The following is a 230,038-nucleotide window of genomic DNA, read 5'->3' as shown; positions in this document are numbered from 1 at the left end:
AGCCCGCTGACGACGGGGCGCCAGGTCAGGGAAGTGAGAGCGCCGTACTGGGTTTCGTACGCGTCACGTTCCTGCTGGGCGCTGGTGCGCCAGTACTGGGTCCAGCGTCGATCATCGAAGGTATTGAGGTAGGTTTTCGCCGACCACGAAAGCGTCTCGGCCAGCTCGGTATCAAGGTGCAGGCTGAGCTGATTCATGCGCCGCGTGCCTTTGTCGCTGGCGTTGTAGACATTGCTCATGCGGGGATGCTGGTGCGCATCGTCGGCACTCAGATAACCGGGTTCCTCGGCCTCGGTTTCGTAATGGCGGGCGATCAGGCCGATGCGGTAGCGATTGTCGTCCGGGGTATAGAACCACTTGCCGGACAGCGAGACTTTGTCCGCCTCGGCGTGATCGCGATAGCCGTCCGCTTTCTGGTAGGCGAAAAAGTAATTCTGCGTCCAGTTGCTGCTCTCGATGCCTTTGGCGAACTGGGTTTCACGGGTGTCATCGCTGCCGTAACGGATGCGCGCACGGGTGTAGTCGCCGCCGGTGCGGGTGAGCATGTTCACGTTACCGGCGATGTTGTTCAGGCCGTAACGGGCATCGCTGGTGCCGCGCACCACTTCGATGCTGTCCAGTTCCAGCGGGAAAATCATGTCCATGAAGGGCATGTTGCCGTCGTTGCTGTTACTGGGGATGCCGTCGATCAGCAGCTTGACCGCGTTCACTTCACCTTCGCCGTTGAAACCGCGAAACGAAATCTTGCCGGAGGTGGTGCCCTGGTTGAACTCGGTAAGCATCACCCCCGGCGCTCGGCTGAACAGCTCCCAGCTGTAGTTGACCGGCATTTTCTCCACGACATCGGCGCCGAGGATGTCCACCGAACCGGGCACGCCGCGCGTGCCGAGCGGGCCACTTTCACCGCTGGTGCCCTGGATCGCGACAGCGCCAAGGGTGAGGGCAGCGCTTTCGTCCGCCGAGGCCAATGAAGAAAAGGCAAGCAGGCTCACCGAGAGCATCGGCCAGAGTGAGCAGGGCACAGCCACACGCTTTGCGCGCGGCAGAGTAAATGGAGCAGGCATAAGGCACGCTTCCTGAAACCTGAAAAACGTCAAGGACGTTCAGCCACGCAATCGCGCGGCTGAAACATGAAGATCGGGCAATCAGGTCACAGGGGAGGCGCGCGGACTCAGGCTCGGCCAGCGAATCCTGGGATGCAGCGCAGGCAGCAGCGGATCATCAAGGACACTGTCCGGTGCATAACGCGGCAGAAAATGGCGGTAATGACTGGACGGCAACGCCGCCAGACCGGCATGCCCGCAGCAACAGTCACCGTGCTTCATCTCACCGGACGCAGGCGCCGACTTCAACGGCACGACCAGCTTGTCAAAGCCCGGCGGCAGAGCCTGCGACGAACAGAACCCACCCCACAGCATCAACCCGCTATCCGGCGCCTGCATGGTACGGCTGAGCGGCATGGCCAGCATATTCAGCAGCAAGGCCAGGCAGGCAATCCAGGGACTGATGCGTGAAAACATGGGCATCAAGGCAGTCGACACAAAGGGGCCGCTATTTAGCCGCAGTTAACCGCCCAAGTGAAAGCGCAAGGCATGCGCCATTTCGCCGCAGCCAGAAGCACCGCTCCGTTTTTGATCTGCTTTTGATCTGCTTTTGATCTGCTTTTGATCTGGCTGTTGATCTGGCTGTTGATCTTGATCTCAGGCGCCCCGTCAACCACGCTGGCCGAACGCAGGCTTGAATCCGTGGGTAACCCGGCAGGACGCCGGGTTAGCCGCGCTGGGCCAAGGATGGCCCATCGCGGCGGCCCACGGATTCAAGCCTGCGTGCGGGCACACCGAGCCTGAGCGAGGTGCCGAGTGGTGGGGCAAGAGCCCTTTTGGTTACTTTTGGGGCTCTTTTCCAAAAGTGACCCGCCGTAAGGGCGGAACCGTAATCAGCCGTTACCGCAGCAACGGATAATATATACCCAGTCAGACCGCCATCGGGAGCAAGCCCCCTCCCACATTTGGCCGCATCCCCCAACAACCCCTCAGAGCATCCGACGCAACACATCATTACGCGGATCCCTATCAAAAAACCGATGCTTAAGCGCCCCCAGAACATGCACCACAATCAACCCAAGCAACGTATAGGCACACACCTTGTGCAACCACTGAAACACCACAAACCACTCATCATTCTTCGCCAGCAACTCCGGCAGATTCACCCCGAAAAAAAACACCCCATCGCTCATCGTGTAAGTGCTCGACATCGAGTAACCCATCAACGGCACCACCACGATCAGCACATACATCGCGCGCTGCACCAGCCGTGACAAAAACCGCTCATGGGCCGCCAGCGTCGCTGGCGGTGACGGCAGCACCGGCGTTCGCCAACGCAACACGATCTGCACCAGCACCAGCATGAACGCCAGCACCCCGAAGGATTTGTGCCACGGGTAATACAGCTCATATTTGCTTGCCACTTCATCGGCCAGCCCGGTCATATGCCAGCCCGCCCACAGCAGCCCGGCGATCAGCACCGCGCGCACCCAGTGCAGCATGCGCAAAGAGGTTGGATATCGGTCAATCGTTTCGGTGTTCATCGACATCTCTCCATGGATAAAGGGCTGCGCTCAATGGGGTAGCAACACCGTGATGACCTTCTCTTCGGTATAGGCCAGCGCGCCGCCAAACCCGCCTTCACGGCCGATGCCGCTGGTCTTGACGCCGCCCCAGGGCAGGTTGGCATCCAGCGGACTCCAGCAGTTGATGCCCACCGCACCGGCCTTCACCGCTGCGGCCACGCGATGGGCGCGCACCAGGTCGGCGGTCCACACGGTGGCCGCCAGGCCGTAGGCGGAGTCGTTGGCCAGGGCGACGGCATCCGCTTCGTTGTCGAACGGGATGAGTGTGCCCACCGGGCCGAAGATTTCGTCGCGGGCAATCGCCATGTCATTGCGTGCGTCGGCAAAAATGGTCGGGCGTACGAACCAGCCCTGTTCCGGGCTCGACACACCGCCGGCGAGCAGGGTGGCGCCTTCGTCGATGCCCAGCTGGATATAGCGATTGACCCGCTCCCATTGCGCTTTCTTCGCGACCGGCCCCATCTGCACACCGGGCTGACGCGGGTCGCCCACCTTGACTGCGCGCGCCGCCTCGGCAAGCGCCGCAGCGAAACGATCGGCGATGCCGCGCTGCACCAGAATGCGCGACCCGGCCGCACAAATCTGGCCCTGATTGGCGAACAGGCCAAGGCTGCAGCCGCGCAGCGCGTCCTCGAAGGAAGCATCGTCAAACACGATCTGCGGGCTCTTGCCGCCCAGTTCCAGGGCGACATGCTTGAACAGCACCCCGGCGGTGCGCTGGATCTCACGCCCGGCTTCGGGGCTGCCGGTGAAGCTGATCTTGGCGATGTGCGGATGCTCACACAGCGCCCGACCCACCTCATTGCCGTAGCCGGTGACCACATTGATCACCCCGTCCGGAAAACCCGCTTCCTGCGCCAGCGCCGCCAGGTGCAGGGCCGACTGCGGCGTCTCTTCCGAGGGCTTGATCACCACCGTGCAGCCTGCGGCCAGTAACGCCGCGAGCTTCCACACGGTGATCATCAGCGGCGAATTCCACGGCACAATGGCCCCGACCACACCCACCGGCTCACGCACGGTGTACGACAGGGTTCTGGTGCCGAAATACCCGCCACTGGGAATGGTCCGCCCCTCCAACTGATTGGCCCAACCCGCTGCCGCGCGCAGATTGGCAAGCACATTGGGCAAATCCATCCGACGCGGCTCCAGCGGCGAACGCCCGATAGCATCGGCGTCCATATCCGCCAGCAACTCACTGTCGCGCTCCACCAGATCAGCCAGCTTCAACAACACCCGAGCGCGCTGCGCCCCATCAAACCGACTCCACTCGCCACGCTCAAGCTGCTCAAACGCCGCGTTCACCGCCCGATCCACATCCTCGACCGTACCCCGCGCAAAACTGCCATACACCTGCTCCGTCACCGGATTGACCAGCTCAACCCGCCCACCCTCCGAAGCCTCAGAGGCCACGCCATCAATAAAGTGATTCAAACGCTGACCCATACCAGCCTCCATAAATAATTCGTTTTTGATCTGCTTTTGATCCGCTCTTGATCTGCTTTTGATCTGCTTTTGACTTTGATCTCAAGCGCCCCGTCAACCACGCTGGCCGCACGCAGGCTTGAATTCGTGGGTAACCCGGCAGGACGCCGGGTTAGCCGCACTGGGCCATGGATGGCCCATTGCGGCGGCCCACGGATTCAAGCCTGCGTGCGGGCACACCGAGCCTGAGCGAGGTGCCGAGTGGTGGGGCAAGAGCCTTTTGGTTACTTTTGGGCTCTTTCCAAAAGTGACCCGCCGTAAGGGCGGAACCCATCCAAGCCGTCACCCCAGCACCGGATATGTACCCAGTCAAACCGCTATCGCAGGCAAGCAAGCTCCCACATCTCAAACCCGCGTCACGTCCAAAGCCTCACTCCTCAAGCGACCCCAGAGCCTCCCGAAACACATCCAAGGCCCTGAAAAACAACCCCCGCGTAATCGTCAACGAAGGCATCACCCGCATCACATTCCCGTACCGCCCACAAGGAATCATCAACACCCCATGGCTCATCAGAAACCCCATCAACGCCCCAATCTTCTGCGGCGCCAGCGGCGCCCTGGTCAGCGGATCCTCCACCAACTCAATCCCGATCATCAGCCCACGCCCACGCACCTCACCCACAAACCGGCTGCCAAACCCACGGATATACTCCTGCGCCTCCAGCCCCAGCGTATGCGCGCGCCCCAGCAGATCCAGCTCCGGGTCCTGCAGAATCGCGATATTGGTCAGCGCCACCGCCGCCGACAGCGAGTTTGCCGCGAAGGTATTGGGCATCGACCCATCGGGAATCTGCGCCGCCAGATCCGAACGCATGATCAACCCCGCCATCGGCAGGTCGCTGCCGATGCCCTTGCCAAAGGTGAGCATGTCGGGCTTGACCCCCGAGTGCTCCACTGCCCACATCTTGCCGGTGCGCCCCGCGCCGGACTGCACCTCGTCGACGATCAACAGCGTGCCGCTGCGGTCGCACGCCTGGCGCAGAATCTGCAAGAACTCCGGCGACGGCGGCACGTAGCCGCCTTCGCCCTGCACCGGCTCGACGATCACCGCCGCCACGTCATCGGCGGCGGTGTAGGGCGTGTTCAGCAAGTAATCAACGTACTCGCCGGCGATCTGTTCGGCGCTCTTGTGCGTGGTGTCGAACGGGAAGCGATAGGCGTAGGGGTAGGGCGCATGAATCACACCGCCCATCTGCGCGCCGAAGCCCTTGCGGTAGGCGGTGCCGGTGGTGAGCGAGCCCGAGGCGTTCCACACGCCGTGGTAACCGCCGTGGAAGGCGATGATCTGGTGGCGCCCGGTAATGCGCTTGGCGAACTTGATCGCTGCTTCCAGCGCATCGCTGCCGCTCTGGGTGAAGAAGGTGATGCAGTCGCCACGCAAACCGTCCGGCGCAATCTCGGAGAGTTTGGCCGCCAGTTCGGTGCGCCGGGTGCTGTTGATTTCCAGGGCGTGCATCAGCACTTCGGATTGATCGCGGATCGCCTGCACCACTTTGGGGTGGCAACGGCCGACGCTGCTCACGCCGACGCCGGCGGAGAGGTCGATATAGGTGTTGCCGTCCGGGTCCTTGAAGGTGGCGCCAAAAGCACGGTCCATGGCGATCGGCATGCGTCCGCCGCCGCGCGCCATGGACTCGGTGCGCGCCGACAACGCCAGGGCCTCGCAGGTTTTGGGGCCGGGCAGGGCGCCGGAAATGATGCGCGGTGCATCGGAGAAGTGGAGGGCTTCAAGCTGGGCTTCACTCATGATGGGTCTCTGGCAGGTCTATTCAGGTGTACCGATCATCGGCGTGACCTGCCCGGGGCGGGTATCCCGAATCGGCACATCGGCGCGCCGCGCAGCGGTTTTTTGTGAGCCCGAAATAATGTTGAAATATTGCAATATTTGATCTTTGTGAGACTATCTGGCACGAAGCTGGCTTTAAAATAAAAAAATTGCGGAGAATATCGCGCATGATGAGAAATCAAAGCGTCAGCCAGTTTCACGATGTGCACGTGCACGCGGCCAACATTCAGCAGTGGCACCAGGACTACAGCCAGCTCACCGCCGGTTCGGCCGAGAGTTCGCTGATGCAGTTGACCACCACCGGGTGCCACGTTTTCCTCGAGCAGATCAACCAGCGCGTGGTGCAGCACGGCGTGGCGCCACGCAACAAGATGTGCTTTGCGGTGCCGATCAATGTGCCGGGATCGGTGCGGATGCAGGGGCGGGAGGTCGACGACAGCAGCCTGTTCTTCCTGCACGGCGGCGAGGAGTTCATGTTCCATATGCCGATGGGCATGCAATTGCTGTCCATCACCTTCGAGCGCGAGTTGTTCGAGCAGGCGCTGGCGCACACGGCGTCGGCCAGTGACCTCAATCTGTTACTGCGTCAGCCGGTGATCAGGGTTTCCCCCCAGCGCTTCGCCGACGCGCGGCGCCGATTGCTCGCGCTGTTCGCCCAGGCCATGGCCGGCGAGCTGCGCGATTCGCACGCGCGCCTGCTGGAGCAGGCCCTGCTCGACGAGCTGGTGCAACTGATGAGCGATCCGTCCTGCGACAAGCAACAGCGCTCGCCCAGCTCCACGCGCAGTTTTATCGTCGAGAAATGCCATCGCCTGGCGACCACCGGGCAGTTCGACGTGCCCAGCGTCACCGACCTGTGCGAACGCCTGCAGGTGAGCCGGCGCACCGTGCAGAACAGCTTTCGCGCGGTGGCCGAGACCACGCCGCTGAATTACTTGCGGTCCATCAGGCTCAACGGCGTGCGCCGCACCCTGATGTCCACGCCCGCCGCGCAGCTCTCCATTGGCGATGCGGCGGCGCAATGGGGGTTCTACCACCTCAGCCATTTCGCCGCTGAATATCACGCGTTGTTCGCCGAGCTGCCGTCGCACACCTCACGTGCCGCCTCTCATCAAACACAAAATAGCGTGTTGATTTAACACCCAACGTTTCAGACAGCAGCATTCCTGTGGCGAGCGGGCTTGTTGTGGCGAGCGGGCTTGCCCCGCGTTGGGGTGCGAAGCGCCCCCAATCGAGCAAAACGCGGTGTACCTGATACGGCTCAGCGTCTGGCTTTAGGGCTGCTGCGCAGCCCAACGCGGGGCAAGCCCGCTCGCCACAACAAGCCTGCTCGCCACAGGGAATCTGCGCTTAACTGAACGGCATTAGGGCAAGCGCGCTCGCCACAGCCATGCCTCATGGGTACAGCGGTCGCTATACGCGGAACTGGTCCATCAGTTTCATCTGCTGATTGGCCCGGGCGTTGAGTTGGCTGCTGATCTGCGCTGACTCGGCGGCCTGTTCCGTCAGGGTCTCGGTGACGCCGCGAATGGTCGCGACGTTACGATTGACCTCCTCGGCCACCGCGCTCTGTTCCTCCGCTGCGCTGGCGATCTGCAGGTTCATGTCACTGATCACCGTCACCGCTTCGCTGATCCTGCCCAGGGCCTGCACGGCCTGATGGATCTGCCCGGCGTTGTCCTGGGCCAGCGTCTGGCTGGCATGCATGGTGGTCACCACGCCCCGCGTCCCGCTCTGGATGCGCTCGATCACCAGGCGAATTTCCTCCACCGAATCCTGGGTACGTTTGGCCAGGTTGCGCACTTCATCGGCCACCACCGCAAACCCACGGCCGCTTTCCCCGGCGCGTGCCGCTTCAATGGCGGCGTTCAGGGCCAGCAGGTTGGTCTGTTCGGCAATGCTGCGGATCACCTCCAGCACCGAGCCGATCTGCTCGCTGTTGACCGCCAGCGCTTCGACCTCGGTGACGGCCTTGCTGACCTCGCTGGCCAGGGCGGTGATATCGCGGGTGCTGCGTTCGATCAGCGTGATGCCGTCCCTGGACGCCTGGTCAGCCCCGCGTGCCGCCTGGGCCGCGTTCGACGCGCTGTGGGCGACTTCATGGGCGGTGGCGCTCATCTCATTGGACGCGGTCGCCAACTGGTCGATCTCGCGAAACTGCACCTGCATGCCTTCGCTGGTCTGCCGCGCGATGTCGGAAGACTGGTCGGCGGTGCCGCGCGCGTCGGTGATGCTTTGCTTGATCTGCGCGATGGTCGGTTGCAGTTTGTCGAGGAAGCGGTTGAACCAACTCACCAGTTCGCCCAGTTCGTCTTTCTTGCGGTAATCCAGGCGCTGGGTCAGGTCGCCGTCGCCGCTGGCGATGGCCTTGAGCATCTGCGCGACGCTGTTGATCGGGCGCGTCACACCGGAGGCGGTGAGCCAGATCAGCAGCAGGCCCAGCAGCCCGGCGCCGATGGCCACCAGCGACGCGATGAGGGTGTCGCGGGTCTGCGTCTGGTCGAGCAACGCCTGCAGCGCCACCGAGTCGGCCAGCAACACCTGTTTGGGCAGGTCGATGACCACGCCCCACGGCGCGGCGTCCGGGATCGGCGCGACCGGGTACACCGCGCGGATCAAGTCATCCTGGGCCAGCACCTGCGGTTGTTTTTGCGCCAATGCCGCGAGCAGCGCCTTGCCCGCATCGCCCAGGGCGGCGGTGACTGGTTTGCCGATCTGGCCAGCGTCCTTGCTGTAGGCGGCGAGCACGCCGCTGTCGGAGACAATCAGCATGCTGCCCGCACCGTTGAACAGCGTGCGCTGGGCCTCGCCGGCGGCCGCTTGCAGCGCGCCGAGGGCAAGGTCCACGCCGAGGGTGCCGATGACCTTGCCGTCGGCCATCAACGGCATCGACAGAGTAGTCATCAGTTGCACCTGGCCGGCCTGGGTGTCGGCGTAGGGCGCCATCAGGCAGGTGCGCCGCGTGTCGCGGGGGCAGGTGTACCAACTGTTATAGGGGGCGCCACTGATGCTCAGCTCGGTTTTCTGCAGGTCGGTTTCGGGAATCAGGATGTTTACCGCCGGGCCGGCACCGCGGTTCCACGCGCTGGCGAAGCGTCCGGTTTCGTTGGAGGCGCGCGCGGCGTCGTTGACGAACTCGCTGTCCTCGCCCCCCAGCGCATTCGGCTCGAACACCAGCCACAGCCCCAGCACCTGGGGGGTGTGCTCGAAGGTGGTGTTGAGGCTGCGGTTCAGCTCCTCACGCAAGGCTGCGGCCGGCAACCCGCGCTGCATCGCCATGCTGCGCAAATGGGTCGTCTGGTCGGCGAGGCCGGTGATCAGCAGCAGGCTGTTGCCGAAGGCCCGCTGCAGGTTGCTTGCCTGCTCGGCGGCCTTGGCCTGCAGCAGGTTTTCACCGCTGTCGGTCAGCATCCTGCCGCTGGAGGTGCTGATCAAGCGGTTGTTCTGGCTGCTCTGGTAGAGGTTCATGCCGACGATCAGGCCGATCACGCCCAGCAGGCACAGGCCGGACAGCAGGATGATTTTCATGCGGATGGAGAGCGCGTCGAGCATGGGATGATCTCGCAAGTGAACAGCGTGCCAGTGGGTTATCAGTTGGCCTGGGCCACTGACTTCTTATTGGGTATGTCATTACATCGGCCGATTCAGCGCCGACTGAACCTGACCAGCAGCGCTGCCACCAGCAACAGGGCCGTCAGCACCGCCAGCACGGCAATAAAACCGGCATCGAACGCTGCGCGTGCCAGCCCCGTCAGCAGCGCAGCGTCGTCGCTCGGCAGTGTTGCGGCAACCAGCAGGGCATCGTCCAGGCTCTCGAACGTCGACGGGTTCAGACCGAGCCTGGCTGGAATCGAAAGGCTCGTCGACCAGGCATATATCGCCGACAGCAGGCTGCCCGCCAGTGTCACCCCGGCTGCACCGCCCAGTTCAAACGAGACTTCCTCGATGGACGCAGCCATGCCGGCCTGGTCGCTGGGCACGCTGAGCATGATGGTGCTGGACGCCGCCGTCAGGGCCGCGCCCATGGCCATGCCCAACAGCGCGAGACTGGCAATCTGCAGCGGTACTGCCGCGTTGCACAGCAACAGATACGCCAGCATCGCGGCGGCCGACAGTAGCAGGGTCCAGAACAGCATGCGCCGGCTGCCCAGGCGCGAGAGGTAATAGCCGGCCAGCGGCCCGGCAACGAAAGAACCCAGCGGCAACGGCAGGATGAACAGCGCCGACGCAAGCGGCGACATGCCCAGCACCAATTGCAGGCGCTGACTGAACACCAGTTCCATGCCGATAAACGCCAGGGCTGAAGCGAGCGCTGCAATCACCGCATTTCTGAACAGCGGCTCGGCGAACAGTGACAGCTCAAGCATCGGCTGCGCGGCACGGCGCTGGCGCCGGATGAACATCGTCAGGAACAACGTACCCAGCAGTATCGCCACCAGCATGGCGGCGAAGGAGGGCGAGCGTTTGCCCAGCTCCTTGACGGCATAGGCGATGCTGATCAAACCGACCATCACCTGCAGCGAGCCCCGCCAGTCCCAGTGGCGCCGGGGATTGCCCGGATGCTCGGGAATCAGCGTCACCCCGAGCAGTAAGGCCACCAACACAATCGGCACGTTGATCAGAAACACCGAGCCCCACCAGAAGTGTTCCAGCAGCAGGCCGCCGACCACCGGCCCCAGCGCTGCGCCACCGGAGGCCACTGATGCCCAGATGCCAAACGCCATGGCCTGTTCGCGTTCGTCGTTGAACGTCAAGCGGATCAGCGCCAGGGTGGCGGGCATCATCATCGCCGCGCCGACCGCCAGAAAACCCCGGGCGCCGATCAACACGTTGGCCGATGGCGAGAAGGCCGCAATCAGCGAGAACACCCCGAACACGCTCAGCCCGCCGATAAACAGGCGTTTGTGCCCCAGGCGATCGCCCAGCGTGCCCATGCCCAGCAGCAGGCCGGCGGCGATCAGTGCGTAGATATTGATGATCCACAGCTTCTGCGAGGCGCTCGCGCCGAGCTCGCGGGTCAGGGTGGGCAGCGCGGTGTATAACACCGTCATGTCGATGACGATCAGCAGCAACGCGCTGGAAATAATCGCCAGGATCAACCAGCGACGCTTAGACGACATGGGCCGGGCTCGATAATTGAATGGCTGACATGAGTCACTCCAGGTTCAGGCAGGCAAGGGGGGGCTGACCCTAGCATGCACGGCGCAGGGCTCGCAGCGTTATCCCGAATCGGCGGGGAGTGCAGCGCCATGACCTGTTTTGGGGCGCAGCCCGCGATGTTACCGATTTGGGATAGCGAGGTGTTCACAGGCGGGCATAGCATCGAAACCAGCGTGCAACCTCAACAATAAAAGCGCTACCCGGCACCGATTGCGCCTGGATCGGGGCCACCCCACAGCGACTGCCTCATACAATAAGGTCAACAACATGAGCGTATCTCTACCGGTCAACAGTTCCACGGAGCTCAAGCGTGGCGCCCTGGGTGTCGGCTTTATCATTTTCTTCGTGATTTCGGCGGCAAGCCCGCTCAGCGTCATCGCCGGTGGCTTTCCCATCGGCATCATGCTGGGCAACGGTGCCGGCACCCCGGCCTTGCTGATCCTGGCATTGCTGGTGCTGTTGGCGTTTTCGGTGGGCTACACCACCATGTCGCGCCACGTCACCAACGCCGGCGGTTTCTACGCGTTCACCTCCCGTGGCCTGGGTGGCCTGGCCGGCGGCTCGGCGGCGGTGCTGGCGATGTTTGCCTACAACATTCTGCAGATCGCGCTGTATGGCATGTTCGGCGGTGTGGTCAGCGGCACCATGGAGAGTGTCGCGGGGGTGGTGTTGCCCTGGTGGTCCTATTCGCTGATGGCGATGGCCAGCATTGCGTTTCTCGGCTATCGCAAGATCGACCTGTCGGCCAAGGTGCTGTCGCTGGTGGTGGTCGCCGAGTACCTGGCAATCCTCATCCTCGATTTCGCCATTCTGAAGACCGGCGGTGACAGCGGTGTCAATCTCGACTCGTTCACCCCTCAGCACTTCACCAGCGGTACGCCGTCCATCGGCCTGCTGTTCTGCTTCGCCGCCTTCATCGGCTTCGAGGCCACCACCATCTACGGCGAAGAAGCCAAAGACCCCAAGCGCACCATCCCGATTGCCACCTACTGTTCGGTGCTGCTGATCGGCGCGTTCTACACGCTGTCGGTGTGGTCGATGATAGTGGGCGTGGGCGCCGACAAGATCGTGCCGCTGCTGCAAGCCATGCAGGACCCGACCACCCTGATCTACGGCATGTCCGACCACTTTGTCGGCCCGCACCTGACCCAGGTCATCCGTGTGCTGTTCATCGTCAGCATCTATGCCGGGCTGCTGGCGTTCCATAATGCGGCGGCGCGCTATTTCTACGCCATCGGCCGTGACGGCCTGCTGCACAGCCTGTTAGGCACCACCCACAGCGTGCACCAGAGCCCGCACATGGGCTCGGCCTTGCAGAGCCTGATCGCCGCCGTGGTGGTGCTGATCTTTGCCGCAATGGACGCCGATCCGATCCTGCAACTGTTCGCCTGGTTCTCCAACCTGGCGACCCTGTGCGTGATCCTGCTGATGGCGATCACCTCGGTGGCCATCTGCGTGTATTTCCATCGGCATCCGGAGCTCAAGGTCAATGTGCTGCGCGGGCGCATTTTGCCGGTGTTTTCGTGCGTGGCTTTGCTCTGCGTGCTGGTGCTGGCGGTGGCGCATTTCGATGTGCTCACCGGTGCCAGCCAGCTCCTGTCCTACAGCCTGTGTGCGGTGATTCCCGCTGCGCTGCTGGGCGGCCTTTACCTCGCCGCGCGCCTGCGCAAGGTAGCACCGCAGCGCTTTCTGGCCTTGGGCAGCCACAAGCTCTAAGGCCTCGCTCGCGCCATCCCCACTGTGAATTGATCGCCTGCCGGTGTCCGGCAGGGCTCATCTGCGTTAAAGGAAATTGCACATGCACGCTTACAAGATGCTCATCAACGGTGTTCAGGTTGCCGGTGAAAACGGTCAGTTCGACGTGATCAATCCGGCCACCGGCAGCGCCTTCGCGCAATGCCCGGCCGGCTCGCTGGGCCAACTGGACGCGGCGGTGGCCGCCGCCCAGGCCGCGTTCAAGACCTGGCGCCACAGCGCCCATGAACGGCGTTGCGAGCATCTGAACGCGATTGCCAATGACATCGAACAGGACGCCGACGCACTCGCCCGGCTGATCGTGATGGAACAGGGCAAACCGCTGGAACTGGCGTTTTCCGAGGTCATGGGCGCCGCTGCCTGGACGCGCTATGCCGCCGGGCAGGAAATCGCCGTGGAACTGGTGGAAGAGACCCCGACCCAGCGCGTCGAACTGCACCGCAAGCCGCTGGGCGTGGTGGCGTCGATCACGCCGTGGAACTGGCCGTTCATGATTGCCGTGTGGCACATCATGCCGGCGCTGCGCGCGGGCAACTGCGTGATCAGCAAGCCGTCGAGCCTGACGCCGTTGAGCACCCTGCGCCTGGTGGAGATCATCGCGCGGCACGTGCCCCATGGCGTGATCAACTGCGTGACCGGCGAGCAGGGGTTCGGCAGCGCGATCACCTCGCACCCGGGCATCCAGAAGATCGTGTTCACCGGTTCCACCGCCACCGGCCAGAGCGTGATGCGCGGCGCCGCCGTCAACCTCAAGCGCCTGACGCTGGAGCTGGGCGGCAACGACGCGGCAATCGTATTGCCCGGCACGCCCGTGCACGAGGTGGCCGAAGAGATCTTCCAGGCCGCCTTCCTCAACATGGGCCAGACCTGCGCCGCGCTCAAGCGCCTGTACGTTCACCAGTCCCAGTACCAGGCGTTTGCCGAGGCGCTGACGCAGATTGCCGAGCGCCAGGTGGTCGGTGATGGCCTGGAGCCGGGCGTTAATTTCGGCCCGGTGCAGAACCTCGATCAACTGGAGTTGGTGCAGGCGCTGGTTGCCGATGCGCGCGCCCAGGGTGCACGGGTGTTGTGCGGCGGCGCACGGCTGGACCGGCCAGGGTTCTTTTACCCGCCGACGCTGGTCGCGGACGTCACCGACGGCCATCGTCTGGTGGACGAAGAGCAGTTTGGCCCGGTATTGCCGCTGATCGCTTATGAGGATGTGGAAGACGTACTGCGCCGCGCCAATGCTGGCGACATGGGCCTTGGAGGCTCGGTCTGGGGGCCGGACAGCGAGCAGGCGCAGGCCCTGGCCAGCCGCCTGGAAAGCGGCGTGGCGTGGGTCAACTGCCATGCGCGTATCCAGCCGAACACGCCGTTCGGCGGCAGCAAGATGTCCGGCTTCGGCGTCGAGTTCGGCCTTGAGGGACTGCTGGAATTCACCGGCCAGCAATTGTTGTTCGTCAATAAACGCGCTGCTGAATAACCCCAAGGAGCTTCGACCATGCGTCATTCATCCGCTTCATTTCTCTGCGGCACGCTCGCCTGTGGCTTGACGCTCTGCGCCATCAGCCAGGCCCAGGCCTATGAGCTGTACAGCGACGACAGCCGGCACCTGAATGCCGACATGACCGCCGTGTTCGGCCTGTTCAACAGCCGCAAGAACTACGACGGCAGGCCGGGTGGATCGAGCTGGCGCGAAGGCTATATCAAATACGGCCTGAGCGGCGACCAGACGCTGGCGGGCAACGGCACCGCCTACGGCGCCTTCGCGCTGGTCAGCTCGGCGACCTGGGGCGAGGGCGATCCGGCCGGCAATACCCTGGGCTCCGAGCGCACCACCAAGATCGAAGATGCTTACCTGGGCTGGCGTTCCGGCGATCTGTTCCCGGCCCTGGGCAAGGACGGTGTGGACCTTTCCGGCGGGCGCCAGGTGGTCAAGCTCGGCAGTGGTTTTCTGGTCAACGACGACGGGCCCAACCTGGGCAAGGGCCCGGCCAATGGCAGCATGAACCGTGGCGGTGCGTATTACCTGGCCGCGCGGCATGCCTTCGATCAGACCGCGTTGCTGCGCCTGGGCGGCAAGGATGGCCTGCATGGCAGCCTGCTGTGGCTCAAGTCCGACAACCGCGCCCAGGCAGAAACCGAAGTGGCCGCCGGCACCCTTGATTACACCGCCAAACCCGGCACCCTGGGCCTGACCTGGGTGCACGGCATCGATGTGAACGAGCGCTGGGCCACTGATCTGCAGCGCCAGCGCAAGGGCATGAACGTGTACAGCGTGCGCGGCGAAGGCGATGCCGGCCTGCCCAACGTCAGCCTGGCGTTCGAATACGCCTGGCAGGACAAGGACAGCGGCCCCGAAAAAGCCTGGTACGGCGAAGCCGGCTACACCTTTGCCGACGTTGCCTGGACGCCGAAGGTCAGCTACCGCTACACACGCTACTCGCAGAAATGGGATTCGCTGTTCACCGGCGTGAGCGGCGGCTACGGCACCTGGCTGCAGGGGGAAGTCGCCGGCAACTACACGGGGCCGTTCAACAGCAACACCAGCATCCAGCATGTGGCGCTCAAGGCCACGCCCCTGGAAAACCTGACTCTGGGCGCGCTGTACTTCGACTTCGACACCGTACGCAAAAGCAACGCGCTGAACCTCGATGCGCGCGAGCTGGATGTGTATGCCGAATGGGCCGTCAACCCGCACCTGATCATCACGCCGCTGATCGGCCTCTATAAGCCCAAGCAGGACGCCACTACCGGCGGCAATCAGGTCGGGGGCAACGGCACCAACGTTTACAGCCAGCTGACCGTCGCCGTGCCGTTCTGACGACTCTGACTCAGGCGTCCGCCGCGCCTGACGGCGACGGGTTGCGCAGGTTGTCGGCAATGCGCCGTGTGGTGTCCATCACCATTTCAATCACGGTCTCCTGACGCAGCAGCTTGAAGCTCTGGGTGCTGCCCACGGCCGACAAGCTGCCGATCACTTCGTCGATATCCGGCTGGATGATCGGCGCGGCGATACCGGTCAGGCCCAGGTTGAGTTCATCGTGGGTCATGCAGTAGCCGTCCTTGCGGATCTTTTTCGTGGCCTTGGCAAAGCTCGCCCAGTCATAGGGGCTGTCCGGGTCGCCAGCCAGGTGGTCTTCGAACAGGCGTTGCAGGCGGCGGCCTTTCTGGAAGGCGATCAGCACCTTGGATTGCGCACCGCGAAAAAACGGCAGCGGGTGCCCACGGCCGAAGGAGAAGTGGTAGGTGTCGGTGGGTTCGGCAATGTAGGTATTGATGATGCGTCCGTCGTAGAAAACGCTGGCGAACACGGCCAGGCCGGTCTGCGCCGACAGTTCGTGCATCAGTTCGCGCCCCGCCAGGAGGATGGGGTCGTACTGGCGCATCATCCAGTCCAGCTCGATCACGCGCGGCCCCAGGCCGTAGTGGCCGGCGTCCACGCGGGTCAGCAGGCCGGCCTCGCACAACTCCTTGACGTAGCGATACGCGGTGGCGCGCGACAGGCCCATGCGCTCGGCAATCGTCTCCGGGTCGATCTTCAACGTCGCCGGACCGAACAGGTCCAGCACACTCAGCAATTTACTCAGGCTGCTCATTTCGTTCCTAGAGAAGGGATGGCTCGCGGGTAAGCACTATAGGCGAAAACACCAGGGATCCAAGGTGGGAAATCCCACGGTGCACTCCCACAGATAGCTGAAGGGTTTATTATTGCATAAATCTCAAATTAAGAGATAAAAAGCAAAAAATGCTTGTTTGGTGTGTTTTTGTGTGTGATAAATCTCATCAAAGGAAACGCTCAACCGAGAGGGCAGACAATGAATGGCGCGCAACTGATAGTGAATGCGGCAGCGGCAAGCGGTATCGAGTACTGCTTTGCCAACCCGGGCACCACCGAGATTCCTCTGGTGGCGGCCATGGCCAGTGCACCTGCCCTGAAGCCTGTGCTGTCGCTGTTCGAAGGGGTGTGCACCGGTGCCGCCGATGGCTATGGCCGCATCGCCGGCAAACCGGCGATGACCCTCACGCACCTGGGCCCGGGCTTTGCCAACGGCATTGCCAACCTCCACAACGCACGGCGCGCCAATACGCCCATCGTCAACGTGATCGGTGACCACGCGTCCTGGCACGTCAATTACGATCCGCCGCTGGCCAGCGACATCCAGGCCCTGGCCGGCACGGTATCCAGCTGGGTGCGCACCTCGCGCACCGCCTCCGGTGTCGGTGAAGACCTGCAGGAAGCCATGCGCGCTGCCTGGCAAGCCAAGGGCCAGATCGCCAGCCTGATCCTGCCGATGGATCTGCAATCCAATCCAGTCACCCATCACGGCCAGTTCAGCCCGCTGCGTGCGCCAGTGCGACGCTTTGCCGGCGACCGCATCGAAGCGGTGGCCCAGGCCCTGCGCGATGGCCAGCGGCTGGTGTTTATCGTCGGCGACCAGGGCCTGTCGGTGGCCGGCCTGGAAGCGGCGGGGCGCCTGGCGCAACTGCCCGGCGTGCGGCTGTTCGCCGAAACCTTCCCGCGCCTGAGCTATCGCGGCGGCGGCTTGCCCGACCTGGACCGCCTGCCGTACTTCCCGGAAGTGGCCATCGAGATTCTCGAGCAATACGACAAGGTGGTGTGCGCCGGTGTGCTGGAGCCCATCAGTTACTTTGGCTACGAAGGCATTCCGTCGCGGCTGGCCGAGCGCGAGCGCCTGCTGTCGCTGGCCGAGGTCGGCGATGACGTGGCCGGTGCACTGACTGCGCTGGCCGACGCGCTGAATGCGCCGGCTTATGTCCCCACGCCGCAGCACATCGAGCTGCCGCCGGGCGAAGCGGCATTGAGCGCGCAATCGGTCGGGCAACTGCTGGCTGCCGCGCTGCCCCACGACTGCATTGTCTCGGTGGAAGGCGGCACCTGCGGCTATCCGTTTTTCACCGCCTCAGCCGGCGCTGCCCGCCACCGCGTGTTGACCAATACCGGCGGCGCCATCGGCCAGGGCATTCCGGTGGGGTTCGGCGCTGCACTGGCCGAGCGCGGCAACCGGGTGTTCTGCCTGCAATCGGACGGCAGCGCCCAGTACACCATCCAGACCCTGTGGAGCATCGCCCGCGAGCAACTGCCGGTGGTGATCCTGATCGCTGCCAACCATCGCTACGCGATCCTGCAGAACGAACTGCGCCGCTTCGGCATGACCGAACTCGACCCGCAGGCACTCAAGCTGACCGTGCTCGACAGCCCGCGCATTGACTGGAAGGCCCTGGCCACCGGCTACGGCGTGCCGTCCTGCACCGTGCACACCAATGCCGAACTGCAACGGGCGCTGGCCAACGCCGCCGCCGACGCCGGGCCTTGCCTGATCGAAATGGCGCTGTGAAGGAGCCGACCATGAACACGTTCCACTTGTTACCCGCCGTCCAGACGTTCCTCGCCCAGCCCGGTCGTCTGTTCATCGGCGGCAGCTGGCAGGACGCCGCCAGCGGTCGTCGCTTTGCCGTGGAAAACCCGGCCACCGAGCAGACCCTCACCGAAGTCGCCCAAGGCGACGAGCGTGATGTGAACGCAGCGGTCGCGGCCGCCCGCGCTGCCTTTACCGGCACCTGGGCCTTGCAGTCACCTGCGCGGCGCGGCCTGTTGCTGTCGCACCTGGCCGACCTGCTGGACCAGCACCGCGAGGAACTGGCGCAGCTGATCACCCTGGAAAACGGCAAGCCCATCGCCAACGCGCGGGGCGAAGCGGCCAGCGCGGCGAACATCATTCGCTACTTCGCTGGCTGGCCGACCAAGATCGAAGGCAGCACGCTGCCCGTTTCGCCGGCCAGTGGCGCGCCGATGCTCAATTACACCCTGCGCGAGCCGGTGGGCGTGTGCGCACTGATCGTGCCGTGGAACTTCCCGCTGACCATGTGCGTATGGAAGCTCGGCCCGGCGCTGGCCACCGGCTGTGTAGCAATACTCAAACCTGCCGAGCAGACGCCGCTGGTGGCGATCCGTCTGGTGCAGTTGATCGAGGCCGCAGGCTTTCCGGCGGGGGTGGTCAACCTGATCACCGGCCTGGGTGCCGACACCGGCGCGCCGCTGGCGCAGCACCCGGACGTGGACAAGATCGCTTTCACCGGCTCCACCCAGGTCGGTCGGCTGATCGCCCAGGCGGCCACCGGCAACATGAAGAAGGTTTCGCTGGAACTGGGCGGCAAGTCGCCGAACATCATCCTGCCCGACGCCGACATCGTGCGCGCCGCCAAGGGGGCCGCCGACGGCATTTTCTACAACCAGGGCCAGGTGTGCACCGCCGGCTCACGCCTGTATGTGCACGCCAGCGTGCTCGACCAGGTGCTTGAAGAACTGCAGCGCCATGCCGCCGCCCATGTGCTCGGCAACGGCCTGGACCCGGCCAGCACCATGGGCCCGCTGGTGTCCGGTCGGCAGTTGAACACGGTCAAGGGCTACCTGCAGCGCGGCCAGGAAGAGGGCGCCGAGCTGATCTGCGGCGGCGGTCGTCCCGCTCACCTTGAGCGCGGCCACTTCATTGCGCCGAGCATCTTCCTTGACCGCGCCGAGCGGGCCTGCGTGGCCCGCGAAGAAATCTTCGGCCCGGTGCTGACGGTGATGAGTTGGAGCGAGATCGACGAGCTGGTGCTGCGCGCCAACGATTCGCCCTATGGCCTCGCCGCCGGCCTGTGGACCCGCGACCTGCGCTCGGCGCACCGCGTAGCCGCGCAGCTCAAGGCCGGCTCGGTGTGGATCAATTGCTGGAACGTGGTCGATCCGGCCTCGCCGTTCGGCGGCTACAAGCAATCCGGCTGGGGCCGGGAAATGGGCAAGAACGTGATCGACGCCTACACCGAGACCAAAAGCGTCTTTGTCGATCTGGCCTGAAACGAATAATCACAAGAGGAAATGGCAATGGATCTGGAATTGAAAGGCCGCGTGGCAATCGTCACTGGCGGCGGCATGGGCATCGGCAAGGAAGTCGCGCGGTTTCTTTCCGAGGAAGGCTGCAAGGTGGTGATCTGCGCGCGGCGCATGGAGTTCCTGGAACAGGCCGCCGCAGAAATCACCGCGCAGACTGGCAACGAAGTACTGCCGCTGTACTGCGATACCAACCAGATGTCGGCGGTGTCGGACATGGTCGAAGCGGCGCACAAGCACTTCGGCCGTATCGACATTCTCGTCAACGGCGCGGCGGCGCCCTCCGGCGTGGTGCGCAATGACATCGAGCACGCCGGCGACGACGAGCTGCTGTCGGACCTCAACACCAAGGTGATCGGGTACTTCCGCTGCGCCAAGGCGGTGACCCCGCACATGAAGGCCGGCGGTTTCGGACGCATCATCAATATCGGCGGCCTCACCGGACGCAGCAGCAAGGTGCTGTCAGGCATGCGCAACCTGGCCATCGCGCACATGACCAAGACCCTGTCCGACCAGTTGGGCGCCTTCGGCATCACGGTCAACCTGATCCATCCGGGCGTGGTGGACACTCCGCACATCCACGAGCTGTACGAGCGCGAAGGGATCAAGCAGGGCAAGACCCCGGAGCAGGTCGAGCAAGGCTACATCGACGCGACGCCGATTCGCCGCACCCTGGCCCCGATTGAAATGGGCTGGCTGATCGGCTTCCTGGCGTCTCCCAAGGCAGGCGCGGTGACCGGTGAATCCATCGGCATCGACGGCGGCCTGACCCGTGGCATCTTCATCTGAGGAGCAAATGCGATGAGTAACGGCACCCTTTTAGTCGCCACCGTCGGCCAGGCGGTGATCCGCAGCGCCGACGATGGCAAGACCTGGCACCGCCTGGGCCTGGGGCAGGACCTGGAATTCGATGCGATCACCCGCTCGTTGAGCGTGCACCCCGGCACGCCCGAGGTGATCTACGCCGGCACCGACATCGGCTTGTGCGTCAGCCATGACACCGGCGGGCGCTGGCAGCAGGTCGATTCACCGTTCAATGGCCAGACCGTGTGGAAGGTGGCGGTGGACCCGCAGGACGCCCAGCGGATTTTTGTCGGCACCGGTGCGCCCTCGCGCGCCGTGCTGTGGCGCACCCTGGACGGCGGCGCTAGCTGGGACCGCGCACCGGTGGAAATTCCGGAATTCTGCGACGGCGTCAGTCGCCCGCGCCTGCTGGCCTTCGCCTATGACCCCACCGACCGCAACCAGGTGTGGTTCGGCCTGGAGGAGGGTGGCCTGTTCCACTCCCGCGACGGCGGCGACAGCTGGACCCGTATCGATGACCGCCTGCTGTGGGACTTCAACTCGGACATCCACAACATCGTGGTGCTGCCCAACCATGGCCACAAGGTCATCGTGGTGGTGTGCGTCAACGCGGTGTACCGCAGCGTCGATGAAGGCCTGACCTGGACCGGCATCGTCGGCCGCGAAGCCTTCGGCCTGTACTACCTGCGCGCCATGAACGCGCCGCCGGGCAGCGAGGACACGCTGTACCTGAGCATTTCCGACGGTACGCCGGGCACCACCAGCAAGGTCCTGATCTCCCGCGATGCCGCCGTCAGCTGGGAAGTATTGCCGCTGCCGCAGCAGCCCAATTCCTGCGTCTGGGCGATTGCCTTCAACCCGGCCAACCCGCGCCAGATCGTCGCCGGCACCAAGTACGGGCACTTGTTCACGTCCGACAACGGCGGTGACGGCTGGCAGAAGCACTGGCGCGAGTTCAGCGAGATCGCCGATGTGCTGTGGACGCCTGCCGTGGCGCAGATCAAGGCCGGGCATCAATCCATCGTCAAGAAGAACTGAGGTAACCGGTGATGAAAGTCAAAATCCTTCGGACCCACTTATCGCTATTTGTGAGTGATCCTGATGTGTCGGCACGGTGGTACGCCGACATCCTGGGCATGCACGAAAGTGCCCGGGGCGAAAGCTGGGTCATGATGGCGTTTGGCACCAAGCATCACGACATCGCCTTGATTCGTGCAGAGCCCGGCGCCCATCAGGGCGGGCTGGGCCTGCAACACTACGGATTGGAAATCGACGGTGACATGACCACCTTGCGCCAGCTCTACGGCATGTTGCTGGAGAAGGGGGTGGAGGTGGTGAAAATTACCGATCATGAAATCGGCAACGGTCTGTATTTCAACGACCCCGATGACAATCGCATGGAATTCTTTCTCGAGACCGAGCATGACGATGCGTGCGGCAAGGCCCGCTTCAAGGCCGCCGGTGCGCCGAGTCGCAATATCACGCTTGACCCCCTTGACCCGATTTGAACCGAGGTTCACCTGATGAAAACCGCAAATTTCGCCAGCTACCACATTCGCAAATGGTACAGCTTCGTCGAAGAAACCCTGGCCAATGAAACCGGCCAACTGGCCGATGGCGAGCCGGTGTTCAAATACGCCGTGGCCGCCGTGATCGCCAACCCCTATGCTGGCCGCTACAGCGAAGACCTTTCGCAATTGATCGAGCCGTCGCCGCTGCTGGGTGAAGAGTTCGGCCGGCGCATCCTGGCACTTGCCGGTTCACGCCGGATTGAAAGCTATGGCAAGGCTATCCTGGTGGGCAGCGCCGGCGAGTACGAGCACGGCAACGCGTTTCTGACCAACCCGGCGGCCGACCCGATTCGTGTGGCGCTTGGCGGCGGCAAGTCGTGGGTGCCGTCCACCGGCAAGCGCGGTGGCCCGGGTTCGACCATCGACGTGCCGCTGGCGCACAAGGACGCGCTGTACGTGCGTTCGCACTACGACAGTTTTTCCATAACGTTCGGCGACGGACCTTCGCCGGATGAGCTGGTGGTGATCTGGGCCTTCGCCACCCGTGGGCGTCTGCATGCACGGCTGGGCGGCCTGCGCGCCGAAGACGTCAAGGGCCTTGACGGGCTGCACTGATAACGGCGCAGGCGTGAGCGCTGGCGGACCCCAACCACAACAAGAACAGCGGTGAATAGCGATGAAGCAGGAGAAGACCCAGGTGGTCATCGTCGGCGGTGGCCCCAACGGGATCACGGCGGCGCATTACATGGGGGTGTACGGCATCGACTGCGTGGTCCTCGAACTGGCCGACGGCATCCTGCCGTATCCCCGCGCCGTGGGCATGGACGACGAAGCGTTGCGCGTGTTGCAGGGTATCGGCATGGCCGACCTGGCGGTGCGCGACATGATCTGCGACGTGCCGCTGCGCTATTACAACGCGCGCGGCGTGTGCTTTGCCGAGGTCAAGCCGAGTACCGCGCATTACGGCTGGCCGATGCGCAACATCTTCATGCAGCAGTTGCTCGAAGGCACCCTGCGTGAACACCTGGGCCGGCACGCTGGCGTCGAGCTGCGCCAGGGCCACGAACTGCTAAAGCTGGCCCAGGACGGGGAGGGCGTGACCCTGCAGGTGCGCGGTGCCGACGGCGACGTTTATGCGTTGCAGGCCGACTACGTGATCGGTGCCGACGGCGGGCGCTCCACGGTGCGCAAACAACTGGGCATCGAGCTGCTCGGGCTGACCCACCCGCGCAAATGGGTGGTGGTCGACACCGCCAACGATACCCTCGATGCGCCGTTCACCGCACTGCATGCCGACCCGCAGCGGCCCTTCGTGTGCATCTACCTGCCTTACCAGCAGCGACGCTGGGAATTCATGCTGATGGAGGGCGAGGACGAGGCGAAGATGTGCGAAGAGGCGACCATTCGCCGGCTGATCCACGGGCACATCGGCGATGCGGTCAACGACCTCGATATCATCCGTATTCGCGCCTACACCCACCACTCGCGGGTCGCGGCGCGCTTTGTCGAAGGCCGTGTGGCGCTGGTCGGCGATGCGGCGCATATCTCCCCGCCCTGGGCCGGGCAGGGCCTCAACTCCGGCCTGCGCGACGTGGCCAATGTGGCGTGGAAACTCGCGGCGATCATCCAGGGCCGCGCGTCACCGTCGATCCTTGGCAGTTACGATCAGGAGCGCCGTGGCCACGCGACCGAACTGGTCGCCCTGGCCGACAACATGGGCGCCGTCCTCGGCTTGACCAACCCGCTGATGGCCGGGGTGCGCGACTGGCTGTTCCAGGCGGTCAACAGCGTCGACAACCTGCGTTCGCATTTGCTGGAGTTCAAGTTCAAACCCAAGGCCACCATCACCAAAGGCCTGGTCCACCACGAGCGCGCCGAGTTGCGCGAGGACGACCTGGTCGGCCAGTTGTTTATCCAGCCGTCCATCGAAGATGCCCAGGGCCAGCGCCGACGCCTCGACGAAATGCTCGGCGATGGCTATGCAGTGCTCGGGTATCGGGTGAACCCGGGTGAGCACTTGAGCGCTGCCATGGCCGAGTATTGGGCCGGGTGGGGCACGCGTTTCATTCAGGTCAATCGTTCGCGCAGCGGTGTGGGACGCAACCAGCCGTTGACCGCCAGCGACGCCCTGAGTGTGGAGGACGTGGATAACCGCCTGGGTGAATGGTTCTCCAGGGTGCGTGATTGCATCGTGGTGGTGCGTCCGGACCGTTTTGTCGCCGCCATCACCACGCCTGAGCGACTTGACGGCGTACTGCGCAAACTGGCGGAGCAACTGTCATGAGCGGCGTTAACGCTGTGCTCGCGCACTTGCAGCAGGCTGCGCACGCTGTGCAGGCCATTGCGCCGTTGCCGGCCGAGGCGCTCGACAAGCAGCAAGGCTACACGCTGCTGCGCCAGAGCCTGGCACAACGCACGGCAGGCGGCGAGCGCTTGAGCGGCTGGAAAGTGGCGTTTGCCGGCCGCGCCGCGCAGGCGCGCTTTGGCCTCGATGAGCCGGTGTACGGCGCGCTTACCCAGGCCATGGCGGTGGCGCCGGGCAGTGCGGTGGCGTGCGGGCGGCTGATCCAGCCCAAGCTGGAAGTGGAACTGGCCCTGGTGTTCGGGCAGACGCTGGCGCCGGGTGACTACAGCGATGCGCAAATTCTGGCGGCGATTGCCGAGGTGGCGCCAGCGTTCGAGATCGCCGACTGCCGCTGGCAAGGCTGGCAGTTCGGGCTTGGCGCATTTCTGGCCGATAACGCCGCCGCAGGCCGTTACTGTGTGGGCGCGCGCGTGCCGTTCGACGCGACGCGGCATGCCTGCGTGGCCTATCGGCTGGAGCACGGGGGCATCTTGCTGGGCAGCGGCGACACCCAGGCGCGGGAGGACAGCCCGTTGTTCAACCTGTGCTGGCTGGTGCGACGCCTGTTGGCTGATGGTCATCCGGTGGAGGCCGGGCAGGTGGTGTTGTCCGGTGCGTTGCTGGCGCCGCTGGCGATAGAACCGGGAGCGTATCGTTTGCATATGCTTGGCACGGAACTGGCTTTGGATTTCCACGCCGGCATCGCGCCTGCGCCAACGTCCGCTGCCGTCACGGACGACTGAACCCCGCTTCAGGCCGCCGAGGAATGACACTTATGCTTGCCGAAGTGCGCACCTTCAATGACTCCCAACAGCACGCCGGCTCTATCCAGGGCTGGCAGCAGGTCTACGACCAGCTCGGTCGCGGCTGCCTGAACAGCGAGCTGCGCCAGCTGTCCGGGGATCGTTTTCAGATTTTCCAGGAGGTGCTCGACAAGCGCGTCGTGCAGCATGGCCGCTCGCCCAAGGGCCGCCTGTGCGCGGCGATGTCGCTGGGCAGCCCGCCGGTGGTGCAGGGCCAACAGGTGAGCGCACAGAGTGTGGTGCTGTTGCGCGATGCCGAGGAGTTCGTACTGCATGCGCCCCAGGGCACGCATTTTTTTTCGCTCAACGTCGATGCGGTGCGCTTTGCCAAACTGGCGGCGTTCGAGTTGTCCGCCGAGCAGCTCAAGCGTCTGACCAGCGTGTCGGCGCTCAGCGTGGATGAAGCGTTACTGCTGCGCATTCGTCAGCGCATCCACCCACTGTTTCGTCACTTTCTGGAACATGCGCACGCCATCAGCCCGGCCTCGGAGAAGATGCTGGAAGATGAACTGCTCGGGGCGTTTCTCGATCTGTTCAGCCACGCCGGCGATGAAGTGCGCGGCCGCCGCGGCAATTTCGCGGTCAGCGCGTACCTGGTCCGGCGCAGCCAGGAGCTGATCATCGCCAGCGGCGATACGCCGTTGAGCATCCTGGATCTGTGCGAGCAACTGCGCGTGAGCCGCCGCACCCTGCAGAACAGTTTCCAGGCGGTGACCGACATGCGCCCGGTCGAGTACCTGCGCAACCTGCGCCTCAACGCAGTACGGCGGCAGTTGATCGCGACGTCGGCGAGCGAGAAGAACGTCGGCGAGATTGCCGTGGCCATGGGCTTTTTCCACCTGAGCCACTTCGCAACGCATTACCGCGAGCTGTTTGGCGAGTCGCCCTCGGAAACGCGCCGGGCCTCGAACTGAGGTGTTGCCCGGCCATCGGTACAGATCTGATGCACTACAGTCCAAGTGTGGGAGGGGGCTTGCTCCCGATAGCAGTGTGTCAGCCCAAGAAGTCTCAACTGACCCGCCGCCATCGGGAGCAAGCCCCCTCCCACATTTTGACTGTGCTGTGTCAGTCGCTGACCGTGAAATGCTGCGCCATAGCTATTGAAAAAATGCCGACTGACACACAGCCGATCAAGTGTGGGAGGGGGCTTGCTCCCGATAGCGGGATGTCAGCCAAAGAAATTCACCTGACCCGCCGCCATCGGGAGCAAGCCCCCTCCCACATTTTTGCCTGCGTTGTGTCAGTGGCAGAAGGTGAAATGCTGCGCCATAGCTATTGAAAAAATGCTGACTGACACACAGCCGATCAAGTGTGGGAGGGGGCTTGCTCCCGATAGCGGGATGTCAGCCAAAGAAATACACCTGACCCGCCGCTATCGGGAGCAAGCCCCCTCCCACATTTGGACTGTGCTGTGTCAGTCGCTGACCGTGAAATGCTGCGCCATAGCTATTGAAAAAATGCTGACTGACACACAGCCGATCAAGTGTGGGAGGGGGCTTGCTCCCGATAGCGGGATGTCAGCCAAAGAAATACACCTGACCCGCCGCTATCGGGAGCAAGCCCCCTCCCACATTTGGACTGTGCTGTGTCAGTCGCTGACCGTGAAATGCTGCGCCATAGCTATTGAAAAAATGCTGACTGACACACAGCCGATCAAGTGTGGGAGGGGGCTTGCTCCCGATAGCAGTGTGTCTGCCCAAGAAGTCTCACCTGACCCGCCGCCATCGGGAGCAAGCCCCCTCCCACATTTTTGCCTGCGTTGTGTCAGTGGCAGAAGGTGAAATGCTGCGCCAGAGCTATTGAAAAAATGCCGACTGACACACAGCCGATCAAGTGTGGGAGGGGGCTTGCTCCCGATAGCAGTGTGTCAGCCCAAGAAGTCTCAACTGACCCGCCGCCATCGGGAGCAAGCCCCCTCCCACATTTGGATCGGATTCGGCCTGAGTTATTGGTCAGGCGCTCAAGCCAGTCCCGGGTCCACGCGCTTGCCGATGTCCTTGAGGCGCGCCAGTTGGTCGATCATCGACGGCGCCTCATCCAGGCAACTGACGAAGGTCCACAGGTAGGTCATCACCGCGTAGATATGCCCGGCTTTTACCGCAGGCGCCAACGCCAGTTGGCTGATGGCAACCACGAACAGCAGCGCCGAGACTACGCCGATGCACAGGAAGGCCACGGCTTCACGGTCCGACAGCCGAATGCGCAGGCGCGACAGTACGTGGTAGTGACGGTGCAATGTGTGCTCACCCACGGCTTCGACCAGGCCGATTTCCTTTTCCAGGCGATTGTTCAGGCGCTCGTGCAAACGCTGGTTGCGTCGGGCAAAACCGGGCATGACCGTGAGGCACAGCAGTAATGCCACCAGGCACGCCAGGCCGACCCACGGCTCGATCACCAACAGCATGCCGGCTGCGCCGATGATCGAGACCAGCGCGGTGGCGATGATCGGCACATGCTTTTCGAAGAAATCCACGAAGTCCCGCGCCAGCACTACCCGCGCCGCCGCCTTGGAGGTGCTGTGGCGTTGCAGGCGCTGGTTGAGAATCACCGGCACGGCAAGGTCTGCGTAGATGCGCGTGAAGGTGCGCGTGTCCAGTGCCCGGCGCGCCGCGCCCACCACCCAGAACCCGAGCACCACGCCGGCATACAGCAACGCACTGGCGGCATCGCCACGGATGATCGAGTCCACCGCAAAGCCGGCGAACAGCGGGTAGGCCAACAGCAATGCGTTCTCCAGCGCGACCAGCGACAAGGTGGCGAACAACTTGCCGGGGTAGGTCCGGGCAATGGCCTTGAGGGTCTGGCTGGCGGATTGCTGGGCGAGTTTTTCACTGGCTACGATAAGGATCGGTGGTGTGACGGAGGGCATGGGGCACCTGTGGAGCGCATTGGGTATTTCAGCGGGTGCCGATGATGCCTGGCAAGCGTGCAGGATCAGTGAAGGAATCATGGAGAACGCATGGAGGCCGCAAACAACGTGCAGCGGGGAAGGGCAGGGTTTCAGGCGAAACGGATGCGCTCGTTGTAGGCGTTCTGCAGCATTTTGCGCTGGTACTCGCAGGGCGTGGTGCTGACGAGCTTCTTGAAGTCGCGCAGGAAGTGCGATTGATCGGAAAAGCCCAGGTCCAGCGCCAGGTCCGAGAACGACACGTCGCGCTGGTTGTTCAGCGTGTCCAGGGCGGCCTGGCAGCGAATGATGCGGAAGAAAATCTTGGGCGACACGCCGGTGTCCTGGCTGAACTGGCGATGAATCGTGCGGCTGGTGTAGCCACTGAGGTCTTCCAGGTGCTGGATGCGCAGGTCGCCGCGATGGGCCAGCGCCTGCTGGATAACGATGGCGGTCAGCTTCGAGGTGCGGCCCATCAGGCGCGGGGCCAGGTAGTCGTTGAACAGCTTGATCTGGTCCTGCAGCAGCGGGGCATTGACGATGTTCTCGAAAATGCTCTGGGCAAATGCCGACACTTGCAGCAGGTCCCATTCCTGTTCGGTCAGGTCCTCGGCCATGACATTGATGAAACCTGGAATGACCCCCGGCGCAAAGCGTACACCAAAGTAATGATGGCCCTGCAGCAGTTCAACCCGCTGGGCTTGCAGCGGCGTACCGCAGATCTTCACGCTGGGGCGCGTGGCATCGCAGTCGAACACGATGTCCACACAGCCATCCGGCACCGCCAGCAGGTCAGCCGAGTGGGCGACGTCGAAGGCGTAGAAATGCGAAATCGCCGGGTGTTCGCAAGGCACTACCGAATACCGCGATGAGTTGAGCACGAACCACGGTTGTTCATAAGCGGTGTGCCGCCGTACGGGCGGTGAACACAGGTTGAGCATGACCGGACCTTACCAGGGAAATAGGCGGGAATATTCACGCACTTATCGCGCCAACTCCTGGCTGTGCGCCGAACCGTGATGTCCGAAATTTACAATACCGCCGACCCACGCAGCCCGATACTCGACCTCGATAGCGTGGGAGCAGCGCCTACCGCAGCGGTATCTCTTTGAGTCGAGAATAATAATGGCCACTACTGCAAGAATAGACTTCATCTACTTGTCCGAGCAGGACATGATCCGCGCCGGCGTGACCGACATGCTCGCTTGTGTGAATACCATGGAGGAAATGTTCGGCCTTCTGTACAGCGGGGACTACCGCATGGCCGGGCCGAACAGCGATTCCCATGGCGCGATGGTGATTTTCCCGAAGGATTCGCCGTTCCCCAACATGCCCAAACCCACCGCCGACCGCCGCATGATGGCGATGCCGGCCTACCTGGGCGGCAACTTCTGCACCGCAGGGGTGAAATGGTACGGCTCCAACATCGCCAACCGCGAGAAAGGCCTGCCGCGCTCGATCCTGATGTTCACCCTCAATGACCCTGACACCGGCGCCCCCTTGGCGCACATGTCCGCCAACCTGTTGTCGGCGTATCGCACCGGTGCGATCCCCGGCGTCGGCGCGCGCCACCTGGCCCGCAAGGACTCCAAAGTGGTCGGCCTGCTCGGCCCGGGCGTGATGGGCAAGACCACGCTCGCCGCGTTCATCGCCGTTTGCCCGCATATCGACACCTTGAAGATCAAGGGTCGTGGCGAGAAAAGCCTGAATGATTTTCTGGGCTGGGTGAAGCAAACCTACCCGCAGATCACCACGATTAATGTGGTCGACAGCCTTGAAGAGGTGGTCCGTGATTCCGACCTTGTTACTTATTGTAGCTCCGGTGAGACAGGCGACCCCTCGAACTACCCAATTGTGAAGCGCGAGTGGGTCAAGCCGGGATGCTTCATGGCAATGCCCGCCTCCTGCTCGCTGGACGAGGGCATGGAGCGCGCCGACGTGCGCAAGGTGCTGGACAACACCGGCCTTTACGAAGCCTGGTTCGACGAACTGCCCAAGCCTGCGCACCATTGCGTGCCGGTGATTGGCGTGCGGTTCATGGACATGATTGCCGAAGGCACGCTGCAGCGCGAAGAGCTGGAAGACATCGGCAAGATCGTTGCCGGCGATGCCCAGGGCCGTCGCAACGATGACGAGATCATCATCATGTCGGTCGGCGGCATGCCGGTCGAGGACGTGGCGTGGGGCACGGTGGTGTACCGCAATGCGATCAAACAGGGCATCGGCGTGAAGCTGAACCTGTGGGAAACCCCTGAGCTGCGCTGAACCACTCCTTACCCAACTGAAGAGACCTTCGACATGACAAAAATCATCAAGCTCAAGACCGGTTCGCCGTTTGAAGACCAGGCCAGCTATTCGCGCCTAGTGGTGGTGGACAACTGGATCTACGTCTCCAATACCGCCGGCCGCAATCCGCAGACCAAACTGATCCCCGAAGACGTTCTGGAGCAGACGCACCAGGTGTTTGCCAACATCGAGTCGGCCTTGAAGGCAGTCGATGCCAGCCTGGCCGATGTGGTGTGCTCGCGGGTGTTCATCCAGGACCCCAGGGACGTGCCGGCGGTGATGGGGCTGATCGGCGAAAAGTTTCGCGGCGTCGACCCGGCCAGTACCGTGACCTGCCCACCGCTGGGCTCGACGGTCTACAAGGTGGAACTGGAGGTGACGGCTTACCGCAACGCCTCCAACGCTCAAGTCGAAGTGATTCGCCTGGCGCAGTAATCCGTTACGCGGCCGTGCATTCGCGCGGCCGACCTTTCCAGTTTTGCGAGTCTCGATCATGGCCCCGACTATTGCGCCCGTGAACACGTCCACCGAATTCCCCTCCGCGACCGGCGTTGTCATCATCGGCGGCGGGATCATTGGCTTGACCGCCGCGCTGGCACTGGCTGAGCGCAATATCCCGGTGGTGGTCCTGGAAAAGGGCCGTATCGCCGGCGAGCAGTCCTCGCGCAACCTGGGCTGGGTACGCAAGACCAGCCGTCACGCCCATGACATTCCGCTGGCGCTGGCCGCCGACCGCCTGTGGGCGCAAATGCCTGGACGGGTCGGCGCGGATGTCGGTTATCGCCAGGAAGGCATCATGTTCGTCGCCCGCAACGAGGCGCAGATGGCCATGCATGAAGGCTGGCTCAAGTCGGTCGAGCACCTTTCCCTGGACTCGCAGTTGCTCAGTCATCGCGAAATCGCGCAACGCGTGCCGGGTGGCCAGGGCGAGTGGGCCGGCGGGATCTACACCGCGTCCGACGCCCGCGCCGAACCGACCCTGGCCAGCAGCGCGATCGCCAGGGCGGCCATGGCCCTGGGCGTAGTGATCATCGAGCAGTGCGCAGTGCGCACGCTGCAGATGTCGGCCGGCAAGGTGAGCGGCGTGGTCACTGAAAAGGGCGAAATCCGCTGCGACCAGGTATTGCTCGCCGGCGGCATGTGGTCGCGGCGCTTTTTGGGCAACCTCGGCGTGTCATTGCCGACCCTGGCCCTGACCTGCTCGGTGATGCGTACTCATCCGATGCAAGGCCCCACCGAAATCGCCGTGGGCGCGCCGGACTTTTCGTTTCGCAAACACCAGGACGGCGGCTTCATCATCACCCAGCGCGGCAAGCTGGATGCGTTCCTGACCCTCGACCACCTGCTGCTGGCCAAACAATACATGCCCCAATTCCGAGCGCAGCGCAGCGTATTGAACGTGTCGTTTGGCAAATACTTCTTCAACGACCTGGCCCTGTCGCGACGCTGGTCGGCCGACAGCATCAGCCCGTTCGAACGCGTGCGCACCCAGGACCCGGCCGCCAACCCACGCCTGAACAACGACGCGATGAACAACCTCAAAGCCGCCTGGCCGGTGTTCGAGCAAGCCCGAATCGCCCAGACCTGGGCCGGCACTATCGACGTCACCCCGGACTCCAACCCGGTCATCGGCCCCGTCGAAAAAATCCCCGGCCTCACCGTCGCCACCGGCTTCTCCGGTCACGGCTTCGGCACCTCACCGGCCGCCGGCCAACTGGCCGCCGACCTCATCAGCGGCCATCCCCCCATCATCGACCCAAGCCCATACCGCTTCGACCGTTTCTAACCAACCCAGCCGTTGATCTGGCTCTTGATCTTGATCTTGATCTTGATCTCAGGCGCCCCATCAACCACGCTGGCCGAACGCAGGCTTGAATCCGTGGGTAACCCGGCAGGACGCCGGGTTAGCCGCACTGGGCCATGGATGGCCCATTGCGGCGGCCCACGGATTCAAGCCTGCGTGCGGGCACACCGAGCCTGAGCGAGGTGCCGAGTGGTGGGGCAAGAGCCCTTTGGTTACTTTGGGGCTTTTCCAAAGTGACCCGCCGTAAGGGCGGAACCAATCTAAGCCGTCACCCCAGAAACGGATATGTACACCGTCAGACCGCTATCGCAGGCAAGCCAGCTCCCACATTAAACCCACGGCGGACCCACCCAATGCCCCCAACCAGCAGCTTCTTCACCAACCGCACCGGCCTCAACCTGCACATCCTGCGCTGGGGCCACCCAAGCGGCACCTCCCTGGTCCTGCTCCACGGCCTGCGCGCCTACGCACAAACCTGGGAATCACTGGTCAAGGCGCTCGGCCCCACCTACTGCGTCTACGCCCTGGACCAACGCGGCCGCGGCCTGAGCGACTGGGCACCGCCCACCAGCTACCACACACAGTCCTATGTAGACGACCTGCAGGACTTGGTCGCCCACGCCGGCCTGCAGCGCTTCATCCTGCTGGGCCACTCCCTGGGCGGCGCCAACGCCCTCGAATACGCCCGACAAAACCCCGGCCGCCTGACAGGCCTGATCATCGAAGACATCGGCCCCGGCTCCTCCAGCCAGGGGGACGGCGCCGCGCGCATCCGCCGCGAGATGAACCAGACCCCGCTGCAGTTCGACAACTGGGACGCCGCCCGCGCGTTCTGGCAGACCTCACGCCCCGGCCTGTCGGAGCAGGGCCTGGCCTCGCGGCTGGCACACTCGATGAAAGAAAGCGCCGGCGTGATCACCTGGCGCCATGATCAGCAAGGCATCGCCGAGGCACGCTTGAGTATCGAGCCGACCGACCTGTGGCCGGCGGTGCGCGCCCTGGATTGCCCGACGCTGTTCATTCGCGGCGCGCGCTCGGACTTCCTGCCGGCAGCGACGCTGCAAGCCATGCGCGACAGCAACGCGCTGGTGCGCACCGCCGAAGTCGCGGACGCCAGCCACTATGTGCACGACGATCAGGCCGAGACATTCAACCGGCTGGTCATCGCGTTCCTTGATAGCCTGTTGGACGTCTAGGTCTTTTTTTCCGCACTGGTCGCGCGGCCGCCGGGAACGGCGCAGCCATCCGCGCCACAGCGAGCGCTGCCGTCAGGGTGCGGCAGCCAGGCCAGGTGCGGGCGCCAGCGGCAGAACAGGCGATAGCCGATGTTCAGCAGCGGCCGGGTCAGGCGCCAGGACAACGGTGCGGCCCAGGCGCCCAGGCCCGCTGCCCGCCAGCTCCAGAGCGTCGCGTCGAGGCCGGTGACCCAGGTTCCATCGGCGAACCTGGCGTGCAGTGACGAGGCCATGTCCGCTGCGGTGAACCCCAGGGGCGTCGCGTCGAAAGCCTCAGCGCTGATGTCAACGAACAGCAGGCGATCCGGCGTTGCCCTGGCACTGAGCAGCTTGATCTCTCGCGCACAAAGTGGGCAATCGCCATCAAAGTAGAGGGTCAGAGGCCATTGGGTTTTCTTGTACAAGATTTATCGCTCTGTATAGGTTATTCGACACGATAGGCGCAAAGAATCGCACTTGCAACGTGCGCCGACAGTCCATCAGCCGCTTTTGCACGGGGCCTCAATATGCTGCCGACCTTGCCGATAGCGTGGGTATGACCCAAGAGGCGCTGCCCAATGTTCAACTCCAAAATCAAGCAACAGCTCAATGCCCAGTCTGCCGAGCTGGCCCAGCTGCGCCAACTGCGCGACGGCCTGAACCATGAAATGCTGACGTTGAGTATCGATCCGACGTTTAAAATCACCGCCTGCAACGACAACTTTGCCCATGCCCTGGGCTACACCCCGGAGCAGCTCCTGGGGCGGGCGATGACCGATATCGTTCCGCAGTACGTTTCCAGGCTGCCGTGCTATCAGAACTTTCGCGCCGCCGTTGCCGCCGGCAAGTCGATCACGGACGAGTACCGCTACCTGCATGCGGACGGCTCGCTGGTGTGGATTCATGCCCATTGGCAGCCCATCACCGATACCAGTGGCAGTTTGAGCCACGTCACGTGCTACGCGACCAACATCACTTCCCGGCTGGAAAAAGCTTCGGAAAACACCTCTTTCATCGATGCCTTGCTGCGCTCGACGGCGGTGATCGAGTTTGATCTCTCCGGGCATGTGCTGATGGCCAACGAACAGTTCCTCAAGGCGATGGGCTACAACCTGGGCCAGGCCAAAGGCAGTCATCACCGTATTTTCTGCAAGCCGGAAGACGCCGCGTCGCAGCAGTACAAGGATTTCTGGGCCACCTTGAACAGGGGCGAATTTGTCGGCGGCCGCTTTGAGCGTATCGACAGCCGCGGCCAGACGGTCTGGCTGGAAGCGACCTACAACCCGGTGTATGACACCGAAGGCACGCTGTGCAAGGTGGTGAAATTCGCCACGGTGGTCACCGACCAGGTGGCCCGCGAACAACAGGTCAGCGAAGCGGCCCAGACTGCCTTTGAAATCTCCCGGCAGACCGATGTAACGGCCCAGCGCGGCGCCGTGGTGGTCAATGACACGATGCATACCATGCGTAAGGTCTCGGTAGACATGCAGGCCGCTTCCGGCGGCGTCGAAGCCCTTGGCAAGCAGTCGCTGTTGATCAGCTCGATCATCCAGACCATCAGCAGCATCGCCCAGCAAACCAACCTGCTGGCGTTGAACGCGGCCATCGAAGCGGCGCGCGCGGGCGAGCAGGGTCGAGGCTTTGCCGTGGTGGCCGATGAGGTTCGCCAATTGGCCGGACGCACTAGCACGGCCACCGAAGAGATCGCCTCAGTGGTGTTGCAGAACCAGAAGCTGGTGGATGAAACGGTTGCCGAAATGGCCAACAGCAAATCCCAGGCCGAGCAGGGCCTGGAGCTGGCCACGCAGGCGGGCCAGGTGATTGTCGAGATTCAGGACGGCGCCAAGCGGGTGGTGGATGCCGTGGGCAGGTTTGCCACGCAGGTGGGCTAGCGGCCGAGCGGCCAGGCACAGGGTCGCACTCCGCGGCGTTTTCATGGTCCATGGAAAACGCACCACTGCCCCGGAGGTGAACCTTGGCTAGAAAGAACACGCCCGTGGTCGACAGTGTCGCTGTAGCGACGCTGTCCTCCCACCGCAAAGACCTCTTCTTGGCAGCCATGGACGCCAGCCACAGCGCGATGATCGTGACCGATCCCGCGCAGCCCGACAATCCGATCATCTTTGCCAACCAGGCCTTCGTGAACCTGACCGGCTTTGAACAGGACGAAATCATCGGACGCAACTGCAGGTTCCTGCAGGGCCCCGAAACCGACAAGAGCACCCTTGCGCACGCGCAGCGGGCGATCGAGCGTCACCATGAAGTCTGTGTGGAGGTGCTCAATTACCGTAAGGACGGCTCGACGTTCTGGAATGAAATCTTCATCGCGCCGCTGTTCAACGAAGCGGGGCAACTGGTGTACTTCTTTGCTTCACAGCTGGACGTGAGCCGCCGCCACGATGCCGAGCAGCGCCTGCGTGGCGCCCAGGACATGGAAGCGCTGGGACAACTCACCGGCGGCATCGCCCACGATTTCAACAACCTGCTGCAGGTAATGGTCGGCTATCTCGACTTGATCCAGCAAAGCGCGAAGCGCCCCGACGGCGATCTGCAGCGCATCTTCAACAGCGCCGGTCGTGCCAGGGCGGCGGCTGAAAAAGCACAGACATTGACACAACAGTTGCTGGCGTTTTCGCGCAAACAGCGGCTCGACAGTCGCGTGATCAATCTGAACTGCCTGCTCACCCGGCCCGATTTCATGCGGCGTGCCGTGCATGACGCCAATGTGCAGATGGACCTCGCGCCGAACCTGTGGAACTGCCGCATCGACCCTGCCCAGGCAGAGCTGGCGGTGCAGCACCTGTTATCGAACGCCCAGGATGCGCTGGAGGGGTGCGTCGAGCCGACGATCACCCTCACGACCTGCAACGTTGAGTCGCCTGAAAACGGGGTGCCCGAGGGCCGATACGTCAGCCTGTCGGTGACCGACAATGGCAACGGCATAGAGCCGGGCATACAGGAAAAAATCATCGAGCCGTTCTTTACCACCAAGGAGGAGGGCAAGGGCTCGGGACTGGGGCTGTCGATGGTGTACGGGTTCGTCAAACAATCGGGCGGAGCTGCGCGGATCCGCTCATCCCCGGGCGCCGGAACGACGATACGTCTCTACTTTCCAGCCGACGACAGCCAGGCCTGGGTCGAACAGCCGCCGTCTGACACCACCTCGTTGCGAGGCATTGAGCACATCCTGATCGTGGAGGACCGACCCGAAGTGGCCGAGCTGGTCCAGGTCATACTGACTGACTACGGTTACCGGACCGCGACCGCGACCCATGCCGAGCAGGCGTTGGCGATGCTGGAGAACGTCCGCTATGACCTGGTGTTCAGTGACCTGATCATGCCGGGCGCCATGAACGGCGCGGCACTGGCCCGTGAGGTCGCCCGGCTGTACCCGCATACCCGCGTATTGCTCACCACGGGCTATGCGAAAGATTCGCTGGAGCGCGCGGATATACAGGTGCATGAGTTCGAGCTGTTGCCCAAACCCTATCAGCCGCAGGACCTGCCGAGGAAAATCCGCACGATGCTCGACGACTAGCGTCACAGGCCCCGGGTTATCGTCACCTGAGCACCCGAGCAAGCAGGCTTCCTGCTGCGTGTCAGCTGATAAGCAATTGCCAGCCATATAAACCACCCCGGCATGACCATCAAGGCAACGCGGGTGTCAGGTCGCAATGCCAGCAGGCACAGAACGAAGCCCAGAAAAGCCAGTGAGAACCCTGCCATGGGCACGCCGCCCGGCATCTTGTAAGCCGACTTGGCGTGAAGCTCAGGATGCTTTTTGCGATAGGCAATGTAGGACGCGAGGATGGTCGACCACGTGAAGATCACCAGAATCGCTGACACGGTGGAAACGATGGTGAATGCCGTCATGACTTCCGGGACGATGAACAGCACGAGTACACCCGCCAGCATCAACAGGGTGGTGAAGGCCAGGCTCAGCAGCGGCACACTGTTGCCCGACAGTCGCCGAAAAATACCCGGGGCGTTGTCCTGATTCGCCAGCCCGAAGAGCATACGGCTGGAGGAGAATACGCCACTGTTGGCCGATGACGCGGCGGATGTCAGGACCACGAAGTTAACGATGCCGGCTGCTGCGGGAAAGCCGGCGACGAGGAAAAGTTCGACAAAAGGACTTTTTACAGGTGACACCTGTTGCCAGGACGTCACGGCAATAATGCAGCCCAATGCCAACACGTAGAACAGAATGATTCGCAGCGGAATCGAGTTGATTGCCTTGGGCAGGGTCCGTTCCGGAGACCGGGTTTCTGCCGCAGCGGTGCCGATCAGTTCGGTGCCGGCAAAGGAGAATATCGCCATCTGGAAGCCGGCAAAGAAACCCAGCACGCCATGAGGGAATGCAGCCTGCTTATCCACCAGGTGGCCGAGGGACGCGGTCACGCCACTGGGGGATACGAACGAGCTGGTAATCAGCACGATGCTCACGCCGATAAGCGTCACCACGGCGATGATCTTGATGATCGCGAACCAGAATTCGACTTCACCGAAAAGTCTGACCGTCAGCACGTTCAGGGCGAACAGTGTCGCGAGCATCCCGATAGCCGGTATCCAGGCGGGCAGGTGGGGGAACCAGTACTGGAAAAAGCCTCCCACCACGACGGCATCGCCGATCACCGCAACGCTCCAGCTCAGCCAATACGACCAGCCGAGAAAAAATGCGGCGCGGGGGCCCAGGTAGGCGCCGGCGAAATCCGCAAAGGTCTTGAAATTCAAGTTGGAAAGCAGCATTTCGCCCATGGCACGCATGACGAAGTAAACGAACAGGCCAATGATCATGTAGATAAGGATGATCGAGGTGCCGGAGAGGGCGATGATCTTTCCGGAGCCCATGAACAAGCCCGTGCCAATGGCGCCGCCCATGGCCATTAACTGGATGTGACGATTGCTGAGCGTGCGCTGCAGCGCAGGCTGCTCAGCCCGCTCTGATGAATTCGATTTCATTTCAAAACCTCTTGATCTTATGTTTTTGAGTTTTGGCAGAAAAGTGGATATCCAGCGCCATTGTCAGGAGGCAATGGCGGGTGACGTTGTTGTTTTATGTAGACAGTGACGGCCCCAGTTCAAATGCCGTGGGCGTCACTCGCAGGTCAACTGGCCGTGCGCAGATGGGCGGCTTTGGCCGGCTGCTGATCCAGCATCTGGAACAGGTTCTTTATATTTTCAGGCGTGGGTACCAGGTGGATGTGCCGACCGACCTGATGTTCGTGCGCCATCGCCTGCAGGTAGCGAAGCGACGAGAAATCCTCGAGGGCAAAGCCCACGGAATCGAAGACCGTCACCTGCCCATCGCTCTCGCGTCCCTGGACGTCGCCTTGCACAATCCGGAAAAACTCGACGACGGGCGAGTCAGCCTCCAGTTGCTGAATATCACCTTCAATCCGCGTTTGAGGTTCGAATTCCACGATGACCCGGGCGTTGCGCAGGATGTCGGCGTGCAGTTCGGTCTTGCCCGGGCAGTCGCCGCCGACGGCATTGATATGCATGCCGGGCTCGATCATCTCGGGCGTCAGGATCGTTGCGTAGGCCTTGTCGGCGGTCACGGTGGTGACAATGTGCGCGCCCTTGACCGCTTCCTGTACGGAGTCGGCGTGAATCACGTTGATCGTCGGGAAAGCCGCCAGGTTGCGCAGCAGCTTGAGTGAGGCATCGCGATCAATATCGAAGATGCGGATTTCGCTGATGCCCAGCATTTCATGGAAGGCAAGTGCCTGAAACTCGCTCTGAGCGCCATTGCCAATCAGCGCCATCGAGGTGGCCCCTGGACGGGCAAGTGTACGCGCGACCAATGCCGAGGTTGCAGCGGTGCGCACTGCGGTTGTCAGGGTCAGCTCGCTGAGCAGGGTCGGATAGCCACTGTGGACATCGGCCAGCAGACCGAATGCCATCACTGTCAGCAGGTGCTGCTGACCATTGTCCGGATGGCCGTTCACGTACTTGAAGGAATACTGCTTGCCATCATCGGTAGGCATCAACTCGATCACACCGTTTGCGGAGTGATTGGCCGTGCGCGGCGACTTGTCAAACTGCGCCCAGCGTAAATAGTCTGCTTCGATGTAGGTGGCCATCTCACGGATCGCCCGGCGGATACCCACCTTGGCGAACAAGCGTGCGGCATCATCGACATCCAGGAAGAGCGTCATTTTTTTATTCTCCAATCCATCCAGTTAAACGTTGTAAAGCGGGGGTGTTCAGGCGCGTTTGCTCTCGAAGCCATGCAGTACATTCACCGCGTTGATGCCGATCTCATCGACCATGTAGCCGCCTTCCATCACGAAGAGGGTGGGGCAGCCAACACTCGCGATCAGCTCGCCGATCCCGATGAAATCCTCGCTTTCCAGCAGGAAGTGACTGATCGGGTCGTCCTTGAAGGTGTCGACGCCCAGTGAGATCACCAATACCTGCGGCGAAAATTGCTGAAGTTTCCTGCAGGCATGCAGCAGGGCGTCGCGGTAGGTTTCCCAGGCGGTGTTTTTCGGCAGCGGGTAGTTGAGGTTGAACCCTTCGCCGGGGCCGGCGCCGACTTCACCGCTGAACCCCGAATAGTAGGGATAGGACACGGCCGGCTCGCCGTGCAGCGAGACAAACATCACGTCACTGCGCTGGTAAAAAATGTTCTGCGTGCCGTTGCCGTGATGAAAGTCGACGTCAAGTACCGCAACACGTTTGGCGCCCTGGGTGATTGCCTGCTGTGCAGCAATGGCCGCGTTGTTGAGGTAGCAGTAACCCCCCATGTATTCACGCGCCGCGTGATGGCCCGGCGGACGACAAAGGGCAAAGGCACTGTCGTGGCCTTCATCGATAAGCGCCAGGCCCGTCAGGGCGATATCGGCACTGGTCTTGACCGCCTGCCAGGTGGTGGCAGTGATCGGCGAGCCTGCATCCATTGCATAGAAGCCGAGTTTGCCGTCAATGAACGTGGGTACCTGATCGTTGGCCAGGTCACGTACAGGCCATACGAGTGGCAGCGCATCATGGGTGCGGCCTGTGGCGCTCCATTGCGACCAGGCGCTTTCCAGGAAGCTCACGTAGCGCTCGCTGTGCGCGTTGACGTAACACGCGCGGTCAAACACGCGCGGTTCGACTATCTGGCCAAGGCCTACTTGCTTGACGCGGTTGTGAACGGTGTCGGCCCGACTGGGCTGCTCGAACGACGGCTTGAGCACGCCATCCTTCAACTCGGTGCCGTGGTGCAGACGGTGGGAATCACTGAAAACTGTAAACATTCTGCGCATCCGTTAATGTGAGCCAGTGCAAGTATTCTGTTCTGGTCAGGACGGGCGTTCTTTGCTTTGTTTTCGTGCTTCTGTATATTTATCGGGCGATTTAACTCGGTAATGGCGTAATGAAGAAAAATATATCCAAACGCATCAGCCTCGACGAGACCGATCTGGCCATCCTCGAGCTGTTGCAGGAGGACGCGAGCATTTCCAATGCCGAACTCAGTGAGCGGCTCTCATTGAGCCTCACGCCTTGCTGGCGACGGCGCAAGAGGATGGAAGAGGCGGGCGTGATCAAGGGTTATCAGGCAACTCTTGATCGAAGAATGCTGGGGCTGGATATCATGGCATTCGTGCACATTCGCTTTTCCACCCATGCCGATCACGCTCCGGACGCCTTCGAGGCAGTGATTGCGCAGTTGCCAGAGGTATTGGCCTGCCACAAGATCACCGGAGATGCCGACTACGTGCTTCAAGTGTTGGCCGAGGATCTGGATAGCTATAGCGACTTTATCGAGCAGGTGCTGAGACGCCAGGTCGGTATCGCGTCTATTCAGTCGAGTCTGGCGTTGCGTGAAATCAAGGCGGGTAGTCGTATGGCCATACCCAAATTGAGCAAGGATTGAAAAGCGGATGTTCCGGTAAACCTTCCCGCCACGTCCGTCGTCATCAGCCTCTGCTGGAAGCGCCCCGCAAAGACCCACTCGGCGCACACCCGCTACCTCCCTGCACACAAACAGGTCGCCGCTGTGCCATTTGGTAGCACATGGCGCCATGTACTTGCGACGGCTCTCCTGCCTAAAAACCAAAGATCACATTCGAATCAGTCAGTTAACGCTGCACCAAGGTTGTTGGCACGGCCCATGCTTTATTGCATCCATGGATAATTGGATACAAAAATACAAAGAGGCTGCCCATGCAATTTGCTCCCGCTTACGCTGACCGCCAGCCTCTCACTGCAGAAGAGGAAGCCTACAACTTCCTCCTCGACGCCATCTGCGGCGGCCGTTTCCGCAAGGGCGACCGCCTGATTGCCGAGGATATCGCCGGCGAGATCGGCATGAGCCGCATGCCGGTGCGCGAAGCATTCCGCCGCCTGGATGCCCAGGGCCTGGTAACGCTGCGGCCCAATCGCGGAGCCATTGTCAGTGGCCTGGATATCGCTGAGCTGCACGAGGTGTTCGAGATGCGTAGCGCGCTTGAGGGCCTGGCGGTGCGCGTCGCGGTCAGCCGTATCGGTGAGCGCCAGATGGCGGCTCTGGAGCGGCTGCTGGACGAGATGGATGACTACCGCGACGAGAGCGCCGCGTGGGTCCGTCGCCACCGCGCCTTTCACGAATACCTGTGCGGGCTCAGCGGCCGGCCGCGCTTGCTCAAGCAGATTTCGGCGTTGTATTCGCTGGTGGAAGCGCCCATGCGCTTGTGGCTGCAGCACAGCGAAAAACCCCTCAGCGCGCGTCAGGAACACGCGGTGATCCTCGACGCGATGCGCGCCGGTGACGCCGCCCGCGCCGAAGCCGTGGTGCGCGAACACATCGAAAGCACCGTGCCGCTGCTGATTCAATTTCTGCAACTGGAAAAATAAGAGAGGCGGGTCCGAACCCGTCCAGGTTTAGACGTTGATTCCTGCCCCGTTATTCAACGAAGTGGAGTGTCTGGTCATGCATAAACAACACCGCGCCTTGCTGGTGGCTGTAACCCTGGGTCTCTGCACACAATGGGCCTGCGCCGCAGTCCAGGTGCCTGAGCGCCTCAAAAGCGTCGACAAACTCACCTACTGCTCCGGGATGGATTCACCGCCCCTGGTGTCCTTCGATGAATCCCAGAAACCGCGCGGGCTCACCGTCGACCTGGGCCTGGAAATCGCCAAGCGCCTGGGCAATAAAACCGTGCAATGGCGGGTCATTCCGTTTTCCGGCCTGGTGCCGGCGCTGCTTGCCCAGCAGTGCGACATGATCGTCGACCAGTTGTTCGACAAACCCGAGCGCCGCCAGGTGATCGACATCGTCAACTACATGTACTCCAGCCAGGCGGTGGTAGTGCCCAAGGGCAACCCCAAAGGCATCAAGACCCTGGATGACCTGTCTGCGCACAAGGTGGCGGTGCTCAACGGTTCCACCATCAAGACCCTGCTCGACACCCAGAACGAGAGCCTCGCCAAGGCCGGCAAGCCACCGATGAAACTGGTGGTCTACAACACCGACACCGATGCCTTCCAGGCGCTGCGCATCAGCCAGGTCGACGCCTATGGCACCACCGTGGAAACCGCCGGTTACTACGCCGCGATGGCCCCGGAGCTGTTCCAGGAAGGGGTGCCTGCATTCAGCCGCATCCTCACCGGCCTGGGCATGCGCAAGGACGACCCGCAACTGACCGCCGCCGTGCAGCAGATCATCAGCGACATGCGCAGCGATGGCAGCTATGTGCAATTGCTCAACAAATGGCATGTCAGCAGCGACACACTGGACTGAGGTTCTACCACGATGAATTTCAATTGGGATGTGTTCTGGCAATACCTGCTGCAACCCAGTGGGGTCTACCTCACCGGGCTGTGGCTGACATGCCTGATCAGCGTGCTGGCGATGCTGCTCGGCTGCGCGCTGGGCCTGGCGGCGGCGCTGTTGCGCCTGTCGAAGAACCCGCTGCTGCACCTGCCGGTACGCCTTTACGTGTGGCTGATGCGCGGCACGCCGTTGCTGGTGCAGATCGTGTTTTTGTACACCGCACTGGCAGCGGGCGGGATCTTCCGCTTCGAGGACATCGAGCTGTTCGGGCTGATCATCCCCGGCAATATCCAGGCGGCGATCATCGCCCTGGGCCTGAACGAAGGCGCGTACATGGCCGAGATCATTCGCGCCGGCATCGGCGCGGTGGACAAGGGCCAGTACGAAGCCGGGCGTTCCCTGGGCATGGGGTTCGGCAAGCTGATGCGGCGCATCGTGCTGCCCCAGGCGTTTCGAGTGATCGTGCCGCCGCTGGGCAATGAGTTCAATGTGATGCTCAAGAACACCACGCTGGTCAGTGTGATCGGCGTGCAGGAGCTGTTGCTCAGCACGCAGATGGTGACCTCGGCGACGTTTCGCGTGTTCGAGTTGTACCTGGTCGTCGCGATTTACTTCCTGACGTTGACCACCCTGTGGGGCTTTTTCCAACGCTGGCTGGAAAACCGTTTCGGCCAGTCCGATCGACCTTCGGCGCCACCTCCGGCCGCCAGCCGCATGTTCGGTCGCAGCACCCTGAAACTGCTGAGGGGACGTTAACCATGGCGCATCAAAGTGAAGAGCTGATCATTGACGCACAGGATATCCAGAAGTCGTTCGGCGAGTTGCAGATCCTCAAGGGCATCTCCCTGCAGGTACGGCGTGGCGAAGTGGTGGTGCTGATCGGCGCCTCCGGCTCGGGCAAGACCACCTTTATCCGCTGCATCAACCTGCTGGAAGACATCCAGGGCGGGCGCATTCGTGTCAACGGCCGCGCCATGGGCTATCGCGAACGCGCCGATGGCAGTCTGGTGCGCGATTCGGAGCGCAACATCGCCCGCCAGCGCCGCGACATTGGCATGGTGTTCCAGCGCTTCAACCTGTTCCCGCACATGACTGCATTGGAAAACATTATCGAAGCGCCGATCCAGGTGCTGGGTGTGCCGCGTGCGCAGGCGCTGGAGCAGGCCCGGGGCTTGCTGGCGCGGGTCGGCCTGGCGGACAAGGCCAGCCACTATCCGTCGATGCTCTCCGGTGGCCAGCAGCAGCGGGTGGCGATTGCCCGTGCGCTGGCGATGAAACCCCAGGCGATGCTGTTCGACGAACCCACCAGCGCCCTCGACCCGGAAACCGTCGGCGAAGTGCTGCAGGTGATGAAGGAACTGGCCGAGGAGGGCATGACCATGGTGGTGGTCACCCACGAAATGGGCTTTGCCCGTGAAGTGGCCGACCGCGTGGTGGTGCTCGATCAGGGCGAATTGATCGAGCAAGGGCCGCCGGAACAGATTTTCAGCCACCCCAGCCATCCACGGACCCGGGCGTTTCTCAGCCGCGTGTTATGACCTTTTTTGAAGAGCCTTTGCCATGTTGAAATTTTCCGCTCACGAATACCCTTATTCCTCGCAACGCCAGAGCGTGTTCGCGCGTCGGGGCATGGTCGCCGCTTCGCAACCGCTGGCGGCCCAGGCCGGCATCGAAATCATGCAAAAGGGCGGCAATGCCATCGATGCCGCCATCGCCACCGCCGCCGCGCTGACCGTGGTCGAGCCCACCGGTTGTGGCCTGGGTGGCGATGCCTTTGCGCTGGTGTGGTGCAAGGGCCAGTTGCATGGCCTCAACGGCAACGGCCATGCGCCGGCCGCCTTGAGTATCGAGGCGGTCAAGGCGGCGGGGCATCAACAGATGCCGCTGTACGGCTGGACCTCGGTGACGGTGCCCGGTTGCCCGTCGGCGTGGGCCGAGTTGTCCAAACGCTTCGGTAAATTGCCGTTTGCCGATTTGCTGCAGCCGGCCATCAGCTTGGCGCGCGACGGTTTTCCGCTATCGCCGGTGGTTGCCCATCAATGGCAGATCTCCTTGAACGAATTCAGCCCGCACCGCGATGAGGTGCTGCAAGCCTGGTTCGACACCTTCCTGATCGACGGGCGCGCGCCCCAGGCGGGCGAGATTTTCCGCAACCCGGCCCAGGCCCGTACCCTGGAAGAACTCGCCGCCACCGGCTGCGAAAGCCTGTATCGCGGCGCTCTGGCCGAGCGCCTGGATGCGCATTCGCGCGCCAGCGGCGGCTACCTGCGCGCCAGCGACCTTAAGGATTACCGTGCGCAGTGGGTGGAGCCGATCCACATCAATTACCGGGGCGTGGATGTTTGGGAAATCCCGCCGAGCGGCCAGGGCCTGGTCGCACTGATGGCGCTGAAAATCCTCGAAGGCTTCAACTTCGATCACCGCGACAGCCAGCAAACCTGGCATCGCCAGCTGGAAGCCATGAAGCTGGCCTACAGCGACGGCCTGCATTACATCACTGACCCTGCGCACATGCGCGTAGCGGTGGCCGACCTGCTCAGCGACGACTACAGCAGCCGTCGCCGTGGCCAGATCGGCGAGCAGGCCCAGCCGCCCAAACCCGGCGACCCCCACGCCAGCGGCACGGTATACCTGGCGACCGCCGACGCCGAAGGCAATATGGTTTCGTTCATCCAGAGCAACTACCACGGCTTCGGCTCCGGCGTGGTGCTGCCCGACAGCGGCATCGCCCTGCAGAACCGCGGGCAGGAATTCAGCCTCGATGAGTCCCATTCCAATTGCCTGGCACCGGGCAAGAAAACCTTCCACACCATCATCCCGGGTTTTCTCAGCAAGGACGGCGAGGCCCTTGGACCGTTCGGCGTGATGGGCGGCTACATGCAGCCCCAGGGCCATGTGCAGATGGTGATGAACCTGGTGGACTTCGGCCTAAACCCCCAGGCGGCCCTCGACGCCCCGCGCTGGCAATGGCTGGGCGACATGAAGGTCGGCATCGAACATGGAGCTTCGCGCGACCTGGTCAATGCGCTGGCACGGCGCGGGCACAAGGTGCAGACCGACAGCGACCTGACCGACTACGGGCGTGGGCAGATCATCCTGCGTGACCCGGTCACCGGCGTGTTGTGCGGCGGCGCTGAGCCACGGGCGGATTCGCATATCGCGGTCTGGTGAGCTGGACGCATCCCACACGTTCTTAAATTCTATCTTGGCAGGAGGTTCCATGGCCCCTCGAAGTGTACTGATCACTGGCGCAGCAGGTGGTGTTGGTCGCGCGCTGGTTGAGCGTTTTTTAAATGAAGACTTCAAGGTTTTCGCAACAGATCTGGATGCGAAAAAGCTCGCAGACTTACAGGTTGAATATCAGGTGTCAGGCATTTTTTGCGGTGATATCCGTCAACCCGCTGTGTGTGCTGCAGCCGTTAATGCAGCCGTTATGGCGATGGGCCGGCTGGATGTATTGATCAACGCTGCGGGAGTATGGCGCGAAGGTCCGGTTGAAGCGTTTACCGAAGAGGATTTCGACCTCGTTCTGGACGTAAACCTAAAGGCAACGTTCTTCATGTGTTCAGCCGCTATTCCCCATCTGAAATTATCAGAGGGTTCCATCCTGAATATTTCAAGCGATGCCGGCCGGCAAGGCAATCGAAACGCCGCAGCTTATTGCGCAAGCAAGGGCGGCGTGACCCTGCTGACAAAAACCCTGGCATTGGACCTGGCACCCTTTGGCGTGCGCTGCAACGCTATTTCCCCAGGTGATATCGAAACCCCAATGCTCAAATTTCAAGCCACTCAATATGGGCAGGGAGACCCTCAGGCCTACTATCAGGATCTGTTGGACAAGTACCCCCAAGGTGCCCGCGCCCGATTTATCCAGCCGGAAGAGGTTGCCGAGCTGGCGTTTTTCTTGTCCCAACCCGGTGCGCGATCCATCACTGGCGCGGACATGGCGATTGATTGCGGCGTCTCCGCTGGAAACTGACAGTGGCCCATTGATGCCTATCTTGGACATGAGGTTATGATCATGTCGAAAGGCGGAATGGGTGAGTCGGCGGTGCCTGTTTTTACTGCGAGTGGGCGTCGTTGCAAGCCTCAATGTGCACTTTTACTCATCAAATACGACGAGGCTCCCCCTGGGTAATTTCGCGAATCAGGCTCAGGTAACGAAGCGCGCCCAGTCCCAGGGGCCGGTTTTTTACCCAGATGATATCGACCCATAGCCGCATCTGACTCGGCATGTAGTCAAACACCACCTCCGTCAATGCGCCTGACGTGATGAGAGGGTGTACCAGCGATTTTGGAAGATAGGCCCAACCCAATCCTTGCTGCACCAGGTCCAGCGTGGCCAGGTAATTGTCGCTGTGCCAAATTCGCCGCGACAGCACGACACGTGGGTCAGAGTCTGCAGGCCCTCCTGTGGCGACGATAATCTGCCGAACGTTGACCAGTTGCTCCTCGCTCAAGGGGCTTTTCTTGCCAGCGGCCGCAGGGTGATCTGGAGCAGCAACCGCTACTAACAACTGGCTCCCCGCTTCAAGAAATGTTTCCCGCTCGTCAAGCCCTGGTCGTTCAAATCCAAGTGCCAATTGCACACGCCCTTCATGGAGCATGCGCATGGCCTCCGGATGGGACGCGGAGCGAATCTCGATTTCAAGCGTGGGAAACTCCCTGGCGATAATGGAGAGCGGACGATTCCATACGCCTGTTTGCAACTCCGGCGCCATCGCAAAGACCAGGCGCTCCTCCAACCCCTGATGCAGCTGGAGGGCATGCGCATCCAGCAGGTTTATCTGGCTCGCGACCTGTCGAGCCTGGGGCTCAAGTGCTTTGGCGGCGGCCGTAGGAATGGCTTTGCGGGTTGATCGGTCAAAAAGCAACAAATCCAGCTCGGCTTCAAGCTGCGACACCGCCATGTTGATGGCCGAGGGGACCCGGCCTAATTTTCGCGCCGCCGCCGAAAAGGATCCGCTGTCGATGACCGAGAGGAAAATTTTAAGTGACTCACTGGTAAACGCCATGGGGTTGTCAGATTTTCTGATGATGATTGTCTTTATGTATCAGATTTATTCGCCTAGTTTCTACTCTCTTTCAAATTAAAGACCTGGGGCACGCCATGTTGGATACGCAATTGAGAGGGCATGTTGCACTCGTCAGTGGTGCCGGGAGTGAATCCGGGATCGGCATGGCCATTGCTCGCAGGCTGGGTGCATCCGGGGCGAAGTTGATCATCACTGCCAGCAGCAAGCGCATTGCGGATCGGGTTAAAGAGCTGCGCCTTGAAGGGTTTGAAGTTGAAGGCCGGCCAGCCGACCTCACTGACGAACGTCAGGTGCGCGAATTGAGCCTGTGGGCGGAGTCCGTCTGGGGACGGGTCGATATTCTGGTGAACAATGCCGGCATGGCCATGCAAGGAAGCCCCGAGGTGTTCTCGGAATTGGCAACGATGGAACTGCAGGAATGGAATCTTTCACTGGGCAGAAACCTGACCACGGCCTTTCTTCTGACGCGAGCCGTTCTGGCCGGTATGAGGGCGCGAAATTACGGGCGCATTGTGAATATCAGCTCCATCACAGGCACCCGCTGCAGCAATCCGGGCGAGGCGGCTTATAGCGCCGCCAAGGCCGCGATGGTGGGCATGAGCATGGGGCTTGCACTTGAAGTCGCCAGGCAAGGGATCACCGTCAACAGCGTTGCGCCTGGCTGGATCACGACGGGGTCAACCTCACCCGTTGAAGCCGAGGCGGGGCGCTTCACCCCGATGGGCCGGGCAGGCAGTCCTCGCGAAGTAGCTGCGGCGGTTGCATTTCTGGCGTCGCCTGAATCCAGTTACATCACCGGTGAAGTCATTGTAGTGGATGGCGGCAACTGCCTGATCGAGAACAAGGCTCCGCGAGCCTGAGGTCAGGAAAGAGGACAGTTGAGTGTTCCTGTCCGAGCGGCAACGACGTTTAACCGATTTTTGTCATCAACGCAGGGTGTTTAATCATGTCGAAAAGTGGAATCAATGAATCAGCGATTGCTGTTTTTACCGCCTCCGAGCGTGAGCGTTTCATAGAAAGCAACCCAACGTCGATGGCGCTGGCCAAGCGTGCCAGGGCGAATCTGTTCAACGGTGTGCCCATGCACTGGATGAGCGACTGGTCGATGCCTTCGCCGCTCTTCGTGCAGCGCGCCAAAGGCGCACGCTTCACCGACGTTGACGATCATGAATACATCGACTTTTGCCTGGGCGACACCGGCACGATGTTCGGCCATTCACCTGATCCTGTTGCCCGTGCCATCGCCGAGCAGGCGAACAATGGCTTGACCACCATGCTGCCCGGCGAGGACGCGGTGGTTTGCGGCGAGTTGCTGGCTCAGCGATTCGATTTGCCTTACTGGCAGGTGACGGCCAATGCGACTGACGCCAACCGTTATGTGCTGCGCTGGGCGCGCGCGATTACCAAACGCAACGTCTTGCTGGTGTTCGACGGCTGCTACCACGGCACGGTGGATGACGTGATGGTGCGCTACCGCGACGGCAAGACAGTGCCCCGTCCAGGGCTTGTGGGCCAGGCCTATGACTTGAGCCAATACAGCCGATCCATCCCGTTCAACGATGTCGCCGCACTGGAGGCTGCGTTAGCCCAGGGCGATGTGTGCGCGCTGATGTGCGAGCCGGCGATGACGAACATCGGCATGGTTCTGCCTGATCCTGGGTTCATGCAAAAGTGCCGCGAGTTGACCCGCCAATATGGCAGCCTGCTGGTCATTGATGAGACCCACACGATTTCCACCGGCCTGGGTGGATGCACACGCCAATGGGCGCTGGAACCCGACTTTTTCGTGGTGGGTAAACCCATCGCCGGGGGCGTGCCTTGCGCGGTGTTTGGCATGACCGAGGAAGTTGCCCTGGCCATGCGCGAGGTGCAGGCGAGCGCAGAGGGCGGCGGTCATGGACACAGCGGTATGGGAACAACGCTGTCCGCCAACTCGCTGGCGATGCGTTGCATGCGCGCCAGCCTTGAAGAGGTCATGACGGAGTCTGCCTACCAGCACATGCTGTCTGTCGCCTCAAGATTGGCGCAGGGATTTCGCGCGTTGTTCAAGCGCCATCAACTGAACTGGTCTGTCACCGAGCTGGGCGCCCGTTGTGAGTTTCAATTCTGTGCCACCTCGCCCAGGACCGGTGCGCAAGCCGAGGCGGCTTTTCATGACAGCCTTCAAATGGCGCTGCACCTCTACTTGATCAATCGCGGCATCCTGATCACGCCTTTTCACAACATGACCCTCTGCTGCCCGCAAACCAGTGAGGCGGATATCGACAGGCTGCTCGGCGAGTTGGATAACGCGCTGACCACGCTGCTTGCCCTGCCGGGAGCCCGGGTCGCCTCCGCTTAAGTGGACGGTGACGCCCCGTTTTTTTCAAATACTGCCAGGGCGCTTGAATGAGCGCCAAGAGGTTTGACATGCAATTTGCTGATAGAAAAGAGGCCGAGGATTATCTCGCCGCACACCCTGAAGTGCTGAGCATCGAGTTGTTCCTTATCGACGCGAATGGCGTGCCACGGGGCAAACTGTTGCATCGTAATGAGCTGCTGGCGATCTACGACACTGGGCGGCCGCTGCCAAGTTCCATTCTTGCCCTGACCGTGCAGGGTGAGGACGTGGACGACACTGGCCTGGTCTGGGATGTCGCTGACGCTGATTGCTGGAGCTACCCCTTGCCGGGAAGCCTGACCGTGCAACCCTGGCGCACTCATCCCACCGGTCAAGTGCAGGTCAGCATGCACCCGACCCAAGGTATTCCCGCCGCACCGGCGGACCCGCGCCACGTACTGGTGAACACCATCGAGCGGCTCAAAGCCGATGGCTTCCATCCGGTCATGGCCGTGGAGTTGGAGTTCTACCTGCTGGACCAACAGCGCGACGTCAACGGGCGACCGCAGCCGGCGCAGCAAACCAATGGCGTACGTCCGGTGGCGCCGCAGGTGTATGGCGTATACGAACTCGAGCAGGTTCAACCGTTTCTTGATGACCTCTACGCAGCCTGTGCGCTGCAGGGTTTACCGGTGCGCACGGCGATCTCCGAGTATGCGCCGGGCCAGCTCGAGTTGACGCTGGAGCATCGTTTCGACGCACTCCAGGCCATTGATGAAGGCGTACGTTACAAACGCCTGGTCAAGGGTGTGGCCAACAAACACGGGCTGCAAGCGTGTTTCATGGCCAAGCCGTTCAGCGATCAGGCCGGCAGCGGTCTGCACCTGCACGTCAGCCTGGCCGACGAGCAGGGCAACAACCTGTATGCGAGCGAAGACCCACAGGGCACACCGCTGTTGCGTCACTCCATTGGCGGGATGATGGCAACCTTGTTCGACGCGCTGGCGATATTTTGCCCTCATGCCAACTCCTATCGCCGATTCCAGACCGGCAGTTACGCGCCGCTGGCCAAAAGCTGGGGCGTCAACAATCGTACGGTGTCATTTCGCGTGCCCGGCGGCCCCGCGATCAGTCGGCACATCGAACACCGCATTTGCGGTGCCGATGCCAACCCCTATCTCGCCGCTGCCGCGTTACTGGCGGGCATTCACCACGGCATCACGCATCAGAGCGATCCTGGCGCGGCGATTGTGGGCAACGGCTATGAGCAGGCGACCGACTTTTTACCCACCGACTGGCTGACTGCGTTGCAGGCATTGCAGGGTTCAACCTGGGCACGCGAGGCGCTGGGTGCCGAATTCCTCAAGGTGTTCCTGGCGATCAAGTGGCGTGAGTTCCGTACCTTCAATGCCGAGGTCGGCGAGCAGGACTGGCGCTGGTACCTTACTCACGCATGAGAATTGGCCCGTCAGCGTGTCTTGAAACGGAGCGCTGAGGGCACCTGTTTCCGAGTTATCCAGAGATAAACCATGAACAATGCGCTCAAGTTCTACATCGATGGCCAGTGGGTCGATACCCAGTCGGGCAACACGCTGGAGGTGATCGACCCCTCCACCGAGCAAGCTTTCATCAGTATCGCGGTGGGCAACGCGGCGGACGTGGACAGTGCGGTAAACGCTGCTGCCAGGGCCTTTCCCGCGTTCTCTGTAACCCCCGTCAGCGAACGTCTGGCACTGCTCAAGGAAATTCTGCGGGTCTACAACCTGCGCTACGAAGACCTGGCCAAGGCCGTCAGCCAGGAGATGGGCGCGCCGCTGCATTTCGCCCGTGACTCGCAAGTCTGGAGTGGCCGCGCGCACCTGGAATCGACCATCAGTGCCCTGGAGACCTTCCCGTTCAGCGAAGTGCATGGCATCACTCAGGTGATGCGTGAAGCCATCGGCGTGTGCGCCCTGATCACGCCGTGGAACTGGCCGCTGAATCAGATCGTCTGCAAGGTCGCGCCCGCCATTGCCGCCGGTTGCACCGTGGTGCTCAAACCCAGCGAAATCGCGCCGCTGACCGGTATCATCTTCGCCGAGATCATGCATGAAGCGGGTGTGCCCGCCGGGGTCTTCAACCTGCTTAACGGCACCGGTGCGGACGTGGGCCATTACCTGACCAGCCACCCGAAAGTCGATATGGTCTCGTTCACCGGTTCCACCCGCGCCGGCATTCTGGTCGCCAAGGCGGCGGCCGATACGGTTAAACGCGTGGCTCAGGAGTTGGGCGGTAAATCGGCCAATATCCTGCTGGAAGACGCGGACTTTGACGTGGCGGTGGCCAAGGGGGTGCAGCGCTGCTTTGCCAACTCCGGGCAATCCTGCAATGCGCCTACACGCATGCTGGTACCGCGAGCGCAGCTTGCCCGTGTTCTGGAAATTGCCAAGGCAACCGCCGAGCAGTTGGTGACCGGCAGCCCGCTGGATGCCGGCACGAATCTCGGTCCGGTGATCAGCGACGCACAGTTCGCCAAGATTCAGAGCCTGATCGCCATCGGCATCGAGGAGGGCGCCACCCTGGTGAGCGGTGGCCTGGGCCGTCCCGAAGGCCTGGACAAGGGCTACTACGTGCGACCCACCGTGTTCGGCGACGTGACGGCGCAGATGACCATTGCCCGCGAAGAAATCTTCGGCCCCGTGCTGTCGATCATTGCCTATGACAGCGAAGCGCAGGCCATCGAAATGGCCAACGATACCGTTTACGGCCTGGCGGCCTACATACAGTCCGGTAATATCGAGCGTGCCCGCGCCGTGGCCAAACAGATGCGTGCCGGCTCGGTGTACCTGAACTACCCAAGCTGGGACACGTTCGCGCCGTTTGGTGGCTACAAACAATCCGGCAATGGCCGCGAGTACGCGGGGTGGGGCATTCACGACTTCCTGGAAATCAAGGGCGTGGTCGGTTGGAGCGAGTGACCACTGAAGAGGTAATGGTTTCATTCGCGCCGAGAATGCTGTGAACCGCTATTGCTGCCCCTATGACCACGGCAATAAGCCCTGTCGCCTCCATGGGTGTTGGGAACCTCCCAATAAAGAACAAGCCGAGGACAGCGGCGAACAAAGATTCCAGCGAAATCAACTGACCGGAAAGCACCATCGGCAGCCGTTTTGTCGCCGCGTTCCAAGCCCAGGCACCGATCACCGAAGACATAACCGCAATGACCAGAGCCCAGGCATAAAGATGTCCCGCCGAGGTGATACTGAAACCCATACTCGGGAGTTTAAAGAGGCCTAGCATGTCTACAACGGGTATCAGGAACACGGTGCCTATACCAGCACCCGTCATCATCAGACTTGTCCAGATGCCCGTTGCAGCATGGGGGATTTTTCCCATGGCGCTTTGATTCAGCAGACTGAAGGCTAGCCACAGGGTCACTGCCAGAACAGAAAAAAATAATCCCGTCAGCCAGGACGCCCTGCCTGCCTGCGCCAGATTCATGCTGCCGATATTTGCAAGGAAGAGCCCAACCATCATGAACGTCAGGGGTAACGCAAGGCGGTGCCACTGCACCGTTTTCTCTTTTGCATTGCCGAGCAGGGCGAGTAGAACAGGCACGAATCCGACACACGCCGCCGTCAGTACGGGGCCACCGAAGATCACGCCCGCTGCAATACAGCTGCTGTACCCTAGATATCCCATTGCGCCCAGCGCTGCGGCGAGCAACTGCTGGGAACGTTGCAAAGACCGCCGCTGAGTACGGCACAGGATCACCCCCAGCGACCCCAAGGCACCCGCGATCAGAAATCTGATGATCGTAAGGTCGTAAATGCTGTAGGCGCCAGTGACGTAAGGCGCTACGAAGTTAAGAGCCCAGGCCAGCGTCGCAAAAACGGCGAGCAGCGTGCCGGTGATGATAGTTGAGCGGGCGGTGATCATTAGCTGAGGTCCGGCAGATGTTCAGCCCATATTGCGTTTTGTCGCAGTGTGTTAAAAACGAGTTCTCGGGTCTGAATGCATAACGACTGATTATGAATAACCTCAGGAAGACATTGCCTGCGCTGACCAGTTTGCTGCCTTTTGAAGCGGCTGCCCGGCTGGAAAGCTTCTCGAGGGCCGCTGATGAGTTGCACATCACCCAAGCCGCCGTCAGCCGGCAAATCCGCGGTCTTGAAGAAGATCTCGGCGTGAAGCTATTTGTCCGGCGTAATCGGGCGGTCTTTTTGACGGAGGAGGGGCGGCAGTTGGGAAGCGTGGTGAGCGCGGCACTGGGAAATATCAGCGACCATGCTGTTACGCTTCGAGAATCACAGCGCAAAAATCGTGTCGTTTTACTCTGCCAGTTATGTGAAGCCTTTTACTGGCTGATGCCACGCCTCTCCACGTTCCAGGATCAACAGGCGGGAATCGAGGTTCAAGTAGTGACCTCAACACGGCCTATTGCCGAATTCAACGACCGCTTCGATGTTGCCTTGCAAAGCACCGGGCGCGCCAGCGGCTTGCATGCTCTGGCGTTTACGGCTGCTGACGAAGTCTTCCCCGTGTGCAGTCCGCGCTACCTTGCCACAGGCACGTTGATTGGCCCTGAAGCGCTTTGTCTGCACCATCTTTTACACTATCGCTCTACGTCCCCGGACTTTATGGTCTGGGAAGAGTGGTTGCAGGTGTTTGGAAAGACGATCGCGAATCATGTGCCTGGTACGGTGTTCGATAGCTACCCGCTGATGCTTCAGGCGGCAGTCGCGGGACATGGCATCGCATTGGGATGGCGTCGAACTGCCGGAAAGCTTATTGAGGAGGGCGCTTTGGTGCGACCTTGTGCAGAATATGTGCCTCTGCCCCATGCCATTTCTGTTTATAAAGAAAATGGCGGGGATGAACGGATTGAAGTACAAGCGCTACTGGCGTGGCTCCAGGAACAGTTGAGCACCTAGTTGCGAAGCAATAAATGGGTCAGGTAAACGCCGACCGTTGGCGCATGAAAGAACTTTCGATAAGGGCGATAGCGTCAAATGTTTCTGAATCTTGAAGTTCGCAGCTACGAGCGGGAAGCCCCTCACCACCATCACGAGCATGCTCAATTGGTACTGCCGATTCGTGGTCGAATGGAAATCGACGTAGGGGGGCGCGGTGGCTATATCGATCAGTCACTGGCGGCACTTGTGACGCCCGGCGCGGTGCACTCGCAGCATACGCACGCCGATAACCGCTTTCTGGTTCTGGACTGCGCGCCGACGACCCTGGAAACGCTGCAGATCGAGCGTCTGGCTCGGAGCATCTATGTGCCTATTCCCGCCGCGACTCGTCGGCTGATGGAGTTCGCCGAGCTGATAGGAAACGCGCAACTGTCCCTCGCGGCCTCACAGCTGGGCCCTTTGCTTCTTTCGTCCCTGGGCGCTGATACTCCCCGCGTTGCAGACCCCATGAAGCAATTGATCGTCCGTCTTCAGGCCAACCCTAGCGCGAACTGGAGCAACGAAAGCATGGCTCGAGTCGCCAATATGAGCCTGAGCAAACTGCACCAGCGGTTTCGCCAATTGTTCGAGATGACCCCTCAAGCGTGGTTGACTGAATTACGCCTGCAGGAAGCTCAACGCTGGCTGCGCGCAACCTCGTTACCCATAGCCGAGATTGCCTTGCGGGCAGGTTTTTCCGATCAGGCATCACTGACCCGGACCATGCAGCGTATCAGCGCCATAACGCCGGCTGCTTATCGCAAAGCGCAGAAACAGCCTGGGTAAAAGACTGCACAGTTACCGACAATATTTGCCGAATCAGCTGCATCAGACTTCATCCATCAGGCTATGGAGTACGGGTGAAATGTTTGCTGATCGGTCACTGTTCAAGGGCATTGTTTACGGCGTGTGCGCAGGGTTGTGCTGGGGCGTGATTTTCCTTGGCCCCCAGCTGACCCCGGGGCTAAGCGGCCTTGAATTCGCAGTGCTGAGATTTCTTTGTTATGGCGCGGTCTCGGCGGTTTTGCTGATGCCGCGCTGGCGGCGCGTATGCGCCCATCTGAGCATGGCTGACTGGAAATCACTGTTCTGGCTCAGCCTGATAGGGAACCTCATCTACTACACGCTGGTGGGCACCGGCGTGCAGCTGGTGGGCATCGCCACAACGTCGCTGATTGTCGGACTCATCCCGGTCATCGTCACCCTGGCAGGTCGTCATGACGCCGACGCCGTTTCCCTGCACAAGCTCGTCCCTTCGCTGTGCTGCGCGGTGGGTGGCGTCATGCTCATCAGTTGGCATGCACTGATCAATGGCGACAGGCCGGATACGCTGGCAACCATCGCCGGGATTTCATGCGCGGTGGGTGCTCTGGTGACGTGGAGTTGGTATGCGGTAAGCAACGCTCGGCGGCTGGTTCAGGTCGCCAGCGTCTCCGCGCATGACTGGGCACTGCTGACAGGGGTGATGACGGGGGCTCAGTCGCTGCTTTTGGCGGCACCTGTTCTGGGCTTGCAGGCCGCAACCCATGGCAGCGCTCAATGGCTGCATTTTTTGCTGGTGGCAGGAGGCGTAGCCATCTTGTCTTCAGTGGTGGGTGGCGCATGCTGGAACCAGGCGAGCCGACTTCTGCCGCTGGCACTCAGCGGACAAGTGCTCGTGATTGAGACATTGGCGGCGCTGGTTTTTGGGTTTCTATGGGAGCAGCGGTTGCCTGACTCCTATGAAACAGCGGCGATTGCACTGCTTGTTACCGGTGTCGTCTGGTGCCTGAACTGTCATCGTAATCCGGGTTATTCTGCGGCTATGTAGTTAGCCTTCACCTTTACGGAGTCGAATCATGTTTGGCGGATTCCAGAAAGCACAACGCCAGGTAAACGGCGTGAACATCAGTTACCGCATTGGCGGCAGTGGCCCCGCGCTGCTGCTGTTGCACGGCCATCCGCAGACCCACGTGATCTGGCACAAGGTGGCTGCGCAGCTGGCGGGCGTTTTTACCGTAGTCGCCGCTGATCTGCGCGGCTATGGCGACAGCGACAGGCCGCCAGCCGACGCCGAGCATGCAGGTTATTCCAAGCGTGAAATGGCGCTCGATGCTGTCGAGTTGATGAAGTCGTTGGGCTTTGCCCAGTTCAGGGTGCTGGCCCATGACCGCGGTGCGCGCGTGGCCCATCGCCTGGTCCTCGACCATCCGCACGCGGTGCAGCAGATGGTGCTGCTGGACATTGCGCCAACCCTGTCGATGTACGCGCAAACGAACGAAGCCTTCGCCCGCGCCTACTGGCACTGGTTCTTCCTCATTCGGCCTGCGCCATTGCCGGAGGGGCTTATCGAAGCCGACCCCGAGCTCTATCTGCGCAGTGTGATGGGCTCCCGTAGCGCCGGCCTCAAGCCTTTCACCGACGAGGCGTTTGCCGAGTACCTGCGCTGCCTGCAACGTCCGGGCAGTGCGCGGGGCATTTGTGAGGATTACCGCGCTTCGGCCGGTATCGATCTGGAGCACGACCGCGCCGATATCCTGGCGGGCAATCATCTGACGCTGCCGCTGCTGGTACTCTGGGGCGAGGAGGGCACAGTGGGGCGCTGTTTCGACCCGCTGGAAGAGTGGCGCAAGGTCGCCCTGAATGTTCGCGGCAAGGCGCTACCTTGCGGCCATTACATCGCCGAAGAAGTGCCTGACGTGCTGCTCGAAGCAGTGCTGGGTTTTTTCGCTGCACCCGTTTAGCTGTGTGGCTTGATCGGTCAACACGCCGCACCCGTCATTGTTCACTTAAGGGCGGCGAACGGCAAACGCTCCGCCAGCGCCTGCGCAAGGTAGCGGGCGAAGACCGAGATGCGCTGGGGGATATGCTGCCGATGCTGATACACCGCAAAAATATCAGCCTTCGGCGCCTGGTGATCGGTCAGTACCGCCTGCAGGCGACCACTTTCAAGATATTGCTGAACATTCCAGCGCGACCGCAGAATCAATCCATGGCCGTCCAGCGCCAAACTCAACGCGACCTCGCCATCATTGCTCGACAGCGTCCCGCTGACCTTGTGCGAGTAATCCTGACCATCCTTGCTGAAGCGCCAGATCGCATAGTCGCTGCCGAACTGGCGCAAAACAATGCAGTTATGCCGCGCCAGATCCGCCACGCGCGTCAGCTCGGGCATCGCTTCAAGGTATCCCGCAGACGCGCAGAGAATGCGTGGATTCTCCAGCAGACGAATGCCGATCAACCGTGAGTCCGGCGGCTCGCCCATGCACACGCCGATATCGAATTGATCGTCCAGGATGCTCAGTGGCTGGCTGGTCAGCTCGAGAGAAATCTCGAGCTCCGGGTGCAGCCCGGCGAAGCTCGAGACCACGGGGGCGAGGTGCTGCCGGCCGAAACCCAGCGTGCCATTGATCCGCAACCGGCCGTGCAAGGTGGGCTGGCGGCTGCTGAGCGCGCTCTCCAGTTCCTCGAGCTGGCGCAGAATCGGCCGACCTCCCTCCAGGTACAGCACGCCTTCGGGGGTCAGCGACAATCGACGCGTGGTGCGCTGCAGCAACTGCACGCCAAGCCTGGCCTCCAGGTGGCTGAGCCGTTTGCTCACGGCAGGCAGCGACAGCCCCAGATGGCGTGCCACTTCCGTCAGGCTGGCGCGCGTAGCCACCTGCTGAAAGAAACTCAGGTCATCGATCATGCTCATGGATTCTTTCCTGAAAACTAAGAATGGCTTTCCAGCAAGGCTAATTATTAATCCCAGGACACTGCATACACTGAGATCCATGCCCCAATCAACCCAGGAGTCGAATCCATGAGCAAAACCCGGTACAAAATTGCAGTGATCCCCGGCGACGGCATTGGCAAGGAAGTGATGCCCGAAGGCGTGCGTGTGCTTGACGCGGTGGCTGCCCGCTTCAACCTCGAGCTGCAATGGGACTGGTTCGACTTCGCCAGCGCCGATTACTACCTGGCGCACGGCAAGATGATGCCGGACGACTGGTTCGACACCCTCAAGGGCTACGATGCGATCTACTTCGGTGCCGTGGGCTGGCCCGACGTGGTGCCTGACCATATTTCCCTATGGGATTCGCTGCTGCAGTTCCGGCGTGAATTCGACCAGTACGTCAATCTGCGCCCCTGCCGTCTGATGCCCGGCGTGAAGGCGCCACTGGCGAACCGCAAGCCCGGCGACATCGATTTCTGGGTGGTGCGCGAGAATACCGAAGGCGAGTACTCCAGCGTCGGCGGCAAAATGTTCCCCGGGACCGATCGCGAAATCGTGCTGCAGGAAACCGTGATGACCCGCGTCGGCGTCGACCGTATCCTCAAGTTCGCCTACGACCTGGCGCAAAGCCGTCCGAAGAAGCACCTGACCTCGGCCACCAAATCCAATGGCATCGCGATCACCATGCCCTACTGGGATGAGCGCGTCGTGGAAATGGGCAAGAAATATCCGGACGTCAACGTCGACAAGTACCACATCGATATTCTTACGGCGAACTTTGTCCTGCACCCGGACTGGTTCGACGTGGTGGTGGCCAGCAACCTGTTCGGCGACATCCTTTCCGACCTGGGTCCGGCCTGCACCGGCACCATCGGCATCGCGCCTTCGGCCAACATCAACCCGGAACGCAACTTCCCGAGCCTGTTCGAACCGGTGCACGGTTCGGCGCCCGACATCGCCGGAAAGGGTATCGCCAACCCGATCGGGCAGATCTGGTGCGGTGCGATGATGCTCGAGCACCTGGGCCATCCCGAAGCCGGCGCCGCCGTGCTGACAGCGATCGAAACCGTGCTTGCGATGGGCCCGGAGCACGCGCCCCTGACCGCCGACATCGGTGGCACCGGCAACACCGAATCGCTGGGCAAGGCCATCGCTGCTGCGGTCTGAAAACCCGAAAAGCCCAGTGCCCACTTGCTGCTGGGCTTTTCGATGGACAACGTGATCCGTTTGAACATCAACAAGCATGTCATGGTGTGATGTTCTTGACCCTCGCAGTAGAACATCAACGAGCCTGCCTGGAATAACGACGAACGTTCCTGTTACTGCCTGAACGTCACTCGGGTAACTGTCATATCTGATGCCGTGAAGGCAACTCCGCCTGCATGAGCCCTGAAAATATCCCCATGATTTAAATGATGTTTTTTCGGATGTTTTTCCGAAAATAACCTTTTGCGTACTGTTAATTAACCGTTACCCAACTTCTCAATGGCCGCCAGTCATAGGCAGTATCCCCATAGCCGGTTAACGCAAGCCATCTGACCGGGCCTTCACGCAGAGTAAAGAAAACAAGAGGCTATCCATTGCCTCAAAACAATAACAAGACAATAAATGGCGAGGAATTCACGATGACAATGCATAACGTCTGGGAATCAATTGTCGCATTCTATGAGCCGACAATTGAAATAATGAGCTTGTGGGCCTTTGGGCTTCCTCTTTTCGTAACGGTCATTGCGGTGATGTTCATCTTCTCGCGAAAGTGGCAAGGTCCCCTGACCCTACGCGCTCTAATCAATGCAGCCTTTCCCAGGGAGCAATACGATCACGCTTCATCGCGCGTCGATAAGTGGAACGGCATTATCCTGCTTATGCTGGGTTTTCCCCTTGTCGGTGTCATCGCCATTAATGGCATCGCTATCGCTGACAACGCAGGTGCTTATTTAAACGTTGAATTCGGCGCCCAGGAGCCCGTGATCACAGCGACCTGGCTAATGGTCTCAATTCAGTTCCTGGTCTATTTCCTCAGCGTGGACTTCGTGGGGTACTGGGTACACCGTTGGTGCCATACCCATGCACTGCTCTGGCATCTTCACAAGCCTCACCACACCGCTGAAACGCTCACGCCCTGGACGCTTTTTCGACAGCACCCCATCGAGTTCTTTGGTCTGAATATCATTCCGGCGATTTTTGGCGGGGCCTTCACCGGGGTTGTACTGTATGCAACGGGAAGCCAAATTCATCCGGGCATGATCGCTGCAGTCACCACAACGGCCTATATCGCCTTCTTTGTGATAGATGTTTTTTCGCACGTCCATATGCCGATCTCCTATGGCTGGCTGAACAGGATCATTTTGGCTCCCGTCATGCACAACCTGCACCATAGTATGGAGCCCCATCACTGGGACAAGAATAACGCGGTCATACTGACACTCTGGGATTGGATGTTCGGCACGCTGTACCTGCCCAAGAAGGGTGAAACCTGGCGTTGGGGATGCAACGACGAAGAGTATGGCGCCAACAATCCACACAAAACCCTGAAGGGGTTCTATATCGATCCTTTCAAGACCCTCTGGCGTCACTTGAAGGAAGGCGAGAGTCCGAACCCATGAAGGGTGCGCAGCGCTTGGCAATCTAAAAGACAAGACCTCAATTTCCATTAAAGGACATCACCATGGCATTGAAAGACACGCTCCATTGGCGCTATGCAACCAAAAGCTACAACGGCGACAAGGTGGCGCAAGAGAAGATCGATCCGATCCTGGAAGCCATACGTCTGGCCCCCAGCAGCTCGGGCATGCAGCCTTTCAAGGTGTTAATCATCACTAACCCTGAGTTGAAGGCGCAGTTGCAGCCGATCTGCGCCAACCAACAGCAAGTTACTCAATCGTCCCATTTATTGGTTTTTGCTGCCTGGGATGAATATACGCCTGAGCGGGTCAACGACTTTTTCGAATACAGCAACGCGATACGTAATCTGCCTGCCAGTGTCACCGATGATTACCGGTTATCGCTGCTCGACTCGTTAGGCAGCATGAGCAAGGAACAGCAGTATTTTCACGCCGCCAAACAATGCTACATCGCGTTGGGATTTGCGCTGCTGGCGGCTGCTGAACTTGGCGTGGATGCCACGCCCATGGAAGGGTTCGACAACAGCGCGGTGGACGCGCTTCTGAAGCTTCGCGAACAGGGCTTGAACAGTTCGGTTCTTTTGGCCCTGGGGTACCGGGATACCGAAAGCGATTGGCTGGTAACACTCGAAAAAGTCCGGCGCGACAAGGCGCATATGTTCGTGGAGATTGCCTAGGGCCTACTCCCGTCTCTCGCACGCCACATCTGACTGACGTCAAGCGGGCGTGCGATCAGTAATTCTGCCGATAGATTCGACGGACCAAACGTACGCACCTCGTACAGTGCTTCGAAGGCCTCGCTATCTCCTAGCTGGGCCTTCAAGCGATTCAGTTCGGCACTGTTCGATGCGATCTTCGCCGCTTCTATCAGGGCTGGATCCATAATGCCGGCCACGACGACGATGTGATTTCCTGCCGGTCCCGGAAAGCTCGCAAGGTAGGCGTAATCACGGCGCATGATTCTTTCAGTGGATGGCTCGGCCCAATCGGATTGAAATTGATCGCCGCTCGCTCGGTCCACAAGGGTATCGCCGCTGGCCGATAGCGAAAAACCGGAAAGGTCGAAGAACGGTTCATGCAGATCGCCGAGGGTGTCGAGCAAACCGACATAGACAATATCGTGATCGCTCAGCATCTCATTGGTGAAGCGTGATGTTGTCACATCCTTGATCAGGCTTGAATTGCCAGGCCTCGTTGCGGCCACGATTGGCGTCACCGAAACCAGAGCCGATGAGAGCCCACTCGGCAAGTGATGCGCATTCATGTCGACGTACCTCTGGCCGGCCCCAGGCATCTGCTGCTTGTACTTATTGAGAGCCTCGCTGGAAGCAATGGTGTAATCAGCGACCATGCGAAGAATGGAGCCATCAGCGCCTTGTTCACCGAATACGTAAAAATCACCGGAAACGATCAATAGCTCAGCTGTATTTTTCGTCAGACCACTCCAGAGAATGCTCTCGACGCGCGCGTCATTGGGTGGTTTCCCGGTCAGCCAGAGCCAGCACATTGCGTTGAACGCAAGGAAAAGCGCCGCGCTGGCAAAATACCGCCAATCAAGCAAACGTCGGCGCGCAGGGTTGGAGTGGTTGTCTTGCTCATCGGGAGCAGCGACCACCAGACGGTATTCGCCACGCGGCAGGACAAGACGCTCGCCACGCTCATCGACGGGCGCAGCCTCGAGTTTTTTTCTCAGCCGATGAATATGCACTCGAACCGTGGCATCAGCCGCGAGATCCACGTTGGTGGGGCGACCAAACACAACGAGTGCAATCTCGACCTCCTTCGTTGGGGTCGCCATCAGTGATCGCTCGAGCAGAAACTCGAAAAGACGAATGATCTGCCGCGATTTACCGAGCGCACCACTCTTTAAAACTCTTTGAGCGTGCGCCGCCAGTCGATTCTCCTCTTCAACGTCCTGCAACTTATCCATTTCACATCCTCACGGCGCCCGTCGCCATTGACGCAGGCCAATATTCTTCAGCCCTTGGTCAGCATGACGTTGGCGATCAGGTTATTTCATATCCCTGACTTGCACCCACAGCACCGCGTCCTGGGAAAGGGGTTTGCCTTTATAGGTTTTGGTCGCACCGATGTTGAGCGCTGCAATGCCCCACCAGCCGGCACGTGGCAGGCCGATCGTCACCACACCCTGGGCGTCCGAATAGGTACTCAGGGATTTGAATGAGGCTTGGGGGGCCTTGACATAGTCCTGCTTGCCGAAGGCGTTGTCTTTGATGTCGACAGAATGGTTGATGTATTCGAGTTCTATCTCGGCGAACGGAACGGGCTTGCCGTCAGCCAGGACCACTGCGCGGAACACGCCGCCCGTCCAGTTTGCGTAGGGCTTGTTGAGGGGTTGGATCTCAACCGGCAACCCCTGGGGCTCTGACCAGTTACCGGGGACGCCACCCACGTTGACGACGAGCTTGGTGAACTGCTGGATGTAAACGTCTTCCTCCTTTTCCAGATAGGGCTCAGGTTCAAGCACGAAAATATGGTCGCCCAGTGAGCGCACCAACTCCCGTGGAATCGATGCACGATAGGCGGCCGCTTGATTGTCGCGGCTCTGCCACTGGACAGGCTTGAGGTATTGGCGCAGGTCGGTTTTTTCGCCGCCGTGGGCGCTGATGAGATTGAACGCGCGCGGTTCACCCATATTCATCGTCGGGCCGCCGGAGAACGGGTGCGTGAACACTATGGCGAAGTCCAGATTGGCTGCACGTTGCAACGCCGTTTCGTCGAGGTAGAGCATCTGGAAGTGAGCTTGTGCAGCGCAGGTCATGCAACTGAAGGTCGCGGCGGCAAGGGCTTGAAGCAGTCTTCGTTTGATCGGCATGGTCGATTTCACTGTGTAATGTCGGAGGACTGAAGGGTGGCGCCATGGTTTTCACCGCCGAGAAACTCAACGGAGTACGCGCCGGCGGGGGCCTGGAACGTGTAGCTGTTGTCCTTGCCGACAGTGCCTTCAAGCAACAGCTTGTTGCTCGTGTCCTGAACATGGATTTTTCGACCCACAGCGGAACTGCCGTCGGTATAGCCCGCTTCACACTTCACCCAGTCGTCGTGCTCGATATAGCAGTCGAAAACCGGGCCATGGGCCAGGGCGGCCTGGCAGGACAGCAGTGCACTGGTCAGCAGGATCGGGTGGGCAAACATTTGCGCTTTCATAAGGTTCAGCCTCTAGGGTCGAGATGAATCACTGCGGGACCGCTGCTTGAATGGCAGCCGCAGGGGGACTGGCCGGCGCAAAAGCCGCCAGCAGGGCGTCCAGGTTGGAACTCAACAGCGCCTCGTAGCTGTTGGCCTTGTTGGCGAGCATGCCCGGATTGCCGATATCCAGGATCAGCAGGCGTGCGCCGCCGTCCTCGATGGCTCGTACAATCCTGGCGTCAGGCGCCCATTTGTGGACCACCACGCGGATATCACGCTCGCGAAGGTAGCGGGTCAGGGCGGCGCGGTCGGCGTCAGTCCAGTCGATGTCCTGGCGTACGAACCAACCGTCTACATACACGCCGAACTCGCCGAGCAGGTAGACCGGCTCGCTGGCCAGCGACAGGACGCGCAGGTCCGGCACTTTCAGCAGGCTGTCACCGTAGTCGGCCTTCAGTTGGCGGATGCGGCCGTCGAGCGCGGCGAGGTTGCGCGCGATCCGTGGCGCGTCGTCCGGGGACAGCCGCGCCAGGTCAGCTGCAATCAGCGCCGACATGCGCATGGCATTCACGGGCCCCAGCCAGGCGTAGGGCGACGGGGGGCCTTCGGCGTTGCGAACGTCAGCCCAGGGCACATCATTGGCGGGCACACGGGTGGTGGCCACACCGGGCTTGAGGTTGTCCCATGAATGCGAAGCATCGATTTCGACGATCCGCAGAGTGTGGCGCCGCGCCGTCGCATACAGCGGATCAGCGCGCCACAGGCTGCGCAGGGCGACCACGGCGACGGCCGTCTGGAACACGCTGGGGTCCAGGCACGACAGCGCGTTGGCCTGGCTTTCCATGGGGACGGCGGCGTCCAGCGGAACACGTACGACCTCGAGGTGTGTGCCTTCGCCGAGTGCCGAAGTGAGTGCATACACCGCCGGCAGGGCGACCAGCACTTTTTGTTGGCTGACGTCCGCGAAGGCTGACGGCGCGCTGCCCAGCAGCCATGCCAGCAGCACCAGCCAGGGGCGAATGGATGGGTTGAACCGTGTCATACGCTGGCCCCTCTGAACTGCGGCGCGGTGCCGCGGATGATGGTTGTGAACGCAAACACCAGGGCCGCGACGATCACGATGGCGCCGCCCGTGGGCACGGGAATATGGAACTGCATCGGTGCCAGAATGCCAACCACGCAGGAAAAGGTCGCAATCAGCACGGCCCATGTGACCAGGCCAGGCAATGAATGGCTGATGTTGCGGGCGGCTGCTGCCGGTATCAGCAGCAGGGCCTCGACCAGGACGGCACCGATGATCTTCAGGCAGGCGACCGTTACCAGGGTGACCAGCACCACGAACAGGTACTCGACGCTGCGCACCTTTACGCCGCGCGCATGGGCCAGGCTTGGATTGAGGCTGGAGAGCAACATGCCGTTGTAGAGGGGCAGGCCGATCAGCGTGCAAATCAGTGTCACGCCCAGCAGTACGTTCATGTCGGTGTGGTCGACGGCCAGGATCGAGCCGAACAACACACCCTCCATCACATGCGTGTTGATTTTCGCTGACACGAACAGCAGCAATGAGGCACCGACCGCCAGCGAGATGGAGAGGAATACGCCGATCAGCGTGTCATTGGCCAGGGTGGTGCGGTGTTGGGTGTACTTGAGCGTCAGGGCGAACAGCAGGCAGAAGCCGAACATCGAAAAGTAGGGCGAGGTATACGACTCGCCGATCAGCACGCCAATGGCCACGCCGGTCATCGCCGCATTGCCCACGGACTGGCTGAAGAACGCCATCCGTTTGATCATCACCATCGAGCCCAACACCCCCAGCAACGGACCGATCAGCACTGAGCACATCAACGCATTGATCACAAACTCGTATTCGAAGGGTTGCGGCAACACGTGACTCGCGGCGAGCGCCTGGAGGTGGTCGCGAATGAAGTCATACAAGGCATTCATCGAATGACCTCCAGTCGGCTGTCGATCTGCTCGGCGGGGCCGTGAAACAGCACCCGTTGGTTGATAACGGTCACGGACTGCGCGATACGCTTGACCTGTTCGAGGTCGTGGTTGATCCACAGGATGGTCACCCCACGGTTGTTCAGTTCAGTCACCAGTGCCTCCACCAGGCGCACACCGGCCTCGTCGATCCCTGCGGTCGGTTCATCGAGGATCAGCAGCCACGGCATCGGGCTGATCGCCTGGGCCAGCAGCACGCGCTGACGCTGGCCGCCGGACAAGCTGCCAAAAGGCTTGTTACCCATCCCCGCCATGCCGGTACGTTCCAGGGCCTGGGCATTGGCTGCCCTGGCGGCGCGGCTTGCGCCCAGGAAGGCGGGCCGGCGCTGACCCAACAGGGCCATGAGATCGTTGACCGTCATCGGTACATTGCGGTCGAAGTCCGGCAATTGGGGGACATACCCCAGGGGCGCGATGAGTTCACCTTCGAATCGGATCGTCCCCGAGTGCGGCATCTGGCCCAGCAGCGCACGCACCAGCGAGGTCTTGCCGCCGCCGTTGGGGCCTACCAGGCAGTGCAAGGCGCCGGCCTCGATGCGCAGGTTCACCTGATCGAGCACCTGCGTGCCGCCCAGTCGCAGGGAGACGTTGTCGAACACAATGGCGGGGCCGCGCATTGCGTATTCCTCCTTCAGCGCGTTCATTGCTGGGTGTACTCAACGGCTTGCGCCAGGGTTTCGAGGTTTTCGCGCATCGCCACCTCGAACTCGTCCGCGCTGTAGGTATCACCGGTGATATGGGACAGGGCGAACACCTTCACGCCGGTGGCGGCTTCGATGGGTTTGGCCAGGTCGAGGGAGAAGTTCTTCTCGGCGAACAGCACCTTGACGTTGGCTTTCTTGATCGCCTCGATGGTGTTGGCCAATTGGCGTGCCGTCGGCGCGACGCCGTGGCGCGGCTCGATCACGGCGCTTACGAACAGGCCGAACTCCTGCATCATGTAGTCGTAGCCAGCATGAGTCGTCGCGCAGCGGAACCTGGACAGGTCCAGTGCGGCGAAGCGCGTCATGAAGCCTGCGCGCAGCTCGCGGATACGGCCGGCATACGCCAGCGCATTTTTTCGATACGCCGCAGCGTTGTCCGGGTCCAATTCACCGAGCCGGCGAGCGATCTCGAACACCTGTTGTATCGCCGCCGTGGTGGAGACAAAAGTGTGCGGGTTGACCACCTTCACGCCTTCCTGGTCGCCGCCGATGGGAATCAGCGCCACCGTCGCATTGGCCTGGATAATCGGCAGCGTTTGCGTGCGGCCGGCGGCCTTGATGATCTGGAAGGCCCATTCATCGTGGCCGATGCCGTTGACCACCAGCACATCGATATTCATTGCGCGGGTGATGTCATCGGGCTGCGGCTGGTAATTGTGCGGGTTGGCCTCTGCCGGGATGAGCGCAATGACTTGCGCCCGATCACCCACGATATTGGCCACGAAGCTGTAATAGGGATGCAGGGTGATACCGATTCTGAGTGGCTTCGCCGAGGCCAAGGCCGGGGCGGCGAGCGCGATGGCGGGTATCAGCACCCACAGCGCGATGCAACGGCGCCACAAGGCGCGGTGTTTCGTGGCAACAGTCATGGCTGGGTTCCTTTTACGCGTTCGATTTCGCTGGCGCCGTCGTACGGGATGACTTGGCGCCAACCCTCGCCGACCAGGGATTCGGGTTTGACGATGGCGGGGTAGGGCGCGTTTGGGTCGCGGTGCACCCAGATCGTCGCCTGGTTGGCCCACATCACACCGGCATGGGCATGCCCGATGATCAGCAGGTAGGCGCTCTGGCCGGGCGCGTGGCCGGCTGAGCCGTAGTAGACCGTCGCGCCCTGGCCCAGGGTGGCTTTGGATATCTCGCTGACGGTCTGGTCTGCCGCCGTGGCATCGTCGTCGCCGCCCTTATGGGCCAGGTGGGTGCCGGGCAGAATCAATTGCCAGTGCACTTCACCATTAGCCTTCCAGAAGGCATCCCGGTAGAAGGGCGGCAGCAACAATTCCTGGGCACGCTCCAGGGTGATCCAGCCGCCGGTATCGTTGTTGTTCCAGATGATTTCTTCACCGGCCGGTAGCAATGCGCTGTGGATGGCCTGATCGACCGCGCCCAGGCCATCGAAGGAACGTACCTGCCAGCTCAACGGGGTGGGCGGGCCAACGCGTTCGGGGCGCAGCAGCACGTAGCCTGCCACGCTGGCGATGACGGCCAGGGTCGCCAGCCCCAGGGCCAGCGACTCCCAGCCGCTGGAACGTGGGCGCACCCGCGTGATTGCAGCGGCTGGACGCGCCATCAGAGAAATGCAATCCAGCGGCCGAGGAACACCACGCCCGCCCACAACAGCAACGAGCTGAAGCCGGCGACCCGCGCCTGACGGGGAGGCGGCAGTTGGGTGTCCCATTCGGCGATTCGGCGAAAGGCCCCCAGGTGGAACACCGCCATGTTGATGCCTGCCAGCATCAACAGGCCCATTTTGAAAAGGAACGCGGTGTTTTGCACATAGGTCGTGCCATTGGCGCAGAACATCAGTAGGCCGGTGATCACACAGGTCACGAACGCGACCCAGGTGTAGGGCAGTAAATCCTGGATCAGCTTGAGCGCGCCGCGCCGGTGGGCGGTCACGCCAAGCAGGCGTAAATCCACCACGGCGATGGTGCCGTAGACGATGGCAATGCCGATCACATGCACCGATTCGAGCATCGGAAAAGCCGAGCCTGACTCGCGGATGAACGTCGCGACAGGGGTGTCCTGGACAGCTTGCAGCAGGGGTTGAATATCCATGGCGAATACCTGAGAGCTTTCGTTGAAAACGCTTAGATCGTGTAGGCGATCCAGCGACCGCAAATGATCACGACGCACCACAAACCGATCGACAGCCACGCAAGTGCCTTGACCGGACGCGATGCGTCGTCGCTGCCTGCATGGCCGGCGGGGCGCATCAGCGGGCGGCGCAGCAACCAGGTCATGCTGAACGCCGTCACCACCAGGGCCATCTTCAGCCAGAACGTCGAGTTGACGAGCACCCGGTCGGGCTCGGCGATGATCATCACCAGCCCGGTACACAGCAGCACGATCAGCGCATTGCGCATCCACGGGTAGTAACGGCGTACGACGCCGCGCAAGGGCTCATCGCTGGCGAACACGCCCGCCAGGCGAAGGTCGGAAATCAGTGCCGAGCCGAAGAGCACGGTGATGGCGATGATATGAATGCTCTGCACGGTGGGGATCACCCACAGAATGTCGCGGATCGCAGTGCTCAACGGTGACGCGTAGATCCAGGCAATGATGAGTGAAGATGACATCGGCTTTTCTTCCGCAGTGGGTTAGAAATCTTGAGGGGTTGCGATCGGACGCAGGCCCGCCGCATCCTCCGGCAGCAAATAGCCTTCCTTGATCGAAACGGCTTTGGCGTCTTCGAATTTCTGTGCGTAGCGGTTGAAGTTTCCATAACGCTGGCCGAGCACTTCCTTCGAGTAAGGCACCTTGGTGTCGTAGATCAATCCGCAGCCGGTCTCTTGATCGGTGAGGTAGGTGGCGCTGGGCACCTGGATCCACGGCGGGCGCACGCCGCCTTGCAGGTTGCCGGTGGCGGGCGCACGGGCAGCGGCCTTGCCGTCACGGACCACCCGAGGTGCGTTGGGCATCGGTTTGCCGTCACGTACCCATTGGTCCATGCCATCGAGCAGCGCCGAGACCACCCCTTCAACCGGTTCGTCATACAGCGTCCGGCATCGCGGGTCGTCGCCCTTGCCGATGTCGGCAGCGAGCTGTTCGGTGTGCTCCGTACCCAGGTCGGCCAGGCGCAGATGGGGCATGCCAGTGACTTCGTAGTAGCGCAGTTGCGGCGTGTCAGTGTCCGGGGGCAGGGGGATGCCTTCGATCACGTCGTGCATCAGTTCGGACTGGCTGAACACCGTCACGAACGGCACGCCTTCGGGCATCTGGCGGGGCACTCTGAGCACGTCGCCGCCCACTTCTCCGTAGGCCATGCGGCCGGTCATGTAGGCGTCGATCAGCGGCGTTTCGTCGGGCATGCGCCACTGCTGGTGACGACCCTGGTCGAGATAGTCCATCCAGACCTGTGCGGTGACGGCCCAGCTATTCACATAGACGCGCTGCACGTCGAGGCCGGCCAGCGGGCTTTGTGCTCCCTTGGTTTTAAGCAGCAACGCCAGCTGCGCGCCGATGCCCTGGGATTGGGGTGCAAACGGATCGGGCGCTTCGCCACGTGTGAAGTGTGCCGGGTCGTAGTAGGTGCCCAGCGGCGCGTAGCGTGCAAAGTCGAAGCGGCGCATGAACTCGAAGTTCACGATCCGCCCGTACTGGGCGATCTGTTCGGCTTCGGCCGCCGGCGTGTCGGAGATGAACTTGGGGTCCACCGCCGGTTTGTTTACATTCAGCGTGTACCCGACATACGCGTAGCCGCGCCGCAGCAGATAGTCGCGGGTCAGGATCCAGCCCGCGCCGCGCTCGCCAAACCAACTGAACGGCTCGATCACCACCGTGCCATTGAAACGCGCCGGGTCCGCTGGTTTGCGCACCAGAATGCGCGTGGTGTAAGGCGCTTCCAGCAGGGTTTTGCCGGCGGCGGTAATGGCCGGAGCGACGCCTTGCAGGTAGTACTCCTGCTCGACGTAGCCGTAGTGATTGAGGTCGCTGTATTCGGTGCCCGGGCGTGTCGCCGACGACAGCGGTGCTTTGTCGGAAGGCGGCACCGCGATAGCCGTGGGCATGCGCGGCACGTCGGCGAAGGTGTTCGACGCGACAAGCAGCGACAACACAACGCTGATGCCGATAGGGGTCAGGCGTTCCATTCGTAGCGCTCCAGAGGGGGGGATGGGCGGATTCACTCAAGGCTCAGAGATGCCTTGCCCTCGCTGTCGATCACGATCTGGTTGTTCTCGCACACGTACTCTTGAATGGCGTAGTTGGAGCGCTTGTACTCGAACGTAAAGCGATAGGGGGTGTTGAGTACCTGCGGGTCTTCGATCAGGACCTGGTTTTCCAGGTGATCCGGCCCGCGCAGCCGGATGCGTTCGGTGATCTTCATCGCCGACCCGTGGGGGACGTCGTAGAAGCGTACGTCCGTGCGCACCCGTTGCGTCTCGACCACCAGCGTGTCGCCCTCCCAGTGTCCGCGCGAGTGGCCCTGGTACAGCGGGTCGAGAGTATCTGTCGGCGGCATGGGCTGGTTCAAAAGAATCCGCCGCACCTGCTGGAGATACTCGCCGAGGATGATCACCTGCTTGTCGTCGCGAATGATCTGGATCGGGAAGAGCGCTGCCATCATGGTCGGCATGCCCTCGGGCAGGCACTTGGAGCTGGTGGTGGCGATCGGCGTTCCGGCGGCGTTGGCCACGGCTTCTTTCTTTTTGAGCTCAACGTATTCGGCGGCGTAGGGTGCCTTGAGATCCATTGGACCGCCGGGGTGTACCGGGTCGTCCGGGTTCTCGCCGAACCAGTCGTCCGGGGTTCTTTCCCAGGTGCCGCTGATGTCGGGCCGTGTGGCCACGCTGTGCTTGTCGGTTTGCGGTTTTGACGCTGTCGCGGCGCTGCTCATCCCGGCGACAGTCACGAGGACCATTCCCAGGAAGAGCATGGCTGTGCTGCAGGTTCGTGCTGGTTTCATTGAAGTGTCTCCGCGTTGCTGGTTTGCCCAGTTCTATTGTTGTCGCAATCGGGAGGTGTCGCGTTTAGCCGCCGCCCGAGAGCACCACGTCACCCATCTTGATCTCCACCAGCAGCCCGCCCGGCTCACCGTTTTTCAGCGGTTTGAAGGACACCTCGGCGGTTTCGCCAGCCTTGACCGAATTGGCTGTCCAGCCCGTGCGTTGCAGCGCGTTGACGCTGCCGGTCTCGATCTTGAAACGCTGGGCCGGTGGGCCGGGAACGTCGACATAGATCGTGATGTGCGGGTTGGTCCAGGCGAAGCGCTCGACCACACCTTTGATCGTGAGCGTCTGGGTCTGGTCGAACAGCGCAAAGGAATGGTGGGCACTGGCAACAGGCGCTAATGCACTGCAGGCGATGAGGGTCAAAAGGCAAAGCCCCTGACGAAACAGCGGGGAGGGTGACAAAAGGGTCATGACGGGTGCCTCGGGTTTTTATGGTTCTTATGGGCCCAGCATAGGGCGCTCACACTCAGAAGCCTTAGCCCAAAACGGCAACCAATGAAGGCACTGAGGCGTTTTTGCGCGGGAGGGGACCGCTCGACGACGGATGGGCGATCTTGCCCCTTGTACATGCTGATTTGGGTTACCGCATTGCCGAGCCAAGCCGGAACACTCCTGTTTCGCCTCACAACAATAAAAACAGGAGAGACGTTATGCGCATTCCCCCCTACGCGCCGTTACTGTCGCTGGTTGCACTCTGTGCAGTCGGCTCGCAGGCACACGCTTACGCGCTGTACAACGAAGACAACGGAGCAACCGTTTTGAATGCCGACCTGGGCGCTGCATTTGGCTGGTTTGGCAGTACCCATAACTACCTGGGCGATCCGCAGAAAAAATCCGGCGGCATGCATTGGCAGGAGGGTTACGTCAAATACGGCCTGAATGGCTCCACGGATAAGCTGGTTGCCGGCTCGGTCTATGGCGGCTTCAGCCTGCTCAGCAGCGGGTCGTGGGGTGACGGAGACATGGGGGCGACGACGGCGGGCGATGAGCGACGAACCGCTGTGGAAGACGCGTTCCTCGGCTGGAAATCAGGTGACCTGCTACCCGCCCTGGGCAAGGATGGCGTGGATTTCTCTTTCGGGCGCCAGATTGTCACGGTGGATGGTTTTCTGATCACCGACGATGGCTTCGACGCGGGTAACGCGTTCAGCCCCATCGAGGGCGTGCGTGATGGCCGGTTCAACCGGGGGGGCGCCTTTTACCTGGGCCAACGCCTGGCGTTTGGCAACACGGCGGTGCTGAAACTGGGTGGCAAGGAAGGGCTGCACGGCAGCGTGATATGGTTGAAATCCGACAACGCCGGGCAGTCCAAGACCGAACTGGCAGTGGGCACTATCGACTACACCACCCCCATCGGTTCGATCGGTACGACCTACGTGCATGGCCTGGATGTGGACGAGAAATACGCCTTCGCCGATCGGCTTGAGCGCAAGGGCATGAACGTCTACAGCATCCGAGGGCAGGGCAATGCCGGGATCGAAAACGCCGATTTTGCGTTTGAGGTGGCCCGCCAGGAAAAACGGTCGGGCTCACAGCGAGCGATGTTCTTCGACGCGGGTTACACCTTCGTCGATACCCCATGGCAACCGACTGTCAGCTATCGTTATTCGCGCTACTCCGAAGGCTGGGACTTCCTGTTCCAGGGCGGTTATCGCAAACGGCTCCAGGGGGAAATAGGGCTTAATTACGCGGGTTCCGTGACCTCGAACATGCAGATCAACGACATACTCCTGTCGGTTAAACCGACCGAGAAATTGACCCTTAACGCGATGGCGTTCGACTACCACCAGCTTTCCCGCCGTCATGAGCTGGATTTCGCTGCGCAGGAGCTCGATCTGTTTGTGGATTGGGCCGTCACGGATAACATCACGCTTTCGCCGCTGGTGGGCTTCTACAAACCGCAGAAGTGGCTGGGCAACGGCGGCCGGCAGAGCGGCGACGCATCAACCAACACGTACATGCAGTTCATTGTGTGGGCGACGTTCTGATTCGTTATTGAGGTCTGTCGCGGCCCCGGGCAGGCGGTGACGGCATCAATCAATCGATTGCTGCAACAAAGGCAGGTGGACGTATCGCACAGATCGGCAATCTCACTCGCCCGCCGCGTGGGCACGTCCTTCAAAATTGGGGCTGAGGCCTAGCTCGCCCGCCATGCCAGGCTATGCTCGACGACCCAGCTGGCGGGTTTGATCACGCCCTGCGGACCGAACACCAGCGGTCGCTGCGCCAGTGGTCCCATCGAAGGGGTAGCACCGGTGCGGTGCGCGGTATCCCATACACCCCAGGTCAAAACGGCGGATACCGTGCCCGTGCCGAGCACGAGGTCCAGGTATCGCTTGTAGGTGCCGGCCACGATGGCGTCGCGTTGATTCGCGTCGCCCGTCACGTGGCTGTCGTCGACGTCGAGTTCGGTGATGTAGATGCTGAGGCCCAGGTCATGCACTTGCCGCAGGAACGCGGCGAGCCCGGGGCCGAAGCCATGCGGGTCCGCGGCGCGCAAATGGGACTGAATGCCCAGCGCATGCACCGGCACGCCGCGCTGCTTCAGGGTTCGCAGGAGGGCAAGCACGGCGGCGCGCTTGCGCGTGCCAGCGGGGGAGTCGCTTTCCAGTCCGTATTCGTTGTAGCAGAGCGCGGCGTCCGGATCGGCACGGTGCGCGGCCCCGTAGGCCAGGTCGATATAGTCGGGACCGAGCATCCGGTACCAAAAGGCGTCGCGCAGCCCGCCTGTCTGCCCGTCGTCAACTTGAATGGCCTCGTTGACGACATCCCAGGAGGCAATCCTGCCACGGTAGCGGCCGACCACCGCGGCAATGTGTTGCGTCAGTACCTCCTTCGCGTTGGCGGGTGTCACCGTGCGGGTGACCCAGTCGGGCAGGGCGCGGTGCCAGCACAGTGTGTGGCCGCGCATGCGCTGATGGTTCGCCTGCGCAAACGCGAGGATAAGGTCCACGGGGGCGAAGGTGTAGCGGTCCGGGGCGGGATGGACCTGGGCCCATTTCAACGCGTTTTCCGGCACCACGATGCCCGCTTGCCGGGCCACGACGTCCCGATACGACGGGTTGGTATCGAGCAGGGCGGGATCTACCGCGAAGCCGAACGACAGCCCGTGTTGCGCAGCGACTGCGCGTAAGGGCCGAAAGGTGTCGTCGGCAAGCGCGGGGCGAACACGCAAAAGCGGCGCGAGGACCATGGCCTGCAACGTCGTAGTGAGGAAGCGTCGGCGATTGAATGGCTTCATGCGTGGGCGCTCGGAGCGTGGGAGTCGTGAACTCCATTGGATATGGATAGGTGGAAGTGTACTGAAGGTGCCCATGACTTTTTGTTAAAAAATGGCTTTGTGGGGCTTTGTTACAGGCTGTCAGGGTCGCCGAAAAACATTTTGACTGGGCTCTAGCGCAGTGATTCAAGGTCGGCCGAGTTGAAAATTGCCCCAATTTTGCCCCCTGACGCACACGGTAAATGCGAAATCGCGGTCTACTATGCAGGGCTGGTTGGCGAACAATTTGTCTTCCAGTTCCGCGCGGGATTTTGCTGGGTATGAGGAGAACTCATATCCCCATGACTTTTAATGGTTACAGCCCCTCTGGCCCCCGATGTTAAAAAGTCGCAAACACAGCTCATCAATAACAAAAAGAGCGTTTGCATTCATGACTAAGCCCCTCTGCCGCGTCCTCGCCAGCCTCGTGTTGCGCTCTTCATACCCCGATGTTTGCCACGCGATCTTCAAGACCCGCGTGCGCTTCTGATCACCCAAAATAAATCCAAAAAGAGTAATGACTCATGAGAGAACTCGACCTGTACATCGGAGAAGGTTTTGAAGGACCAGGCGTGAACGCCGCGCACATCAACATTCTGATCGGCCCGCGTAACGGTCCGGCAGGGCAGGCGTTTGCCAACAGCCTGGCGTCGCCGAGCCAGGGGCATTGCCCGTTCATGGTGATCGCCCAGCCGAACATTCCGGTCAAGCCGATGACGCTTTACGTCAATAAAGCTGCGATCAGCAGCGACTTGCATGGCAACGCCACCTGGGGCGCGTCCCAGGCTGCGATCGCCAAGGCTGTTCTGGAAGCTTTGTTGGATGGCACTTTGCCGCCGGAAGCTGAAGATGAGTGGGCCATCGTCACCGCCAACTGGGTCAACCCGGCGTGTGATGACCTTGATGCGGTGTACCTGAACAACTACAACGCCTGCCGCACCGCGATCCGCGCCGCCCTGACCGGCAAACCGGAAACTGCGCAACTGGCGGATGTGGTCGCTCACATCAGCAACCCCTTCTACACCCCAAAAGCCTGAGGTCTGCGCCATGCAATACATTCGTTTGGGCAACTCCGGCCTGCAAGTCTCCCGCCTGTGCCTGGGCACCATGAACATGGGCACCCCGGACTGGAAACCGTGGATCTTCGATGAAAAGCAAAGCGAGCCGATCGTCGCCCATGCCCTCGACAACGGGGTGAACTTCATTGACCTGGCGGATTTCTATTCCGCTGGTGTCGGTGAGGAAGTGGTGGGGCGCATCGTCAAGCGTCTGGCTCGCCGCGAAGATCTGGTGATCACCACCAAGGTCGGCTACGGCACCCGCAACGGCATCAACGCCAGCGGTCATTCGCGCAAGCACATCATGGACAGCATCGACGCCTCGCTGAAGCGCTTGAACATGGATTACGTCGATGTGTTCATGCTGCATTACTTCGATGTGAATACCCCGGTCGAAGAAACCATGAGCGCCATGAATGACATCGTGCGTTCAGGCAAGGCCCGTTACATCGGCGTGTCGACCATGCTCACCGGGCAGCTGGCGAAGATCCTCATGGCTTGCGAACGCAACGGCTGGGTCAAGCCGATCAACATGCAGCTGCAACTGAACTGCGCCTACCGCGAAGAAGAGCGCGAGATGATTCCGTTCTGTCGTGATCAGGGTCTTGGCGTTTCGGTGTTCAGCCCGCTGGCTCGCGGCTTGTTGACCGGCGATGTGCAATCGACCCGCAACCAGACCGACTTCTTCACTCAGCAGATGTACAGCGACGAGGCCTCGTTCGAGATCGCTCATTCGGTACAGCGCGTGGCCCGCGCCCGTGGTGTCTCGAACGCGCAGATCGCTCAAGCCTGGGTTGCCAATCATCCGGGCGTCGATTGCATGCTGGTCGGCGCCGACACCACCGCGCAGTTCGACAGTGCCTTGGCAGCCTTGGAAACCAGGCTCGACGCCGAAGAACTGCATGAGTTGGAACGCAACTACACCCCGTGCGACGTGATCAACGATTACACCGCCGGCAAACGCATCCTGCGCTCGGCTCGCCCAGGGCTGGAACGCTTTACTCTGACCGAGGCTGTGGCATGAGCTCGCTGATTCGTAACGGAAATTTCATCGACGGCCAATGGTCGAGCGGCGGTGCGACCTATCCGGTGTTGAACCCGGCCAATGGCGAAGTGATCGCCGACGTGCAAAAGGCCGGCGCCGAAGAAACCAACCTCGCCATCGCCGCGGCGAACCGTGCTTTGCCAGCCTGGCGAAAATTGACTGCCAAAGAGCGCAGTCAGCGCCTCAAGCGCTGGGGCGAACTGATGCTGAGCAACCAGAAAGATCTGGCCACTTTGCTCAGTCGCGAACAGGGCAAACCGCTCGCCGAAGCTATGGGCGAAGTGGTCTATGCCGCAAGCTTTCTGGAATGGTTCGCCGAAGAAGCCAAGCGCGCTTACGGCGACGTAATCCCGAGCCATAAGGCTGATGCGCGAATCATTGTGATCAAGGAGGCCATAGGCGTGGTTGCAGCGATCACCCCTTGGAACTTCCCGCTGGCGATGGTCACGCGCAAGGTCGGTCCGGCGCTGGCGGCGGGTTGCACAATGATTCTCAAACCGTCGGAAGAGACGCCTTTGTCAGCCTTCGCCTTGGCGGTGTTGGCCGAGCAGGCGGGCATTCCGGCCGGGGTGTTCAACGTGGTTTCCGGTGACGCCGTGGCGATTGGCGGAGCACTGCAAGCTTCCGGCGTCGTGCGCAAACTTTCGTTCACTGGCTCTACCCGCACCGGCAAACTACTGATGCGCCAAGCGGCGGATACGCTGAAAAAAGTCTCGCTGGAACTGGGCGGCAACGCGCCGTTCATTGTGTTTGACGATGCTGATCTGGACGCCGCCGTGAAAGGCGCGATGGCCTCGAAATTCCGCAATACCGGGCAGACCTGCGTCTGCGTGAACCGTTTCTTCATCCAGGACGGTGTTTACGAAGCGTTCACCGGCAAACTCGCCGAAGCGGTCGCTGCGATGCGCGTCGGCAGTGCGCTGGACGGTGAAACCGAGCAAGGTCCGCTGATCAACGCAGCGGCGTTGGCCAAGGTTGAGTTGCACGTGAGTGACGCCTTGGAGAAGGGCGCCACGCTGTTGTGCGGCGGTCGTCGGCATGCGCTTGGCGGCACGTTCTACCAGCCGACCATTCTCACCGATGCCACCAGCGACATGCTGATCGCCCAGGACGAAACCTTCGGCCCCGTAGCCGCGTGCTTTCGCTTCAAGGACGAAGCCGACGTATTGCAACGGGCAAATGACACGCCCTATGGATTGTCGGCGTACTTCTACAGCCGCGACATCGGCCGCGTCTGGCGCATGGCCGAAGGCCTGGAAGCCGGCATGGTCGGGATCAACGAAGGCATCATCTCCACGGAAGTCGCGCCGTTTGGCGGCATCAAGGAATCGGGCCTGGGGCGCGAAGGCTCCAAGTACGGTCTGGAAGACTACCTGGAAATAAAATACCTGTTGATGGGCGGCCTCTAGCCCCGACCCTAATTCCTGTGGGAGCGAACAAGCCAGCTCCCACAGGTACAAGCGCCATCGGTTTCATTTCTCCGTCAATAACAACAATTGGAGACGAACATGTCCGCTCAATCGATAAAGATCGATGACCTGCCCATCGGGCGCTTTCATATCAAAATTGCCGGTCTCACTTTCGGCGCACATTTTACCGACGGCTACATCCTGGGCCTGATCGGTATTGCTTTCACGTTGCTCAGCCCGCAGATGCACCTCGATGCCTTCTGGCAAGGCCTGATCGGCGCTTCAGCACTGATTGGCCTGTTTCTTGGCAGCCTGTTCTTCGGCTGGATTTCCGATAAGGTCGGGCGGCAGAAAATCTTCCTGGTCAGTTTTGTCCTGATCACCGTTGCTTCGGTGATGCAGTTTTACGCTGAAACTGCGATGCAGCTATTCCTCTGCCGGGTGCTGATCGGCATTGGCCTGGGCGGCGACTTCAGCGTCGGCCACGCGATGCTCGCGGAGTTTTCGCCGAAAAAACACCGTGGCGTGTTGCTCGGCTCATTCAGCGTCATCTGGACTTTCGGCTACGTCGCCGCGACCTTCGTCGGCACCGCGATGCTCAGCCTCGGTGATGACGCCTGGCGCTGGATGCTGGCTTCATCGGCAATCCCGGCGGCGCTCATCCTGATCGCGCGAATCGGCACACCCGAGTCACCGCGCTGGCTGGTCAACCAGGGACGGATCGCCGAAGCACGGGCGATTGTCAAAAAACACCTGGGCGATAATGTCGAACTCGACGAAACCCGCTCCACCGAAACCCGTTCCGGCTACGCAGTGCTGTTCAGCCGCGAATACCGTAAGCGCACCGCGTTCAACTGCCTGTTCTTCGTCTGCATCGTCATGCCGTACTTCGCTATCTACACCTTCCTGCCGTCGATACTGCAGAAGATGGGCCTGGCGGAGGGCTTCGGCACCGAATTGATGCTCAACATGCTGCTGATCCTCGGCGCATTGATCGGCATCTGGTGCACAGTGAAGTTCTCGCGCCGAGGCTTCCTGATCAATTCGTTCATCATCCTGGCGGTAGCCTTGTTCCTGCTGGCGGCATTGCCGGGCAGTGCGGCGTTCCTGATGGTGCTGGTGTTCGGCGTGTTCACGCTGGTGTTATCAGCAGTAAGCAACCTGGTAGGCGTGTTCCCGGCCGAGAGCTTTCCGACCGAAGTGCGGGCCAGCGGGATTGGCCTGGCAACGGCGGTGAGTCGCTTGGGCTCGGCGGTCAGCACGTTCCTGTTGCCGGTGAGTGTGGCGGGTATCGGCTTGAGCCCGACCATGGGCATCCTGGCGTCGATTCTCGCACTGGGCGCGATCATTTCCTGGGCCTGGGCACCGGAAACCAAGTCCCTGACACTGAGCCAGGCGTGCAAGGCGCAGGGTCCGATGGAGAGCGCGGCACCCGCTGCCACAAAGATCGCAGCGCCAATCTAAAACCCACCACACACCCAATGTGGGAGCGGGCTTGCTCGCTCCCACATTTGAAAATGTCGGTGTTTCAGGGGTTGCTGACCAATCCCAACCAATCCGTAAACAACTGCACTTTCGACAGCCCCCGTTTCTCATTCGCCACATCCAGCCAATACCCGTAAGGCCCGACCACTTCCACAGCAGTGATCGGCAACAGACTGCCACTCGCCAGTTCCTTTTCAATCATCTGTCTGTCAATCACCGCCAGCCCACCACCGGCCAGTGCCGTGTGGATCACCTGGTCCAGCGTGCTGAACTCCAGCCCTTGCGCGGCATCGACATCCTCGCGGCCCATTGCCGCCAACCAGTTCTCCCACACCTTCAAGCGTTTGCCGTCATGCAGGATGTGCAATAGCGCAAACTCCCGCAGATCCGGCGGCTGGCCATTGACGAACAACTCCGGGCTGGCCACTGCCATGTGCCGCTCCATCACCAGCAACTGACTGCTGCAATGGTTGGCCGCTTCGAGGCCGAAGCGGATGTGGCAGTCGATTTCCGCGAGGTTCTCGTAGCCGTTTTGGTGGGTCACGCTGAGGCTGATGTCCGGGTAGCGTTGACAGAATGCGCGCAAGTGCGCCGACAACCAGCGCGTGGCCCAGGTCGGTGGTGCGACGATACGCAGGCGTTGGCGCAGGTTGGGCACGCGCACTGCTTGGAGGGCGCGTTCGACGTGGTCGAAGGCATTGCTCAATTGGGGGGAGAGGGCGAGGCCTGTTTGCGTTAGCGACAGGCCTTGGGGCGTGCGGATAAACAGCGCCACGCCGAGATAATCTTCAAGCTGCTTGATCTGACGGCTGACCGCGCCTTGGGTGACGTTCAACCCCAAAGCCGCCTGGCTGAAACTGCGATGCCGCGCGACTTCTTCAAAGACGCGCAGCATGTTGAGCGAGGGCAGTTGACGCATTAAAGGGTGACTCCATACCCGCCTTCGACGCTGTAGTGCGTGGGCAGGTTTATTGTTTTTGGTGAATATTCTGTACGACGTATCTGACTCCTTTCTGAGAGGTTGATGCAAGTGGTGTTTGGGTAAAGTCTTCGCGAGCAAGCCCGCTCCCACAGGTTATGCGCTAAACCTGTGGGAGCGGGCTTGCTCGCGAAGAGGCCTTCCAGAAACGCCGGACAATCCGGATCAGAAGTAGTACCCAATGTTCATGTACAGCTGATTCTCCCACTGGTTACTCCCACCAGACGCCAGGCTTTGGGTGTAACTGCTGCCACCAATGTACGGGTCATTTTTGCCGTACAACCATTCCGTCGCGATCCACAGTTTGCTGAACGAAAACGAAGTGCCCAGGATCAACCGTTGCGAGGTCTTGAACGCGTCGGCGGATTTATCGAAGGCGCTGTAGTTGGCGTACAGCTTCACACCGCTTATCTGGTCGAACAGGTATTTGCCGGCGACGTCATAGCTCAGGTCGGCGACGTACAAATTGCCTCGACTGGCGACGTTGTAGGTGCCGTCGTACCCGCCGAGTGTGACCACTTCATCGCTGCCACGGTTGCGCGGCGACATCTGTTGCCGCGCCGCTTGCAGTTGCACGCCCCATGGGCCGTTCTTGCCGAGGTAATGCACGGCCACCGCGTTGCGGCGGCCATCGTTATCGGTGTCCTTGTTTTCCAGGGTCGAGGTCAGGCCCGAGATGCCAATTTCGGATTTCCACGCGCCGAGGTCCAGGGCTTTGGCCACGCGCAGCACCACGGTATTCCGCTCCTGGTTGTCGCTGCCGTCGCCCACGTAGCTGTCGGCCCCGGACACCACGCTGGAATACGTCACCCCTTTGCTCGTGCCCTTGCCTTGCCACGCCGGGCGCAGGTAATAGCCGGCCTGGATATTCCAGTCGCCACTTTGCTGGATGTACTTGGCGCCGACCTGTTGTACATCTTCCAGGCCGATGACGTTGCCCAGGGTTTCGTAAAAGGTGCTGCCGAAGTAAGGCTGCAACCCGAACGGCACGGTATTCAGCCCCACCTGCACCTGCTGGTCGGGATTGAACTTGTAGCCGACCCAGGCGAACTTGGCGAATTGGATATCGCCGTAGTTCTTGGTGTACTGGTAAGGATAGGAGCGCCCGTAGAAGCGGTACTGGGCCTCGCCGATCCAGGTGTCGGAGTTGTACTTGGCGCTGAGGAACACCGTGTCCAGGCCGAACTTCTGTATGTCCCGGTCCGGGTCATAGTCCCAGCGCGCCCGGATGGCGCCGCCGAGGTCAAGGTTGTCGGTGATCTGCACCGCCATGGCCGGGGCTGCGAAGGCGCCGAGCAGCGGAATGAGGGCGATGGAGCGGACCGCAATCTGGGTAGTTGTGCGCACAGTGATACTCCTGGTTTTTAGTTATCGTTGGCAACAGCAGCCCATGCAGCAGCGAACGCTGCTACCTGGGAAAAGGGTTGTTGACTCAGTTGGCTTGCGGTCGAATCAGCCTCAGCGTTGGTTCGATGGCAGACACCTGCGGGATCGCCGAAGCACCGGGTGCCGCCGCGAGCAGGGTCTGGGTGTAGGCGTTTTGCGGTCGCAACAACACCTGTTCGGCCGTGCCGTATTCCACCACTTCGCCCTGGCGCATCACCGCGATGTAGTCACTGATCTGCGCTGCCACGCGCAGGTCGTGAGTGATGAACAAGATGCTCAGGTTGAGGCGCTGTTGCAGCTCGGCGAGCAGCTCCAGCACCTGTTTTTGCACCGAGACATCCAGCGCCGAGACACTTTCATCCGCGATCAGCACTTCCGGGCGCATTGCCAAGGCCCGGGCAATGCCGATGCGTTGGCGCTGACCGCCGGAGAACTGTCGGGGCTTGCGCTTGAGGGCGTCACGCTTGAGCCCGACCTGTTCCAGCAGATCACCGGCCTCGGTCCACGCATCCTTGGCCGACAACCCGCGCAATTGCGCCGCGCGTGCGATGATGTCGCCGACCCGATGGCGTGGATTGAGCGAGCCGTACGGGTCTTGGAAAATCATCTGAATCCGCCGTCGATTGGCCGCCAGCGCAGAACCGCGCAACGCGAGGAAATCCGTATCACCGACCCAGACGTGGCCGCTGTCGCTTTCCACCAGCCGAATCGCCGCTTTCACCAAGGTACTTTTGCCCGAGCCGGACTCACCCACAATCGCCAGCGTCTTGCCCCGTGGCAGTTGCAGCGAGACATCCTTGAGCGCCGGGATCAACCTGCCGCCGACGTTGTAGGTTTTGGTCAGATGCTCGATGCGCAACGCAAGCTCACCGTCGGCGCACGGTGCGTGCAGCTCTGGGTGCAGGGCCGGAACAGCGGCAATCAACTTGCGCGTGTACGGGTGTCTTGGCGCATCCAGGACTTGATCGCGCTCACCGATTTCCACCAGCACACCGCCCTCCATCACCGCGATGCGGTCAGCGATTTCTGCCACCACGCCGAAGTCGTGCGTGATGAACAGGATGCCGTGTTGACCACGACCGCGCAGGTCGCGAACCAGTTTCAGCACTTGGGCTTGCGTGGTCACATCCAGCGCCGTCGTCGGCTCGTCGGCAATCAGCAAATCCGGGTTCATCGCCAGCGCCATGGCAATTACCACCCGTTGGCATTGGCCGCCCGAGAGTTGATGCGGGAAGCTGTTGGCAATCCGTGGCGGGTCGGGCAATTGAGTCGAGTCGAGCAGGGCGAGCATGCGTTCGCGGCGCTCCGTGGCGGGCATCTGCGGCGCGTGAATGTCGAAGATTTCCTCGACCTGCTGACCAATGCGAATCGCCGGATTCAGCGCCGCCATGGGCTCCTGGAAAATCATCGCAATGCGATTGCCGCGCAGCTTGCGCAGAGCATTTTCATCCATGCGGCAAATATCGTCGCCGAGGAAATCAATCACGCCTTCAGTGTGGCGCAGGCCTTTGGCGTAATCGCCCATGATTGCGGCCGAGAGCACCGATTTGCCGGAGCCGGACTCGCCGATCACGCAGAGAATTTCGCCCTTGCGTACATCCAGGCTGATGCCCTTGACCGCGTGGCTACGATCGGCGCCGGCGGGCAGTTCGATGGAGAGGTTTTCCACTCTCAATACTTGTTGATAACTCATGCTCAGCTCCTTGCGCCCTTCTGGGCGTGTTCGTCCAGACCATCCGCCAACAGGCTCAGGCCCAGCATCAGGGTGGAGATGGCAATGCACGGGAATATCACCAGGTGCGGGAAGGCGATGGCCATGCTGCGGCCTTCGTTGATCATGCCGCCCCAGTCCGGCGTCGGCGGTGGCAGGCCGAGGCCGAGGAAGCCAAGGGCGCCGATCATGATCGCGGTGTAGCCGATGCGCAGGCAGAAATCGACGATCAAAGGGCCACCGCAATTTGGCAGGATTTCCACCAGCATGATCCGCAGTGACCCTTCGCCCTGGGTGATGGCGCTGAGCACGTAGTCCCGGGAACGAATGTCGATGGTCAGCGCGCGCATGATCCGGAAGATCGCCGGGGCACTGGTGAAGGTCACCGCAATCAGAATGTTCAGCGCCGACGCGCCGAGGGCGATGATGATCACGATGTACAACACCAGCACTGGAAACGACAGCACGGTGTCGGCGACATAGGACAGCAGCGCATCGACCCAACCATTGAAGTAGCCGGCGCACAGGCCCATGGCGATGCCCACGGCGAATGCGGTCAGCGTCGCCAGAATCGACCAGAACAACACGGTCCGCGTGCCCCAGATCAGCCGCGAGAGAATGTCCCGGCCGATCATGTCGGTTCCGAGCAGAAAGTGCATCCCGTCGCCATCCGGGGTCATCGGCGTCAGCAGCGGGGTGAAGCTTTCCAGCGGGTCGTGGGGCGCCAGCCACGGCGCGAACAGCGCCATCAACGCCCAGCCGCCTACCAGCAGAAAACCAAGTAACGCAAGGGGATGTTTGAACGAATTGAGGAAATTCATTGGCCACCTCCGCCAAGACTGCGCAACGTTATGCGCGGGTTGAGCCAGGTATAGGCCAGGTCAGAGAAGATTTTGGTCGCGCCGACGACGATGCCGCTGATCATTGCGCAGGCTTCGATCAGGTAGACGTCATGGTTCAGTGACGCGGTGTAGAGCAGCGAGCCGAAGCCTTTGTAGGCGAAGAACACCTCGACCACGATCACGTTCGACAGCAGCCACGGGATGTACAACATGATTACGGTGATTGGCGCGATCAGCACGTTACGCAGCGCATGGCGCAACACGATGCGTGAGGTCGACGCGCCTTTGAGGCGGGCGGTGCGGATGTACGGCGCCTGCATCACTTCGACCATTGAGGCCCGCGTGATCCGCGCCAGATAGCCGATGCCGAACAGGCACAGCACCATCAGTGGCAGTGCCAGTTCCACCGGGTTGAAGCCGTCGCTCATGCTGCTCACGCCCGGCAGCCAGTTAAGCCAGAACACGAAGATCGCCGAGACAAACACCGCACTGGCGAAGTCTGGAATCGAGGTGGTGACGATCGACAGGAATGACACCAGCCGATCCACCGCCGAGCCTTGGCGAATCCCGGCCAGGATGCCGAGGGTCAACGCCACCGGCACCATGACTGCCAACGCCAATCCGGCGAGGATCAACGTTTGCCCGAGGTTCGGCAGCAGCAGATCAATCACCGGCTCGCGAAAATGCACGGAGGTGCCCCAGTCGCCGCTGAGGAAATCCTTCAGCCACACCAGGTAGCGCCAAACGAAAGGTTGGTTGTAACCGTGCTCCACCAGCCATGCGGCGCGTTGGTCCGCAGCGGAGTAGGGACCGAGGACGTTGATTGCGACGTCCTCAATGTTCAATTCCAGGGCCAGGAATACGATCACCGACACCGACAGCAACGTTGCCGCCAGCGCCAATAACTTGCGCAATAGAAATTCAGCCATGCTTGCACGCTCCGGCTAATCAAGGGATGGCGGCCCGCCGCAACTGAGTGGGCGGGCTGGTTCGGGGCGCTTGAATCAGGCGCTCAACCAGACTTGATCCATTGGGTAGAAGTCCGACGGGTGAACCTGAAAGCCCTGGACCTTCTTGCTCGCGGCGGTGAACTTGTCGCCCCAGAACGGCTGGACCATGACGCAGGCGTCTTGCAGGATCTGCTCGACGCTTTGCATGGCCACGGCCCTTTGCTTGGGGTCGATAATGCCCATGGCGTTATCCAGCGCAGCGTCGAACGCCGGGTCGCTGTAGTGGCTTTCATTCCAGGCTGCACCGCTGCGGTAGGCCAGTTCCAGCGACATCACACCAAGCGGGCGGTGTGCCCAGTAGGTGAGGCTGAACGCGGCCTTGTCCCAGATCGGCCAGTATTGCGTCGCTGGGATCACTTTGAGGTTGATGCGGATGCCGGCCTCGGCGCAGTTCTGCTGGAGGATCTGCGCGCAGTCCTGTTCGTAGCGGCCCTGGGTGTTGCCGACGATCAGGTCGATGTCGATGCCGTTCGGGTGGCCGGCGTCGGCGAGCAGTTTCTTCGCACCCGCCACGTCTCGCGCACGTTTGGGCAGCGGGAAATACTCCGGGTGGGACGGCGCGACATGATGGTCTTCGCCCAGGGTGCCCATGCCGCGATAGGCGATTTTCAGCATCTGCGCGTTGTCGGCGCAGAGCACCACGGCTTTGCGAATGCGCAGGTCGTCAAACGGTTTCTGGTCGCAGGCCATGCGCATGACGATGGTTTGTGCCGACTTGCAGGTGAGCAATTGCGCGCCCGGCAAGCGTTTCGCCAGATCCAGTTCGGCCACCGTTACCCGGTACAACACATCCACTTGCCCAGCCTGCAGCGCGGCGAGATGGGTGGAAATGTCGGTGCCCATGTCGACGTAGCGCAGCTCTTCGAGGTTCGCCGGTTTGCGCCAGTAATCGGCACGCTTGGCGAAGGTCGCCTGCTTGTTGACCGCGAACGAGACCAGTTTGAACGGCCCGGTGCCAAGCGGGTTTTTCGCCCAGTCGTCACCGGCCTTGAAGCTGCGGTGCACGATGGCGCAGGTGAAGGCATTGAGCATTTCCGGGATCGCCAGCATCGGCCGTTTGAGCACCAGGCGGAACTGGAAGTCACTGACTTTTTCGAAAGCTGTGATGTCCTGGAACGCGGTGCGGTTGACCGACTTGGAGTCGGCGGCAATCCAGCGTTCGATGTTGTGCTGCACGTCCTCGACGTTGAAGGTGCCGCCGTTGCTCCACTTCACGTCCTGGCGCAGGTTGAAGGTCCAGGTTTTCAGGTCGTCGGACGGGCTCCAGCTCTCGGCCAGGTACGGGTGAGTGATGTTGTCGGCATCGACCCAGGTCAGAAATTCGAGGCTGTTGCGCAGCAGGTTCGAGGCTTCGATCCAAGTAATCAGCATCGGGTCCTGGATTTCCTGGATGGCGCAGGCAAACCGCAGGCTGCCACCCTGGCGCGGCGTTACCGCGTCAGCGGCGTGGGCCGAATTACCGAGCAGCGCGGAACCGAGGAAGGTGCTGGCGCTGGCGGCGGTGATGCCCAGCAGCGCGGCGGTGCGCAGGAATTGGCGACGATTGATTGCGCCACTTTTGACTTGGGTGCACAGGTCGTTTACCGCTGGATGCGGCAAGGCGCCGTCCAGTGTCATTAAGTCTTTCATATGCCTCTCCGATAACGTGCAAAAGTGCGTTTTTCGACTGGCCGCAAATGGGGCGAGCGGCAGACGCGGTCGGTTCGATGAACCGACGCTGTCAGTGGCCGGCAGCGCGAAGGCGCAGGCGTGACAGGCGTGAAGCCGGCAGTAGAGCAAGGCGCAACGAGATCAGAAGGACGGAGGCTGGGTATGACATAGGGCTGCTCTCATGTTGTTTTTATTAGAGATGCCCGCAGTTTTGTCATCTGCGCAACGATCGACAAACGATAAATTCAACGCTGAAACGTTCGATAAATGCATGTTACTGACCGTAAGGAAGGCTGCCGCTTGAGCTAGACAGGCCGGACGGAGGAAAGCGCGGGTACGAAACACTGCGCGGTGGCCGCAAACGCCCCTTGTTCCGGGTGGGAACAAGGGGAAAACCGGACGATGTCGAAGAAGGAGGTTACGGCACCGTCCGGGGTAACTCAGCGCGGCATCAGGCGCGCATCGAACGGATAGTCCGAGAGCAACTCGATGCCGTTTTCGTGGATGTAAATCTGCTCTTCGAGCTTGACCCCTTCGCCGCCTGCATCATGGCCGATGTAGCTCTCCACGCAGATGGTCATGCCGGCTTCGAACACCCCGTCGTAACCCAGTGCATCAATGTCTTCGCGGTGCACCACGTACGGGTATTCACCGGTCATGCCAACGCCGTGGGCCAGGGCGAAATAGCGGTTGGCCTTGTAGTTGTCCGGGATTCTCCAGGCCAGCTCGGCGTATTCCTTGAAGCTGCGGCCGGCCTTGAGCATTTCCATGTTGGTCTGCACTTGTTCGTAGGCCAGTTTGTACAACTCCTGTTGCTTGGCGGTGGCGGCTTGCTCGCCGCACAGGAAGGTCCGTGAAAAGTCCGCGTAGTAACCGAAACGCCCAACCACATCGGTGTCCAGCGCTACCAGGTCACCGGCTTCGATGGGCCGGGTGCTGCATTCCTGGAACCACGGATTGGTGCGCGGTCCGGAGGACAGCAGGCGGGTTTCGACGTAGTCGCCGTCGGTAGCGATCACGTGCTGGTGCAAGTGCGACCACAGTTCGTTTTCGCTGATGCCCGGCACCAGTTTGCTTTCCATCAAGCGCACGCCGGCCTCGGTGGCACGCAGGCTGGCGCGGATCATCTTCAGCTCGTTCGGCACCTTGATGCAGCGCGCGCGCTCCAGCGGTTCCTGGGCATCGAATATCTGGTAGCCGAGTTTTTGCAGTTCGAACGCAGCGGCTGAAGTCGCGCTTTCGATGGCGACGCGTTTGTTGCCGCCGCCGTGTTGGCGCACCAATTCACCGATTTCAGCGGCCCATTCGGCGGTGACGTTATTCAGGAAGCTGTCGCAGAAGTAATAGGAGATGGCCTTGGCCGGGCGCACTTCATCGACGGTGTTGAGCTGTTCGGCCAGGTGCAGGCAGCCGCCGAATTCGAAGACCACCACCGGGCCTTCTGCCGGGATGAAAGCGTAACGCGCCGGGTTGCGCGCCGAGTACACCTGCATGTTGCGCGAACCGGTGGCGTAGCGCATGTGGGTCGGGTCGAACAGCACGCACGCGGCGTAGTCGCGTTTTTTCAGTTCGTTGCGCACCCGTTGCAAACGGTCGAGCTGGATCTGCTGGATCTCGGCGTAGGTCGGTTCGCAGTCGGCGGGGTTGCGGTTAGGGCCGGACAGACTCATGGGGTGTTCCTCGCAAGGCAAATACGGTTGGTTTTTTTCTAGGATTTTTTTGGGGGGATCAGTCGAGCAACTGGTCGCTGCGCACCAGGTTGCGTTCGGCTTGCAGATGGGCTTCGGACAGGCGTCCGTAAAGCTGCTTGGTACGCTGGGCGCGGCCGATGATTCCGGGCTTTTCGGAGTAGGCGAAGATCGCTGTATTACGTTCAGTGGCGCCCTGGACTCGAGTGACCCGGTGCACCGAAAAGCGGCCCTTGAAAATCTGCAAGTCGCCTGGGTTGAGTTCCAGTTCCTGCACCCGGCTGCGGTCGTCGCCGCGCACCACATTGCCGACGGCGCCAAGGTTTTCCTGGGTGCGCGTGCGGATCATCGGCGCGTACTCGAACAAGCCGCCGGCCTCGGGCTTCTGGGTCATCATGCTGACGATGAATTCGTTGGTATCGAAGTGCCAGGGCTGCTCGGTGCCTTCGGGCATCACGTTGATCACCAGCCCGGCGAACGGGTCGGCGTATTCGAAAATCTCCGGCTCGTCGAGGCAGGCACCTATAAATCGCTTCATCATCGGCGAGACGTACAGGCGATGAATGATCGCGTCCGGGGCAATCATGTCTCGCGTAACAAAACCGCTGGTGCGCTCCATGAATGTGCGGCGCGGATCATCCTGGGGCAGGGCGGGGTCGTCTTCGGTGAAGTAGGCGTTGACCTTGCGCACCGAATAAAAAGTTTTGCCCGACAGCGCCTGACCCTCGGCACGCGCCTGTTCCAGCGCCTCGGGCCGCAGGAAGTTCTTCAGCAGGCAGCAACCATCCTCGGCCAGTTCGGCACGAGCGTGTTCGATCAGCGCCTGCAACCGGACATGGCCCGAATCATGTATGGGGTACAACTCGGTATTTATAATGTCGCTGATATCGCCCACTTCGGCGTCGGCAAGTTGAAGGCTCATGCAAGTCTCCTGGAACTATCAATTAACAGTGTTTGGCGTTGAATCGATAGTTGCTTAAAGAGGTGCGAAGTGGAAATTACAAGTTGTGATCGAATCCATCGGCAGGGGCGATAGTTATGTCAGGCGAACTGGATGGAAGCTTACTGAAAGTGTTTGTTGCGATTATCGAGTGCCACGGATTTTCTGCGGCGGCCGAGCGCCTGCACAAAACCCAATCGACCATCAGCCAGAATTTGCAGCGCCTGGAAGAGATCGTCGGCACGCCGTTGGTTCAGCGCACCAGTCGCTCGGTGAGCCTGACACCGGGTGGCGAGACGTTTCTGATCTATGCGCGGCAGATCCTCAAGCTGCATGCCGATGCGATCAACGCCGTGCAACTGCCCGATGAGCAGGTGTGCGTTCACGTCGGCATGCCCGAGGACTACGCCCAGTTTTGCCTGGCCGAGGTGTTGCGCGACTTTCAGGCGCAGTTTCCCCAAGTGCGGCCGGATATTTGTTGCGAGATGTCGACGGCGCTGGTCAGTCGTTTGCAACGCGGTGAATTGGACCTGGTGCTCGGCGTGCAACATGCCAATCTACAAGCGGGTGAATACCTGTGTGACGAGCCGCTGGTGTGGGTGGCGGCTGAGAGGTGGTGCGCCGGTGCTCAAGCGTCGGTGCCGCTGGCAGTGTATGCCGAGGGCTGCGCCTTTCGAGCCAACGCCGTGCGGGCGCTGGCCAACGCCGTGCGGGCGCTGGCCGAGGCCGGGCGGGCGTGGCATGTGGTTTACACCAGCCAGAGCCCGCGTGGTATCGGGATTGCCATTGAACAGGGCCAGTCGGTCGGTGTTACGGCGCGGCGCCTGGTGCCGGCAGGTTGGCAGGTGCTGGACGAGGCTCAGGGCTTTCCGCCGATTGAGCCCGCGCGGTTGATGTTCTGGCGTTCTACTCAGTGCGAGGCGTTGGCTGTGGAGGCCTTGGTGGATATTCTGTCGCGTCGCTTGGGCCGTTCAGAGTGGCTGGCCGAGCGTCGGCTCACAGCGTTGACGGCGAGCCATCAGCCTCAGCAATAACAGGCTGGCGGTGACCCAGCAGACGATCCAGCCGTGTACCAGGCCAAACTGCCCGGTGGCCTGCAGCAGCCAGCCGCACAGCCAGTTTGCGGTGGCGCTGCCCAAGCCATAACCGACCATGCTCAGACTCACCACTTGCAGGCTCTGCACGGGGCTCAAGCGTGCGCTGAGGTAGGCGGCCATCAAGCCCCAGACAGGGAAATAGAACAGCGCGAACAGCCCGGCCGCCAGCCAGGTCAGATTCAAGCTCGGTTGCCAGAGCAGGGCGAGCATCGCCAGGCCGAAGGCGCTGATACTCAACGCCATCACCCTTAATGCCCCCCAGCGATCGGCGAGTGAACCCAACAACAAACCGCCGACTACCCCGCCAATCCCGATCAGTGTCCACAATGAGCCGGTGATCTGTGCGTTGGCGCCCAGCCGTTCGCTGGCAAACGCCGAGAGAAAATTCAGGAAGGGGCCGCTGATCCCGCCAATAAAGGCGCTGAGCAGCAGTATGTGCAGCGCCACCGGGTAATCCAGGCACAGCTTCAACCATTGCCTGAGTATCCGGCGCAGCGATGGCGCGCTGCTTTTCTTGATGCGCTGGCCTGTCGCCAACGGCGCCAGGACCCAAAAGGTCAGTAGGGTGACCATCAGTGTCAGCCCGGCGCAAATCAGCCAGAAGTGCCGCAGCGAGATGCCCTGCAACAGAGCGATCAGCATACCGTTAAGGCAGATCGCAAACGCCGCCCCCGACGATGCCAGCCCCAGTACACGGCTGCGGTGGGAGGCGGGGATCACTTCGCCGGCCAGTGCGGCGATGGCATTCCAGTTCGCCACCGCGCAGGCCGAGACCAGTGCCAGGCATAATGCGTACGGCAGCACCCACGGGGTGGCGACCGCCAGGGCCAGCAGCGCCGGGCTCAAGGCCATCGTCAGCCGTACCATATTACGCGGGCTGATCCACGCCGCGGCGATGCCACTGACAATCGAAGCGCCCATGTAGAACAGTTGCAGTAGCGCCGCGATGAACGCGGCCTGGCTGTAGCTCAGATCGAACACCTGGCGAATCTGGGGTAATAAGGCCGAATAAAGGAAAATACTGAAGCCGTGGGTGGTGGCGTTACACGCCGTAAAGATAAGCGCCAATAAAACAGTACTTCTTGTGGGTGAGCGTGTGTTGATTGGCATGGGGTTGGCTCGGTCAGTTTAATTGCTATGAAATGGGGCGTAGGTGAAAGAGCTGCCCTAGGTAAGTGCGTTAACTTAGGTGGGTATTTAGTTGAATAAGACTAGCGCCTATATAAATAAAACAGCCAGTGCTTAATAGTCGTGAGTGTGCTGCGAAATACGCATGCTATTTATACGTCAGCGACAGTGGCAGGGCTGAAACCGACGTCATTGAATATTGCCAATTACCTGTGGCGAGGGAGCAAGGCAATCGGCCCGCACAACACAAAAATGCATGTTACTCAGGAAATTTCCCGCAAGCCGTGGGATGCTTGTGGCTCGTCAGCCCCAGCGCGAGTCCTGTTCATGAAACGCAAAATGCCCGCGCTCAATGCGCTCAAAGCCTTTGAAGTGGCCGGTAGTACCGGCAGTTTTACCCGGGCGGCGGAGCTGCTCAACGTCACGCAAAGTGCCGTCAGCCGTCAGGTGCGCCAGCTCGAAGAACAGCTCGGCGAAAATCTGCTGGAACGCCGGCATCACCACCTTGAACTGACCAGCGCCGGCCGGGTTTTGCTGCGGGCGCTGCATCAATCCTTCGACAAAATCGAGCTGACGGTGCGTAGCATCCAGCAGAAGTCCCACGCCAATCGCCTGCACATCAACGCACCGCCAACGTTCACCAACCGCTGGCTGATGCCGCGCCTGGGACGGCTGCGGGAGAAACACCCCGAATTGGAACTGAGCATCACCACGCGTTTGCAGGACAGCCTGGCGGAAACCAGCACCCTGGACTGCGCGATCCGCTTTGGCGATGGCGAATGGGATGGGCTGGACAGCTCGCTGCTGCTCCAGGAACGGCACATTGCGGTGTGTGCTCCGTCCTTGTATGCGCGGGAGTGGAGCGAGCGCGGCATCGACCTTAATCGCCTGACCTTGCTGCATGTGTTGGCCAGGGAAGACCAGCGATATCTGACTTGGAAACACTGGCTCGACGCGGCGAAAATCAGCGGCGTGGATACCCAGGGCGGTTATGAATTCGACCTGCTGGACCTGGCGATTCGTGCGGCCACCGACGGCTTGGGCATCACCATTGCCGACTGGAACATGGTTGCCCCGGAGCTGGCCAGCGGGCAGTTGACCCAAGTACTGAACGTGCATGTGGAAGGGCATCAATCCTACTGGTTGGTGACTCGGCCGGAGCAGACCTTGATGCCGCAATTGCAGGTGTTCAGCCAGTGGTTGCAGGAGGAAATCTGGTTGGCGCAAAGGCAGCTCGAACCCTCCACCGCCGCCGGTTAACCCCCAACCTTCACGGGAAATCTGATGACTTCTCGCGTAACCTGCATTTTTTGAATGTTACCCCGCTCAATAAATCGTTTGTTCAAGCCCATCAGGATGCCAAAACTGCGGGAACTGGATAAAAACAACGATGGGCGATTCACATGCGACTTGAGCGAAACTTTGTAAACGGTCACTTCATTGAGCCTGCCAGCGATGCGCTGATTGCGGTCTACAACCCGGCCACCGAAGCCTTGGTCGGTCAGGTCTCGGCCGCCACCAGCGCTGAAGCAACCGCCGCCGTCGAGGCTGCCGCCGCCGCCCAGAAGCGCTGGGGCAAGCTCACCAGCATCGAACGCGCCGAGCACTTGCGCTCATTCGCTGACGCGTTGGAGGCCTGCGCCGAGAGCATCGGTGCCGCCTTGGCCGCCGAGTCCGGCAAAAGTGTCAGCGACGCCAGCAACGAAGCCCGTTACGCCGCGCAAATCACCCGTTACCACGCCGAATGGGCGCGGCGGATCGAAGGCGAGATTATCCCCAGCGATACCCCGAATGAAAACCTCTTCCTGCACCGCGAGCCGATTGGCGTGGTCGCCTGCCTGATTCCGTTCAACTACCCGGTCTACACCTTGCTGCGCAAAATCGCCCCGGCGCTTATTGCCGGTAATACCGTGGTGGTGCGCCCAAGTAACAACACCCCGACCTCCGCGTTTGAAATCGCCAAGGCTGTGCAGCAATCCGGTTTACCGGCCGGCGTGGTCAACATACTGACCATGGACCATGCCACCGCCGCAACGGTCTGCACCCACAAAGCCGTAGGCTTGATTACCCTGACCGGCAGCGTCAACGCCGGGCGCATCGTGCTCGATTATTGCAAGGCCAACATCGCCAAGCCGTCCCTGGAACTGGGCGGCAAAACCCCGGCAATCATTGAAGCCGACGCTGACCTTGAAGCTGCCTCCAGCGCTATCGTCGCGTCCAAGACTACTCACTGCGGTCAGTTGTGCACGGCGGTGGAGCGGGTTTATGTGCAGGAGAGTGTCTACGAACAATTTCTCGCGTTGCTCAAAGCCAAAATCAGCGCCGTGAAGTTTGGCGACCGCGCCACCGACGCCAGCCTGATGGGTCCATTGGTCAACGCAAGCTCGCGGCAAAACATCCACGCCATGGTCGAGCGTGCCGTCGCCGACGGTGCGGTACTGGAAACAGGCGGTTTTATGCCTGAGGGCAACGGTCATTTCTACCCGCCGACGCTTTTAAGCAACTGTCGCCAGGACATGGAAATCATCCAGGAAGAAATCTTCGGCCCGGTGCTGCCCGTGCTCAAGTACCGCAACATCGAAGAAGCGCTGGCCATGGCCAACGATCATCAGTTCGGCCTGTCGTCGGTGCTGTACACCGAGAACTATCGCACCACCCTGAAAGTCGCCAACACCATCGAGGCCGGCGAGTTGTACATCAACCGGACCCCGGCCGACCCCTACCAGGGCTTCCACGCCGGATGGAAACGCTCGGGCCTGGGCGGTGATGACGGCAAGCACGGCATGCTCGAATTCACCCAGACCCGACTCGTGGTGATGAAGTACTAGACCGGCAGCTACAAGTTCCAAGCGTCAAGCGGCAAGTAAAAGCGAACGGCAGCCGGCTCTGAATTGCCGCTTGTAGCTTTGCGCTTGCTACTGCTCCAAACCTATAAAAACAATTATTGGGGCGCCCGGACCACCGGGCTGCCCGAGGTCTTACAGATGTCCAAGTCTGCAACCACTGTTGCCGCTGTTCAGGGTTCGAGCGCGGGTGCAAAAAGCCACAGTGACACGGGAAGTCGCTACGTCCAGTTAATGCTGCTGGTGCTGGCCGCCGGGGCGATCTACCCGATCCTGTACCTGCGGCAGGTTTACCAGACCACCATGCTTGAGGTGTTCCAGATCAACCACAGCGAGCTGGGTTATCTGTACTCCATGCTAGGGACGATTTTCCTGCTTAGCTATTTGCCGAGCGGTTGGTTGGCCGACCGGATCGCGCCACGGTTTTTGATTTTCTTTTCGCTGGTGGCCACCGGAGCCTTGGGGCTTTGGTACTCCACGGCACCGTCGATGGCCGGTTTGATGATCATCTTCGGTTGCTGGGGCCTGACCACCGGCCTGACGTTCTGGGCCTCGGTGCTCAAGCGGGTGAAGATGATTGCTCATCAGACTGAACAGGGTCGGTTCTTCGGCATCCTTGACGGCGGTCGCGGTCTGGTCGAGGCGTTGCTCGCAACGGTCGCCCTGGGGCTGTTCGCGTTCGCCACTGAAACCCGTGGCGAGTCCGCCGCTGAAGGTTTCAAGCACGTGGTCTACCTCTACGCCTTCACCTGTATCGCCATCGGCTGTGTGCTGGTGCTGATCAAGGACCCGAAGTCGATGGAGGACACCGCGCCAGTGGAGAAGGGCAAGTACAATCTGCTCAGTGACCTGACGACGCTGGTGAAAATTCCGGAGCTGTGGTTGGTGACGGCCATCGTGTTCTGCGGTTACCACATCTTCTGGGCGACCTACAGCTTCTCCGATTATTTGCAGGGCGGCGGCATGACCGCCGTCATGGCCGGCACCATCACCACCATCAAGCTGTGGATGCGCCCGATTGGCGGTATCGGTGGCGGCTGGCTCGGTGACAAGTTCTCGAACATTTCGGTGCTGATCGTGGCGCTGTTTCTGGCGACGTTGGCGATGGTCGGCCTGATCGTATTCCCGGCGCTCAACAGCATGGGCCTGCTGGTCGGTACGGTGATCTTCATCGGCCTGATGACGTATGCGATTCGCGGTTTGTACTGGGCGATCCTGGACACCTGCAACATTCCGCTGCGCATTACCGGCCTGGCCATCGGCATTGTCTCGGTGGTCGGTTACCTGCCGGACGCCTTCATTCCATTGATCAACGGCTACCTCACCGAACACTTCCCCGGGGCCCTTGGTTACAAGCTGTATTTCGGCTACATCGCCTCCGTCGGCGTGATCGGGACCCTCGCGGCCCTGACCTTGCGCGCGCGTATCAATCGTCAATCTTCGAAAAAAACAGGTGCCTGAGATGAAAATCGTCGCCCTTGAAACCCATATTGTTGCCGTACCGCCACCGCACATCGGCGGCATGTATTGGCTGTTCGTCAAGCTCAAGACCGATTGTGGCATTGAAGGTGTCGGCGAAATCTACGCTGCGACCTTCGGCCCCAAAGCCATGCTGCCGATCATCGAAGACGTGTTTGAACGCTACTTGCTCAACCACGACCCGCATCACATCGAACGCTTTTTTCGCCAGGCTTATTCGAGCGGTTTCACCCAGCGTCCCGACCTGACCATGATGGGCGTGGTCAGCGGCCTGGAGATGGCCTGCTGGGACATCATCGGCAAAGCGGCGAACAAGCCGGTCTATGAATTGCTTGGCGGCAAGGTCAATGAGCGTCTGCGTTCCTACACCTACCTGTACCCGGTCAACAGCCAGGGTGAGTACGACTACGATGACCCGGACCTGGCTGCCGAATGCGCCATAGAAAACATGAATAAAGGCTTCACCGCCGTGAAGTTCGACCCGGCCGGGCCGTACACCGCGTACTCCGGGCACCAGATTTCGCTGGAAGTGCTGGAGCGCTGCGAAACCTTCTGCCGAAAGATCCGCGAAGCGGTGGGCGACAAGTGCGACCTGCTGTTCGGCACCCACGGGCAAATGGTCCCGTCCTCGGCGATTCGCCTGGCCAAGCGCCTGGAGAAGTACGACCCGTTGTGGTTTGAAGAGCCGGTGCCACCGGGGCAGGAGGAGGCGATGGCGCAAGTCGCGGCCAAGACCACCATTCCGATTGCTACGGGCGAGCGGCTGACCACCAAGTACGAATTCTTCAAGCTGTTGCAGGCCGGCGGTGCGTCGATTCTACAAATGAACGTCGCCCGCTGCGGCGGGCTACTGGAGGCCAAAAAAATCGCGAGTATGGCTGAGGCCTATTACGCGCAGATCGCACCGCACCTTTATAACGGGCCGATTGGCGCGGCGGCGAGTTTCCAGTTGGCAACCTGTACCCCGAATTTCCTCATCCAGGAAAGCATCATGACCTGGGGCGGTTTCCACGCCGAAGTCCTGACCAAGCCGCTGCAATGGGAGGACGGCTACATCATCCCGTCCACCGAGCCGGGCCTTGGGGTGGAGCTGAACATGGACGTGGTGCGCAGGCATTCGCCCTATACCGGTGAGCGTTTGCACCTGCAAATGGCGCCGGCCCCGGCAGACGTCAAAGACACATCGCCGGCCAGAGGCTGACGGTATTTCCCGTCTTTCAGTTGCGGGAATGGGTGTTTTCCAATAACGACTTACGCGGTAACCGTGCATGACATACGACTACATCATCGCTGGCGCAGGCGCGGCCGGCTGCATCCTCGCCAACCGGCTATCGGCCTGCGGCAAATACACGGTGCTGCTGCTGGAAGCGGGCGGCAAGGACAGTTCGCTGTGGTTCAAGATCCCGGTCGGCTTCGCCAAGATGTATTACAACCCGACCTTCAACTGGATGTACTACAGCCAGCCGCAAAAGCAGCTCAACAACCGTGAAATTTATGCCCCGCGCGGCAAGGTCCAGGGCGGTTCCGGCTCGATCAATGCGATGGTCTACGTCCGTGGCCAGGCCCATGACTTCGACGACTGGGCCGCCAACGGAAACGATGGCTGGGGTTTTAAGGACGTGTTGCCGTATTTTCGCAAACTGGAAAATCACCCGTTGGGCGAAAGCGAATACCACGGCGGCAGCGGCCCGATCAGCATCACTCCGATGAAGGGAGAGACCCATCCAATCTGCGATGTATTCCTCAAGGGGTGCGATGAACTCGGTTACCCGCAGAGTGACGACTTCAACGGGCCGAACTTCGAAGGCTCGGGTATCTACGATGTCAACACCAAGGACGGCCAGCGCAGTTCCAGTAGTTTTGCGCATCTGCATCCCGCACTCAGTCGCCCGAATCTGACGGTCGAGCATTACGCACTGGTGGATCGGGTATTGTTCGAGAACCAGCGGGCCAGCGGTATTTCCGTGACCCAACACGGCGTGGTTCGCACCTTCCAGGCGCGCAAGGAGGTGATCCTCTGCGCCGGTGCCGTTGACACACCGAAGATTCTGCAACTATCCGGTGTCGCCGATCAGGCGTTGCTGGCCAGGCACCAGATCCCGCTAGTCAAACACCTGCCGGCAGTGGGGCAGAACCTTCAGGATCACTTGTGCGTCAGCTACTACTACAAGGCCAACATTGCGACGCTTAATGACCAGCTCAGCTCGCTGTTCGGGCAGTTCAAGCTCGGCCTTAAATACCTGCTGACCCGCAAGGGTGCCTTGGCAATGAGCGTCAACCAGGCCGGTGGGTTCTTCCGTGGCGACGAGTCGCAGGCCAACCCGAACCTGCAACTGTACTTCAATCCGCTGTCGTACCAGATCCCGAAAAACAACAAGGCCAGCCTCAAGCCAGAGCCGTATTCCGGCTTCCTGCTATGTTTCAACCCGTGCCGGCCGACGAGTCGTGGGCATATCGAGATCCAGTCGAATAACCCTCGAGACGCTGCGCTGATCGATCCCAATTACCTGAGCACACAAAAGGACATCGACGAAGTGATCCAGGGCAGTCGGCTGATGCGCAAAATCATGCAGGCGCCGGCCTTGAAAAGCATCACGGTTGCAGAAGTCCTACCGGGGCCGGTGGTCGAAAGCGATGAACAGATGCTGCAGTACTTTCGCGAAAACAGCGGTTCGATCTATCACCTGTGCGGCTCGTGCGCGATGGGGGCGGATGTACGGACGTCAGTGGTCGATAAACGGCTTAAAGTCCATGGTCTCGAGGGTCTACGCATTGTCGATGCGTCGATTTTTCCCAATGTGACGAGCGGCAATACCCACGCCGCAGTGCTGATGGTGGCGGAGAAGGGCGCCGACCTGATTTTGCAGGACGCCTGATTCGTTGCCAAAGTGCTCGAAAAACGTTGGAGCTGGCTATAGAGCGGATATCCCCTACGTTTACCCCCACAAAAACACCGGCTCTTAATGGACGTTACTGCATTCTCGTGGAGCAGAACACCGCGGGAGCTCAAGTAAATACCCGCTTGGAAAAATCCAGAGCAAAATTTTGAAAGCTTTCAAGAAGGATGAAAAAGAAGGTGGGGGCTAGGGGTCGAGTGTTCGAATCACTCCGTCCCGACCATATAACTCAAGGGGTTGCGATATTTTATCTTGCCACCCTTTTTTATTTTTAAGTGTTTTTACGCCTACGAAAGCGAGAACAGTCGTGGGCCAAGCGCTTGCTCTAAAGATCCGTGCGAGATTGTTCCACCATTTCCGCTGGCACGAAAGATCGCGCGTCTTTCAGCCCCCTGCAGGCCGAGCCAGGAGTCGATGTAGCGCGCGTACCGCAACTCCCCCTGCATACCGGCATAGGCACGTAGCCGCTATTGGCCGACATCTGCATTTCACGGTGCCACTGCTCACTACTTTCCCATGACCATAGCATCAACAGCGCTCATAGCTTTTCGCGCGCTGACCACCACTAGGCCTCTGGTTTGTGGCTATGCGTGCTGCAAAGCTCATCTCAACCGTTAAGGGAGTCTGCGTATTTGCCAGTGTGGCGCTTGTGATCTCAAGCGGAAGCCGAATGACCAACGCACCGCAACAAAAACGAAACAATACTGCGCCAGAATATAACTCATAAAGAGTAGTAATGTTTTTGGAGTGATTGATGGCGTTATTTTTGGCTGAGCATTGGGTGTGGGACTTCTGGTTCGTCCAGGACGGTGACCACACACATCTGTTCTATTTATCTGCCCCTCGCAGCCTGGACGATCCCAACCTGCGCCACTGGAATGTGCGGATCGGACATGCGCGGTCTGTGGATCTGAAAAACTGGGAGATTCTGCCCGACGCGCTTTGGCCAGCCGCCACGCCCAGTTGGGACGATTACACCACCTGGACGGGCTGCGTGGTTCGCGCTCAAGCGGGGCACTGGATGATGTTCTATACCGGCACCAGCAAGGCCGAAGACGGTTGCGTACAGCGTATCGGCGTCGCTTGTTCCGATGACTTGATCGTGTGGCGCCGCCCCACCGAAACGCCGCTTCTGCAGGCCGACCTGCGCTACTACGAGTCACTGGATCTAAACATTTGGTATGAGCAGGCCTTCCGTGATCCGTGGGTATTCCCCGATCCGAAGGGCGATGGCTGGCACATGTTTTTCACCGCGCGTGAGCCACAGGGTGAGCGCAATGCTCGTGGAGTCATCGGGCACGCGCGCTCTCCTGACCTTCGGCATTGGGAGCAAGGTCCGCCGATCTTCCGCTCCAAACGCTACGGGCACATGGAGGTGCCCCAGCCTATGGAATACCAGGGACGTTGGTATTGCGTGTTTTGCGTTGCGCATACCCACATTGACCCGGTCCACGCCGAACGCCATATGAAAGGCAAGCAGGGTGGCATCCATTACCTGATGGCCGAGCACCCGCTGGGCCCCTGGCACCTGCCGGAAGAGGATTTTCTGCAGGGTGACGCGCATTGCAGCCTGTACGCAGGGAAGCTGCTGGTCGATGGCCGGGGCAGCCTTTGTCTAATGGCTTTTCGTAACCATGATGAAACCGGTTCATTCATCGGCGAAATCACCGATCCGATGCCGCTCACGGTGCTGGATGACGGTCGCCTGCGCCTGTCCGATGGTCGCGAAGACCTGGAGCGGCCGCTACGTCATAATTAATACACATTAAGCGTAGTAATATGTTCTCCGCCTCCAATAACGGCTACGCACGTTGTTCACAGATGGGTATTGCCATGCTTTCGCATTTTTTATCGCGCCGCCCGCCATTGCTTCGGGGAAGGCCTGCCACGGGTGCAATGTTGTCGCCAGCGGTATTTGCTGCGCTGCCGATACCCGACGCCAACCGCCCCGCCGTCAGATGGCAGGTGTATGTGATTGGGGTGGGGGTGGGGGTGGCCGTAGGCGCTCACATCGCGCTGCTGGTCTGGTTGCAAACCGATCGACCGTCCAAACCACTGGAGGTGCCCACCAAGCCCCTCGCCATTGCGATGCAGATGGTTGCGCCGCCGCCTCCAGCACCCGTGCAGGCGCCTAAGCCAGAGCCGACGCCTGTCCCGCCGCCACCTCCAGTGGAACCACCGCCTGTAGCGAAGCCGCGTCCGACGCCCAAGCCTGTTGCCAAGGCAACGCCCAAACCTGTCGAGCCCAGGCAAGTCGCCGCCCCTGCGCCGTCACGTGATGCGCCCGCAAAAGCTGTCACGCCCAGTGCCACTGCAACGCCCGCGCCCAAACCCACCGCGTCGTTGCCGGTCACCGGCCCGGTGGGGCGAGCGGGCTACCTGAATAACCCGGCACCTGCGTATCCGCCGGCGGCGGCGCGCAGACACCAGGAAGGTACCGCCCAATTACGCGTGCACGTTATGCCCAATGGGCGACCCGACACCGTGGAGATCGCGTCCAGTAGCGGTTCTCCTGCGCTGGACGAGGCGGCACTGGCCGCCGTTCGCCAGTGGACTTTCATTCCCGCTAAACGGGGCGATACCGCCATTGATGGCTGGGTCACCGTGCCGCTTGAGTTCAAACTATCTCGTTGAGGTTTTGCCATGAACGATTATTCAACTCTGATTCACCAGGCATCCATGGGCATTTTGGTGCTGTTCTCGCTGGCCACGTGGGCTGTGCTGATTGCCAAATGGATTCAACTGGTAAAACTGCGCCGCCAGAACCAACGGTACGCCGAACGCTTCTGGTCGACCGCCAGCTTCAAGACCTCCGTGACCGCAGAAGAGCACCAGGGGCAACTGGCGCGTTTGGCCAACGCCACGCACCTGGCGCTCAGCAAAGGCCGCGAAGGGCCTTGCCCGGTTGACGGCTGGAGCCGTCAGGAAGTGCTCGAACGCTCCCTGCAGAAGCAGATTCACGGCGAACGCCATTTGATGGAACACGGAATGATCGTGCTGGCCTCGATTGGCAGCACTGCACCCTTTATCGGGTTGTTCGGCACCGTGTTTGGGATCATCCATGCGCTGCAAGCGATCAGCACCGCCAAGTCAGCCAGCATCGCTGTGGTCGCGGGCCCGATCGGCGACGCGCTCATCGCCACTGGCATCGGTATTGCGGTCGCCGTGCCTGCGGTATTGGCCTACAACTTCCTCGGTCGTCGCTTGAAATTGATGATTGCCGATCTCGAGAGCTTCGCCCTTAACCTCATGAACCGCGCGCAACGTCATGGCTTTGAGCTCGGCGACGGGCACGCCACCGAGACCCAGCGCCAACTGAGCGGAGCAGCCTGAGATGGCCTTCACCACGAGCAATGACGAGAGCACCATCAGCGATATCAACATCACGCCCTTGGTCGATGTGATGCTGGTACTGCTCGTTGTATTCATCGTAACGGCGCCATTGTTGAACAATGCGATCCCGCTGAATCTGCCCCAGACCGTCGCCACGCAGGCGCTGGACGATAGCAAGCCGGTGGCGATCAGTATCGACGCGGCGGGCGGCGTGTTCATCGATGACAAAGCAGAGCCGCTTGATGAGTTGGAGCAAGCGTTGGTTGCCCTCAAAACCAGGGACCCCGAGGTTTCGCTGACGTTACGTGCCGACACCCTGACGGGGTACGGCCGCGTTGCTCAGGTGCTGGCGCTCGTGCAGAAGGCAGAGATCACTCGGCTGTCGGTGATTACGCAAAGCCAGTAAGGCGAAAGCTGCATGAGCCGCACACCTTACTGACGCTAACCAGTACTCACTTCAGCGGTGTAAACAATGCGTTTCAGATCACTTTTATCGGCGGCCATCGTTTGGGTGGCGGGTGCCGGCCAGGCCTACGCCGCCGATGCTGACGTCGAATTCTGGTATGGCCACTCGGGCGCGGCCGGGGCGGCGATCCAGGACATTTGCGAGCGCTTCAACTCGACTCACCCGCAGTCGCTGCCAATGCGTTGCATTGCTCAGGGCTCCTATGAGCAGAACCTGCAAAAGACCGTGGCCGCCTACCGCTCGGGCAAGGCCCCGGCACTGGTTGAAATCTATGATGTCGCCACGCCGGAAATGCTCGATAGCGGAGCAGTTCTGGGCCTGGATGGGTTCCTGCAATCACAGCACAAGGTGTCTGACGATCCGTTGTTACCCGCCGTCGCCGCCTACTACAGCAATGCCGACGGTAACGTCTGGGCACAGCCATTTGCAACGTCCACTGCAGTGCTCTACAGCCACGCCGATCAACTCGCGGCAGCCGGGATAACTCAAGCCCCAGAGACTTGGGAAGCCTTTGGCACGGCCTTGGTTGCCCTCAAGGCGCATGGCAGCAAATGCCCCGCAGTGACGGATTTAGGCCCCTGGGTCTGGCTCGAACAAAGCAGCGCGGTCATGGGTGCGCCATTGCTGAGTAAGGACGCAACGCACTGGGCATTCGACCAAGGCCTGCACCTGCGCCTTATGGAAGAGGTCGAGCAGTGGATGGCTGAAGGCTTGCTGATCGATCAGGCCGCCACCCGAAGCGGCGGTCAGGAGTTGGCGTTCACCGCCGGGGACTGCGCGCTGCTGCTGGGTTCGACCGGCGCGTCCAAGCTGATCTACAGCGTTGATCCCAGTGACGTGAAAGCCAACCTTTTACCGGTGTTCGCCGGTCAGCAACGTGCGGCTTCGCTCCCGGGCGGTGCGGCGTTGTGGGTGTTGCGCGGGCAGAGCGATGCGCAATACCAGACAGTCGCCGAGTTTTTGATGTTTCTGCGTGATGTGTCGATACAAACGTTGTTTAGCGACGCAACCGGTTATTTGCCCGTGACGCAGGGCGCGGCCACAGCGTACCTGGCGCAATTACCTGCCAACAGTGCGACCGTGGTGGGTCTTAACGCCATGACACGAGGTGACCGAACAACGGCGTTTGAGGTACGTCCGGGGTTTACCACCTTGCTGCGGCTCGCCTGGCAACAGGCGGTATGGAGCGCACTCGCCGGGCAGAAACCCATGGACGTTGCGTTGCACCAGGCGGCGGGGAAGGGCGACTCATTGCTGCGGGTGTTCGAGAACACCTACGGCCCCCGCGAGACGGATAAAGGCGTCAATCCATGAGCCACAACGCGCAGTTCTCCCAGCGCTTCTTGCCCTTGTTACTCGCATTGCCTCAATTGCTGGCGGTTCTGCTGTTCTTCTATTGGCCGACCGTGCAGGCGTTCTGGTGGTCGTTTCATTACGTGCAGCCGTTTGGCGGCAGCGAAATCTTTGCGGGGCTCGCCAACTACGTCAGGGTCCTTCACGACCCAAGCGTACTCTCATCGCTGGGCACAACCCTGGTCTTCAGCCTGTGCAGCACGCTGCTTGCATTGAGCCTGGCGCTGGCGCTGGGGGCCTGCCTGCAACTGAAAGTTCGCGGGTACAAGATTTTCGGCAATGTGCTGATCTGGCCTTATGCGGTCTCGGGGGCAACCCTTGGAATTATCTTCCAAGTGCTGGCCAATCCGATCTTCGGCCCGCTGGCGTGGATCAATCACCTGGTCCCCGAAGCCTGGGCGCCGTCTGCCAAAGGATGGCAGGCGATGACGCTATTGGTGTTTGCCTACGCCTGGTGCCAGTTGCCCTTCAACATCGTAATGATCGTCGCGAGCCTGCAGTCAGTGCCAGAGGATTGCCTGGCGGCGGCGGCACTCGATGGCGCGACGCCATGGCAGCGGTTGCGTGACATCCAATTGCCGATGGTCGCGCCCTATCTGTTTTTCGTGTTCGTGGTCGGGTTGCTGGACAGCCTGTCCAACAGCTTTGGCCTGGTCGACCGGCTGACGCACGGCGGGCCAGGCAATGCCACTGAAATCCTGGCGTTCAAGATCTATCAGGATGGTTTTGTCGGCATCGATCTGGCCGGTTCGTCGACCCTGTCGGTGCTCATGCTGGTGGTGGTCGTCGTGCTCAGTGTCACTCAGTATCGATACCTGTCTTGGCGCAATCGCCGGAGAGAACACCATGGTTGAACGTCACCCGCTATCGACGGCGCTGGCCTATGTCCTTCTGCTTCTGGGCGCGCTGTTTGCGCTCGGTCCGTTGTATCTGGCGCTTTGCGCAGCGTCGGTCAGCAACGAACAGATTCTTGCCCACGGAATGCCTTGGCTGCCAGGCAACCAACTGTTCGTCAACGTTGGCGAGGTCCTGCACAAGCTCGATGTGGTCACGTTGATGGGCAACAGCCTGATCGTGACGGGCCTGGTGGTGATCGGCAAATTGGCGCTCTCGGCACTGACCGCATTTGTAGTGGTGTATTTCAGGACGCCGTTCAAATCGCTGATCTTTGTCGCGGTCCTCGGCACACTGCTGTTACCGCTGGAGATCAGGATTATCCCGACCTACGCAGTGGCGGGCGACCTCCTGGGGCCACTGCGCTCGCTGCTCGACCTGCTGGGCATAGGGGCGATCCCTGTGCCGCATATCAACGTGCTGGACACCTATCCCGGGCTCGCTCTGCCACTGATCGCGTCGGCGACAGGCACCTTTTTGTTCCGACAGTTCTATAAGACGCTGCCGTCCGATCTGGTAGAGGCCGCACGCATGGATGGCGCCAGCCCCTGGCGATTTTTCGTCGACATTCTGCTGCCGCTGTCGAAAACCAATTTCGCCGCATTGGGCACCCTGGTGTTCATTTCGGCGTGGAAGGACTACCTGTGGCCCTTGGTGGCCACCAATCGCACCAACATGCGCACGCTGGTACTGGGGGCCGCCAACTTTGCGCCCGCTGATGCCACTCAACTTCCGCAGTGGTCGCTGCTGATGGCCGCCACTTTGCTCAGTCTGATTCCACCCATTGTGGTCATCGCTGTGATGCAGCGCTGGTTCGTGAAGGGGCTTGTAGGGGTAGGTAAATGACTCGGTCTACATGCGACAACGCAGCGCCAAACATTCGTGTCAGTGGGCTGTCCAGGCGTTACACCAAGCACGGCCCGGCCATCATCGATGCGCTGGACGTGGAATTCCCCGCCGGGGAGTTCAGCGTCATCCTCGGCCCATCGGGGTGCGGCAAGTCAACATTGTTGCGTCTGGTCGCTGGCCTGGACAGCCCCGATGCGGGCAGCATCCATATCGGCGGTGTCGACGTTACACGGCGCCCGCCCAGCGAGCGCCATTGCGCCATGGTCTTTCAAAACTACGCGCTGTATCCGCACATGACCGTCGAAGACAACATCGGCTATGGGCTCAAACTCGCCGGGATCGGCCGGGAAGAGCGCTCAGCGCGGGTCCATGCGATCGCCAGCACACTGGGGCTGCACGCCTTGCTGGGAAGAAAGCCCGGGCAGTTGTCCGGTGGCCAGCGTCAGCGCGTAGCCATTGGTCGAGCGCTGGTGCGCAAGCCTCCGGTGCTGCTCTTCGATGAGCCGCTGTGCAACCTCGACAGCGGCCTTCGCCAGGAGATGCGCACAGAGTTGCGGCGCATCCATCAGGACACCGGCGCCACCGTGCTCTACGTGACGCATGACCAGACCGAAGCAATGACCCTGGCTGATCGGGTCGTTGTGCTCAACAAGGGCCGTGTCGAACAGATCGACACGCCCCATGCGCTCTACAAACGTCCGCACTCTATCGTTGTTGCGCGTTTTTTTGGCTCGACGCCGATGAACCTTATTGAGGTGATGTGCAGCCCTGAAGGCGTGTTGACCCTGGGCGACGGCCAAGTGCTGCCGTTGAAGGTACAGGCCGCCATGGCGACGTCTGGCCCGTTGTTCCTGGGCATTCGTGCCGAGAACCTGAAAGTCGCCAGCCCCGGCGTGAGTGCCACCGTTCACGCCGTCGAGGAGTTGGGTAGCCATCGTGTCATTCATTGCCGGGTTGCGGGGCAGCCGGTACTGGTCAGTCAATCCGACTCGCAGCCGTGCTCCGTCGGCTCGACCCTCAACCTGTGGTTCCCAGCCGACGAGGCCTTGTTGTTCGATGGGGCCTCCGGGCAACGCATCTCTTCATCCCTAGTTCAGGATAACGTTTCGCTATGAAAGCTAAATCACGCGTCGTTCAAAGCAATTTGATTGCGCATCGTGGCGCGAGTGCCTTCGCACCGGAAAATACGCTGGAGGCCATCGAACTCGCGGCGCGGATGGGCGCGCAGTGGGTCGAGATCGATGTCAAGCTCACCCGTGATGGCGCCCTGGTGGTGATCCATGACGACACCCTGGATCGCACCACCTCCGGGCAGGGCGCGGTGGTCCTCAACACACTCGAACATATTCGATCGCTGGATGCTGGCCGATGGTTCTCCAGCACCTACGCGGGCGTTGCCGTGCCCACCTTTGAAGAAGTGGTTGACACCGTGATTCGTCTGGGGCTGGGCCTGCAGGTCGAGCTCAAGCCGACCACCGGTGATGACCTGGAGACCGCCGAAGCGGCCATCCCTTTACTGCGTCAGAAGTGGCCGCGAGACCATCACAAGCTGTTCGTCTCGAGCTTTTCGACCCGTGCGCTCGGCAAGGCGCGAGCGCTGTGGGAAGAGGTTCCGTTGTGCCTGGCCAGCCTGGTCGCACCGGCCGATCCGGCCACGCTGCTGGCGGAATATGACTGCCAGATTCTGCATGTGGTCGACCCCTTTCTGAATGAATGCCATCTGAGCCGCCTGCGCGACAGCGCGGTCGAATTTGCAGTGGCGACGGTCAATGACCCACATCGCGCACGCTATCTGTTAAGCCGGGGCGCGCAGTCAGTGATCACCGATTACCCCAACTTGCTCGATATCAACGCCCGTCAGGCGGGTATGTGATGGAGCTGGAGCATCGGTTGCACGAGACTGAACGCCTGGCTGCCAGGGCTGCGAAGATTGCGCTGGGCCACTTCCAGAACCTCTCTTCGCTGGCGGTCACCGTCAAACGTCCGCAAGATCTGGTCTCAGCGGCCGACCTGGAAGTGGAGCAGTATCTGCGCGCCCAACTCGCACTCGAATTTCCTGGCGAAGCGATCCTGGGCGAAGAAATGGGCGGTGATCTGCCGGGGCGCGGATGGGTGATCGACCCGATTGATGGCACCGCCAACTTCGTCAGCGGCTCGCCTTTGTGGGGCATTTCCATTGCCTATGTGGAGGGCGACGAGTCGCTGGTGGGCGTAGTGGCCTATCCCGCTTTGGGTTACACGCTGAGCGCCGGCAAAGGTTACGGGCTGAGAAAGAACGGCATACATGCTAAGAGACTTGCTCAGTGGGCGGGGCTGAAAGTGGCGGCGATCGGCGAAAACCTGCACTGGCGTCCAGAACACATCGGCGCGCTGGAGTTGCAGTTCCGCCAGGCCGGCTGGGGCGTGGCGGGTTACCGATGCGCGACCATCGGCCTGGGGTTCGCGGCGCTGGGTTGCACAAGCGGCTACGTGGAGCGCTACACCAGCCTGTGGGATGTCGCTGCCGGCCGTTTGCTGTGCAGCGAAGCGGGCCTGGCGATTTCTACCCAGGGCCTGGCCGTGCCAGCCGGACTCACTATCGTTGCGGGCACCCAAGAGCTCTGTGATCTAGCTCACCCTGTCTTGTCAGCCTGTCTGACATCGCTATCAGAATAAACACGCCATGAACGCTATCCCCACCATCAGATCGTTTGCCAAGACGATCGACGCGGCTTTGTACCAACACGCTGAAAACCGTTGGGCTGCCCCACCGCATCCGGCAGAGTGCGCGTCTCCCTGCGAAGGCATTGTCCTGGACTGGGACCGATGCTTGGCGAACAACGGAAAACCCAAGGCTGCGGTCATCAGATTCCTTCAAACTGTAGCGTCCAGCGTTTCGCTCGTGTCCAACAACTCGACGCTGTTCCCTTATGAAATTGCCGCCGTACTGGCGGCAGAGGGGGTCAGGCTGCCGACTCACCGCATCATCCTGGCAGGCACCCATTCTCTGCATGATGCCTTGGCGATGGACGTGGGTGATGTGCTGGTCGTGGGCTCCAATCGGATGAAAAGCTATGCGCGCTCGATTGGTTTGCAGCTGGTTCGCAAGGATGCCGACCTCGTTATCTTGCTGAGCGACGTACGCATCACCTATACCAAGCTCAATACGGCGCTGGATTCACTCCTCGAAGGTGCCCGTTTGGTAGCGGCGAGCGCCGAGACACTTCATTCGACCAGGTATGGCAATCGAGTCCTGGATATCGGTGCCTTTCTGTCTACGCTGCAAGCGTGCATGGCCCCTGAAGACTGGAACCCGCGCATTATCGGCAAGCCGGAAATGACCTTATATGAGGCGGCGGCGCAATCGCTCGAACTGCCGCTCGATCGGTGTGTGCTGATTGGCAGTGCTGTGGATAAAAGCGTCAACGCCGCAAAATGCACTGCGCGGGTGCCTGCCCTGGCCCGCCCCCAAGGCAATGGCGCCTCTGCGCTCGTCCCGAGGGTGTAACGTTAAAATTTTATGAATTCAACCCCATCGGCCAGAAGAGGCTTTAGACTGCTCTGCTACCGGAAAATCTACTTATTGCATAGTTGACTCATGGACGCAGAACAACGCCTGAAGCGCGATTACCACCCCAGTCTGAACGAGCGCAAAATTCTCGATATCTTGCGGCGCAGTGGAGGAATCACCCGAGCCGCCGTGTCGGCGGAAATGGATCTCGCACAGCAATCCGTGCACCGGATCATCGAAGACCTGATCAGCCGGGGCTTCATCCGCACGGGTCAGGCCATCAAAAACGGCCGCGGTCAGCCCAGCTTGCGCCTGGAACTCGCCAACGAGGCGGTTTATGTACTGGGCATCTCCATTAATACTGATTCGGCGGTCGTCTGCATCGCCGATTTTGCGTGCAATGTCCTCGAAGAGGTCACGCTGCGTACCCCGCCGCTGAGCTTGAATTCGACCCTGGATGCGCTGAGCAAAGTCATTGATCGCATGCTCCAGCGCAACGCGCTGAGCCGCGATCATCTGCTGGGTGTCGGGGTGGCGATTGCCGGCTACTTTGTCGACGAAGGGCGAGTGAACGCACCGGAACCCCTTCAGGACTGGTCGCTGATCGACTTGCGTCCGCTCCTGGAGCAGGCCCTCGATATGCCGGTCTGGTTGAAGAACAACGCCACCACCGGGGCCATCGGTGAAAGTCTCATCGGCGTCGGCGCCTGGGCGAGCAACTTCATTTACCTGTCGTTCAACTATGGCTTCGGTACCGGCATCGTCATTGACGGCAAGCCGTACTTCGGCAGCCATGGCAATGCTGGTGAAATCATGCTGTACACCCACGATGAAGTCGAGCGCCGCCCGGCGCTGCGCTACTTGATCGATGCGTTGCACAAGCAGGATATCCAGATTGATTCCATCGAAGACCTGCGCAATCGGTTCGACGCCAACTGGCCGGGTGTCGAAGAGTGGGTCGAGCATGTCCGGCCGGGCCTGGATCGCTTGATCAATACCCTCACCGGATTGTTCGATCCGCAGGCCATCGTATTCGGTGGGCAGGTGCCTGCCGAACTCGGGCGTCGACTGATCGACAATGTCAGTTTCTGGGGCTCACCGCGCTATGGAACGCCCGCCCCCAGGCCCAAGTTGTTACTCACCGAAAGCAACGGCGATGCCGCCGCCATTGGTGCTGCATTGATCCCTCTGAAAGAGCGTTTCTTCCTGTAGCCAGCCAGGCATACGCTGGTGCTTGGCCGCTGATTGCTCCAGGCGGTGAAGGCTGTGGTGATTCTGGACTGACCAACCAAAAAAAGACCCCGGCGCTTGAAGGCGACGGGGTCTTTTTTGCACTGTTATTTATGTGAACCCATGCTTCATCAAACGTCTTGCTGAATCAGAAACGCGTTGAGAGCGTAACGAAAGCGCTGCGCGGCGTTCCCACCTGCAACAGTTGCAGGTCACCATTCGGGTCGGAGGCCGCACTGCCATCGGTATTCAGCGTAGAGATGTAGCGTTTATCGAACAAGTTGACCATGTTCAATGCAACGGACGTGTCCTTCAAACCCGCGAATGCCCCCAGGTCATACGCCATGTTCGCGTTGGCCAACCAGTAACCGGGCACGCTCTGGTCATTGGTGTAGGTAAAGTAACGTTTGGTCATGTAAGTACCTTGCAGGCCCGCGCTCCAGTGGTTCCAGTTCCAGTCCAGGCCGCTTGAGTACATGATCCTGGGGGTATCAACGACCGTTTTGCCTTTGACATTCACCGTCTGCGCATTGCTGGTGTAGTTGTCATCGTAGGTGCTGTGGTTATACGAAAGCGAGTTGGACCAACGCCAATGTTCATCAGGCATCAAAGCAAAGGCGAACTCAGCACCTCGGCTGGTCACCGAGCCTACGTTGGCCACGCCATTGGCGCAGATGAAGATCCCGGTGCAGTTGGCGATAGCGATCAGGCGATTGTCGAACTGGGTGTTATAGACGGTGGCCGAGGCAATGTAGTGCTTGGACGTGCGCCGAACACCGGCTTCAATCGTCGTGGAGGTTTCCGGCTTGAGGCCTTTGAAGCCGTTGAGTGCGTCGACCGCTGCCTGGGTATTGCTGAATGGGCTGTAGGCCCCGGAAGGGAAGGCAGCCATATTCTGCGAATAAGAGGCGAACACCTCATCTTCGTCATTAAGCTTGTAGGTCGCACCAAACTGAGGAAGGAAGTGATCGCTGGCTTCCAGTGACCCGCTTGCGTATCCGACTTTTCCTTCAGCAGTCGTGGTCGTCACCGTGCTTTTGGCACCGAATTCAAGTTTTAAACGGTCGTCCAGCAGCGTGTACGTATCGCGCAAGTAGAACTGACGCGTCAGGTCGTTGTAAGACTGATCGAATATGGTGGCCGATAATCCATAACCATTGGTCGTGACGATATGGTTCTGGGGCTCGTGTCCGGTGGTGTCGTAGAGATAGCGACCGACATTGTTCTTGTTGGACTGGATCCAGAATCCACCCTCGACCTCATGCTGGCCCAGGAACGCGGTGAGGGAGGTCTGAAAGCCGTTTCGATCAATGCCGTATTGGGTACTGCGCAATGCGTTCGCGGGGATTACTGAGGTGCCGGTATTGTAGGTGAACGGATAATACGAGTTACCAAACCCAGAGTTATGGTGATGGTAAACGGTGGTATCCAGCACCAGGTTATCCGAGAGGCTGAAATTGCCCTTCAGGATATCCAGTTCGTCATAGCGCAAGCTGCTGGCGTTGTAGACACCCTCTGCGGCGCTTTTGACGCCACCACTGAAGATACCGTTAGCGGCATTCACCGCACGGGTCCAATCGGGCGTGTAATAGGTGTAGTTGTAGCCCAGTCGGTCGATCATGCTTTTGGACAGCGACATCAGGTTGGCTTCTTCATGGTCCGACTTGCTGTGGAAGAAGCTGATGCGGTTGTCGCCGAATTTATACAGAACCTTGGCGTTGATCGCGTCTGATTTCTGCGGGTTGTCATTGCCCTTCCAGGCGTTGGCGTCGTACTTCTCACCCGAGACATACGCCGACAGGCCGTTGTACTCCCCGGTGTCGACGCGCATGTAGGTGCGGCTGGTGTCGTAGCTGCCCATGGTCTGCGACAACCGGCCACCGAACTCTTTATCCGGGTCGGAGGTGGTGAACTGGATGGTACCGCCCAGATCGCTGTTGGAGGCGGTTCCCAACGAACCAATGCCTGCGGCGACAACGGTCGAACCCACGTTTTCCGGGATGACGGCGCGCGTAATGCTCAGCCCGTTGAAGTTGCCGAAGCTCATATTCCCCAGCGTTACCCCATCCAGCGTGTAGCCCAAGTGATGCATATCAAACCCGCGCAAGCTGATGCGCTGGCTGCCCTCTTCACGGCCCAGAGGATCACCGGACTGGAAGTTTACGCCAGACATGCTCTGCAAGGTCTTCAGCGGGTTGGTGCCTGCGGAGTAACGTTTAACGGTTGTTTCATCGACACGCTGAACCTGGCGCGTTTCTCCCTGGCCAATCACTGACACGGTGCCCAGGGTGGTGGTTGCTGTCGAGACGGAGGCGTCAGGAGTATCTGCCGCCTGAGCCATCGCACTGACAAGACCAAGCGCACAAAAGGGCACCCAATGTTTGACGCCTACCTGCAAGCGAACTGGCTTGCAGGAATTGTATTTTGTCCTCATCGACAGCCTTCCTCAGAAAATAGGAGTACCAACGCGTTTGCCTTGGGCGGTGTTTGCGGGCGTTGCTCGGTTCTGCAGGGCAAGCAGTCGCGTCTACTGCACAACCTGACGCATCCTGCGAAGCCCAATGTCCGCTGGGAGGGCATATTAGTACACTTATTGTGTAGTAATTATTACCAACGTTGCGAACCCGAACGATCAGGCCTGGCTAATGGGTAACGTTGGCTGATGAGCGCATTGGCTCGGCTGAACGGATGTGATGTTGGTTAGGCTGAATTGAAATGAATGACTTGTAGGCGATAGCCGAAGTCCGCCTGAACTGGCGGTTTTCTGGTGCAGAACTTGGACGAAGAATGACACTACCGGCGTCAGCGCTCGCTACCTGGGCCCGCCATCGGAAGAAGCGTTCATGGGCAAAGGCGTGTCCGCTTGCGCGACCTGCGACGGTTTCTTCTATCGCAACAAGCCGGTCGCCGTGGTCGGTGGTGGCAACACCGCCGTGGAAGAAGCGCTGTACCTGGCCAACACGCGTTAGCCGTGGGAGTCGGGCTTGCCTTCGTCAACGTGAATATCCTGGTTGCTGCGTCGGCAATTGGCATTGCCACTACGGTAATGGTGACCACAGGCGTGATGCTGGGTCGTGTACTTGGAACAATGGTTGGTAAGCGCGCTGAAATAATCGGTGGGTTGGTGTTGATGCTGTTGGCTCTACTATCCTCTATGAACATTTGTCCGTGGCATGATTTAGTTTGGACTTGTCTCGCCGAAATCAAAGGCCTTACAGTGCGGGTTTAAGGCCTCTCTGTACCAGCGTGAAGTTGTTTTTCGTCTTGCTTGCTCTCGCTGAATTTATAGTGAAGAAGAGTCAAAAATAGGATTTAGTAATGGGTCTTCGATGGGTTGCAGCCACTGTGCTTCTGGCGATTTCTTGGATTGTTTTTCTGGCAATTTATATATTCAGGAATTGGTCGGGCTGGTTCTTTTAGATTCTTTTCGGCATGCAGGGGGCGGAATACTCGCTAGCGTATGGTCGCGAATTCATTGGGTGTAGACCAGCCAGGCGCATCCGTTCCAGACGAATAGCAGTCGAAGAAAGCTCTCCCCAAGGAGGGCGGTCGGAGGCGGATTTCGGGCGGCAGGTAGGACTTTAAAGGGAGAGCTATCCAGCGTTCCCTCCCTTGGACATATCGATCTCAAACACAAGCTCTTCGGCAAGCTGGCGAACGCTCGCGCTGTTTGCAAGCTTGGCCAGGTCTATGCCGGTCGTGCAAAACATTGAGCCGTACTCGGGTTGCCTGACGAAGACGGTAGCCGTCCATCCATTGATCAGAATGCAATCTACCTGGTGACCTGGCAGGCTCCGTTCCAGGTCCTCAGTCAGCGAAACTTTTTTCCAGCAATGCATGATGACGTACTAACGTGGCGTTCATACATGATTGACATACAACCGCTGAGAAAGTGCCAGATACACGAAGCGCATGGCTCATCAATGCCTTGCCAAAGGTCCGCAGCGGTAACCGTAGTCGACTCTGTTAAGGATCAGCGCTTCGAGCCCACGAATAGATTTATGTTCAGCGAACAGACAGATTTACCATTGCAACAAAATATTTCTTCGCTAGCTTGAAATACGGGCCACCTCGCCCCTGTTGCAATAATGCCAAGAGTGGCGTTGCGACATTAACTTATCCAGGCAGTGTTTTGGCCCGTCTAATAGGAGAGCAACAATGAAAATTGTAACCGGCGTAATTGCTATAAGCGTAGCGTTCGCAGCGTGCTCATTAGTTTATGCTTCTCAAATCAAAGCCCCTATTGCCCAAGAGTTCAATACTCACGTAATCACCGGTTCACCACCGCTACTGCAACTAGCGGGCAATGGTGGATCGGGCGGTAATGGTGGCGCTGGAGGAAGTAACGGCGGCCAGGGCGGGGCGGGTGGAGCCGGTGGTGCTGGAGGCAGCGGGTCTCAACCCGGCCAGGGAGGCTCTGGCGGCAAGGGTGGTGCGGCTGGCCCTGGCGGGACACCAGGTGCCGACGGCGCCCCTGGCGCTGATGGGGCACGGGTTCCCAGAGATCCGCCTGATAAAAAATCAAGCACCTAACGACTCGCAATAAATAGTTGGAAGGGAGGTGGCTCAAAAGGCCCGACGGTGTATGCCAGTGTTAAGTGATGCAAGGGCAAGCGTTCCGGCAGCTGGATGTTCATGCGCGCGCAAAAGCGGCAGATCGCCTGGTGACCGCTTCACGAGGCGTCTGACTCTGGATACCTAAATTTTGAAACGCGCAACCAAGCTCTGCAAATCACTGCCCAGGCGCGCCAGTTCTGCAGTCGATGCGACGCTCTGCTCGGTTGCGGATGCAGACTGCTCAGCAATGTCACGCACGCTGAGCACGCTCCGGTTGATTTCATCGGTCACTGCGCTCTGTTGTTCGGCAGCGGCGGAAATCTGCTGGCTCATCTGTTCAATCGTGCCGATGGACTGATTGATATCAATCAATGCCTGTTCAGCCTGACGAGCCAGAACTACGGTGCCCTCGGTACGTTGCAGGCTTGCGTCCATCAGACCTGATGCTGCGCTCGTGCGCTGTTGTAGAGTGTTGATCAGCAGCTCGATTTCACTTGTGGAGTTCTGGGTACGTTGGGCCAGCGAGCGCACTTCATCGGCCACGACAGCAAAACCACGACCTTGCTCACCGGCGCGTGCGGCCTCGATGGCGGCGTTGAGCGCGAGCAGGTTGGTCTGCTCGGCGACAGCCTTGATCACGTCGATGACGTTGCCGATCTTGCTGCTGTCTTCGGTTAGGCGCTGCATGGCTTCGCCCAGATGCTTCACTTCAGCGGCCAGTTGGCCAATTTCGCTTGCTGCATGTTGCACCACATTACTGCCGTGCGCAGAACGTTCGCTTGCCTGTTTGGCGGCCCGCGAAGCGTCTTCGGTGTTCCGCGCTACTTCCTGTACGGCCGAGGCCATTTCATTCATGGCGGTGGCGACCTGGTCAACTTCGTTTTTTTGCAGGGTGACGCCTGTACTTGTCTGCGCGCTGACAGCAGACAACTGCTCGGCCGCTGTAGCGATCTGCGTGACACCGTTGCCGATGCCCCCGATCAGGCCGCGCAGGGAAACGGTCATGTGCTGCATGGTGTTCTGTAACAAGCCCAGTTCGTCCTGACGGGTCGTGCTGGTGTCCCGGGTCAGGTCACCATCAGCAATACGGCGCGCGGCAATGACCGTATCGTTCAATGGAAAGGTTATCTGGCGGGTGATAAGGAGCGCAGCAACGATACCAATCAGCAAGACCACCAGCGCGACACTCAACAACTGAACGACAGCGCTGTTCTTTTCTTTTTGGGCGCTGATAATTTGCTGTGCTGCTACATCATCGGCCACAACAGCTATTGCGACGGATTGCTGTTGCAGATTGCCGCGAACCTGATCGGCCTGCTGAAGCATTTCCGAGATCGACGACATCAGCACCTTGTACTGTTTAAGCGCATTCAGCGCGGTGTCTACAGCGGCGTTCGCCTGGTTTGGCAATTCGCTGCGAGCAGCCGATACCTGCGCGATCAGCGCGTCGGCCGAATTGTAGGTCGCTTGACGGTTATCGGTTGACGGGACACTCAGATAGCGGCGAAACACCAGCCGGAAGTTGGTCATTCCGTTACGCAAGTCACCAGCGATTTTGACTTGTTTTATGCCGGTTTCATCCGGAGCACGCAATGTGTCGTCAATGGTCTTTTCCAGCAGGTTTTCGAAAGTGGCACTGACGTCGTCCGAGACCTTGATCAAGGGTTTCAAGGCATCATCGACTTTATGATTGATGCTGACCAATTGATCGAACGTCTGCTTCAGGCCGCCGACTTGCTCCTTGATGGAGCGCAGCTTAGCCAGATTACTCGGCGCGGCTAGCAGACCAATGCCCTCATCGACACTGCGGCTCAGCGTATCCAGCGCACCGCTGTAGGCTTGCACGCCCGCAGCACTCGGTGCAGTGGCGTAGCCTTGTGCGGCGATGCGGGCGTTCAGGACATCAGCCTTGATCTCGGAGACCTTGCCACTCTTGCCAAGTCGCTCGATCAGCAGGTTGGTGCTGGAGTAACCGATTGCGGCGACGGCCAGCACGCCCAGCAAAATGGCACCGAAGCCCAGTCCGAGCTTCTTGCCGACTTTCAAGTTGTCCAACCACTTTGCGCTCATTACGGGTGTGCCTTTGATTTTTCGGAATGCCCGTGAATCGGCGCTGAGTCAGGTAACTTGATAGTTAACGTGACAAAAGTTAGCTCGCAAGCTAATGAGGGAGGCCACAGGAGCCCCGTGATTTGTGGCCTTCAGCCATTTATGAATATTTATTTAATAAAGAGCTAACCGCATCCCCGGCCGCATAATGCGCCAACAATCAGTGGTGGGCTGCTGAGATGATGAGGGCCGTTTGTATGCGGGGCTATTCAGGGCATCGCTGAGTTTTCGTTTGAAAACAACTGCATTATCTGTGGGCATCGGTGGGGGCATCCTTTTCAAGGAACCGAAATTTGCCCCCATGGGTCGTGGAATCCATTGGATTTAGACAGACTGCGATGGACTTAAGTGACCAGTAAGTTTTTGTTATAAAAAGGGTTTATGGGATTTAATGGAATTCCATTACAGGCTGTCAGGATCCCCGAAAAACATCTGAATCCGCGACCTCAACCACCGCTCCCCTGGATCATTATCCTGTGACCCGCGCCACGCCATGTGCAGTTCAAAGCTGCGCACCGGCAGCGGTGGATCTTCGGCGCGCAAGCCGCCGGCCGAGGTGAGGGCCTCGGCGGCGTAGTCGGGCACGGTGGCGAGTATGTCGGTGCCCGCCAGCAAGGTGCCCAGGCCGTTGAACTGCGGCACGGCCAGCACCACATGGCGCTTGCGACCGAGCTTTTCCAGTTCTTCATCGATAAAACCGCTCAGGTCGCCGGCAAACGACACCAGTGCGTGGGGGCGGCTGCAGAAGTCGTCCAGGCTCAGGGAGCCGGGCACGCTGTCGGCGCGCAGCAGTTTGGGCAGGCTGCGGCGCAGGACCTTGCGCTTGGCGTTGGCGGGCAGGTCGGCGGTGTAGCTGACGCCGATGGAGATTTCGCCCGAGGCCAGCAGGCCTGGCATCAGGATGTAGTTGACGCGGCGCACCACCAGCACGATGCCGGGGGCTTCGGCGCGCAGGCGTTTGAGCAGTTGGGGCAGCAGGGCGAATTCGACGTCGTCGGACAGGCCGATACGGAACACGGCGGTGCTGGTGGCCGGGTTGAATTCGGCGGCGCGGCTGACGGCGGTGGAGATCGAGTCCAGGGCCGGGGAGAGCAGGGCGAAGATCTCGACCGCGCGAGCCGAGGGCTCCATGCTGCGGCCGGTGCGTACGAACAGCGGGTCGTCAAACAGCCCGCGCAGGCGCGACAGGGCGGCGCTGATGGCCGGCTGGCCGAGGAACAGTTTTTCGGCAGCGCGGGTCACGCTGCGCTCATGCATCAAGGTTTCGAATACGATCAAGAGGTTAAGGTCGACACGACGCAGGTCGTTACGGTTCATCTTGTGTCCTGGAAGAGTCTGCAAACTTGACGAGAGCGGCCATGTGTAAACAACGACCGGCATGAATCTTACGGGGAAAGGCTGATACTCTGCACAAGATAATTGAGTTTTCCTACGAAAGCTGAGGTCTGTAGCTTAGTCGCGGAATCAATGACAAGCATGTCGACTATTAATGGCGACCGGTGGCCTTACCCGCAAAGCCCAGATAAAGTTCATGGCATTAGAGGTTACTTTGACGAGGTTTGCGATGTCCCGCACGATCCGTTTTCACAAGTTTGGTCCGGCCGAGGTGCTCAAATGCGAAGAGCATGCAGCCGCGCAGCCCGCACCGGGCGAAGTGCAGGTGCGTGTCGAGGCGATTGGCATCAGCTGGTACGACATCCTGTGGCGCCAGAACCTGGCGTCCTCCCATGCACGTTTGCCGTCCGGCCTTGGTCATGAAATGGCCGGCGTGGTGGTCGCCCTCGGCGACGGCGTGGATGACCTGGCGGTGGGCGATAAAGTGGCCAGTTTTCCGGCCGAGAGCCCCAATGATTACCCGGTGTATGGCGAACAGATCGTCCTGCCCCGTTCGGCCCTGACCCGTTACCCGGATGTGCTGAGCCCGATTGAAGCCAGCGTGCATTACACGCCGCTGTTGATCGCCTACTTCGCTTACATGGACCTGGCACGGGTCAAACCCGGCCAGTTTGCCCTGGTGACCGACGCCAGCCACTGCGCCGGCCCGTCTTTCGTGCAACTGGGCAAGGCGCTGGGTGTGCGGGTGATCGCGGCGACCAAGGACAGCGCCGAGCGTGACTACCTGCTGTCCCTCGGGGCGGAAAAGGTGATCGTCACCGAGGAGCAGGACTTGCTGATGCAAATCAACAAGTTCACCGACAATCGTGGCGTCGACGTGGTGTTCGATGGCTTGGGCGGCCCGCAGATGACGTTGCTTGGCGACGTGCTGGCCCCGCGCGGCAGTCTGGTGCTCTATGGCCTGCAGGGCGGCAATCAGACACCGTTTCCGGCCTGTGCGGCGTTCCAGAAGAACATTCAGTTCTTTGTGCACTGCATCGGCAATTTCACCGGTAAACCGGAGCTGGGCATTATCCAGGACCAGGTCGCCATGCAGCGGGCATTGCGTGATATCAACCAGTTGACCGCTGACCGTGTGCTGGTGCCGCTGAAAACCACGGTGTTTGCCTTCGACCAGTTCGTTGAAGCGCACCGTTATATGGACGAATGCCCGTGCCGTGAGCGGGTGGCACTGCAAGTTTAAGCTGTTTCGTGTGTAGGAACATTCGTAATCGGCTGTTCCTCGCCCTTGGCGTATGGGACAAAAGCGCCATTTGACAGGGCTTACCCTGCGCGTTTTCCACTGCGTGTAATCGCCCCTCAGTCCCGTAAACGATACCTTTGCCCCGAACGCCGCCCTGAATTCCAGCGCGGCGTCGTCGTGTCCGGGTGATCCACCTTGTGCTTGAACCTGAACTGAACTGGTTTTCGGCCAGCTTCTGTATCTGTTAATCATTATTCCAGCCTTGATAATTGTGTTCTTACTTTCAACTCAAGGACCGAGTGATGATTGATGCACTGATACGGCAGCGGGTATTTTCTGCTGCCGTTAATAATGGAACATTTGCGGCGGACTCAGGGGGCAGACAGTTTTATGCTGACGCTCGATCAAGTGGCATTCATGGAACACTGCCTGACAAATTTTATTTGTCGGATGGATCTTTTAATTCGGGGTTAAAGGAATGTAGGAGATTGTCTGAATACTCCTAGGAAGGTCGTCAATCCCTGCGTGGGTGGCGTGTGTGTCGGCGCTCGAGGCCATGGAGGCCCGGGTGGACGCTCTGCACAGTCGATGTCGATTTTTTGCAAGGTGCTAGTGTTGATTCACTGTCAATACGGTACCTAAAGCGACGTTCCTGGCAATTCAATACATCAAGCAACTCGCGTTGGTAGTTGTTTGAAACTTATATTTCAACTCAGGTAGTAGAGCGATGAGCGCTATTCACGAACAGGCCATGACGTATGTTTACCAGCAAGTTCAGCAACGATTGATCGGGTACTTCAGTCGCGCGGAACGTACGGCGCTTCAATTATTGATCCAGCGTATTGTCGTGGCGGCCGGGGGCATGGAATATATCGGCGCCTACAAGGTGCTGGTCGCCCATGGCGGCGGTGAGGTCAGCAGTTACACGTTGGCGATGCTGCGCGCGGCGCAATTGAGCATCGCCGGGCGATCACCCACGACGTTCCAACTGCGGGTCGCCACGCTGCGCCATGCCGGCATGACCCAGCGCACACTCGATACCATCCACAACGGTTACAGCCGTCTGTTTTTCCATGACGATGACCGCGTGGAACTGCTGATGGTGGAAAACCATGAGGTGCTGCCATTCAATCATCAGCGCCCGGTATCGACCCAGGGTTGTGAAGCGGCGCAACGCAACCGGTTGATGGTCGGGCACCTGAGCTGCGGCGATATCTGTGCAACGCTGTGCAACGATACCTACCTCGCCCTGGGGGATTTCTACCAGCGTGTCACCGCGTGGGATGGCGGTGTGCATGTGCTGGTCAGCGGCGACTCCGGGCGTAAACAGAGCCAACTGCTGGCCTGGCTGAAAAAGGCGGCTCAGGCCGGTTCGGACAAGGCCCGGGCAGCCAGGCCCCTGTCCCTCGACCGGCTGTTTGCGCGAATGGACCAATGGAGCGAAGACTTCTATCGCGATCTGTATGGCGAGCACTATCAGCCCAGGGCTGACATCAGCATCGGCGGGTACCGTCCCCTGGCGTATATCGGCTTTGCCGACTTGCTTGAAGGCATAGACCCTGCCAGTGCACCTTTGCTCACCGATTTCATGGCCTATACCCCAGACCCCCTGGGGTTTCATTTCAGCCATCCGGCGTTTGCCAATCCCGTGTTGATGGCGCACCTGCGCGGCCTGAAGGCCGAATGCCTGCGCGAATTGCCGTATGGGGAAGGTGTTGAAGAGTTCCTGCTGCTGGCGCAGGAGCAGCTCGATCATGTGCAGATTCCGCCGGAACTGCTGGCCCAGGCCGGTAGCAGTGAAGGGCGCGCCGCGTCCACCGACTACGCCCGGCAGTTTTTCGGGCAGGATGAAAGTCAGCTGATCTGCCTGCTGTTTTCGCCGTTTATCCATCACGGCGAACGGCTCGAAAGCTACCTGCGCCAGTGCCATCCAGGCATGCTCGTGGCGCTGCCCGAACTGCACAAGGTGCTGCAGGGCAAGCCGGCGGCCGAGATGCTGCAACAGTGGGTGACCGTTGCCAGCGGGTTGCCGTTGCCCTTGCTCCAGCATCTGTATCGTCAGCGGCCAATGACCCTGCTGCCCGGTAGCAGTGCGCGCGAGCACGACCTTGAAGGCAACCTGAGCGGTCACGATATGGCTCGGCAGCTGTCCGCTCGATGACACTGCGTGGCGCGCGACAAGCGGACTTCGCTTACCAGGCGGTGTATCGCTACATGATCAACCTGATCAACGAGGTGAGTACCGATACGCGAGTGAAGCTGCCGTCGCTGCGCGAGCTGTCCCAGCGCCTGAATGTCTCGATCTCCACCATTCAGTATGCGTATTCGCTGCTGGAGAAAGAGGGCCGCGTGTATTCGGTGGCCAAATCGGGGTATTACGCCTGGCCCCTTGCCAACAGCACCGCGACGTTTGCCAGCGGCGACTTGCTCGAACGCCTTTACGTGGCGGCCCGCAGCCCGGCCATGGCGGTGCTCAGCGGTGATGAACCGGCCTTGCTGGCGAATCTGGACGACACCTTGCTACGCCTGGAGCGCGAGCTGGTGCGCCAGTATCCCCGTCAGTCGCAGCACAGCTCCCAGTCGTGCGGCGTGTGGGAGTTGCGCGCGGCGCTGGCGGCGCGCTACACCTCATCGCCCACGCGCTGCTGGCATGCGGATGACGTGTACGTGGGGGCCGACCTGCGCGGCGTGCTCTCCATCCTCATCGAGGTGCTGGGGTTGCGCGGCTCCACGGTGCTGGTCGAGTCGCCCTGTGACTGGTTGATCCTGCGCCTGCTGCAGGATGCCGGCGTGCGTGTGATCGAATTGCCCTGGCTGCACGCGGGTCGTCTGAACCTGGTGTTGCTCGAACGGGCACTGCGCGAGGAGTCCGTGCAACTGCTGTTGATGTCATCGTCGGTGAGCCTGCCGGCGGGGGTGGCCGTGCAACCTCAGGACCGCCTCGAACTGGCGCAGCTGCTGGACCACTACGGTTGCTGGCTGCTGGAAAACGACCTGTACGGCGAATTGAGTTTCGTGCCGACCCAGGCAGCATTGCGTGACCTGGTCAACCCCGAGCGGCTGATCGTGTTCTCCTCGTTCGAGAAAATCCTCGGGCTGGAAGCGTCCTACGGTTATCTGCTATCGCGGCACATGAGCAGCCAATTGCAGCGCCAGTTTCTGCTGCGCTCGTTTCGGCTGTCGGCGATCCGTCAGCGTGCGATTGCGCGGCTGTATCACAGCGGGCGCATTGACCTGCACCTGCGCAATTTGCGCGCATTATTACGCGAGCAGGCCAGCGCCATGAGTGAGCTTCTTGACCAGCATCTGGGAAGCCTGGTGACGTACCGCATGCCGGTGGGCGGCGCGACATTCTGGCTGGAGTCAGCCAGGACAGTGGATATGCGCCAGGTATTCCAGTATCTGCTGGCCCGCGCCGTCGTCGTCGCGCCCGGTGAGCTGTTCAGTATCAGCGGCCTGCACCATCAGCACCTGCGTCTGAGCCATACGTTCCATGGTCTGCCCAACCTGGACACAGCCCTGGCTGCGCTGGGCGAGGGACTGCGCCAGGCACACCAGGGCTAGCTGCGTGAAATTTCTCATCATGAGGTAGGATCGATACCGTCGCGCAGTAGTCCAAGTGCCAGTAAACTGCCTTTTTCCGACGTCTTCTTTTCGAGGTTCATGCATGACAATCAGTCCTTTTGCGGGCAAACCGGCGCCAGCTCAGTTGCTGGTGGATATCCCGCGACTGGTCACGGCCTATTACACCGGCCAGCCTGATGCAGCGATCTCCACCCAGCGCGTGGCTTTTGGTACGTCCGGGCACCGTGGCAGCTCTTTCGAGCTGAGCTTCAACGAATGGCATGTGCTCGCCATCAGCCAGGCGATCTGCCTGTACCGCGAAGCCCAGGGCATCAACGGCCCGTTGTTTGTCGGCCTGGATACCCACGCACTGTCGACCCCGGCCGGCGCCAGCGCGCTGGAAGTGCTTGCCGCCAATGGCGTGCACGTGATGCTCGCCGAGGGCGATGAATACACCCCGACGCCGGCGATTTCCCACGCCATCATCTGCTACAACCGCGGCCGTACCCGTGGCCTGGCGGACGGCATCGTCATCACGCCGTCCCACAATCCACCGCAGAGCGGCGGCTACAAATACAACCCACCCAATGGCGGGCCGGCCGATACCCACGTCACCAAGTGGATCGAAGCCAAGGCCAACGAGCTGCTGGCCAACCAATTGGCCGGGGTCAAGCGTATTACCCACGCCCAGGCGCTTAAGGCGGACACCACCCACCGCCATGACTACCTCAACACCTACGTGGCGGACCTTATCAATGTGATCGACATGGATGCCATCCGCAGCGCCGACCTGCGCCTGGGCGTCGACCCGCTGGGTGGAGCAGGGGTGCGCTACTGGTCGGCGATTGCCGAGCATTACCGGCTGAATCTGGACGTGGTGAACACCGAAGTCGATTCGACCTTCCGCTTCATGAGTGTCGACTGGGACGGCCAGATCCGCATGGACCCGTCCTCCAGCTACGCCATGCAAGGCCTGATCGGGCTCAAGGAACGCTTTGACGTAGCGTTCGCCTGCGACCCGGACCACGACCGCCACGGCATCGTGACGCCGTCCGGCGGGTTGCTGGCACCGAACAATTACCTGGCGGTGTCGATTGACTACCTGTTCCAGAACCGTCCCCACTGGCGTGCCGATGCGGCCGTGGGCAAGACCGTGGTCAGCAGCGGTTTGATTGACCGGGTGGCGGCGAAAATCGGCCGTCGCCTGTATGAAGTGCCGGTGGGCTTCAAGTGGTTTGCCGATGGTCTGTTCGAAGGCTCGCTGGGCTTTGGCGGTGAAGAAAGTGCCGGTGCGTCGTTCCTGCGCAAGGACGGCACGGTGTGGAGCACCGACAAGGACGGCCTGATCCCGGCTTTGCTGGCGGCCGAAATGACTTCGCGCAAAGGCCAGGACCCGAGCCAGATCTACCGTGGCCTCACCGATGCGCTGGGCGAGCCGTTTGCCATTCGCGTCGACGCCAAGGCCACCCCGGCGCAGAAAGCCCTGCTGGGCAAGTTGTCGCCGGAGCAGGTCACGTCCACCCAATTGGCCGGGGAGAGCATCCAGCAGATTCTCAGTCACGCGCCGGGCAACAACCAGGCCATTGGCGGCTTGAAAGTGATGACCGAAAACGGCTGGTTCGCCGCGCGGCCATCAGGCACCGAGGATATCTATAAGATCTACGCCGAGAGCTTTATCGGCGAAGATCACCTCAAGCAGCTGGTGGAGGAAGCGCAAGTGCTGGTTGATGGCGCTATTTCTCAATAACCCCGCAACACCCCTGTCAGAGAGGGCACGCCCTCTCTACATCCTGTGGCGAGCGTGCTTGTTGTGGCGAGCGGGCTTGCCCCGCGTTGGGCTGCGCAGCAGCCCCAAAAGCAGACTCTGCGCAGTATCAGGTACTCCGCGTTTTCGTTGATTGGGGGCGCTTCGCACCCCGACGCGGGGCAAGCCCGCTCGCCACAGAGACGCCAGTTTGCTGCGCCACAGCGCGAAGTCGAAGACTTGGCGGAGCCTTCCATGTGAATCAGGCCAGGTCGACCAGCACAATCTCGCTGTCTTCAATCGCGGTTACCCGTAACACTGGCTCATCTTCCACCGCCACACCGTCTCGCGCCTGCGCACGCACGCCATTGACCTCAATTACCCCCGTGGCCGGCACCAGATAGGCGCGGCGTCCGCCGTCCAGTTGGTACTCGGCACTTTCTCCGGCTTTCAGGTTGGCGGCCACCAGGCGGGCGTCGGCGCGTATGCGCAGGCTTTCGCTGTCGCCGCTCTTGCCGCTGGCCAGGGTCACGAAGCCCTCACGACCGTCCTGCGGAAACGGCTTGGCGCCCCACGACGGTGGCAACCCGGCTTCATTGGGAATAATCCAGATCTGGAAAATCTTCGTCGGCGTGGCTTCCAGGTTGTATTCACTGTGGGCAATCCCGGTGCCCGCACTCATCACCTGCACGTCACCGGCTTCGGTGCGGCCCTTGTTGCCGAGGTTATCGGCATGGCTGATGGCGCCTTCGCGCACATACGTGATGATTTCCATGTCCCGGTGCGAATGCTGCGGAAAACCGCTGCCCGGCGCGATGATGTCGTCGTTCCATACGCGCAGGTTGCCCCAGTGCATGCGTTTGGGGTCGTGATACTCGGCAAACGAAAAGTGATGATGGGCGTCAAGCCAGCCGTGGTGAGCGCCGCCCAGGGAAGTGAAAGGTCGAAGTTCCAGCATGATCGTCTCCTCTGAATGGGCGCTATCATCCTTGAGTCATTGATCGTTAAAAAGCGTAAAAACTGCCTGATTCCTATCAGCCGATTAGATGGATTAACGCGGTTTTGACTTTCACTTCGTCGCCTAACTGCATGACGGCAAAGCAATTGGCTGGCACTGAGCAGCGATTCCGGCGACCATGGAGCATTCGCCAGAATCAACGTCCTCGCTGGAGTTCGCGTGCCGCAGCAAAAGCCCGATTTGCCCCCTGATCTGCTTCCGCTGGCAGAAATGCCCTTGTTCAAACGCCTCGCCGCGCGTCTGTTTGGCCATGGCCTCACACGACTGCGTGCCCAGCACCGGTTTTCGTGGTTACACGGCCAGGCCGATGGTTTTCGCAGCGGGCATGAAGCGGGCGTGGAATACGGCTACCGTGAGGGCATGGCCGAGGGTATCGAGCAAGGCCGGCAAGTTTTGCTGATTCGCGATTTCCGCCCGGATGAGCACCGCGCGCCGGGCGTGGACGACAGCCTGTTCGACGATTGGCGCCTGCCGCTCACCGCCGAGATCAAAAAGCGTATCAAGGCCGATGTGGCGCGCCTGTTGCCGGCCCATGCCCAGCCCAGCACCGCGCAGTGGAAGATGATCTTCAGCGAGACGCCGTCCACCTCGGTGATTGCCGGTGCCGGTGCCGGCAAATCCACCTCGCTGGTGCTGCGCATCCTGCTGCTCACCCATTACCTGGGCTTTGAACTCAGTTCGATGACGGTGGTGACCTTCACCCGTGAGTCGCGCAAGGACTTCGTCAACAAGCTGATGGACATCCTCGCGCTGTGGGGCCAGCCCCTCAGCTTGAAAGAGGCTCAGGCCGTGGTGCGCACCTTTCACTCACGCATTCTGCCGATGGTGCGCAGCCTGCCGGGGTTCGAGCGCCTGCAGGCGTTCGAAAACCTCAGTGCCGGCTCCGATGACGCTGACAGCAACCCCTTCGACCTGCGCATCAACGACGCCCAGCGCCAGCAGATGAACGCCTGCTACCACCGGCTGCACAGTCGCAATGCGCGGTTTCGCGAGCTGATTGCGCCGCTGGCCCGCCATGGCCTGCAGCTCAAGGAGCTGGAGCGCGACCACCCGGACGTGCAGAAGCGCATCGCGGTGACAGAGCTGGCGGCCAAGCGCGATGAAGAGCTGTGCGATCTGATCGAAGACCTGTGGTTTCGCGCGGGTGCCTGGCCGATCAAGGGCATCGAGCCCAGCCGCCAGACGTTTGAAATCAACGGCGCCACCTTCCATTGTCACGGCTATATTCCCGAACTGGACGCCTGGGTGGTGCTGGGCTTCGATGCGCGGGAAAACCCGCAGATCAGCCGGCCCAACGCCAAGCTGTCGGTACGCGCCGAGTGGGCGGTGAAGCGCACCCTGTTTCAAGCTTTCTGTCGCAAGCCTTTGATATGGCTGGACAGTTATGAATCATCAAAGCGTCTTATAAGCAGCCTGGCGGGCGACGCTACCGCTGGGCCCGGCTTTGACTACAAGGTCAAGGGCGAGCTGGCCTCGGCACCATTGCTGGACTGTTTCGTCACCGCGGCGGGCTTTATCGAGAACCTCGGCCTGGACGTGCCTGCTGCCGTCGGCCAGATGACGTTCGCCAGGGACGATGCCGACCGCTTGTTCTTTGAGGCACTGAGCATCTTCTGGAAAGCCCTGGAAGAGCATCTGCTCGAACAATCGCCGCCGATCATGACCTATAACCGCATGTTCTCGCTGTTTGGCGAGAACATGCCGGAAAACCTCACGTTGCTCAGCGATCCGCTGCTGCGGCCGATGTCGCACCTGATGATCGACGAATTCCAGGACGTCTCGCCGCAGATCGTCTCGTGGATCCGCGCCAGCCTGCGTGAAATCCGCAGCCGTGGCCCAGCCATGCACGTGGGGCGCGGTGCCCAGCGTTCTTCGTTGCTGTGCGTGGGTGATGACTGGCAGTCGATCTATGGCTGGCGCGGCAGTTCGCCCAAGTACTTCATGGAATTCAACACCGAGTTCCCGTCGCCTGGCACCACCCGCGTGATGCTGGGTGAGAACTACCGCAGCCATCAGCACATCATCGATGCCGCCGAGCATATCGTGCGCGCCGCGCCAGCAATTCCCGGCAAGAAGGCCAAAGCCAGCGGCGTGCCCAAGGCACTGGTGCCCGTTCAAGTGCTGGCGCGCGACGATGCTGCCTTGGGGCGGCAGTTGCAGGCGCACTATCAGCAGGGAGATTCGGTATTGATGCTGTATCGAAAAAGCAGCGATAAGCTATTGATTCAGGAACATATTCAGGCCGTAGTTAATGCTGATTCGAGCCTGCCGGCGCCAGCGCGCAGATTGAAACAGCTGACATACCACAGCGCCAAGGGCCTGCAGGCGGATGCGGTATTTCTATTGGGCGATTGCCAGCACGTCACCAGCTCGCCGTACAAGAACCAGGTGTACCGCATGGCGGGCCTGGGCAAGGCTGGCGACAGCGAGCCCTATGACACGGCGCAAAAAGACGAAGTGCTGCGCCTGGCGTATGTCGGCATTACCCGGGCCTCCAGCCATTGCTATTGGTATGTGGAAAAGCCTGAAGGCGCAGCGGTCAATGTGCCAAGGGCATCCGAGCGGGTAGATGGCAAAAAGGCGTTTTTCGATGATCAGCGGATTTGAAAGTAAAGTTGGTCAATGTGGGAGGGGGCTTGCTCCCGATGGCGGTGTATCAGCCTTGATAAGTTGACTGACACACCGCCACCGGGAGCAAGCCCCCTCCCACATGCTCAGGCCCGTAATGACTGCGGCGGCACGAACGACGCCAGTTCATCCTCAATTGCTTCGATGATGCGCTCCACATCGGCAGCGTTCATCACCGAGGTGCAGGGAATGCCGGCAATCGCAATCAGCGTCTCGCCGCTCGTGCGGTCGAACAGGCGCGCAACCATGCTGCCGGGCGCGTCCATGCTGCCCTCGAAGCCGGTCGGATGAAAATGCCAGCGCATCAGCTGGCAGGCATTCGGGAACGTCACTTTGTTCATGTTGCCCACCTTGTTCATGAGCACTTCCTTTAGCTCGCGGCAGGGGCCAGAACCGTCTGTGGTCATGGCGTCCGGAGCTTAAAAATAGCATCCGCTCGCCCAGGTGAGGTTAAATTTTTCGCTACGTTCGGCGGTTCATTCCCTTTACATTGACCTGGGTCATGAAGCTTGCCTCGGACGAGGTCTCAAGGCGGCTGCGCGCCTCAAAACCGACACAAACAAAGGGATAAGCTATTTGTCCCGGTAATAGGGGCCAATATTCAAGACAAATAATAAGTAGTGGCTCTTTAATGTTGCCAATGACACCGTGACAATAATTGGATCCATTATTCAACTGCGCAACGCAAGTTGAATGCCCTTGCAGCTATTTAATATTTAAATAACAGCGCCCGTTATTTTGTAGGACAACAACCACCGCCCCCAATAAACATTGCCGACGACTTGCCAACCTGCAAAGCCCATCACATTTTGATTGCAGAAATAGAGGTAGACGAAAGATTTCAAGTTGTGTCAGTTTTCTTACGCCTTCAAAAGAGGCGAGTGATAGGACGATCTCGCCCGCGAGGTTCCTATCGACCCAAGACTGATGCACTTGCAAACAAGGAAGTACGTTTATGTCAAAAGTAAAAGACAAAGCTATTGTATCTGCCGCTCAGGCCAGCACCGCCTACTCGCAAATCGATAGCTTCAGCCACTTGTATGACCGTGGCGGCAACCTCACGGTCAATGGCAAACCGTCCTACACCGTGGACCAGGCAGCGACCCAGCTGCTGCGGGACGGCGCGGCGTACCGCGACGCCGATGGCAACGGCAAGATCGACCTCACCTACACCTTCCTGACCTCGGCCACCACGAGCACCCTGAATAAACACGGGATCTCGGGCTTCAGCCAGTTCAGCGCCCAGCAGAAAGCACAGGCAGCGCTCGCCATGCAATCCTGGGCGGACGTGGCCAAGGTCACCTTCACCGAGAAGGCCAGCGGCGGTGACGGCCACATGACCTTCGGCAACTACAGCGGCGGCCAGGACGGCGCAGCGGCCTTCGCCTACCTGCCCGGCACCGGCGCAGGCTACGACGGCACCTCGTGGTACCTGACCAACAACAGCTACACGCAGAACAAGACGCCGGACCTGAACAATTACGGACGGCAGACCCTGACCCACGAGATCGGCCACACCCTGGGCCTGGCGCACCCTGGCGACTACAACGCCGGGAACGGCAACCCGTCCTACAAAGACGCGACCTACGGACAGGACACGCGTGGCTACAGCCTGATGAGCTACTGGAGCGAGAGCAACACCAATCAGAACTTCAGCAAAGGCGGGGTTGAAGCCTATGCCTCCGGCCCGCTGATCGACGACATTGCCGCGATCCAGAAGCTCTACGGTGCCAACTTCGCCACCCGCGCCACCGACACTACCTACGGCTTCAACTCCAACACCGGGCGTGATTTCCTCAGCGCGACCTCCAACGCCGACAAGCTGGTGTTCTCGGTGTGGGACGGTGGTGGCAACGATACCCTGGACTTCTCCGGGTTTACCCAGAACCAGAAAATCAACCTCAATGAAACCTCGTTCTCCGACGTGGGCGGCCTGGTGGGCAATGTGTCCATTGCCAAGGGCGTGACCATCGAGAACGCGTTCGGTGGGGCGGGTAACGACCTGATCATCGGCAACAATGCGGCCAACCTGATCAAGGGCGGGGCCGGCAACGACCTCATCTACGGCGGTGGCGGTGCAGACCAGCTGTGGGGCGGTGCAGGCAATGACACCTTCGTGTTCGGCGCCAGTTCCGACTCCCGGCCCGGGGCTGCGGACAAGATCTTCGACTTCACCAGTGGTGCAGACAAGATCGACCTGTCCGGCATTACCAAAGGCGCGGGCCTGAGCTTCGTCAGTGCCTTTTCCGGGCATGCCGGCGACGCGGTGCTGACCTATGCCTCAGGCACCAACCTGGGCACGTTGGCCGTCGACTTTGCCGGCAAGGGTGTGGCGGATTTCCTCGTCACCACCGTTGGCCAGGCAGCCGTCAGCGACATCGTGGCGTGATGCACGGGCGCGGCGCTTCGGCGCCGCGCTTGCAGGCGGGAGCGTGAAGATGCAGTGGTTATCCAAAATGATCGCCTGTGTTGTGCAGGTGATGTTCGTGTCGGCAGGAGCCCACGCAATGGCGAGCAGTCTGGTTTTACCCACCCCCGCGCAGTTGGCGGGGCACTGGGAATTGAAACAGCAGGATCAGGTGTGCAACCTGGAATTACTGGAGCAGGCCAACGCCCTGGGCGGCGATGTGGCGTGTGTGGCGCAGTGGCTGGGCGACCAGCCCTTGAGTTGGTCACCCACCCCGGATGGAATCTGGCTGATGAACGCCGAAGGCAGCGGTATTACCCACTTGAATCGCCAACACGAAGGCGAGTACGAGGGCCGCACTCGATCCGGCGGTGTTGTGGTATTGCAACGAAAACCTTAGTTGCCGTTATAAACATATAACTTGATTGATTAGTTGACCGGCCCTGATCAAGGGTTGCGCCAACTAGTGCGCGTAGTTTGCTTCAAGGAAGATAAGAAGATATGGCCAGGCCCCCTACCGTTGCACCCTTGTTCAAGGCGCTGGGTGAATACAAAAGCATCTTGATCAGTATCGGTTGTTTCACCGCCTTGATTAACCTGTTGATGCTGGTGCCATCGATTTACATGCTGCAAGTCTACGACCGTGTGCTGTCCTCCCAGAATGAAACCACCCTGGTGATGTTGACGCTGATGGTGGTCGGCTTCTTTGCGTTTATTGGCCTGCTCGAAGTCATTCGCAGTTTTATCGTGATCCGCATCGGCAGTCATCTGGAGCGGCGCTTTAACTTGCGCGTCTACAAGGCCGCCTTTGAGCGCAACCTGCACAGCGGCCAGGGCCATGCCGGGCAATCCCTGGGGGATCTGACCCATCTCCGCCAATTCATCACCGGGCCTGCATTGTTCGCGTTTTTCGATGCGCCGTGGTTTCCCATCTACCTGTTCGTGATTTTCCTGTTCAACGTGTGGCTGGGGGGGCTGGCCACGGCCGGCGCGGTGCTGCTGATCGGCCTGGCCTGCCTCAACGAATACCTGACCAAAAAGCCGCTGGGCGAGGCCAGTGGCTACTCCCAGCAGTCGACCCAACTGGCCACCAGCCACTTGCACAATGCCGAGACCATCCAGGCCATGGGCATGCTCGGTGCGTTGCGCACCCGCTGGTTTGCCGTGCATTCGCAGTTTCTCGGCCTGCAGAACCAGGCCAGCGACACCGGTTCGGTGATCACCTCTTTGAGCAAATCCCTGCGCCTGTGCCTGCAATCGCTGGTGCTGGGCCTGGGCGCGCTGCTGGTGATCAAGGGCGACATGACCGCCGGGATGATGATCGCCGGTTCCATCCTGATGGGCCGTGTGCTCAGCCCCATCGACCAGTTGATCGCGGTGTGGAAGCAATGGAGCTCGGCCAAGCTCGCCTATCAGCGCCTGGATGAGCTGCTGCGCGCCTTCCCGCCGGGGGGCGAGCAGATGGCCTTGCCGGCGCCCCACGGCCAGGTGAGTTTCGAAGACGTCAGCGCCGGCCCGCCGGGGCTGCGCCTGGCGACGCTGCACCATGTCAGCTTCAACCTCGGTGCCGGTGAAGTGCTGGGCGTGCTTGGCGCCTCGGGTTCCGGCAAGTCCACCCTGGCGCGGGTGCTGGTGGGCGTGTGGCCGACCCTGGCCGGCACGGTGCGTCTGGATGGCGCGGACATTCACCGCTGGGACCGTGACGACCTCGGCCCGCACATCGGCTACCTGCCTCAGGACATCGAGCTGTTCAGCGGCAGCATCGCCGACAACATCGCGCGTTTTCGCCAAGCCGACCCGGCGTGGGTGGTGAAGGCGGCGCAACAGGCCGGCGTGCATGAGCTGATCCTGCGCCTGCCCCAGGGCTACGACACATTGCTGGGCGATAACGGCGGTGGCCTGTCCGGCGGCCAGAAACAGCGGGTCGCCCTGGCGCGCGCGCTGTACGGCGGGCCGCGGCTGATCGTGCTGGATGAGCCCAACTCCAACCTCGACACCGTCGGTGAAGCGGCGCTCGCCAGCGCCATCGTGCAAATGAAGGCCCAGGGCAGCAGCGTGATTCTGGTGACGCACCGTTCTTCTGTTTTGGCCCAGGCCGACAAGCTGCTGGTGCTCAACGAAGGACGCCTGCAGGCATTCGGGCCGAGTCAGGACGTGCTGCGCGCGTTGTCCGGCCAGCAGGAAGCGCCGAAGGAAAAACCCGGCGTCAGTTTCAGCCGCCAGTATCAAGCCGGAAGGAATCCAGGCGCATGAGCAGTATGACGTTTGAACAACGCGACGCCCGCTTCTTCACTCGCATGGGCTGGCTGCTCACCGTGGTCGGTGCCGGCGGTTTCTTCCTCTGGGCGAGCCTGGCGCCACTCGATCAAGGCATTCCGGTGCAGGGCACCGTGGTGGTGTCCGGCAAGCGTAAGGCGGTACAAAGCGTCAGCCCCGGTGTGGTCAGCCGGATCCTGGTGCGCGAAGGTGAGACGGTCAAACAGGGCCAGCCGCTGTTTCGGCTCGACCAGACCCGCAACCAGGCCGACGTGCAGTCGCTGCAGGCCCAGTACCGCATGGCCTGGGCCAGCGTGGCACGCTGGCAGAGCGAGCGCGACAATCAAGCGGCGGTCACCTTTCCCGCTGATCTGAGCGCCGACCCAGACCCGGCGCTGGCCCTGGTGCTGGAAGGCCAGCGCCAACTGTTCAGCAGCCGCCGCGAAGCGTTTGCCCGTGAGCAGGCCGGCATTCGCGCCAATATCGAGGGTGCCAGTGCGCAGTTGAACGGCATGCGCCGCGCCCGCACCGACCTGACCGCCCAGGCCCAGTCCCTGCGCGACCAACTGGCCAACCTGCAACCGCTTGCCGACAACGGCTACATCCCGCGCAACCGGCTGATGGACTACCAGCGCCAGCTGTCCCAGGTGCAACAGGACCTGGCGCAGAACAGCGGCGAAAGCGGCCGGGTGGCGCAGGGCATCCTCGAATCCAGGCTCAAACTGCAGCAGCACAGCGAGGAATACCAGAAGGAGGTGCGCAGCCAACTGGCCGATGCGCAATTGCGCAGCCTCACCCTGGAACAGCAACTGACCTCCGCCGGTTTCGACCTGCAACACAGCGAGATCAACGCGCCGGCTGATGGCATCGCGGTCAACCTCGGCGTGCACACCGAAGGCGCCGTGGTGCGGGCCGGCGAAACCCTGCTGGAAATCGTGCCCCAGGGCACGCGTCTGGAAGTGGAAGGGCACTTGCCGGTGCACCTGGTGGACAAGGTCGGCACCCACCTGCCGGTGGATATTCTGTTCACCGCCTTCAACCAGAGCCGCACCCCGCGCGTACCGGGGGAGGTGAGCCTGATTTCCGCCGACCAGATGCTCGATGAAAAGACCGGCGCGCCGTATTACGTGCTGCGCACCACCGTCAGCGAGGCTGCGCTGGAAAAACTCCACGGCCTGGTGATCAAGCCCGGCATGCCCGCCGAGATGTTCGTGCGCACCGGTGAGCGTTCGTTGCTCAACTACCTGTTCAAGCCGCTGCTGGATCGCGCCGGCTCCGCGTTGACCGAGGAATGAGCATGAAGCCCGTATGCCTCGCCTTGCTGTTGAGCTGCGCCAGTGCCCAGGCCGCGATGGGCCCGTTCGATGTGTACGAGCAGGCGCTGCGCAACGATCCGGTATTCCTCGGCGCGATCAAGGAGCGCGACGCCGGCCTGGAAAACCGCACCATTGGCCGCGCCGGCCTGCTGCCACGGCTGTCCTATACCTACAACAAGGGCCGCAACAACTCCGAAGCCCATCTGCCGGACGGCCGTGGCGGCAGTTATCGCGACGACCGCAACTACAACAGTTACGGCTCCACCTTCAGCCTGCAACAGCCGCTGTTCGACTACGAAGCCTATGCCAACTACCGCAAGGGCGTGGCCCAGGCGCTGTTTGCCGACGAGAGCTTTCGCGAAAAGAGCCAGGCACTGTTGGTGCGTGTGCTGAGTTATTACACCCAGGCGCTGTTTGCCCAGGACCAGATCGACATCGCCCGAGCCAAGAAAAAAGCCTTCGAGCAGCAGTTCCAGCAGAACCAGCACCTGTTCCAGCAGGGCGAGGGCACCCGTACCGATATTCTCGAAGCCGAATCCCGTTACGAACTGGCCACCGCCGAAGAGATCCAGGCGCTGGACGAACAGGACGCGTCCCTGCGCGAGCTGGGCGCGCTGATTGGCGTGCAGAGCGTCAACATCGATGATCTGGCGCCGTTGAACCAGCGTTTCGGCGCCTTCACCCTCACGCCCGCCAATTACGACACCTGGCACGCACTGGCCCTGAGCAACAACCCCACGCTCGCGTCCCAGCGCCAGTCCCTGGAAGTGGCGCGCTACGAGGTGGAGCGCAACCGCGCCGGGCATCTGCCCAAGGTCACCGCGTATGCCAGTTCGCGCCAGCAGGAGTCCGACAGCGGCAACACCTACAACCAGCGCTACGACACCAACACCATCGGCGTCGAAATCAGCGTGCCGCTGTATGCCGGCGGCGGCGTATCGGCCTCAACCCGCCAGGCCAGCCGTGCCATGGAGCAGGCCGAATACGAGCTGGAAGGCAAGACCCGCGAAACCCTGATCGAACTGCGTCGCCAGTTCAGTGCGTGTTTGTCGGGGGTGAGCAAGCTGCGCGCCTATCAAAAGGCCCTGGCGTCGGCCGAGGCGCTGGTGGTCTCGACCAAACACAGCATCCTCGGCGGCGAGCGGGTCAACCTCGATGCGCTCAACGCCGAGCAGCAGCTCTACAGCACCCGCCGCGACCTGGCCCAGGCGCGTTACGACTACCTGATGGCCTGGACCAAATTGCATTACTACGCGGGCAATCTGCGCGACACCGACCTTGCGAAAGTGGATGAGGCCTTCGGCCCTGTGAACCAACGCCCATAACAACACCCACAGGATGGTTCTGATGATCACCGATTCGTCGCGTTTCAAACCCTTTACCGCAGGCTCCTTGCTGCTGTTGTCCGTGGCGGCGCAGGCGCAATACACCGAGACCGGCCAGCCGGGCAATCCCGCCAGTTGGCGCTCCGCCGAGTTCCAGAGTGACTGGGGCCTGGGGCGCATGAAGGCCGATGAAGCCTACGCCGCCGGCATCAATGGCCGCGGGGTGAAGATCGGCGCGCTGGATTCGGGCTTCGATGCCGGTCATCCAGAGGCTTCCACCGATCGTTTTCACCCGGTCACCGCCACGGGCACTTACCTGGAAGGCAGCGCCTTCAGCACCACCGGCGCGCTCAACCCCAACAACGATTCCCATGGCACCCACGTCACCGGCACTATGGGCGCCGCCCGTGATGGCGTCGGCATGCACGGCGTGGCCTACGACGCGCAGGTCTATGTGGGCAACACCAACGCCAACGACAGCTTTCTGTTCGGCCCCACGCCCGACCGCAGGTACTTCAAGGCCGTGTACAGCGCCCTGGTGGATTCCGGCGTGCGCGCCATCAACAACAGCTGGGGCAGCCAGCCCAAGGACGTCAGCTACCAGACCCTCGGCGACCTGCACGCCGCCTACGCCCAGCACTACAACCGTGGCACCTGGCTGGACGCGGCCGCCGATGTGGCCAAAGCCGGGGTAATCAACGTGTTCAGCGCCGGCAACAGCGGCTACGCGAATGCCAGCGTGCGGGCCGCGCTGCCGTACTTCCAGCCGGAACTGGAAGGGCACTGGCTGGCGGTCTCGGGCCTGGATATCGGCAATAACCAGAAGTACAACACATGCGGAATCGCCAAGTACTGGTGTATTTCCACCCCCGGTGCACTGATCAACAGCACCGTCCCCGGTGGCGGTTACGGGGTGAAATCCGGCACCTCGATGTCGGCGCCCCATGCCACCGGCGCGCTCGCGCTGGTGATGCAGCGCTACCCCTACATGAGCAACGAGCAGGCCCTGCAGGTGCTGCTGACCACCGCCACCCAACTCGACGGTTCGCTCACCCAGGCGCCCAACACCACGGTGGGTTGGGGGGTGCCCGACCTGGGCCGGGCGATGCACGGGCCGGGGCAGTTGCTCGGGGCGATGAACGTGACCCTCGCGGCCGGGCAGGGCGATGTGTGGAGCAATGGTATTTCCGACCAGGCGCTGATCCAGCGCCAGGCCGAGGACCGCGCCGAACAGGCCGCCTGGCAGCAAACCCTGCTCGATAAGGGCTGGCAAAACGGCGTCGGCGCGAACGCCAGCCAGCAGGACCAGACCGATTACGCGGTGGGTACGGCACGCGATCAGGCCGCCGCGCGGCGGGTGTATGAAGGCAGCCTGATCAAGTCCGGCGCGGGCACGCTGGTACTCAGCGGCGACAGCACCTATCGCGGCGCAACCACCGTTAACGGCGGGCTGCTGGCGGTCAATGGCTCGCTCACCTCGGCGGTCACCGTCAACGACAGCGGCGCCCTCGGCGGCTCCGGGCGTATCACCGCGCTGTCGGTGAACAGCGGCGGGCGCGTGGCGCCGGGTAATTCCGTGGGCACCTTGCAGGTGGCGGGCGACGTCAACCTGGCGGCGGGCTCCACCTATGCAGTGGAACTGACACCCAGCAGCAGCGACCGCATCGTCGCCGGCGGCCGGGCGATCCTTGGCGGTGGCAACGTGACCGTGGCCCTGGAAAACAGCCCAACCCTGCTCAGCGCGGCGCAGGCACACAGCCTGATTGGCCGCCAATACACCATCCTGCAAGCGGCCGGCGGGATTCAGGGGCAGTTTGGCCAGGTGCTGCCCGACTATCTGTTCCTCGGCGGGCGTCTCGATTACGCCGCCACGGGCGTGCAACTGAACGTGGCGCGCAATGACGCCACCTTCGCCAGCGTCGCCGCCAACCGCAACCAGCGCGCCGTGGCCACGGCCGCCGAGCAGCTCGGCGCGGGCAACCCGGTGTATGAAAGCGTGCTGCGTTCCGACTCCCTGGCAGGCGCGCAACAAGGCTTGCAGCAGTTGTCCGGCGAGGTCTACCCGGCAGTGGGCGCCATGCTGATCAACGACAGCCGCCAGGTGCGCGATGCCGTGGGTGAGCGCTTGCGCCATGTGCCGATTGCCGGCGAGCGCAACCTGTGGCTCAAGGCCCTGGGCGCCTGGGGCAAGAGCGATAACCGCAGCGAAACCGCAGGCGCCACCACCTCCCTCGGCGGCCTGCTGTTGGGCGTGGACGGCGCGCTGGATGAGCAGACCCGCGTCGGCGTGGTCGCCGGCTACAGCGACAGCTCGCTGAACATGCGGGGCGGCAGCCATGCCTCGGCCTCGGTCGACAGCTACCACGTGGGTGCCTATGCCGGGCGCGAGCTGGGCAACTGGCGGCTGAGCCTCGGCGGTGCCTACAGCTGGCACCGCGGCGATGTGAAGCGCGACCTGCAATACGGCGACGTCAGCGGCAAGCAGAAGGCCAGCCTGGACGCGCGCAGTGCGCAACTGTTCAGCGAAGCGGCGTATCGCCTGCAGCTGCAACCGCTGGCACTGGAGCCGTTCGCCAACCTGGCCTACGTGCATCTGGACAGCGATTCGTTCCACGAAAAAGGCGACGCAGCCGCGCTGGAACGCGGCAGTGATCGACGTGACGCCGTGCTGGGCACCCTCGGGCTGCGCGCGCTGAAAACCCTCGCGCTCAACGATCACCAGCAGCTCGCGCTGTCCGGGTCGCTGGGCTGGCAACACAGCCTGACCGCCGTCGCATCCGAAGAACATCTGGCGTTTGTGGCCGGTGGCCCGTCGTTTGCCGTGCGCAGCGCGCCGTTGCTGCGCGATGCGGCGCTGCTGGGCGTGCAGGCCAGCCTCGCGCTGAGCCAGGCGACGCGGGTCAACCTCGATTACAACGGGCAGTTGGGTGGCAGGGCGAAAACCCAGGGCGTAGGCCTGAGCCTGAACTGGCAGTTCTAAGGTGGGAGGGAGCAAGCCCCTCCCACAGGGATCTCTATATCCGTAATAAAAAACTAAGGAAGGTCACCGTGAACACACGCAAGTCAGGGTTAACAACCGCCATCCACAAGGCTTTGCGCCACCCGCGCAGCGCGCCCTGTGGCGCATTGCTGTGCTGCCTGGCCAGCCTGGGTACCGCCCACGCGGCCCCCTATGTGGAAACCGGCAAGCTGGGCGACGCCGCCAGTTGGCGCAGCGCTGAGTTCAACGCCGAATGGGGCCTGGGCGCCGTGCATGCCGACACCGCGTACGCCGCCGGCTACACCGGCAAGGGCGTAAAACTGGGCATCTTCGACCAGCCGGTGTATGCCGCGCACCCGGAGTTCGCCAGCCCCGGCAAAGTGGTGACGATTGTCACCGAGGGCATCCGCCAGTACACCGACCCCTATATTCCGGTAAAGGCCGGTGATGCGTTTCGCTATGACGGCACGCCGTCCCTGGGTTCCAACGGCAAGCTGGGCAACCACGGCACCCACGTCGGCGGGATCGCCGCAGGCAACCGCGATGGCGGGCCGATGCACGGCGTGGCCTACGGTGCGCAGATCATCAGCGCCGAGAACGGCGACCCCGGCCCCGAAGACGGCATCATCCTCGGCAACGATGGCGCGGTGTACAAGGCCGGTTGGGACGCCCTGGTGGCCAGCGGCGCGCGCATCATCAACAACAGTTGGGGCATCGGCATCGGTGACCCATATGCCAAGGGCGGCCGCGATCCGGCGTTCCCCAATTTCACCGTGAATGAAGCGCAGGCCCAGTTCAATAACATCCGCCCGATCCTCGGCACCCTTGCCGGCGGCGCCTACCAGGGCGCAATCGACGCCGCGCGCAGCGGCGTGCTGACCATCTTCGCCGCTGGCAACGACTACAACCGCAATAACCCGGATGCAATTTCGGGCCTGGCGTACTTCGTGCCGGAGATTGCGCCCAACTGGCTGTCCGTGGCCGCCTTGCAGCAGAACCCGGACACCGCGAGCGCCACGCCCTATGTGATCAGCACCTTTTCCTCGCGCTGCGGGTATGCGGCGAGTTTCTGCGTGTCGGCCCCCGGTACGAAGATCTTCAGCTCGGTCATCAACGGCACCAACCTGGACAACCTCACCACCGACTACGCCAACTTCAACGGCACCTCCATGGCCGCGCCCCATGTGGCGGGGAGTGCGGCGGTGTTGATGGAGCGTTTCCCGTACATGAGCGGCGAGCAGATCTCCACGCTGCTCAAGACCACCGCCACCGACCTCGGCGCGCCGGGCATCGATTCGCTGTACGGCTGGGGCATGATCAACCTGGGCAAGGCCATCAACGGGCCGGGGATGCTGGTGACTGCCGAGGATATTCCGGCCGAGTTCCGCATCGACGGTGCCTACGGCAGCGGCCAGTTCGTCGCCGACCTGCCGGGCATCGGCGCGGTGGTGGATGCCGGCAAACCGACGCAGCGGGTGTGCACCGATGTGCATTGCGGGCTGGACGTGTGGAGCAATGACATTGCCGGGCATGGCGGCCTGACCAAGCTGGGCATCGGCACCCTGGTGCTGAGCGGCACCAACACCTACAGCGGCCCGACCCTGGTCAATCAGGGCCGGCTGGCAATCAACGGCTCGCTGACCTCGGACGTCACCGTCAGCCAGAGCGGCGTGGTCGGCGGCTCCGGGCGCATCGGTTCACTGTTGGCCAAAAGCGGCGGCACCGTGGCGCCGGGCAACTCCATCGGCACGCTGAACGTGGCCGGGGATGTGACGTTCGACGCAGGTTCCACCTACGCCGTGGAACTGTCGCCCACCCGCAGCGACCGCATCGTGGCCGGCGGCACCGCCACGCTCAACGGCGGCACCGTGACCCTGGCCCTGGAAAACAGCCCGACGTTGCTCAGCACGGCGCAGGCGCAAAGCCTGATCGGGCGCCAGTACAACATCCTGCAAGCGGCCGGCGGCATCAACGGCAGTTTTGCGGCGGTGCTGCCCGACTACGTGTTCATCGGCGGCAACCTGAACTACGCCGCCAACGGCGTGCAACTGGATGTGGCGCGCAACGCCAACAGCTTTGCCAGCGTGGGCGTCACCGATAACCAGCGCGCCGTGGCCGCAGCCGCCGAGCAGTTGGGCGCGGGCAATGCGGTGTACGAAAGCCTGCTGCTGGCGCCCACAGCCGCGTCGGCCCGCAGCGCGTTCCAGCAACTGTCGGGGGAAATTTATCCGGCGCTGGAGACCGCGCTGGTCAACGACAGCCGCTACGTGCGCGAGGCCGTGGGCGAGCGCTTGCGCAATGGTGAAATGGGTGCCTCCAGCGACACCGTCGACAGCCGCGGCAACGTCTGGATCAAGGCCCTCGGCGCCTGGGGCAAGACCGACAGCCGCAGCGACACGGCGGGCTACACCACGTCGATTGGCGGCATGCTCGCCGGGGTTGACGGGGCATTGGATGAGTCCACCCGTATCGGCCTGGTGGCGGGCTACAGCGACACTTCACTGAACATGGGCAGCGACACCCATTCGCGCGCGTCGGTCGACAGCTACCACTTCGGTGCCTATGCCGGGCATGAGATCGGTGCCTGGCGCCTGAGCGGCGGGGCGACCTACAGCTGGCACCGCGCCGACGTGAAGCGCGACCTGCAATACGGCGACGTCGCCGGCAAGCAGAAAGCCAAGGTCGATGCCCGCAGCACGCAAGTGTTCACCGAGGCGGCCTACCGAGTAAATCTGCCGGCGCTGGCGCTGGAACCCTTCGCCAACCTGGCCTACGTGCACCTGGACAGCGATGGTTTTACCGAGAAGGGCGATGCCGCCGCGTTGAAAAGCCGTGACGACACCCGCGACCTGGTGCTGAGCACCCTGGGCCTGCGTGCGTTGAAGACCTTGAATGTGAATGACCACCAGCAACTGGAGCTGTCCGGCACCCTGGGCTGGCAGCACAACCTCAGCAGCACCGATTCCGAGCAGCACCTGGCGTTTGCGTCGGGCGGCCCGTCGTTTGCGGTGCAGAGTGCGCCGATGGTGCGTGATGCGGCACTGGTTGGCGCGCGGGTGAGCCTGGCGTTGAGCAAGGATGCGCGGGTGAACTTCGACTACAACGGCCTGTTGGCCAGCAAGGAGAAGGTCCACGGGGTGGGGTTGAGCCTCGACTGGGCGTTCTGACGCATGAAGCGTTCCCGCGCGCGACGCGGGAACGATCGATTGGCTTTCTCGACAACATCAACAAAAGAGAGGCACGAGCGATGGGTATCTTTGACTATAAAAACCTCGGCACCGAGGGCTCCAAAGCGTTGTTCGCCGATGCCATGGCGATCACGCTGTACACCTATCACAACCTGGACAACGGCTTTGCCGTGGGCTATCAGCACAATGGGCTGGGCCTCGGCTTGCCCGCCACGCTAGTGGGCGCCTTGCTTGGCAGCACTGATTCCCAGGGGGTGATTCCGGGTGTCCCGTGGAATCCGGACTCGGAAAAAGCGGCCCTGGACGCGGTGCAAAAAGCCGGCTGGACGCCGATCAGCGCCGCCGCCCTGGGCTACGCCGGCAAGGTCGACGCCCGGGGCACGTTCTTTGGCGAAAAGGCCGGCTACACCACGGCGCAGGTCGAGGTGCTGGGCAAGTACGACGATGCCGGCAAATTGCTGGAAATCGGCATCGGTTTTCGCGGCACCTCCGGCCCACGGGAAAACCTGATCAGCGACTCCATCGGCGACCTGGTCAGCGACCTGCTGGCCGCGCTGGGCCCCAGGGATTATGCAAAAAATTACGCGGGCGAAGCCTTTGGCGGCTTGCTCAAGAACGTCGCTGACTATGCCGGCGCCCACGGCCTGAGCGGCAACGACGTGCTGGTCAGCGGGCACAGCCTGGGCGGGCTGGCGGTCAACAGTATGGCCGACCTGAGTGGGAATAAATGGTCAGGTTTCTACAAGGACGCCCACTACGTGGCCTACGCTTCGCCGACCCAGAGCGCCGGCGACAAGGTGCTCAATGTCGGCTTTGAGAACGACCCGGTGTTCCGTGCGCTGGACGGTTCATCGGTCAACTTCGCGTCCCTGGGCGTGCACGATAAGCCCCATGAGTCGACCACCGACAATATCGTCAACTTCAATGACCACTACGCCTCGACGCTGTGGAACGTACTGCCGTTTTCCATCGCCAACCTGCCCACCTGGTTCGCTCATTTGCCCAGCGGTTATGGCGACGGCATGACACGCATCCTGGAGTCCGGCTTCTACGAGCAGATGACGCGCGACGCCACGGTGATCGTCGCCAACCTGTCGGACCCGGCGCGGGCCAACACCTGGGTGCAGGACCTCAACCGCAATGCCGAGCCCCACAAGGGCAACACGTTCATCCTTGGCAGCGACGGCAATGACCTTATCCAGGGCGGCACGGGCGCCGACTTTATCGAGGGGGGCAAAGGCAACGACACCCTCCGCGACCACAGCGGGCACAACACCTTTCTGTTCAGCGGGCAGTTCGGCCATGACCGGGTGATCGGCTATCAGCCTACCGACACGCTGGTGTTCAGCGGCGTGCAGGGCAGCACGGATTACCGCGATCACGCCAGAGTGGTTGGCGCGGATACGGTGCTCAGCTTTGGTGGGGATTCGGTGACGCTGGTGGGGGTGGCGAGTTTGTCGGGGGAGGGAATAGTCATCAGCTAAGGACTGAATGCGTTCGAAACGGTGTGAGGGGCTTTGAACGCACTGCTTGAAACAATGAAGACCAAAGGTGGGAGGGGGCTTGCTCCCGATAGCGGCGGGTCAGCAACAGATGGGCTGACTGATACACCGCTATCGGGAGCAAGCCCCCTCCCACAGGATCGCTTAGACGCTAGTCTTCCTTGCGCACCGTGGCCACGTCATCGGCCTTGATGCGGATGCGCTTGCCGGCAATATCGGTGAACTCATAGAAGCCGTCGGCCGTCTTGGCGTTGGGGGCGTCCTTGGTCAGGTATTGCGTGCCGTTTTGCAGCGTGACGACCGTTTGCGTGGCGCAACCGGCCAGCAGCAGAAAAGTGAGTGCAACCAGCGGCAGACCCAAATTCTTCATGTTCATAACCCTTACCTTCACTCTGAAAAGTCCCGCAGCTGCTGGCTGCGGGCCATAAATGGTACGCCATCGATTCCCCTATCTGATCACTTTTATACAAAAAGTTGCGTGCGCCATTTATCTATTACCGATTGCAACAAGACCTGGGCAACGGCACTCTGTATGCATAACCAGTATTTGATTGCTTGCGCCATGGCCAATCCCCTCGACGATCCCCTGTATTACCTGCACAACTTCCGCCAAGTGCTGCATTGGCTGGGGCAACGCTATGCCGATTTGCTCGACGCCGACGAAGAGCATTTCATTCAGCAATTTGACAGGTTGCCGCAGCCGTCCCAGGCGTTATTGGTGCGCATGGTGATGCGCAAGGGTGTGCATTTTCGCGCGGGCAAGCTCAATTATCTGGAGATCGGTTGCCCCCATGCGGCGGCGGCGCCGTTGCTCGGGCTGGGCTGGGTGGAGGATCAGAGCCCGCTGGAGTTTGAGGTGCTGTTCAGCGTGCTGCAAAAAAACGAACTGCTCGCGGCGTTCAAACCCTGGATCGAACACCCCAGAGGTAACAAGGCCGACTGGCTGGAACAGCTGGCCGCGCAGTTCCCCGACAGCCGCAGTTTCGCCCAGTGGTGCCCGGCGCTGCCCGACACGCTCTACAGCCTCACCGTGATGCAGTTGTGCGACCGCCTGCGCCTGATGTTCTTCGGCAACCTGCACCAGGACTGGTCCGAGTTCGTGCTCGCCGACCTGGGCATTCATACCTATGAAAAAGTTGCCTTCTGCACTGAATCCCGGGGCCTGCGCAGCCGCGATGACGTGCACGGCTACTTGTTTTTGCACCAGTGCCAGCAGGCTTTCGAGACGGGCGAAGCCGTGGATGAGGTGCTGGAGCAGATTGCCACGCTGAAAACCGACAACCCCTGGCTGGAAAAGCGCCGCGCCAAGCTGCTGTTGCAGATCGGCCAGCTGTGCGAGCGCAGCGCCGAACTGGCGCTGGCCGAGCAGATTTACCGGGCATGCAGCCACCCCGGCGCCCGCGCGCGGCTGATCCGCGTGCTGGAACGCCAGGAGGCCTACGCCCAGGCCATGGCCCTGGCGTGTCTGGCGCAGCAGGCACCGCACAGCGCGGCCGAGCAGCAACACCTGCTGCGGGTGCTGCCGCGCCTGCGCCGCAAGCTGGGCGAGCCGGCGCTGCCCAAGGCCCGGCCGCGGCCAGTCACGCGCCTGGACCTGGCGCTGGCGGTGCCGACGCCGGTGATGTCGGTGGAGTACTGCGTGCAGGCGCACCTCAGTGAGCCTGACGCACCGGTGCATTACGTGGAAAACGGGCTGATCAACTCACTGTTCGGCCTGTTGTGTTGGGAGGTGATTTTCGCGCCGCTGCCGGGGTCGTTTTTTCACCCGTTCCAGCGCGGGCCTGCGGACTTGCACAGCGAAGACTTCCATCAGCGCCGTGCGCCGCTGTTCGCCGCGTGTTTCGAGCAATTGCAGGATGAGCGCTACAAAACCAGTATCCGCCAGCGCTATGTGGAGAAATGGGGCATCCAGTCACCGTTCGTGTTCTGGAACCTGCTCAGCGACGAGTTGCTCGAACAGGCGCTGACCTGCCTGCCCGCCGAGCACCTGCGCTACTGGTTCGAACGCCTGCTGCTGGATATTCGCGCCAACCGTGCCGGGATGCCGGACCTGATCCAGTTCTGGCCGGCGCAGAAGACCTACCGCATGATCGAGGTCAAGGGCCCCGGCGACCGCTTGCAGGACAATCAATTGCGCTGGCTGGAATTCTGCGGCGAGTACCAGATGCCGGTCACCGTCTGCTACGTGCGCTGGGCGGAGCAGCCCGCTTGAGCTACAGCGTGGCTGTGCGGGCGCTGTGTGAGTTCACCGCCAAGGTCGGCGACCTCGACCTGCGTTTTACCCCATCGCCCAGCGCCCAGGAAGGCATCATCGGCCATCGCACGGTGGCGTCCCGGCGCAGCGCGCATTACCAACACGAAGTGGCCCTTGAGGGCGAGTACCAGCAGCTCAAGGTGCGGGGCAGGGCGGACGGCTACGACCCCGACAGCAATCGCCTGGAAGAGGTGAAGACCTACCGTGGCGACCTCGATGCCCAGCCTGCCAATCACCGGCTGCTGCATTGGGCGCAGGTCAAGGTGTACGGCTGGTTGATGTGCCAGAAGCTGGGGCTGAGCGAGATCAATCTGGCGCTGGTGTATTTCGATATCGTCGGCGAGGGCGAGACCCTGCTTAGCCAGCCCTTCCAGGCGGCGCAACTCGAAGCGTTCTTCAATCAGCACTGTGCGCTGTTCCTCGACTGGGCGCGCCTGCAAATGCAGCACCGCGAAGCCCGTAATCAGGCGGCGCAAACCCTGGCCTTCCCCCATGCCGCGTTTCGCCCCGGCCAGCGCGTGCTGGCCGAGACGGTGTACAAGGCGGTGAGCACCGGCCGCTGCCTGATGGCCCAGGCGCCGACCGGCATCGGCAAGACCGTCGGCACGATTTTCCCGCTGCTCAAGGCCCTGGGGCCCCAGCAACTGGACACGCTGTTCTTCCTTACCGCCAAGACGCCTGGGCGCAAGCTGGCCCTGGATGCCGCGCAGGTCTTGTACGACAGCCACCCGGAGTTACCGCTGCGGGTGCTGGAGCTGGTGGCGCGGGACAAGGCCTGCGAGCACCTGGACAAGGCCTGCCACGGCGAATCGTGCCCGTTGGCCAAAGGCTTTTATGATCGCCTGCCCGCCGCCCGCGCCGCCGCGTCCAGCGTGCGCCTGCTCGATCAACGCAGCCTGCGCGAAGTGGCCCTGGCCCATGACGTGTGTCCTTATTATCTGAGCCAGGAAATGGCGCGCTGGAGCGACCTGGTCGTCGCCGACTACAACTACTATTTCGACTTTGCCGCCATGTTGTTCGGCCTGGCCCAGCTCAACCAATGGCGGGCCGCCGTGCTGGTCGACGAAGCCCACAATCTGGTCGAACGGGCGCGCGCGATGTACAGCGCGAGCCTCGACCAGTACACACTCAAGACCTTGCGCGACACGGCGCCGGAGCCCTTGAAGAAGCCCTTGCAGCGCCTCAACCGTGAATGGAATGCGCTGCACAAGGACCAGGTCGCGCCGTATCAGGCCTACGGTGCTCGGCCGGAAAAACTGCTGCAGGCACTGAGCCTGTGCGTCGGCGCGCTGGGCGACTACTTCAACGAGCGTCCCGAGGCCCTCAGCGGTGACCTGCAGGCCTTCTATTTCGAGGCGCTGCAATTTGCCAAGGTGGCGGAGCTGTTCAACGAACACTTCATCTTCGATATCAGCAAACGTCAGCTCAGCGGCAAGCGCAGCAGCTCAACCTTGTGCCTGCGCAATGTGGTGCCCGCCCAATTCATTGGCCCCAGGCTTACCGCCGCGCGCAGCAGCGTGCTGTTTTCCGCGACCCTGAGCCCACGGCATTACTACGCCGACCTGTTGGGCCTGCCGGCGGACACGGCCTGGGTGGATGTCGAGTCGCCGTTCAAGGCCGAGCAGTTGCAGGTGCACATTGTCGAGCGTATCTCCACGCGCTTCGTGCATCGCCAGGCGTCGCTGGCGCCCATCGTCGAGTTGATTGCGCGGCAGTTCACCGCGCAACCGGGTAACTATCTGGCGTTTTTTTCAAGCTTCGATTACCTGCAACAGGTCGCCCAACTGATGGCCGAACGGCACCCGCAGATTGCCCTGTGGCTGCAATCGCGCGGCATGGCCGAGGCCGAGCGCCAGGGGTTTCTCGACCAGTTCACCCATCACAGCCAGGGCATTGGCTTTGCCGTGCTGGGCGGCGCATTCGGCGAAGGCATCGACCTGCCCGGCGCGCGCTTGATCGGCGCGTTTGTGGCGACCCTGGGCCTGCCCCAGTTGAATCCGGTCAATGAGCAGATGAAGCTGCGCATGGGCGCGATCTTCGGCGCCGGGTATGACTACACCTATTTGTATCCCGGCATTCAGAAGGTGGTGCAGGCGGCGGGCAGGGTGATTCGCAGCCAGCAGGACCGGGGCGTGGTGATGCTGATCGACGACCGCTTTGGCGAGGCGCGGGTGCGGCAGTTGTTGCCCAGGTGGTGGGCCGTGCACGCCAACGGGGTCTGATGGTTTCAGGCAGCCATACTCCTGTGGTGAGTGGGCTTCCTGTAGTGAGTGGGCTTGTTGTGGCGAGCAGGCTTGTCCTGCGTTGGGCTGCGCAGCAGCCCCAAAGCCAGGCGCTGAGCCGTATCAGGTACACCGCGTTTTGCTCGATGGGGGCGCTGCGCACCCCAACGCGGGGCAAGCCCGCTCGCCACAATAAGCCCGCTCGCCACAACAGCCCGCTTGCCACAGAGCGCTGCGCAGCCTCCCTTTCAGACCACTTCCAGGTAGGAACTTTGGATGGATCGGGCCAGTTCGCGCACGGTGTCGATGAACTCGATCAAGCGCATATGCAGGCCGTCCTCCAGAATCTCGTCGATGCCGGTGTAGCGCAGCCGCGCCTCGAACTCCGCCGCCAGGCGTTGCGCGGTGCGGCCGTAGCTGCCGGGCAGGTCAGCGAGGATCTGGCTCAGTTCCTCGATACAGGCGTGCAACGAGCGCGGAACGTCGCTGCGCAACAGCAGCAGTTCGGACACCGAGCGCGCGTTGAGGGCATTCGGGTACAGCTCGGTATACGCCTCGAAGGACGACAATGCGCGCAGCAGGGCGCTCCACTGGTAGTAGCCGCGTGCCGACAGGTCGCTGACTTCTTCGGACTCTTCGCCGAACATCTCGTAGCGCGCATCCAGCAGGCGCAGGGTGTTGTCGGCGCGTTCGACAAAGGTGCCCAGGCGGATGAAGCGGTAGGCGTCATTGCGCATGATGGTGCCCGAGGTGGCGCCGCGAAACAGGTGCGAGCGCTGCTTGACCCAGTCGCAGAAGTGGCTGATGCCATGTCGTGCGAGGCCGCCGGCGGCGATGCTGCGCATTTCCAGCCAGGTGGCGTTGAGGTTTTCCCACATGTCGGCGGTGATGCGCCCGCGTACCGCATGGGCATTGCCGCGTGCGGCGCGCAGGCAGTTGTAGATGCTGGCCGGGTTTTCTTCGTCGAGGGCGAAGAAGTGCAGCATGCGTTCGGCGTCCAGGGTCTGGTGGCGCTCCAGGTAATTTTCCAGGGTGCCGCTGCTGAGCAGCGACATGGCCAGTTCGTCCAGCCCGTCACTGCGCCCGGCCTGGGGCATCAGCGACAACGAGTAACTGACTTCGAGCATGCGTGCCAGGTTTTCGGCGCGCTCCAGGTAACGTGACATCCAGTACAGATCTGCGGCGGTTCTACTCAGCATATTCAGTCCTCCACCACCCAGGTGTCCTTGGTTCCGCCGCCCTGCGACGAGTTGACGATCAGCGAGCCTTCACGCAGCGCCACCCGCGTGAGACCACCGGGCACCAGACGGGTTTCCTTGCCCGAGAGGACAAAGGGGCGCAAGTCGATGTGCCGGGGCGCAATGCCGTTTTCGACGAACGTGGGGCAGGTGGACAGGCTCAGGGTCGGCTGGGCGATGTAGGCATGGGGGCGCGCCTTGATGCGTTGGCGGAAGTCCTCGATCTCGGCGGCCGTGGACGCGGGGCCCACCAGCATGCCGTAGCCGCCGGAACCCTGGGTTTCCTTGACCACCAGCTCGCCGAGGTTCGCCAGCACGTGGGACAGTTCATCAGGCTTGCGGCACTGGAAGGTCGGCACGTTCTGCAGGATCGGTTCTTCGTCCAGGTAAAACTTGATCATCGCCGGCACGTAGGGGTAGATCGACTTGTCGTCGGCCACGCCGGTACCGATGGCGTTGGCCAGCACCACGTTGCCCGCGCAATAGGCGGCCACCAGGCCGGGCACGCCGAGCATGGATTCGGCGTTGAACGCCTGCGGGTCGAGGAACGCGTCGTCGATGCGGCGGTAAATCACGTCGACGGCCTTGGGCCCGTCGGTGGTGCGCATGAATACCTTGAGGTCGTGCACGAACAGGTCGGCGCCTTCCACCAGTTCCACGCCCATTTCCCGCGCCAGAAAGGCATGCTCGAAAAACGCACTGTTGAAGCGGCCAGGGGTCAGCACCACTACATTCGGGTTGTCGAGGCGGCTGGAACTCTTGAGGGTCTTGAGCAGCAGGTTGGGGTAGTGGTCCACCGGCGCGATGCGCTGTCTGGCGAACACTTCAGGGAACAGGCGCATCATCATCTTGCGGTCTTCGAGCATGTAGCTCACGCCGCTGGGGGTGCGCAGGTTGTCTTCGAGCACGTAGTAGGTGCCGTCGCCGTCGCGCACCAGGTCGACGCCGGAGATGTGCGAGTAGATGCCGCGGTGCAGGTCCAGCCCGACCATTGCCTTTTGATAGCCTTCGTTGCCCAGCACCTGTTCCGCCGGAATGATGCCGGCCTTGATGATGCGCTGGTCGTGGTAGATGTCGGCGAGGAACATGTTCAGTGCATTGACGCGCTGGATACAGCCGCGCTCGATCACGCTCCACTCGCTGGCGGGAATGCTGCGCGGGATGATGTCGAAGGGGATCAGGCGCTCGGTGTCCTGTTCATCGCCGTACAGGGTGAACGTGATCCCTGCGCGGTGAAACAGCAAATCTGCCTCGCGGCGACGCTGGGCCAGCAGTTCCGGCGGCGTATTGGCCAGCCAGCGCGAGAAATCCTGGTAATGCGCACGGCACTCGCCGTTCGCGTCATTCATTTCGTCAAAGAAAGATCGAGCCATTCCGATACCTTGTCAGTGCCCAGGGGTGCATGGGTGGCACTGCCGCTTTTAAAAACGCATTTTTTATATGAGCCCGTGGCGCAGGGTGCCAACAGGCCTGGTCCTTTCTTTCTGGTGGGGGGGCTCTGGGTCGGGGGGTAACGCTTGCTCCTGTTTACGGGCAGATGAAAGGGTTAAGCAATGCATGTGCCGAAATGGCCTTCAGGCGCCGATTACTTGTGGCGAGCGGGCTCGCCCTTTAAGCGCAGATTCCCTGTGGCGAGCAGGCTTGTCCTGCGTTGGGCTGCGCAGCAGCCCCAAAACCAGGCGCTGAGCCGTATCAGGGACACCGCGTTTTGCTCGATTGGGGGCGCTTCGCACCCCAACGCGGGGCAAGCCCGCTCGCCACGGTGCCCCGTTCGCCATGATAGAGCGTTCCACTCTCAGATCGCTCGCGCAGTGCTCTTTAATGGTGCGTAACTAACTTGAACTTCGCCCACGCTCGATTCTTCTAATTGGCATTCGACAATCTGCGGAGTACCGTCGTGCCAACCATCATCTCGCCCGATACCCCGGAATCGGCCCTGACCGACCACAGCGAGCACAACGCCAAGATCTTCGGTTCGCCCAAGGACCGGCTGGACTTCTACCGCCGAGAAATCCAGTACGAAACCACCATCCTCGCCAACCGCACCGATGCCTACCTCACCGCGCAGTCATTCCTGGTGATCGCCTTCGTCTCCGGCATGGGCAACCTCAATCCGGAGTGGGGCAAGCTGTTTACCCTGGTGGTGCCGGTGTTCCTGGTGGCGCTGGGTATTTTGAGTTCGCTGAATGCCTGGCCCGGTATTCGCGCGGCGTATGAAATCATCGACCACTGGCACTATAAGCAGAGCGAACTGCTGCGCAGCGAGCCGGTGATGGGCATGGCCTACGATGAGTCGCCGCTGTTTTCCGAAATGGAGTCCTCCCACAAGGGCTATCGCAAGTCGCTGTTGTTCTCCATGCGTGCACCCTGGCTGTTCATGGTGTTCTGGCTGGTGCTGGGCATTTATGCGTTCTATATCCAGGTCGACAATCCGATCCGCTGAGCACTCGGAAGGAACTTCGCTCGTCGGCGCGGCGCCTTAGTTTTACGCAGTACAGATTTCCCTCAGACCTGCGAAGAGGTGCCCCATGAACACCAGCGACGACCCGCAAACCAGCAACCGTAACGACCCGGCCATCGATGGCGGCGAGCCGGCCCCAGGCAGCGCTGTCAATGCGCCCAAGGATCCAGCGGCTGCCAGCGACCCCAAGGCAAAGGAGAACGAGTTCAGCCCGGATTTCGAACCCGAGCCCGAGCACAAACCTGAAACCGATGCCGATATCGATACTCAGGGCGGCTAGAGGAGAACGTCATGTCAAAAGAACTCGACCTGGAAGACGACCCCAACGATCCGGGCAACGAAGACCCGGGCTCGTTGATGGACGATGCCACCGCGCCGCTCAAGGAGGATGCCACTGTGCCTCTCAACGATCTGGATGACGCGGCAGACGTCGGCAATACTGAGCGTCAGGACTGACCCTTCGCCCTGGCTCGTCGTTCATACCATGCCAGCATTGGCTGGGTACTCAGGCCATGCACGACGATGCTCAGGGCAATCACCGATACGGTAAGGTTCACCGCCACGGCGCTGCTGGTGCCGATCAGCCCATGGTTGAGGGCGTAGAACAGGTAGTAGATGCTGCCGATGCCGCGAATCCCGAACCAACCCATCAGGCCGCGTTGCTGGCGGTCGACCAGGCTGCCCCAGGGCATGGCGAATACGCTGACCGGGCGAATCACGCAAAACAGCAATGCCGCCACCAACAGCGCGCGCCAGTCCCAATGGCTGACCAGCACGATGCCCAAGACGGTCACCAGAAACACTTCCATCGAGCGTTCCACCAGGCTGCCGAACGAGAGCATGTCGCCCATCATCACGCCTGCCGCAATCTGCGTATCGGCCAGTTCACTGACGTCGCCTTGCAGGGCACGCTCCGGCTCCACTTCCAGGTGACCGACCACGGGCAGTGCCAGGTGCTCGGCGGGTGTCCTGGCGTTGCCGGTGGATTTGAGTTCGGCTTGGCGCAGGCCGAGCCCGGCAGCGAACACCGACAGAAAACCGTAGCCACCGATCGCTTCGGCGACCACGTAGGCCAGTGCGATCAGCGCCAGGGTCAGGTAGTCATTGGGCGACAGGGTGCTGTCGTCGTGGGTGATGCGCAGCCACAAGGTGACGCGGCCGATGCCCCGGCCCATCCAGTAACCCACCAGCAACCCGGCTGGCACTGCCCAGATCAGATTCTTCAGGACCCAGCCGCCGAGCCAGTCGCCGTCAAAGCCGCCATGCTGCATGAACAGCAGGCTGAAGATCACGAAGGGGAAGGCCGTGCCGTCGTTCAAACCGGCCTCGCCCGAGAGGCCAAAGCGCAGCGCGTCGTAGTCCTGGGCATTGTTGACCTGTACCAGGCCGGCCAGCACCGGGTCGGTGGGTGCCAGGATTGCCCCCACCAGCAATGACACACCCCACGACAATTGCAGCAGGTAATGCAGCGCCAGGCAGGTGCCGAGGATGGTCAGCAGCATCACCGGTCCGGCCATGCCGAACGCAGTGCGCCAGAGGCGATGGCTGAGCGGAAGGCGCAGCTTGAGGCCGCTGACAAACAGCGAAAACAGCACGGCGACTTCGGTCAGGTGTTCCATCCAGCGCGCGGAACCCTTGATGTCCAGGTGCAACAGGTCAACCCCCAGCGGACCAATCGCGACGCCCAGCAACAGGCACACCGCCGAGGTGGTCACCGGCATCCAGCGCAGGTAGGAGGAGGTGAGGGCGAGGGTGAGCAATACGGCGCCGAGTACGGCCAACCATAGAATGAATGTCATCGAGCGCGTTCCGGGCCGTGGTGTATGCAGGTTGGAGGGCCGCGCCCGGGTGCGGGTTCAAAGTGATTCCATTCACTTTGAGGGATGAGGCAGGCTCAGGCGGCGCGACGCCTGATGCTGGACTCCAGGGTGCTGGAAGGCGTGAACACCATGTCGTAGCCGCCGCCGTCATCCATGAAACGTTGAATGCCGGCCTGCTGTTCCCGACCCAACGTATAGACGTTAGCCGTGCCTGCGGTGGCAGGCTTCAGCCTGGTGCCACCTAAGGCGTGGTCCAGCGACAGAGAGTTGGAGTGGTAGAGGTACAATTGGCCGTCGGGGGCTTTTTGAATATAGGCGGCGTGCACGATTTTGTCCTTGTTATAGCCGCGCCGGCTGACAAAGGTAACGATGCCTGATTCGGTAATGTCGGCTGCATTAAAGCTGCTTTTCAGAGTGTCCGGACGGATTTGCATCATGCGGTAATAGGTCTGTGATCCGCCATTGAGTACTTCGGGAACGATCACCTTGAACGCCGTGTCAGTGATCTTTCTGTCGGCCTGGGCGGCGCGTAACGCAGTCGCATAACAAATGTCCAGTTGGGTGCTCTTATCCAGTTTTTTATACAACGTCTTCATGTTTTCGCAGAGTTCACCGCTGGAAATCACCTTGGCCTGAAAGTTCTCTAGCGGCGGCCCGAAGGGTTTTTGCGTGGCTGGGTTGATGGCATGCCATTGACCGGTCGCTTCGTCCAATTTCGCCAGTGCCCCGACATCACTTGCGCCATTGACCCCCTTGAGTGTGCCTTGGGCGATATTGGGTTTTTTCGCCAGTGCGGCCACATCAACTTTCGTCAACCCTGCCAGTAGCTTTTCCGCGCTGGAAACGCCCCGGCGAGCGAGGTTGATAGCCCCCCGGGCCAGTTCATCCAGACCGCTCAGAGGATTGAGCGTGCCTACCGCTGCACGGCCGAGGATCTTGCCCGCACGGGCGATTTTGGACAGTGCCGAGGCTCCAACTGACAGGGCTTTCGTGACCTTGGCCGTGGCGCCAAGGCCGACCGCGAAGCCAAAGATATCGAACGCCAGGTCAACGAAACCTTCGAGCGTTTTGCCCTCGATGAAATGCTTGATCGCCGACCGGAACGGGATCAGGTTGAGCGCAATCTCTTCGATGATGCGGTAAGTGGGCACTTGCGTTTCAAAGGTTGTCGCACCTTTGGCGTAGCGCTTTATCGCAGGCAGTTCCATGTCTGCGATGACAGCCTCGGCAAGGTAGCGGGTTCTGTCACTGGCGTAGCTGTAGGGTGTGCCGTGTTCACCTTTTTTTTCATCCGTCAATCTGGAGGGATACTCACCACCGGGCGTTATGACGTCGTATCTTTTTCCTTTGGAAGGATGCCAACTGTCGGTGGGCTGGCGCTCCTTGTAGACCTTGCCTGGTAGTTGGGTGATGGTGCCCTTCAGTCGATTGATTGCATAAGTAACAGATGTACCGTTGCGCACGGTTTCGACCAGTACAGTGCCTTTTTCAACGGGTAGGGGATGATCGTTTCGCCAGTAGTCGATTTCCGTACGGACGGTTATTTTTCCAAACTCAAGATTCTGCCGGTCTTCCAGTGGCAGGTTTGAAACCAGGGTTTTTATTTGCGCCGCAGTCGTCTTCTTCACCGCGTTGGCGTAATCGGTAAATGCCGTTTCGAAAAGCTGTCGCGGGGAGGGCAAATCCTTGATTTTTGCCAGTACCGCCTTGATGTCGATTCCTTTTGACAACGCGTTCCAGGTGCCGCGAGTAAAGTCGTCGCCAATCGGTATTGATATCACCCCGGGTATGAATTTCAGCCAAGACAGCCCAACCGTTAAATTTCCATCCGGCGCTTGTCGCAGGAAGCGGCCATCGATAAACAGATCCAGTATCGAGTAAGGGCCTGGGAAGTCCTTGTTGGAGGGTTCGAGCTCAATGCATTTCGCTTCGAACAGTTTCGGGTCCATGTCCGGCAGCGCTTTTTTCAATTGCTCCAAGGCAAGGGCGCTGGCTGTCGGCATTTGCGGGACTTGCGTTTCTGCGGCTTCGCGCAGTTCGCCAATCTGGTTGTTGAATGCGTTACACACTTCGGTCAGCGCGCTTTCGGTTACCGGATAGCCCAAGCCATTTGCAACAGCCCAGTCCTTGATCGCGTCTTGCTGGGCGGCGTACTCGACCTGACGCTCGTGATCGTTAATCGGCGCAGCGCTGGCATGCAGCATGATCTGCGCATAGCTCATCCCTGCCGTTGTTCCAGGTGCTTTCGCTTCGATACGGGCAACCGCTGTGGTGAAGCTGACCCAGCTATGAGCACCTACTTTCACTTGTTTGGGGATGTCGTTGACCAGAAACTGTGGCGCTAGTCTGGCCAGTTGCAGGTGAGCCCTGATGGTTGCCGTCTCGGCGGATTCGGCGTTGCCGTTGGCGAGCAGGTATTCAGCCAGCTCCTTGACGATGATTGAGGGTGTCTTGTCGGCGTTTTGCGCGGTGACCAGTGGGAAGCCCTCGATATGGGGCTGCGGGGAGTGAGTCGTCACGCCTTCGATGTCGCTGCTGCTCTCCAGGTTCAGGGCTGCCAGCAGCCAGTCGCTGGGGCTGCCCTTGATGGCGAGCTGCTCAAAAAAGGCTTGAAGCGCTTCGCCCAATGCCTTGCCCTTGGGGGACCTGAGCAAGTCATTGAGCAGCCGCCGCGGATCGCGCAGCTCTTGCGGGGAAACAGGCCTGTCGCGCAGCAAATGAGTGAGAACGGTGTCATCGTGAAATACCCTCACAGTGCCGAGTCGAGCTGAGTGGATAACCTGCTTGAGTTGACGCTGTCTGTCCTGCTCAAGGGGTTGGGGCCAGGCCAGCGCGCCCCCCAGGTTGCCATGGATGGGTGAGGTGAGGGCAGGCGTTGCCAGTGCGGTCGCCAGGTTCTCTAACTGCTGGTGATTCGTTGGAATGTTCCAGCCGTGGTCCTTGAGCAATTTCACAAGGCTGACCCGGTTCGTTTTGCCGGTTCTATCCGGATAGTAGGAGGCGTGTTCAGAGAGATAAACGTGCTTCTTTAACTCGTTTTCAATCTGCCCGTGATAGTCGATGCCATTTTTCACGGTGTTCGCCACGTATTGCAGCGTGGAGGCGGCAACGTGGCGGGTATGGATATCGGCCAGCGCTGCTTTCTGCTCGAAGAGTGCATCTTCACTACGCGCGCTGATCAACGCTCGGCGTGTGTTCGGGTCGAGTGGCCTGAAGTTCTGATCGCGCTCGATGGTCTGCGCGCGTTGACGCCTTTCGAACGGTGTCGACCCGTTGGGCTGTTGATAAAAACGTCCGACGATCCACCACGGAACCGGTTCATCGACCTGGGTGACAGGTGGCTTGAAGGCGGTTCCCACTTCGAGTAAACGCGCAGCTTCGATAATGGGCCCGCTGACTGCGCGCCAATGAGCATCGTCTTGCCCTGCCTTGTGCGGTTTTCCCTTGACCATGAAGGCGATTTCGCCCGTCTGTGGGTCGAGCGTGATCGAGCTGCGGTTGATACCGTGGTCTTGAATCCACTGGCGCACATCGGTGGACTGGAACGCGTCACGTAGTTGGCCCCACCACTGGCCGAAGGTGGAGTGGGGCGGCACGTGATTGATGGTGGGCGTGGTGCTGCTTTGGGCGGCAACAAGGAGCGCGTTGCGGTATTGCATGGCCAGTTCGCGGTCGCCGTCGGCGCGGGAAGTGCCAGGTTCGGGGGGCGCCTGGGCGTCGCGCTGTTGTCTGGAAAGTGGTTGCCCGGAGGCGGTTGGCAGGGCAGGTAATGGCTGATTGAACGCTGGGGTGAGAGTGGAGATACGTTGCATGAAGAGGCCTTTTTTGGGCTGAGAGGCTACTAACCTTCTGTTGCCCCGGTCACGTTATTGATTCCCTCGCGCTATCGTGCATTAGATGACATTGTGTTTCGATTCAGCCATGCGTGGTTTCAGGCGAGCTCATTCCTGTGACGAGGCCGCTCACCTGATCGGGCTGCGTAGGCTTACTTCATTCTATCCAGCAATAACCGCTCCAGCGTCTCCACCGGCAACGGTCGGCTGAACAGATACCCCTGAATCTGGTCGCAGCCGGCCTCTTTCAGGAACGTCAACTGCGCCTGGGTCTCGACGCCCTCGGCGACCACCCGCAGGTTCAGGCTGTGGGCCAGTTCGATGATGGTGCGCGTGATCGCCGCATCCTGCGGGTTGGTGGTGACCTCACGGATGAACGCGATATCGATCTTCAACGTATCGATGGGAAACCGTCGCAGGTACGCCAGGCTTGAGTAGCCCGTGCCGAAGTCGTCGATGGAGATTTTTACCCCCATGGCGCGCAAGCGTTGCAGGGCGGCGATGGTGTGCTCGGTGTTTTCCATCAGTGAGCTCTCGGTGAGCTCCACCTCCAGCCAGTGTGCCTCCACTCCGGTGGTGACCAGGGTGCGCTCGATATCGGCGATCAGGTCACCCTCAATCAATTGATGGCCGGACACGTTGACCGACACCTCCACCGCGCCTATGCCGTTGAACTGCCACGTGGCGATCTGTTGGCAGACGCGCTCGATCACCCAGCGGCCCACCGGCACGATCAGGCCAAGGTCTTCCAGTACAGGAACAAACACGGCAGGTGAGACCGGGCCATAGCCAGGCCGATCCCAGCGCAGCAAGGCCTCCAGGGCACAGACTTCGCCGTTGGCCAGCTCGACCTTGGGCTGGTAGTGCAGGGCGAACTCATTGCGTTCAACCGCTGCACGCAGGGCGTATTCCAGGTCCTGGCGGGCCAGGTCATGCACGTTCATCTGCGCGTTTGGACTGGTGTGTTTCAGCAACTGCTGTTCGAGCATCAGGTTGTGCTGTCTGAGCTGATCGCTGTGGGCCTTCAGTCGCAGCAGATTGCGCACCCGCAGCCACAGCTCCAGGCGCTCCACCGGCTTGGTGATGAACTCCTCGGCACCGCTTTGCAGGCCGTTGACCCGAGCCTCGGATTCGCTGAGCGCCGAGAGCATGATGATCGGGATATTCGCGGTGACGGGATTGCCCTTGAGCTGGCTGGCCACTTCGTAGCCGTCCATGCCGGGCATCATGACGTCCAGCAACACCAGGTCGGGCGGGGTGCTGGCTATCAGGTGCAAGGCCTCTTCACCGCTGGCGGCGCTCAGGGTCAGGTAGCCCTCGTGGTGCAGCAGGGTTTCCAGGAGTTTGCGTATATGAGCGTCGTCATCAACGATCAACAGCGTTGCAGGTGAGCTGGCCATGGAGAGGACTCATGCTAGAGGTGTAATGGACGGGTTCAGCAGGGTGTCGATCACCTGGTACAGCTCCTTGTAGCGCAGGGGTTTGATCACATAGGCGTCGCAGCCGGCCAGGCGGGTTTTTTCCCGGTCCTCTTTCATGGCCATGGCGGTGAGGGCGATCACCGGGATATGCGCGGTATGTGGGTCTTGCTTGAGCAAGCGTGTTGCCGCCAGGCCGTCCATGCCAGGCAGTTGAATGTCCATCAGAATCAGCGCCGGTTGTAGCTCGCGCGCCATGGTCAGGCCGCTTTCGGCGTCGGCGGCCCACAACACGCTGTGGCCGGCATTCACCAGCAGCAGACGAGCCAGGCGCATGTTGGCTTCGTTGTCTTCGACGATCAGGATTGCGGCCATGTGGCCTCCAGAGTCCGGCGCAGCGGCAGCCACACCACAAAGCGCGCACCGAGGCCTTCGCGGCTGGCCACGGCGACGCTGCCGCCATGCAGGTCGGTCAACTGCTTGACCATCGCCAGGCCAAGACCTGTGCCTTCGAATTTGCGCGCCAGGCTGCTGTCGATCTGGCTGAAGGCTTTGAACAGCTTGCCCATGTCGTCCCTGGCAATACCGATGCCGGTATCGCTGACGCTCAGTTCGAGAAACTGTGTGTGCGAGCCGGGCGGCAACGCAAAGTTGTGCACTGGCCAGTCGCCGGGCACCAGACCGACCTGATCGCGGCTGACTTCGCGCACGGCCAGGGTCACCGAGCTGCCGTGCTCGCTGAATTTGACCGCGTTGGCCAGCAGGTTGTAGACGATCTGTTTGGTCTTGCGCAGGTCCAGCTCGAGCCAGCCGAAGTCGTCCGGGCTGTCGAGTTTCAACTGGATACGCTGCAGCGCGGCTTTTTCGCGCACGATCAACAGACTGTTGGCGAGCAAGCCCGACAGTTCAACGGCTTCCAGCTCCAGGTCCATCATCCCGGCCTCGACTTTGGACAGGTCGAGAATGTCATTGATCAGCGACAGCAAGTGCTGGCCGCTGGTAAAAATGTCGCCGATGTATTCACGCTGGGTGTCGCTCATGTCGCCCACCAGCCCATCCTTGAGGGCTTCGGAAAAGCCGATCACCGCGTTCAACGGCGTGCGCAACTCATGGGACATGGTGGCGAGGAATTCGGACTTCATGTGGCTGGCGTGTTCCAGCTCCAGGTTCTTTTCTTCGAGGGCGCGTTCGAAGCCTTTGCGCTCGGCTTCTTCCTGCTTGCGCGCGGTGTTGTCGGTGCCGATCAACAGGTAGCCGATGATCATGTCATTGCGGTTGCGTAACGCTGTCACCGAGACCATGGCTGACAAGCGACTGCCATCCTTGCGGATATACGTCAGCTCGTAAATGTCTTCGATACCCCGCGAGGCCTTGAACACCAGCGCCTCGAACCCTGGTGTGATGGGTGTGTCGAGCTCCAGGCTGAGCGCGGCGGCGCGAGTGATCAGCTCGGCCGGGTCAGAGATGTCGGCAGGGGTGATGCGGTTGACCACGTCGGCGGCGGCATAGCCGAGCATGCGTTCGGCACCGACGTTGAAGATCTGGATCACGCCTTTTTCATCGGTGGCGATACTGGAGAAATACGCGCTGTTGAAAATGGCATCCTGCAGCGCGCCGGTCTTGAGCAGGGTTTTCTGACGTTTGAATTCGACGATCTTTTCGGCGCGCGATTGCGACGGTGTGGGTGGCGGTGTATCCATCGCTTGGGCGTTCCATGCTATTGAGGGCCGACACCGAAAACGCCGATGTCGCAGAGCATGCTCACAGAAGATCGCCTGAGGGCGATGATGAGGAGATGAGGTCTTTGGACAATAGCAGAGATTATGGCGTTTTGATGGCCGAAAGCGCTTTGCTGGAAATCTTTCGCCCTCAATCGAATGGAATGACGCTTGCGGAGCTGCTTTGTGCGCCGTACTTTTGCACAGCGAAGACACGCATGGGGCAGAGGTCGATGAACCTTAGACCGGCGATATCGTCGCCAGTAGGCCGATACCAATGGTCAGTACCAGAAAACCGAACAGAAAAAGTGCCATCTTGGTCATGAAGCCTCCGAGAAGTTGGGCGACAGAAATGTCGGGTTGGCGCCATTGTCCCTCTGCAGGCGTTTTCGGTACAGAGGCAGCTGGCGAATATAAAACCGTATCAGATTGCGATTTGTCGTATGAGGCAAGGGTTTTAAAGAGGTGACTGTTTACCCACCGGTTGAGACAGCCAGCCGATTTGCCCCTAAGATGGCGCCCACGCAATCAACAATAAAAGTGGGCCAACCCTGCGATGGAAAGACGTCAATTCAGCGGCGGCATGAAAGGCAAGAACCTGCGTTACCTCAACGAAAATCCCGGGCAGTTGGCCTCGGTCGCTCGCGTCGGCTTTCTGTTGCTTGAACACTTTTCCCTGCCGGCATTCACCCAGACCCTCGATACCCTGGTCACCGCCAACCTGCTGCGCCCCGAGTTGTTCGCCTCGCGCACCTTCGGCTGGGGTGAGGGCGAAGTCATCAGTGACCTGGGCCTGGTGATTCGCCCCGACGCTGTGCTTGATGCGGCGGCGTTGCATGACCTGGACCTGCTGGTGATCTGCGGCGGCTTTCGCACCGAGCTCAAGGCCAGCGAAGACTTCACCCATCTGCTGCGCAGCGCCGCCGAACAAGGCATCAGTCTCGCCGGGTTGTGGAATGGCTCCTGGTTTCTGGGACGCGCCGGGTTGTTGCAGGGTTATCGCTGCGCAATCCACCCGGAGCACCGGCCGGCACTTGCGGAAGTGTCCAAGGCGGCCCAGGTCACCAGCGAACCCTTCGTGATCGACCGCGACCGGCTCACCGCCTCCAGCCCTTCGGGCGCCTTCAATATGGCGCTGGACTGGATCAAGAGCCTGCATGGCAAGGCGCTGGTTGAAGGTATCGAAGATATTCTGGCGTTCGAGGAGTCACGCTATCGGCGCATCAAACCGACCGAAAACGTCTGCGTCAGCGCGCCCCTGCGCGAAGTGGTCAAGTTGATGGACGCCAACCTTGAGGAACCCCTCGAACTCGACCAACTGGCCGTTTACGCCGGGCGTTCCCGGCGTCAGCTCGAACGGCTGTTCAAGGAGCAATTGGGCACCACGCCGCAGCGCTATTACATGGAACTGCGCGTCACCGAGGCGCGACGCTTGTTGCAGCACACCGAGTTGTCACAGGTGGATGTGCTGGTGGCGTGCGGGTTTGTATCGCCGAGTCATTTCAGCAAGTGTTACAGCGCGTATTTCGGATATCGCCCCTCCAAGGAGAAGCGGTTGGTGAAGTAGGGCAGGCCTACTGTAGAAGGACTCTGGTTGCGAATTTCACTGGGTCCAAATGTGGGAGGGGGCTTGCTCCCGATAGCTGTGTGACGGTGTACATATCCGTTCCTGCGGTAACGGCGGCCTAGGGTTCCGCCCTTACGGCGGGTCACTTTTGTAAAGGCACAAAAGTAACCAAAAAGCCTCCGCCCCACCACTCGGCACCTCGCCTAGGCTCGGTGTGCCCGAATACAGGCTTGAATCCGTGGGCCGCCGCCACGCTCCAAAACCTGCGTTCGGCCAGCGTGTTTGACGGGGCGCCTAAGATCAAGATCAAAAGCGCGGCGGCCTGAGAGCCGACCGGAATGGTTTGCGAACTCTGTACAAAATGTGGGAGGGGGCTTGCTCCCGATGGCGTCGGCCCAGCAAACATTGATGTTGAAGACCCACCGCTCCCACAGGGGAGCTGCGTTTAACTGACTGGTATTAGTGCAAGCCCGCTTGCCACAGAAAGACCCGCTTCCAGGATTTGATTCTGATTTTTAACCCTCAGAACCGTGAAAGACGATACGACGCCCATTGCGGGACGTTTTGATGAGACAGCATTTGCCCAATCATCTGTGCTGTCACCGCGGCCTGGGTCAGCCCCAGATGCTGGTGACCGAACGCGAGCAGCACCTTGCCCCCACAGACTTGATCAATGATCGGCAGCGAGTCCGGCAGGGACGGCCGAAACCCCATCCAGGGGGTCGCGTTGTGGCGGTTCAAGTCTTTGCGGAACAGGCCCTGGCTCAGACGGTACAGTTGCCATGCGCGTTCCATGTTGGCGGGGCGGTCCAGTCCGGCGAATTCCACCGTGCCGGCCAGGCGCAGGCCGCCGTTCATGGGGGTCATGATGAACTTGCGCTCCAGCGAGGTGACCGCCAGCGGCAGCCTGCCGTGCTCGTGGGGCAGCATCAGGTGGTAGCCGCGTTCCGTGTCCAGCGGGACTTTCTTGCCGGTCAGGGCCTCCGTCAGTTTGGCGGAGTGGGCGCCGCAGGCAATCAGGACCTGCCGTGCGGTGAGGGTTCCCTGGTCGGTCGCCAGCGTGACGCCATCGCCTTCAATCCGTCCATCGAGTACCTTGCGCTGGATAAAACGTACACCGTTGGCCTTGGCAGCATTAACCAGAGCATGCACCACCGTGTAGGGATCGATAAAGTGCCCGGTGCCCGGAAAAAACAAACCGCCCTGGATGCGCTCACTCAACTGCGGCGCACCCGCCCGGACCGCATCGCCCGGCCAGAAGGTCACCGGTACGCCGTGTTGCTGCATGCGCTGTTGCAAGGCATCGATGGCGTTTCGCGAATCGGCTCGCTCGAATACCAGCAACGAGCCGTCGTTGCGCAGCAGTTGTGGCTGTCCGATGGACTCAAGCAGGCGGCGCCAGGCGTCCAGGCTGCCTTCATTCAGGGCCCGAAGACCTGCCACTGTGCGTCGATAGGCGTCCGGCCGCAGGTTGAGCAGCAGCCGGGCGAACCAGGGCAGGGCGCGGGGCAGGTATTTCCAGTCCAGGCGCAGCGGGCCCGTGGGGTCCAGCAGCATCGCGGGCAGGCGTTTGAGGATCGCCAGGTCGGCGATCGGAAACACCTGCTCGGTCGCAAGATGGCCGGCGTTGCCGTACGAGGCGCCCATGCCCGGTTCCTGCGCGTCGATCACCTGCACCTGGCGTCCTTGCCGCGAGAGTTGCAGAGCACAGGCAACACCGATGATGCCGGCGCCGACGACAGTGATGTCTGGCGGGGGGTGATCGCACATGACCTGTTCGCTCCTACACCAACACCTCGGCCGTCCAACTGGCATACCAGTTGCGGAACAATGTGTATTGCTGCTCGGCATAGCGCCGCTGGGCATCGCTGAGCTCATCGGTCTCGTTGAAGTGCAGCGCGTAACCCTGGTCCCCGTTGAGCACCATCAGGTGCTTGTAATACAGCACCAGGTCGCAGCCTTCATCGAAGGAAGACAGCACCGCCAGCGCTGTTTCCAGCTCGCGGGCCAGGCGAGCGGCCTTGGCGTCGCCCAGGGCGGCCTTCTGGCTCAGCGCCACCAGTTGCAGCACTTCCCGTGGCAACGCGTTGCCGACGCCGGTGATGGCCCCGGTGGCGTTGCAATTGACGAAGCCATGCACCACTTGGGTGTCGACGCCGACCATCAGGGTCACGTCGTCGTCCTGGGACGTGATGTTCTCGGCGGCGTAGCGCAGGTCGGCGGCGCCGCCGAATTCCTTGAAGCCGATCAGGTTCGGGTGCTGGCGGCGCAGCTCGAAGAACAGCTCGGCACGCGTTGCGAAACCGTAATAGGGGCTGTTGTAGATCACCGCCGGCAGGTTCGGCGCTGCATTGAGGATCGCTGCGAAGTGGGCCTTTTGCGCGGTAGCGGATCCGCCTCGGGAGAGTACGCGGGGAATCACCATCAGGCCCTGGGCGCCGACCTTGGCGGCATGCGCTGCATGGGCCACGGCCTCACGACTGTTCACCGCGCCAGTGCCGACAATGGTTGGCACCCCCGCGGCCACCAGGCGCGCCACGCCTTCCTGACGCTGGGCGTCGGTGAGCAGCGGCCAGTCGCCCATCGAGCCGCAGTACACCACGGCGCTCATGCCGATATCGATCAGCTCGCGGCCTTTGGCGACCAGCGCGTCGAAGTCGGGCGTGCGCGCGGCGGTGCAGGGCGTCATGAGGGCAGGGATGCAGCCGCTGAAGATGTTCTGGGTCATTGTCGCAACTCCTTGTGTCAGACGAATAGGGTCGGGGCGCAGATGCCCCAGGCAAAAGGGTCCTGCTCGTCGATCAGCAGTACGCTGTCGGCGGTCACGTAGGCGCGGCCGGTGATGAACGGCCGCACCTGTTCGCCATCCCATTCATAACGGCCTTCGAATTGGCTGCCGGTAATACCGGCCTGTAACCAGATGTCGCCTTCGGCGAGTTTCCCGTCGGCGGCCAGGCAGGCGAGCTTGGCGCTGGTGCCGGTGCCGCAGGGCGAGCGGTCGTAGGCTTTGCCTGGGCACATGACGAAGTTGCGGCTGTCAGCCTGGGCGTCATCGGCGAACAATTCGACATGGTCGATCAGCGCACCTTCCGCCCCGTGAATGCCCTGATCCTGGAGGGCCTTGAGCAGCGTCCAGGTGTAGTCGCTGAGCGCGTCGACATGGCTCATGTGCAACGCCTGGCCGTGGTCCGAGACCAGGAAAAACCAGTTGCCGCCCCAGGCGATATCGCCATGTACCACGCCATGGCCAGGTACCTGCACCGCAACCTGTTTGCGGTAGCGCCAGGCGGGCACATTGCGCAGAGTAACGGCGCCGTTGGTGTGCAGCGTGGCGGTTACGCTCCCGACCGGCGTGTCGATGAGGTGGTCGCCCGGGCCGATATGGCCGAGAAAATGCAAAGAGGTTACCAGGCCGATCGTGCCGTGGCCGCACATGCCGAGGTAACCGGCATTGTTGAAGAAGATCACCCCGCAGGTGGCACCCGGCGTTACCGGCTGGCAATACAGCGCGCCCACCAGCACATCGTTGCCGCGCGGCTCCAGCAGGCAGGCGCGGCGCCATTGATCATGGTGTGCGCGCAGGTTTTCGAGCTGGGCGGCCATGGTGGTACCGGCCAGTGCAGGAAAGCCGTTGAGGACCAGGCGCGTGGGTTCGCCGCCGGTGTGGGAGTCGATGACATGCAATCGTTTCATGGAGCGCTCCGTCAGTGCACGTTGCCGGGAGAAGTCATGGCCGCGTCTTCTTGTGACTGGCCTAGCCTGAACGGGTCGGCCGCAAGCCGATTGATGTTTTGCGCAACTGTGGATGACGATTTCGGCACAATGGCCGTGCTCGACAGCGCCTTAGGCATGGGGCAATCTGCTGGACTTCGACGTATGAAGGGGCGGTCAGATTCATGATGCACAGCGCGTTTGCGAACCTTATCCAGGGCTGTCGCCCCCAGAGCATCGAGCACTTGCTGGCTGGCGTGGCGCAACTGTTACCGCTGCTGGATGTGATCCCCAATGCGACGATCTTCATCAAGGACAGCGATGCCCGCTACGTGCTCGCCAACCGCACGCTGGTGCAGCGTTGCGGCCTCAGGCAGCTGCAGCCGCTGTTGGGCAAGACCAGCGCAGAAGTGTTTCCCGCGCAACTGGGCCCCGGCTATACCGAGCAGGATCGGCGCGTATTGCAAGCCGGCGTTGTGCTTGAAGACCAGCTCGAATTGCACCTCTACGGCACTCGCGAGCCCGGCTGGTGCCTTACCCACAAATGGCCGCTGTACAACGATGTCGGCCAGATCATTGGCCTGGCGGGTATTTCGGTCGATCTGCAGTCGGCGAGCGAATCTCACCCGGCCTACCAGCGGTTGGCGGCGGTCGACGAATACATTCGCGCACATTTTCACCGCCGTGTAACCCTTGTGGAACTGACGCGCATCGCCGGAATTTCCGTGGCGCAGCTGGAGCGCTACTGCAAGCGCGTGTTCCAGCTTACGCCCCGGCAGATGATCCAGAAGGTGCGCCTGGAGCATGCTCATCGACTGTTGCTGCATTCCGAGCTGCCGATTACCGAGGTGGCGTTGCAGTGTGGGTACACCGATCACAGTGCATTTACCCGCCAGTTCAAATCCTCCACCGGCTTCACCCCGAGGCAGTATCGACAGGCCTCGGAGTGAGATTTCAGGTGTGCGTGCACTCAGAAACTCTGGCCCAGGGAGAACTGGAATATCTGTGTATCTGCATTTTCAGGGGTGCGAATCGGATAGGCCAGATTGACGCTCAATGGGCCCAACGGGCTGTACCAGGTCACGCCGACACCTACCGAGCTGGCCAGTTGACCCAGCCCGATAGTGCCGCATCCCTGGGTGGTGCTGACGTAGCATTTATCCGCGTAGACGCTGCCCACGTCCCAGAACACGGAAGTGCGCAAGGATTTGGTGTCTTTGACGAAGGGTATGGGGAACAGGTATTCCATGCCGCCCGTGATCAGGACGTTGCCGCCCAGCGCATCGCGGTCACGGTCGGTGTAGTACGCCTGCCCCTGGCGGGAATAGGCTCCGGTCGCGGGCGTGTTGCGGGGCCCTAGCGTACCGCTTTTGAAGCCGCGCACTGAGCCTTCGCCGCCGGCGGTGTAGTTTTCATAGAAGGGCAGGCCATCGGTGGAACCGTAGCCACTGGCGTAGCCGAGCTTGGTATGCAGGCGCAGGGCGGTGTCAGTGCTCAGCGGCACGAACGTCTGGCCGGTATAGTCGAGCTTGTAGAAGCTGAGGTCGCTGCCGGGCACTGTCACCGTCATGTTCAGGCTCTGCGAGTGCCCGCGTGTGGCGAGGATGCCTTTGTTCAGGGTCGATTCCGACCAGCCAAGTTCAGCCTTGAAGTTGGTGAACGCCTTGCCCTCTCGGCCAATGAACTCATAGATTTCATCGGCGCTGTAGGTGCCCGGCTCGATACTGTCACGTTGTGCCGTAAGGCCGAAACTCAAACGTGAAGTTTCGCTGATCGGGTAGCCGATTTTCGCGCCCAGGCCAAAACTGTTGAGCGCGTAATAGGAGCGTCCGTTGTCGTAGTAATTGTTGTAATCGGTCTTGCTGTAAAAACCGTTGTAACCCAGGCTGACCCCGTCCTTGGTGAAGTACGGATCTGTAAAGCCCAGGTTGTATTTGCTCTGGTAGGTGGAGCGGGTCAAGCCCAGGCTGGCGTAATTCCCGCTGCCGAGAAAGTTGCGCTGGCTGATCGACCCGCTCAGGATCAGCCCGGCGCTCTGGGCGAACCCGACACTGGCGGTGATGGAACCGGACGATTGCTCCTCCACGCTGTAGTTCACATCCAGCTGGTCATCGGTGCCCGGCACTGGCGGCGTCTCGACATTGACCTCCTTGAAGAAGCCCAGGCGCTCAAGACGTACCTTGGACTGGTCGATGAGGAAAGTGGATGCCCATCCTCCTTCCATCTGGCGCATTTCGCGGCGCAGCACCTGATCCTGGGTCTTGGTATTGCCGCGAAAATTGATGCGATTCACGTAGGCACGCTTGCCGGGGTCGATGGCAAACACCAGGCTCACCGTGTGATCGTCCTCGTGCACCTGGGGTACGCCATTGACGTTGGCGAATGTGTAGCCGTCATTGCCGAGGCGGCGTGTGATCAGCTCAACCGTTGTGGTCATCAGTTGTCGTGAAAATACCTGGCCCCTGCGCACCAGCAGCAGTGACTGTACCTGGTCTTCCGGGATTTTCAGGTCACCGCTGAGTGTGACGTCGCGCACCCGGTAGCGGCGGCCCTCCTGAATGTTGACGGTAATGTAGACGTGCTTTTTGTCTGGCGTGAGGGAGACCTGCGTCGAGCTGATATCCATGTTGATATAGCCACGGTCCAGATAGTAGGAGCGAAGCCGTTCAAGGTCGCCGGAGAGCTTCTCGCGGGCGTATTTGTCATCGTTCCTGAAGAACGACAGCCAGTTGCTGGTTTTCAGGGTGAATTGATCGGCGAGCTCTTCGTCGCTGAATACCGTGTTGCCGACCACGTTGATATGGCTGATGGCGGCGACGGCGCCTTCATCTATCGTGACTTTGAGCTCGACCCGGTTGCGTGGCAGGGTGATTACCTGGGCATCGACCGAAGCCGAGTAGCGGCCCTGGGCAACGTACTGGCGCGCCAGCTCGTTGCGCAGGCCTTCGAGGGTGGCACGCTGGAAAATCTCGCCTTCGCCCAGCCCGGCCTGTTTCATGCCTTTCAACAGATCGTCGGTTGCGATGGCTTTGTTACCTTCAATCGTGATGCTGGAAACCTTCGGGCGCTCCACCACATTGATGATCAGCACATCGTTTTCCCGTGCCAGCTGGATGTCCTGAAACAATCCGGTCTTGAACAGCGCGCGGGTGGCCTGCGCCAGTTGGCGGGCGTCCGCTTCCTCACCTATGTTTAGTGGCAGTGCACCGAAAACGCTGCCAGCCGAGACCCTTTGCAGGCCGTTGATACGGATATCCGCAATCGTCAGGGTTTGGGCCTGTAGCAATGAAATATCAAGCAATAGCGCAACCGTGCAGAGCAAGCGCGAAGAAATCATCAAAATCTTTCCAGAACACATCGACGCGGCAGCATAAGAGCGCGGTGGGTATGGTGCGGTTAACCCAGTGTCAAGTTAGGTAAAGGTTGGAATGACGTCATGACGCTGGTCAGCGAAAACCGATAATGTGCGCACCCTGACCGGGGAGCTGGCGATGATTTCAGTACTGTTGGTTGATGACGATGAAGACCTCACCGAAATGCTCAGGCAGTACCTGGCGCGTGAAGGTTTCGACGCGACCGCCGTGCCTACCGGCGAGGAGGGTGAGGAGCAGGCGCTGTCGGGCCGCTATAGCATCGTGGTGCTGGACGTGATGTTGCCGCAGGTGTCCGGGATAGAGGTGCTGCGGCGTATCCGCGCCGTCAGCCAGGTGCCGATCGTGCTGCTCACCGCCCGTGGCGACAATATCGACCGTATTGCCGGCCTTGAGCTGGGCGCGGACGACTACGTGCCCAAGCCCAGCTCTCCCGGAGAGCTGGTGGCGCGTCTGCGTGCCATCATGCGGCGGGTGCAGCCGGCGGATCGTCCGACGGCAGACGTCATCCGCACCGGTGAGCTGGTGTTGTGGCCGGCCAAGCGCGAAGCCCGGTGGCGTGGTCGTGAGCTGGGGGTGACCAGCACCGAGTTCAGCCTGCTGGAGGAACTGGCCAAATGCGCAGGTCAGGTGGTGAACAAGACCGATTTGTCGCTCAATGCCCTGGGGGCGCCGCTCAAACGCTATGACCGGCGTATCGACGTGCACATCAGCAGCATTCGCCAGAAGCTGGGGCCGCGCAGCGACGGCAAGGCATGGATCCAGAGCGTACGCGGTCTTGGCTATCAGTTGATTGCCGAATGATGAAACCCAGCCGGCTGTTCTGGAAGCTGTTCCTGGCGTTCTGGCTGGCGACGAGCCTGACCTTTTTTGCCGGGGTCGGGGTGCATGAGGTGGAAACGTTCGAGCCGGACGACCCCAATTTGAAAGTTATCCTGGCCAGCGAGGCCGCGCTGCTGCGCCAGTTCGGCGTTGAGTCTGGAGCCGAGCTGCTGGCGACCTGGCGACGTCCGCCCGATCAGGCAATCGGCGTGTATGACAATGCCGGGCAACTGCTGGCCGGCTCCGCAGTGCTGTCGCCGGCCTATGAGCAGACGGTGATCAGCAAGGAAGGTCTCATTCTGTCGCTGCGCTCCACCCACCCGATCAGCTATGAGCACGGCGGCCCCGGCCTGCAGGTGCCGCTGATCATCGGTACCTTGATGAGCGCACTGTTCAGCGGGTTTCTGGCCTACTACCTGGCGTGGCCCCTGGCCAGTTTGCGTCGTGCGATGGGCGAGGTGGCCCAGGGGCGTTTCGATGTTCGCGTCAAACCGATGATGGGCAAGCGTCGCGACGAAATCGCCGACCTGGCTGGCGAATGCGACCGCATGGCCAACCAGCTCAAGTTGCTGGTGCAAGCCCAGCACAGATTGCTTCACGATATTTCCCATGAGCTGCGTTCACCGCTGACGCGCATGCGCGCGGCCATTGGGCTGTTGCGTCAGGACAGCGAGCGTGTGGACATGCTTGAGCGCATCGAGCGCGAGTCCGAGCGCATGGATGCCTTGATCGAAGCGTTGCTGACGCTGGCGCGCCTGCAAGGGCGGCCCGAGAGCATCGAGCGCGAACCGTTCGACATCAGCGAATTACTGGCGATGATCGTTGAGGATGCGCAATTCGAGGCGGACATCAAAGGCTGTCAGGTACAGTTGCAGGGCGGGCCACCTTTTATCGCCTGCGTGAATGGCGAGCTGATGTACCGCTGTTTCGAGAACGTGATACGCAACGCCGTGCGCTATACCCGGCCGAATACTACGGTGCAGGTATCTACCCGGCTCAGTGACGATGGGGCGTATCTGTGGGTACGCATCACTGATCAGGGGCCGGGGGTTGACGAGACCCGGCTGCAGAGCATCTTTCAGCCGTTCGAACGCGGCGGTGGCGACACCAGCGTCGGCTTTGGCCTGGGTTTTGCGATTGCCCACAGTGCCCTGGAAATGCACCAGGGCAGTATCGTGGCGCGCAATGAGCAGGAGGGCGGATTGACCGTGGAAATCAGTTTGCCGAGGGCGCGGTCTTTACGCGAAATTACACTCGCTTGACGGCTCTGAACCTGCCACCTCTTTAGACTCTGCGCTCGGCAAAGCCATTGATTGAGTAGAGGCAGCGATGTTTCAGGTGCATAAAAAGGGGTTTGTTTCAGGGCGGAAAATGATCGACGGGCTGCTGCCTTATGACTTCTTCTGCGAAGACAATCCGACGATCAATCTATTCGTGTTTACCGGTGCGGCCGGTCAAGGCGAAGCCATCGAAGCGCCGACACTGTGGGGGTTCACCCGCCTGGAGCGGTTTGAGGCGATGGCCAATGCGCTGTTGGCCAGCAAACGCGACGATGGCTGGTTTCAAAGTGTCAACGTGCTCACCGGCCCTGTCCAGAACGGCACCCTGGGGGTGAAATTCCAGCGCGTGCGCAAAATCATCAAGCATACCGGCCCGGCAGTGCCTTCGGCGCGCAAAGTGGATTACGAAATTCATACCGACGACGGCGACATCTACTTTACCCGGCAACCCCTGTCGGCCGACCTTGCGCAAACCGTCATTTATGCTGCGTGAGCACGATCAATGACCACTTTCCCAACCGCCATGCACCGCCTTGCGAATAGCCTCAAGCAGCATGGCAAACGCCGGATTGTCATTGTGTTCGCGCCAGATCAGGTGCAGTTCGCTCTGCACACCTTCGCCAAGATCGATTTCGCGAAAGACCACGTTCTTGAACACCACACTGCTGGCACAACGGGGCACCAGGGCCAGGCCCATGCCGGCGTTGACCAGCGCCAGAATGGTCAGGGAAGAACCCAGCCATTGCACGTATTCCGGCGCCACGCGGGCTGAGCGCAGCATGCCCGTAAGCAGCTCGTTGAATGGCGGATAGGCCGAGTGGGCGTACATGAGGAAGGGCTGCGCATCCAGGTCCTGCACCGAGACGTGCTCGGCCTGGGCCAGTGGATGCCTGCAATGCACAGCCAGCACGAAGGGTTCGCGCACCAGGCATTCGGTGGCGTAGCCGGGCTCGAGCAGGGGCGCGCGCACGATACCCAGGTCAATGCGGCGCGCGCGCAGGGCTTCGTGCTGTTGATAGGTGTTCATCTCGGCCAGATCAATGCGCACATGGGGCTGCTTGAGCCGCGCTTCGGCGATGACCTTGGGCAGAAACTCATACACCGCGCTGCCCACGAAACTGATGTTCACCGTGCCGATATCCCCTTCGGCAAAGCGCCGTGCGGTCACGGCAGCTTGCTGGGCGCGCTCGAGCAGGTTCTGCGCCTCGACGAAAAAAGCCCGGCCTGCGGCGGTGAGCGTCACGCTGCGGGTAGTTCGGGTGAACAGTTCCACTCCGAGGTGATGCTCCAGCAACTGGATCTGCCGGCTCAGCGGCGGCTGGGTCATGTTCAACCGCTCCGCAGCACGCCGGAAATTGAGTTCGGTAGCCACCGTGGTAAAACAGCGCAACTGAGTCAGTTCGAACATTGATCTAATCCAGGTATCAATCGAATGCCAAGTTAGATTAGACGGGATCAATACCCAGCGTCCATCATCCCGACGTCCCTAAAAAAATAAATCAACGGGAGTCGCCCTTGAATACCGTCCAGAGTTCGCCCGACCCAACTGTGCTCGCCCGTGCGGCGGCCAAGGTCAAGCGCCATGTCCTGCCGCTGTTTGTGGTGATGTTCATCGTCAACTACATCGACCGGGTCAATATCGGCTTTGTGCGCAGCCATCTGGAAACCGATCTGGGCATTGGCGCCGCGGCCTATGGCCTGGGCGCGGGTTTGTTCTTCATCGGCTACGCGCTGTTCGAAGTACCGTCCAATCTGCTGTTGCAGCGCTACGGGGCCCGTGCCTGGCTGACGCGCATCATGTTCACCTGGGGCGCGGCCGCCATGGCCATGGCCTTTGTGCAGGGCGAGACCAGTTTCTATGTGCTGCGCTTTGTCCTCGGCGCCGCCGAAGCCGGGTTTTTCCCGGGCATCATTTATTACTTTACTCAGTGGTTGCCGGCCAGCGAGCGCGGCAAGGCCATGGCGATTTTCCTCAGCGGTTCGGCCATCGCCTCGGTGATTTCCGGTCCGGTGTCAGGCGCGCTGCTGAGTGTGAGCGGCCTGAGCCTGCATGGCTGGCAGTGGATGTTTCTTATTGAAGGTTTTGCCTCCATCGTGCTCTGCGGGTTTGTGTGGTTCTGGCTGCAATCCCATCCCCATCAGGCCACGTGGCTCAGCGACGAAGAAAAGCAGGCGCTGGTCGGCGCCATTGCGCTTGAGCAACTGGCGCGTGAGGCGGCGCAGGTCAGCCGGCCGTCGATGTTCAAATTGCTGGCCGATAAACAGATCGCGTTGTTCTGCTTTATCTACTTCTCGATTGCCCTGACCATTTACGGCGCGACCTTCTGGCTGCCGAGCATGATCAAACAGATGGGCAGCCTCGGCGACTTTCAGGTCGGCCTGTTCAACTCGATTCCGTGGTTGATTTCCATCATCGCCATGTACGGCTTTGCTGCTCTGGCCAGCAAGTGGAAACACCAGCAGGCCTGGGTATCGCTGATGCTGGTGATCGCCGCGTTCGGCATGTTCATGTCCACCACCGGCGGGCCGGTGTTTGCATTTGTCGCCATCTGTTTTGCCGCGATTGGTTTCAAGGCGGCCTCGGCGTTGTTCTGGCCGATTCCCCAGGGCTACCTGGATGCGCGCATCGCTGCGGCGGTGATCGCGTTGATCAACTCGGTCGGCAACCTGGGCGGATTCGTCGCGCCGACCACCTTTGGCTTTCTCGAGCAGACCACCGGCTCCATCCAGGGCGGGCTGTATGGCCTGGCGGCAACCTCGCTGATAGCGGCAGTGGTGGTGTTTTTTGCCCGCACTGCGCCACGCAGCGGCGTACCCGCCAGCACGGCACCCGTCGAACCGGTCGTCAGCCAACCTCGCGATTCTCATCACACCTTGCGTTCAGGCCAACAGGGAGCTATCTCTTGAAAATCATCCGTGTCAGCGTCACCCCGATTGCCTTCCGCGATCCACCACTGCTGAACGCCAGCGGTATTCATGAACCCTTCGCGTTGCGCTCGATCATCGAAATCGAGAGCGACACCGGCTATATCGGGCTGGGTGAGAGCTATGGCGATGCACCGGCGCTGGCGATTCAGCAGCAGGTCGCGCCACAGCTCATCGGCCTTGATCCGTTCCAGCTCAACCAGCTGCGCGCCATCGTGCAGACCACCGTGGCCGCGCAAAAGACCACCAGCCTGCCCGGCGCCGAACTGGCGCCGGGCTCCCATGCCAGCAAGGCGGTGAGCAATGCCTACTCGGCCTTTGAGGTGGCCTTCCTCGACGTGCAGGCCCACGCGCTGAATGTGCCGCTGGTTGACTTGCTCGGCGGGGCGATCCGCGACCGCATCCCCTTCAGCGCCTACCTGTTTTTCAAATACGCCCAGCACATCGATTCGCCCTACAAGCCAGACAACTGGGGCGAGGCGCTGAGCGCGCCACAGATCGTCGCCCAGGCGCGGCGAATGATTGAAAGCCATGGGTTCAAAAGCATCAAGCTCAAGGCCGGCGCCCTGGATCCCGAACACGAAGTGGCCTGCATTAAAGCCCTGAAGGAGGCGTTCCCGGGGGTTCCGCTGCGCATCGACCCGAATGGCAACTGGTCCCTGGCAACCTCGGTGCGTATGGCACAACTGCTCGGCGATGACCTGCAATATTACGAAGACCCGACGCCAGGCCTGGACGGCATGGCCGAGCTGCACGCCCGCACCGGACTGCCCCTGGCCACCAATATGGTGGTCACCGACTTCGACGAATTTCGCCGCAGCGTAGCGCAAGACAGCGTGCAGATCGTGCTGGCCGACCACCACTATTGGGGTGGGCTGCGCGACACCCAGGTGCTGGCCAAAATGTGTGACACCTTTGGCCTGGGCGTGTCGATGCACTCCAACTCGCACCTGGGCATCAGCCTGATGGCCATGGCCCATGTTGCCGCTGCAGTGCCCAATCTCGATTACGCCTGCGACACCCATTACCCGTGGCAGGAACCGGACGAGGAGGTGATCAAGGGTGGCAAGGTGCCGATTGTCGACGGCTGCGTGACAATCACCCGCGCACCTGGGCTGGGGCTCGAACTGGACCACGATCAACTGGGCAAGCTCCATGACCAGTACTTGAGTTGCGGCATTCGCCAGCGCGACGACGTGAAACAGATGCAGCGCTATCAGCCTGAGTGGACAAGCGTGAAACCACGGTTTTAAAAGGGTCGCTTGCTTTGCCCGGTCGCACCGTTACGGTGCCGCCGGGCTTTTTTTTGCGCGCCTGTGCGCAGAATCCCGGGTGTTGGGTATCGCGATGCAACGAATAGGCGCCGTTGCCCCTCCTATGTTTACGAATAACCTTTCACGAGACAGGTAGTGGGCTTATGACGGCGGCAGACAAGGATCATGTGAACTGGCTGGTAGAACAATCGATGCTGCATGCGGCGCGCCAGCGCGCCCGGCTGTATTCGGGGCAGGGCCGGTTGTGGCAGCAGCCTTACGCGCAGACGCGGCCGCGTGATGCTTCCGCCTTGTCGTCGGTGTGGTTCACCGCGTACCCGGCCTCGATCGTCACCCGCGAAGACGGCACCGTGCTGGAAGCTCTGGGCGATGAAGCGCTGTGGCATGCGCTGTCGAAAATCGGCATCCAGGGCATTCACAACGGCCCGCTGAAAAAGTCCGGTGGTTTGTCCGGTACCCGCCATACGCCGACTATCGATGGCAACTTCGACCGCATCAGCTTCGACATCGACCCGCAGCTGGGCACCGAGGCGCAGTTACAGGCGCTGACGCGTATGGCCGCCGCGCACAACGCAGTGATCATCGACGACGTGATCCCGTCGCACACCGGCAAGGGCGCGGATTTTCGCCTGGCCGAGATGGCCTACGAGGATTATCCGGGGCTCTACCACATGGTGGAAATCCGCGAAGAAGACTGGCCCCTGCTGCCCGATGTCGCCGAAGGGCGTGATGCGCAAAACCTCAGCCCGCTGCAGGTGGATGCCCTGCGCGACAAGCACTACATCGTTGGCCAACTGCAACGGGTGATCTTCTTCGAGCCCGGTGTGAAGGAAACCGACTGGAGCGCCACGCCGGTAGTATTGGGCGTCGACGGCAAACCCCGGCGCTGGGTGTACCTGCATTACTTCAAGGAAGGCCAGCCGTCGCTCAACTGGCTTGACCCATCATTCGCCGCGCAGCAGATGATCATCGGCGACGCCCTGCACGCGATCGACGTGATGGGCGCGAAGATCCTGCGCCTGGATGCCAACGGCTTCCTCGGTGTCGAGCGCAAGCTGGACGGCACCGCCTGGTCGGAAAGCCATCCGCTGTCGATCACCGGCAACCAGTTGCTCGGCGGCGCGATTCGCAAGGCCGGCGGCTTCAGCTTCCAGGAATTGAACCTCACCGTGGATGACATCGCGTCGATGTCCCACGGCGGGGCGGACCTCTCCTACGACTTCATCACCCGGCCGGCCTACCAGCACGCCTTGCTGATGGGCGATGCGCAATTCCTGCGCCTGATGCTGCGCCAGATGCACAGCCTGGGCATCGACCCGGGCTCGCTGATTCACGCGCTGCAAAACCACGATGAACTGACCCTGGAACTGGTGCACTTCTGGACCCTGCACGCCCACGACAGCTTCCTGTATCAGGGCCAGACCTTTCCCGGCAACATCCTGCGCGAGCACATCCGCGAGCAGATGTATGAGCGCCTGACCGGCGAGCATGCGCCGTACAACCTCAAGTTCGTTACCAATGGGGTGTCGTGCACCACGGCCAGCATCATCACGGCGGCGCTGGGCATCCGCGACCTGGACGCCATCACGCCGGCCGATGTCCAGCAGATCCGCCAAATCCACTTGCTGCTGGTGATGTACAACGCCATGCAGCCCGGGGTGTTTGCGTTGTCCGGCTGGGACCTGGTGGGCGCGCTGCCGTTGGCCGCCGATGAGGTGGACCACCTGATGCAGGACGGCGACACCCGCTGGATCCATCGTGGCGCCTACGACCTGGTGGACCTGAACCCAGAGGCCGAGCTGTCGGCCGGGCAGATGCCGCGCTCCAAATCCCTGTACGGCAGTTTGAACAGCCAGTTGCAGGACCCGGAGTCGTTCGCCTCCCAACTGCAAAAAATCCTCGGCGTGCGCCGCGCCTATGATATTGCCGCGAGCCGCCAGATCCTGGTGCCGGACGTCGAACACCCGGGCTTGCTGGTGATGGTCCACGAACTGCCGGCCGGCAAGGGCACGCAGATCACCGCGCTGAACTTCGGCGCCACGCCGATCACGGAAACCCTGCACCTGCCCAATATTGCGCCGGGGCCGGTGGTGGACATCATCAATGAGCGGGTCGAGGGTGACTTGACCGCCGAGGGTGAGTTCACCATCACGCTGGATGCCTATGAAGGGCTGGCGTTGCGGGTGGTGAGCAGCACACCGATGCTGTGATGAGGTTGCCTGGGGGGCCGGTGGCACCTCAGGCATTCAGCGATGCATACCACGGTGCATAGGGCGTGTTGCCGACCTTGTGCCGGTTGAAGTCCGGCGCTCCGTCATCCCACCACACCGGGCCGCGTTCGCCGAGCGCGACCTTGGCCTCGTGAACCGTGGCCCTCGCGGCCTTCAGCTCATGGGGATCGCCCGAGGCATTGGCGGCCTTCACCGCGCGCCGCGCGGCCATCAATTGGTTGACCAGCTGTTGCCTGACGTCGTCAGGCAGCGACGGGTTGCTGCACCGCCACAACGTGCCCTTGACCACAAAGTAGCGACCGTCCGGTGTGCTCGGATACACCTATGCGCTCACTTCAGGCCGATGCGTTTACGCATCTGAGCCGTGATGGTTTGCCGGATTCCAGGCAGATCGGCCCACGGGTCGGCGTCCAGCTCGCCCAGGCGCTCATGCAGATTACGCACGGTCCATTGGTTGGCGCCCTTGAGGTCTTTCAACTCGTCCTTGAAGATCGGCACCGACACCGGCAAGCCCTCGCGGCTGCGCGCTGCATAGGCGCAGATGGTGGTGGCGCCCAGGCCATTGCGCAGGTAGTCGATGAAAATCCGCCCCACCCGGTTTTTTGGCCCGGAAACCGCCGAGAACCGGTCCGGCAGCAGGTTGGCGATATGTTTGACCACCGCGTGGCTGAAGCTTTTGACCGCGTCCCAGTCCGCCTTCGGGGTCAGCGGCACGACGATATGAATACCCTTGCCGCCGCTGGTCTTGAGAAAGGATTTGAGCCCCAGTTCGTCCAGTACCGTCAAGGTCAGTTGGGTGGCCTCGATCATGCTTTTCCAGGGCAGCGCCGGGTCCGGGTCCAGGTCGAGAATGAAGCGGTCGGGTTTTTGCAGGTTTTTGGACACTGCATTCCAGGTATGCAGCTCGATGGTGTTCATCTGCACCGCGCCGACCAGTGCCTCGATGTTGTTGATCAGCATCACCGGGTGACCGGTCTCTTGCTTGCCGATGATCTCGATGCCGGGAATCGCCAGGTGTTCTGCGTTTTTCTGAAAAAACAACTCGCCACCGATGCCATCCGGCGCACGCACAAGGGCGACAGGCCGGTTGCGCAACTGCGGCAGGATCCAGTCGCTGACGCCGATGTAATAGTCCGCCAGGTCACGCTTGGTCGCGCCGCTGCCGGAGTCGATCACGCGTTGAGGATGGGTGAGCCTGAGCGTGGTCGAGCCGTTTTTGTCGGATGCAGTCTTGGTCATCGCCTTGGTCTTCCTGGCGGTTTTAGGTTTGACGGCAAGGGCAGGGCGCTCTTCGCTAATCGACTTGGCGGGTTTGTCGTTGCGCAGCCCGTGAAACACCGCCTGCCTGACGAAGCCGTCCTGGGTGATTTCGGCGAACGCCACTTCCGCGAGCAGCGCGGGCTTGAGCCAGTGCACGCCCTTGGCCTCGAACCCCGTTGGCGGGTTGACCACCGCAGGTTTCTTGACCTCAAGCGGGGTCAGTTGCGCGAAGATCGTCGCCAGTGTGGCCTGGTTGAAGCCGGTACCGACCTTGCCCGCGTACCGCAGTTCGCCGCTGTCGTCATCATGCAACCCCAGCAACAGCGCGCCGAACTTGCTGCGCGAGCCCTTGGGTTCGGTATAACCGACGATGACGAACTCCTGGCGCCGCTTGCATTTGAGTTTGATCCAGTCGCCGCTGCGCCGTGACTGGTACGCGCTGCCCACGCGTTTGCCGATCAGACCTTCCATGTGCATGTCGCAGGCGCTGTTGAGCAGTGCCTCGGGCGTTTCAGCGAAGTCCGCCGAATACTTGAGCAGATCGCCTTCGCTGCGTTCCAGCACCTTGGCCAGGGCGCCTCGGCGTTGCTCCACCGGCACCTCACGCAGGTCCATGCCGTTGAGAAAGGGCAGGTCGAAAAGGTAGTAAACGATGTTGCCGCTGCGCGCCTGCTCGAACGCATTTTGCAAGGCCTGGAAATCCGGCACGCCGTGTTCGTTGGCAACCACCACTTCGCCATCCAGCCAGGCAGATGTGAGGCCCAGGCTGGCAATCGCCTCGGCCTGGCGCGGCAGCTTATGCGTCCAGTCGTTGCCGTTGCGCGTGAATAACTGCACCTTGGCGTCTTCCACCCGGGCCAGGATGCGGTAGCCGTCGAACTTGATTTCATAGCGCCAATCACCCTCGGGTGGGGAATCCACCAGCGTGGCCAGCTCAGGCTTAAGGCTTTGCGGCAGCGCCGCCGGCCGGGCATTCTCCAGCTTTTTTGCGCGTGTGGGCCTGGCGCGCTTGGCGGGGGCCTGGTCGACGGGTTTGGCCTGCGCCGCCTTGCGCTTTTTCTGCACGATGGTGCGCTCGCTCAGCACACTGTGTGGCTCGGCTTCGACCACGTCGTAATCGCTGTCGGCGCGGGCGAATTCGTCCTGATGCTTGATCAGAAACCATTGCTCCTGCTTGCCCGGCATATGCGTCTTGACCAGGTTCCACACGCCCCCCAGCTTTTCGCCCTGCAGCTCGAATTTGAGGCGGCCTTTGGCGTAGGCTTGCACCGGATCCGACAGCGGTTTCCAGATGCCGCGGTCCCACACGATGACGTCGCCAGCACCGTAATGGCCCTCGGGGATGCTGCCTTCAAAGGTCGCATAGTCCAGCGGGTGGTCTTCGACGTGCACGGCCAGGCGCTTGTTTTTCGGGTCCAGAGAAGGCCCCTTGGGCACGGCCCAGCTTTTGAGGGTGCCGTCGAGTTCGAGGCGAAAATCGTAGTGCAGGCGGCTGGCGTCATGCTTTTGAATGCAGAACTGCAGGGCGTTCGGCTCTGTGCGTGTCCTGCCCCTGGACGTGCCGCCTGCGGGTTCCGAGGTCGCATCGAAATCACGTTTGTGGTGGTACTCCTCCAGGGCTTTGTTCGCCTGCGGCTTTTTCTTAGCGCGCGTTTTGCGCGACGACAGCTCGATCCAGGTGGGCGCATGATCGCTGGCGTGTTCCTCGCCGCGCACCCAGGCATCCACACCGGCGTTTTTGAGATGCGGGGCGAGTACCGGGTTGAGCAGGAGATGGTCGATACGCAGGCCGGAATTCTTCTGCCAGTGTTGCCGGAAGTAATCCCAGAACGTATAGACCCGCTCCTCGGGATACAGGTGACGCACCGAGTCGATCCAGCCCTGGTCCAGCAACCGTTGATAGCACTCGCGACTCTCCGGCTGCAGCAGGGCATCCTTGAGCCATGAACGGGTGCTGTAAATATCGGCGTCGGTGGGCACCACATTGAAGTCCCCGGCCAGCACCACCGGGTGTTCGCCCGATTGCAACGTGCGGGCATGCTTGATCAGGTGCTCGAACCACTTGAGCTTGTACTCGAACTTGGGCCCCGGTTGCGGGTTGCCGTTGGGCAGGTAGAGGCAACCGACCACCACGCCATGCACGGCGGCTTCGAGGTAGCGCGACTGCGAGTCGTCTTCCGCGCCGGGCAAGCCTTTGTGGATCAACAGGGGTTCGGAGTCGCGGGCAAGAATCGCCACGCCATTCCACGCGGCCTGCCCATGGTGCAGACAACCATAGCCTGCCGCCTCAAGCTCGGCAGCGGGGAAGGCTTTGTCCTGAGCCTTGAGTTCCTGCAGGCAGACAATGTCCGGCCGCTCTTTCTCTAGCCACTGCAACAGGTTGGGCAACCGCGCGCCGATGCCGTTGACGTTGAATGTGGCGATCCTGAGGTTCTGCATAGCCTCGATCCTTCAATGTTTTCGGTGCTTTCTCATCCGAGTGCTGAAGAACGGAGCGAGTTCTAAATTTGTTGCCGGGCGCGGCACCTGCATCCCGGTTGAACTGCCAGCGGCTTGGACTGCCGAAACACAGACCACCCAGAGGACACCGCGATGACTGAAGAAAAGAAGAAGCAACCGGAACAGGAACAGCAGACCCCCGCGCATTCAACCGAACAAGAGCGTGAGCGTTTGAAGGACTTCAACAAGGACGGCATTCCGCCAGGGGCCTGCTGACCTGTGCGTGTGCTATCAGTGTTTATCTGAAGGTATTGATATCGATACCCTCGGTGGCCAACGCCCGTTGCACGGCAGGCCTTTCGATAATTGACTGAATACGTTGAGTCCAGTGGGGGAAATGCAGGCTCATGTCTATATCGATCCACTTCCCCCACATCCAGAAAACCAGCAGCACTGGATGAACAATGTTGTAAGCCGCGCCGTCAGCGCGCGCAGCAAGGCGCTGCTCGATAAACCGGTAGCTCTCCATCACGAGTGCCTCTTGTGGCGAGCGGGCTTGCCCCGCGTTGGGGTGCGAAGCGCCCCCCATCGAGCAAAACGCGGTGTACCTGATACGGCTCAGCGTCTGGTTTTGGGGCTGCTGCGCAGCCCAACGCGGGGCAAGCCCGCTCGCCACAAAAGCATTCTCTGCGCAAAAAGGAGTAACCCATGGTCGGCACCAAAAAAAGCTATGAGCCCGCCAATCATGGACCGATTAAGGTGCAGCTTGCACAGCTATCGAGACTTCATCGCTGGCCTGAGTATCCACACCTTTTAGACAACCACCGAGTGCCCCCTGTGGCGAGCGGGCTTGCCCCGCGTTGGGCTGCGTAGCAGCCCCAAAACCCGTCACCGCGGAGTGCCTGAGGCAGCGCATTCATCTTTGTCGGGGCTGCTGCGCAGCCCAACGCGGGGCAAGCCCGCTCGCCACAAAAGCATTCTCTGCGCAAAAGGAGTAACCCATGGTCGACACCAAAAAAGCTATGAGCCCGCCAATCATGGACCGATTAAGGTGCAGCTTGCACAGCTATCGAGACTTCGTCGCTGGCCTGAGTATCCACACCTTTTAGACAACCACCGAGTGCCCCCTGTGGCGAGCGGGCTTGCCCCGCGTTGGGCTGCGTAGCAGCCCCAAAACCCGTCACCGCGGAGTGCCTGAGACAGCGCATTCATCTTTATCGGGGCTGCTGCGCAGCCCAACGCGGGGCAAGCCCGCTCGCCACAAAAGCATTCTCTGCGCAAAAGGAGTAATCCATGGTCGACACCAAAAAAAGCTATGAGCCCGCCAATCATGGACCGATTGAGGTGCAGCTTGCACAGCAATCGAGACTTCATCGCTGGCCTGAGTATCCACACCTTTTAGACAACCACCGAGTGCCCCCTGTGGCGAGCGGGCTTGCCCCGCGTTGGGCTGCGTAGCAGCCCCAAAACCCGTCACCGCGGAGTGCCTGAGACAGCGCATTCATCTTTATCGGGGCTGCTGCGCAGCCCAACGCGGGGCAAGCCCGCTCGCCACAAAAGCATTCTCTGCGCAAAAGGAGTAACCCTTGTTCGACGCAAAAGTCGCCATCATCGTGCGCGGCGCAGCGGTTCAGCGTGCAGGTCTGATCCCCGCGAGCCCGCACACTGATCCCCCCAAAGCAATCGTTAACTGGCAGAATCCCCTCCAACTTGATTGCTTTGGAGACCACCATGCTTCGTGCGTTTGAACGAAGACTCGACCCGTTCCCCCCTGACGAAGTCCCTCCGCCGCCAGAGGGCCTAGCACGGTTTTTGTGGGCCTGCACCCGCGGCGCGCGTGGCTATATTCTGGCGTTTGCGCTGCTGAGCGCTGCGGTGTCGATTTACGAAGCCTGGCTGTTTTCCTTCCTTGGCCAGGTCGTCGACTTGCTGTCGACCTGGCAGGCCGGCGGTGATGCGGCCGCGCAGGAAAGCCGTGTGTTGTGGGGTATGGGCATCGTGATGGTGCTGAGTGTCGGCCTGGTGGCGTTGCGCACGATGGTGCAGCACCAGATTTTGGCGATCAACCTGCCGTTGCGGCTGCGTTGGGACTTCCACCGGCTGATGCTGCGGCAAAGCCTTTCGTTTTTTTCCGATGAGTTTTCCGGGCGGGTCACCACCAAGGTGATGCAGACGGCGCTGGCGGTGCGCGACGTGCTGTTCACCCTGATCGAGATCCTGCCCGGCATCGGTGTGTACTTCATCGCGATCATCGCGCTGGCCGGCGGCTTCGCGCTCAAACTGATGCTGCCGTTTATTGCCTGGATCCTGTTGTTCGGGCTGGCCATGCTGTACTTCGTGCCCCGTCTGGGCAAAGTGGGGCAGGAGCAGGCCAATGCACGCTCGTCGATGACCGGCCGTATTTCCGACGCCTACACCAACATCACCACCGTGAAGCTGTTCTCCCATTCCAACCGCGAAGCGCATTTCGCCCGCGCGGCCATGGAAGATTTCAAGCAGACCGGCTTTCGCCAGATGCGCCTGGTCAGCCAGTTCGAGATCGTCAACCAGGCCCTGGTGGTGGCTTTGATCATGGCCGCCGGGGGCTATGCGCTATGGCTCTGGCACCAGGGCGAGATCGGCGCGGGCGCCGTGGCCGCGATCACCGCCATGGCGTTGCGCATCAATGGCATGTCCCACTGGATCATGTGGCAGATGACCTCGCTGTTCGAGAGCATCGGCACCGTGCAGGATGGCATGGGCACCCTGACTCGCGGCGCCAAGGTGCAGGACGCGCCGGACGCGGGTGAGCTGGTCACCTCCGGCGGCGCCGTCACCTTCGACAACGTCAGTTTCAACTACAACGGCGAGCGCCAGGTGCTCGATGGCCTGAGCCTGGACATTCGCCCGGGCGAAAAAATCGGTCTGGTCGGGCGCTCCGGCGCCGGCAAGTCCACGCTGATCAACCTGCTGCTGCGCTTTTATGACGTCGACAGCGGCACGATCCGGATTGACGGGCAAGACATCGCGCAGGTGACCCAGGACAGCCTGCGCAGCGCCATCGGCATGGTCACTCAGGATACGTCGCTGTTGCACCGCTCCATTCGCGACAACATCGCCTACGGTCGTCCCGATGCGAGCGACGCGCAAATCCGCATGGCGGCGGCCAACGCCCAGGCCGATGAGTTCATCAGCCGATTGAGTGACCGCCAGGGCCACACCGGCTACGACACGCTCGTTGGCGAGCGTGGCATCAAGTTGTCCGGCGGCCAGCGCCAGCGTGTCGCGATTGCCCGGGTAATGCTCAAGAACGCGCCGATCCTGCTGCTTGACGAGGCGACCAGCGCGCTGGACTCGGAAGTCGAAGTGGCCATCCAGGAAAGCCTCGATGAAATGATGCAGGGCAAGACCGTGATCGCCATTGCCCATCGACTGTCGACGATTGCTGCCATGGACCGACTGATCGTCATGGATGACGGCCGCATTCTCGAACAGGGCACCCACACCGAACTGCTCGCCAAGAACGGCATCTATGCGCGGCTGTGGCACCACCAGAGTGGTGGTTTTTTGGGTGAGGATCGCGGCGTGGCGGAGGTAATGGACTAAAGCCGGGAAGGGCAAGCCGACTCGCTGCGGGCGAGTCGGGATCACGCAATGGCGGGCACCTGAGCGCTGTCAGTAAACCAGCGGGATGACGATTTCCGGCGGCGTGGGGCTGCGCAGGTAATCCTCCTGCCTGACGCGTTCGGGCAGCTCGATCATCGGCACCTCGACTTCTTCATAGGGCATCTGCTTGAGCAAATGGTGGATGCAGTTGAGCCTGGCCTTCTTCTTGTTGTCCGCCTGTACCACCCACCAGGGCGCTTCGGGGATATGAGTGCGTTCCAGCATGATTTCCTTGGCCTTGGTGTAGGCCTCCCAGCGGCGACGGGATTCCAGGTCCATGGGGCTCAGTTTCCATTGTTTGAGCGGATCATGAATGCGGCTGAGAAAGCGCAGGTGCTGTTCCTGATCGGAAATCGAGAACCAGTATTTGATCAACTGGATCCCGGAGCGCGCGAGCATGCGTTCGAACTCCGGCACGGTGCGAAAGAACTCTTCGTATTGCGCCTCGTTGCAAAATCCCATGACCTGTTCGACGCCGGCGCGGTTGTACCAGCTGCGGTCGAACAGCACGATTTCGCCCGCCGCCGGCAGGTGTGAGACGTAGCGCTGGAAGTACCACTGCGTGCGTTCGCGGTCGTTCGGCGCGGGCAGGGCGGCGACTCGGCACACCCTGGGGTTGAGCCGCTGAGTGATGCGCTTGATGACCCCACCCTTGCCGGCGGCATCGCGGCCTTCGAACAGGATCACCACCTTGGCCCCGGTCTTGACCACCCAGCTTTGCAGCTTCACCAGTTCGCCCTGCAGGCGGAACAATTCGCTGAAATAAACCCTGCGTTCGGCCTTTTCGGGGCTTTCCTCCATGTGCTCATCCAGCAGCGCATTGAGGTCATGGCCGTCTTCGGTCAATTCCAGTTCCAGCTCTTCGTCACTGTGATCGAGCAGCTCACGGCGGATGCGCTGGATCAGGGCGTCGTCTGTTGCAGACATGGGAGACACTCGCGTGGGGAGGATGATCGAGTGTTAGTCGCATCTTGTTACGAAGTAATGACACGTAAATAAGCGTTTGACGCTGTAAAACGGGACAAAAACCTGCCTGCCATTCATTTTTCATAAAAACGTAACAAAGCTGCTGCAAAGTCCCGGGAGCCCGAAAATACAACACGGAGTTCCTTGAATGAAAAGCTTGATGAAGTCAGCTGCACTCGCCGTCGCGGTCTCACTAAGTGCCACTTCGGTGTTTGCTGCCGAAAGCATCCGCCTGACCGGCTCCGGTGCCAGTTTCCCGGCGCCGATCTATCTCACCTGGTTCAAGGATTTCAGCAAGAAAAGCGCGGGCGTGACGGTGGACTACCAGTCCAAAGGGAGCGGGGCGGGCGTACAGGATTTCCTCAACAAGACCGTGGACTTCGCCGCCAGCGACTCGGCCATGAAAGACGAAGACATCGCCAAGGTCGCCGAAGGTGTGCAATTGCTGCCGATGACCGCCGGCGAAATCGTGCTGGCCTATAACCTGCCGGGCAACCCCAAAGGGCTGAAGCTGCCGCGCGATGTGTATTCCGACATCTTCCTGGGCAAGATCACCAAGTGGAACGATCCCAAGATCGTTGCCGCCAACCCGGACCTGAAACTCAGCGATACGCCGATCACCGTGGTGGTGCGTGCGGACTCCAGCGGCACCACTGCGGTGTTCACCAAGCACCTGGCGGCCATCAACCCTGCGTTCAAGGACGCGATGGGTGAAGGCAACACCGTCAACTGGCCGGCCACCGACAAGTTCATCAAGTCGCCCAAGAACGATGGCGTGACCGCCACCGTACGCCAGACCCCGGGCGCGATTGGTTATATCGAATACGGCTTCGCCAAACTGGCCAAGGTCGACTTCGCCCAGTTGCAGAACAAGGCCGGCCACTACGTGGTGCCGAACGCCGAAAGCGGTGCAGAAGCACTGGCAGCGGTAAAAATGCCTGAAAGCCTGGTGGCCTGGCTGCCGGACCCGGATGGCGCCAAGTCCTACCCGATCACGTCCTACACCTGGATGATCTTCCGCAAGGACAACGGCAACCCGGCCAAGGCCAAGGCCATGCGCGAAATGGTTGAATACAGCCTCACCGAAGGTCAGAAAATCGCTGATTCGATGGGCTACATCCCGCTGCCGGCTTCGGTGGTTGAACAGGTTCGCAAAGCTTCAGCCAACATCCAGTAAGGCTTGCCAGCTCACTCCCGGCGCAGGCACTCCGCCTCGCCGGGAGCGCGTCCTCCCTGTTTCGGAAGCAACCCATGAACTCACCTTTTGTCGTACCGGTTAACCCGGACTCTGCGTGTCAGCCACCGTCCACCAAGGATTTTGTGGTTGACCGCACCTTCCGTGCGCTTGCACGCATCGGCGTGGTGCTGGTGCTGGCGCTGGTTTTCGCGCTGGTGTTCGAAGTAGGGCGCAAGGCGCTTCCCGGCATGGAAAAGCACGGCTTTGACGTGCTGCTGGGCAGCGTCTGGGATGTCAATCAAGGCAAATACGGCATTCTGCCGGCGATCTGGGGCACGCTGTACAGCGCCTTTATCGCATTGCTGATCGCCGGTGTGTTCGGCGTCAGCATGGCCATCTTTCTCACCCAGGATTTCCTCCCGGCCAAGCTGGCTGCGGTGTTTCGTACCATCGTTGAACTGCTCGCGGCCATCCCCAGCGTGGTGTACGGCCTGTGGGGCATCTACGTGGTCATCCCGGCCATCCGGCCGCTGACCGCGTGGTTGAACACGGAGCTTGGCTGGATCCCGTTTTTCGGCACGTCCTTGAGCGGCCCCGGCTTGCTCCCGGCCGCGCTGGTGCTGGCCATCATGATCCTGCCGACCATTGCCGCCGTGTCCCAGGACGCGCTCACCGGCGTGCCGATGAAAACCAAACAGGCGGCTTACGGCATGGGCACCACCCACTGGGAAGCGATTCTCAAGGTGATGGTGCCGTCGGCGGCCACCGGTATCTTCGGCTCCCTGGTGCTGGGCCTGGGTCGCGCCCTGGGTGAAACCATGGCCCTGGCGATGCTGGTCGGCAACGCGAACAATATTTCGCTGTCGCTGTTCGCCCCGGCCAATACCCTGGCGGCCTTGCTGGCGCTGAACTTTCCCGAAGCCGGGCCGAACGAGATCGAGGTGTTGATGTATGCAGCGCTGGTGCTGATGTTCATCACGCTGCTGGTCAACGTGGCGGGCTCGATGCTCATGCTTTACGCCCAGCGGGGGACCAAGCAATGACCAACCTCACCACGCCCGACATCGCGCTGCCCAGCCTGCAGCGCCGCTTCGAAGGCCGCGCCCTGCGCAGCCTGGTGTTGACCACGCTGGTCTGGCTGGGGGCGCTGCTGGCCAGCGTACCGCTGATCTCCGTGCTGTATATGCTGATTACCCGGGGCGGGGCGCGCCTGAGTCTTGAACTGTTCACCGAGCTGCCGCCCACCGGTTTCGAGACCGGCGGCGGTTTCGGCAACGCCATGGCCGGCACCCTGGTGATGGTCGGTATCGCGGCGGCCATCGCCGTGCCGGTCGGCATCCTCGCGGCGGTGTTCCTCGCCGAGCTGGGCCCCGACAGCAAGCTGGCGAGCGCGGCGCGCTTTGCCGCGAAAATGCTCACCGGCCTGCCGTCGATCCTGGCCGGCGTGTTTGCCTACGCCCTGGTGGTGATGACCACCGGCACTTACTCGGCTCCTGCAGGGGGCGTGGCGCTGGCCGTGCTGATGTTGCCGATCGTGGTGCTGACGGCCGAAGAGTCGATGAGAATGGTGCCCAAGATCATGAAGGACGCCGCGTACGGCATGGGCTGCACCCGTTCCCAGGTGATCTGGAAAATCGTTCTGCCCACCGGCATGCCGGCGATCCTCACCGGTGTGATGCTGGCCGTGGCGCGCGCCGCAGGCGAAACCGCCCCCCTGTTGTTTACCGCGCTGTTCAGCAACTACTGGATCTACCACGACGGCAACCTCGCCGTCATGAACCCGACAGCCTCGTTGGCCGTGCTGATCTACAACTTCTCCGGCATGCCGTTCGACAACCAGCTCGAACTCGCCTGGGCGGCCTCGCTGGTGCTGGTGATGATCGTGCTGGTGGTGAATATCGTGAGCCGTATTTTCGGCAAACCCAAGTATTAAGAGCGGGAGCACCTGAATTTTGAACGTATCAACTGCGCAAATTGCTGCTCCGTTTGTGACCGACTCGCCTGTGGTCATGGACTGCAAGCTGGACAAGATTTTCTACGGCAACTTCATGGCGGTGCGTGACAGCCACGTGCCGATCGAAAAAAACAAGATCACCGGCTTCATCGGGCCGTCCGGCTGCGGCAAGAGCACTGTGCTGCGCAGCCTCAACCGCATGAACGACCTGGTCAAGGGCTTCCGCTTCGAGGGCCATGTGCATTTTCTCGGCCAGGACGTGTACGGCAAGGGCGTCGACCCGGTGGTGGTGCGTCGTTACATCGGCATGGTGTTCCAGCAGCCGAACCCGTTCTCGATGAGCATCTTCGACAACGTCGCCTTCGGCCTGCGCCTGAACCGCTACAAGGGCGACCTGGGCGACCGCGTGAAGCACGCGCTGCAGGGCGCAGCGCTGTGGGACGAGGTCAAGGACAAGCTCAAGGTCAGCGGCCTGTCGCTCTCCGGCGGCCAGCAGCAACGGCTGTGCATCGCGCGCGCCATCGCCACCGAGCCTGAAGTGCTGTTGCTGGACGAACCGTGCTCGGCCCTCGACCCGATTGCCACTCGCCGGGTCGAAGAGCTGATGGTCGAGTTGAAGAAGGACTACACCATCGCGCTGGTGACCCACAACATGCAGCAGGCAATCCGTGTTGCGGACACCACCGCGTTTTTCTCGGTGGACATTTCCCAGGGCACGCGCACCGGCTATCTGGTGGAGATGGGCGCCACTGCGCAGATCTTCGGCACACCCCGTGAGCAAATGACCGAAGACTACATCAGCGGCAAGTTCAGCTGAGCATCACCGCCTCATCGACACCGCCTACCTGCAAACGCCAAATGGAATTGGCGGGCATCCGGTAGATTTTCCTGCCTCGGTTTTCCAAGGAGTTTCAATGTCTGTAACGCATCGCCTGGATTTGCCGGCCATTGAGCGCGCACTGCGTGAAGTGCAGGATCGCTTCGCCGAGCTAAGCCGGCACTTCACCGAGCCGCGCGACCCCCTGACTGACGAAGTGCTGCACAATGTGCTTGAAGGCTACGCGTTGATTGACGACTATGTCGCACGCGGCGTCGACCTGTTCGATCTGCACCAACTGAACCTGATGCTGGAGATCAACGCCGTGGTACTGTGCGGTACAGACCCGGCGCGCCGGCTGGAATACGCGCAGCACCTGGCAGCGACCGAGGAACACTTCTTCAACAACGTTGAAGGCGGGATCAAGGATCTGTTCAATTGGTACTGTGCGTATCGCAGCGAGTCGGTCTGGAAGCGTGCGGCCGGCGTCTATGTACGCATTCTCAGCAAGCCGCAGCTGTTCATTGAAGGTAACAACCGCAGCGGTTCGCTGATTGTCAGCTATTTGCTCATGCGCGCAGGTTTACCACCCTTCGTGCTGACGCTGGAGAACGCCGAGGGCTATTTCAATCCGTCCTCGGTGATCCGCAACTCTGCAAAACATGGAGTCAAGGCGTTGTACGAATTGCCCAAGATCAAGAAGAAATACGCGGCCTTTCTGGAACATCAGGCACCCGCCCCAGGCAAGTTTTTCCTGGGCGACGGCCCCCGGCCGCTGCATCAGGGAGGCCATTGATGCGCGCCTTTCCACGCATGCGTATTTCCTTCGATATCGACGACACCCTGGCCTGCCAGCAGCATCACTGCGCGGCGGAAACCAGCCGGCTGCCGGCCTGCGTGCATCGATGGCTGGGCGAGCCGCTGCGGGTGGGCACCCGTGCGCTGATCCGCGAATTGCGCCGCCAGGGCTGCAGTGTCTGGGTTTATACCTCGTCCGGCCGCACGCCGTCCTACATCCGCCGCTGGCTGTTGCTCTACGGCATCCGCGTCGACGGTGTGGTCAACAGCGTGCTGCATAATCGCGCCCTGACGGTACACGGCCTGTCCAACGCGCCGTCGAAGTACCCGCCGGCGTTCGACATCGACCTGCACGTCGATGATTCCGAGGGCGTGCGCATCGAAGGGGAGGATCACGGGTTTCGCGTGGTCGTGGTTGACCCGCAGGATGCCCGCTGGACGCACAAGGTTCTGCACGCCGCTGCCCTGGTGCAGGGGCAGCTTGTCTGGCAGCAACTGATCAGACGCCCGCGGCCCGCCCGCCAGCGCACCCGCTCACTTGTATAAAATCGCCTGATGAATGTCCTGCAGCGCCATGATGCGCTGCGCGGCATTGAGCTTGATCGCCTCCTTCGGCATGCCGAACACCACGCAACTGGCCTCGTCCTGAGCCACCGTGGCGGCGCCGGCGTCGAGCATTTCCTTCAAGCCCCGTGCGCCGTCGTCGCCCATGCCGGTCATGATGATGCCGGTGGCGTTCTTGCCGGCAAAACGCGCCACCGAGCGAAACAGCACATCCACTGACGGACGATGGCGGTTGACCAGCGGGCCGTCGATCACCTGCGCGTGGTAGTAGGCGCCGCTGCGAGTGACCATCAGGTGCTTGCCACCGGGGGCGATCAGCGCCAGGCCCGGCAGGATGCGGTCGTTGTTGCGCGCCTCGCGCACTTCGATCTGGCACACGCTGTTGAGGCGTTCGGCAAAGGACGCGGTGAATTTTTCCGGCATGTGCTGCACGATCACCATCCCCGGGCACACCCTCGGCAACGCCGTCAGCACGGCCTCCAGCGCCTGGGTGCCGCCGGTGGAGGTGCCGATGGCGACGATGCGTTCGGTGGTCTGGGCCATGGCGTGGCCGTTGGCGGCGGGCAGGATCGCGTCGGCGCTGAGCTTGCTGGCCGGGGCGGGCGCGGCGGCAGGCCTGACGGCGCGTTTGCCGAGGTTCTTGACGTTGGAGTTGGCCGCCGCGCGGATCGCCGCCACCAGTTCGGCGGCCGAGTCGATCAGAAAGTTCTTCAGCCCGGTGGTGGGCTTGGTGATGATTTCCACGGCGCCGGCCGACAGCGCCTGCAACGAGGTTTCCGCGCCTTTCTGGGTCAGCGAGGAGCAGATCACCACGGGCGTCGGGCGCTCGCTCATGATTTTGCGCAGAAACGTGATGCCGTCCATGCGCGGCATTTCCACGTCCAGCACGATCACATCCGGCCATTCGCGGGCGAGCTTGTCCATGGCGAAAATCGGGTCGGACGCCGCGCCCATCACATGGATGTCCGGCGTGTCGTTGAGGATCGCCAACAGCACCTGGCGCACCACGGCCGAGTCATCGACCAGCAGCACGCTGATTTTTTTGGTAGGCATTTATTGGAGTGTTCCCATTGGTTGGTGCCGGACCCAGACGTTGCCGTTCCACAGGTCGAACACAATCGTGCGATAGCCGGTGCTGCCCATGTCCTGTGCGGCCAGGTGCAGGTGATGGCGCTCGGTCAGGGCCAGCGCCGCGCGGATATTCAGGCTGGCCACGTCCTGGTCCGGCAGGCGGCGCTGCTGTTCGGGGAACATCTCGCCGCCGCCGAACAGCTTGACCTGATAGTCCTGCGCCCGCGTGCCGTTGACGTGGGCGTGGCGCAGCAGCAGCTCAAGTGCCTCGTCGCCGTACTTGCCGTCCAGGGGCTGGCCCTTGCGCAAGCGCGCCGGCAGCATGAAATGGCACATGCCGCCGATGCGCCGTTGCGGGTGCCAGAAGGTGAACGCCACGCAGGAGCCGAGCAGGGTGCGCAGGCGCATTGGCCGCGTCGCAAAGCTCACCTGGCCTGGCGCCAACACCACTTCGGGCGCATCGGCGGGCTTTTTCATGGCTTGCAGTAAATCGACGGCGCCACCAGCTTCAACGTGTCGTTGACGCCGTTGAGGCTTTCCGAGTGGCTGATGATGAAATGCCCGCCGGGCCTGAGCAGCGGCAACAGGCGCGCAACCACCTGGCTCTTGGTCTGCTGATCGAAGTAGATCATCACGTTGCGCAGGAAGATCACGTCGAACTCGCCCAGGCCGGGCAGCGGCTCGTTGAGGTTGACCTGCACGAAATTGACCCGGCTGCGCAAACGCTTGTCGATCAGGAAGGTGCCCTCCTGGCGTCCGATGCCCTTGAGGCAGTATTTGCTCAACAGCGGCTGGGGCAGGGTGCCGGCGCGCTCCATGGCGTAATGCCCGCTGCGTGCCTTGGCCAGCACCTGGGTGCTGATGTCCGAGCCGATCACCTCCCACGGCGTGGTGCCCAGGCCTTCGGCCAGGGTCATCGCCAGGCTGTAGGGCTCTTCGCCGGAGGAACTGGCTGCGCTCCACACGCGAAACAGCTTGCCCGGCGCCGCCTTGGGCAGCACCTGCTGGCGCAGGAAATCGAAATGCTTGGGCTCGCGGAAAAAATAGGTTTCGTTGGTGGTGAGCAAATCCAGCGCGACCTGCAGTTCGCCCTTGCGCTGGTCGCTCATGATCAGCTTGAAATACTCCCCATAGCTCTCCAACTCATAATGCTTGAGGCGTTTGAACAGGCGTCCGGCCACCAGTGCCTTTTTTGCCGGCGACAGATTGATGCCAGCCGCGCGGTACAGCCAGGACTGGAACTGACCGAACTCGCGGTCATCAAGCGACGAGGTATCTGGCATGACCGGGCCTCAACGCGCGTCGGTATCGAGTGCTGGCGCCTGGCCAGCCTCGGCGAGGCTGGACATCTCGTCGATGGACAGCACCTTGTCCACCTCCAGCACGATCACGAACTTGCCTTCGACCTTGGCCATGCCGCTGATGAAATCGGCGCGAATGCGCGCGCCGAAGCTGGGCGGTGGCTCGATCTGCGCCGCCGGGATTTCCTGCACCGCCGACACGGTGTCCACCAGCAGCCCGATGTCCTGGGGCTGACCGTCTTCGGTACGGGCTTCGATGATGACCACGCAGGAGCGCCGGGTGATGGCCGAATTCTGCCGGCCAAAGCGCGCCGACAGGTCCACCACCGGCACCACAGCGCCACGCAGGTTGATCACGCCACGCACGAACGCGGGCATCATTGGCACCACCGTCAGGCTGCCGTATTCGATAATTTCCTTGATGCCCAGAATGCCGATGGCGAACATCTCGCCGCCGAGCATGAAGGTCAGGTATTGCGCATCCTCGTCGACCGCAACCGCGGTATGACGGGAAGGGGTTACTGCGCCCATGTGATTCTCCCTGTGAGCCCGTAGCGTCGCGTGCGATCAGAAACGGGTGAATTCCGATTCGTCGGGGGCGCTGGCCATGCTGTAGGCAAATGCCTTGCGCGGTGCCAGCGCAGCCGGACGCGGCGGCTGGCGGTTGGGCTTGTTGCCGGTGTCCACCGCGCTGCTGTGCACCGTGGCCCTGGGCGACGCATCGAGCACGAAGAAGCTCATGGCCTGCTGCAGCTGTTCGGCCTGGCTGCTCATTTCTTCGGCGGTGGCGGCCAGTTCCTCACTGCTCGAGGCGTTCTGCTGCGTCACCTGGTTGAGCTGGGTCATCGCCGTGTTGATCTGTGCGACACCGGCAGCCTGCTCCTCGGAGGCGGCGCTGATTTCCTGCACCAGGTCGGAAGTCTTGTTGATCGACGGCACCATTTCGCCGAGCAGCTTGCCGGCGGTTTCGGCCATCTCCACGCTGCTGGACGACAACTCGCCGATTTCCTGCGCGGCCACCTGGCTGCGTTCCGCCAGCTTGCGCACCTCGGCGGCCACCACTGCGAAGCCCTTGCCATGCTCGCCGGCCCGGGCCGCTTCGATGGCCGCGTTAAGGGCCAACAGGTTGGTCTGGTAGGCGATGTCATCGATGATGCTGATGCGCTGGGCGATCTTCTTCATCGCCACCACGGTCTGCTGCACCGATTCACCGCCTTCGGTGGCTTCCTTGGCAGCCTTGCTGGCCATGCCGTCGGTGACCTTGGCGTTCTCGGTGTTCTGGTTGATGCTGGCGCTCATCTGCTCCACCGACGCGCTGGTTTCCTCGACGCTGGCAGCCTGCTCGCTGGTGGCCTGGCTCATCGATTGCGCGGTGGCGCTGACCTGTTCCGAGGCACTGGCGAGGTTGTCGGCGGCATTGCGCACTTCGCCGATGATGTGCGCCAGTTTGCCGACCATGTTGCGCATGGCATTGAGCACCATGCCGGTTTCGTCCTTGGCGCCGCTGTCGATATGCGCGTTGAGGTTGCCCTCGGCCAGTTGCTCGGCGGCGGCCGCTGCCTGGCGCAACGGACGCGAGATGATTCGCGCGATGAACAGCGCCAGGCCCAGGCCGATCAGCAGGGCCACGACCAGCACGACGATGATCGACAGACGTGCATTCTCGTACAGCGCAGTGCCGTGGTCCCCGGCGACCGTGGCGCCAGCGTCGTTGAGTTCAATCATTTTCTGCAGGCGGGTGGTCAGTTCATCGAAGTGCGTCTTGGATTCGCCACGCAGCAGGGCACGGGCCTGGACTTCCTGATTCTGCCGGGACAGCTCGAACAGCTGCTGGCTGGCCGCAAGGTAAGCGGCCCAGGCACTCTTCACACCGGCCAGCAGTTGACGATCTTCTTCGTTGGACAGCAATTGCTCGTAGGTACCCAGCCGGGTTTCGAATTGCTGGCGCGCCTCGACGGCTTCGCGTTCGGCCTGGGCTTTTTCCTCGAGCACTTCGGTGCTGATGTTGCGGTTTTCCTTCAAGCGATAGTTGGCGGCGAAAAATCGCATGCCGGCCGCCGCGCGCATCGACGGCATCCAGTTACCCCGAATGTCCTGGGCCGCCTGGTTGACAGAGCCCAGCTGGAGGATGGCGAACCCGCCCATCACCGCCGTCAGCGCCAGCACCACCAGGAACGAGCTGATCAGCTTGGTGGAAATTTTAAGATCGTAGAACCATTTCATCGGGGGAACCTCCATGGAGTTGCAAATACATCAGCGGACGACGACCAAGGGCGACTGAGGCGCCTGGGCCGTACGGGCTTCCAGTTGTACGATTTGGCTGAGCAGGGCGGGCACGTCCAGAATCAACGCCACCGCACCGCTGCCCAGGATGGTTGAGCCGCTGATGCCGCGCAGTGCGCCAAACAGCTTGCCCAGGGGTTTGATCACGGTCTGGAACTCGCCGAGCAGGTCATCCACCACGAGCCCGGCCTTGTGCTCGGCGTAACGCACCACCACCACATTCTGGCGCCGCGCCGGCGGGCCTTCGTGGCTGAAGTGCTCACGCAGGTCCACCAGCGGCAACACCTCGCCGCGCAGGTCCAGATAACCCTGGTCGCGGCTCGACTGGCGCTGGTGTTCGTCCAGCTCGATGCATTCCTGCACCATGTCCAGCGGAATCACGTAGGTGGACTGATCGATGCCGACCAGAAAACCGTTGATGATCGCCAGGGTCAGCGGCAGGCGAATACGCACCACCGTGCCCTGGCCGGGGCGACTGTCGAGATCGACGGTGCCGCGCAGCAAAGTGATGTTGCGCTTGACCACGTCCATGCCCACGCCGCGCCCGGACAGGTTGGTGACCGCCTCGGCGGTGGAGAACCCGGCCTCGAAGATCAGGTTGTAAATCTCCTGATCGGTGAGTTGCGCGCCGCTGGCGACCAGCCCGCGCTCCTGGGCTTTTTCGAGGATGCGCTCGCGGTTGAGCCCGGCGCCGTCGTCGGCGATTTCGATGACGATGCTGCCGGAGTCGTGGTAGGCATTCAGGCTCAGGTGGCCCTTGCTCGGTTTGCCCGCCGCGTGCCGCGCTGCGGCATTTTCGATGCCGTGGTCCATGGCATTGCGCAGCAGGTGCATCAGCGGGTCGCCGATCTTTTCCACCACCGTTTTGTCCAGTTCGGTTTCCGCGCCGCTGATGAGCAGGTCGATGTCCTTGCCCAGTTCCTGGCTGACGTCGCGCACCACGCGGCGAAAGCGGTTGAAGGTGTCGCCAATGGGGATCATGCGCAGGTGCAGGGCGCCATCGAGGATCTCTTCCACCAGCCCGGACACGGTGGACGTGGCCTCCTGCAACGGGTCGTTGTTGCACGAGCGCGCCAGCAGGCTGGCGCCGGCGCTGGCGATCACCAGTTCGCCGACCAGGTTGATCAGTTCGTCGAGTTTGTCGGCGTTGACCCTTACATAGTTGCCGTCGCGGGGTTTTGCTTCGCTGCTCGTCGCCACACGCTGGGGCGCCGGCGTCAAGTGTTCGGGGGGCGCGACCCGTTCGGTGCCGCTGAGTGGTTCCTCAAACGGCGTGTCGTCGATGGCGCTGATGTGCACTTCACAGTCGTCGCGCACGAAGTCGAAGACTTCATTGAGCGTGGCGTGGCTGGCCGCCGAGCGCAGGTCGATCTCAAAGCCCAGGTAGCAGCTTTCCGCGTCCCAGCTGTCCAAGGGCGGAAGGCGGTCGGTCAGGGTGGTGACCTGCAGTATCTGGCCCAGGGTATCGAGGTAGCGCAGAAAGGACAGCGGGTCCATGCCGTTGCGGAACACGTCCACGCCAAAACGCAGGGAAATGTGCCACAGCACGTCGCCTTGGGTGTCGTTGACCTCGGCAGTCATCGGCACGCCGGCCACCGCGTGGTCCGTGCCCTGATAGGCACTCAGCGCCTGGCGCAGCGCCGCTTCGCGCTCGAGCGCCGGCGCTTGCAGCGCTTCACCTCGGCTGGCCACCACGTCGATCAGCTCGAGCATGTGATCGCCGGACTTGAGCAGCACTGCGATCAGCGCGGCGTCCACCGCCACACTGGCATCGCGCAGGCGGTCGAGCACGTCTTCGACGATGTGGGTAAAGCTCACGATCGGCTCCAGGCCGAACAGGCCGGCGGAGCCCTTGATGGTGTGTGCGGCGCGGAACACCGCGCCGATGGCATCCTGATCGCCGGGCTCGCTTTCCAGTTGCAGCAGGGATTGCTCCATGGCCTGCAACAGTTCGCGTGCCTCGACGATGAAAGTCTGTTGTGCCTGATCGAGGTTGATACTCACCTGGACACTCCTTTGTCGTGCTTTGAACGGGGCGGTGGGCGCTAGAAGGCGACGCCGCCACACAAGGTGAAGGTTTGCTCGACCGCCGGGCTCTGGCCGGCCAGGCTCAGGACCGTGCCGCGGTGCTCGGCTTCGCGGTGGATCACCGCGAGCAATTGCAGGCCGGCGCCGTCCATCTCGGTGACCTGGGACAGGTCAAGCGCCAGGCGCGGCGCCGTGCCCAGTTGCGGCAGCAGCGCGGCGGCCAGCTCGGCCACGGTGTAGATCGTCAGTTCACCGTCGATGCCCACGCAGGTGGTGCCGTCAACGGTTTCGCAGGTAATCGGCATGGGAGGCCCTCCATGGCGCCAGTGGTCAGGGCAGGATCAGTTTGGACACCGCCGCCAGCATCTGCGCCGGCTGGAACGGCTTGACCACCCAGGCCTTGGCACCCGCCGCCTGGCCTTCGGCCTTTTTCGACTCCTGGGACTCGGTGGTCAGCATGATGATCGGCGTGAACTTGTAGTTGGCCAGCTTCTTGACCTCCTTGACGAAGGTGATGCCGTCCATGTTTGGCATGTTCACGTCACTGATGATCAAGTGGACCTTCTGCCCGGTGAGCTTGCCCAGCGCATCCCGGCCGTCGCAGGCTTCGATCACGTCGTAACCGGCGCTTTTCAAGGCAATGCCGACCACTTGCCGCACACTGCTGGAGTCGTCGACCACTAATACATTCTTCGCCATGGTGTGCTCCTTAAAAGAAGGTGATGTCTTGAGAATTCTGTGACGCGGCCGCTTCGCCATGGTGGGTGCGGCGTTGTTCGTCGGTGGCGTAGGTGGCCTCCATGCTCGCCAGCCATTGGCGCGCGTCGACGACCAGCGCCTGGTCCGGCGACTGACTGGCCTGCAACAGGTGTTCGTGCAGGGCGTGCATGTTGTCGCGCACGTGGCTGAGGATCTGGCTGACCCGGTCCTGGAACTGCAGGTTGACCAGCACCTCGGTCATCTCGTCGCGAATGCCGTAGCTTTCCTGCTTGAGCAGGTCGGCGGAGTCGGCCAGGCGCCCGGTGATGTTCTGGAAGCGCTCGAGCACCTGCTGGATGCTCTGCTCGGACGCTGCAACGGAGTGGCTGTCCTGGTCGGCGCTGCTGGATGCCGCCTGCACCAGTTGGGTGATGGCGTTGTTGATGATGTCGACCTTCGCCGACATCTGCTGGCCGGTCTCGCTGGATTTGCTCGACAGACTGCGCACCGCATCGGCCACCACCGCAAAGCCGCGACCGGCTTCTCCGGCACGTGCGGCCTCGATGGCGGCGTTGAGCGCCAGCAGGTTGGTCTGCGCGGCAATGGCCGCGACGTCGGCGGCCATGGTGCGCAGCTCGCCGGTATAGGCCGTGAGGCTGCGCACCTGGGTCAGGGTCTGGTCACGGCTGGTTTGGGTGGCCTTGAGCGAATCGATCACCTGGCTCAGCTCGCTGTCGCTGCTGGCCAGCCCTTTGAGCGCGCCCTCGGCGGCCTGCCCGTCCAGCTCGCCGGCGGCCTGCTGCGAGGCTTGCACGGTGTCCTGCAAACGCGCGGAAATCCCGGTGAACCGATTGGCCAGGCTCACGATCGCGTCTTCGGTCTGCTGCCGCGAGCTTTCCACCTGTTTGGCCCAGATCGGCATGGCGCCGAGCAGGATCTCGTCGAGCTGCGTGCGTGAATCCACACCCTGCAGGCCGGCCTGCGCCGCTGAATCCTCTGCCAGCGCGACGGCGCGCTGCACGGCGTCGCGCTGGGCACCGGCACTCCAGGCGCAGGCGCCGAGGCCGATCAACACCAGCACGGCGCAGGCCGCAAGGTTGGCCGGGGCAGTGGACTGCGACAGTATCCAGATGACAGCGGGGATGACCGGGATGAAAGCGAACCAACGAAAACGCGGATGACCGGCAAGGGCAGTACGGCTGGGTTGACTCGGGGGCATGAGTTCGATCCTTGAACAGTGTTGCGGATGTAAACGACATAGGGGTTATCTGCGCGGTGCGTCACAACTTTAGACGTCGGCGTGTGCCTTCCGTCTGGTTTATGAACCTCGTATGACCGGTCAGTGTCGAAATCGCACCGTGGCGAGCGGGCTTGCCCTAATGCCGTTCAGTTAAGCGCAGATTCCCTGTGGCGAGCAGGCTTGTCCTGCGTTGGGCTGCGCAGCAGCCCCAAAGCCAGGCGCTGAGCCGTATCAGGTACACCCCGTTTTGCCGATTGGGGGCGCTTCGCACCCCAACGCGGGGCAAGCCCGCTCGCCACAATAAGCCCGCTCGCCACAACAAACCTGCTCGCCACAATAAGTCAGCTCGCCGCAAATAAACGCTGTTGTTGTGCGCTACATTCGATTGATACTTCTGCCTTATTCAAGTGTCCATTTGAATGTGCCGCACAATTATCCACTCTCCAGGAAATGCCCATGTCCAAGCTCGCCGAATTCCGCCAACTCGAAAAACATCTCGCTGAACAACTTCAAGCGCTGGAGAACTTAAAAGGCGATGCCGGCCTTAAGAAAGAAATTGAATTCGAAACCAAGCTTCGCGATTTGCTCGCCAAGTACAGCTACAGCCTCAAGGATGTGATCAACCTGCTGGATCCGCAAAGCGGCCGACGTGCTCCGGTGGCTGCGCCCAAGACGGGCACGCGCAAAGCCCGCCAGGTAAAGGTCTACAAGAATCCGCACACGGGGGAGACGATTGAAACCAAGGGTGGCAATCACAAAGGCTTGAAAGAGTGGAAAGCCGAACATGGCGCCGACACTGTCGAGTCATGGCTGAGCAAGTAATACTCGAATGTGCAAAGGGGCCCGCAACGGCCCCTTTTTTTCGGCTTCAATTTTTATTATTGCGTCGGCAGGGCTCCGCGCAATAACACACGTCTGTCCATCACGTGTTCGAAAAGTAGCCAGCAGTGCGCAACTGCAGGCTATAAACCCAAATCCCGAAAACCAGCGCGTATTCCTTGAACATCGGAAGCGTCAGCAGGTGGACGATAGAGTCGCTGCCCATCTGAGCTTGCAACATCTTGAGACGAGCACCGCAGCACTTTTTTCAATGCGGGTGCAGCAATGGTTTTCGACGACTGACACGTCTGGATCAAGGGTTCTGGCGCCATTGGGGTTGTCACGCACAGTTTTGGCGTCTACTCTGGAAATGTATGAATTGTTACGAACAATTTCGGAGGCGCCCGTTTTTGCGGCGCGATACTTCAGGACGAGGAACGAAAGATGTTTTCACATGAAGGTCCCGCGATAGAGCTGTTGCTGTTTATTTTTGGTCTGGCCGGTGTGGTGCTGGTCGTATGGTTTATCCACCATCAATACGAGCGAAAGAACGGGAAAGGCGTTAAAAAACAACAAAACCGCAGCGAGGGCCGCTCAACGTAAGTGCCTGGCAGCCCTTGCATCCGAGCCAGTCGCATGCGACTGGCTTTCGCGTTTTTATAAGCTATTTGTAGTTGTAGATTGTCGCGAGGGTCACCATGCGGCCTTTGAGATCGCTGGTATTGAAGCGTATTGCAGGATCAATATCCGCGACGCCGTGCATCGTATCGAAGCAGTGTGCCTGCGCTCTAATTCTGCATTCATCCTAACAGCGAGGCTCTCTTGAGCAGCTCGGAGAGCCCCTCAGGTACTAACTGAGATCCAGCATTGAAGCTTGAGACAAAACACCATGTGGCTTGAAACGCTGCCCCATCGCTTTCATGGCCCTCCAGCCAGGGTTTCTCATAGACTTCTGCGTCGTCGAACCTTGCATCGTAGACGAAGACTATTTCGTGTCCTGGCTTGCCTGCGTAGGTAAAAATACTTTCCAGCGTGCCAATCAATCGGACGTCGCTGATCGAAAGTCCCAGCTCTTCCTTCACTTCACGGGCGATGGCATCGACACCTCTCTCGCCGAACTCAATACCCCCGCCAATGGGGCGAAAGAGAGTTCGTGCTTCAACAGCGTCGTGGAACTGATTGACCAGTATTTTTCCGTGATGGTGAAAGACACATAGAGCAAGCGCTCGAATACGCGGTTCTGACATGAGAGCAACTACCTGAGTGTTCGTTCGGCAGAACGCGGTTGGAGAAATATTGCGGAGCGGAAAAGACAAGGGCCTGCTCAGGTTTCCCTGGCAAGCCCTTTGATATCTATGGTGCCCGAACCCGGAATCGAACCGGGACGCCCTTACGAGCGGGGGATTTTAAGTCCCATGCGTCTACCAGTTTCGCCATTCGGGCGGTAGCGCGGTGCAGCAGGGTTGGGAATATATAGTCCCGGGCGTTTCGATGCAAGGTCGAAGGGGGCTTTTATCGATCCTTTGCGCGGGCTAAAAACCTTGGTAGATCAGTTATCTACAGAAAAATCCGACGCTTCAATCCATCAGCGCCAGCAGGTCTGTATCCCCCACATCCTGTCCGGCCTGGCTCAACAACGTTGTCACCTGGCCACGGTGGTGAGTCTGGTGATTGAAAAAGTGCACCAGCAGGCTGAAGAACGGCTTGCTGGCTGCGTCACCCGCCATGGTGTGGTAGCTCAATTGCTGGTCGAGGTCGTCGTCGTGCAAGGTCGCAGCCCAGTCGATGATCATCTGGTCCATCCACACGCGTAGGGCGGTCAGTTCCTGCAGGTCGGTGAATGCCAGTTGTTTCAGGTTGGCGGGGGTGGGGAGGGTATTCAAGGGGGTCAGGGCCGAAAACCCGTCCGGATGCGTGGCAAAGCGTTTGAGCCAGACGATGTCGCCCAGGGCCAGGTGGTTCAAGGTGCCGAAGATCGAGGCAAAGAACGCCTGGCGGTCCCTGCGCAGGGCTTCATCGGTCAGTTGGGCGGCCGCGTGGTAGACCTTGCGGTTCATCCACTGGTTGTAGTTCGCCATCAGCGCAATCTGTTCGATACGGTTCATGGGTCAGCGTCCATTCAGATAACGATTGGTATACACCACGTCATATACCCTGCGCCGCGAGCACGGCCAGATAAATCAGCACCAGCCCGCACACTGCGTAGCTGACGCGCTGCCAGGTGGGCGAAGCGTTCTGGCGCAGCAGGTTCACCAGTCCCGCCACCAGAAAGCACGACAGCACCGACGCGACCATGAAGCCTGCAAAAAACATCAGGGTTTGCCCGTGGCTGGGTGTGGCACCGACAATGCCGGACAACGCGCTGCCCAGGGCGCCCCAGTAAACGATGTTCTTGGGGTTGGCGAGGGAAATCGCCGCGCCCACCGCCAGCGCATTTTGCCGGGAGCTGGCAGGGACGTCATCGGCTGCCGGCAGGTGCCAGGCATCGATCAAGCTGCGCACACCGAGCCAGGCCAGGTACAGCGCGCAAACCACGGTCAGCGGTACGCGGACGGCATCGTGCTGGATCAATAGCGCGATGCCGGTCAGGCCGATAACGGCCCATACCGCGTCGCCCACCAGCGAGCCGACCTGCACCAGCAGCGCCGGGGTGAAGCCGTGGAGCAGGCCACGGCGCAGGGTTTCTGCCAGAACGGCGCCGGGCGAGAGGCAAAACACGAAGCCGAACACCAGTGCGTATACAAAGATCGACAGCATGCCCACGTCCTTTTGACAAAAGCCGAGAGCATAGAGCCGTCAGAGACTCAGGCGCAAGGCGAGGGCGGCGAGGGTGATCAACAGCACCGGCAGGGTCAGCACGATGCCGACCTTGAAGTAGTAGCCCCAACTGATGGTGATGCCTTTGCGCGCAAGGATATGCAGCCACAGCAGGGTGGCGAGGCTGCCGATGGGGGTGATCTTCGGGCCGAGGTCGCTGCCGATGACGTTGGCGTAGATCATCGCGTCCTTGACCACGCCCACGGCATGGCTGGACTCGATGGACAACGCACCGATCAGCACGGTCGGCAGGTTGTTCATCACCGACGACAGCAGTGCCGTGAGCACGCCGGTGCCCATGGCCGCGCCCCACACGCCGTGGGTGGCGAAGGTGTCGAGCCAGGTCGCCAGGTAGTCGGTCAACCCGGCGTTACGCAGGCCGTAGACCACCAGGTACATGCCCAGGGAAAAGATCACGATCTGCCACGGCGCGTCCTTCAATACCTTGCGCGTGGAAATCGTGTGGCCCTTGGCGGCAATCACCAGCAGGAGCACCGCACACACGGCGGAAATCGCACTGATGGGGATGCCCAGCGGTTCCAGGGCAAAACAGCCGACCAGAAGAATACCCAGCACCCACCAGCCGGCGCGGAACGTGCCACGGTCACGGATCGCGCTGGCCGGGTCATCCAGGTCGGCGGGGTCATAGGTCTGCGGGATGTCGCGGCGGAAAAACCACAGCAGCACCGCAAGGGTTGCGGCCACGCTGACAAGGTTCACCGGCACCATCACGGCGGCATATTCATTGAAGCCGATCTTGAAGTAGTCGGCGGAGACGATGTTGACCAGGTTCGACACCACCAGCGGCAGGCTCGCCGTGTCGGCGATAAAGCCGGCGCCCATCACGAACGCCAGGGTCGCCGCTGGCGAAAAGCGCAGGGCCAGCAGCATCGACATCACGATGGGGGTGAGGATCAACGCCGCGCCATCGTTGGCAAACAGCGCCGACACCAGCGCACCCAGCAGCACCATGTAGGCAAACAACCGCCGGCCGCGCCCACGGCCCCAGCGTGCCACGTGCAGCGCGGCCCAGGCGAAGAACCCGGCCTCGTCCAGCAGCAGGCTGATCACGATCAACGCAACAAAGGTGCCGGTGGCATTCCAGATGATGTGCCACACCACCGGAATATCCGCCAGGCTGATCACGCCAAAGGCCAGGGCGAGGATTGCGCCCATCGTTGCGCTCCAGCCGACCCCGAGGCCCTTGGGCTGCCAGATGACCAGCACGATGGTGAAGATAAAAATGCCAATTGCGACAAGCATGTATGAACGCTCCAGGGGACCAACAGCCAATGCGCAGGCCTGCGGCGGCCTGACGTGCAGAGCATGGATCAGTTCGCCGACATAAAGTTCGCCAGCGCCGTCAACCGCCAGCATATTGCCAGATATTTCGGGAAAACTTGTTGCGATTGATCTGGATCAAATACCGGCGAATGGGCCACAACTGTTTGAAATTAAAATGAAACATCCATGTCCTACAGTGCCTGCCCATTGCTGAAGAAGGAAAAATCCGCGTGACCCGTGCCACTCGCAACCTGCGCAAGACCCTCGATGCCGTCGCCGATAACAACGAAACGGCGGCGTACGAGCTGATGCGCGCCGTCGAACAGCTTGGCGATGAGGTGCTGCGTCAGCGTCTGCTCAACACCATTCACCGGCTTAATCAGGACGCCTGCGACTTGCGCGTGGCGCGCGATTCGGTGGAGCTGGCGTCGGTCAGGCTCGCTTGAGCAGGATCGTCACAGGCAAAGGCCCGATCAGGCGAAAAAAGAGTGCTGCAGTGATAGAGTCGCTTTTTTTCCAAGGAAGCGATGGCATGCGCAACGTGGTATTAGGTGCATTGGTAGTGGCAGCCCTGACGGGGTGCGCCGGTTCTAAGATGAAAGAGGCGCGCGCGGGCAGCCCTTACAAGACACTGGCGTCGGACAAGGCCACGCTGGTGGTTGCCGAATGCATCCAGTACGGCTGGCAGGATGAAAGCGTGTTCGGCGTGGACGCCGGCGGCTTCAAGGAGCCGGTCGGGGCGGGCGGTTTCACGGTCTACACCACCGGTGGCGATTACTTTGTGGACGTGCAGAGCGCGGGCGCAGGGTCCAGCGTGAAATACTACGCCGCTGCTGACAGCATGCCTGCCAAGCGTCGCCTGGCCGCATTGGCGACCTGCCTGTAAGCCGTGCCTCAGCGATTTTCGGAAATGCCTTGCGGGACAGCCCTGAGGCATTGGCCTATGATTCAGCCGCCCGCTCGGCGTAACGGCTCTTTACCAGTACAGGGATGTCGAGGCCTGAACGTCGAGCGGGCCTCGCGCTCACGTCTGTTCAACGGGGCATGAAACTCAACTGCCAGCGCCGTGGAATCGTCAGCGACACCAGCCCCAACACCCCCGCCAGCGCACCGCTGACCCACAATGCGCGCATGCCCATCTGCTGTTCCAGCAACGCACCGACAAACATGCCCGTCCACGGGATTAATTGCACGCGCCAGCCATTGCGTCGTTCCCCCAGCACCCAGCGACCCAGCCCACGACCAAATCGCGAGAGCGCCCCCGTCACATAGGTGAGCCCCACCGGCAGTCCGTTCACTTCTTCGACGGCCGCGTTGAGCATGCCCATGGCCACAATTGCTGCCAGCAGCGCGGGCAGCGTATCGGCCAACGACCAGAGCGCGGCGGCGCAGAGCAGGGCGGCGATGCACAGCAGCAACGGCAGTGCCCGGCGTTTGCCCAGTCGGCTGACGACCACGCCCAGGGCGTTACCCAGAATAAAGGTGGCGACCAGCAGCAACAGGCGCGCAGTCAAACCCAAGTCACCCGCGCTGATCGCCACTGCCAGGCGCGTGGTATTACCGCTCATGAACGACACAAAATCGCCGCTGGCCATAAAACCAATGGCATCGGTCATCCCCGCCAGCACCGACAGCCCAGCCACTAGCATCAGGCCCACGCGTCCGCGCCAGAGTCGCCGATGGGCGAGCGCAGCGCTGGCGTACGGTTTGCGGGATGAAGGCAGCATGCGCGCGGGTCCTCGGTGAGATTAATCGGCCATTACCGTAGAACGCTTTGAACGGCGGCGCAATGCATGGATGGCCGGCATGATCCCTCCCAGCCGACCACACCCTTGTGGCGAGCAGGCTTGCCCTGCGTTGGGGTGCGAAGCGCCCCCAATTAAGGAAAACACGGTGTACCTGATACCGCTCAGCGCCTGGTATGGGGCTGCTGCGCAGCCCAACGCAGGGCAAGCCTGCTCGCCACAGGGCGGTGTGGGGCTCAGATGCGCACCAGTTGCCAACCTTCTTCCTGCCAGATCAACAGATGAGTCGGCTGGATCGCCTGCAGGAAGGCGTCGTCATGGGATATCACCACCATTGCCCCGGTGAAGTGCTTCAAGGCTTGCTCAAACGCCACGACCGACTCCAGGTCCAGGTGATTGGTCGGCTCGTCCAACAGCAGCAATTGCGCCGGCGTCCCGCGCCACAGGGCGATCGCCATCGCGGCTTTCAGGCGTTCGCCGCCGCTGAGTTGCCCCGCCGGTTGGGTCACACGCAGCGCATCCAGTTGCAGCAACGCGAGGCGGGTGCGCAGTTCGGCTTCGGCCAGCGGCGTGGCGAGCAGGTTGAGCTGTTCGACCACGGAACGGCCGTTATCCAGCAGCGCCAGATGCTGATCGATATACGCCGTCGGCAGATGCACCGAACAGACCCCGCTGGCGGCCTGCACGTGACCGGCCAGCAGCTTGAGCAACGTGGATTTGCCGCAGCCGTTGGGTCCCTTTACGGCAATGCGCACGGGCCCGGCCAGGTTGAATGTGAGCCACGTTGAGGTCGCCAATGGATCAAGCCACGGCAGTTGCGCGCGCTCAAGGCTCATCACCTGACGACCGTTGGGCACTGTCGAGGCCGGCAAGGCGAGCAGGGTGGGTGTCTCGTGTGCCACGTGTTGGCAGGCCTGGCGCACCTGGGCATCGAGTTGGCCCTTGTGGGACTGCTGCCCACTGCGCACCTTGCTGACCACTTCGGTGGCGGCACCTTTCCAGCGCGCCCGGGTAAGCCGGTCGACGTTGGCATTCTGCGCATGCTGGCGCGAGCGCGCGGCGTGGCGTTGCAGGTCATCGTTCTGGTGTTGCAGGCGCTGCCGTTCGCGGCTGCGCTCAAGGCGTGCGCGCGCCAGTTCGGCGACTGCCGCATGCTGCTGCGCCTCGCGCTGTTGGCGATAGTCCTCGTAGTTGCCGCCGTACAACCGGGCCCCGAGGGGTGACAGCTCAATGATGCGGCCCATGGCATTGAGCAACTGCCGATCATGACTGACCACCACCAGCCCCCCTCGCCAGAGGTGCAGCACCTGCAACAGCCAGGCGCGTCCGGCACTGTCGAGGTGGTTGCTCGGCTCATCGAGAATCAGCAATTGTGGCGCCGCCAACAGCGCGCCGATAATCGCCACCCGCGCCAACTGACCGCCGCTCAGATGTTCAGCCGGCGTCTGCGCGTCAACGTCAGACAGGCCGGCGGCATCGAGTGCAGCGCGCAAGCGCTCGGCCAGGTCCCAGCGATCATCGATCAACGCCACATCGGCGCCCTCGGCGGTGCCTGCAGCCATGCGCTCAAGCGCAGCCAGGACAGGGGCCGTTGCGCTGAGATGGGCGACGGTGTCGCCTGTTTGAATCTCCACCGTCTGCGGCACGTACTTCACGCTGGCAGAGCCTTTCACGCTGCCCGAAGACGGCGTCAGCACACCGGCGAGCAGCCGGGCCAGCAGGCTTTTGCCGCAGCCATTGCGGCCGACGATGCCGGTCGGGGTGTGATCGATGGTCAGGTTAAGGTCTTCCAGCAGGGTTTCGCCATTGGCGAACTGGAAACACAGGTGTTGCAGGGAAACCAACACGGGTAGCCGCTTGACGTGAGTCACAGGCACCTCCAGAAAATGTCGAACAGGCCAACAGACACGTAAGGCGGCCTGTTGCAGATACATTTTTGAAAGGCTCAGTTGTTCACGTCGGCAGTCGTCCGGTCAGCGATAAAGGAGCTGAAGCCTAGCTCGCCTCAGCCAGTTGTTCAAGGAACATGGCCAACGCCACTTCCTCGGCCTTGAGCCCTTTGCGCAGTCGTGGCGGGGGCAGTTTGGACAGCTCGCCCAGGCTGAAATGTTCGAGCACGGCCGGGTGGATGTAGCACTTGCGACACACCGCCGGGGTGTTGCCCAACTGCCTGGCCACGTCCTTGACCATGGTTACCACATGGCGTTTGGCATCCGATTCGGGCTGCCACTCCAGCTCGCGCAGCACCGCCAGCGCCATGGCGGTGCCGGCCCAGGTGCGGTAATCCTTGGCGGTGAAGTCCGCGCCAGTGAGGCTGTGCAGGTAGGCGTTCACATCGTGGGAGCTGACGGTATGGCGCTCACCGTCTTCGTCCAGGTACTGGAACAGGTTTTGCCCCGGTAATTCCATGCAGCGCTTGACCACGGTAGCCAGGCGCCGGTCCTTCACGCTGATCTGGTGCTCAACGCCACTTTTGCCACGGAACTGGAACTGGATTTCGCTGCCCTTGACGTCAACATGGCGGTTGCGCAACGTCGTCAGCCCGTAGGATTTGTTGTCGCGCGCATACTGGGTATTGCCGACGCGAATCAAGGTGGCATCGAGCAACATCACCACGGTCGCGAGCACCTTTTCACGGGTGAAACCGGGCTCGGCCAACTGCGCTTCCAACTGTTTGCGCAGTTTGGGCAGGGCTTTGCCGAAAGCCTGCAGACGTGAGTACTTGTCGGTGTCGCGCACTTCGCGCCAGCGCGCGTGATAGCGGTACTGCTTGCGCCCGCGCGCGTCGCGGCCGGTGGCTTGCAAGTGGCCGCGGGGGTCGGCGCAGATCCATACATCGGTGTACGCCGGCGGCACGGCCAGGGCGTTCAGGCGTTTGATTTCGTCGGCAGCGGTGATGCGCTTGCCGTTGATATCGAAATACTGGAATTTGCCGCGCAACTGCTTGCGGGTGATGCCAGGTTGGGTGTCATCGACGTAGTGCAGGTCGCGGGGCAGGTCGGAATCGGGCATGGGCAACTTCCTTGGCAACAGATCAGGCCGGTATGTCTGATTGACCGCAGCGATGTGCGGTCGTGCCAAATGGTTACGCCAGCACCGCGACTGCCTTGATCTGTGCCCAGAGCGCCTGCCCGGGATGCAGTTGCAACTGGTCGCGGGAGTACCGCGTGATCCGTGCCAGCAGCGGTGTGCCGCCGGCGTCCAGGCGCACCAGCACGTGGGCGCTGTTGTCCGCGGCGATTTCCTCGGTGACCGTCACCGGCAGGCGGTTGAGGATGCTGCTGTGCTCCTGGGCCTGCAGGCTCAGGCTCACATCCCGCGCCTGCACTTTCACCCGCAGCGCCCGACCCAGTGCCAGCGGCGCGTGGGCGACGCGCATGTGCAAGGCGCTGTCGGGCAGTTGCAGGGTGAGCAACTGGTAGGCTGCGTCATAGGCGCTGACGGTGCCGTGGATCACCACGCCGGCATCGTCGCCCCGCGCCAGAGGCAGGTCCAGGCGCGCCAGGGTTTCGCCGATCGGGCCGCTGGCCAGCGCCTTGCCGTCGCTGAGCACCACGATGTGATCGGCCAGGCGCGCGACCTCATCCTGGGCGTGGCTGACGTAGAGCAGCGGAATATCCAGTTCGTCGTGCAACCGTTCCAGGTAAGGCAGGATTTCGCCCTTGCGCTGGCTGTCGAGGGCGGCCAGCGGTTCGTCCATCAGCAACAGCCTGGGACTGGTGAGCAGGGCGCGGGCGATGCCGATGCGCTGACGTTCACCGCCGGACAGGTGCTCGGGATTGCGCTCGAGCAGATGGCCGATACCCAGTAATTGGGTGGCCTGGGCCATATCGACACGGCGCGCCTGGCGCGGGATGCGCTTGAGGCCGAATTCGAGATTGGCCCGCACCGACAGGTGAGGAAACAGGCTGGCTTCCTGAAACACGTAGCCCAGCGCACGTTTATGCGGCGGCACAAACAGCCCGTTGCGGCTGTCCTGCCAGACCTCGTCGTTGACTTGGATAAACCCGTGTTCGGCGCGTTCCAGCCCGGCGATGCAGCGCAGGCAAGTGGTCTTGCCCGAGCCGGAGTGCCCGTACAGCGCCGTCACACCGCGCCCGGGCAGGTGCAAATCCACATCCAGCGCAAAACCTGGGTACTTCCTGTGCAGACGTACTTTGATCATCGACATCAGCTCCAGCCCATGCGGGTTTTACGGCTGGAATAAAGCGCCAGCAGCACGACGAATGCAAACACCACCATGGCGCCCGCCAGCCAATGAGCCTGGGCATATTCCATGGCTTCGACATGATCGTAGATCTGCACCGACACCACCCGGGTCTTGTCCGGGATATTGCCGCCGATCATCAGCACCACGCCGAACTCCCCGACGGTATGGGCAAAACCGAGGATAGAGGCGGTGATGAATCCAGGGCGTGCGAGGGGCAGGATCACCGTGAAAAACGTGTCCCAGGGATTGGCGCGCAAGGTGGCAGCGACCTCCAGTGGGCGCGTGCCAATGGCAGAAAACGCGTTTTGCAACGGCTGCACCACGAAGGGCATGGAATAGATGACCGAGCCGATCACCAGCCCGGCGAAACTGAAGGTGAGGGTGCCCAGGCCCAGCCATTGGGTGAACTGGCCGACGTAGCCGTGGGGGCCCATGGTCAACAGCAGGTAAAAGCCGATTACCGTGGGCGGCAGCACCAACGGCAGGGCGACAACCGCACCGATGGGCCCGCGCCACCACGAGCGGGTGCGCGACAGCCACAGCGCAATCGGGGTGCCGATCAACAGCAGGATCACGGTGGTGAGTGACGCCAGTTTGACGGTCAACCAGATCGCGGAAAAATCGGCGCTCGACAGCGGCATTTACAGCTCGTAACCGTAGGACTTGATGACGGCTGCGGCTTTGGGTCCCTTGAGGTAGTCAACGAGGGCCTTGGCTGCGGCGTTGTCTTTGCCCCTGGTGAGGATCACGGCGTCCTGTTTGATCGGGTCATGCAGTGAAGCAGGAACAAGCCAAGCCGAACCGTGCGTAACCATGCCGTCCTTATAGATCTGCGACAAGGCGACAAACCCCAGTTCGGCGTTGCCGGTGGACACGAACTGGTAGGCCTGGGTGATGTTCTGGCCCTCAACCAGCTTGTCCTTGACCTGCTCGGTCAGGCCCTGTTTGGCCAGCACCTGGGTGGCGGCCAGGCCGTAAGGCGCAGCTTTCGGATTGGCGATGGACAGATGTTTGAACTGATTTTCCTTGAGTACCTCGCCCTTGGCGTCCACATAACCGTCCTTGGCCGACCACAGCGCGAGGGTGCCCACGGCGTAGGTGAAGCGCGAGCCCTTGACCGTGTCGCCTTCGTTTTCGAGTTTTTGTGCGGTGGTGTCGTCGGCGCTCAGGAACACGTCGAACGGCGCGCCGTTCTTGATCTGGGTGTAGAACTGCCCCGTTGCCCCGTAGGACGCAACCAGCTTGTGGCCGGTGTCTTTCTCGAAGTCGGCGGCAATCGCCTGGATCGGCGCGGTGAAGTTGGCGGCCACGGCCACCTGGACTTCATCGGCCTGGGCTGACCCGAAGGCGAGGGCCGCGACCAGGACGGCCAGGCGAGGGGCGTGAATCTTCATGCTGCAGCTCCTTAGAGGGTGGGCGGCGCGTCATGGCGCAATCGCTGTGTAGGCAAATATATAGCGCCTGGCCATTGTCGGTACAGCGCGAAGTACCTACTGCAGTTTTGCCAGGGCTTGTTCGGCCAGCTCGCGGGTCAGCGCGCAGGTTGAAATGTCTTTGCCCAGGCGCACTGCCTGACCGGCCCACAAGTTGCTGAAGCCCGCTTCGTCCCTGGCCTTGAGCGGCATCAAGGCACCGCCGGCCTTGGGAAACGCAGGTGCTGCGGGGTTCATCGCGCCGAGTTCACGCATGACCCGGTTGACGATGCCTCGCGCCGGGCGACCCGTGAACAGGTTGGTGAGGGCAGTCTCGCTGGCCTGGGCATGGCGCAGCGCATGGTGGTGGGAGTCCGTCACGGTGGCCTGCGGCGTAAACAGATACGCCGTGCCGATCTGCACCGCTGACGCGCCCAGGGCAAAGGCCGCGACAATGCCGCGCGCGTCAGCGATGCCACCGGCGGCGATCACCGGCACGCTGACGGCGTCGACAACTTGCGGCAACAAGGCAAACAGGCCGATCTGGCTATCGAGGTCGTCACTCAGAAACATCCCACGGTGCCCGCCGGCCTCAATGCCCATGGCGATGATGGCGTCGCAGCCATGTTGCTCCAGCCAGAGGGCTTCCTCAACGGTGGTGGCCGACGACAGCACCTTGGCACCGGTATCTTTGACCCGATCGAGCAGAGATTTTTCCGGCAAGCCAAAGTGAAAGCTCACCACCTCGGGCCGAAACGCTTCGACCACCCGACACGCTTCGTCGTTAAACGGTGCACGGTTGGACGCGGGCGTTGGCGCATCAAAGTCGGCACCCAGTTCGCGGTAGTAGGGTTCGAGCAACGCTTTCCAGTGGTTATCCCGCGCTTCGTCTGGCGCGGGCGGTTGATGGCAGAAAAAATTGACGTTGATTGGCCGGTTGCCTGCCTGACGAATCGTGGTCAGCGCTTCACGAAGTTGCTCGATGCTCAGCGCCGCGGCAGGCATTGAGCCCAGCGCACCGGCTTCGTTGGCGGCGATGACCATGGCGGTGGTGGTGGCGCCGGCCATGGGCGCCTGGATAATGGGCACTTCGATGCCCAGCAGGTCGAGAATGCGGGTGTCTGGCCAGGTGCTCATGGGATGGGTCTCCAGCGTAAGTAAGACGGTTCGCTGTTTTAACAGGGCCATGCTCATCCGGCCAGTCCGTTCAACCCTCGCGCTCTCGTTCCAATAACTGCCGCTTGCGTTCCACGCCCCAGCGATAACCACTCAAATCGCCGTTGCTGCGCACCACGCGGTGACAGGGAATCGCCACCGCCAGGCTGTTGGCCCCACAGGCTTGCGCCACCGCACGGAATGACGTGGGCGCGCCGATGCGTTGGGCGATCTGCGCATAACTGGCGGTGCTGCCCGGCGGAATATCGCGCAAGGCCTGCCACACCCGTTCCTGAAACGCCGTGCCGCGCAGGTCCAGCGGCAGGTTCAGGCCCAGGCCAGGCGCTTCGATAAAGCCCACGACCTGAGCGATCAGCTGTTCGAAGTCGTGATCCGCGCCGACCAGTTCGGCCTTGGGGAACTTGTCCTGAAGGTCTTGCACCAGCGCATTCGGATCGTCGCCCAGCAGGATCGCGCACACGCCTCGCAGGCTTTGCGCTACCAGAATCGCGCCCAGCGAGCATTCACCCACGGCAAAACGGATTTCGCTGTTGGTGCCGCCGGCCTTGTAGTCACTGGGTTTCATGCCCAGCATTTGCCCGGCCGACTCATAAAAGCGGCTGTTGGAGTTGAAGCCTGCATCGTACAGCGCGTCCGTGACGCTGCCGTGCTGCGTGAGGCTGGCGCGCACTCTGCGTGAGCGTTCGGCGCGCGCATAGCCCTTGGGCGTGAGGCCGGTGACCGATTTGAACACCCGGTGAAAATGGAAGGGGCTCAACCCGGCCTGCAGGGCCAGGGTTTCAAGGCTGGGTTCGGTGTCGGCCTGTTCGATCTGACGACACGCGTCGGCTACCCGTCGGGCATGCTGGGTGGCGCCTTCGGTGCGTTTATTCGGCCGATAACCGGCCGCCTCGGCTTGTTGAGGTGTGTCAAAAAACTCGACGTTCTCCGGGCGCGGCCGGCGTGCGCTGCTGCTGGGCCGGCAATAGACGCCGGTGGTTCTGACGCCGTAGACAAACAGGTTGTCGGCCTTGGGGTCTCGGGCGAGGACAGCGGCCCAGCGTGGGTCTTGTTCAATGTTCATGGCCTGGACTCTTGACGGTTCACCGGCAGATTAGCTGCACGGATGGCCCGTGGCACTCTGAAGCTTGCGGTCAAATCAGCCGGCAGTACGAAAGGTGAGGTTGATGCGTTGCGCACCCATGACCGGGTGCTCGCCGTCCTTGATCGGCATCACCCCATGAAAGCGCAAGCGATCGACACCGCCCCAGACCACCACATCGCCATGGAACAGGGAAACTTTTTGCGGCTTGTCACTGCGCGCGTGGCCGCCGAACAGAAAGATCGCCGGCAGCCCGAGGGACACCGACACCACCGGCGCACGGTAGTGACGTTCGTTCTTGTCCTGGTGCAAGGACATTTTGGCGCCGGGCACGTAACGGTTGATCAGGCAGGCATCCGGTGCGAAGTCGCTGAAGCCTGCGCTCGCCGCCGCCTGCTCGGCCAGTTGGCGCAAGGCATCGGGCAGGGCAGGCCAGGGCTGTTGGTTGTGGGGATCAATCGGGCTGTAGCGGTAACCGCTGCTGTCGGTGGTCCAGCCCAATGCGCCACAGCTGCTCAGCGCCGCCGACATGGTAAAGCCGCCGGGTGTGACCATTCTGCGAAAGGGCGAGCGGGCCAGTACGCGTCTCAGCTCGGGCAGCAGGCGATCAATCCATGGCAAGGCAAAGCCTCTGAGCACCCAGGATTGTTCGCCGATCTGCTCGCGGCTTGCCGGTTGCTGCAAGGCCTCGTCGGCAAACAGATCGGCAGTGGGGCCGGCCATGGGCTTACAGCGCCTTGCTCACGGTGATTTCGCTGATTTCGTCGTCGGCATGGTGAATTTTCGCCAGCGCTTGCCTGGCTTCTTCAATGCTTTTGGACTCAAGCTGGGCGAACTCAAAGCGGCGTTGGCCGTTGAGCTTGTACTTGATGACGTATTTGGTGGTAGTGGTCACAGCTTTATTCCTGTCAGTGCGCGGGTCAGCTCAGCTTGCTGCTGGTACGGCGGACGATGCGGATCTTGTGGGACAGCGCCGGTTTGCGGGTAACGCTGATGGCGCGACGGGTGACCACGTCCAGGGTGATGTTCCAGAAACCGGTGCTCGGCGCGGTGATTTTGGCCGGGAACTGATCGAAGGCGCCACCGTGGTAAGTGTGGCGGCCGCCGTTCTTGAAGCTGCGAAAGTTCGCATCGCTCATCAGACGGATATTACAAGTTTGCGAGCATTCGATGACGACAATGTCTCCCTCATTGAGGTGCTCACGCTGGTGGATGAATTTCATGAGGTGTCTCCAGAAGGGCTTTTTCTGAAAAATCAGAACGATACGTAGGTTAAGATGGAGTTTATCAGCCCCAGCGCGTTTATTATCGGGCCGTCGTCGACGACTTCGACAATTTAAAACAGTTTATCTACCCGCTATCAGAGAAAAGTCCTACTTTTGCGGGAGAAAATTCCCATGCCCGCTGTCGTAGGATCTTTATCGGAGGTTTTTGTATGAAGTGGAGTGTGTTGGTTCTGGCGTTGGCGATCGGCGGGTGTGCTTCGGTTGCAGACATCAAGCAGACCCCGCCCACGCTGGCGGTGATTTCCGGAAAGAAACCGCAGGATTATGCGGCGTGCATTGTGCAGAAGTTGTCCAGCACGCGTCGGCCATCGCAGATAGAGCCGCACAAGAACGGGGTACAGGTGATCGTGCCACAGAAATTCTCGTCTGACCCTTCGGCGATTTTCGAGATTGAAGACCGTTCCAGCGGCAGTAGCATCAAGCTGTACGAGAGCATGTCCAATGTGCCGATCCGCCCGGGTGACGTGAAGAAAGCCGGGGAAGATTGCATCTCCGGCTGAGTGCTGTAACAGGTCCAACCTTTTGAATCCGATAAAAATGCCGCTCGACCCTTGAGGCCAAGCGGCATTTGTGTGTTTTGGAACGCCGTCATGAAACGTGAACACGTCACAAGCTGTCAGGCCGAGGGCCTGATTTCTGCCACTCACATTATCCAGAACCCTGCCGATCTGGGTGAATGGATCGTCTTCTTCAAAAAAAGCGGCGGTCGCAGTTTTTTCCTGGTGGATGATCAGGATGAAGTGGAGTCCTTCGCGCGCCTGGATGATTTGACCGAGACGCTGCGAGGGCTGGGCATCCGCTTTGCCGAGATTCAACTATAGGGGTACAGCAGGGGCGCAGCGCCTATTTGCACACGACCACTACACTGCGGCCCTTGAAATTTCCGACATCCTTGCCGAGCGTCTTGTCTTCTTCGCTCAGTGCAGGCGTGCCTTCGGTGCCGATGATGCGATAACCGGTGCCGGCGCAGGAGGCATCGGCCTTCTCATAACAGCTGGCCCAGGAGTTGACTTCGCCTGAGCAATCGATGGTGAGGCCTTGTTCGCCATTTTTGAGGACCACGTCAGAGGTGGTGGTACAACCGGCCAGCGCCAGTACTGCAATCAGTGTCAGGATCTTGTTCATGGTGGGGTCGTCGTCGAAGGTGTTATAGAGGGGGCGCTGACACTGTCGTGGGGCGTTTGCGCAAGATTATAGCGATCTGCCATCTTGGTACAGACAAACACAAAAAAGCCCCGATTATCGGGGCTTTTTGTGCAGGGCTGTAAGGCTTATTTGCCCTTGGGCCGCTTGCTGGACGCATGGCCTGCCTCATCCACGAACACTTCGGCAACGGCAATCGCCATGCTCTCGCTGGCGAATACGCCTGCGACGCTGTCACCGTGGAAGTTGATCAAGTGCCAGCCGTCCGCTCGCTGGGTGATCAGGTAGCCATTTACGCCTTTGGGTTCTGACATCTATTAACCGTCTCATGATGTGATTCAAGGCCGCAATGATAGCGCCAAACGTTGCATTGCGGCCCAAGTTATTGCATATCCATAGGGTGGGTGAGGGCGCTTGTCACAAGATATGCGGAACTTACGCAGAAATTTTTTCTCTATGTTGCTATCGCAACGCCAGCAAGACCCATTGTAAGGTGACTGCGGCGTCATTAGACTGCGCCGAATTCCGTACGCACAGCCCTTTGTAAGGACTCATATGATCAAGAAATGCTTGTTCCCAGCAGCCGGTTACGGCACTCGCTTCTTGCCAGCGACCAAGGCCATGCCCAAAGAGATGCTGCCGGTGGTAAACAAGCCACTGATCCAGTACGGCGTCGAAGAGGCACTGGATGCCGGTCTGAATGAAATCTCCATCGTCACCGGTCGCGGCAAGCGCGCGCTGGAAGATCACTTCGACATCAGCTACGAGCTGGAAAACCAGATCAAGGGCACCGACAAGGAAAAATACCTGGTCGGTATTCGCAAGCTGCTCGACGAGTGCTCGTTCTCCTACACCCGTCAAACCCAGATGAAAGGCCTTGGCCACGCCATCCTCACCGGCCGCCCACTGATCGGTGACGAACCGTTCGCCGTGGTCCTGGCTGATGACCTGTGCGTCAACCTGGAAGGCGACGGCGTGCTGACCCAGATGGTCAAGCTTTACCAGAAATACCGTTGCACCATCGTGGCTGTGATGGAGGTCAACCCGGCCGAGACCAACAAGTACGGCGTTATCGCCGGCGACGACATTGGTGATGGCCTGATCCGCGTCCGCGACATGGTCGAGAAGCCAGCGCCGGAAGACGCGCCATCGAACCTGGCGATCATCGGTCGTTACATCCTGACCCCGGACATCTTCAAGTTGATCGAAGAAACCGAGCCAGGCAAGGGCGGTGAAATCCAGATCACCGACGCCCTGCTCAAGCAAGCCAAAGACGGTTGCGTGATTGCCTACAAATTCAAGGGCCAGCGTTTTGACTGCGGCGGCGCCGAAGGCTACATCGAAGCCACCAACTTCTGCTACGAGCACTTCTACAAGACGGGCAAAGCTTACTGATTCACGCCTGTGTCGTTGTGTTTAAAGAGAAAGCCACCCCCGGGTGGCTTTTTCGTTTTTCAGCCCCATCTAAGTCGGTATGCTGATGTGCTGCCGAGGAGAATGAAATGGCCTACGATTTTGACCTGTATGTAATTGGCGCCGGTTCCGGCGGTGTTCGTGCGGCCCGTTTTGCCGCAGGCTTTGGTGCCAAAGTGGCCGTGGCCGAAAGCCGCTACCTGGGCGGTACCTGCGTCAACGTCGGTTGCGTGCCGAAAAAGCTGTTGGTGTACGGCGCACATTTTGCCGAAGATTTCGAGCAGGCCAGTGGTTTTGGCTGGTCCCTGGGTGAAGCGAACTTCGATTGGGCGACCTTGATCGCCAACAAGGATCGCGAGATCAACCGCCTCAATGGCATCTACCGCAAGCTGCTGGTCGACAGTGGCGTGACCCTGCACGAAGGGCATGCGCGACTGGTTGATTCTCATCAGGTGGAAATCAATGGCGAGCGGTTCACCGCCAAACACATCCTGATCGCTACCGGTGGCTGGCCGCAGATTCCGGAGATTCCGGGGCGCGAACACGCAATTGGCTCCAACGAAGCCTTCTTCCTCAAAGAGCTGCCCAAGCGCGTACTGGTGGTGGGCGGTGGCTACATCGCGGTCGAGTTTGCCGGGATCTTCCACGGCCTTGGCGCCAATACATCGCTGCTGTATCGCGGCGATCTGTTTCTGCGCGGCTTCGACGGTTCGGTGCGAACCCACCTGAAAGAAGAGCTGACCAAGCGCGGCATGGACCTGCAGTTCAATGCCGATATCGCGCGTATCGACAAGCAGGCCGATGGCAGCCTCAAGGCCACGCTCAAGGATGGTCGCGTGCTGGAAGCCGATTGCGTGTTCTACGCCACGGGCCGCCGGCCGATGCTGGATAACCTTGGCCTGGAAAATACCGACGTCAAACTGGACAAGCGCGGCTTCGTCGAAGTGGATGACCTGTACCAGACCGCTGAAGCGTCGATCCTGGCGATTGGCGATGTGATCGGTCGTGTGCAACTGACCCCGGTGGCCCTGGCTGAAGGCATGGCGGTGGCACGTCGTCTGTTCAAGCCCGAGCACTATCGCCCGGTGGATTACGCGATGATTCCGACGGCAGTGTTCAGTTTGCCGAATATCGGCACCGTTGGCCTGACCGAAGAAGATGCGAAAGAGCAGGGCCACAGGGTGAAGGTGTTTGAAAGCCGCTTCCGGCCGATGAAGCTCACGCTTACCGATTGCCAGGAAAAGACCCTGATGAAACTGGTGGTCGACGCCGACACCGACAAGGTGCTGGGTTGCCACATGGTCGGACCCGATGCCGGCGAAATCGTGCAGGGCCTGGCGATCGCGCTCAAGGCGGGCGCGACCAAGCAGCATTTCGACGAAACCATCGGCGTGCACCCCACGGCCGCTGAAGAGTTCGTCACCATGCGCACGCCTGTAGCCGACTGATCAGGCGTCAGGCGTTGCCTCTGGCGTCGTCGCAACGACGGCCGCCAGGCGTAGCGCCTCGATGCTGGCCTGGGCCTTGATCAGGTCCAGCTCCAGCGTCTTGTTCTTTTGTTGATGCTCGGCCAACGCGTCCTGGCGTGACTGGCTGTCCAACATGGCCACGCGCAGACGCTCCTGCAGCAGGGCGCGTTCGCTTTCAATCCGGTTTACCTGTTCGCTCAGCGCGAGTTGGCGGGCCTGGTCTTCGCTGGTCTGTTCCTGCAGTGCATTCAGCTCCCTGGCCGTGACGCGGTGCTCGATCAGCAGGCGCTCGTTGTCACGGTGCAGCTGGGTGATCTCGTCCTGACGCACCATCGCGCTTTGCTGAGCCTGGCGCAGCTCGGCCTGCACCTGCTGCACCTGGCCCTCGTGACGACGCTGCTCCTGCTCGCGCTGTTCCTTGATGGCGTTGCGGTAGTGCTCCAGTGCATCGCGGGCGTGCAGGTGTTTTTCTTCCAGCGAGCGGATCTGTTCGTCTTTATCGTTAATCCTCAACTCGTAATCGCTGCACGCCTGGCTGAGCCCGGCGTTGCGTGTCTGCTCGGTTTGCAGGCTGGTGCTGGCGGTCTGCAGTGCAGCACTTTCTTCGGCAAGCGCTGCGGCCTGGATATCGAACTGCTGCTTGAGCTGGCCGTGGGCAAGCTCGAGTTCTTCGAGTTGGCCGAGCAGGGCGGCTTTGTCCTGTTCGAACCGCGCCTGGGCCAGGTCAATTGGCTCCTGGGCTTTCTCCTTGAGGCGCTGGGCCAGTCGTGACACCAGCTCGCTCAGCTCGTCGTCGATGGGCGCCTGGGTGATGGTCGCCCGGGTTTCGCTCTCGTCCAGCTCCTTCAAATACCGATGAATAGTGGTTTTCGAACCGGTATTGCCCATCTCGATGCGTACCGCGTCGATGCTGGGGTTTTCGCCGCGGGCGATGATCGCCGTGCGCGCCGTCTGCACTACTGCCTTATTAATGCCGCCACGAGCCATGGGGTCTCCGTCGATTTCGTACTGTGGTACAGAGTATGTATTTACATACCGTATCATAAATAAAAGGGTCTTTAAATTCATGATTTAACAGATGGGATATTGGCGTATTATCCCGTGTCATGTGCGTTGTGAGCGCGAAAACCCCTGCCATCAGTACGAATAGGCCTGCCATGAGCGATCTGGAGCGGTATCTCAACGCCGCCACCCGCGACAACACGCGCCGCAGCTATCGCGCGGCCATCGAGCATTTCGAAGTGAATTGGGGCGGATTCCTGCCGGCTACGAGCGACAGTGTGGCGCGCTATCTGGTGGCGCATGCAGGCGTGCTGGCGGTCAATACGCTGAAGCTGCGCCTGTCGGCGTTGGCGCAGTGGCACACCAGCCAGGGTTTTCCCGATCCGACCAGGACGCCGGTGGTGCGCAAGGTGCTCAAGGGCATTCGGGCCGTGCACCCGGTTCAGGAGAAGCAGGCCGAGCCGTTGCAACTCATTCATTTGGAGCAGGTGGTGGCTTCTCTGCAGGCAGAGGCCCGGGAGGCGAGCGATCAACAGGATCAGCCGCGACTGCTGCGCGCCCGGCGCGACACTGCGTTGATCCTGCTGGGGTTCTGGCGCGGGTTTCGCAGTGATGAGCTGTGTCGCCTGCAGATCGAACATGTGCAGGCCACGCCCGGCGCCGGTATCAGCCTGTACCTGCCGCGCAGCAAAAGCGATCGGCACAATCTCGGCAAGACTTACCAAACGCCTGCACTCTTGAGGCTGTGCCCGGTACAGGCCTACAGCGAATGGCTCAGCGCTTCGGCGCTGGTGCGCGGCCCGGTGTTTCGCGGCATTGACCGCTGGGGCAACCTGGGCGAGGCGGGCTTGCATCCCAACAGCGTGATTCCATTGCTGCGCCAGGCGCTGGAGCGTGCGGGGATCGCCGCCGAGCAATACACCAGCCACTCATTGCGCCGGGGCTTTGCGACCTGGGCTCACCGCAGCGGCTGGGACTTGAAGTCGTTGATGAGTTACGTCGGCTGGCGCGACATGAAATCGGCCATGCGCTATGTTGAGGCAACCCCCTTTACCGGCATGACCCTGGCCAGCCAACCGCTGCTGTGAGATTTCTTCTATTAATACAGCGACCTGATAGGGAAAACCAATCACCAGCATCAGGTTTGCCAATGAGCCATCGACGCAAAGAGTGGTTAGGATTCACCCCATCAACTTCATAACCCCTGACGGAGAGTCAACGATGCCTATCATCAACAGCCAAGTAAAACCGTTCAAAGCCACCGCATTCAAAAACGGCAGCTTCGTAGATGTGACCGACGCTGACCTGAAAGGCAAGTGGTCCGTTGTGTTCTTCTACCCAGCCGACTTCACCTTCGTTTGCCCAACCGAACTGGAAGACCTGGCTGACAACTACGCCGAATTCCAGAAACTGGGCGTCGAGATCTACAGCGTGTCCACCGACACCCACTTCGCGCACGCTGCCTGGCACAACACCTCGCCAGCCATCGGCAAGATCCAGTACACCATGATCGGCGACCCGACCCTGACCATCTCCCGCAACTTCGACGTGCTGATCGAGGAAGCAGGCCTGGCGGACCGCGGTACGTTCGTGATCAACCCGGAAGGCCAGATCAAGATCGTCGAGCTGAACGACGGTGGTGTTGGCCGTGACGCTTCCGAGCTGCTGCGCAAAATCAAGGCTGCCCAGTACGTCGCTGCCCACCCGGGCGAAGTGTGCCCAGCCAAGTGGAAAGAAGGCGAGGCCACTCTGGCTCCGTCTCTGGACCTGGTTGGCAAGATCTAAGTCTGTGAAGCACCCAGGGCGGGTATCCGCACCTACTCAGTAAGCTGCAACCGCCCTCAAAAACGCCCGGGCGAGATTCGCTCGGGCGTTTTTTTATACCCGAAATCAAAGGAAATCGCCCGTATGTTGGACGCCACTCTTAAAGCTCAGTTGAAGTCATACCTGGAACGGGTCACCCAGCCGATTGAGATCGTCGCCTCCCTCGATGACGGCGCGAAATCCCAGGAAATGCTTGCCCTTTTGCAGGACGTGACCAGCCTCACCACGCTGATCACTCTGAACACCGATGGCAATGACGCGCGCAAGCCGTCGTTCTCCATCAACCGCCCGGGTGCCGATATCAGCCTGCGTTTTGCCGGCATCCCCATGGGCCATGAATTTACTTCGCTGGTGCTGGCCCTGCTGCAAGTCGGCGGCCACCCCTCGAAAGCCAGTGTCGAAGTGATTGAACAGATTCGCGCCCTTAAAGGCGAGTTCAGCTTCGAGACTTACTTCTCGCTGTCTTGCCAGAACTGCCCGGATGTCGTCCAGGCGCTGAACCTGATGGCCGTGCTCAACCCGAACATCCGCCACGTCGCCATCGACGGCGCGCTGTTCCAGGCGGAAGTCGATGAGCGCCAGGTCATGGCGGTGCCCAGCGTCTACTTGAACGGCGTGAACTTCGGTCAGGGCCGCATGGGGCTGGAAGAGATCCTCGCCAAGCTCGACACCAGCGGCATCGAAAAAGCCGCCGAAAAAATCAGTGCCAAGGACGCCTTTGATGTACTGGTCGTCGGCGGTGGCCCGGCGGGTTCTTCGGCCGCCATCTACGCTGCGCGCAAAGGCATTCGTACCGGTGTGGCAGCCGAGCGCTTTGGCGGCCAGGTGCTGGACACCATGTCCATCGAGAACTTCATCTCGGTGCAGGAAACCGAAGGGCCGAAACTGGTCAGCGCCCTGGAAGCCCATGTGCGTCAGTACGACGTGGACATCATGAACCTGCAGCGCGCCAGCAGCCTGATCCCGGCAAAAAATGCCGGTGACCTGCACGAAATTCGCTTCGAAAGCGGTGCGACCCTCAAGTCCAAAACGCTGATTCTGGCCACTGGCGCCCGCTGGCGTGAAATGGGTGTGCCGGGCGAGCAGCAATACAAGGCCAAGGGCGTGTGCTTCTGCCCGCACTGCGATGGCCCGCTGTTCAAGGGCAAGCGTGTGGCGGTGATCGGCGGCGGTAACTCTGGCGTGGAAGCAGCCATCGACCTGGCCGGTATTGTCAGCCACGTCACTTTGCTCGAGTTCGACAGCAAACTGCGCGCCGACGCTGTGTTGCAACGCAAGTTGCACAGCCTGCCGAACGTGGACGTGATCACCAGTGCGCTGACCAGTGAAGTCAAAGGCGACGGCCAGAAAGTCACCGGCCTCGTGTACAAGGATCGCGACAGCGGCGAGTTCAACACCCTCGACCTGGAAGGCATCTTTGTGCAGATCGGCTTGCTGCCTAATACCGACTGGCTCAAAGGCACCGTGGAGCTGACACCACGCGGCGAGATCATCGTCGATGCCCGTGGCGAAACGTCACTGCCAGGCGTGTTTGCCGCCGGTGACGTGACGACCGTACCTTACAAGCAGATCGTGATTGCGGTAGGCGAGGGCGCCAAGGCCTCCCTGAGTGCTTTCGATCACTTGATCCGCAGCTCCGCTCCGGCTTGATACCAAGCCTGAAAATGAAAAACCCCATGAGCGATCATGGGGTTTTTTCGTTACAGCGGCGCGGGCTGAATGATCTCGACCCAGTACCCGTCCGGGTCCTTGATAAAGGCGATGCTTTTCATGCGGCCATCCGTCAGGCGCTTCTGGAAATCGCAGCCCAGGGCTTCGAAACGCTCGCAGGCGGCCACGATATCCGGCACCGAGATGCAGATATGACCGAAACCGCGTGGGTCAGTGTTGCCGTCGTGGTAGGCGAAATCTGCGTCGTTTTCGGTGCCGTGGTTATGGGTCAATTCCAGGATGCCCGGAATCGACTTCATCCACTGGGTACGCGCGGCGGCGTCCGCTGGAATCTGCGTTTTATCGACGAGGGCAAGGAAGTACAGGCTGAATTCGGCTTCCGCGAAATCGCGTTTTTCCACCAGGGAAAACCCCAGCACGCGCGTATAGAAGTCCAGCGACCGAGTGATGTCCTTGACCCGCAGCATGGTGTGGTTGAACACGAAGTTCGAGGTGGCGGTGTCAGGTTGGGCGGTGACGCCCGGCAAGGTGTTCAGTTCGTGCAGGCTCATGGGCCCTCCAGAAAAAATGGGGCAAAGCGGTCCCTTGGCTTGCGGCAAGCGTCCGTGCTGCGCGGTCATGATACGCAAGGCCCGCCGGCAGCGCCAAAAGAAAAGGTCACGCAGGCCTTGCGAGTCGCGCGGGTGGGGGCTCAGACTTTGACGCCTGAACCTTGGGCGTCTTTGCAATGATCCAATTACCTAAACCGCTGTTGAGTGTCCTGTGTTTATTGTTGACCAGTCCGTTGGTAGGGGCGGCCGACCCGGAAGTTCACTGGCCCAGTGGCTGGCAGGTAGAGGACGTGGCGCCTGACGCCCAGGCGCCCTCGGCCGCTTCAAGCGTGTCGCGCCAACGGGCAATCAAGAACGACGAAAAGGGTGCGACCCTGATGGTCATGGAGCTGACCGCTACGCCGATTGAGGCGGGGCATAAGGTCAATCTGCAAGGCGTGTTGCTGGAAATGCGTAAATCCATCCAGAAGGATTTCGCCCAGGGTGGTTATCAAAGTGTGTGTACCAAAATTCACGCCAGCACATTGAGCCGTCTCGATGCACTGGAATCTACCTGCGTGATTACCGAGAACGGCAGGCATGTGCTGTCACAAACATTGGTCGGCGCTGTCGATGCCGATAAGGCCTATGTATTTTCATTTGCGGGTCAGGCCCAGGCTTATGAAGCGAGCAAGGATGAAGTCAATTCAGTGCGCAGCACGCTGAAACTTTAAGTGTGGGGTACTTATCGATTTTGAACAAAATAAAATAATATTTAAGTTCGCTTTCGAACCCTTGAATAAAAAAGCCCCGCTTAAGCGGGGCTCTTTGTTAGTGCGCTGCGATCAGCCGCGCAACCAAGAGTCAACAGTGGCAGCGCCATACTGTTCTTTCCAGGCTTTAAGGCCGCGATGGTTGCCGCCCTTGGTTTCGATCAGCTCGCCGGTGTGCGGGTTTTGGTACACCTTGACCACCCGTGCACGGCGCTGTTTGGGGGCGGCGGCGCCTGCCGTGCCGGCCTTGCCCGGGTTTGGATCGAGGATGGAGATGATGTCGCGCAGGCCTTTGCCGTAGTGCTTCATGAGCGCCTGGAGTTTTTCTTCGAATTCGATTTCTTTCTTCAGGCCGGCGTCGTTCTTCAGGGATTCCAGCTGGGCGAGCTGTTCTTGAAGGGCTTTTTCTGCTGCGCGAAATTCGGCGAGTCTGGACAAGATCTTTACTCCAATAGTGTATGTGGCTGACATCAACTGCAGACAAAGCAATAAGCCAAAAGCGGTAAGGCGACTCAAGTAAGATGGCGTCTGCGGGTGCTGCACAGGCACGAAAAATTGTAGTAGTTAATCTGTCTTGAGTAAATCAAGTCTTTTGTCTTAACTGCATTATTTCACATCGCCCGTCACTGACTATTCAATGGCGAACCAGGGATTTAATGAATTCAGCGCCGGGCAAAGGCCGCCCGAACAGATAACCCTGCAGGAAATCCACACCGTGGGCGGCGAGGTATTCGCACTGTTCGGCAGTTTCCACGCCTTCGGCAACGATAGCCAGGTCGAGCTTTGCAGACAGTTCGATGATGCTGTCGAGAATGTGGCGGGAGAGCGCGTCGACGCCGATCATGGCGACAAAACTCTGATCGATTTTCAAGTAGTCAACGTGGAAGTTGCGCAAGTAGCCCAGGCTGGAATGCCCGGTGCCGAAGTCGTCTATGGCGATCATCACCCCCAGTTCATGCAGCGCATTGAATAATCGACGGGTCACATCGGTAGGCTCGATCAACTCGCGCTCGGTGAGCTCCAGCACCAGCGTCACGTGACCGGGTGGGAAGGCGGCAAGAAATGCCCGGCAATCCTCCACCAGCTCCAGATTGCGGCAATGCCGGGCCGTGATGTTCACCGCGATGTGAAAGCCGGGAGTGAGAAGCGCGGCGTGCGGTGCCAGTTGTTCGGCGGTCTGGCGCAGCAGGGCGCGGGTCATCGGTACGATCAGGCCGCAATCCTCGGCCAATGGAATAAACAGGTCGGGCCTTACCAGGCCTTCCTTGGGGTGCTGCCAGCGCATCAGCACTTCGCAGCCTGCCCATTCGCGGGTGTCGCCGCGCACCACTGGCTGGAAATACGCGAGAAACTCATTGGCGCCCAAGGCGCGCCGCAGTTCATGGGTGGGCCGCGATACGCGTTTTTGCAGGCCGTGTGCGAGCAGGCCCGCCAACAGGCCAAAAAACAGCACCAGGCTGAACATGGCCGGGTAGCGCGCCTGCATGTAGCGCCAGACTTCACCCGCCGGCAGGCCGGCGTCGACGCTCAATCGATAGCGTTCGGAAGCAAGATGGTGATGGGCCACGGCAAACGTCGGAACCGCAGTGGCGTGGGCTTTGCCGTCGTCCCCCAGCCAATTGTGGCCCACGCGCAGCACCATTTGTGCATGGCGGCTGAGCAGGCGCAGGGTATTGGTCAGGTGGTAGCCATCGATTGAGGCGAAGGCGGCCCGGTCACCATCGACCAGCCGGTACACCAGCAATGCTGTGTCCGGCGTCACCGGGTTGCCTTTCATCAGCCACAGTCGCCCATCCACGTAGTCGGCCGGGTTGATGCGTGACACGTGATCGCTGCCGAACAGTGACGTGCAGTAGATGTTTTCCTGCCAGGACAAGGTCGTTGCGCGCACAAACGGCCTCCGCGTGACCTGCTCGCGCAGCGCCAATTGCACCGCCTGGTCGCAGGGTTTGCCAGCCAACGGCAGCAGCGCCTGGGTGGCGAGTGCGGTTTGGTCGAGCATCAGTTCGAATTGGCGCACCGCTTCCTGGGCGGCTTGCACCGTGTTGTGCTTCAGGGTGCGCTCGGCTTGCCAGTGCAGGATGAACACACCCAGCACAATGGGCACCAGCGCACAGAAAACGCTGATGGAATGGCGGGCGAGGGGCTTGCGCGGGCCTTTGACGGATAAGGGCATAAGCGGCCTGTCAGGCGAGTGGGGGCGCCAGGAGGCCGGCGGCAATATAGCGATGATAGATGCCTGGGCTGAAATATGCTTGCCGCGCAGCAGGCCAACATTGTATCGACTGCCGTTACAAACCGCTTGCACGGGGCAGGGCATTGGCGATCTGATAAGACTGCGGACAAACAAGGTTACGCTGTGTAGAATCGATTTACGCATACAAGAATATGGACTTGCGCTCACGCAAGCCTCTGCCGTCAGAGACTGATGACACCATGAAGCTACTCGGCTCCCCCCTCATCTTCGGTGACTTCCTCGCCCGCAGCGTGCGAGGCCTCTCCTGCGCGCCGCCCTCAACCCTCATCCCTGCTCGCCACTGAACAATTGCCAACCACCCGCATGATGAGGCGCCGACCATGGCAGACCACTACGAAAACCCGATGGGCCTGATGGGCTTTGAATTTATCGAATTCGCATCACCGACCCCAGGCATCCTGGAGCCGATCTTCGAGATCATGGGCTTCACCCAGGTAGCCACCCACCGCTCCAAGAACGTGCACCTGTTCCGCCAGGGCGAGATCAACCTGATCCTCAACAACGAACCCGACAGCCTGGCCTCGTATTTCGCGGCCGAACACGG

General features: G+C 61.1%; 199 protein-coding genes, 1 tRNA gene and 5 pseudogenes (2 of these 205 cut by a window edge). 111 read left to right on the top strand and 94 right to left on the bottom strand.

What is annotated here, in order from left to right; all coding sequences use genetic code 11:
* The 5 genes from JOE32_RS06295 to JOE32_RS06275 form a co-directional block, all read right to left on the bottom strand.
* Positions 1–1,001, bottom strand: partial view of a TonB-dependent receptor gene (locus JOE32_RS06295; RefSeq protein ID WP_209990381.1) — the beginning only. It extends 1,006 nt beyond the left edge of the window; only the first 1,001 of its 2,007 coding nucleotides appear in the window; its start codon is at positions 999–1,001; its stop codon lies beyond the left edge, outside the window.
* Between the two features lie 144 nt (positions 1,002–1,145).
* On the bottom strand, positions 1,146–1,526 hold the full coding sequence (locus JOE32_RS06290; protein WP_209982408.1) for a DUF2946 family protein: 381 nt from the start codon (positions 1,524–1,526) through the stop codon (positions 1,146–1,148).
* A gap of 506 nt (positions 1,527–2,032) precedes the next feature.
* The gene (locus JOE32_RS06285; protein ID WP_209982405.1) at positions 2,033–2,587 is read right to left on the bottom strand and encodes a cytochrome b; all 555 of its coding nucleotides are present in this window, start codon (positions 2,585–2,587) and stop codon (positions 2,033–2,035) included.
* Between the two features lie 30 nt (positions 2,588–2,617).
* The gene (locus tag JOE32_RS06280) at positions 2,618–4,072 is read right to left on the bottom strand and encodes an aldehyde dehydrogenase family protein (protein ID WP_209982403.1); all 1,455 of its coding nucleotides are present in this window, start codon (positions 4,070–4,072) and stop codon (positions 2,618–2,620) included.
* Between the two features lie 409 nt (positions 4,073–4,481).
* Entirely contained in the window at positions 4,482–5,858 is a 1,377-nt protein-coding gene (locus tag JOE32_RS06275; protein WP_209982401.1) for an aspartate aminotransferase family protein, read from the bottom strand.
* A gap of 209 nt (positions 5,859–6,067) precedes the next feature.
* Between JOE32_RS06275 and JOE32_RS06270 the strand changes: the two genes are divergently transcribed.
* Entirely contained in the window at positions 6,068–7,036 is a 969-nt protein-coding gene (locus tag JOE32_RS06270) for a helix-turn-helix domain-containing protein (RefSeq protein WP_209990378.1), read from the top strand.
* A gap of 274 nt (positions 7,037–7,310) precedes the next feature.
* Here the strand turns inward: JOE32_RS06270 and JOE32_RS06265 are convergent, their stop codons facing one another.
* Entirely contained in the window at positions 7,311–9,449 is a 2,139-nt protein-coding gene (locus JOE32_RS06265) for a methyl-accepting chemotaxis protein (RefSeq protein WP_209982399.1), read from the bottom strand.
* A 92-nt stretch (positions 9,450–9,541) separates the two neighbouring features.
* A complete protein-coding gene (locus JOE32_RS06260; protein WP_209982397.1) occupies positions 9,542–11,017 on the bottom strand; it encodes an MFS transporter in 1,476 nt (491 codons plus the stop codon).
* A 307-nt stretch (positions 11,018–11,324) separates the two neighbouring features.
* On the opposite strand from JOE32_RS06260, the gene JOE32_RS06255 reads away from it, so the two are divergent.
* From JOE32_RS06255 to JOE32_RS06245, 3 genes are all read left to right on the top strand, one after another.
* Positions 11,325–12,773, top strand: coding sequence for an APC family permease (locus JOE32_RS06255; RefSeq protein WP_209982395.1), 1,449 nt, complete (start codon positions 11,325–11,327; stop codon positions 12,771–12,773).
* Between the two features lie 82 nt (positions 12,774–12,855).
* Complete coding sequence (locus JOE32_RS06250; protein ID WP_209982392.1) at positions 12,856–14,277, top strand: aldehyde dehydrogenase family protein; 1,422 nt, start codon at positions 12,856–12,858, stop codon at positions 14,275–14,277.
* Positions 14,278–14,295: 18 nt separating this feature from the next.
* Positions 14,296–15,618, top strand: coding sequence for a hypothetical protein (locus JOE32_RS06245; protein ID WP_209982390.1), 1,323 nt, complete (start codon positions 14,296–14,298; stop codon positions 15,616–15,618).
* 10 nt (positions 15,619–15,628) lie between these two features.
* On the opposite strand, the gene JOE32_RS06240 is transcribed toward JOE32_RS06245, so the two are convergent.
* Positions 15,629–16,393 (bottom strand): IclR family transcriptional regulator, encoded by a 765-nt coding sequence (locus JOE32_RS06240; RefSeq protein ID WP_209982388.1) that lies wholly within the window; start codon positions 16,391–16,393, stop codon positions 15,629–15,631.
* Between the two features lie 219 nt (positions 16,394–16,612).
* Here JOE32_RS06240 and JOE32_RS06235 point away from each other — a divergent pair, with 219 nt between their 5' ends.
* From JOE32_RS06235 to JOE32_RS06195, 9 genes are all read left to right on the top strand, one after another.
* Positions 16,613–18,154 (top strand): acetolactate synthase large subunit, encoded by a 1,542-nt coding sequence (locus tag JOE32_RS06235; protein ID WP_209982386.1) that lies wholly within the window; start codon positions 16,613–16,615, stop codon positions 18,152–18,154.
* An 11-nt stretch (positions 18,155–18,165) separates the two neighbouring features.
* Positions 18,166–19,656: an aldehyde dehydrogenase family protein gene (locus tag JOE32_RS06230; protein ID WP_209982383.1), complete on the top strand. Its 1,491-nt coding sequence runs from the start codon at positions 18,166–18,168 to the stop codon at positions 19,654–19,656.
* Positions 19,657–19,683: 27 nt separating this feature from the next.
* Positions 19,684–20,478 carry an SDR family oxidoreductase gene (locus tag JOE32_RS06225; protein WP_209982381.1) on the top strand — a complete coding sequence of 265 codons (795 nt, stop codon included), beginning with the start codon at positions 19,684–19,686 and terminating at the stop codon, positions 20,476–20,478.
* A 12-nt stretch (positions 20,479–20,490) separates the two neighbouring features.
* The gene (locus JOE32_RS06220; protein ID WP_209982379.1) at positions 20,491–21,531 is read left to right on the top strand and encodes a YCF48-related protein; all 1,041 of its coding nucleotides are present in this window, start codon (positions 20,491–20,493) and stop codon (positions 21,529–21,531) included.
* 11 nt (positions 21,532–21,542) lie between these two features.
* Complete coding sequence (locus tag JOE32_RS06215; protein ID WP_057008841.1) at positions 21,543–22,001, top strand: VOC family protein; 459 nt, start codon at positions 21,543–21,545, stop codon at positions 21,999–22,001.
* A 15-nt stretch (positions 22,002–22,016) separates the two neighbouring features.
* Entirely contained in the window at positions 22,017–22,619 is a 603-nt protein-coding gene (locus tag JOE32_RS06210; RefSeq protein ID WP_209982377.1) for an amino acid synthesis family protein, read from the top strand.
* A 61-nt stretch (positions 22,620–22,680) separates the two neighbouring features.
* Positions 22,681–24,288 (top strand): bifunctional 3-(3-hydroxy-phenyl)propionate/3-hydroxycinnamic acid hydroxylase, encoded by a 1,608-nt coding sequence (locus JOE32_RS06205; protein WP_209982374.1) that lies wholly within the window; start codon positions 22,681–22,683, stop codon positions 24,286–24,288.
* Positions 24,285–25,091 (top strand): 2-keto-4-pentenoate hydratase, encoded by an 807-nt coding sequence (locus tag JOE32_RS06200; RefSeq protein WP_209982372.1) that lies wholly within the window; start codon positions 24,285–24,287, stop codon positions 25,089–25,091. The genes JOE32_RS06205 and JOE32_RS06200 overlap by 4 nt, the downstream gene beginning before the upstream one ends.
* 32 nt (positions 25,092–25,123) lie before the next feature.
* Entirely contained in the window at positions 25,124–26,065 is a 942-nt protein-coding gene (locus JOE32_RS06195) for a helix-turn-helix domain-containing protein (protein WP_209982370.1), read from the top strand.
* 1,046 nt (positions 26,066–27,111) lie between these two features.
* On the opposite strand, the gene JOE32_RS06190 is transcribed toward JOE32_RS06195, so the two are convergent.
* Both JOE32_RS06190 and JOE32_RS06185 read right to left on the bottom strand, forming a co-directional pair.
* Positions 27,112–28,020 carry an ABC transporter six-transmembrane domain-containing protein gene (locus JOE32_RS06190; protein WP_209982368.1) on the bottom strand — a complete coding sequence of 303 codons (909 nt, stop codon included), beginning with the start codon at positions 28,018–28,020 and terminating at the stop codon, positions 27,112–27,114.
* Positions 28,021–28,151: 131 nt separating this feature from the next.
* The gene (locus tag JOE32_RS06185; RefSeq protein ID WP_209982366.1) at positions 28,152–28,979 is read right to left on the bottom strand and encodes a helix-turn-helix domain-containing protein; all 828 of its coding nucleotides are present in this window, start codon (positions 28,977–28,979) and stop codon (positions 28,152–28,154) included.
* Between the two features lie 184 nt (positions 28,980–29,163).
* Between JOE32_RS06185 and JOE32_RS06180 the strand changes: the two genes are divergently transcribed.
* From JOE32_RS06180 to JOE32_RS06165, 4 genes are all read left to right on the top strand, one after another.
* Entirely contained in the window at positions 29,164–30,303 is a 1,140-nt protein-coding gene (locus JOE32_RS06180; RefSeq protein ID WP_209982364.1) for a tyramine oxidase subunit B, read from the top strand.
* A gap of 33 nt (positions 30,304–30,336) precedes the next feature.
* Positions 30,337–30,759: a RidA family protein gene (locus tag JOE32_RS06175; RefSeq protein ID WP_209982363.1), complete on the top strand. Its 423-nt coding sequence runs from the start codon at positions 30,337–30,339 to the stop codon at positions 30,757–30,759.
* Between the two features lie 58 nt (positions 30,760–30,817).
* Positions 30,818–32,110: an FAD-binding oxidoreductase gene (locus JOE32_RS06170; RefSeq protein WP_209982361.1), complete on the top strand. Its 1,293-nt coding sequence runs from the start codon at positions 30,818–30,820 to the stop codon at positions 32,108–32,110.
* Between the two features lie 371 nt (positions 32,111–32,481).
* Positions 32,482–33,324, top strand: a complete 843-nt coding sequence (locus JOE32_RS06165) for an alpha/beta hydrolase (RefSeq protein WP_209982360.1) — start codon at positions 32,482–32,484, stop codon at positions 33,322–33,324.
* Here JOE32_RS06165 and JOE32_RS06160 read toward each other — a convergent pair.
* Positions 33,321–33,767 (bottom strand): DUF393 domain-containing protein, encoded by a 447-nt coding sequence (locus tag JOE32_RS06160; protein ID WP_209982358.1) that lies wholly within the window; start codon positions 33,765–33,767, stop codon positions 33,321–33,323. The two genes, JOE32_RS06165 and JOE32_RS06160, sit on opposite strands and share 4 nt — an antisense overlap.
* Positions 33,768–33,920: 153 nt before the next feature.
* On the opposite strand from JOE32_RS06160, the gene JOE32_RS25100 reads away from it, so the two are divergent.
* Both JOE32_RS25100 and JOE32_RS06150 read left to right on the top strand, forming a co-directional pair.
* Complete coding sequence (locus tag JOE32_RS25100; RefSeq protein WP_209982355.1) at positions 33,921–35,234, top strand: PAS domain-containing methyl-accepting chemotaxis protein; 1,314 nt, start codon at positions 33,921–33,923, stop codon at positions 35,232–35,234.
* Between the two features lie 83 nt (positions 35,235–35,317).
* The gene (locus JOE32_RS06150) at positions 35,318–36,880 is read left to right on the top strand and encodes a histidine kinase famiy protein (protein ID WP_209982353.1); all 1,563 of its coding nucleotides are present in this window, start codon (positions 35,318–35,320) and stop codon (positions 36,878–36,880) included.
* Positions 36,881–36,882: 2 nt separating this feature from the next.
* On the opposite strand, the gene JOE32_RS06145 is transcribed toward JOE32_RS06150, so the two are convergent.
* The 3 genes from JOE32_RS06145 to JOE32_RS06135 all read right to left on the bottom strand — a co-directional run bounded on the left by JOE32_RS06145 (position 36,883) and on the right by JOE32_RS06135 (position 40,586).
* Entirely contained in the window at positions 36,883–38,304 is a 1,422-nt protein-coding gene (locus JOE32_RS06145) for an amino acid permease (protein ID WP_209982349.1), read from the bottom strand.
* A 146-nt stretch (positions 38,305–38,450) separates the two neighbouring features.
* A complete protein-coding gene (locus tag JOE32_RS06140; protein ID WP_209982347.1) occupies positions 38,451–39,503 on the bottom strand; it encodes an ornithine cyclodeaminase in 1,053 nt (350 codons plus the stop codon).
* A 48-nt stretch (positions 39,504–39,551) separates the two neighbouring features.
* Positions 39,552–40,586 carry a histone deacetylase family protein gene (locus JOE32_RS06135; protein WP_209982346.1) on the bottom strand — a complete coding sequence of 345 codons (1,035 nt, stop codon included), beginning with the start codon at positions 40,584–40,586 and terminating at the stop codon, positions 39,552–39,554.
* Positions 40,587–40,705: 119 nt separating this feature from the next.
* On the opposite strand from JOE32_RS06135, the gene JOE32_RS06130 reads away from it, so the two are divergent.
* The 7 genes from JOE32_RS06130 (at position 40,706) to JOE32_RS06100 (ending at position 47,063) form a co-directional block, all read left to right on the top strand.
* Entirely contained in the window at positions 40,706–41,206 is a 501-nt protein-coding gene (locus JOE32_RS06130; protein ID WP_209982344.1) for an Lrp/AsnC family transcriptional regulator, read from the top strand.
* 290 nt (positions 41,207–41,496) lie between these two features.
* Entirely contained in the window at positions 41,497–42,165 is a 669-nt protein-coding gene (locus tag JOE32_RS06125; protein ID WP_209982341.1) for a GntR family transcriptional regulator, read from the top strand.
* A 76-nt stretch (positions 42,166–42,241) separates the two neighbouring features.
* A complete protein-coding gene (locus JOE32_RS06120) occupies positions 42,242–43,051 on the top strand; it encodes an ABC transporter substrate-binding protein (protein WP_209982339.1) in 810 nt (269 codons plus the stop codon).
* Between the two features lie 12 nt (positions 43,052–43,063).
* Positions 43,064–43,840: an amino acid ABC transporter permease gene (locus JOE32_RS06115; protein WP_003236553.1), complete on the top strand. Its 777-nt coding sequence runs from the start codon at positions 43,064–43,066 to the stop codon at positions 43,838–43,840.
* A 2-nt stretch (positions 43,841–43,842) separates the two neighbouring features.
* A complete protein-coding gene (locus tag JOE32_RS06110; protein WP_053256191.1) occupies positions 43,843–44,622 on the top strand; it encodes an amino acid ABC transporter ATP-binding protein in 780 nt (259 codons plus the stop codon).
* Between the two features lie 22 nt (positions 44,623–44,644).
* On the top strand, positions 44,645–46,255 hold the full coding sequence (locus tag JOE32_RS06105; RefSeq protein ID WP_209982337.1) for a gamma-glutamyltransferase family protein: 1,611 nt from the start codon (positions 44,645–44,647) through the stop codon (positions 46,253–46,255).
* A 49-nt stretch (positions 46,256–46,304) separates the two neighbouring features.
* Entirely contained in the window at positions 46,305–47,063 is a 759-nt protein-coding gene (locus tag JOE32_RS06100; protein ID WP_209982335.1) for an SDR family oxidoreductase, read from the top strand.
* Between the two features lie 130 nt (positions 47,064–47,193).
* On the opposite strand, the gene JOE32_RS06095 is transcribed toward JOE32_RS06100, so the two are convergent.
* Positions 47,194–48,099: a LysR family transcriptional regulator gene (locus JOE32_RS06095; protein WP_209982333.1), complete on the bottom strand. Its 906-nt coding sequence runs from the start codon at positions 48,097–48,099 to the stop codon at positions 47,194–47,196.
* Positions 48,100–48,194: 95 nt separating this feature from the next.
* Between JOE32_RS06095 and JOE32_RS06090 the strand changes: the two genes are divergently transcribed.
* The 4 genes from JOE32_RS06090 (at position 48,195) to JOE32_RS06075 (ending at position 53,397) form a co-directional block, all read left to right on the top strand.
* The gene (locus JOE32_RS06090) at positions 48,195–48,980 is read left to right on the top strand and encodes an SDR family NAD(P)-dependent oxidoreductase (protein WP_209982331.1); all 786 of its coding nucleotides are present in this window, start codon (positions 48,195–48,197) and stop codon (positions 48,978–48,980) included.
* 86 nt (positions 48,981–49,066) lie between these two features.
* On the top strand, positions 49,067–50,461 hold the full coding sequence (locus JOE32_RS06085) for an aspartate aminotransferase family protein (protein WP_209982329.1): 1,395 nt from the start codon (positions 49,067–49,069) through the stop codon (positions 50,459–50,461).
* A gap of 68 nt (positions 50,462–50,529) precedes the next feature.
* On the top strand, positions 50,530–51,897 hold the full coding sequence (locus tag JOE32_RS06080; protein WP_209982326.1) for a glutamine synthetase family protein: 1,368 nt from the start codon (positions 50,530–50,532) through the stop codon (positions 51,895–51,897).
* A 72-nt stretch (positions 51,898–51,969) separates the two neighbouring features.
* Positions 51,970–53,397, top strand: coding sequence for an aldehyde dehydrogenase family protein (locus tag JOE32_RS06075; RefSeq protein WP_209982325.1), 1,428 nt, complete (start codon positions 51,970–51,972; stop codon positions 53,395–53,397).
* Here the strand turns inward: JOE32_RS06075 and JOE32_RS06070 are convergent.
* Complete coding sequence (locus JOE32_RS06070) at positions 53,369–54,358, bottom strand: EamA family transporter (RefSeq protein WP_209982322.1); 990 nt, start codon at positions 54,356–54,358, stop codon at positions 53,369–53,371. The genes JOE32_RS06075 and JOE32_RS06070 overlap by 29 nt on opposite strands.
* 92 nt (positions 54,359–54,450) lie before the next feature.
* Between JOE32_RS06070 and JOE32_RS06065 the strand changes: the two genes are divergently transcribed.
* The 4 genes from JOE32_RS06065 (at position 54,451) to JOE32_RS06050 (ending at position 58,097) form a co-directional block, all read left to right on the top strand.
* Positions 54,451–55,353 carry a LysR substrate-binding domain-containing protein gene (locus tag JOE32_RS06065; RefSeq protein ID WP_209982311.1) on the top strand — a complete coding sequence of 301 codons (903 nt, stop codon included), beginning with the start codon at positions 54,451–54,453 and terminating at the stop codon, positions 55,351–55,353.
* Between the two features lie 78 nt (positions 55,354–55,431).
* Positions 55,432–56,160, top strand: coding sequence for an AraC family transcriptional regulator (locus JOE32_RS06060; protein ID WP_209982310.1), 729 nt, complete (start codon positions 55,432–55,434; stop codon positions 56,158–56,160).
* Positions 56,161–56,239: 79 nt separating this feature from the next.
* The gene (locus JOE32_RS06055) at positions 56,240–57,184 is read left to right on the top strand and encodes a DMT family transporter (protein ID WP_209982308.1); all 945 of its coding nucleotides are present in this window, start codon (positions 56,240–56,242) and stop codon (positions 57,182–57,184) included.
* A 28-nt stretch (positions 57,185–57,212) separates the two neighbouring features.
* Complete coding sequence (locus tag JOE32_RS06050; protein ID WP_209982306.1) at positions 57,213–58,097, top strand: alpha/beta hydrolase; 885 nt, start codon at positions 57,213–57,215, stop codon at positions 58,095–58,097.
* Positions 58,098–58,138: 41 nt separating this feature from the next.
* Here the strand turns inward: JOE32_RS06050 and JOE32_RS06045 are convergent, their stop codons facing one another.
* Positions 58,139–59,050, bottom strand: a complete 912-nt coding sequence (locus tag JOE32_RS06045; protein ID WP_209982304.1) for a LysR substrate-binding domain-containing protein — start codon at positions 59,048–59,050, stop codon at positions 58,139–58,141.
* Positions 59,051–59,158: 108 nt separating this feature from the next.
* Between JOE32_RS06045 and JOE32_RS06040 the strand changes: the two genes are divergently transcribed.
* The 3 genes from JOE32_RS06040 (at position 59,159) to JOE32_RS06030 (ending at position 62,372) form a co-directional block, all read left to right on the top strand.
* Complete coding sequence (locus JOE32_RS06040; RefSeq protein ID WP_209982302.1) at positions 59,159–60,238, top strand: tartrate dehydrogenase; 1,080 nt, start codon at positions 59,159–59,161, stop codon at positions 60,236–60,238.
* A gap of 458 nt (positions 60,239–60,696) precedes the next feature.
* Positions 60,697–61,677, top strand: a complete 981-nt coding sequence (locus tag JOE32_RS06035) for a sterol desaturase family protein (protein ID WP_209982298.1) — start codon at positions 60,697–60,699, stop codon at positions 61,675–61,677.
* A gap of 62 nt (positions 61,678–61,739) precedes the next feature.
* Positions 61,740–62,372, top strand: coding sequence for a nitroreductase family protein (locus JOE32_RS06030; RefSeq protein WP_209982297.1), 633 nt, complete (start codon positions 61,740–61,742; stop codon positions 62,370–62,372).
* Here JOE32_RS06030 and JOE32_RS06025 read toward each other — a convergent pair.
* The 13 genes from JOE32_RS06025 to JOE32_RS05965 all read right to left on the bottom strand — a co-directional run bounded on the left by JOE32_RS06025 (position 62,369) and on the right by JOE32_RS05965 (position 72,865).
* Positions 62,369–63,625, bottom strand: a complete 1,257-nt coding sequence (locus JOE32_RS06025) for a winged helix-turn-helix domain-containing protein (protein ID WP_209982295.1) — start codon at positions 63,623–63,625, stop codon at positions 62,369–62,371. The two genes, JOE32_RS06030 and JOE32_RS06025, sit on opposite strands and share 4 nt — an antisense overlap.
* 81 nt (positions 63,626–63,706) lie before the next feature.
* Complete coding sequence (locus tag JOE32_RS06020; RefSeq protein WP_209982293.1) at positions 63,707–64,531, bottom strand: DUF4198 domain-containing protein; 825 nt, start codon at positions 64,529–64,531, stop codon at positions 63,707–63,709.
* A gap of 8 nt (positions 64,532–64,539) precedes the next feature.
* Positions 64,540–64,863, bottom strand: coding sequence for a hypothetical protein (locus JOE32_RS06015; RefSeq protein WP_209982291.1), 324 nt, complete (start codon positions 64,861–64,863; stop codon positions 64,540–64,542).
* A 28-nt stretch (positions 64,864–64,891) separates the two neighbouring features.
* Positions 64,892–65,887: a zinc ABC transporter substrate-binding protein gene (locus tag JOE32_RS06010; RefSeq protein WP_245228987.1), complete on the bottom strand. Its 996-nt coding sequence runs from the start codon at positions 65,885–65,887 to the stop codon at positions 64,892–64,894.
* Positions 65,884–66,789: a metal ABC transporter permease gene (locus JOE32_RS06005; RefSeq protein WP_209982289.1), complete on the bottom strand. Its 906-nt coding sequence runs from the start codon at positions 66,787–66,789 to the stop codon at positions 65,884–65,886. Before JOE32_RS06005 ends, JOE32_RS06010 begins: the two co-directional genes overlap by 4 nt.
* Entirely contained in the window at positions 66,786–67,466 is a 681-nt protein-coding gene (locus tag JOE32_RS06000; protein WP_245228984.1) for a metal ABC transporter ATP-binding protein, read from the bottom strand. The genes JOE32_RS06005 and JOE32_RS06000 overlap by 4 nt, the downstream gene beginning before the upstream one ends.
* A gap of 23 nt (positions 67,467–67,489) precedes the next feature.
* Positions 67,490–68,422 (bottom strand): zinc ABC transporter substrate-binding protein, encoded by a 933-nt coding sequence (locus JOE32_RS05995; protein WP_209982285.1) that lies wholly within the window; start codon positions 68,420–68,422, stop codon positions 67,490–67,492.
* A complete protein-coding gene (locus tag JOE32_RS05990) occupies positions 68,419–69,120 on the bottom strand; it encodes a hypothetical protein (RefSeq protein WP_209982283.1) in 702 nt (233 codons plus the stop codon). The genes JOE32_RS05995 and JOE32_RS05990 overlap by 4 nt, the downstream gene beginning before the upstream one ends.
* A complete protein-coding gene (locus JOE32_RS05985; protein ID WP_209982281.1) occupies positions 69,120–69,608 on the bottom strand; it encodes a DUF6644 family protein in 489 nt (162 codons plus the stop codon). Before JOE32_RS05985 ends, JOE32_RS05990 begins: the two co-directional genes overlap by 1 nt.
* 32 nt (positions 69,609–69,640) lie before the next feature.
* The gene (locus JOE32_RS05980) at positions 69,641–70,129 is read right to left on the bottom strand and encodes a DUF6644 family protein (protein ID WP_209982279.1); all 489 of its coding nucleotides are present in this window, start codon (positions 70,127–70,129) and stop codon (positions 69,641–69,643) included.
* A 21-nt stretch (positions 70,130–70,150) separates the two neighbouring features.
* Entirely contained in the window at positions 70,151–71,641 is a 1,491-nt protein-coding gene (locus JOE32_RS05975) for an alpha/beta hydrolase domain-containing protein (protein ID WP_209982276.1), read from the bottom strand.
* Positions 71,642–71,673: 32 nt separating this feature from the next.
* Positions 71,674–72,456 (bottom strand): hypothetical protein, encoded by a 783-nt coding sequence (locus JOE32_RS05970; protein ID WP_209982274.1) that lies wholly within the window; start codon positions 72,454–72,456, stop codon positions 71,674–71,676.
* Between the two features lie 64 nt (positions 72,457–72,520).
* Positions 72,521–72,865 carry a DUF6152 family protein gene (locus tag JOE32_RS05965; protein WP_231986813.1) on the bottom strand — a complete coding sequence of 115 codons (345 nt, stop codon included), beginning with the start codon at positions 72,863–72,865 and terminating at the stop codon, positions 72,521–72,523.
* A 287-nt stretch (positions 72,866–73,152) separates the two neighbouring features.
* Here JOE32_RS05965 and JOE32_RS05960 point away from each other — a divergent pair, with 287 nt between their 5' ends.
* Together JOE32_RS05960 and JOE32_RS05955 are read left to right on the top strand one after the other, a co-directional pair.
* Positions 73,153–74,490: a hypothetical protein gene (locus JOE32_RS05960; protein WP_209982272.1), complete on the top strand. Its 1,338-nt coding sequence runs from the start codon at positions 73,153–73,155 to the stop codon at positions 74,488–74,490.
* A gap of 29 nt (positions 74,491–74,519) precedes the next feature.
* Positions 74,520–74,597: pseudogene (locus tag JOE32_RS05955) on the top strand (NAD(P)-dependent alcohol dehydrogenase); the annotation flags it as partial.
* A 42-nt stretch (positions 74,598–74,639) separates the two neighbouring features.
* Here JOE32_RS05955 and JOE32_RS05950 read toward each other — a convergent pair.
* Positions 74,640–75,743, bottom strand: coding sequence for an endo-1,4-beta-xylanase (locus tag JOE32_RS05950; RefSeq protein ID WP_209982270.1), 1,104 nt, complete (start codon positions 75,741–75,743; stop codon positions 74,640–74,642).
* 542 nt (positions 75,744–76,285) lie between these two features.
* On the opposite strand from JOE32_RS05950, the gene fae reads away from it, so the two are divergent.
* The 4 genes from fae to JOE32_RS05930 all read left to right on the top strand — a co-directional run bounded on the left by fae (position 76,286) and on the right by JOE32_RS05930 (position 80,737).
* Entirely contained in the window at positions 76,286–76,798 is a 513-nt protein-coding gene (fae, locus tag JOE32_RS05945) for a formaldehyde-activating enzyme (RefSeq protein ID WP_209982268.1), read from the top strand.
* Between the two features lie 10 nt (positions 76,799–76,808).
* Positions 76,809–77,843: an aldo/keto reductase gene (locus JOE32_RS05940; RefSeq protein WP_209982266.1), complete on the top strand. Its 1,035-nt coding sequence runs from the start codon at positions 76,809–76,811 to the stop codon at positions 77,841–77,843.
* The gene (locus JOE32_RS05935; protein ID WP_209982264.1) at positions 77,840–79,273 is read left to right on the top strand and encodes an NAD-dependent succinate-semialdehyde dehydrogenase; all 1,434 of its coding nucleotides are present in this window, start codon (positions 77,840–77,842) and stop codon (positions 79,271–79,273) included. Before JOE32_RS05940 ends, JOE32_RS05935 begins: the two co-directional genes overlap by 4 nt.
* A 99-nt stretch (positions 79,274–79,372) precedes the next feature.
* Positions 79,373–80,737 carry an MFS transporter gene (locus JOE32_RS05930; protein ID WP_209982262.1) on the top strand — a complete coding sequence of 455 codons (1,365 nt, stop codon included), beginning with the start codon at positions 79,373–79,375 and terminating at the stop codon, positions 80,735–80,737.
* A gap of 64 nt (positions 80,738–80,801) precedes the next feature.
* On the opposite strand, the gene JOE32_RS05925 is transcribed toward JOE32_RS05930, so the two are convergent.
* From JOE32_RS05925 to JOE32_RS05890, 8 genes are all read right to left on the bottom strand, one after another.
* The gene (locus JOE32_RS05925) at positions 80,802–81,677 is read right to left on the bottom strand and encodes a LysR substrate-binding domain-containing protein (RefSeq protein ID WP_209982260.1); all 876 of its coding nucleotides are present in this window, start codon (positions 81,675–81,677) and stop codon (positions 80,802–80,804) included.
* Between the two features lie 225 nt (positions 81,678–81,902).
* Positions 81,903–83,009 (bottom strand): hypothetical protein, encoded by a 1,107-nt coding sequence (locus tag JOE32_RS05920; RefSeq protein ID WP_245229211.1) that lies wholly within the window; start codon positions 83,007–83,009, stop codon positions 81,903–81,905.
* 160 nt (positions 83,010–83,169) lie between these two features.
* Positions 83,170–84,816, bottom strand: coding sequence for an ABC transporter ATP-binding protein (locus JOE32_RS05915; protein ID WP_209982256.1), 1,647 nt, complete (start codon positions 84,814–84,816; stop codon positions 83,170–83,172).
* A gap of 2 nt (positions 84,817–84,818) precedes the next feature.
* The gene (locus JOE32_RS05910) at positions 84,819–85,655 is read right to left on the bottom strand and encodes an ABC transporter permease (protein ID WP_209982254.1); all 837 of its coding nucleotides are present in this window, start codon (positions 85,653–85,655) and stop codon (positions 84,819–84,821) included.
* Entirely contained in the window at positions 85,652–86,605 is a 954-nt protein-coding gene (locus JOE32_RS05905; RefSeq protein ID WP_054052764.1) for an ABC transporter permease, read from the bottom strand. Before JOE32_RS05905 ends, JOE32_RS05910 begins: the two co-directional genes overlap by 4 nt.
* 75 nt (positions 86,606–86,680) lie before the next feature.
* Positions 86,681–88,315 carry an ABC transporter substrate-binding protein gene (locus tag JOE32_RS05900; protein ID WP_209982252.1) on the bottom strand — a complete coding sequence of 545 codons (1,635 nt, stop codon included), beginning with the start codon at positions 88,313–88,315 and terminating at the stop codon, positions 86,681–86,683.
* A gap of 461 nt (positions 88,316–88,776) precedes the next feature.
* Positions 88,777–90,006 carry a Xaa-Pro peptidase family protein gene (locus tag JOE32_RS05895; protein WP_209982250.1) on the bottom strand — a complete coding sequence of 410 codons (1,230 nt, stop codon included), beginning with the start codon at positions 90,004–90,006 and terminating at the stop codon, positions 88,777–88,779.
* Positions 90,007–90,064: 58 nt separating this feature from the next.
* Positions 90,065–90,946 carry a hypothetical protein gene (locus tag JOE32_RS05890; protein ID WP_209982248.1) on the bottom strand — a complete coding sequence of 294 codons (882 nt, stop codon included), beginning with the start codon at positions 90,944–90,946 and terminating at the stop codon, positions 90,065–90,067.
* Between the two features lie 116 nt (positions 90,947–91,062).
* Between JOE32_RS05890 and JOE32_RS05885 the strand changes: the two genes are divergently transcribed.
* A complete protein-coding gene (locus JOE32_RS05885) occupies positions 91,063–91,998 on the top strand; it encodes a LysR family transcriptional regulator (protein ID WP_209982246.1) in 936 nt (311 codons plus the stop codon).
* On the opposite strand, the gene JOE32_RS05880 is transcribed toward JOE32_RS05885, so the two are convergent.
* Positions 91,936–93,171 (bottom strand): MFS transporter, encoded by a 1,236-nt coding sequence (locus JOE32_RS05880; protein WP_209982245.1) that lies wholly within the window; start codon positions 93,169–93,171, stop codon positions 91,936–91,938. The two genes, JOE32_RS05885 and JOE32_RS05880, sit on opposite strands and share 63 nt — an antisense overlap.
* 345 nt (positions 93,172–93,516) lie before the next feature.
* Here JOE32_RS05880 and JOE32_RS05875 point away from each other — a divergent pair, with 345 nt between their 5' ends.
* From JOE32_RS05875 to JOE32_RS05855, 5 genes are all read left to right on the top strand, one after another.
* Positions 93,517–94,449 (top strand): LysR substrate-binding domain-containing protein, encoded by a 933-nt coding sequence (locus tag JOE32_RS05875; RefSeq protein ID WP_209982242.1) that lies wholly within the window; start codon positions 93,517–93,519, stop codon positions 94,447–94,449.
* Between the two features lie 143 nt (positions 94,450–94,592).
* A complete protein-coding gene (gene aldA / locus JOE32_RS05870; protein ID WP_209982240.1) occupies positions 94,593–96,017 on the top strand; it encodes an aldehyde dehydrogenase in 1,425 nt (474 codons plus the stop codon).
* Positions 96,018–96,173: 156 nt separating this feature from the next.
* Positions 96,174–97,493, top strand: a complete 1,320-nt coding sequence (locus JOE32_RS05865) for an MFS transporter (protein WP_209982237.1) — start codon at positions 96,174–96,176, stop codon at positions 97,491–97,493.
* Position 97,494: 1 nt separating this feature from the next.
* Positions 97,495–98,712, top strand: a complete 1,218-nt coding sequence (locus JOE32_RS05860) for a mandelate racemase/muconate lactonizing enzyme family protein (RefSeq protein WP_209982235.1) — start codon at positions 97,495–97,497, stop codon at positions 98,710–98,712.
* Positions 98,713–98,779: 67 nt separating this feature from the next.
* Positions 98,780–100,387, top strand: a complete 1,608-nt coding sequence (locus JOE32_RS05855) for a GMC family oxidoreductase N-terminal domain-containing protein (protein ID WP_209982233.1) — start codon at positions 98,780–98,782, stop codon at positions 100,385–100,387.
* Positions 100,388–100,761: 374 nt separating this feature from the next.
* On the opposite strand, the pseudogene JOE32_RS25160 reads toward JOE32_RS05855, so the two are convergent.
* A pseudogene (locus JOE32_RS25160) lies at positions 100,762–100,893 on the bottom strand (DNA primase); the annotation flags it as partial.
* Between the two features lie 269 nt (positions 100,894–101,162).
* Here JOE32_RS25160 and JOE32_RS05850 point away from each other — a divergent pair.
* The 12 genes from JOE32_RS05850 to JOE32_RS05795 all read left to right on the top strand — a co-directional run bounded on the left by JOE32_RS05850 (position 101,163) and on the right by JOE32_RS05795 (position 112,005).
* Positions 101,163–102,167, top strand: coding sequence for a glycoside hydrolase family 68 protein (locus JOE32_RS05850; protein ID WP_209982232.1), 1,005 nt, complete (start codon positions 101,163–101,165; stop codon positions 102,165–102,167).
* A gap of 137 nt (positions 102,168–102,304) precedes the next feature.
* Entirely contained in the window at positions 102,305–103,042 is a 738-nt protein-coding gene (locus JOE32_RS05845) for an energy transducer TonB (protein ID WP_307495779.1), read from the top strand.
* A 9-nt stretch (positions 103,043–103,051) separates the two neighbouring features.
* A complete protein-coding gene (locus tag JOE32_RS05840) occupies positions 103,052–103,741 on the top strand; it encodes a MotA/TolQ/ExbB proton channel family protein (protein WP_209982229.1) in 690 nt (229 codons plus the stop codon).
* 1 nt (position 103,742) lies between these two features.
* The gene (locus JOE32_RS05835) at positions 103,743–104,147 is read left to right on the top strand and encodes a biopolymer transporter ExbD (protein WP_209982226.1); all 405 of its coding nucleotides are present in this window, start codon (positions 103,743–103,745) and stop codon (positions 104,145–104,147) included.
* 66 nt (positions 104,148–104,213) lie between these two features.
* The gene (locus JOE32_RS05830) at positions 104,214–105,521 is read left to right on the top strand and encodes an extracellular solute-binding protein (protein ID WP_209982225.1); all 1,308 of its coding nucleotides are present in this window, start codon (positions 104,214–104,216) and stop codon (positions 105,519–105,521) included.
* Positions 105,518–106,414 carry a sugar ABC transporter permease gene (locus JOE32_RS05825; RefSeq protein ID WP_209982224.1) on the top strand — a complete coding sequence of 299 codons (897 nt, stop codon included), beginning with the start codon at positions 105,518–105,520 and terminating at the stop codon, positions 106,412–106,414. Before JOE32_RS05830 ends, JOE32_RS05825 begins: the two co-directional genes overlap by 4 nt.
* Positions 106,407–107,300 (top strand): ABC transporter permease subunit, encoded by an 894-nt coding sequence (locus tag JOE32_RS05820; RefSeq protein ID WP_209982222.1) that lies wholly within the window; start codon positions 106,407–106,409, stop codon positions 107,298–107,300. The genes JOE32_RS05825 and JOE32_RS05820 overlap by 8 nt, the downstream gene beginning before the upstream one ends.
* Complete coding sequence (locus JOE32_RS05815; RefSeq protein ID WP_209982220.1) at positions 107,297–108,418, top strand: ATP-binding cassette domain-containing protein; 1,122 nt, start codon at positions 107,297–107,299, stop codon at positions 108,416–108,418. The genes JOE32_RS05820 and JOE32_RS05815 overlap by 4 nt, the downstream gene beginning before the upstream one ends.
* The gene (locus JOE32_RS05810; protein ID WP_209982219.1) at positions 108,415–109,176 is read left to right on the top strand and encodes a glycerophosphodiester phosphodiesterase family protein; all 762 of its coding nucleotides are present in this window, start codon (positions 108,415–108,417) and stop codon (positions 109,174–109,176) included. The genes JOE32_RS05815 and JOE32_RS05810 overlap by 4 nt, the downstream gene beginning before the upstream one ends.
* Positions 109,176–109,958 carry an inositol monophosphatase family protein gene (locus tag JOE32_RS05805; RefSeq protein WP_209982216.1) on the top strand — a complete coding sequence of 261 codons (783 nt, stop codon included), beginning with the start codon at positions 109,176–109,178 and terminating at the stop codon, positions 109,956–109,958. Before JOE32_RS05810 ends, JOE32_RS05805 begins: the two co-directional genes overlap by 1 nt.
* A 7-nt stretch (positions 109,959–109,965) precedes the next feature.
* Positions 109,966–110,790 (top strand): hypothetical protein, encoded by an 825-nt coding sequence (locus tag JOE32_RS05800; protein WP_209982214.1) that lies wholly within the window; start codon positions 109,966–109,968, stop codon positions 110,788–110,790.
* A gap of 90 nt (positions 110,791–110,880) precedes the next feature.
* Complete coding sequence (locus tag JOE32_RS05795; RefSeq protein WP_209982212.1) at positions 110,881–112,005, top strand: ROK family transcriptional regulator; 1,125 nt, start codon at positions 110,881–110,883, stop codon at positions 112,003–112,005.
* Positions 112,006–112,171: 166 nt separating this feature from the next.
* Here the strand turns inward: JOE32_RS05795 and JOE32_RS05790 are convergent, their stop codons facing one another.
* Positions 112,172–114,463, bottom strand: a complete 2,292-nt coding sequence (locus JOE32_RS05790) for a TonB-dependent receptor (protein ID WP_209990367.1) — start codon at positions 114,461–114,463, stop codon at positions 112,172–112,174.
* Between the two features lie 355 nt (positions 114,464–114,818).
* On the opposite strand from JOE32_RS05790, the pseudogene JOE32_RS05785 reads away from it, so the two are divergent.
* The 3 genes and pseudogenes from JOE32_RS05785 to JOE32_RS05775 form a co-directional block, all read left to right on the top strand.
* Positions 114,819–114,983: pseudogene (locus tag JOE32_RS05785) on the top strand (FAD-dependent oxidoreductase); the annotation flags it as partial.
* A gap of 2 nt (positions 114,984–114,985) precedes the next feature.
* Positions 114,986–115,200 (top strand): annotated as a pseudogene (locus JOE32_RS05780) (manganese efflux pump); the annotation flags it as partial.
* A gap of 1,132 nt (positions 115,201–116,332) precedes the next feature.
* The gene (locus tag JOE32_RS05775) at positions 116,333–116,569 is read left to right on the top strand and encodes a hypothetical protein (protein ID WP_348532567.1); all 237 of its coding nucleotides are present in this window, start codon (positions 116,333–116,335) and stop codon (positions 116,567–116,569) included.
* 152 nt (positions 116,570–116,721) lie between these two features.
* Here JOE32_RS05775 and JOE32_RS05770 read toward each other — a convergent pair whose 3' ends face one another.
* The gene (locus JOE32_RS05770) at positions 116,722–118,650 is read right to left on the bottom strand and encodes a methyl-accepting chemotaxis protein (protein WP_209982210.1); all 1,929 of its coding nucleotides are present in this window, start codon (positions 118,648–118,650) and stop codon (positions 116,722–116,724) included.
* Positions 118,651–119,091: 441 nt separating this feature from the next.
* Positions 119,092–120,006 carry a LysR family transcriptional regulator gene (locus tag JOE32_RS05765; protein WP_231421349.1) on the bottom strand — a complete coding sequence of 305 codons (915 nt, stop codon included), beginning with the start codon at positions 120,004–120,006 and terminating at the stop codon, positions 119,092–119,094.
* A 247-nt stretch (positions 120,007–120,253) separates the two neighbouring features.
* On the opposite strand from JOE32_RS05765, the gene JOE32_RS05760 reads away from it, so the two are divergent.
* From JOE32_RS05760 to pgm, 4 genes are all read left to right on the top strand, one after another.
* On the top strand, positions 120,254–121,267 hold the full coding sequence (locus JOE32_RS05760) for a zinc-dependent alcohol dehydrogenase family protein (protein ID WP_209982208.1): 1,014 nt from the start codon (positions 120,254–120,256) through the stop codon (positions 121,265–121,267).
* Positions 121,268–121,994: 727 nt separating this feature from the next.
* On the top strand, positions 121,995–123,428 hold the full coding sequence (locus tag JOE32_RS05755; protein ID WP_209982206.1) for a hypothetical protein: 1,434 nt from the start codon (positions 121,995–121,997) through the stop codon (positions 123,426–123,428).
* Positions 123,425–124,831, top strand: a complete 1,407-nt coding sequence (locus JOE32_RS05750; protein ID WP_209982203.1) for a PLP-dependent aminotransferase family protein — start codon at positions 123,425–123,427, stop codon at positions 124,829–124,831. The genes JOE32_RS05755 and JOE32_RS05750 overlap by 4 nt, the downstream gene beginning before the upstream one ends.
* Before the next feature lie 103 nt (positions 124,832–124,934).
* Positions 124,935–126,578 carry a phosphoglucomutase (alpha-D-glucose-1,6-bisphosphate-dependent) gene (gene pgm / locus JOE32_RS05745; protein WP_209982202.1) on the top strand — a complete coding sequence of 548 codons (1,644 nt, stop codon included), beginning with the start codon at positions 124,935–124,937 and terminating at the stop codon, positions 126,576–126,578.
* 259 nt (positions 126,579–126,837) lie between these two features.
* Here pgm and JOE32_RS05740 read toward each other — a convergent pair whose 3' ends face one another.
* On the bottom strand, positions 126,838–127,533 hold the full coding sequence (locus JOE32_RS05740) for a pirin family protein (RefSeq protein ID WP_209982200.1): 696 nt from the start codon (positions 127,531–127,533) through the stop codon (positions 126,838–126,840).
* Positions 127,534–127,752: 219 nt separating this feature from the next.
* Here JOE32_RS05740 and JOE32_RS05735 point away from each other — a divergent pair, with 219 nt between their 5' ends.
* The gene (locus tag JOE32_RS05735; RefSeq protein WP_209982198.1) at positions 127,753–130,200 is read left to right on the top strand and encodes a UvrD-helicase domain-containing protein; all 2,448 of its coding nucleotides are present in this window, start codon (positions 127,753–127,755) and stop codon (positions 130,198–130,200) included.
* Between the two features lie 107 nt (positions 130,201–130,307).
* Here the strand turns inward: JOE32_RS05735 and JOE32_RS05730 are convergent, their stop codons facing one another.
* The gene (locus JOE32_RS05730; RefSeq protein WP_209982196.1) at positions 130,308–130,580 is read right to left on the bottom strand and encodes a DUF1652 domain-containing protein; all 273 of its coding nucleotides are present in this window, start codon (positions 130,578–130,580) and stop codon (positions 130,308–130,310) included.
* 596 nt (positions 130,581–131,176) lie between these two features.
* On the opposite strand from JOE32_RS05730, the gene JOE32_RS05725 reads away from it, so the two are divergent.
* The 8 genes from JOE32_RS05725 to JOE32_RS05690 all read left to right on the top strand — a co-directional run bounded on the left by JOE32_RS05725 (position 131,177) and on the right by JOE32_RS05690 (position 145,177).
* A complete protein-coding gene (locus tag JOE32_RS05725) occupies positions 131,177–132,610 on the top strand; it encodes a serralysin family metalloprotease (RefSeq protein ID WP_209982194.1) in 1,434 nt (477 codons plus the stop codon).
* Between the two features lie 49 nt (positions 132,611–132,659).
* Positions 132,660–133,028 (top strand): protease inhibitor Inh/omp19 family protein, encoded by a 369-nt coding sequence (locus JOE32_RS05720; RefSeq protein ID WP_209982192.1) that lies wholly within the window; start codon positions 132,660–132,662, stop codon positions 133,026–133,028.
* Positions 133,029–133,129: 101 nt separating this feature from the next.
* Positions 133,130–134,881, top strand: coding sequence for a type I secretion system permease/ATPase (locus JOE32_RS05715; RefSeq protein ID WP_209982189.1), 1,752 nt, complete (start codon positions 133,130–133,132; stop codon positions 134,879–134,881).
* Positions 134,878–136,179: an HlyD family type I secretion periplasmic adaptor subunit gene (locus JOE32_RS05710; RefSeq protein WP_209982187.1), complete on the top strand. Its 1,302-nt coding sequence runs from the start codon at positions 134,878–134,880 to the stop codon at positions 136,177–136,179. The genes JOE32_RS05715 and JOE32_RS05710 overlap by 4 nt, the downstream gene beginning before the upstream one ends.
* Positions 136,180–136,181: 2 nt before the next feature.
* Positions 136,182–137,525: a TolC family outer membrane protein gene (locus JOE32_RS05705; RefSeq protein ID WP_209982185.1), complete on the top strand. Its 1,344-nt coding sequence runs from the start codon at positions 136,182–136,184 to the stop codon at positions 137,523–137,525.
* A gap of 22 nt (positions 137,526–137,547) precedes the next feature.
* Complete coding sequence (locus JOE32_RS05700; protein WP_209982182.1) at positions 137,548–140,505, top strand: autotransporter serine protease; 2,958 nt, start codon at positions 137,548–137,550, stop codon at positions 140,503–140,505.
* A 68-nt stretch (positions 140,506–140,573) separates the two neighbouring features.
* Positions 140,574–143,672 carry an autotransporter serine protease gene (locus JOE32_RS05695; protein ID WP_209982180.1) on the top strand — a complete coding sequence of 1,033 codons (3,099 nt, stop codon included), beginning with the start codon at positions 140,574–140,576 and terminating at the stop codon, positions 143,670–143,672.
* Positions 143,673–143,752: 80 nt separating this feature from the next.
* Positions 143,753–145,177, top strand: coding sequence for a lipase (locus JOE32_RS05690; RefSeq protein ID WP_209982178.1), 1,425 nt, complete (start codon positions 143,753–143,755; stop codon positions 145,175–145,177).
* 169 nt (positions 145,178–145,346) lie between these two features.
* On the opposite strand, the gene JOE32_RS05685 is transcribed toward JOE32_RS05690, so the two are convergent.
* Entirely contained in the window at positions 145,347–145,571 is a 225-nt protein-coding gene (locus tag JOE32_RS05685; RefSeq protein WP_057008775.1) for a YgdI/YgdR family lipoprotein, read from the bottom strand.
* Between the two features lie 186 nt (positions 145,572–145,757).
* Here JOE32_RS05685 and JOE32_RS05680 point away from each other — a divergent pair, with 186 nt between their 5' ends.
* Positions 145,758–147,407, top strand: coding sequence for a VRR-NUC domain-containing protein (locus tag JOE32_RS05680; protein ID WP_209990359.1), 1,650 nt, complete (start codon positions 145,758–145,760; stop codon positions 147,405–147,407).
* The gene (locus tag JOE32_RS05675; RefSeq protein WP_209982176.1) at positions 147,404–149,671 is read left to right on the top strand and encodes an ATP-dependent DNA helicase; all 2,268 of its coding nucleotides are present in this window, start codon (positions 147,404–147,406) and stop codon (positions 149,669–149,671) included. Before JOE32_RS05680 ends, JOE32_RS05675 begins: the two co-directional genes overlap by 4 nt.
* Before the next feature lie 248 nt (positions 149,672–149,919).
* Here JOE32_RS05675 and JOE32_RS05670 read toward each other — a convergent pair whose 3' ends face one another.
* Positions 149,920–150,870, bottom strand: coding sequence for an alpha-E domain-containing protein (locus tag JOE32_RS05670; protein WP_209982174.1), 951 nt, complete (start codon positions 150,868–150,870; stop codon positions 149,920–149,922).
* 2 nt (positions 150,871–150,872) lie between these two features.
* Positions 150,873–152,282, bottom strand: a complete 1,410-nt coding sequence (locus tag JOE32_RS05665) for a circularly permuted type 2 ATP-grasp protein (RefSeq protein ID WP_209982173.1) — start codon at positions 152,280–152,282, stop codon at positions 150,873–150,875.
* Between the two features lie 524 nt (positions 152,283–152,806).
* On the opposite strand from JOE32_RS05665, the gene JOE32_RS05660 reads away from it, so the two are divergent.
* The 3 genes from JOE32_RS05660 to JOE32_RS05650 all read left to right on the top strand — a co-directional run bounded on the left by JOE32_RS05660 (position 152,807) and on the right by JOE32_RS05650 (position 153,826).
* A complete protein-coding gene (locus tag JOE32_RS05660; RefSeq protein WP_209982171.1) occupies positions 152,807–153,352 on the top strand; it encodes a hypothetical protein in 546 nt (181 codons plus the stop codon).
* Between the two features lie 85 nt (positions 153,353–153,437).
* A complete protein-coding gene (locus JOE32_RS05655; protein WP_209982169.1) occupies positions 153,438–153,650 on the top strand; it encodes a hypothetical protein in 213 nt (70 codons plus the stop codon).
* Between the two features lie 11 nt (positions 153,651–153,661).
* Complete coding sequence (locus JOE32_RS05650) at positions 153,662–153,826, top strand: hypothetical protein (RefSeq protein ID WP_209982167.1); 165 nt, start codon at positions 153,662–153,664, stop codon at positions 153,824–153,826.
* Here JOE32_RS05650 and JOE32_RS05645 read toward each other — a convergent pair.
* The 5 genes from JOE32_RS05645 to JOE32_RS05625 form a co-directional block, all read right to left on the bottom strand.
* Positions 153,817–155,169, bottom strand: a complete 1,353-nt coding sequence (locus tag JOE32_RS05645; protein WP_209982165.1) for a sodium:proton antiporter — start codon at positions 155,167–155,169, stop codon at positions 153,817–153,819. The genes JOE32_RS05650 and JOE32_RS05645 overlap by 10 nt on opposite strands.
* A 95-nt stretch (positions 155,170–155,264) precedes the next feature.
* Entirely contained in the window at positions 155,265–159,002 is a 3,738-nt protein-coding gene (locus JOE32_RS05640; RefSeq protein ID WP_209982163.1) for a hypothetical protein, read from the bottom strand.
* Positions 159,003–159,175: 173 nt separating this feature from the next.
* Positions 159,176–160,423 carry an EAL domain-containing response regulator gene (locus tag JOE32_RS05635; protein WP_209982161.1) on the bottom strand — a complete coding sequence of 416 codons (1,248 nt, stop codon included), beginning with the start codon at positions 160,421–160,423 and terminating at the stop codon, positions 159,176–159,178.
* Positions 160,424–160,432: 9 nt separating this feature from the next.
* Positions 160,433–160,816: a response regulator gene (locus JOE32_RS05630; protein ID WP_209982158.1), complete on the bottom strand. Its 384-nt coding sequence runs from the start codon at positions 160,814–160,816 to the stop codon at positions 160,433–160,435.
* Positions 160,801–162,141, bottom strand: coding sequence for a PAS domain-containing sensor histidine kinase (locus JOE32_RS05625; RefSeq protein ID WP_209982156.1), 1,341 nt, complete (start codon positions 162,139–162,141; stop codon positions 160,801–160,803). Before JOE32_RS05625 ends, JOE32_RS05630 begins: the two co-directional genes overlap by 16 nt.
* Before the next feature lie 601 nt (positions 162,142–162,742).
* Between JOE32_RS05625 and JOE32_RS05620 the strand changes: the two genes are divergently transcribed.
* Complete coding sequence (locus JOE32_RS05620; protein WP_209990357.1) at positions 162,743–163,726, top strand: GlxA family transcriptional regulator; 984 nt, start codon at positions 162,743–162,745, stop codon at positions 163,724–163,726.
* Positions 163,727–164,248: 522 nt separating this feature from the next.
* Here JOE32_RS05620 and JOE32_RS05615 read toward each other — a convergent pair.
* The 3 genes from JOE32_RS05615 to JOE32_RS05605 are packed head-to-tail and all read right to left on the bottom strand — an operon-like array spanning position 164,249 to position 167,419.
* Positions 164,249–165,496, bottom strand: coding sequence for an FAD-dependent oxidoreductase (locus JOE32_RS05615; protein WP_209982154.1), 1,248 nt, complete (start codon positions 165,494–165,496; stop codon positions 164,249–164,251).
* A 13-nt stretch (positions 165,497–165,509) separates the two neighbouring features.
* Positions 165,510–166,454 (bottom strand): dihydrodipicolinate synthase family protein, encoded by a 945-nt coding sequence (locus JOE32_RS05610; protein ID WP_209982151.1) that lies wholly within the window; start codon positions 166,452–166,454, stop codon positions 165,510–165,512.
* Positions 166,455–166,471: 17 nt separating this feature from the next.
* A complete protein-coding gene (locus tag JOE32_RS05605) occupies positions 166,472–167,419 on the bottom strand; it encodes a 4-hydroxyproline epimerase (RefSeq protein WP_209982149.1) in 948 nt (315 codons plus the stop codon).
* A 203-nt stretch (positions 167,420–167,622) separates the two neighbouring features.
* On the opposite strand from JOE32_RS05605, the gene JOE32_RS05600 reads away from it, so the two are divergent.
* The gene (locus JOE32_RS05600) at positions 167,623–168,387 is read left to right on the top strand and encodes an AraC family transcriptional regulator (protein ID WP_209982147.1); all 765 of its coding nucleotides are present in this window, start codon (positions 167,623–167,625) and stop codon (positions 168,385–168,387) included.
* 20 nt (positions 168,388–168,407) lie between these two features.
* Here the strand turns inward: JOE32_RS05600 and bamA are convergent, their stop codons facing one another.
* Entirely contained in the window at positions 168,408–170,774 is a 2,367-nt protein-coding gene (bamA, locus tag JOE32_RS05595) for an outer membrane protein assembly factor BamA (protein WP_209982145.1), read from the bottom strand.
* A gap of 154 nt (positions 170,775–170,928) precedes the next feature.
* On the opposite strand from bamA, the gene JOE32_RS05590 reads away from it, so the two are divergent.
* The 3 genes from JOE32_RS05590 to JOE32_RS05580 all read left to right on the top strand — a co-directional run bounded on the left by JOE32_RS05590 (position 170,929) and on the right by JOE32_RS05580 (position 173,403).
* Positions 170,929–171,612 (top strand): response regulator transcription factor, encoded by a 684-nt coding sequence (locus tag JOE32_RS05590; protein ID WP_209982143.1) that lies wholly within the window; start codon positions 170,929–170,931, stop codon positions 171,610–171,612.
* Positions 171,609–172,892 (top strand): ATP-binding protein, encoded by a 1,284-nt coding sequence (locus tag JOE32_RS05585; RefSeq protein ID WP_209982141.1) that lies wholly within the window; start codon positions 171,609–171,611, stop codon positions 172,890–172,892. Before JOE32_RS05590 ends, JOE32_RS05585 begins: the two co-directional genes overlap by 4 nt.
* 67 nt (positions 172,893–172,959) lie before the next feature.
* Positions 172,960–173,403 carry a hypothetical protein gene (locus JOE32_RS05580; RefSeq protein WP_209982139.1) on the top strand — a complete coding sequence of 148 codons (444 nt, stop codon included), beginning with the start codon at positions 172,960–172,962 and terminating at the stop codon, positions 173,401–173,403.
* A gap of 6 nt (positions 173,404–173,409) precedes the next feature.
* Here JOE32_RS05580 and JOE32_RS05575 read toward each other — a convergent pair whose 3' ends face one another.
* A complete protein-coding gene (locus JOE32_RS05575) occupies positions 173,410–174,318 on the bottom strand; it encodes a LysR family transcriptional regulator (protein ID WP_003230182.1) in 909 nt (302 codons plus the stop codon).
* 107 nt (positions 174,319–174,425) lie between these two features.
* On the opposite strand from JOE32_RS05575, the gene JOE32_RS05570 reads away from it, so the two are divergent.
* The 3 genes from JOE32_RS05570 (at position 174,426) to treS (ending at position 179,319) form a co-directional block, all read left to right on the top strand.
* A complete protein-coding gene (locus tag JOE32_RS05570; protein ID WP_209982137.1) occupies positions 174,426–175,817 on the top strand; it encodes an MFS transporter in 1,392 nt (463 codons plus the stop codon).
* The gene (locus tag JOE32_RS05565; protein ID WP_209982135.1) at positions 175,814–177,088 is read left to right on the top strand and encodes a glucarate dehydratase family protein; all 1,275 of its coding nucleotides are present in this window, start codon (positions 175,814–175,816) and stop codon (positions 177,086–177,088) included. The genes JOE32_RS05570 and JOE32_RS05565 overlap by 4 nt, the downstream gene beginning before the upstream one ends.
* A 164-nt stretch (positions 177,089–177,252) precedes the next feature.
* Entirely contained in the window at positions 177,253–179,319 is a 2,067-nt protein-coding gene (gene treS, locus JOE32_RS05560) for a maltose alpha-D-glucosyltransferase (protein WP_209982133.1), read from the top strand.
* Between the two features lie 28 nt (positions 179,320–179,347).
* Here the strand turns inward: treS and JOE32_RS05555 are convergent, their stop codons facing one another.
* Entirely contained in the window at positions 179,348–179,662 is a 315-nt protein-coding gene (locus tag JOE32_RS05555; protein ID WP_209982131.1) for a hypothetical protein, read from the bottom strand.
* An 8-nt stretch (positions 179,663–179,670) separates the two neighbouring features.
* A complete protein-coding gene (gene ligD, locus JOE32_RS05550) occupies positions 179,671–183,039 on the bottom strand; it encodes a DNA ligase D (RefSeq protein ID WP_209982128.1) in 3,369 nt (1,122 codons plus the stop codon).
* Between the two features lie 153 nt (positions 183,040–183,192).
* On the opposite strand from ligD, the gene JOE32_RS25095 reads away from it, so the two are divergent.
* Positions 183,193–183,315, top strand: a complete 123-nt coding sequence (locus tag JOE32_RS25095) for a hypothetical protein (RefSeq protein ID WP_003230191.1) — start codon at positions 183,193–183,195, stop codon at positions 183,313–183,315.
* A gap of 22 nt (positions 183,316–183,337) precedes the next feature.
* Here JOE32_RS25095 and JOE32_RS05545 read toward each other — a convergent pair whose 3' ends face one another.
* Complete coding sequence (locus JOE32_RS05545) at positions 183,338–183,571, bottom strand: hypothetical protein (RefSeq protein WP_245228977.1); 234 nt, start codon at positions 183,569–183,571, stop codon at positions 183,338–183,340.
* 1,199 nt (positions 183,572–184,770) lie between these two features.
* Between JOE32_RS05545 and JOE32_RS05540 the strand changes: the two genes are divergently transcribed.
* On the top strand, positions 184,771–186,624 hold the full coding sequence (locus tag JOE32_RS05540) for an ABC transporter ATP-binding protein (RefSeq protein ID WP_209982126.1): 1,854 nt from the start codon (positions 184,771–184,773) through the stop codon (positions 186,622–186,624).
* A gap of 69 nt (positions 186,625–186,693) precedes the next feature.
* On the opposite strand, the gene ppk2 is transcribed toward JOE32_RS05540, so the two are convergent.
* Positions 186,694–187,611: a polyphosphate kinase 2 gene (gene ppk2 / locus JOE32_RS05535; protein WP_209982124.1), complete on the bottom strand. Its 918-nt coding sequence runs from the start codon at positions 187,609–187,611 to the stop codon at positions 186,694–186,696.
* Positions 187,612–187,798: 187 nt separating this feature from the next.
* Between ppk2 and pstS the strand changes: the two genes are divergently transcribed.
* The 6 genes from pstS to JOE32_RS05505 all read left to right on the top strand — a co-directional run bounded on the left by pstS (position 187,799) and on the right by JOE32_RS05505 (position 192,942).
* On the top strand, positions 187,799–188,827 hold the full coding sequence (pstS, locus tag JOE32_RS05530) for a phosphate ABC transporter substrate-binding protein PstS (RefSeq protein ID WP_209982122.1): 1,029 nt from the start codon (positions 187,799–187,801) through the stop codon (positions 188,825–188,827).
* A gap of 74 nt (positions 188,828–188,901) precedes the next feature.
* Complete coding sequence (gene pstC / locus JOE32_RS05525; RefSeq protein WP_209982120.1) at positions 188,902–189,870, top strand: phosphate ABC transporter permease subunit PstC; 969 nt, start codon at positions 188,902–188,904, stop codon at positions 189,868–189,870.
* The gene (gene pstA / locus JOE32_RS05520; RefSeq protein WP_057010278.1) at positions 189,867–190,760 is read left to right on the top strand and encodes a phosphate ABC transporter permease PstA; all 894 of its coding nucleotides are present in this window, start codon (positions 189,867–189,869) and stop codon (positions 190,758–190,760) included. Before pstC ends, pstA begins: the two co-directional genes overlap by 4 nt.
* A 76-nt stretch (positions 190,761–190,836) precedes the next feature.
* On the top strand, positions 190,837–191,598 hold the full coding sequence (gene pstB / locus JOE32_RS05515) for a phosphate ABC transporter ATP-binding protein PstB (RefSeq protein WP_057010279.1): 762 nt from the start codon (positions 190,837–190,839) through the stop codon (positions 191,596–191,598).
* Between the two features lie 97 nt (positions 191,599–191,695).
* Positions 191,696–192,394 (top strand): hypothetical protein, encoded by a 699-nt coding sequence (locus JOE32_RS05510; protein WP_209982118.1) that lies wholly within the window; start codon positions 191,696–191,698, stop codon positions 192,392–192,394.
* On the top strand, positions 192,394–192,942 hold the full coding sequence (locus JOE32_RS05505; RefSeq protein WP_209982115.1) for a hypothetical protein: 549 nt from the start codon (positions 192,394–192,396) through the stop codon (positions 192,940–192,942). Before JOE32_RS05510 ends, JOE32_RS05505 begins: the two co-directional genes overlap by 1 nt.
* Here the strand turns inward: JOE32_RS05505 and JOE32_RS05500 are convergent.
* The 9 genes and pseudogenes from JOE32_RS05500 to JOE32_RS05460 all read right to left on the bottom strand — a co-directional run bounded on the left by JOE32_RS05500 (position 192,931) and on the right by JOE32_RS05460 (position 201,561).
* Entirely contained in the window at positions 192,931–194,013 is a 1,083-nt protein-coding gene (locus JOE32_RS05500; protein WP_209982114.1) for a chemotaxis response regulator protein-glutamate methylesterase, read from the bottom strand. The two genes, JOE32_RS05505 and JOE32_RS05500, sit on opposite strands and share 12 nt — an antisense overlap.
* Positions 193,976–194,508 (bottom strand): annotated as a pseudogene (gene cheD / locus JOE32_RS05495) (chemoreceptor glutamine deamidase CheD). The gene JOE32_RS05500 and the pseudogene cheD overlap by 38 nt, the downstream one beginning before the upstream one ends.
* Positions 194,505–195,314, bottom strand: a complete 810-nt coding sequence (locus JOE32_RS05490) for a protein-glutamate O-methyltransferase CheR (RefSeq protein ID WP_209982110.1) — start codon at positions 195,312–195,314, stop codon at positions 194,505–194,507. Before JOE32_RS05490 ends, cheD begins: the two are co-directional and overlap by 4 nt.
* A 9-nt stretch (positions 195,315–195,323) precedes the next feature.
* On the bottom strand, positions 195,324–195,863 hold the full coding sequence (locus JOE32_RS05485) for a chemotaxis protein CheW (RefSeq protein WP_209982108.1): 540 nt from the start codon (positions 195,861–195,863) through the stop codon (positions 195,324–195,326).
* A gap of 36 nt (positions 195,864–195,899) precedes the next feature.
* A complete protein-coding gene (locus JOE32_RS05480; protein ID WP_209982106.1) occupies positions 195,900–197,555 on the bottom strand; it encodes a methyl-accepting chemotaxis protein in 1,656 nt (551 codons plus the stop codon).
* A 30-nt stretch (positions 197,556–197,585) separates the two neighbouring features.
* Positions 197,586–199,619, bottom strand: a complete 2,034-nt coding sequence (locus JOE32_RS05475; protein WP_209982104.1) for a chemotaxis protein CheA — start codon at positions 199,617–199,619, stop codon at positions 197,586–197,588.
* A gap of 41 nt (positions 199,620–199,660) precedes the next feature.
* Complete coding sequence (locus tag JOE32_RS05470) at positions 199,661–199,948, bottom strand: STAS domain-containing protein (protein WP_209982102.1); 288 nt, start codon at positions 199,946–199,948, stop codon at positions 199,661–199,663.
* Positions 199,949–199,973: 25 nt separating this feature from the next.
* Entirely contained in the window at positions 199,974–200,342 is a 369-nt protein-coding gene (locus tag JOE32_RS05465; RefSeq protein WP_024076566.1) for a response regulator, read from the bottom strand.
* A gap of 10 nt (positions 200,343–200,352) precedes the next feature.
* The gene (locus JOE32_RS05460) at positions 200,353–201,561 is read right to left on the bottom strand and encodes a methyl-accepting chemotaxis protein (protein ID WP_209982099.1); all 1,209 of its coding nucleotides are present in this window, start codon (positions 201,559–201,561) and stop codon (positions 200,353–200,355) included.
* Positions 201,562–202,038: 477 nt separating this feature from the next.
* On the opposite strand from JOE32_RS05460, the gene JOE32_RS05455 reads away from it, so the two are divergent.
* Entirely contained in the window at positions 202,039–202,404 is a 366-nt protein-coding gene (locus JOE32_RS05455; protein WP_209982097.1) for a histone-like nucleoid-structuring protein, MvaT/MvaU family, read from the top strand.
* Between the two features lie 441 nt (positions 202,405–202,845).
* Positions 202,846–203,004 carry a hypothetical protein gene (locus JOE32_RS05450; RefSeq protein WP_169793821.1) on the top strand — a complete coding sequence of 53 codons (159 nt, stop codon included), beginning with the start codon at positions 202,846–202,848 and terminating at the stop codon, positions 203,002–203,004.
* Between the two features lie 197 nt (positions 203,005–203,201).
* Here the strand turns inward: JOE32_RS05450 and JOE32_RS05445 are convergent, their stop codons facing one another.
* The 5 genes from JOE32_RS05445 to JOE32_RS05425 form a co-directional block, all read right to left on the bottom strand.
* Entirely contained in the window at positions 203,202–203,648 is a 447-nt protein-coding gene (locus JOE32_RS05445; protein ID WP_209982095.1) for an NUDIX hydrolase, read from the bottom strand.
* A gap of 109 nt (positions 203,649–203,757) precedes the next feature.
* A tRNA-Leu gene (locus JOE32_RS05440) sits at positions 203,758–203,844 on the bottom strand.
* A gap of 134 nt (positions 203,845–203,978) precedes the next feature.
* Entirely contained in the window at positions 203,979–204,506 is a 528-nt protein-coding gene (locus tag JOE32_RS05435; RefSeq protein ID WP_209982094.1) for a DinB family protein, read from the bottom strand.
* Positions 204,507–204,546: 40 nt separating this feature from the next.
* A complete protein-coding gene (locus JOE32_RS05430; RefSeq protein WP_209982092.1) occupies positions 204,547–205,158 on the bottom strand; it encodes a LysE family transporter in 612 nt (203 codons plus the stop codon).
* 39 nt (positions 205,159–205,197) lie between these two features.
* On the bottom strand, positions 205,198–206,481 hold the full coding sequence (locus JOE32_RS05425; RefSeq protein ID WP_209982090.1) for an arsenic transporter: 1,284 nt from the start codon (positions 206,479–206,481) through the stop codon (positions 205,198–205,200).
* Positions 206,482–206,732: 251 nt separating this feature from the next.
* Between JOE32_RS05425 and JOE32_RS05420 the strand changes: the two genes are divergently transcribed.
* Both JOE32_RS05420 and JOE32_RS05415 read left to right on the top strand, forming a co-directional pair.
* Positions 206,733–206,948 carry a hypothetical protein gene (locus tag JOE32_RS05420; RefSeq protein WP_209982087.1) on the top strand — a complete coding sequence of 72 codons (216 nt, stop codon included), beginning with the start codon at positions 206,733–206,735 and terminating at the stop codon, positions 206,946–206,948.
* A gap of 86 nt (positions 206,949–207,034) precedes the next feature.
* Positions 207,035–207,388, top strand: coding sequence for a hypothetical protein (locus tag JOE32_RS05415; RefSeq protein WP_209982084.1), 354 nt, complete (start codon positions 207,035–207,037; stop codon positions 207,386–207,388).
* Between the two features lie 148 nt (positions 207,389–207,536).
* Here JOE32_RS05415 and JOE32_RS05410 read toward each other — a convergent pair whose 3' ends face one another.
* The 11 genes from JOE32_RS05410 to JOE32_RS05360 form a co-directional block, all read right to left on the bottom strand.
* Positions 207,537–208,229 (bottom strand): YoaK family protein, encoded by a 693-nt coding sequence (locus JOE32_RS05410; RefSeq protein WP_209982082.1) that lies wholly within the window; start codon positions 208,227–208,229, stop codon positions 207,537–207,539.
* Positions 208,230–208,483: 254 nt separating this feature from the next.
* Positions 208,484–210,118: an ABC-F family ATP-binding cassette domain-containing protein gene (locus tag JOE32_RS05405; protein ID WP_209982080.1), complete on the bottom strand. Its 1,635-nt coding sequence runs from the start codon at positions 210,116–210,118 to the stop codon at positions 208,484–208,486.
* Between the two features lie 124 nt (positions 210,119–210,242).
* A complete protein-coding gene (locus tag JOE32_RS05400) occupies positions 210,243–211,259 on the bottom strand; it encodes a DNA topoisomerase IB (protein ID WP_209982078.1) in 1,017 nt (338 codons plus the stop codon).
* A gap of 73 nt (positions 211,260–211,332) precedes the next feature.
* Positions 211,333–212,412, bottom strand: a complete 1,080-nt coding sequence (modC, locus tag JOE32_RS05395) for a molybdenum ABC transporter ATP-binding protein (RefSeq protein ID WP_209982076.1) — start codon at positions 212,410–212,412, stop codon at positions 211,333–211,335.
* Positions 212,413–212,417: 5 nt separating this feature from the next.
* The gene (gene modB, locus JOE32_RS05390; protein WP_209982075.1) at positions 212,418–213,098 is read right to left on the bottom strand and encodes a molybdate ABC transporter permease subunit; all 681 of its coding nucleotides are present in this window, start codon (positions 213,096–213,098) and stop codon (positions 212,418–212,420) included.
* A complete protein-coding gene (modA, locus tag JOE32_RS05385; RefSeq protein ID WP_209982072.1) occupies positions 213,099–213,851 on the bottom strand; it encodes a molybdate ABC transporter substrate-binding protein in 753 nt (250 codons plus the stop codon).
* A gap of 96 nt (positions 213,852–213,947) precedes the next feature.
* Positions 213,948–215,006, bottom strand: a complete 1,059-nt coding sequence (locus JOE32_RS05380) for a nitronate monooxygenase (RefSeq protein WP_209982070.1) — start codon at positions 215,004–215,006, stop codon at positions 213,948–213,950.
* Positions 215,007–215,076: 70 nt separating this feature from the next.
* On the bottom strand, positions 215,077–216,108 hold the full coding sequence (gene ada / locus JOE32_RS05375) for a bifunctional DNA-binding transcriptional regulator/O6-methylguanine-DNA methyltransferase Ada (protein ID WP_209982068.1): 1,032 nt from the start codon (positions 216,106–216,108) through the stop codon (positions 215,077–215,079).
* Between the two features lie 75 nt (positions 216,109–216,183).
* Complete coding sequence (alkB, locus tag JOE32_RS05370) at positions 216,184–216,849, bottom strand: DNA oxidative demethylase AlkB (protein WP_209982066.1); 666 nt, start codon at positions 216,847–216,849, stop codon at positions 216,184–216,186.
* Positions 216,850–216,853: 4 nt separating this feature from the next.
* Entirely contained in the window at positions 216,854–217,021 is a 168-nt protein-coding gene (locus JOE32_RS05365) for a hypothetical protein (protein WP_209982064.1), read from the bottom strand.
* Between the two features lie 25 nt (positions 217,022–217,046).
* On the bottom strand, positions 217,047–217,349 hold the full coding sequence (locus JOE32_RS05360; RefSeq protein WP_003230751.1) for a DUF1883 domain-containing protein: 303 nt from the start codon (positions 217,347–217,349) through the stop codon (positions 217,047–217,049).
* Between the two features lie 212 nt (positions 217,350–217,561).
* Here JOE32_RS05360 and JOE32_RS05355 point away from each other — a divergent pair, with 212 nt between their 5' ends.
* Positions 217,562–217,912 carry a hypothetical protein gene (locus tag JOE32_RS05355; RefSeq protein ID WP_209982062.1) on the top strand — a complete coding sequence of 117 codons (351 nt, stop codon included), beginning with the start codon at positions 217,562–217,564 and terminating at the stop codon, positions 217,910–217,912.
* A 90-nt stretch (positions 217,913–218,002) separates the two neighbouring features.
* Positions 218,003–218,233 (top strand): hypothetical protein, encoded by a 231-nt coding sequence (locus JOE32_RS05350; protein ID WP_209982060.1) that lies wholly within the window; start codon positions 218,003–218,005, stop codon positions 218,231–218,233.
* Between the two features lie 22 nt (positions 218,234–218,255).
* On the opposite strand, the gene JOE32_RS05345 is transcribed toward JOE32_RS05350, so the two are convergent.
* Together JOE32_RS05345 and JOE32_RS05340 are read right to left on the bottom strand one after the other, a co-directional pair.
* Positions 218,256–218,537, bottom strand: a complete 282-nt coding sequence (locus JOE32_RS05345; RefSeq protein ID WP_209982059.1) for a hypothetical protein — start codon at positions 218,535–218,537, stop codon at positions 218,256–218,258.
* 146 nt (positions 218,538–218,683) lie between these two features.
* Positions 218,684–218,869: a hypothetical protein gene (locus tag JOE32_RS05340; RefSeq protein WP_209982057.1), complete on the bottom strand. Its 186-nt coding sequence runs from the start codon at positions 218,867–218,869 to the stop codon at positions 218,684–218,686.
* 241 nt (positions 218,870–219,110) lie between these two features.
* On the opposite strand from JOE32_RS05340, the gene galU reads away from it, so the two are divergent.
* Both galU and gorA read left to right on the top strand, forming a co-directional pair.
* Positions 219,111–219,950 (top strand): UTP--glucose-1-phosphate uridylyltransferase GalU, encoded by an 840-nt coding sequence (gene galU, locus JOE32_RS05335; RefSeq protein ID WP_003230743.1) that lies wholly within the window; start codon positions 219,111–219,113, stop codon positions 219,948–219,950.
* Positions 219,951–220,057: 107 nt separating this feature from the next.
* Positions 220,058–221,416, top strand: a complete 1,359-nt coding sequence (gene gorA, locus JOE32_RS05330) for a glutathione-disulfide reductase (protein ID WP_209982055.1) — start codon at positions 220,058–220,060, stop codon at positions 221,414–221,416.
* On the opposite strand, the gene JOE32_RS05325 is transcribed toward gorA, so the two are convergent.
* A complete protein-coding gene (locus JOE32_RS05325; protein ID WP_209982053.1) occupies positions 221,417–222,424 on the bottom strand; it encodes a DNA-binding protein in 1,008 nt (335 codons plus the stop codon).
* A 170-nt stretch (positions 222,425–222,594) separates the two neighbouring features.
* Here JOE32_RS05325 and JOE32_RS05320 point away from each other — a divergent pair, with 170 nt between their 5' ends.
* From JOE32_RS05320 to ahpF, 3 genes are all read left to right on the top strand, one after another.
* Entirely contained in the window at positions 222,595–223,527 is a 933-nt protein-coding gene (locus tag JOE32_RS05320; protein WP_209982051.1) for a site-specific integrase, read from the top strand.
* A 133-nt stretch (positions 223,528–223,660) separates the two neighbouring features.
* Positions 223,661–224,224, top strand: coding sequence for an alkyl hydroperoxide reductase subunit C (ahpC, locus tag JOE32_RS05315; protein ID WP_003191303.1), 564 nt, complete (start codon positions 223,661–223,663; stop codon positions 224,222–224,224).
* A 123-nt stretch (positions 224,225–224,347) separates the two neighbouring features.
* Positions 224,348–225,913 carry an alkyl hydroperoxide reductase subunit F gene (gene ahpF / locus JOE32_RS05310; RefSeq protein WP_209982048.1) on the top strand — a complete coding sequence of 522 codons (1,566 nt, stop codon included), beginning with the start codon at positions 224,348–224,350 and terminating at the stop codon, positions 225,911–225,913.
* Between the two features lie 50 nt (positions 225,914–225,963).
* On the opposite strand, the gene gloA is transcribed toward ahpF, so the two are convergent.
* Positions 225,964–226,485 carry a lactoylglutathione lyase gene (gene gloA, locus JOE32_RS05305; protein WP_209982046.1) on the bottom strand — a complete coding sequence of 174 codons (522 nt, stop codon included), beginning with the start codon at positions 226,483–226,485 and terminating at the stop codon, positions 225,964–225,966.
* Positions 226,486–226,661: 176 nt separating this feature from the next.
* Here gloA and JOE32_RS05300 point away from each other — a divergent pair, with 176 nt between their 5' ends.
* Complete coding sequence (locus tag JOE32_RS05300) at positions 226,662–227,198, top strand: DUF4946 domain-containing protein (RefSeq protein ID WP_209990354.1); 537 nt, start codon at positions 226,662–226,664, stop codon at positions 227,196–227,198.
* A gap of 111 nt (positions 227,199–227,309) precedes the next feature.
* Here the strand turns inward: JOE32_RS05300 and JOE32_RS05295 are convergent, their stop codons facing one another.
* Entirely contained in the window at positions 227,310–227,675 is a 366-nt protein-coding gene (locus JOE32_RS05295; protein ID WP_209982044.1) for a histone-like nucleoid-structuring protein, MvaT/MvaU family, read from the bottom strand.
* Positions 227,676–227,871: 196 nt separating this feature from the next.
* Complete coding sequence (locus tag JOE32_RS05290) at positions 227,872–229,413, bottom strand: EAL domain-containing protein (protein ID WP_209982041.1); 1,542 nt, start codon at positions 229,411–229,413, stop codon at positions 227,872–227,874.
* Positions 229,414–229,814: 401 nt separating this feature from the next.
* Here JOE32_RS05290 and hppD point away from each other — a divergent pair, with 401 nt between their 5' ends.
* Positions 229,815–230,038 carry the 5' end (the start) of a 4-hydroxyphenylpyruvate dioxygenase gene (gene hppD, locus JOE32_RS05285; protein WP_209982039.1) on the top strand. Its footprint extends 853 nt past the window's final position, so the window shows 224 of its 1,077 coding nt (coding positions 1–224); the start codon lies at positions 229,815–229,817; the stop codon falls past the right edge of the window.

The organism is Pseudomonas sp. PvP025, assembly GCF_017832155.1.
GTDB lineage: Bacteria > Pseudomonadota > Gammaproteobacteria > Pseudomonadales > Pseudomonadaceae > Aquipseudomonas.
The sequence above is the reverse complement of the archived record's forward strand: the minus strand, read 5'-3'. Positions and strand labels throughout refer to the sequence as shown.

What these genes read in the sequence shown, in the direction of transcription:
- JOE32_RS05765 (WP_231421349.1), bottom strand. Translation starts at nt 120,006, where the DNA reads ATGAACCGTAACGACCTGCGTCGTGTCGACCTTAACCTCTTGATCGTA.
- JOE32_RS06220 (WP_209982379.1), top strand. Translation starts at nt 20,491, where the DNA reads ATGAGTAACGGCACCCTTTTAGTCGCCACCGTCGGCCAGGCGGTGATC.
- JOE32_RS05720 (WP_209982192.1), top strand. Translation starts at nt 132,660, where the DNA reads ATGCAGTGGTTATCCAAAATGATCGCCTGTGTTGTGCAGGTGATGTTC.
- pgm (WP_209982202.1), top strand. Translation starts at nt 124,935, where the DNA reads ATGACAATCAGTCCTTTTGCGGGCAAACCGGCGCCAGCTCAGTTGCTG.
- JOE32_RS06135 (WP_209982346.1), bottom strand. Translation starts at nt 40,586, where the DNA reads ATGTTTACAGTTTTCAGTGATTCCCACCGTCTGCACCACGGCACCGAG.
- JOE32_RS06175 (WP_209982363.1), top strand. Translation starts at nt 30,337, where the DNA reads ATGACAAAAATCATCAAGCTCAAGACCGGTTCGCCGTTTGAAGACCAG.
- JOE32_RS06065 (WP_209982311.1), top strand. Translation starts at nt 54,451, where the DNA reads ATGAATAACCTCAGGAAGACATTGCCTGCGCTGACCAGTTTGCTGCCT.
- JOE32_RS05635 (WP_209982161.1), bottom strand. Translation starts at nt 160,423, where the DNA reads ATGGCCAGCTCACCTGCAACGCTGTTGATCGTTGATGACGACGCTCAT.
- JOE32_RS05885 (WP_209982246.1), top strand. Translation starts at nt 91,063, where the DNA reads ATGTCAGGCGAACTGGATGGAAGCTTACTGAAAGTGTTTGTTGCGATT.
- modB (WP_209982075.1), bottom strand. Translation starts at nt 213,098, where the DNA reads ATGCCGCTGTCGAGCGCCGATTTTTCCGCGATCTGGTTGACCGTCAAA.
- JOE32_RS06115 (WP_003236553.1), top strand. Translation starts at nt 43,064, where the DNA reads ATGAATTTCAATTGGGATGTGTTCTGGCAATACCTGCTGCAACCCAGT.
- ahpC (WP_003191303.1), top strand. Translation starts at nt 223,661, where the DNA reads ATGCCTATCATCAACAGCCAAGTAAAACCGTTCAAAGCCACCGCATTC.
- JOE32_RS05615 (WP_209982154.1), bottom strand. Translation starts at nt 165,496, where the DNA reads ATGTGCGATCACCCCCCGCCAGACATCACTGTCGTCGGCGCCGGCATC.
- JOE32_RS05690 (WP_209982178.1), top strand. Translation starts at nt 143,753, where the DNA reads ATGGGTATCTTTGACTATAAAAACCTCGGCACCGAGGGCTCCAAAGCG.
- JOE32_RS05625 (WP_209982156.1), bottom strand. Translation starts at nt 162,141, where the DNA reads ATGGATACACCGCCACCCACACCGTCGCAATCGCGCGCCGAAAAGATC.
- JOE32_RS05505 (WP_209982115.1), top strand. Translation starts at nt 192,394, where the DNA reads ATGCGCGCCTTTCCACGCATGCGTATTTCCTTCGATATCGACGACACC.
- JOE32_RS06275 (WP_209982401.1), bottom strand. Translation starts at nt 5,858, where the DNA reads ATGAGTGAAGCCCAGCTTGAAGCCCTCCACTTCTCCGATGCACCGCGC.
- JOE32_RS05795 (WP_209982212.1), top strand. Translation starts at nt 110,881, where the DNA reads ATGGACGCAGAACAACGCCTGAAGCGCGATTACCACCCCAGTCTGAAC.
- JOE32_RS05930 (WP_209982262.1), top strand. Translation starts at nt 79,373, where the DNA reads ATGTCCGCTCAATCGATAAAGATCGATGACCTGCCCATCGGGCGCTTT.
- JOE32_RS06010 (WP_245228987.1), bottom strand. Translation starts at nt 65,887, where the DNA reads ATGACACGGTTCAACCCATCCATTCGCCCCTGGCTGGTGCTGCTGGCA.
- JOE32_RS06045 (WP_209982304.1), bottom strand. Translation starts at nt 59,050, where the DNA reads ATGAGCATGATCGATGACCTGAGTTTCTTTCAGCAGGTGGCTACGCGC.
- JOE32_RS06165 (WP_209982360.1), top strand. Translation starts at nt 32,482, where the DNA reads ATGCCCCCAACCAGCAGCTTCTTCACCAACCGCACCGGCCTCAACCTG.
- aldA (WP_209982240.1), top strand. Translation starts at nt 94,593, where the DNA reads ATGCGACTTGAGCGAAACTTTGTAAACGGTCACTTCATTGAGCCTGCC.
- JOE32_RS05890 (WP_209982248.1), bottom strand. Translation starts at nt 90,946, where the DNA reads ATGAGCCTTCAACTTGCCGACGCCGAAGTGGGCGATATCAGCGACATT.
- JOE32_RS06145 (WP_209982349.1), bottom strand. Translation starts at nt 38,304, where the DNA reads ATGAAATCGAATTCATCAGAGCGGGCTGAGCAGCCTGCGCTGCAGCGC.
- JOE32_RS05425 (WP_209982090.1), bottom strand. Translation starts at nt 206,481, where the DNA reads ATGCTTGTCGCAATTGGCATTTTTATCTTCACCATCGTGCTGGTCATC.
- JOE32_RS06245 (WP_209982390.1), top strand. Translation starts at nt 14,296, where the DNA reads ATGCGTCATTCATCCGCTTCATTTCTCTGCGGCACGCTCGCCTGTGGC.
- pstA (WP_057010278.1), top strand. Translation starts at nt 189,867, where the DNA reads ATGACCAACCTCACCACGCCCGACATCGCGCTGCCCAGCCTGCAGCGC.
- JOE32_RS05480 (WP_209982106.1), bottom strand. Translation starts at nt 197,555, where the DNA reads ATGAAATGGTTCTACGATCTTAAAATTTCCACCAAGCTGATCAGCTCG.
- JOE32_RS05825 (WP_209982224.1), top strand. Translation starts at nt 105,518, where the DNA reads ATGAGCCACAACGCGCAGTTCTCCCAGCGCTTCTTGCCCTTGTTACTC.
- JOE32_RS05445 (WP_209982095.1), bottom strand. Translation starts at nt 203,648, where the DNA reads ATGTCAGAACCGCGTATTCGAGCGCTTGCTCTATGTGTCTTTCACCAT.
- JOE32_RS05340 (WP_209982057.1), bottom strand. Translation starts at nt 218,869, where the DNA reads ATGTCAGAACCCAAAGGCGTAAATGGCTACCTGATCACCCAGCGAGCG.
- JOE32_RS05585 (WP_209982141.1), top strand. Translation starts at nt 171,609, where the DNA reads ATGATGAAACCCAGCCGGCTGTTCTGGAAGCTGTTCCTGGCGTTCTGG.
- JOE32_RS05805 (WP_209982216.1), top strand. Translation starts at nt 109,176, where the DNA reads ATGGAGCTGGAGCATCGGTTGCACGAGACTGAACGCCTGGCTGCCAGG.
- JOE32_RS06265 (WP_209982399.1), bottom strand. Translation starts at nt 9,449, where the DNA reads ATGCTCGACGCGCTCTCCATCCGCATGAAAATCATCCTGCTGTCCGGC.
- JOE32_RS06290 (WP_209982408.1), bottom strand. Translation starts at nt 1,526, where the DNA reads ATGCCCATGTTTTCACGCATCAGTCCCTGGATTGCCTGCCTGGCCTTG.
- JOE32_RS05940 (WP_209982266.1), top strand. Translation starts at nt 76,809, where the DNA reads ATGCAATACATTCGTTTGGGCAACTCCGGCCTGCAAGTCTCCCGCCTG.
- JOE32_RS05820 (WP_209982222.1), top strand. Translation starts at nt 106,407, where the DNA reads ATGGTTGAACGTCACCCGCTATCGACGGCGCTGGCCTATGTCCTTCTG.
- JOE32_RS06130 (WP_209982344.1), top strand. Translation starts at nt 40,706, where the DNA reads ATGAAGAAAAATATATCCAAACGCATCAGCCTCGACGAGACCGATCTG.
- JOE32_RS05760 (WP_209982208.1), top strand. Translation starts at nt 120,254, where the DNA reads ATGTCCCGCACGATCCGTTTTCACAAGTTTGGTCCGGCCGAGGTGCTC.
- JOE32_RS06035 (WP_209982298.1), top strand. Translation starts at nt 60,697, where the DNA reads ATGACAATGCATAACGTCTGGGAATCAATTGTCGCATTCTATGAGCCG.
- JOE32_RS06025 (WP_209982295.1), bottom strand. Translation starts at nt 63,625, where the DNA reads ATGGATAAGTTGCAGGACGTTGAAGAGGAGAATCGACTGGCGGCGCAC.
- JOE32_RS25100 (WP_209982355.1), top strand. Translation starts at nt 33,921, where the DNA reads ATGTTCAACTCCAAAATCAAGCAACAGCTCAATGCCCAGTCTGCCGAG.
- JOE32_RS05915 (WP_209982256.1), bottom strand. Translation starts at nt 84,816, where the DNA reads ATGAGTTATCAACAAGTATTGAGAGTGGAAAACCTCTCCATCGAACTG.
- JOE32_RS05755 (WP_209982206.1), top strand. Translation starts at nt 121,995, where the DNA reads ATGAGCGCTATTCACGAACAGGCCATGACGTATGTTTACCAGCAAGTT.
- JOE32_RS05360 (WP_003230751.1), bottom strand. Translation starts at nt 217,349, where the DNA reads ATGAAATTCATCCACCAGCGTGAGCACCTCAATGAGGGAGACATTGTC.
- JOE32_RS05415 (WP_209982084.1), top strand. Translation starts at nt 207,035, where the DNA reads ATGCGCAACGTGGTATTAGGTGCATTGGTAGTGGCAGCCCTGACGGGG.
- JOE32_RS05465 (WP_024076566.1), bottom strand. Translation starts at nt 200,342, where the DNA reads ATGGCGAAGAATGTATTAGTGGTCGACGACTCCAGCAGTGTGCGGCAA.
- JOE32_RS06255 (WP_209982395.1), top strand. Translation starts at nt 11,325, where the DNA reads ATGAGCGTATCTCTACCGGTCAACAGTTCCACGGAGCTCAAGCGTGGC.
- JOE32_RS05865 (WP_209982237.1), top strand. Translation starts at nt 96,174, where the DNA reads ATGTCCAAGTCTGCAACCACTGTTGCCGCTGTTCAGGGTTCGAGCGCG.
- JOE32_RS05470 (WP_209982102.1), bottom strand. Translation starts at nt 199,948, where the DNA reads ATGCCGATTACCTGCGAAACCGTTGACGGCACCACCTGCGTGGGCATC.
- JOE32_RS05605 (WP_209982149.1), bottom strand. Translation starts at nt 167,419, where the DNA reads ATGAAACGATTGCATGTCATCGACTCCCACACCGGCGGCGAACCCACG.
- JOE32_RS06120 (WP_209982339.1), top strand. Translation starts at nt 42,242, where the DNA reads ATGCATAAACAACACCGCGCCTTGCTGGTGGCTGTAACCCTGGGTCTC.
- JOE32_RS05860 (WP_209982235.1), top strand. Translation starts at nt 97,495, where the DNA reads ATGAAAATCGTCGCCCTTGAAACCCATATTGTTGCCGTACCGCCACCG.
- JOE32_RS05485 (WP_209982108.1), bottom strand. Translation starts at nt 195,863, where the DNA reads ATGGGCGCAGTAACCCCTTCCCGTCATACCGCGGTTGCGGTCGACGAG.
- JOE32_RS05665 (WP_209982173.1), bottom strand. Translation starts at nt 152,282, where the DNA reads ATGGCTCGATCTTTCTTTGACGAAATGAATGACGCGAACGGCGAGTGC.
- JOE32_RS05540 (WP_209982126.1), top strand. Translation starts at nt 184,771, where the DNA reads ATGCTTCGTGCGTTTGAACGAAGACTCGACCCGTTCCCCCCTGACGAA.
- JOE32_RS05725 (WP_209982194.1), top strand. Translation starts at nt 131,177, where the DNA reads ATGTCAAAAGTAAAAGACAAAGCTATTGTATCTGCCGCTCAGGCCAGC.
- JOE32_RS06270 (WP_209990378.1), top strand. Translation starts at nt 6,068, where the DNA reads ATGAGAAATCAAAGCGTCAGCCAGTTTCACGATGTGCACGTGCACGCG.
- JOE32_RS05640 (WP_209982163.1), bottom strand. Translation starts at nt 159,002, where the DNA reads ATGCAACGTATCTCCACTCTCACCCCAGCGTTCAATCAGCCATTACCT.
- JOE32_RS06240 (WP_209982388.1), bottom strand. Translation starts at nt 16,393, where the DNA reads ATGAGCAGCCTGAGTAAATTGCTGAGTGTGCTGGACCTGTTCGGTCCG.
- JOE32_RS06210 (WP_209982377.1), top strand. Translation starts at nt 22,017, where the DNA reads ATGAAAACCGCAAATTTCGCCAGCTACCACATTCGCAAATGGTACAGC.
- JOE32_RS05875 (WP_209982242.1), top strand. Translation starts at nt 93,517, where the DNA reads ATGAAACGCAAAATGCCCGCGCTCAATGCGCTCAAAGCCTTTGAAGTG.
- JOE32_RS06125 (WP_209982341.1), top strand. Translation starts at nt 41,497, where the DNA reads ATGCAATTTGCTCCCGCTTACGCTGACCGCCAGCCTCTCACTGCAGAA.
- JOE32_RS05400 (WP_209982078.1), bottom strand. Translation starts at nt 211,259, where the DNA reads ATGCCCGATTCCGACCTGCCCCGCGACCTGCACTACGTCGATGACACC.
- JOE32_RS05325 (WP_209982053.1), bottom strand. Translation starts at nt 222,424, where the DNA reads ATGGCTCGTGGCGGCATTAATAAGGCAGTAGTGCAGACGGCGCGCACG.
- JOE32_RS06055 (WP_209982308.1), top strand. Translation starts at nt 56,240, where the DNA reads ATGTTTGCTGATCGGTCACTGTTCAAGGGCATTGTTTACGGCGTGTGC.
- JOE32_RS05895 (WP_209982250.1), bottom strand. Translation starts at nt 90,006, where the DNA reads ATGAGTCTGTCCGGCCCTAACCGCAACCCCGCCGACTGCGAACCGACC.
- ppk2 (WP_209982124.1), bottom strand. Translation starts at nt 187,611, where the DNA reads ATGTCTGCAACAGACGACGCCCTGATCCAGCGCATCCGCCGTGAGCTG.
- JOE32_RS06060 (WP_209982310.1), top strand. Translation starts at nt 55,432, where the DNA reads ATGTTTCTGAATCTTGAAGTTCGCAGCTACGAGCGGGAAGCCCCTCAC.
- JOE32_RS06090 (WP_209982331.1), top strand. Translation starts at nt 48,195, where the DNA reads ATGTTGGATACGCAATTGAGAGGGCATGTTGCACTCGTCAGTGGTGCC.
- JOE32_RS05575 (WP_003230182.1), bottom strand. Translation starts at nt 174,318, where the DNA reads ATGTTCGAACTGACTCAGTTGCGCTGTTTTACCACGGTGGCTACCGAA.
- JOE32_RS05905 (WP_054052764.1), bottom strand. Translation starts at nt 86,605, where the DNA reads ATGGCTGAATTTCTATTGCGCAAGTTATTGGCGCTGGCGGCAACGTTG.
- JOE32_RS05910 (WP_209982254.1), bottom strand. Translation starts at nt 85,655, where the DNA reads ATGAATTTCCTCAATTCGTTCAAACATCCCCTTGCGTTACTTGGTTTT.
- JOE32_RS06235 (WP_209982386.1), top strand. Translation starts at nt 16,613, where the DNA reads ATGAATGGCGCGCAACTGATAGTGAATGCGGCAGCGGCAAGCGGTATC.
- JOE32_RS05995 (WP_209982285.1), bottom strand. Translation starts at nt 68,422, where the DNA reads ATGACTGTTGCCACGAAACACCGCGCCTTGTGGCGCCGTTGCATCGCG.
- JOE32_RS05975 (WP_209982276.1), bottom strand. Translation starts at nt 71,641, where the DNA reads ATGGAACGCCTGACCCCTATCGGCATCAGCGTTGTGTTGTCGCTGCTT.
- bamA (WP_209982145.1), bottom strand. Translation starts at nt 170,774, where the DNA reads ATGATTTCTTCGCGCTTGCTCTGCACGGTTGCGCTATTGCTTGATATT.
- JOE32_RS06260 (WP_209982397.1), bottom strand. Translation starts at nt 11,017, where the DNA reads ATGTCGTCTAAGCGTCGCTGGTTGATCCTGGCGATTATTTCCAGCGCG.
- JOE32_RS05960 (WP_209982272.1), top strand. Translation starts at nt 73,153, where the DNA reads ATGCGCATTCCCCCCTACGCGCCGTTACTGTCGCTGGTTGCACTCTGT.
- JOE32_RS06020 (WP_209982293.1), bottom strand. Translation starts at nt 64,531, where the DNA reads ATGCCGATCAAACGAAGACTGCTTCAAGCCCTTGCCGCCGCGACCTTC.
- JOE32_RS05590 (WP_209982143.1), top strand. Translation starts at nt 170,929, where the DNA reads ATGATTTCAGTACTGTTGGTTGATGACGATGAAGACCTCACCGAAATG.
- JOE32_RS06110 (WP_053256191.1), top strand. Translation starts at nt 43,843, where the DNA reads ATGGCGCATCAAAGTGAAGAGCTGATCATTGACGCACAGGATATCCAG.
- JOE32_RS06005 (WP_209982289.1), bottom strand. Translation starts at nt 66,789, where the DNA reads ATGAATGCCTTGTATGACTTCATTCGCGACCACCTCCAGGCGCTCGCC.
- JOE32_RS05830 (WP_209982225.1), top strand. Translation starts at nt 104,214, where the DNA reads ATGCGTTTCAGATCACTTTTATCGGCGGCCATCGTTTGGGTGGCGGGT.
- JOE32_RS06030 (WP_209982297.1), top strand. Translation starts at nt 61,740, where the DNA reads ATGGCATTGAAAGACACGCTCCATTGGCGCTATGCAACCAAAAGCTAC.
- JOE32_RS06180 (WP_209982364.1), top strand. Translation starts at nt 29,164, where the DNA reads ATGGCCACTACTGCAAGAATAGACTTCATCTACTTGTCCGAGCAGGAC.
- modA (WP_209982072.1), bottom strand. Translation starts at nt 213,851, where the DNA reads ATGAAGATTCACGCCCCTCGCCTGGCCGTCCTGGTCGCGGCCCTCGCC.
- JOE32_RS05345 (WP_209982059.1), bottom strand. Translation starts at nt 218,537, where the DNA reads ATGAACAAGATCCTGACACTGATTGCAGTACTGGCGCTGGCCGGTTGT.
- JOE32_RS05925 (WP_209982260.1), bottom strand. Translation starts at nt 81,677, where the DNA reads ATGCGTCAACTGCCCTCGCTCAACATGCTGCGCGTCTTTGAAGAAGTC.
- JOE32_RS05580 (WP_209982139.1), top strand. Translation starts at nt 172,960, where the DNA reads ATGTTTCAGGTGCATAAAAAGGGGTTTGTTTCAGGGCGGAAAATGATC.
- JOE32_RS05850 (WP_209982232.1), top strand. Translation starts at nt 101,163, where the DNA reads ATGGCGTTATTTTTGGCTGAGCATTGGGTGTGGGACTTCTGGTTCGTC.
- ahpF (WP_209982048.1), top strand. Translation starts at nt 224,348, where the DNA reads ATGTTGGACGCCACTCTTAAAGCTCAGTTGAAGTCATACCTGGAACGG.
- JOE32_RS06100 (WP_209982335.1), top strand. Translation starts at nt 46,305, where the DNA reads ATGGCCCCTCGAAGTGTACTGATCACTGGCGCAGCAGGTGGTGTTGGT.
- JOE32_RS05990 (WP_209982283.1), bottom strand. Translation starts at nt 69,120, where the DNA reads ATGGCGCGTCCAGCCGCTGCAATCACGCGGGTGCGCCCACGTTCCAGC.
- JOE32_RS05770 (WP_209982210.1), bottom strand. Translation starts at nt 118,650, where the DNA reads ATGAGCGCAAAGTGGTTGGACAACTTGAAAGTCGGCAAGAAGCTCGGA.
- JOE32_RS05650 (WP_209982167.1), top strand. Translation starts at nt 153,662, where the DNA reads ATGTCAAAAGAACTCGACCTGGAAGACGACCCCAACGATCCGGGCAAC.
- ligD (WP_209982128.1), bottom strand. Translation starts at nt 183,039, where the DNA reads ATGCAGAACCTCAGGATCGCCACATTCAACGTCAACGGCATCGGCGCG.
- fae (WP_209982268.1), top strand. Translation starts at nt 76,286, where the DNA reads ATGAGAGAACTCGACCTGTACATCGGAGAAGGTTTTGAAGGACCAGGC.
- JOE32_RS05610 (WP_209982151.1), bottom strand. Translation starts at nt 166,454, where the DNA reads ATGACCCAGAACATCTTCAGCGGCTGCATCCCTGCCCTCATGACGCCC.
- JOE32_RS05630 (WP_209982158.1), bottom strand. Translation starts at nt 160,816, where the DNA reads ATGGCCGCAATCCTGATCGTCGAAGACAACGAAGCCAACATGCGCCTG.
- JOE32_RS06170 (WP_209982361.1), top strand. Translation starts at nt 30,818, where the DNA reads ATGGCCCCGACTATTGCGCCCGTGAACACGTCCACCGAATTCCCCTCC.
- JOE32_RS06105 (WP_209982337.1), top strand. Translation starts at nt 44,645, where the DNA reads ATGTTGAAATTTTCCGCTCACGAATACCCTTATTCCTCGCAACGCCAG.
- JOE32_RS05670 (WP_209982174.1), bottom strand. Translation starts at nt 150,870, where the DNA reads ATGCTGAGTAGAACCGCCGCAGATCTGTACTGGATGTCACGTTACCTG.
- JOE32_RS06200 (WP_209982372.1), top strand. Translation starts at nt 24,285, where the DNA reads ATGAGCGGCGTTAACGCTGTGCTCGCGCACTTGCAGCAGGCTGCGCAC.
- JOE32_RS06185 (WP_209982366.1), bottom strand. Translation starts at nt 28,979, where the DNA reads ATGCTCAACCTGTGTTCACCGCCCGTACGGCGGCACACCGCTTATGAA.
- JOE32_RS05985 (WP_209982281.1), bottom strand. Translation starts at nt 69,608, where the DNA reads ATGGATATTCAACCCCTGCTGCAAGCTGTCCAGGACACCCCTGTCGCG.
- JOE32_RS06015 (WP_209982291.1), bottom strand. Translation starts at nt 64,863, where the DNA reads ATGAAAGCGCAAATGTTTGCCCACCCGATCCTGCTGACCAGTGCACTG.
- JOE32_RS05700 (WP_209982182.1), top strand. Translation starts at nt 137,548, where the DNA reads ATGATCACCGATTCGTCGCGTTTCAAACCCTTTACCGCAGGCTCCTTG.
- JOE32_RS05920 (WP_245229211.1), bottom strand. Translation starts at nt 83,009, where the DNA reads ATGGCGGTGCAGATCACCGACAACCTTGACCTCGGCGGCGCCATCCGG.
- pstC (WP_209982120.1), top strand. Translation starts at nt 188,902, where the DNA reads ATGAACTCACCTTTTGTCGTACCGGTTAACCCGGACTCTGCGTGTCAG.
- JOE32_RS06075 (WP_209982325.1), top strand. Translation starts at nt 51,970, where the DNA reads ATGAACAATGCGCTCAAGTTCTACATCGATGGCCAGTGGGTCGATACC.
- JOE32_RS05320 (WP_209982051.1), top strand. Translation starts at nt 222,595, where the DNA reads ATGAGCGATCTGGAGCGGTATCTCAACGCCGCCACCCGCGACAACACG.
- JOE32_RS06215 (WP_057008841.1), top strand. Translation starts at nt 21,543, where the DNA reads ATGAAAGTCAAAATCCTTCGGACCCACTTATCGCTATTTGTGAGTGAT.
- JOE32_RS05645 (WP_209982165.1), bottom strand. Translation starts at nt 155,169, where the DNA reads ATGACATTCATTCTATGGTTGGCCGTACTCGGCGCCGTATTGCTCACC.
- JOE32_RS05740 (WP_209982200.1), bottom strand. Translation starts at nt 127,533, where the DNA reads ATGCTGGAACTTCGACCTTTCACTTCCCTGGGCGGCGCTCACCACGGC.
- JOE32_RS05950 (WP_209982270.1), bottom strand. Translation starts at nt 75,743, where the DNA reads ATGAAGCCATTCAATCGCCGACGCTTCCTCACTACGACGTTGCAGGCC.
- gorA (WP_209982055.1), top strand. Translation starts at nt 220,058, where the DNA reads ATGGCCTACGATTTTGACCTGTATGTAATTGGCGCCGGTTCCGGCGGT.
- JOE32_RS05500 (WP_209982114.1), bottom strand. Translation starts at nt 194,013, where the DNA reads ATGCCTACCAAAAAAATCAGCGTGCTGCTGGTCGATGACTCGGCCGTG.
- JOE32_RS06000 (WP_245228984.1), bottom strand. Translation starts at nt 67,466, where the DNA reads ATGCGCGGCCCCGCCATTGTGTTCGACAACGTCTCCCTGCGACTGGGC.
- JOE32_RS06095 (WP_209982333.1), bottom strand. Translation starts at nt 48,099, where the DNA reads ATGGCGTTTACCAGTGAGTCACTTAAAATTTTCCTCTCGGTCATCGAC.
- JOE32_RS05835 (WP_209982226.1), top strand. Translation starts at nt 103,743, where the DNA reads ATGGCCTTCACCACGAGCAATGACGAGAGCACCATCAGCGATATCAAC.
- JOE32_RS05510 (WP_209982118.1), top strand. Translation starts at nt 191,696, where the DNA reads ATGTCTGTAACGCATCGCCTGGATTTGCCGGCCATTGAGCGCGCACTG.
- JOE32_RS06040 (WP_209982302.1), top strand. Translation starts at nt 59,159, where the DNA reads ATGAGCAAAACCCGGTACAAAATTGCAGTGATCCCCGGCGACGGCATT.
- JOE32_RS05730 (WP_209982196.1), bottom strand. Translation starts at nt 130,580, where the DNA reads ATGAACAAGGTGGGCAACATGAACAAAGTGACGTTCCCGAATGCCTGC.
- treS (WP_209982133.1), top strand. Translation starts at nt 177,253, where the DNA reads ATGACGGCGGCAGACAAGGATCATGTGAACTGGCTGGTAGAACAATCG.
- JOE32_RS06085 (WP_209982329.1), top strand. Translation starts at nt 49,067, where the DNA reads ATGTCGAAAAGTGGAATCAATGAATCAGCGATTGCTGTTTTTACCGCC.
- JOE32_RS05435 (WP_209982094.1), bottom strand. Translation starts at nt 204,506, where the DNA reads ATGAACCGTATCGAACAGATTGCGCTGATGGCGAACTACAACCAGTGG.
- JOE32_RS05800 (WP_209982214.1), top strand. Translation starts at nt 109,966, where the DNA reads ATGAACGCTATCCCCACCATCAGATCGTTTGCCAAGACGATCGACGCG.
- JOE32_RS05900 (WP_209982252.1), bottom strand. Translation starts at nt 88,315, where the DNA reads ATGAAAGACTTAATGACACTGGACGGCGCCTTGCCGCATCCAGCGGTA.
- JOE32_RS05970 (WP_209982274.1), bottom strand. Translation starts at nt 72,456, where the DNA reads ATGAAACCAGCACGAACCTGCAGCACAGCCATGCTCTTCCTGGGAATG.
- JOE32_RS05710 (WP_209982187.1), top strand. Translation starts at nt 134,878, where the DNA reads ATGAGCAGTATGACGTTTGAACAACGCGACGCCCGCTTCTTCACTCGC.
- JOE32_RS06195 (WP_209982370.1), top strand. Translation starts at nt 25,124, where the DNA reads ATGCTTGCCGAAGTGCGCACCTTCAATGACTCCCAACAGCACGCCGGC.
- JOE32_RS06190 (WP_209982368.1), bottom strand. Translation starts at nt 28,020, where the DNA reads ATGCCCTCCGTCACACCACCGATCCTTATCGTAGCCAGTGAAAAACTC.
- JOE32_RS05880 (WP_209982245.1), bottom strand. Translation starts at nt 93,171, where the DNA reads ATGCCAATCAACACACGCTCACCCACAAGAAGTACTGTTTTATTGGCG.
- JOE32_RS05600 (WP_209982147.1), top strand. Translation starts at nt 167,623, where the DNA reads ATGATGCACAGCGCGTTTGCGAACCTTATCCAGGGCTGTCGCCCCCAG.
- JOE32_RS05290 (WP_209982041.1), bottom strand. Translation starts at nt 229,413, where the DNA reads ATGCCCTTATCCGTCAAAGGCCCGCGCAAGCCCCTCGCCCGCCATTCC.
- JOE32_RS05845 (WP_307495779.1), top strand. Translation starts at nt 102,305, where the DNA reads ATGTTGTCGCCAGCGGTATTTGCTGCGCTGCCGATACCCGACGCCAAC.
- JOE32_RS06280 (WP_209982403.1), bottom strand. Translation starts at nt 4,072, where the DNA reads ATGGGTCAGCGTTTGAATCACTTTATTGATGGCGTGGCCTCTGAGGCT.
- modC (WP_209982076.1), bottom strand. Translation starts at nt 212,412, where the DNA reads ATGATCAAAGTACGTCTGCACAGGAAGTACCCAGGTTTTGCGCTGGAT.
- ada (WP_209982068.1), bottom strand. Translation starts at nt 216,108, where the DNA reads ATGAACATTGAACAAGACCCACGCTGGGCCGCTGTCCTCGCCCGAGAC.
- JOE32_RS05655 (WP_209982169.1), top strand. Translation starts at nt 153,438, where the DNA reads ATGAACACCAGCGACGACCCGCAAACCAGCAACCGTAACGACCCGGCC.
- JOE32_RS06250 (WP_209982392.1), top strand. Translation starts at nt 12,856, where the DNA reads ATGCACGCTTACAAGATGCTCATCAACGGTGTTCAGGTTGCCGGTGAA.
- JOE32_RS05490 (WP_209982110.1), bottom strand. Translation starts at nt 195,314, where the DNA reads ATGCCAGATACCTCGTCGCTTGATGACCGCGAGTTCGGTCAGTTCCAG.
- JOE32_RS05810 (WP_209982219.1), top strand. Translation starts at nt 108,415, where the DNA reads ATGAAAGCTAAATCACGCGTCGTTCAAAGCAATTTGATTGCGCATCGT.
- JOE32_RS06230 (WP_209982383.1), top strand. Translation starts at nt 18,166, where the DNA reads ATGAACACGTTCCACTTGTTACCCGCCGTCCAGACGTTCCTCGCCCAG.
- pstS (WP_209982122.1), top strand. Translation starts at nt 187,799, where the DNA reads ATGAAAAGCTTGATGAAGTCAGCTGCACTCGCCGTCGCGGTCTCACTA.
- JOE32_RS05455 (WP_209982097.1), top strand. Translation starts at nt 202,039, where the DNA reads ATGTCCAAGCTCGCCGAATTCCGCCAACTCGAAAAACATCTCGCTGAA.
- JOE32_RS05410 (WP_209982082.1), bottom strand. Translation starts at nt 208,229, where the DNA reads ATGCTGCCTTCATCCCGCAAACCGTACGCCAGCGCTGCGCTCGCCCAT.
- JOE32_RS05715 (WP_209982189.1), top strand. Translation starts at nt 133,130, where the DNA reads ATGGCCAGGCCCCCTACCGTTGCACCCTTGTTCAAGGCGCTGGGTGAA.
- JOE32_RS05705 (WP_209982185.1), top strand. Translation starts at nt 136,182, where the DNA reads ATGAAGCCCGTATGCCTCGCCTTGCTGTTGAGCTGCGCCAGTGCCCAG.
- JOE32_RS06050 (WP_209982306.1), top strand. Translation starts at nt 57,213, where the DNA reads ATGTTTGGCGGATTCCAGAAAGCACAACGCCAGGTAAACGGCGTGAAC.
- JOE32_RS05855 (WP_209982233.1), top strand. Translation starts at nt 98,780, where the DNA reads ATGACATACGACTACATCATCGCTGGCGCAGGCGCGGCCGGCTGCATC.
- JOE32_RS05935 (WP_209982264.1), top strand. Translation starts at nt 77,840, where the DNA reads ATGAGCTCGCTGATTCGTAACGGAAATTTCATCGACGGCCAATGGTCG.
- JOE32_RS06205 (WP_209982374.1), top strand. Translation starts at nt 22,681, where the DNA reads ATGAAGCAGGAGAAGACCCAGGTGGTCATCGTCGGCGGTGGCCCCAAC.
- JOE32_RS06080 (WP_209982326.1), top strand. Translation starts at nt 50,530, where the DNA reads ATGCAATTTGCTGATAGAAAAGAGGCCGAGGATTATCTCGCCGCACAC.
- JOE32_RS05380 (WP_209982070.1), bottom strand. Translation starts at nt 215,006, where the DNA reads ATGAGCACCTGGCCAGACACCCGCATTCTCGACCTGCTGGGCATCGAA.
- gloA (WP_209982046.1), bottom strand. Translation starts at nt 226,485, where the DNA reads ATGAGCCTGCACGAACTGAACACCTTGCCGGGCGTCACCGCCCAACCT.
- JOE32_RS25095 (WP_003230191.1), top strand. Translation starts at nt 183,193, where the DNA reads ATGACTGAAGAAAAGAAGAAGCAACCGGAACAGGAACAGCAGACCCCC.
- JOE32_RS06285 (WP_209982405.1), bottom strand. Translation starts at nt 2,587, where the DNA reads ATGAACACCGAAACGATTGACCGATATCCAACCTCTTTGCGCATGCTG.
- JOE32_RS05680 (WP_209990359.1), top strand. Translation starts at nt 145,758, where the DNA reads ATGGCCAATCCCCTCGACGATCCCCTGTATTACCTGCACAACTTCCGC.
- JOE32_RS05840 (WP_209982229.1), top strand. Translation starts at nt 103,052, where the DNA reads ATGAACGATTATTCAACTCTGATTCACCAGGCATCCATGGGCATTTTG.
- JOE32_RS05430 (WP_209982092.1), bottom strand. Translation starts at nt 205,158, where the DNA reads ATGCTGTCGATCTTTGTATACGCACTGGTGTTCGGCTTCGTGTTTTGC.
- JOE32_RS05685 (WP_057008775.1), bottom strand. Translation starts at nt 145,571, where the DNA reads ATGAACATGAAGAATTTGGGTCTGCCGCTGGTTGCACTCACTTTTCTG.
- galU (WP_003230743.1), top strand. Translation starts at nt 219,111, where the DNA reads ATGATCAAGAAATGCTTGTTCCCAGCAGCCGGTTACGGCACTCGCTTC.
- JOE32_RS05355 (WP_209982062.1), top strand. Translation starts at nt 217,562, where the DNA reads ATGAAGTGGAGTGTGTTGGTTCTGGCGTTGGCGATCGGCGGGTGTGCT.
- JOE32_RS05750 (WP_209982203.1), top strand. Translation starts at nt 123,425, where the DNA reads ATGACACTGCGTGGCGCGCGACAAGCGGACTTCGCTTACCAGGCGGTG.
- JOE32_RS05460 (WP_209982099.1), bottom strand. Translation starts at nt 201,561, where the DNA reads ATGCCCCCGAGTCAACCCAGCCGTACTGCCCTTGCCGGTCATCCGCGT.
- JOE32_RS06225 (WP_209982381.1), top strand. Translation starts at nt 19,684, where the DNA reads ATGGATCTGGAATTGAAAGGCCGCGTGGCAATCGTCACTGGCGGCGGC.
- JOE32_RS06140 (WP_209982347.1), bottom strand. Translation starts at nt 39,503, where the DNA reads ATGACGCTCTTCCTGGATGTCGATGATGCCGCACGCTTGTTCGCCAAG.
- JOE32_RS05980 (WP_209982279.1), bottom strand. Translation starts at nt 70,129, where the DNA reads ATGTCATCTTCACTCATCATTGCCTGGATCTACGCGTCACCGTTGAGC.
- pstB (WP_057010279.1), top strand. Translation starts at nt 190,837, where the DNA reads ATGGACTGCAAGCTGGACAAGATTTTCTACGGCAACTTCATGGCGGTG.
- JOE32_RS05300 (WP_209990354.1), top strand. Translation starts at nt 226,662, where the DNA reads ATGATCCAATTACCTAAACCGCTGTTGAGTGTCCTGTGTTTATTGTTG.
- JOE32_RS05620 (WP_209990357.1), top strand. Translation starts at nt 162,743, where the DNA reads ATGAAAGGCAAGAACCTGCGTTACCTCAACGAAAATCCCGGGCAGTTG.
- JOE32_RS06070 (WP_209982322.1), bottom strand. Translation starts at nt 54,358, where the DNA reads ATGATCACCGCCCGCTCAACTATCATCACCGGCACGCTGCTCGCCGTT.
- JOE32_RS05815 (WP_209982220.1), top strand. Translation starts at nt 107,297, where the DNA reads ATGACTCGGTCTACATGCGACAACGCAGCGCCAAACATTCGTGTCAGT.
- JOE32_RS05450 (WP_169793821.1), top strand. Translation starts at nt 202,846, where the DNA reads ATGTTTTCACATGAAGGTCCCGCGATAGAGCTGTTGCTGTTTATTTTT.
- alkB (WP_209982066.1), bottom strand. Translation starts at nt 216,849, where the DNA reads ATGGCCGGCCCCACTGCCGATCTGTTTGCCGACGAGGCCTTGCAGCAA.
- JOE32_RS05350 (WP_209982060.1), top strand. Translation starts at nt 218,003, where the DNA reads ATGAAACGTGAACACGTCACAAGCTGTCAGGCCGAGGGCCTGATTTCT.